We start from the raw sequence: 230,686 nt of genomic DNA, 5'->3' as shown, positions 1-230,686 counted from the left end.
GGGCGTTTAACCACCAGAACCGATGCGCGTCCCGAGTAGTCCGCATGTACAAGCGTATTGACCAAGGCCTCACGCAGTGCCTGATGCACCGGCGTATCGTCCTTACGCAAATCACCTTCCAGCACAAATGGCACTTTCAAATCACTCGTCAGTTTCTTGATCACCCGACGGTAATAATCGAACAGATTGCCGGACCACGAGCCATCCAGCGTCAACCTATCCACCCATCGCGCCTCGGTCTTGGCCTCGGCACGCTCCTGATAGTCGAGCATATAGTTGGGGAACGCCTCTTGAATGGAGGGCAGACGGCCGAACATCAGCAAGCCGGCGCGGGTCAATCCACCTTGTCCCGTTTCACGATCCATCCGCCATGCCCCGATATTCCGCATAAAAGTTTGTGGGTCAGCCTGATTCCAGGGATGATCCGGTGAACGGGTTGCATAAAGATTGCGGTAGGCATTGAAACTATCTGCATCGATATCTTCGGAACCATAGTTTTGGAGAATCTCATTGTCGCGACTATCCTCCACCTGCTCTGCCAACATGCGACGAACGCTTTCCTCATCGCATTGATAATCGCCGCTGTTCTGCCTTTTGTAGGTGCCGGTCATCGGGTTGCCGCCAATGTATACCGGCCTGCACTTGCGGGGCGCTCTTGGCACATGAATGTGGATGACCGACCTGCCCTCCAGATCGATCACCTGAACATGCTGCTCTTTCAAAAGATTGGTACTGACCTTTTGAGGATTATTCAGATTATTCCAAAGCTCGTTGATGACCTTGCCGTGGTTTACGATGCCATGTGTATGGAAGCGCCCAGAACTTTCCTGCACACCGAGTAGCACATCACCGCCATAGCTATTCGCCAGTGCACTATAGGTTTCCCAGATATCCTTCGGTAGTTCACCCTTGCCATCTCGCCCAGCGGCCAGCTTGCATTCCACCTCGAAGCTTTCGCGGAGTGCCTCAATGTCTGCAGTGGATTTGATTTCAAGCATCAAGCGAATCCTCGATCATGCGCGCCACCCAGCTCGATGCCCGGGCCGTAGCAATATCCCCAGCCTGCGTCCGGAAACCAAGTAAGGGGGAGTTGTTCGAGGTGGTGCTCTGTGATCATTCGCTCATCCTACCCGTTAAAGGCTACGCGCTTTTCAATCACATCCACTACCAACTGCAAGAGCTTTTCTACATAACCGTGCTGCCCATCCGGATACCAAAGCGGGTGAATATTCAACGCAAGAAGATCAGAAGCCTTGTGCTGCCTCACTTGATCGTTCGCAGGCGCTGGCAGAATCGCATAGTGATTTGGTATTTGGTATGCATCTTCCTCTTTGGCTTTCTTAAAAAGCTCCAGCGTCCAGTCTTGGTCGAGACTGCAGCCTAGAAACAGCAGCGATTGAGAAATGTATATTTGCCGAAGCGCCTTCGGCAATGGTTTGTGGAAGTCGAAAGGATCACCGTAGGCTTCTTCGTATTGCGTTTTCGTGAGGATGTGCGTTGCATAATTTTCCGCATCGCCATGAAGCTTGAGCAAACAACGGTCACCACGGACTAGACGCTGAAAGAAATTGTGGTCTTGTGTACCATGCATATGTGCTTCGAAATTACCAGCCTTCTGTTCTTCATAGATTTTTTCAATTGCATCATCAAAATTTGTAGTTACGATGCAGCCTTTCGCGAATCGAGGCAATAACAACATTGGGCCAGCAAGCTTGAGTTTTTGTGCCCTATAGGTAGTGCGGATAAAATTTGACGTCTGCACGGCATCGTATTCGGCCAACACCTGCGCAGCCTCAAGGTAATTACCGGCAGAAATAAGTGTTTCAATTGCTGCGGCGTCGGCACCCGGCAGAAGGCTAAGTAACTGAAGCAATGCCTCGCCCCACAGCGGCATTCCAACTGGCTTTGACATGCCTGCGCCAATGAATGGTACTACTCGACCACGCTCCACGGCATCCAATAAGTCCTGAAAAGGTACAACCGAACCTGTATTACGGATAATGTCTATTGCTTCCTGATGTTTTGCCTGATTCGTATCGTTTTCCCAAGCTGTTCGTTCGTCATCGTATGCATCACGATCAACCCAATAGAGAGCCTTACTACGATCATACAAATAAAGTCCAACATCTTGCCTAGGACTCGGGATAACAAGCGGTTCTTCTCCATCGAAATAACCATTGAAGATTTGGTTAGCTTCGTACTCCTTATGAAGAAGTTCCAATGCCTGAGCAACCAAATGCTTCTGCTGTTTTTCTGTATCGCTCATGGCGCACCTGTAACCGGCACACTCAATTCTCCGGAGATGAGTTTGGGAAGAAGCACATCGCGCAAATTTTCAAGCGTAGCCGCCTCCTGTCCCGAATTCCAAATCATCTTTATCAGAGTGTGGGCTGTATTTGAAAATACATTAGCCAATTTTGAATCTGGCACAGCTATTTTGTGAATAATAAAATCTGGCCAGTGCCCTTTGTACTCAATGAATGACTGCTTACCCAACGTTGCGTAATACACCCATATCGTATCGCCCCCCTTGCCCACAAACGGCAAGACATTCTGAATTGCCGAAAATGGAAAGTTGATTAGGCGCATATAGCAAGTGTGATTGGCAAAAACGACAACTGGATTATCACTAGATGCCATTACACCTGGCTCGTCATTGTGGTATCCAATTATTCCGCTCTTACCCTGATCCAGCACCGGCACCTCGCCTGAGGGTTTAGCAGTTTTTTGTTCGTATTTTTTTCCAACTGGCAATCGCTCGATTAAATCGCCCACTGATCGAATGCACCAACCCTCCGGAATCTCGCCGAGTTCGGAATCCACGAGGAGGTCGGGGAAGAGGGCGAGGAGGTCGGGGGTGAGGCCAAGGCGTTGGCAGATGGATGCGGGCGGTTCGCCGTTCATCTTGGCGCGGACGGGATCAAAGTCCACGAACCACGACTTGAACATCGCCCGCGCGATGGCCTCCAGCGTTTCGTTCATGCGGTGGTTCAGTTCGATCTTGTCGTCGAGTGTACCGAGGATGTGGGCGATGGCGCGTTGTTGATCAATTGGAGGCAACAATACATAGAGGCCGCGTTGCGATGTGAGACTTACATACGGCGCCATATCGGTTTCGCCAGCCCGCGTAGCAAGCTGCTCTCGAAAATCCTGTGACCGCAAGTAAACGTAGAGAAACTTTCGATCGAGCACCTTGGGATTTAGCGCGCGCCAAAAGGTTGTTTGTGGGCTGCAAACAAAAGGTGGAGCGTCCATCGGAACAAGCGCTATCTTGCCAACCGTTCCCTTATGAGACAGCAAGACATCACCCGGTGCGCCAATACCTTTCGTAATCCGCTGTCTGGCTCGTTCATTAATTTTAGAGGCGGAGTCAAAAAACACCCTACCGTTGTCCATGTCAGCCGCGCGAATGAACGCTACACCTTGAGAAACGAACTCGTCTGGTCGCGGCCTGTACTCGCCATGATTTCCATCTTCAACCAGGAGAACTCCCTCGCGCTGAAGGTCAGCAACCTTTAGTCGTTGCCACTCACCCGCCATAACCCAACCTCGCCAGATTCTCGCGGATCGCCTGTTCCAGCCTGGCGCTCTCACTGAACTGTTCGTTCAGTTGCACGGTGAGGCGCGCCATCTTTTCCTCGAAGGGTTCGCCGTCCTGCACCTGTTCGGCTGCGCCGACGTAGCGGCCGGGGGTGAGGACGTAGTCGTGTTTGCGGATGTCATTGAGGTTGGCGGATTTGCAAAAGCCAGCTTCGTCCGCATAACCCTCGTTTCTTTTCCATGCATGGAAAGTGTCAGCGATCTTGCGGATGTCTTCGGGGGCGAAGTCGCGCAGCACGCGGTCTTTCATGTAACCGAGGCTGCGGGCATCTATGAACAGGGTGTGGTTCTTTCGGTCGCGGCAACCGCTGCGCGCAGTTTTGTTTCGGGTAAGAAACCAAATACAGGCTGGAATCTGGGTATTGGTAAATAGTTGCCCCGGCAGCGCGACCATGCATTCGACGAGGTCGGCTTCGATGATGGCCTTACGGATTTCCCCTTCGTTGTTGGTGTTGCTGCTCATCGAGCCGTTGGCGAGCAGTAGCGCCATGCTGCCGTTGGGCGCAAGGTGATAAATCATGTGTTGCAGCCAGGCGAAATTGGCGTTGCCTGCGGGCGGGATGCCGTATATCCAGCGCGGGTCGTCGTCCTTCACGCCGTCTTTCCATTCCTTCATGTTGAAGGGTGGGTTGGCCATGATGAAGTCGGCGCGCAGGTCGAGATGCAGATCGCGAGTGTACGTACTGGCATTCTCTTTGCCGAAATCGAAATCGATGCCGCGGATCGCCATATTCATGGAAGCAAGTTTCCATGTAGTGGGATTGGATTCCTGACCGTAGACGGAAAGGTTGCCGATACGTCCGCCGTGTTCCTCGACGAATTTTTCCGATGACACGAAAAAGCCGCCGGAACCGCAGCAGGGGTCGTAGACGCGGCCTTTGTATGGCTCCAGCATTTCGACGATGGTGGTGACGATGCTCTTGGGTGTGTAGTACTGCCCGCCTTTCTTGCCCTCGGCGATGGCGAACTGGCCGAGGAAGTATTCGTAAACGTGGCCTAGAATATCCTTGGCCTTTAGCGTGTTGTGGTTGAACGGTATCTTGGCAATCTCGTCAATAAGACCAGGAAGTGCAGAATCAATTTGTTTGCTCGCGTAGTTCTTGTCGAGCACGTTCTTGAGCTTTTCGTTTTCCTTTTCGACAGCGTCTAGCGCATCATCCAGCAAGCGACCGATGCCTTTGAATTTGTATTCGAAGGTCTTCCCATTCTTGACTTGCAGCACGGTGTCGTTGGCAACTTTGGCGTGATCCTTGATGAAATCCCAACGCGCTAGTGCAGGCACCCAAAAGACATTCTTTTCGGTGTAGTAGTCGCGCGCTTCGAGCTCTTGTTCCATCAGCTCGGCGCTGTCTGGGCCGAGGTAGTAGTCGTTCTTCGGGTCTTTAAACGCTGCCTGCAATTCCGCGCGGCGCTCCTTGAAGGCATCCGACACGTACTTAAGGAAAATGAGGCCAAGGACCACATGCTTGTACACAGCCGCATCAAGCATGGGGAGCAGCTTGTTAGCTGCTGTCCACAAATTTTTGTCGAGGCTATTAAGGAACTGTTGCTCTTCTTGTTTCATTGCCACCACTCTACTTTCCTTTTGATTCTTTAAGCGTATTCAGAAAAATATGGTCAGAATTACTTGTCTTTCCACGGCGCAAAACCGATGGGGCGTTTATTCGCGCGAGAGTGTAGCAGAGGCAGCTTGTTGATTGTGGTCACAAATTGTGACTACCTTTGGTATAGAAGCTCGATCAGTGGTTCCCAATGTGCGCCATCGCACAGGTGCCGCAATCCCTCCCCGCTAGAATCATCTCAAACCCCGGACACTTTCCGGCTCCCCACTCCCATGCACCATAAGCTACCCGACCAGAAAGGAGGCGCAGGATGATGACCACCAAGCACAAAGAGTATTGCAAGTCGGCCACCCGCGCCGGGCTGCACTATGTGACTGATGGCTTTGCCGGGATCAGTCGGCGCCGTTCCGGCAAGGGGTGGAGCTATTACGATGAGGACGGCGCGCGCATCGCCGAGATGATCACGCGCGAGCGGCTGAATGCGCTGGCGATACCGCCGGCGTGGATCAATGTGTGGATCTGCCCCGATCCGGATGGGCACATCCAGGTGACGGCGCGCGATGCACGCGGCCGCAAGCAGTATCGTTACCATGCTTCTTACCGTGCGGCGCGCGACCAATCCAAGTTTCGCCGCATGCTGGAATTCAGCGAGATTCTGCCTTTGCTGCGGGAACGGGTGGAACTGGATTTGCGTGCGGGCGACCTGACGCGGCGCCAGTTGCTTGCCACATTAGTGCGGCTGCTGGACAAGTCGCTGATCCGCGTGGGCAACGACGAATACGCGCGCGACAACCATTCCTACGGCCTGACGACGATGCGCAGCAAGCATGCGCTTGTGGAGGGGCCGCTGTTGCGCTTCAGCTTCCGCGGCAAGAGCGGGGTGGAGCATTCGGTGACGGTGGACGATCCGCGCATCGCCCGCATCGTGCAGCGCTGCCAGGATATGCACGGGCAGGAGATATTTCAGTATGTGGATGCAGCGGGCAAGCGCCGGGTGCTGGTGGCGGACGACGTGAACAACTATCTGCGCACAGCCAGCGGCCGCGACATCACGGCCAAGGATTTTCGGACTTGGGGCGGCACCATGGTGGCCGCGGTGAAATTGCGGGCGCTGGGGCCTGCCGGCAGCCGCACCGAGGCGGAACGCAACATCGTGCAGGCGCTGGATGCGGTGGCGGAGCGCCTGGGCAACACGCGCGCGGTGTGCCGCAAATATTATGTGCATCCGGCGCTGCTGGCCGCTTATCACTTGGGGCTAACAGCGCCGCTGGAGGCGGTTGCGGCTACGCGCAAGGAACGCCGTACTTCTTCCCCTGCCGCGCTGCGGCGCGACGAGGTGGTGGTGTTGCAGTTTTTGCATGAGTCGGGGGCGGGCAGGTGAATGTATTTGTATTGATATTGGGCAGGTTTTGCTTTGCCCAGACTACGAGGCATGTCTCCCTTCTCCCGCAAGCGGGAGAAGGACTTTGTTAGCTACTACCGTTGTCTTGGCGCACGAACGGAAGATATCCGACTTGCGCTAGACAAGACCAACCATGAAACTCATCGATCCCCGCACCGCGCACATCATCAAGAACCCCGTTGCCTTCGCGCTGCAGGTGCTGAAGGCGTTTCAGGTGAATCAGGGACTGCTGCTTGCGGGTGCCGTGGCTTATTACGCGCTGCTTTCCATCGTGCCGCTGCTGATCTTGATGGTGATCGTGCTGTCGCATGTGATCGACCAGAACGTGCTGCTGGCGACGATAGGCAAGGCGCTGGAATATGCGGTGCCGGGCGAGAGCCGTGCCGTGCTGGCGGAACTGAAGGCGCTGCTTGAGCACAGCAAGCTCATCGGCTGGGTGCTGTTCATCACGATGCTGTTTTTCAGTTCGCTCGGTTTCCGGGTGCTGGAAAGCTCGATCACGGTGATCTTTCTGCACCGCTTGCAGAAAAAGAAACGGCCCTTGCTGGTTTCTCTGCTGCTGCCTTTCGCCTACAATTTTTTTATCGGTGCGGCCCTGTTCGCGGGCACGTTCATCATGTTCTACCTGCTGGCATTGGGAGACGAGAATCTCGTTCTGCTGGGGCATAGCTGGTCGCTGGGCGGTGTCTCGCGCATGTTGATCGGCGGCGCCGGGATCGTCGCGGAGATCCTGCTCATTTCGGCGATCTACTATTTCATGCCGGTGGGCGGGCTGACCGCAAAGCACGCGCTGATCGGCGGCGTTACGGCGGGCCTGCTGTGGGAATTGATACGCCATATTCTGAGCTGGTATTTCGCGTCGTTGTCGCAAGTGAGCGTGGTCTACGGTTCGCTGACCACGGCCATCGTGGTGATGCTGAGCTTTGAGATAGGCGCCACGCTGCTGTTGCTGGGCGCGCAGGTGATCGCGGAATACGAAAACATCGTGCCGGACGCAGAAAAAACCGTTTCGATATGATGGTTATTGATTTCATTTGAATCAATCTGATACCCGGTCATACCGGTGCAATAGTGATAGGCCACAATCAAAAGGTATAGACCTTTTCCAGTCGGATACTAGGCAGATGCCTAGACCAGCAGGCATATGGACATGACACTGGCTTGGGCATATTTTGGCCGTGTCGGATTACCTGTATGCGCTGAAATATTTCAGCGTTTGTTGCCCCTCTTGATATTCGTGTTTTCGGATTGGAGGATATGATGAATCCCGTTCAAATTTTTATGATCACAGTCCTTATCGGATCGATCGTCATGATCGTGGGCGTCTTGTCATTCTGGAAATCAGGCCCCGATTCACTCCGTGATTACCTGATCTGGGGAACCGGTTTTCTGGTTGCCATGGGTCTGCAGATTTTGGCCCTCACCAAGGTCCTGGCCTGATAAACAGGCAATCAACAGAACCCGCCATACAAGCGAGTATGGCGGGTTTTGTTTTGGGGGCTGATACGCACATTCGCAAGTTTCAGTATCTGGCGTGCAGAAAAACATACCGAATCCGAAAAAAGAGAGCAGAAATTTACGGTTAGGCGTAATTTACAGACCTGCACCACCTTTCAAACACTACCGTACACCATAAACGAAGGAGAAAACCATGGCTAAAGACAGCGTTTATCGTATTACAGAGCTAGTTGGAACCAGCAAGAAGTCCTGGGAGGATGCCGCCGCGAACGCAGTCAGCGTCGCCTCGAAAACCCTGCGCGACTTGAGGGTGGCCGAAATCATCAAACTGGATATGGTCGTTGAAGACGGCAAGGTGGCGGCTTACCGGGCACGCGTGGCGTTGTCCTTTAAGTACGACCCAAATAAATAAGAGATGTGAGCAGGTCCGTTTGTAGATCCTCGCCGAGCCGGGAATTAGTTACCCACATTTTTTGTGGATAACTGGCCAGATAAGTGCGCTTCGGCAGTGCTAACTATAAACGGTGTATACGATTTTATTCGTCGTTCAATTTACGGGCATTTATCAGGCCTTGCAGTGACGGATTGCCAGTCCAAAAGAGAAATGACTTGGGATTTTCGCCCAAGTCATTTTTTTGATTAGCCTTTGCTGCTTGAACGGCCAACCATTGGCAATTTCAATGATGCAGCGCTTTATCCAGTGAATGGAACAGCTTCTCGGCGTCATGCTGCTGTAGCTGGTATTTGATCGTTGCACCCACCATCATCTTTGGGCAGGAATTGACCAGGTCCATCGCGATGGGATATTTGCCGGTGGCTATGGCTTCTTTCAGGTAATTGAATTTGCCATTGGCATCTTCAATGGAGAGCAAGAAGGCATGCCCCTCATCCGTTATGCTGATGCACTTGTTTCCCACATGGTTTGCCGCCTGGCAATGAAACCGTTTCTTTGACATTCATCCCTCCTCTGCTGCCGCACTCTTGGTGACCGTGCGGGAGTCTGCTCGCCGCACCCTCCAGTGTCAAACCGCTCCCTGCAGGTGCGGGATATCGGTTTCGTTTATTCTCTTTCACTTGGCATTTGATTCGATAGAAAACGGCGTTGCATTGTTCCTCTATCAAATGCAACGGCAAATATTTGTCCCTGAAACTGACGGAACGGTGGCAAATAGTTCACTCTTTTAGTCTGGATTCACAAATCACATCGTACCGGTCAGCAGCATAAGTACTGTAGTAGCCTGTTGAAACTAGAATAGAATTGCCACATAAAATATTATTAAATCCCCTCAGGAGAGTTCACTATGTCTCGAAAGCACCCGGTAATTGCCGTGACCGGTTCGTCCGGTACTCGCACCACTACGGTAAAACGTGCCTTTGAAAACCTATTTCGCCGTGAACAAAGACAGAACCACAACAATCCTCCTCCCAGTATCGAGCGGCGAGCTCTAGTCCGCACCGCCGTAAAAGGAATTCAAGCTGCGGTAATTGAAGGTGGCAGCCTGCACAGTCTGGATCGTGTGGCTTTTCGCACAGCTGCCGCAGAAGCGGCTAAGGCCGGCAACAACAGCTTCAGCCATTTTGGTCCGGAAGCCAACCACTTCGACAAGATTGAAGAAACCTTCAAGACCTATGGTGAAACTGGTATGTGCAAGCGCCGTTACTATGTGCATAGCGATGCAGAAGCCGAACGGCATAACAATCACTTTGGCCTGACTAACCTGAAGCCGGGTGATTTCACGCCGTGGGAAAACATCGAGGAAGATTCAGACCTGCTGTTTTATGAAGGACTGCATGGCCTGGTTAAAGACGACAAAGTCGACGTGGCCAAATATGTGGATCTGGGGATCGGCGTGGTGCCGGTGGTCAACCTGGAGTGGATCAAGAAGATACACCGCGATGCCGCAGAGCGCGGCTATTCCGCCGAAGCGACCGTGGACACCATCCTGCGCCGCATGCCAGACTACATCAAATACATCACCCCGCAGTTCTCGCGCACCCACATCAACTTTCAGCGTGTGGCCACCGTGGATACTTCTAATCCGTTCATCGCGCGTGACATCCCGACGCAGGACGAAAGCTTCGTGGTGATCCGTTTTCGCGATCCCAAGGGTGTGGACTTTCCCTATATGCTCAACATGATTCCCAACTCCTTCATGTCGCGCGCCAACACATTGGTCGTGCCGGGCGGCAAGATGAGCCACGCGATAGAAATCATCCTCCCGCCGATTTTGCACGACATGATCGAGAACAAGAGTAAGTAAAAGACGAACAAGGAAGTGGATGTACCAGTTGTACTGTTCCCGCGTTTGACGAGTGATATGGCGTTTCCGATACTGTTGTTTGATGCGGAGACCCTCATCAATTCCAGTATCAAAAGCAACAGCCACGAACGGGGCTTGAACTAACAGGAATAATCTCCATCTTAGCCATAGTTATTTTTGACATGGAGTTGGCTGACGAAATGGAAAAGATTCTGGAATACCTGAGCAAGCACGGAGAAGGTCTCGACACCGAAATATCTGCTGCAACCCGCATACCGCTAAACAGTTTGCATCTGCATCTAAATGAGCTCATGGCAAAGAAAGAAGTCATGACCTTCCACGCAACTCGATATGTGGATTGCATCAAATCCGAGGTAATGATCTGCCGACTGGCTAGGAAGGGGCCCGCAATTAAGCCGCTGAGAAAGTCAAAGTCGCATACGCTCAATTAGAAAACTGCGGAATATCTGGTGGACCAAAGGATTTTCTGCACGAAATACTGATGCAGATTTTGATGTCGGTCTTGATACCGCATGAATAGCGGGACCAATGAGAAGGACAGAAAAAAGGAGTTACACCTTCGTGTAACTCCTTGTTTTTGGTGGCCTCGCGGACTTGAACCGCGGACCAAAGGATTATGAGTCCTCTGCTGTAACAAACCGAGCTATCTGCGGAATTGCGTTTTGTGCAGCTTCAATTGCTGGCGAATTTCCAGTTGTTCTTTTCGTTTAACTACTTTGTCTCTGCGAGTCTCTGTCATTTTGATCTGTCTTGGCCATTCGACATTTTGAAATTTTTCGACTGTTATCAAGTGCGGGTCTATTGATTCAAGCACGTCAATTCCGTACTTTTCCCACACATACAAGCCTGCTCTTGATTGTGCCAACTCTGCGATTTGATTGGCTGTTTTTAATGCCGCCCGAACACTTCCTTCATTGATACGATCTCTTAAGTAATATTTGGCAACTTCTACAGCCACACGGGCTTGCTCTATTCCATTTTTATTTCTCTTGGAAGGAAGCAGGCATAGATTACTGATCCGGCTCTTCAAGCACAGTATCGGATGCAATATATTCAAGCGCCATTCACCACGTTCCACCGGAACCGCAAATTTTCTGATCTCACCTTCATCAACGCCCACGATGATGCCCAAGAAATCTATAAGCAGTTTGTTGCCTGCGCCACCTCTAAACACCAAGGTGGCAATATTTGGCGTGTTGTCGTCCAGAGTGGCCAATTTGATTTCACCACCGAGCAACTTGGAGATGGCAATTGCGTCATTTTTGCCGGCCAGGAAGTCGGCGTCCTGGGTTAAATACGGGGTATCGGTTTGGGGGATAGTAATGTCGTAGTGGTCAACCCAGAATGAAAGGGATTGTCCGCCTACAAGTACAATATTTCCGGGATTTTCAATTCTGGAAATTGCTTTGAACAGCAAATCCAAATCCGGCGGTGCAAACCAACCAATTAAATCCTGATCAGTGTCAGAACCGCCAGTAGTCATTCATCCGGCCACGCAACAATTTTAAATTCGGCAACCATGGATTTTGGGATCAAGCGCGCACCCTCAACGGCCTCGGAAAATGAAACCCTCTGATCTTTGACAGACCGCAACAAAGCTTTCTGCCTGATCGACTTTCCGGGCAGAGCTGCTTTATTTGATAGGAGTTGGCCTTTTAGGCTTGAATTCTTGCTCATAATGCATTGAAAGTTATATGAGTGCCGACACACTGTCAACATTGCAAGTTAGAAAAACAAAAAGCCTCGCATTGCTGCGAGACTTTCGTTTTGTTGGTGGGCCCTCGCGGACTTGAACCGCGGACCAAAGGATTATGAGTCCTCTGCTCTAACCAACTGAGCTAAGGGCCCGTAGACTTAACTTTCGCCGTCGAGGAAGCTCTTGAGTTTTTCCGAACGCGAAGGATGACGCAGTTTGCGCAGTGCCTTGGCTTCTATCTGGCGGATACGCTCGCGGGTGACGTCGAACTGTTTGCCGACTTCTTCCAGCGTGTGGTCGGTGTTCATTTCAATGCCGAAGCGCATGCGCAGTACTTTGGCTTCACGCGGGGTGAGGCTGTCCAGGATGTCCTTGGTGACGTTGCGCAGGCTGTCGTACACCGCGGCTTCGATGGGGGCCAGCGAGTTGGCGTCTTCGATGAAATCACCCAGATGCGAATCGTCGTCGTCGCCCACCGGGGTCTCCATGGAGATCGGCTCCTTGGCGATCTTGAGGATCTTGCGTATCTTGTCTTCCGGCATTTCCATCTTGATGGCCAGGGTGGCGGCATCCGCTTCCTGTCCGGTCTCTTGCAGAATCTGGCGCGAGATACGGTTCATCTTGTTGATGGTTTCGATCATGTGCACCGGGATGCGGATGGTGCGCGCCTGGTCGGCGATGGAACGCGTGATGGCCTGGCGAATCCACCATGTGGCATAGGTCGAGAATTTGTAACCGCGACGATATTCGAATTTGTCCACGGCCTTCATCAGGCCGATGTTGCCTTCCTGGATGAGGTCGAGGAACTGCAAACCGCGGTTGGTGTATTTCTTGGCGATGGAGATCACCAGGCGCAGGTTGGCCTCGATCATGTCGCGTTTGGCGCGGCGTGCCTTGGCTTCGCCGTTGGTCATCTGCTTGTTGATCTCTTTCAGATCAAGGATGGGAATACCGACGCGTTGTTGCAGGGCCAGCATCTTCTTTTGCTGGTCGATGATGGCTGCCTGGAAGCGCGACAGGGTTTCGCTATACGGCTTCCTGGATGCGATCTCTTGCTTGACCCAATCCAGATTGCCTTCGTTGAGCGGGAACACCTTGATGAAGTGAGTGCGCGGCATGTGCGATTTCGTCACGCACAGTTCCTGAATGCTGCGCTCACAGGCACGCACTTCTTCCACCAGCCCGCGCATGGTTTCGCACAAAGCGTCCACTTGCTTGGCCGAGAAGCGGAACTGCATCAATTCTTCGGAGATCTGCTGTTGCAATTTGTCGTATTGCTTGCTGCGGTAGCCGAATTTTTCGTAGGCTTTGCCCAGCTTGGTGAAGTGGTCGCTGATCGATGCGAAGCGTTCCAGCGCATCCGCCTTGAGTTGGGCCAGATTGGCGGCAGCGGCGGCTTCGCCGTCTTCTTCCGATTCCTCTTCCTCTTCTTCCGCCTCTTCTTCCTCTTCTTCCTCTTCGACAGTCTCGGGAACCATCGCTTCTTCCTGCGTGTCGATGAAGCCGTCGATCACTTCGTCGATGCGCAAGGTTTCCTGCGCGACCTTGTCGGCCAGCGCCAGGATCTCGGCGATCGTGGCCGGGCAGGCAGAGATGGCCATAATCATGTGCTTCAGCCCGTCTTCGATACGCTTGGCGATCTCGATCTCATCCTGACGGGTCAACAGATTGACCACGCCCATTTCGCGCATGTACATGCGCACGGGGTCGGTGGTACGGCCGAATTCGGAATCCACGGTAGAGATGGCGGCTTCAGCTTCTTCCGCCGCATCTTCGTCGGCAACAGCCGGGGCGGTCTCGTTCATCACCAGCGATTCGGTATCCGGTGCCACGTCACATACCGTGATGCCCATATCGTTGATCATGCTCACCACACCTTCCACCTGCTCGACTTCGAGCATCTCCGGCAAATGGTCGTTGATCTCGGCAAAAGTCAGATAGCCGCGTTCCTTGCCCAGCAGTATCAGCGCTTTCAGGCGCGTGCGGCGCGCCTCGATGTCCTGGGTTGGATCGACCATGGCCGCAGCGGCAACCGCTTTTTCTTTGGCTGTCTGTTTGATGCTGGCTGCGGTCGGTTTGGCAGGTGCGGGTTTTTTCTTTTGTTGCGGAGTCGCCATTTTGAGGATTCCCAAAGTTGATTCGTACTCGAAAAACACGGCACACGAAAAAGTGGTGCCGTCGAAAAGGGCGCGGATTATACCCGATTTCTCAAAACATTTCCGCGAGTTAGCTACAAAAAGCCGTGGTTCAGGACTCAGCAAATAGCGTGCCTGTTCGTTCAGCCCACTTGCGCCCTTAGTTGCTTGAGCTCTTCCTTGAGCTCGTCGTGGCGCACTCGTTCCAGCTCGTTCATGGCCAGCCCTTTGGCCTGCAGCATGGACATTTCCGTCTCGATGGCATCGCGCCGTATCTTGCGCATGATTCCCGTAAATTCGGCCAAAATATCGAAATCTTCACCCCAGTGGATGACCTCGCCCTGCGCGTTGGCAAACACCGGCCCATGCAATGTGCCCTGAAAATGCTGAATCATCGCCGCCGTGCTGGTTTCGTCAGCCGATTCGTTCAGCCAGTCGACCAATGCCGCGATCGCAGCACCTTCATTGCCCTCGCCGTGAAAATCGCGGGGTAGCTCGCGCGCCAATTCCGGTTTCATCACCAGACAACGCAACAGGATGCGCAAACCGGAAGGAGCTGCGCGTTTGGCCTTCTGCGGCGCCTGACGTTGCGGTGCAGCGATTGGTTTGATGACATACAGGGCTTCCAGTTCCGCCTGTGTCACTCCCGCCAATGCGGCCACTTCCTTGCGCAGCAGCAGTGCGGTGGTGGGGGCGGTGATGGCGGTGAGCAGGGGTTGGGCATTCTTGAGCAAGGCGCTGCGACCTTCCTGCGTGCGGAGGTCCACATCTGCAGTCAGCTCGCGCAACAGATACCCGGACAGCGGCAAAGAATTCTCCAACTCGTGCTCGAAGGCTTCAGTACCGAATTCGCGGATGTAGGTATCTGGATCGTGCTCTTCCGGCAGGAACAGGAAACCGATGCGCTTGCCGTCCACCAGTTGCGGCAGCGCATTTTCCAGGGCGCGCCACGCGGCTTTCTGGCCCGGTTTGTCACCATCGAAGCAAAACACGACCTGATCGCACAGGCGCAGCAGCTTTTGCACGTGGAACGGCGTGGTGGCCGTGCCCAGTGTGGCCACTGCATATTCCACGCCGTGCTGCGCTAGCGCCACCACGTCCATGTAACCCTCGACCACGATCACGCGCTGCTGGGCGCGGATGGATTTTTGCGCCTGGTACAGGCCGTAGAGTTCGTGGCCTTTCTCGAACAGCGGCGTCTCGGGCGAATTGAGGTATTTGGGCTCGCCCTTGTCCAGCACGCGCCCGCCGAAGCCGATGACCTGGCCGCGCACGTTGACGATGGGGAACATGATGCGGTCGCGGAAGCGATCATAGCGCTTGCCTTCTTCGCCCGCGATCACCAGCCCGGTCTCGACCAGGCTGGCATCCTGGTAATTGGGCACGGCGGTTTTCAGGTTCTGCCAGTCGTCCGGCGCATAGCCTATGCCGAAGCGCGCGGCGACTTCACCGGAGAGTCCGCGGCCCTTGAGGTATTCGATGGCGCGCGGGGTCTTCTTGAGTTGTTCGCGGTAATAGCGCGTGGCGGACTGCATCAGGTCGTACAGGTCGGGCGCGACCTTATGTTGCGGCACATTGGAAGCTTCCTGCGGCACGCTGACGCCGATGCTTTTGGCGAGATCTTCCACCGCTTCCACAAAACCCATGCCGGTGTGTTCCATGACGAAGCCGATAGCAGTGCCATGTGCGCCGCAGCCGAAGCAATGATAGAACTGCTTGGTCTGACTGACGGTGAAGGACGGGGATTTTTCGTTATGGAAGGGGCAGCAGGCGACGAAGTTGGCACCGGCTTTTTTGAGCGGCAGGTAGCGCTCTATCACGTCCACGATGTCCAGGCGATTGAGCAGATCCTGAATGAAGCTTTTTGGAATCACTCCGCCCTCGCCAGATTCTAATTAAGAAAACAGAATTCTATCGTGAAGCTTGAAAACCGTAGCGAGCGACCGGAGTGCAAGGCGCACGGAGCGCAGAAACCGGAATGTACTTCGGTACATGAGGATTTCGAGCACCGCGCAACGCCGCAATCTGGTCGCGCAGTAGGCTTTCGTTACTTGGTGAGCTGCGCTTTGATCAGGCCGGATACTTTGCCCATATCGGCACGTCCGGCCAGCTTGGGTTTGACTACACCCATCACTTTGCCCATATCTTGCGGTCCGGCTGCACCTGTTGCGTCGATGGCTTCTGCGATGGCGGCGATCACTTCGGCCTCGCTGAGCTGCTGCGGCATGTAAGTCTGCAGGATGGAGACTTCGAATTCCTCAACGTCCACCAGATCCTGGCGATTCGCCGCTTTGTACTGGCTGATTGAATCGCGGCGCTGTTTCAGCATCTTTTCGATGATGGCAATCACGTCCGCGTCGGTCAGCTCGATGCGCTCGTCCACCTCGCGTTGCTTCATGGCTGCAAGCAAAAGACGAATCGCCCCGAGACGCGCCGTTTCCTTGGCGCGCATCGCGGTTTTCATGTCTTCGGTGATTTGCTGCTTGAGACTCATATCAAGCTACCTTTCGCCAATGAGGCGAGGCAGATCAATACAGCTTCGGCGGGAGAGTTTGGCTGCGCAGACGCTTGTAGTGGCGCTTGACGGCAGCAGCCAATTTGCGTTTACGCTCTGCAGTGGGCTTCTCGTAGAATTCGCGGGCGCGCAATTCGGTCAGCAGACCGGTTTTTTCCACGGAACGCTTGAAGCGGCGCATCGCCACTTCGAACGGCTCATTCTCTTTAACACGTACTGTTGTCATGAACAAACTACCTTCTACCAAAAATTCGAGGGCGCGATTCTACAAAACAACGGCTTATTGCACAACCGATATTTTCCACCCTGCCCGGCAAAGGGATCGCTTGCCGCCTATCGCCCCTTGCGGCGTTTATTCAGCATAAACAGGAAATTGACGATTCCGAGCAGAATGATCAGGTAGAACAACAGGGTATGCAGCATGTGGGCATAGTTGTCGTTGTACAAGTGGTTCAGCCAGAAAGACCCGCCCTTTCCAAGTTCGAGGCCGCTATCCGGCACAAAAAATATCAGCACGCCGATGAAGGGCTGGATCCTCAACACATGGAAAATGGCGCGGTGAGTCACTTTGGTGACATCGTTCGGGGCAGAGACATGCAGACGCGATTTGATGTCCTGGTTGCCCGGATACAGATAGAACATGCCGACCACGAAGAGTCCGGATGCCGCAAAAATATGCGCTGCGTAGTACAGCACGAACACGGGACTGCTCAGATTGGCATGGATGATATAACCCCCGAGCCAAGTTGCCGCCAACAGGGCGAACGGCATCCAGTGCAAAACGTATACGTACTTGAACCAACCGAGCATACATCACCTTACCTTGGCCATCCGGCAACAACCGCGGCTTCTCCGGCCCGAATAGTACGGAGAACCTGCTGCTGCCAACCCAATCATGATTGGATTCCGTGCCTGACTGATGCCAAATTAACTGATATTGACGCGCCCGAACTTGCGCTTGCCAACTTGTGCAACAACAACGGCGCCTGCCTTGAGTTGCAGAGCTTTGTCGCTGATTTTTTCGCCGTCCAATTTGACCCCGCCCTGGTCGATCATGCGCAACGCCTCGGAGGTGCTGGCGACCAGCCCAGCCTGTTTGAGCATCTGGGCGATTCCGATATTCCCATCCGGGCTTACGACACTGATTTCAGGCATGTCATCCGGTAGCACGCCTTTCTGGAAGCGCGCCTCGAATTCAGCCAGTGCATCCTCGGCTGCCTTGAGCGTATGAAAGCGGGCGACGATCTCCTGCGCCAGCATCACTTTGATGTCGCGAGGGTTGCGGCCGTCGTTCACTTCTGCACGCCAATGCTCGATCTGCGCCAAACTGCGGAATGACAGCAGTTCGAGGTAGCGCCACATCAAGTCGTCGGAGATGGACATGAGTTTGCCGAACATCTCCTGCGGGGTATCGGTGACGCCGATATAGTTGCCCAGCGATTTCGACATCTTGTTGACGCCGTCCAGTCCTTCCAGCAACGGCATGGTAAGCACGCATTGCGCCGGCTGGCCGAAGTGCTTCTGCAGTTCGCGTCCCATGAGCAGGTTGAATTTCTGGTCGGTGCCGCCGAGTTCGATGTCTGCCTTGAGCGCGACGGAGTCATAGCCCTGAACCAGCGGGTAGATGAATTCGTGGATGGCGATGGGCTGGTTGGCTTTATAGCGCTTGGAGAAATCGTCGCGTTCCAGCATCTGCGCCACGGTATGGGTGGCGGCAAGGCGGATCAGGTCGACCGCGCTGAATTTGTCCATCCAGGTAGAGTTGAACACGACTTCGGTCCTGGCCGGATCCAGCACCTTGAACACCTGTTCTTTGTAACTTTGCGCATTGGCAAGCACCTGTTCGCGCGTCAGCGGCGGGCGGGTGGCATTTTTGCCGGTGGGGTCTCCGATCATGCCGGTGAAGTCACCGATCAGGAACAGCGCGTGATGCCCCAGATCCTGCAACTGGCGCATCTTGTTGAGCAGCACGGTGTGCCCGAGATGCAGATCGGGCGCGGTCGGGTCGAAGCCCGCCTTGATGCGTAGCGGTCGGCCCAGTTCGAGCTTTTTGACCAATTCGGATTCGAGCAGCAACTCTTCGCTGCCACGTTTGATTTGATTGAGGATTTCTTGTTGACTCATGTCGGAAGACCGCTTGTTTGTATCCAGCCCAATGTCCAAGCGGGTTTTGAGGGCTTGCCGCTTTCTGTTAAAGTGGCGCCCTAAAATTCAATTAAGTCTTGTTGTCTGCCGATAAAGCTTCACGGACATTCACAAGTACTGCCGCCTTGGGAGCCGCGAATGTTACCGCAAAATACTTTGTCACACGCACACAAAATGAAGCTTCGATGGTTCGTTATCTTGTCCAGCCTGCCTTTGCTCGGGGTCGTGACGGCTTTCGGCATCATGCCCCAGACAGATGTTTTATCCAGAGCGCAACAAACCGTAATCGAAGATATCTCCCTGCCGTTGACTGCCACCGTCGCCAGCAATTCGACCTCTTTCTGGCGCAACGAGCGCATCCAGCGCGGCGATACCGTCGCCGAGTTGCTGCGCCGCCTGAACGTGGAAGACCAGGCTGCCAGTGATTTTCTGCGCAAGAACAAGGCCGCCGAAGGACTGCGCCAACTGGCTGTGGGCAAGGAAGTTCAGGCGGAGACGGATGCCAATGGCGCGCTGCTCGCGCTGCGCTATCCCGGCAATGATGCCAGCCAGATAGTCATCGAAAAGGATGGCAATAGCTTCAAATCCCGCACCCTGCCAGCGCAGACCGAGAAACACGTGCAGATCCGCACCGGCGAGATCAAAACCAACCTGTTCGCCGCGACGGATGAAGCCGGGCTGCCCGACCCGGCAGCCAACCAATTGGTCGATATCTTCGGCGGCGATATCGATTTCCATCGCGATCTGCGCAAGGGCGACAAGTTCACGGTGATCTACGAGATGAACTACGTCAACGGCGAGCCGGTGCGCACGGGACGCATCCTTTCCGCCGAATTCGTCAATCACGGGCATGCTTTCCGGGCCGCCTATTTCCAGACCACCGAATTCACCGGCGACTATTTCTCGCCGGAAGGCAAGAGCATGCACAAAGCCTTCCTGCGTTCACCTCTTGAGTTCTCCCGCATCAGCTCGGGATTCAGCTTGTCGCGATTCCATCCGATACTGAACAAGTGGCGCTCGCATAAAGGTGTCGATTACGCAGCGCCTATGGGTGCCAAGGTCAAGGTCACCAGCGACGGTGTCGTCGCTTTCGTCGGCAAGCAAGGCGGTTACGGCAATGTGGTGATGATTGACCATCAGGGCCGCTTCTCCACGGTTTACGGCCACTTGTCGCGCTTCGCCGGCGGTCTGCACAAAGGCCAGCGCGTAGAGCAAGGCCAGATCATCGGCTATGTCGGCATGACCGGTCTGGCGACGGGGCCGCATTTGCATTACGAGTTCAAACTGAACGGCGTCCAGCGCGACCCCCTGAAAGTGGCGCTGCCGGACGGCAAACCTATCAGCGACGCGCAACGGACCGCCTTCAGCGACGCGACAAATCAACTGTTCGCAAAACTGGATACGTTCCACAATACCCATATCGCCAAGCTTGACTAAGTGAGCGCATCTCCCGACCTCTATATCGGCATCATGTCCGGCACCAGTCTGGACGGTATTGATGCCGCATTGGTCGATCTCTCGCAAACCGCACCCGTTCTTGTTGCCAGCCACTACCAGCCTTATGCAGATCCGCTTAAGGAGGCGTTGCTGGCCCTGCATCAAGTCTCGCACAACGAACTACATCAGTCGCAATTGATCGCCAACCGCCTGGCTCATGAATATGCCGATGCGGCGCAGATCCTGCTGAAGAAAGCAGGCGTGGCAGCCGGATCGGTGCAAGCGATCGGCTGCCACGGCCAGACTGTGCGCCATCGTCCGGAACACGGTTACAGCGTACAACTCAACAACGCAGCGCTTTTGGCGGAGTTGACCGGCATCCATGTAGTGGGTGATTTCCGCAGTCGCGACATTGCGGCAGGCGGGCAGGGCGCGCCGCTGGTACCTGCGTTTCACGACAAGGTGATGCGCCACCCGGACATCCACCGCGCGATTCTCAACATCGGCGGCATCGCCAATTTGACCGATTTGCCCCCCAATAGAACTACCATTGGATTCGACTCCGGACCTGGCAATCTTTTGATGGATGCATGGATATCCCGTCATCAAGGCAAACCCTACGACAAGGACGGCGCATGGGCGGCCAGCGGCAAGATCATCCCTGCATTGCTGCAAAAGTTGCTGGACGAACCATTCTTTGCCGCCGCCCCGCCCAAAAGTACCGGGCGTGATTTGTTCAACCTTGCATGGATGGGAAGATATCTGAACGGTGGCGAATCTCCTGCCGACGTGCAGGCAACCTTGCTCGCGCTCACCGGAGACAGCATTGCCGCTGCCATACAGCGATTCTGTGGTGGAGCGAAGGAAATCTATGTGTGCGGCGGCGGCGCCCACAACGAGGCGCTGCTCTCGCACTTGCGGCACGCGCTACCGCAATGCCATATTCAAAAAACCGAAGTATTGGGGATTGCCGCCGACTGGATGGAAGCCATCGCTTTCGCCTGGCTGGCACAGCAGGCTATGCACTTGCACCCTGCCAACCTGCCTGAAGTCACGGGAGCAAGACACCCATGCGTGTTGGGTGCGATTTATCCCGCATAAAACAAAACGGGGCGCTTCCGCGCCCCATTCCTGCAACAAAAACTACTGTAAAACTAAGCCGAGAAGGACGAACCACATCCACAGGTAGTCGTTGCGTTCGGGTTCTTGATGACGAACTGCGAACCTTCCAAACCTTCCGTGTAATCGATCTCTGCGCCAACCAAATACTGGAAGCTCATCGGGTCGATCAGCAACTGCACACCGTTCTTGCTCATGACGGTGTCATCCTCGTTGGCAACTTCGTCAAACGTGAAGCCGTACTGAAAGCCTGAACATCCGCCACCGCTCACGAACACGCGCAGCTTGAGTTCGGTATTGCCTTCCTCTTCGATCAGTTGTTTCACTTTGTTCGCCGCGTTATCCGTAAACAACAGCGGGTCTTGCATTTCGGTCATTGCATTCATATTGCCTCCTAACTGGTTTGATTATGACTCGGCCGAACCGAGTTTGAAAGCCACTACCCTGTCTTCCGCTTCCGCCAAGTGGATCAACCTACCTTCCACGATCGCGCCCAACTGTATCTCCAACGTTTTATAGTGTACATCACCTGTGACCTTTGCTTTGCTCTGTAGTTCCAGATATTCCGCCGCATTCACGGGGCCAACTATAGACCCGTTCACCACCAGATGGGTAACCTTGATCTCGCCTTCGACACGAGCATGTTCGCTCAACACCAGAGTGCTGGGTTTGCTCAGGTCGGCAACCACATTACCTTTGATCTCGCCATCCACCCGCAACCCCCCCGTAAAATGGACGTTGCCTTCGATCCTCGTCCCCGCGCCAACCAGGGAGTCGATACGATTCTGCGGTTTACTATTCCGGCTGCTGAACATGCTTGACTTCTCCATTCTACGACGGCAGGTCGACCGTCTGCTTGATTTTGGGTTCCTGTATTCCTTTTTCGAATACACGGACCTCCACACTATCGACCTTCATGCCCGGTGGCAACTTAAACCCCTTGTCCACACGCTGGTAATACTTGAAGCTCAATTGGTAAGCTGCTACATCGGATGGCGAGTCCTCCTGCGGGAATTGTAGCACCACTTTCCTGCCATCCTGCAGGCCGTTCACCACCAGTTGCATGCTTCCCTGAAACGCCTTTCCGCGCTGTTGAACGCTCTGTACCAGCAACATGCGGCAAAGATATTCGCCGGGCAAACTATCCGGCTCGATCTTCAAACGATGGACGGATAACTCAGCCTCGCGCGCGCCAGTCAGCGGCAAGTTCTGGAAGAACAGCAGATCTTCCTGCAGCCGCGCATTTTCATCGTGCAGGTTCTTTAGTTGCGTTGCGATACCCAAATTGGAAGCTTGATCGATTTGTCCCTGACGCTCATATGCCGCGATCTGATTGGCTTGCGAAGCATTTTCGCTTTCCAAGAAATGTACCCGTTCACGCAATTCGCTCAATTCTTTTTCCGACTGTCCGCGGTGAAAACCGGCCAATTCCAGACCCGAACCGTACGCCCACCAAATCACCAATCCGATCAACAAAACGAAAGGCACTGCAATCGCCCAGCGCACATACCACGGCACATGCGGGCGTACTGACAAACGCGGCGCAGAGATGCTGAACTTGCGGCGAAAGCTCCGTATCATCTTCATATCAGGGCAGCAGGGGCACCACATTCAGGCCTTCGGATTCCGGTAATCCGAACATGATATTCATGTTTTGCACTGCCTGCCCTGCCGCGCCCTTGACCAGATTGTCGATCACCGACAGCACCACGACCGTATCGCCGCCTTGCGGTCTGTGCACCGCGATACGGCACAGGTTGGAACCCCGCACCGAGCGCGTTTCGGGCATGCTGCCCGCTGGCAGCACATCGACGAATGCCTCGTTGGCATAGCGTTGTTCGAACAAGGCCTGCAGGTCTGCATCCTTCTTGACCCTTCCGTACAAGGTGGCATGGATGCCGCGTATCATTGGCGTCAGGTGAGGAATGAAAGTCAGTCCTACCGGCTTGCCGATTACGCTCCCCAGACCTTGCCTGATCTCGGGCAAATGCCGGTGTCCGGCCACGCCATATGCCTTGAAATTATCCGACGCTTCAGCGTACAAAGTGGGAATTTCTGCCTTGCGACCTGCTCCCGAAACTCCTGATTTGGCATCGGCGATCAGCGAGCCTTCCTCAATCAGCCCCGCTTCAAGCAAGGGGATAAAGCCCAGCTGCACCGCCGTCGGATAACAACCCGGATTAGCGACCAGCCGCGCCTGCTTGATCTTGGCCCGATTCACTTCCGGCAGTCCGTACACCGCCTCCGCCACCAGATCAGGACACGCATGAGTCATGCCGTACCATTTTTCCCACTCGGCGATGTCCTTGATACGGAAATCGGCGGCCAGATCGATGACTCTCACACCTGCATCCAGCAAGGCACGCGTCTGTTGCATCGCTATGCCGTTGGGCGTTGCGAAAAACACCACGTCGCACTGGTCGAGACGGGCCTGGTCGGGGTGCGTGAAAGGCAGGTCTACATAACCGCGCAAGCTGGGGAACATCTGGCTGACCGACGTGCCCGCCTCGGCGCGCGAAGTGATCACCCGCAACTCTGCCTGCGGGTGTCCCGCCAGCAGCCGCAACAACTCGACTCCGGTATAACCTGTTCCTCCTACGATTCCGATTTTCAACACGTTCACACCTCAAAAAATCAGCTGTAAATGATAAAGGAAAAAGCCGCCCAAAGGCGGCTTTTTCTGTCCTGCGACAATCCCAGAGGGGATTAACGCTTGGAGAATTGCTTCCTGCGGCGCGCCTTGCGCAGACCGACCTTTTTACGCTCAACTTCACGCGCATCGCGAGTGACCAGTCCGGCCTGGCTCAGAGTCGGCTTCAGCGTAGCGTCGTAGTCGATCAGCGCACGGGTGATGCCGTGGCGAACCGCACCAGCCTGGCCGGATTCGCCACCACCGGAAACGTTCACCATGATGTCGAACTTGCCAACCATATCGGTCAGTTCCAGCGGTTGACGCACTACCATGCGGCCTGTCTCGCGCGAGAAGAACGCATCGATAGGCTTGTCGTTGACGATGATTTCGCCCTTGCCTGGCTTGATGAACACACGTGCCACCGCGCTCTTGCGACGACCAGTTCCGTAGTTATAGGTTACGCTCATGTTTAAGCCTTCAACAGATCAATGGGTTTCGGTTGCTGCGCACTGTGCGGATGAGTCGCACCGCCGTAGACCTTGAGCTTGCTCAACATCGCATAGCCCAGAGGACCCTTCGGCAACATGCCGCGCACGGCCTTTTGCAGAACGCGCTGCGGATGGCGCTGTTGCAACTTGAGGAAGTTGGTTTCGTAGATACCGCCGGGATAGCCCGTGTGGCGATAGTACATCTTGTCCTGTGCCTTGTTGCCGGTCACGCGCAACTTGTCGGCATTGACGACCACGACGAAATCGCCGGTATCGACGTGCGGTGTGTAGATGGCCTTATGCTTGCCGCGCAAGCGGATAGCGATCTGGCTGGCCAAACGGCCCAGGATCTTGTCGGCGGCATCAACCAGCAACCAGTCATGCTGGACTTCGTGCGGCTTTGCGGAAAATGTTTTCATGGCATTTCCTAAAACTAAAAATGGATAACAGACTGCGAAGGGCGCGCATTCTATGCGAGACCACTCCCCCTGTCAAACCATTATCAAATACCCTGGACAGACGGCCCGGAAGGCCTTGTTTGCAATAAGCCGTCCAGCCAATCCTTCCACCGGCGATATTTTGCGGGGAGCCGGGAGGAAGACTGGCATACATCGATTTTTTGGGCGATTCGGCCGCCAGTGCCGGACAGACCGGCGGCAAGCTGTGCAGCCCCGCTCAGACTGGCCTCCGCCTGCAACAAACGATAGGAAACGCATGGCACGCACCGGGCGATTCCTTGTTGCAGACAGGGCAAGCCGGACAAGCCGCCTGAAAGATAGACCCGTTCAATTCCAAACTCTCTCTTGAAGTCTTCCAGTATCCGAGCGACGCGAAAGATGATGGCTTCCTGCAGCAACAGTGCGATGCGCTGCGGAGCCAGATGTTCGACCGGTTCCGAGAACATGAGGCCCAAATCGCTGCGGAAATACGGCGCTCCCAGCCCGCTCGGCTCCGCCAGGCAAAAGATGCCGTCGCTGGCCAGTTCTTCAACGTGACATTCCCCGACCGGATACGGTGCCAACGCTGCGGCGATGGAGTTGAGCGTTCCTTCGACGGCCAGATGCGCCAATTGCGTCCGTTCTTGCCAGACCAGAGTTTGCAGATAGCCATCCGGAGCGCTTCGCTGCTGCGGCAAATGGCAGGCCACAAATCCTCCCGTACCCAGATTCACCAGCGCTTCCGGCTCGCCGGTGGAGATGCTGGCAACCAGTGCCGCCGACTGATCGCCCACGCTTGCCTGCAGGAGCAAACCGTTCCGTAAACGGATATTCAGCGCAGTGGAAGGTTTGATCTGCGGCATGGCCTGCTGCGGAACATCGAACAATTCGCACAATGTCGGCGACCACTGCTGGTTATGAACGTCCATCAGCAAAGTACGTGCAGCCATTGAAACGTCAATGACATGCTGCTTTCCCTCCGTCCAGCGCCAGATCAGAAAAGTATCCAGCGTGCCAACCAACCAGTCACCGCTCAACAGACGCTCGCGCCATGTCGGATGCTCGCGCAACAGTACGCGCAGTTTGGGCGCCAGGTAATAAGGTGTCAGCGGCAAGCCGGTAAGTTGGCGGATCGTGCCTTCACGGTCGCGTAGCGCGGCGCAGCTTTCTGCACCTCTGTCATCCTGCCAGGAAATGAGCGGTGTCATCGGCTGTCCGCTGGCGCGATCCCATATCAGGAAGGAAGAACGCTGGCTGCATAAGCCGAGCGGCGGGTGCATTTCCGCACCAGAGGGCTGCACCCCACCGTGTCGCGGTCGCACGCCGGTCTGTGCCAGGCATTCGGACAGCACCGCATCCGCAGTCGCGGCATAGGCACCCGCATCGCTTTCGTATCGCCCGCCGTCGGCAATGATCCTTGGGGCGGGCTTGGCGATGAGACTTCCGAACGTGCCGTCCCGCGACAGCAGCCCCGCCTTGATCGTAGTCGTGCCCAGATCAAGTGCAACGGCAACGATCATGGACTGCAAGCCTCGACTTCTTGCGCAATCCTGTCCTCATCCCAACCCAGCACAGGCGCGACCAGTTCGGCCAGATGCCGCACCTCTGCTGTATCCAGTTGCGCCAGGATCAACAGCGGCATGCGGCGGCGCAACAGGTCCGCCAGATGCAAAACCATTTCGTCGCGGGCGCACCGCAACAGATCGGCATGGATGAACGGCAGCGCCGGCACGATGCGTGCCGCCAGTTGCGGCGTCTCCTCAACTAGCTGGAATACCTGTTCGATGCGGACGCCGTGACGGCGCTGCAGCCATTTCGCACACTCCGCATCAATGCCGAGGCGCTGCGCTTGCGCACCGGTTTGAGCGGACCACAAGTCAAAATTCAGCGGCGGCTTCCACGGAAACTCCCGGCCTCCGGTCGCGCAGCCGGTTGCCACACCGGAACGGGCACATACCGTATCGACAATGACGGCCGCGTCTTCGCGCGCCGAAGTGAGTTTGCCGCCGATGGCGTAAAGCAGTCCATTGCCGGTCGTTTTCAGCTCCCAGTCCCGGCTGGCATCGGAAGGATGCGCGGCATCGCTCTGCTTCATCACGCGCACCCCCGCATAGCTGCCGATGACGTCGTGCCTGGTCCACCCGGCCTTGAGATAGCGATTGGCCGCAGCGAGCAGGTACGCCACGTCTTCCGCTTCCACCACCACGCTATCGATATCGCCACGATAATCGGTATCCGTCGTGCCCAACAATGTGCGCCCGTACCACGGGATGATAAAGAACACGCGCCCGTCCGCTTTCGCCGTGAGCAAAATCGCCTCGCTCGTTTTCAGGGCAGGCATCACCAGATGGATGCCCTTGCTCAGGCGGCACCATGACCTGCCTTGTTCCGTCCCGGTCGTCCACTGACCGGCGGTACTCACGCATTGTCTGGCGCGCACTTGTGCCGTGATGCCGCTTACCGCGTCATGCACCGTCGCACCGCACACCTGTCCGCGCGTTTCGTTCCAGGCAACAAGTCTGGCGTAGTTCACGCACACCGCACCCTGCGCCATCGCGCCCGCCACCAGTTCCAGCACCAGCCGCGCATCATCCGTCTGCGCATCGCCGTAAGTGAAGCCGCCGCGCAAACCGACCTCGTTCAAAAACGGAAAATGCCCGGAAAATTCCGGCTGCCGGTGATGATGATGGCGCATAGGTTCCCCTGGGAATCCCGCCAGCGCATCGTACAAGGTCAACCCCGCCTTCAGCAGCAAAGTCCCGTTGCGACTGTCCGCATATACCGGCACACCGAAGCGCAACGACCACACACGATGCGGTGCGATCTGCAACAACAGGCGCCGTTCCTTCAGCGCCTTGCGCACCAGCTTGAAATCGTAGGTCTCCAGATAGCGCAGCCCGCCGTGGATCAGTTTGCTGGATGCCGATGAAGTCGCGCTCGCCCAGTCGCCCTGCTCCACCAGCGCCACCTTCAGCCCGCGCAGTGCTGCGTCATAAGCTGTCCATGCACCGTAGATACCGCCGCCGCAGACCAGCAGGTCGAATTCGTCCTGCAGCGCTGCAAAATCCCGTTTCATTGATCCCTCATCTTCAATGCCTTCTCGGGCACATCGCTAATCAGCACATCCACGCCTAACGTCAATGCGCGGCGAATTTGCTCGTCGCTGTTGCAGGTGTAAACCGCGATGAATTTTCCGCACTCACGCGCCACGCCCACCATCGCGTCGTCCAGCGTGGCGATATGAACGCAGAGTCCGTGCAGCCAGGGCAGCTCGCGCAGCGTTTGCTGTGCGAAATCGGCCTGATGCTCTCGCTCCAGATTGAGCACGAGCGGAAATTGCGGCACGATTTGGTGCGCGTAAATGAGACTGTTGAGATCAAACGACGAAACCAGAATACGCTCTCCATTCGCCTCGCCGGCCGTGTCCAGAGTCTGCCGGACTTTGATCTGCTGCCGCGCTTCAGGCTCGCCGGGATAATTTTTAATTTCCAGCAGAAGCCGGCATCGGGCGCGATAGGCGGACACAAAATCCTGCAAACGCAACGCACCTTCTTTGGCTGCGCCGGAAAAATGCGCCGCAAAGTTCATTTCCTTCAACTGCGCGTAATCGTAGTCGTCGATGCGTTTATGCCGCTGCCCCAGCTTGGCGAAATCGTCGTCGTGCCACAACACGCAAACCTCATCGCGACTGAGCTGAATATCAGTCTCCATGCCGTCGATGGCATGACGCAGCGATTTATCGAAAGCGCTGCGTGTGTTTTCTGCAGCTTCCTTGTTTGCACCGCGATGGGCGTAGATCAAGGTTTGACTCATGGCAATCCTTGAATGAATTTCAGCATTGACGTTTCCATCGCCGCATAGTGCGGGTTGTACATCAATCGTCGCAACAGCCCGTGTTCAAGATTCTGTTCGCTCACTTCGCCCCACCAGACTTCCCGGGGCTGCGACATGCAGGCCTTGTAACGTTCGCTGTCGTTGTCATAATAATGCAGGCAGTTCGCATATTCGCCATTTGCGCCGTAATACGCATCTTCGGGTGACATGACGATCGCGGTGTGCGCACTGCCCAGAATACGTTTTTCAGGCACTGCGCTATCCACCCACTCGATATTTTCCTGCTCGATCTTCGCTGTCGAGTACCACACCAGCTTGCTGCAAACATGTCGCGCTTGCTGAATGAAACGCAGCGTCGCCGCCGAATTCACGGTGGCATCGTCTGCGCTGGCAACGGCGAATACAGGGATGTCCACGCCGCTTTTCGGCAAGGCTTGCGTCAGTTTGTACATTTGCGCCGCCGCGTTCTTGCAGAACGATTCATATTTGTAGAGATCGCGATCCTGCATGTTACCCACCCAGGCCGCCTTCGGCCGCAGCCAGCTGTAAAGCTTGTGCAGATTCGCCCACTTCGCCAGCGGAGTGATCTCGAACGCGGGCGAAAACAGGAACAGGCCTCGCACCCGGTTATCGTGCCCCGCATGAAACAGGCTTAATGCGGCACCGGCCGAGAATCCCGCCAGATAGAGTTCATCCACCTCGGCAGCCAGGCAATCCGCGCCGTAAGCCACCGTCCTCACCCATTCCCGCCAATCCACCTCAAGCAAATCACCGGGCCGGGTTCCGTGCCCGGGCAGCAGCACGGCCATCACGCGAAAGCCGTTGCGCTGGAAGAATGCGCCCAGATGGCGCATGTGGTAGGGAGAGTCGCTTAATCCGTGAGTGAGCAGCACGCCGCGCCGATAGGGCTTGTCCCGTCCTTTTTCGAAGTCGCCTGCCGGCAACAATTCAAATGGCGTGTTGCCTGCAACGATAGCTTCCTGGTCATTTTTGCCGTCATGGTGCTGCCGCAGCATGGCTTGCGTATCGCGCACATAGTCCGCAAACGGCAACCCTGCACCAGAAAAACAGGAGTTGACGCCGGACGCACGGTGCCGCAAACCAAGTATTTCCATCATTTTCCCGTCATATTTATGTAACAACCCGGCGGTATCGTCCGCACCCTAAATAGGCAAGCAGGAGGACTCCATGCTCAGCATTCTACCTGTCGAAAAGTACCGCACCACTGCTCGCGCGCAGTTTTTGGCAAGCCAGTTCATGCCGCGCCCCAAGGAACAAGCCATGTCGCCACTCCGTGAAATCCTCGAACAGCGGCGCTTGAGCGCCCTGTTTCAACCCATCATCGATCTCAAGAGCGGCGAGTTCCTGGGCTTCGAGGGTTTGATACGCGGTCCGGCAGACAGCCCGCTGCATTCCCCCATCAACCTGTTCGGTGCGGCGGAACAACAGGGCCTGCAACTGGAACTGGAGATGCTTTCGCGCCAGGTCGTACTGGAGACATTCGCGAAACTCAGCTTGCCGGGCAACCTGTTCCTCAACGTCAGCCCGGAGACGTTGACCAATCCCAGTTTCAAGGACGGCCAGACGCTGGCGTTCCTGAAACAGCTAGGGCTCGATCCGGCGCGCGTGATCATTGAGATCACCGAGAACCAGCCGACCTTCGATTTCGAGGGCATGCGCGATGCCTTGCTGCATTACCGCGGAATGGGCTTCAAGATCGCCATCGACGACCTGGGCGAGGGATTTTCCAGCCTGCGCCTGTGGTCGGAGTTGCGCCCCGAGTTCATCAAGATCGACATGCATTTCGTGCAGGGGGTGGATCACGACCCGATCAAGCTGCAGTTCCTGAAATCCATCCAGCATATCGCCGAAAGCTGCGGCACGCATGTGATCGCGGAAGGCGTGGAGACCGAAGCAGAGTTGCGCGTGGTAAAGGACATCGGCATCGCGTTGGGACAGGGGTATTTCATCGCGCGACCCAGTCCCACGCCGCCGCTGCTGGCATCCACCGAGACCAGCCGCATCATCAATTCATCCAACATCGCCCTGTTTCCCAAGGCCGATTTCTACCAGCGTTCGCAAACCACGGCACACAAGCTGCTGACCTATGTCGAACCGGTACACCCCGACACGCTGATCGACCACATCTTCGAGCGCTTCAATGTCAACCCGGCGCTGCGCATCATTCCGGTCGTCAAGAACAGCGTGCCGCTCGGGCTGATCAACCGATATCACTTCATTGACCGTTTCTCCAAGCCGTTCCAGCGCGAACTGCACAGCAAGAAACCCTGCAGCGACCTGATCCAGGGCGATCCGCTGCTGGTGGAAAAAGGCATGCCCATCGAAGAGCTCAGCCACTTCATGGCCGAGGCGGACAGCCGCCATTTTGCCGACGGTTTCATCATCACCGAGAACGGGCGCTATATCGGCGTTTCTTCCGGCCAGGACCTGTTGCGTGAACTGACGCAGATGCAACTGGAAGCGGCGCGTTACGCCAATCCGCTGACCCTGCTCCCGGGCAATGTGCCGATCAACGAACATATCGAACGACTGCTGCTGGCGAATACGCCTTTCGTCGCCTGCTATTGCGACCTCGATCACTTCAAGCCCTTCAACGATACCTACAGCTACCGCAAGGGCGACGAGATGATCCAGCTCACGGGCCGCATCCTGAGCTGGGCCTGCGACCCCAAGCTTGATTTCATCGGCCACATCGGCGGCGACGATTTTATTCTGCTGTTGCAAAGCCGTGACTGGAAAGCGCGCTGCGAGCAGGCGTTGCGCTCGTTCGAGCAAGCCGCCGAACTGTTGTTCAGGGAAGAACACCTTGCTGCAGGCGGTTACAACAGCGAAGGGCGCGACGGCAATGTGAAATTCCACCCGCTCACCAGCTTGTCCATCGGCGCAATCCAGGTCGCGCCACGCCAATTCCTGTCCCATCACGAAGTTTCAGCCGCCATGACCGATGCCAAGAAGATGGCAAAGAAGACGAATGGCAACAGCCTGTTCATCGAAGTACGCAATACCGTTGCCAGACAATGAAGGAGACCCCATGAAACTGTTTGCCAAGGACAACAAGGAAGTCACACATAACCGCTTGCACAGCATACGCAGCATGCTGTTCACACAAGGCCTGGGGGGAACCCTGGATTATTTCTGCACGTTTTCCGTATTTTCGATTGCATGACCGGTAAAAAACTTTGACCCGACGACTGATCGCCCTGTTCCGCGCCGCGCGCGTCGCGCTGCATATCGGCTACGGCCTGACGCTGGCGATCGCCTATCCGTGGTTTGGGTTGGCGATACGACGACGCATCCTGCAAAACTGGTCTGCCGGATTGCTGGATATCTTCAACGTCAGGATCGAAATCGCTGAAGGCGATCCGCTGCACGCGTTGCGCCACGGCCTCATCGTTACCAACCATATCTCCTGGCTGGACGTGTTTGTGCTCAATGCCGTGGTGCCGATGCGCTTCGTGGCCAAATCCGAAGTACGTCGCTGGCCGGTCATCGGCTGGTTGTGTGCGCGCGCGCAGACCCTGTTCATCGAACGCGGCAAGGCGCGTTCCGCGGCGCGCATCAATGTGCAATTGGTCGACTTGCTGCAACGCGGCGAATGTCTGGCCATCTTCCCGGAAGGGACCACCACCGACGGACTGAAGGTCGAACATTTCCATTCTTCGCTGTTGCAACCCGCCATCGATGCCGGAGCGCTGGTGCATCCCATTGCCATCCGTTATCAGGATAGGTCAGGCACGCACTGCCTGGCTTCCGCCTATATAGACGAAATTTCATTCGGCACCTCAATGTGGAACATACTGAGTACGGCCGAGTTGCATGTACAGCTCGTTGCCACACCCCCGCTGGACGCGAGCGGCACCGACAGGCGCAACCTGACCGGCGCGGTGCGGCAACATATCAGCGCGACGCTTGCCGCCATGCACGCTGCACCTGCATCAGCTTCTCAATTGGAAGTTGCACACGAACATGCCGGGAACGAACAACATTTCCAGTCGCTTTACTGTGTATTGCTGCATCCTTCGCTTGCGCAAGAGGTGGTAAGCCACCCGCTGAAATAGCTTAATCAATTTTTCATATTCCCTTAACCCCGGTGCAACATACGGTCGCTAATCTTCCGTCATCAACTCAACGGGAGAACACCATGCTGGACCTGATCAAGCAAGAACACCGCGAAGCACAAGGCAGACTCACTTTCAGTCTGGCGCGTACCGTTGCCGAAGTGGCGGAAGCCCAGCGCGTGCGCTACAAGGTGTTCGCCGAAGAAATGGGCGCAAAATTGCCCAGCGCTGCTTTGGGTCTCGATATCGACCGCTTCGACGAATTCTGCGACCACCTGCTTGTACGCGATCACGGTAACGACAAGGTCGTCGGTACTTATCGCATCCTGCCGCCGGAACAGGCAGTCAACGCGGGCGGATATTATTCCGAGACCGAATTCGACCTGTCGCGTCTGATGCACCTGCGCGACCGCATGGTGGAAGTCGGCCGTTCCTGCGTGCATCCCGATTACCGTGACGGATCGACCATCACCCAGTTGTGGAGCGGCCTGGCCGATTACATCGGCAAGCACGGCCACGAATACCTGATCGGCTGCGCCAGCATCAGCATGGGCGACGGCGGACACTACGCCGCCAGCGTTTACAACAAGGTGCACAAGCTGCACGGTGCGCCCGCCGAATATCACGTGTTCCCGCATTGCCGCCTGCCGCTGGAATCCCTGAACCAGAACCTGGAAGTCACCATCCCGCCGCTGATCAAGGGCTACCTGCGCCTGGGCGCCTACATCGCCGGCGAACCGGCATGGGATCCGGATTTCAACTGCGCCGACCTGTTCATCCTGATGCCGGTATCGCGCATGAATGCACGCTACGCCAAACATTTCATGAAGAAGGCCGCATAGTTTTCCCGTTTCATTCCGCCTCCCCTTTGCGCGCACTCGGTATGGTGCGCGTTCTTTTTGCTGGAGAAGTTTCGCCGATATATCGCAGCTGCACATTTGTGTATTAATTCAGGAGCCGTTCGATGGAAAGTCCTTACAAGGGTAAAACAGGTCTGGTGCGTTTGTGGAATGCTTTCGGGTATTCGCTGGCCGGGTTTCGCGCCGCCTACAAGCACGAAGATGCATTCCGGCAGGAAGTCCTGCTCGCCACCATTCTCATTCCATTGGCATTGTGGTTGCCTGTGGCTTATCTCGGCAAGGCATTGATGATCGCCAGCGTGTTGCTGGTCATCATGATCGAACTGCTTAACTCCGCCATCGAGGCCACCGTCGATCGCATCTCGCTGGAGAACCACGACCTCGCGAAGCGCGCAAAGGACATCGGGAGTTCGGCAGTGCTGGTAAGCCTGATCAATGTGCTGGCGGTATGGGGATTGGTGCTGCTGCACTAGAAGTGCCGTCATAAAACTTTCAAATTGGTTTAATCAAATATTCATGCGCGAGCGGCAGCATGCGCATCATGAATACACCAGACCAGAACCTCAATACGCCGGTGCCGCTGAATATCGCACTGGTCACTGAAACCTACCTGCCCGAAGTAAACGGCGTCGCCATCACCATCGGCCGCATGGTGCAGGGCTTGCGCAAACGCCAGCACCTCATCCACATGATCCGCCCGCGCCAGTTCAAGCAGGATGTGGCAGCAAATGAGGATGGCTACACGGAAACGCTGGTGACCGGCATGCCCATACCCGGTTACCCCGAACTGAAATCCGGGCTGCCCGCCAAGGGCTTGCTGATGCGCCTGTGGAAGCTGCAGCGCCCCGATATCGTGCATATTGCCACCGAAGGTCCGCTGGGCTGGTCTGCCCTGTCTGCCGCGCGCAAGTTGAACATCCCGGTGAGCACGGATTTCCACACCAACTTCCACAGCTACTCGCAACACTACGGCGTCGGCCTGCTGAAGAAACCCATTGCCGCCTATCTGCGCCACTTCCACAACAAGGCAGCATGCACGCTGGTACCCACGGTTTCGCTGCAGCAACAGCTGGAATTCGAGGGGTACAAGAACGTATTCGTGGTTTCGCGCGGCGTGGATGCGCAACTGTTCCACCCCGCCAAGCGCAGTGCCGAGTTGCGCGCCTCATGGAACGCCGACGAAAGCACTCCGGTGGTGATGCTGGTTAGCCGTATCGCCCCGGAAAAGAACCTGCATGTCGTCATCCAGGCATTCGAGCAAATGCGCAAGGTCAATCCGCTGGCACGTCTGGTGATGGTGGGCGATGGCCCGGCCCGCGCCGATCTGGAGAAACAGCACCCGCATGTGATCTTCGCCGGGATGCTGACCGGAGAACCGCTGGCACAGCACTACGCTTCCGGCGATATCTTTCTTTATCCCAGCCTGACCGAGACTTACGGCAACGTGACCGTCGAGGCGATGGCCAGCGGCCTGGCCACGGTCGCATACGACTATGCCGCCGCACGCCAGCACATGCGCCACGACGAGAACGGTTTGCTGGTGCCGTTCGCCGACACCGATGCCTTCGTCAAACTCTCGACGGGGCTGATCTCCGACATGGAGCGAGTGCAACGCTTGCGTATCGCCGCGCGTCAGACCGTGGAAGCACTGACCTGGGAACACATCATGAGCGAGATGGAAGCGGTACTGCTCGATACCGTCCGCAAACAGGGAGTACAAAATGTCCAACCTGAACTTTCCGCTGCAACAGATTAAAACCTGGGATATGGAGCTCTGCGCCTTCTGCAACAGGCGCAGCCGCAACTTCACGGTGCGCAATCTGTTTCGCCTGTTCAGCCGCCTGGGCGACGGAATGTTCTGGTATGTGCTGATGATCGTGTTGCTGCTGCAATATCAAAGTGCAGCAATTCCTGCCGTATTTCACATGATCGTCGTCGGATTGATCGGCACGGCATGCTACAAATTCATCAAGGGTAAAACCCTGCGCCCGCGTCCGTTCAATGTCTATCCGGCCATCGTCTGCGCCGGCAAGACGCTGGACCAGTTCAGCTTCCCTTCTGGCCACACCATGCATGCAGTGGCATTCAGCATCGTCGCCATCGCCTACTTCCCGGCGCTGATCTGGCTGGTGCTGCCGTTCAGCGTGATGGTCGGACTGTCGCGCCCGATACTCGGCCTGCACTATCCCAGCGACGTGCTGGCAGGCGCCGCACTTGGCGGCATGATCGCGGGTCTGTCGTTCCTGATCTGATTTTTCGTTTCATTCCACATTCCGGAGGTTCCGCATGATGCGACTTTCTGCATTGCTTAAATCTCTTACCCTGCAACAACAGTTGCGCCTGATGATGGGTATCTCGCTGCTGGGCATGCTGACCGTGATCGTTTTTGTCATGATCAATCTGAACCAATTGCGCCAGGAATTCCGCATCTATCAGTCGATGCAGACGATGGACAAAAGCCTGATCGAGGTCAAGGCGACGGCCCTGGCTATCAGCCGCAGCGATCCGATTCCGGCCGAGACTTCGGCACAGCTTGAACAAGCCGACGCACACATGCGCGAATTGCTGAAGCGCGTTTCCGACTCCTCGGATCTGCCCGCCTTGCACGATTCCCTTAAAAAGATGTCCGCGCAATGGGGCGCATATGCCCAGGGATTCAAGGGTGCGATCAAGATCGCCGCGACCAGCCCCGCCGATGCGCTGCAAATTCCGGATTCGCTTTACGGTATGTACCTCTCCCCGATGGTGCAGGAACTGGACAAGCTGGTCGACGCTAACAAGGATATCGAACTCGCTTCCGAACACAGGATAGATAGTGTCATGAGCCGGGTACTGTGGATTGTCTTGCTGCCGATGATGGCGCTGGGGATCATTACCGTGGTCACTGAAACCCTGTTCGGCCGCAACCTGCGCAAACGGCTGGAGCACATCGTCGACGAAATCAATCACCTGCACAACGGCGACCTGAGCCGCCGGCTGACATCGCACAATAATGACGAGATCAGCCATCTGTCCGGCACGATCAACACTTTCATTGCGCGTTTCGAAACCATCCTGCACGAGGTGCATGTCTCGGCCAACCAGACCCACAAGACAGCTCACGGGGTCAGCCAGATGGCGCACTCGGTCACCGCGAATGCCAAGGAACAGTCTGCCAAGGTATTCCAGGTGAGCGGTGCCATCGAAGGCATGGGCAACACGATCAAGACGATCGCCGCGAATGCGGCACAGGCTTCCGCTGCAGCAAGGCAGACCCTGGCTTTGGTGCAGTCCGGAAGCGAAACCGGGCAGTCCACGATACTTGCGCTGAGCCAGATCGACCAAACAGTCGGCTCTTCCGTAAAAACCATGAACGAACTGAATATTGCCATCCAACGCATTGGCAGCGTCAGCAGCATGATCAAAGAGATCGCGGAACAGACCAACCTGCTCGCGCTCAATGCGGCCATCGAGGCGGCGCGCGCGGGAGAACAGGGGCGCGGTTTTGCGGTGGTTGCCAGCGAGGTGCGCAAATTGGCCGAACGGACCACCAGTGCCACCGCAGACATCACCAAGATCGTCCAGCTGATCGAAAGCGAAACCGACGAGGCGACCCGTGCCATGGCCCTGGCCAAGCAGGAAGTAGCGCAAGGCGTGCGGCACGGGGAAGGCATGGGACAACTACTGCGCCAGATCGAGAGTTCCGTGCTCATCGTCACCGACATGATGCGCCAGATCGCCTCGTCCACCGAGGATCAGTCGGCAGCGGGCGAAGACATCTGGCTCAATATCAACTCGGTCGCAACAATCAGCGCCAATACCGCGACCGATATCGAGCAGGCCGGCAACGAAATGCAGACCCTCGCCAATTCCTCCAGAGCACTATTCGAGGCGATCGGCCAGTTCAAACTGGCGAGGAATGCAGCTTAAACCTTGCTGAATACGTCCTGCGGTAGCGGGATGCGATGGCGCAATTGCTGCGGCGTGACGAGCTCGATGCGTTGTCGCAGTATGGGATCATCGGCATGCGGATTGGCGTCCCATATCGGTTCTTCGCCCAGCAGGATGCGGTCGATGTGCGTCAATCTCGCACCGGTCTCGCTCAGATAATAGTTGAACCGGCGCTGCATCCCGGAGTCGAGCAAGCTTGCCCCGTGGTAACACAGATGCGACAAGCGGCTGGTGCGCAGCAGACTCTCTGCACCCGCCAGTATGTTCACACCGCGTTTGGCCAAATTGTGCGAGCAGGAAAAATGCTGTGCCACGTATTGCGCCAGTTCTGCGCGATGCGCATGCATCAGCTCGCTGGGCTCCGCAAAGAGTTGTGCACGAATGTGCATGTCCATTGCCCACTCGCATGCCGCATGTGTCAGCATCGGGATATTTCCCCACATCTTCTCGTGTGCGGGGACAAAGTGGTTGTGGGCGATCACGTCCACCAGCAAGTGACTGACGAAGCCCAGAGAGAGGGCATATTCCTCATCGCTCTTGGCATCGTCCAACAGTTTTCGCGCCCGCTGCCATTGGTGCGTGGTAGAAAACGGTTCGCCCCAGGAATGCTCGCTCAGCAACGCGAGATCCGGCAGGCAGGCGCCGGCCAGCACCAGTTTGGGAAACGATTTGATCGCGCGGCGATAGCGCGGGTCGGTGAGCGGGACCGCCCACAGCAGCATCTGGGCGAAATAGACGTGGGTATATAGCCCCCAGGCATTGGCATCTGCACTCCACAACAGCAGCGGAATCAACCAGCGCCAGTATTTGAGCAGAATTTTCATGCCTCGCAGTTTCGCCGCGATATGCGAAACTTTAATGACGTTCAGATGATTTTATTGTGACGTTCGGGTACTCGTGCACGCTCTGCCATAATGCGCATGCTTTCAACTGATCGAGATATGCAATGTCCTGGTTCTTCACCAACCTCATCGGCACGTTTCTGCTGCCGCCACTCAATCTGCTGCTCATCGCGGCACTCGGCCTTTGGCTCTGGCATTCACGCCCGCTGATCGCCCGCATTCTGATGACCACGGCATTCGGCTTGCTGTGGCTGCTCTCCACACCCTATTTTGCGGAAACCTTGCTGCATGGATTGGAAGGCAAACCCTTCGTCAATGACACGAGAAGACCGCAGGCAGATGCCATCGTGGTGCTGGGTGGCGGCACTTATTTTCACGCGCCGGAATACGGCGGCGATACGACAAACAAGGATACGCTGGAGCGCTTGCGCTATGCCGCCAAGCTGTACCGTGAGACATTGAAACCCATCCTGGTGACTGGCGGCGCGCCGCTGGGCAACAGCACCTCCGAAGCGGAACAGATGAAACAGGTGCTGGAACACGAATTCAATGTTCCGGTACAGTGGTCTGAAGGGGCTTCGGACAACACGCTGGAAAATGCGCGCCTGTGTCGTCAGGTGCTCCAACGGGTCGGCATCACTCGCATCTACCTTGTCACGCACGCCTCGCACATGCCACGTGCTGTGCAGGCGTTTCAGGCTGCCGGGTTTCAGGTCGTTCCCGCCCCGACCGGATACACCACGCGCTACCGGACAGATTTGCTCGCTTTTGTGCCGAACGCCTATGCTTTACGCGACAGCCGGATATTCCTGCATGAATTAATTGGAATGTTGTGGTATCAGTTAAAATCCTGACATAGCAGAAGCCGCCATTGGAGCGCCGACGTCCTCGTCAGCCTTCCATCAAAACCAACCAACGGAGTGTCACATGAGAGCACGCATCAAATGGGTAGAAGAAGTTTCCTTCATCGGTGAGACCGAGAGCGGTCACTCGGTTGTGATGGACGGCCCGCCCGCCGGCGGCGGTCGCAACCTGGGACCGCGACCGATGGAGATGTTGCTGATCGGCACCGGCGCTTGCACCGCTTACGATGTGGTGACCATCCTGAAAAAAGGGCGGCAGCAAATCTCCGATTGCGTGGTGGACATCCAGTCCGACCGCGCCGAGACCGACCCCAAAGTGTTCACGAAGATTCACCTGCACTTTGTGGTAACGGGCAAAGACCTCAAGCGCGAGCAAGTCGAACGCGCCATCAAGCTATCCGCCGACAAATACTGCTCTGCTTCCATCATGCTGGGGAAAACGGCGAAGGTGACGCACGATTTCGAGATCGTGGAGGGATAAGCTTTTCGTCATTCCGGCCTGACCGTAGGTCAGCCTGTCCTGAGTTTATCGAAGGGCCGGAATGACGGTCAAACCCAATAAACCGTCTTCGTCATTACCTTCGACATACCCCGCATCGCCAGTTTCACCGGCAACGGCAATTCCGCCGCGCCCAGCTCCACTGCCATATCGGCATGGCCGACTTCATCCGTGTACATTTGCTGTGCCACGGCGCGACTCTTGGCGTCCTGCTTCGGCAAACTGTCCAGATGGCTTTGCAGGTGCGCACCGACCTGACGTTCGGTTTCGGCCAGGAAACCCAGATTCCATTTGTCGCCCAGCGCACCCGCCAATGCGCCTAGTGCGAGCGAACTGGTGTACCAGAACGGATTGAGCAGGCTCAAGCGTCCACCCAGTTCGTGCACCCGGTGCGAGGTCCAGGCCAGATGTTCGGTTTCTTCCCACGCCGCATGCTCCAGCTTCTCCTGCACCCCCGGATCGCGCGCCGTCAGCGCCTGGCCCTGGTACAAGGCCTGCGCGCATATTTCGCCGGTGTGATTGATGCGCATCAGCGCGGCTGCATGCTTCTTTTCCGAATCGCTCAGGGACGAGTCGGCGATATCAGCATCCGGATAGGGGCGCGCGGTCGGCGCTTTGGCGAACAAGGTGCGCAGACCTTTATCAAATTCAATAATCAGATTATCCAGATTCAACATGTCATCCTCCTGTGGCAACCTAGGCAATTTAAGCAATTGGCAAGACAGTGTCAAATAATACGGCCACCCGAAGGTGGCCGTTCAGTATTGCACCGGAAAATCCGATTAAAGCTTTTGTGCTTAGAACTTCTTGTTCAGACCCACTGCCAGCATGGAAGAGCTTCCGCCAGCGGTCATGCTGGTGCCTGCCAGCGCATCATTAATCACGCTATAAGAACGAGTGTTTGTACCTTGACTCGTTTTGGTATACGCAGCATAGAACGTTGTTGTCTTGGACAGACCTTGCAGCCAAGCCAAAGTAACGCCAGAAGCACCCATATCAGTTCCAGTGCCGACCTTAGACAAGCTCGACAGAGTACTGCTCGCATCTATAGTGTTCTTCGCATAGCTGAGCGCAATAGCGCCTGGGCCGACTGGAGCTACAGCACTAACGGACATAGCCTTGTTAGTTCCCGACGTAACAACTACGTTGTTCGTGCCGGTCTTGGATGTCTGATAGGTTGCAAACAGCTTGACCACGGTGAAGTCATACGACGCACCCAACGCAATGTCCGTAGCCGATAATGTAGAGGTTTCTGTGGCAAGCGCAGGCAGGTAGGTCGTACCAGCAGTTGCGCCCGTATACACAGCGCCGACTGACAAAGGGCCATTGTCGTAATTTGCCGACAGCAAGAATGCGGAAGTTTTAGGATCGACAGCTGTAGTAGAAAGTGCAGTCAAGTTACCCACACCAGCCAGAGCAGTTGAGTAGTTCACTGCAACTGTCACCCCCCCCATATTCGGAGAGATATAGGCCAGCGCGCGTTGGGCACGGGCTGCACCTGTTGCGGAACCGATCAGGAAAGTGCTGCCTGCGGTGACGTTTTGCAGCGGAGACACTAGCGAATCGGCTGTTGGGTCGAACTTGACAGCCCAGTCATAGGCGGTTGTTTGCAGGTAGCCTGTTGCAACAGTTCCGAAGTCGCCTGCCAAAGCCAGCATTTGTTGACGCGCAACAACGCTTGAATTACCCACACCGCCTGTACCAACGGTCGAGTTGGTTTGCGGATCCAGACCATATTCCAGGACAACAACAGCTTTCATGCCGTTGCTCAGGTCTTCAGCACCTTTCACGCCAAGGCGGGATGCAGACAGGCCGCCCGAAACAGCAATCGTATCGCTCTTTTGGCCGTCGGCGGAAGCGTGGGCAACAGCTGCGTCAACGTTACCGTACATAGTCACATCTGCAAATGCCGGGGCAGAGAATGCTGCAGCGACAGCCAGTGCGATGAGTTTCTTTTGCATTTGAATGATCTCCTCAGATTTGATATTCAATAATTCGATCGGGCCAATCCCTAGCGAAATAATTGGATCGGTGGGGTATCCCGCCTAGTCCGAGGCGCAAATTACACTTCAACGTCTACCACTTCAAATATTTCATTGCAATAAGTAGGGATACGTAGTTTTCCTGCAACATATTGATATAGGTCAATAAATATGTGGCTTACCCCCTAATCGCTAAATTCGCTACTCTTGAAAATTTAACGCAAATTTAACAATGCTGCCAGATTGAACATTCTATAAAAGCTGGATAGCGTTGCAGTTTTTTCGGTTCTTTCGATGGATTTGGTGGTCTCCTGATACCGGCTTCCAGAGATGAATACGAACTTCCAGGTGGCGATTTCGACTGTATCATTCCTGCAACTACCCCCACTTAAGCGGCATTTTCGTTTGACTGGGGTTCTTCATTGCCACTCAAACGGAAACGCAGTCAATCAGAGCGCAATGACCAATTTCCCTGCGTGCAACCCAGTTATTGAAGCGATTCAGTATCGTGAACTTTGCTCCAAACCGCGTTGTAAATCCTACATAAAAGGCTGCATTAATTGCGCCCACCTGCCTAGTTTTTGATGTAACTCATTAATTATAAAAGCAATATCTTTTTCGGCACGCCTCTTGCAGAGACTCGCTTCGTTATGTCGTTATATACATAACGAAGCGTTGATGAACTGAAAATTTTCAGAGCGAAATTTTGCTTTACTCATTCAATGATCAAAAGCAATCGCCCAGTCATGAATTGGCGTTTAAATTTAAGGAGATAATCGAGATGATCAAACCCAAGAAAATACATTCCGCGGTGATAGTCATGGCCACCAGTTTGATTTCATTGCCTGCGTTTGCCGAAGATGAATCATTTTTTTCAAACTGGTTGGCCAATGTCAGCAGCACCCAGGAAGAACAACCGCACTGGATGACACCCCTGGTGACAGTAACCCCGCGTCTGGAGCAGGAGTACAGATTCGACTATAGCCATTCAGATGTGCCCAAACCTAAAGCTGGCACAACCATTGACAGTTACGGGGGCGGCAAAGGGATTGAAATTATCCCAAGCAGGAATACCGAGATCATTGTCGGTGTGCCGGCCTATCAAGTAAAAGACGTTCCAAACAAACCTAGTGTCACCGGAGTTGCTGATGAGAATTTGCTGCTGAAATATCGGATGCTTTCGGCAAACGAAGAGCATGGCAATTACATCGTCACCGCTTTCCTCGGAACGAGCCTGCAAACCGGGGGCAATGCGTTTACCACCAATCACACGCTTGTCACGCCCACCATCGCTGCCGGTAAGGGGTGGGGCGATCGACAGTCGGGGGTAGATATTCAGAGCACATTGGGAATGGCTGTTCCATCGGGCGGGTTGAGCACTCTAGGAAGGCCTCTTACCTGGAATATGGCATTGCAAGGACATGTGGGCAAGTTCTGGCCGGAGATTGAAACCAACTATATACACTGGTATGACGGGGCGCTTGCCGGTAAAAGTCAAATGATGATCACCTATGGGACTACTATCGGTCGATTCGTGATCAAGGGCCGCGTCAAGGCAATAGTTGGGATTGGATATCAGATCGTACATGGAACGCAGGTTGTCAACCTGAACCACGCCACGCTGGCCACGATGCGTATTACTTTCTAACTTGGGTTTTGCGGAAAGCTGAGTGACCCGGTAGATTGCCATGTGAACGGGTTTCAACGGGAGGCGATTTGGGCTGCCTCCCACCCTCCACCCAGCGCCCGAATAAGGTTGACGCTAGCCTGCAATCTTCTCCGGCGCAGATTCAATGCGTCGAGCTGAATCTGCTGGGCAGTGGCTTGTGCTGTCACTACTTCCAGATAACTTGCAACACCTTCGCGATAACGGTTCATGGCAATATCCAGCGTGTTTTGGGTATCCGTGACAGCAGCATCCAGCGCCTTGGATTCTTCCGTCAGATCACTCAAGAGCGAAAGATTGTCCTCGACTTCCTGAAAGGCCTGCAGCACGGTGGAACGGTATCTGGCACCGGCCACCTTGAATGCGGCCTCTTCCTGATCGACTACCGCCTGGCGGCGGCCTGCGTCGAAAATGGTCATCAGGGCATTCGGCCCGATTAACCAGAACAAATTGGGAGCATTCATCAATCCCGTCTGGTAGGTGCTTTCATATCCGGCGGCGCCGCCGAGGTCGATCGTCGGGAAAAATGCCGATTTTGCCACACCGATACGGGCGTTGGCTTCTGCCAAATGGCGCTCCGCCGCGGAGATATCCGGCCTGCGTTGCAACAGCGTGGCCGGGACACCCACCGGGATGGCAGGCAACTGGATGTTCACCACGGCAGGCGCAATGGAGAAACCGGAGGCGGATTCGCCGACCAGGGTGGCAATCGCGTGCTGGTAAAGCGCCCTGCTCGCGGCGATATCCGAGATCTCGGCTTGTGCTGTCTCAAGCTGCACTTTCGCACGGGAGACGTCCAGTGCCGAATCGATGCCGCCTTGAAAACGATTTTGCGTGAAAGTTAACGCTTGGGCATACGCATCGACTTCGTCGAACAGCAATTTGGATTGCCCATCCAGCATGCGCAAGGTCAGATAGTCGTTGGCAAGTTCCGCCCTCAAACTCAGATGAATCGACTCCAGTTCCGCCGCTGCCGCCTGCGCACCGGCTTCGCCGGCTGCAACCTGATTGCGCACATGCCCCCACAAGTCGACCTCATACGAGGCCATCAAACCGAGCGCGTTGTCTCCGTACACATTGGGCTGCGAAGGGGAGCGTAGCGCGCGGTTTTGCGACTGCCTGTTGCGTGTCGCATATGCCCCTGCCGAGACGGTCGGGAAATAACTTGCGCGCGCCTGTGCGGCATAGGCGGTCGCCTGGTCGAAATGCCCCATTGCCACGGCAAGATCTGCATTGGCAGCGTCCAGGCGTTTGATCAGGTCGTCGAGCGTGGGATCGTTGTACGCTTTCCACCAATCCCCGCGCGGCAGAGTGTCCGCAGGCTGCGCGGGCTGCCAGATCGAGGTTGGCCCCTGATAGGCCGCGGGCGCCGCAACCTCGGGTATTTTGTAAGCAGGCGCTTCGGAACAGCCTGCGAGCAGCAATGCGCAGAGTATCGACGGTGCCAGCCGGATTGCGCTCATGGCGCGGCCCCGGGTTTCGGTTCGGCGTCTGCATTCTTGATGCGCACAATATCGCCCTGCACGATGGAATCCGACGGGCTGTCAATCACCCGGTCATTGCTGTCGATTCCTCTATCCACTTCCACCACCCGCCCCAAATCGCGCACGATCGCGATGGATTTAAGAACGACCCGATCGTCGGCACCCACGGTTGCCACCTGCAGCCCCTCTTTGCGAAACAACAAAGCACTCACCGGCAAACGGAATACCGTTGTACTGGAAGGCAGGTCGAAGTGCACTTCCGCATAACTTCCGGAGAACAGCTTGCCTCCCTTGTTTTCCATCAACAGTTCGACCGTCGAGGTGCGGGAAGACTCGCGGATAGCATTCGAGGTACTCAGAACAATCGCCGCAAAACCCTGCGTTGGAAGCTCCGGAAAATAAATTTTCACCTTCATGTTCGGCTTGATCAGGTAGATGAAATTCTGAGGCACCTCCGTGTATATCCGCAATCTCCGGTTGTCGACAACCCGGAACAAGGCTTGCCCGTTGTTGCTTCCCGGATTGATCAACTTGCCGATATCGGTATTGCGCTCGGTGACCACACCGTCGAAAGGCGCGACGATACGCTGGAACGATTGACTTGCCAGCAGGCTTTCCAGGTTGGCTTTCGCGGCATTCAGAATGTCACGCTTGGATTTGGCATCCGCTGTCTTTTCATCGGATTCCTGACGGGAAACCGAATTAGAGAACACGAGATTCTGCCAGCGCTTTGCGGTGATGTCGGCAATTTCCAGATTCGACTCGGCGGTCGACACATCGGCCCGCGCCCGCAGTATTTGCTGGTCAAGCTCCGGTGTTTCTATTTCTCCCAGCAATTGTCCTTTTTTAACTCTCGCACCAATGTCGGTATACCAGTTCTTGAGATAGCCGCTCACCCTGGCATAAATCGGCGCATCGAGGTCGGCGCGCACGTTTCCCGGCAAAATCAGCGTCTGTACGCCGGGGCCAAGTTGGGGCAATACCACTTTAACCGTCACATGCCTGGCTTCGACCTCTTGTTCCAAATCGTGTGCGTGACTGAGGCGAACCCAGATACCGGCTGCCGCCACAACAACCGCTACTGCCGCAATAATCAATCCGGCAAAGCGAAGGCGCGCAACTGCAGGATCACGATGGCCAGAGTCGGGCATTTTGCTTGCTCCAGAAGTTAAACAGCATTGTGTTCATCTTGTTTCAAGTGTTCGTTAGTTTTGTGCACAAGGCTGAACACCACAGGCACAAAAAGCAAAGTTGCGAGTGTCGCGAAAGCGAGTCCGCCGATCACCGCCCGGCCCAGCGGCGCATTTTGTTCCCCACCCTCGCCGAGCCCCAGCGCCATGGGTGCCATGCCTATCATCATCGCAAGCGCCGTCATCAGGACCGGCCGGAAGCGGATAAAGCCCGCTTCCAGCGCGGCAGTTATACCGTTATCTCCCTCACTCATTCTCTCCCTGGCGAAGCTCACCACCAGGATACTGTTGGCAGTAGCCACCCCCATGCACATGATGGAGCCGATCAGTGCAGGCACCGATAAAGTGGTGTCGGTCACAAACAGCATCCAGACTATCCCCGCCAAGGCTGCAGGCAAGGCCGTGATAATGACGAATGGATCCAGCCAGGACTGAAAATTGACCACGATCAACAGGTAGATCAACACGATCGCTCCCAGCAATCCGAACAGCAGTCCGCTGTAGGAATCGTTCATGGCCTTCACCTGACCGCGCATGACCACGTACGAACCCTTGGGAACATCCTTGGCGGTATCCTTCAACACCTGTTCCATGTCGTACGCCACATTGCCCAAATCCCGTTCCTGTGTGGAGCCGAAAATATCAATGGTCGGCTCCACATCGTAATGCGACACCACAGCCTCACCCTGCCCCCTGGTGATGGTAGCCACTGTGCCAAGCAACTGCGATTGCGATACCGGATCCTGGCTGGAGGAGACCGGAATGTTCTGCAGATCGCTGAGTGTGTCGAGGCGGGGCTGCGGCACTTGCACGACCACCGGATAAGATACCTTGTTGTCCGGATTGACCCAGAAGTTGGGTGCCGTTTGAAAACTGCCGGATAACGAGACCAGCATGTTGGTGGCGACCTCATGTTGGGTCAGCCCCATTTCGCGTGCCCGTGTGCGATTCACATCCACATACAGTTCGGGCTGGTTGAATGCCTGCTGGATACGCAAGTCGGCCAGGCCCGGAATTCTCTTCATCCGGTTCATGATGGACGCGGCATATTCCTCATTGGCCTTGCGATTAAAGCCGATCACCTGAACGTTGATCGGTGCGGGCATGCCGAAATTCAATATCTGGCTCACGATATCGGCGGGCAGAAACGCAAAGGACACGCCCGGGAAATCGTCCTGCAGGTGCACGCGCAATGCCTTGACGTATTCCGCCGTGGGCCGGTGCCCTGCGTTCAGGGAAATCAGGATATCCGCGTCGCCCGGTCCGATGGGCGATGAATTGCTGTAAGTCAGATTGATTCCGCTCACCGGCAAACCGATGTTATCCAGAATATTCTTGATTTCACCAGCGGGAATCTCATTCTTGATCTGGCGTTCGATCTCGTCGCACAGGCGCGCCGTTTCCTCGATTCTTGTGCCGGTTTGCGCCCGGATGTGCAGCTTGATCTCCCCGGCATCCACCGCAGGAAAAAAATTCCGGCCAAGCCATGGCACAAGCGCGAACGAGACAAGCACAAACCCGAGAAAGCCGATGATGAACGGAACGCGGTTGGACAACGCATCCGTCAATACGCCCCTGTATTTCTCGCGTATCCGGCTGAAGACCGTTTCAAATGCATGCTGAAACCGGATCAACGGATTTTTCGACGGGGGCCGTAACTGCGGGCTGACCTGCGCTTCTTCCTGACTTGCCTGCACATGGGGACGCAGCAGGTATTTCGCCAGCGTCGGCACCAGGGTACGCGACAGAATGAATGAGGCGATCATCGAGAACATTACGGCCTCGGCCAACGGAACGAAAAGATATTTCGCCACTCCCTCAAGAAAGAACATCGGGATGAATACGATGCAGATACACAACAAGGACACAAAGGCGGGCCCCACTATCTGATGCGCTCCATCCATGATGGCGGCTTCCACATTCTTGCCTTGATCCAGATGCCAGTTCATGTTTTCGATGGTCACTGTGGCATCGTCAACCAATATCCCCACAGCCAGCGCCAGCCCTCCCAGCGTCATGACGTTCAATGTCTGGCCGAAAGCGGCCAGCGCAATGATCGCCGACAATATCGCCAGTGGAATGGATATCGTGATGATCAGCGTGGAACGCCAGCTGCCGAGAAACAGCAATATCATCAGACCAGTGAGTGCGGCGGCAATCACCCCCTCGCGAATGACGCCGCTCACCGCCGATTTGACGAACACTGATTGATCTCCGACCACCTTGAGAACAAGCCCGGGAGGAGCACCTGCCTCCACGCGCGGCAAAAGTGCTTTTACGTTATCGATGATATCCAGCGTAGAGGCGCTGCCATTTTTCTGGATAGTAGTCAGCACTGAATGTTGGCCGTTTACCCTGACAATGTTTTGTTGCGGCGAATATCCATCGCGCACATGCGCCACATCGCGCAACAGGATCGTCGCGCCGTTAAGCGATTTGATCGGCAGATCGTTCAGGTCATCCAGCACATCCGGGCTCGCATTGAGCTTGACGTTGTACTCGAACTCCCCCATTTTTTCGGTACCGGCCGGGAGGATCAGGTTCTGGCTCAGGATCGCATTGGTCACATCCTGCGGTGTCAGGCCTTTGGAACGCAACGCCTGCATATCCAAGTCGACCTGCACTTGTCTGTTCTTGCCGCCGTAGGGCGAGGGAATGGCGGCGCGCACTTGCGCCAAGATGGGACGAATGAAATTGTTGGCGAGATCGAACAACTGATTGTCGAGCAGCGTATCGCTGGAAAGCGCCAATTGCAGAACAGGCACACTCGATGCGTTATAACTCAGGATCAGCGGCGGTGTAATGCCGGGAGGCAGCCGCTTAAGCACCGTCTGCGAAAGCGCCGTGACCTGACTGACGGCGGCATTGATGTTGACATCCGGCTGAAAAAATATTTTGACGACAGCCACGCCGGGAAGCGATTGGGACTCGATATGTTCGATATCGTTGACCGCAGTCGACAGCTGCCTTTCATAATAAGTGACGATGCGATCCGACATGTCTTCCGGCGGCAGGCCGTTGTAGGCCCACACTGCACTGACCACCGGCACCTTGATGTCGGGGAAAATATCTGTGCGCATGTTCACATAGACCAGCGGGCCGAGTATCAAAATCAGTAGCGCCAGTACTATGAAAGTATAGGGGCGACTCAATGCGATCCGGACTATCCATAACATGTAAAGCCACTCCCGGTCCAAGAATTATTGCCTCAGACAAATGCGGCAAAAACTTCCTGCCGAATGATAGATCAGGATTGTCCGTTAAAAAAATGCTTTTTGACCAAACTGCCCAGCATTACTTCCAGGAGCGCATCGGGAGCATGTACGATTTCCTGATGGAGAGTATAGGCCCGCTCGCTGAAGATGCGGAACAATTCCGGGTCGAAACGCTTGCCGCTGTCCGGTTCCATCATTTTCATGGCTTCCGCGAAACTGAAGGGATCCTTGTAAGGACGCCTCGACGTGAGAGCATCGAACACATCGACGATCGTGAAAATTCGGGCATTCAACGGAATTTCGTTCCCGCGCAACCCTTGCATATACCCACTACCGTCGAATTTCTCATGGTGGAACTCCACCACTTCTCTCGCACCTGCAAGCCATTTTGATCTGCTGATGATGTCGACGCCCAGCAACACATGGGTGCGCATGACGGCAAATTCCTCGTCGGTCAACCCCGCTGGCTTGAGCAGGATATTGTCCCTGATGCCTATCTTTCCCACGTCGTGCAGAAATGCACCCGCGATCAGCTTGCGGATTTGGGCACTGGAAAGTCCCAGCATTTCGGCGAAGCGAATCGAATAGATGGTAACGCGGTAATTATGGCTGTTGGTATCCGAATCCCGCTTCGCAATGGCACTGCCCAGCACATCCATCAGTTCGATATTCCCTTTGAGCAGGTCGGAGGAAAGTTTGATCAGTCCTTTGTTGAGGGAAATGATGATGGGGTAAAGCATGATGGCCGTGATGAGGATCACAACAACCACCAGCAACAGGGTCCCGAAGATGTCGATTTCGATGTTGCGCAGGGTTTCGGCATCGACCTCATAGACGCCTTCAAAATAGCCGATCAAATCGCCGTTCTTGTCCTGAAGCGGAAACATCACACGCAGGAACGAATTTCTGTGCATCAGAAATTGATGGAAACGGGTTGCGTTTTCCAGAGGGAATGCGCGGGCACGCTGTTCGATCTCTTTCTCGATCTCTTCCTTGCCCGGGCTGATTTCGCGCAAAATCCGGTTTTTGTTTTCATCGTACAGTTCGACGACGATGAAATGCCTTTTGAGGAATACATCGGCTTTCTGCTTCAGGATTTCCATCCGTTCGGCACTGTGCCGGTCGAGTTCTCCCGTGAAAAAACGCGATTCCGTAAGGGCAAGCCCCAACACCAGTTGATCCACCTTTTTGGACTCAAGGTAGTAGACGGCCCCGCCGATTGCAATGGACAGCAAAACCCATCCGAAGAACAGGCGCTTGAAGACCTTTTTGTGAATACTCTGAATGCGCATAGCTGCCCTTTCCAACCTGGCCAAAGATGCACAACGCCCGGCAAGCCTGCCGGAGTCCAATCGGAGTATCTGCAGCCTGATTTTTCCTGAATTGTCAGGTACCGATCACTGGATATGGACAGCAAAATTCAGAATTAGCGCGGCTGTGTATGTCTTGTGCTGTCCCACAACCGCGGCAAACTTCCCGGAAGCAAAATCAATCGTCAGCCAAATACCCTCATCACCGGGCCGATATCTGTGTCACATTCCAGCCGCCCCCAACTGAGCGTATGAGATCCACGCTGGTTCGCAATTGCCGGGTGCGCAAATCCAGTGCGTCGCGCTGTGCCGACAGGGCTGCTGCCTGCGCCGTGACGACTTCCAGATAGTTGACCGCTCCTTCGCGATAGCGATTGAAAGCGAGGGTCAGCGTTTTGGTCGCCGCTTTGACTGCGTCATCCTCTTCCAACTCTCCTTCATGGTCGTATTTCAAGCGCGCAAGATCGTCTTCCACCTGCTGAAAAGCCGCCAGTACCGCGGCGCGATATTCGGCTCCCGCCTGTTCCTGTATTGCACGTGCTTCGGCAACCTGGGCATTACGCAGGCCCGCATCGAACAGATTGAAAACAACGCCCGGCCCAAGTGTCCAAAAGCTGTTGGGGGCTTTCAGCAAATCGCCTTGCCCGGTATTTTGGAATCCGCCTACGGCCCCGAGAGTGAAATCCGGGAAATATGCCGACCGCGCGACGCCGATCATCGCGTTTGCCGAAGCTATCCGGCGTTCGGCAGCTGCAATATCAGGACGGCGCTGCACCAGCGTCGACGGCAGGCCTGTTGGAACCTCGGGAACATCCAGGATTTTTTCGGCAACGGGCAGGGAAAAATTCATTGCGGGCTGGCCGATCAGGCTGGCGATCGCATGTTCATAAAGTGCCCGGTCAGCGGCGATTTCTGCAGCCTGCGCACGGACCGAGCTGAGTTGCGTCTGAGCACGCGCAACATCAAGACCCGAAGCAATCCCGCCCGCATGGCGGTTCTGTGTCAGTTCCAGGGCACGGCCATATGCAGTCACCGCATCGCTAAGCAATTTTGCCTGCGCTTCGACCCCGCGCAATTTGATGTAGTTGTCGGCCAATTGCGCATGCAGGCTAAGGCGGACGTTCTCGACGTCGGCTGCACTTGCCTGCGCCGATGCCTCGCCCGCGGCAACCAGGTTGCGGACTCGCCCCCACACGTCCAGCTCGTAATTTATGCCGATTCCTACCGTATTCGCAGAGTAGACGTTAGGTAGATTCGCTCCCCGTAGCGGGCGGTTGGCGGATTGCCGGTTATGCGTCAGCAAACCTGCCGCATCCACCGTGGGAAATAGTTCCGAACGCACCTGACTGGTGTAGGCAGTTGCCCGATCATAACGGGCCAAAGCTACGGCAAGATTCGGATTCGATTCTTCTATCTTTGATTCAAGTTCATCCAGCACCGGGTCGCCGTAAATTGTCCACCAGTTGCCGTGCGGTAATTCGTCGGCCGGCTTGGCAACCTGCCACGGACTGTCTTTCCATGCATCGGCCTGAATAGTGGTGACGGGCACGTGATACACAGGTGCAAACGAACAGCCACCCAGAAGACCGGCTCCTATCGTGACAACCATCCAATACCGCTTGTAAATCATCATTTGCTTTCCCCGGTCGAACGAGCTTCGGGTTGTCCTCCCACGTTGACCTTATCCCCTTCTTCCATGAAGTCCGGTGGGTTATCAATGATCCTGTCGCTGACAGACAGGCCGGTAGCGACTTCAACCACGGCGCCCAGGTCGCGACTGATTTGTATCGAGCGATATGCCACACGGTTGTCGGGTGTCAGGGTGGCCACGGTGAGACCGTTCTTCTGGAACTTCAGCGCACTGGCGGGTATCTGGACCGACTGCGTATCGCGCGGCAAGTCAAAATGTACGGATCCATATCCTCCCGGCATGAGCTTGCGATCCTTGTTGTCGACGTCCAGCTGGATCAGCACAGTGCCTGAACTTTCATTGACTGAACGCGAATTGTTGGAGAGTACCGCGGTGAAAGTTTGTCCCGGATGCTCGGGCACATCGAATTGCGCTTTCATGCCCATGTAGATCTGGTTGGCATAATTTTGCGGGACATCGACGTAAAGCCGGAGCTTGTGCACATCGGCAACGGTAAACAGCTCATGCCCGGCATCATGGCCGGCGTTGATCAACGCACCGATATCCGTCTTGCGATCCGTCACCACGCCATCGAAGGGAGCGGTGATGCGCTTGAACGATTCGAGCGCGCGCAAACGTTCGACATCTGCCTTGGCAGCTGCAACCAGCGCCTGCTTCGCTTCGAAATCGCCCTTCTTTTCATCCGCTTCCTGTTGCGAAACGGAATCGCTTGTCAGCAGATTTTGCCAACGGGCACTGGTAATTTCCGTGAGCTTCACGTTGGCGATGGCGGTATCGAGATTCGCTTCCGACTGCTTCAGTTGCTGGTCCAGTTCGGGCGTTTCGATGTCAGCCATCAGCTGCCCGGCCTTGACCTTGTCACCGATATCGACCAGCCAGTGTTTCAAATATCCGTTGACTCGCGCATAGACCGTGGCGGAATAAAAAGCCTGTAAATTTCCGGGCAGCGTGAGTACCTGCGCATCCTGCCTGAGGGCGGGTTGCACGATGCTGACGGTCGGGATCGCCTGCTCCTGTTTCACGTTCTCCAGTGCTGTTTTATCCTTCATCCTGCTGCTCATTCCCCACGCGACTATGCCGATGGCGATCGCCAGAGCGACCATCGCCTTGAATTTGAGATTGGCGGGTGGACTTTTGCGCAGCGGCGTCTGTATATCGTTAGAGCTCACTCTTTTCTCCATCGGTTGTAATGTGTTGGTGGTGTCTATGTATGATACTGAATACGATAGGTACGAAAAACAAGGTGGCTACGGTGGCGGCAAGCAAACCGCCGATCACGGCGCGACCAAGCGGGGCGTTCTGTTCGCCGCCTTCTCCCAGGCCCAGCGCCATGGGCGCCATGCCGATGATCATCGCCAGCGCCGTCATCAAAACCGGCCTGAATCGCGTAAATCCGGCCTCCAGTGCGGCCCGGATGGCGTCGCCGCTGTGCAGCAAACGTTCCCGCGCGAAACTGATCACCAGAATACTGTTTGCGGTGGCGACCCCCATACACATGATGGCCCCGGTCAAGGCCGGCACCGACAAGGTCGTATGGGTGGCAAACAGCATCCACACTATACCGGCAAGGGCCGCGGGCAGCGCAGTGATGATAACAAACGGGTCACTCCACGACTGGAAGTTGACGACGATCAGCAAATAAATCAGCACCACAGCGGCAAGCAGGCCGAACAGCAATCCGCTGAAGGCGGAATTCATGGTCTGCACTTGTCCGCGCAAGCTGATGGTGGAACCTTTGGGGCGATCCTTCTCGTTTGCCTGGAGTATGCGCTCGATGTCGGTCGCCACCGCGCCGAGATCGCGATGTTGCGGCGTGGCAAAGATATCGATCACCGGCTGTACTGCATAGTGCGAGATGACAGCGGGAGTGCTGTTGCGCGTGATATTTGCCACTCCGCCGAGTATGAGCGCGCCATGGACAGCGTCTCCGGCAATCGGGATATTTTCAAGATCCGACAAAGTCTGGTTACGGTATTCCGGCGTCTGCGCAACGATCGGATAGGAGACGCCATTGCGTTTGTTCAACCAGAAAGCGGGAGCGACCTGTCCGCTGCCGGCCATCGTCACGACCAGACTGTTGGTGACATCGCGTTCGGTCACTCCCAGTTGTTTCGCGCGTGTGCGGTCGACATCGACCCTCAACAAGGGATAGTTGTTGGCCTGCTGGATGCGGGCATCCGCAACCCCGATGACCTTGTTGATCTCGCGCAGCAGTTTTAGCGCGTACGCCATGTTCTCGTCGCCGTTCGGCCCCATGACTTGCACATCGATAGGGGCCGGTGCGCCGAAGTTCAGGATCTGGCTGATGATATCCGCGGGCAGGAACGAGAAGGTGGTGCCCGGGAATTGGCGCGCGAGATTCGCTCGCAACTCGGTGACATACTCGTCGGTCGGACGGTGTCCCTCGTTGAGAGAGATCAGGATATCGCCATCCTGCGGGCCGATGGTGCCGGTATTGTTGTAGGGCTGGTTGATACCGCTAACCGTCAGGCCGATATTGTCGACGATGCTGCCCAGTTGATCCCGGGGAATCGTGCTGCGGATACTCTGTTCGATCTGGTCGAACAGCTTTGCCGTTTCCTCGATACGCGTACCTACTTGAACGCGCACATGCATCTTGATTTGCCCGGCATCGACGGCTGGGAAGAAATCCCTGCCCAAAAATGGAATCAGGGCAAAAGATAGCAGTACGATCGTCAGGAAACCGATCACGAACTTGCGGCGGTTTTCGATTGCGAGCACCAGCAGCGAGTAATACACATCGCGTATACGCGAGAACCGGTGTTCGAACCCCTGCTGAAACCGCACCAGTGGATTGCGTGACACCGACGGGGTGTGGTGATCCGGCTGCATGATCTGCAACATCTCTCCGGAAGCATGGCCGCCGATGCTATGCGGACGCAACAGGTATGCAGCCATCGTCGGAACCAGGGTACGCGACAGACAGAACGAGGCGATCATCGCAAACACCACGGCTTCCGCCATCGGAACAAACAGGTAGTGGGCAACGCCGTTCAGGAAAAACATCGGGATAAACACGATACAGATACACAGCAGCGAAACGAAAGCCGGAGTGACAATCTGGTGCGCACCATCCATGATGGCGGTGCGAACTTCCTTGCCTTGTTCCAGATGCCAGTTGATATTTTCAATGGTCACCGTGGCGTCATCCACCAGAATACCCACGGCCAGCGCCAAGCCGCCCAGCGTCATGATATTCAGCGTCTCGCCGACCGCGTACAGCCCGGTGATGGAAGACAGGATCGCGAGCGGTATGGAAACAGTGATGATGATGGTCGAGCGCCAGCTTCCCAGAAACAGGAGGATCATCAGGCTGGTGAGCAAGGCTGCGATGACGGCTTCTTTCGCCACACCCGAAACCGCGGCCTTCACAAATATGGACTGGTCGCCAATCGCATCGATGTGTACTGACGACGGCAGGGTTTCGGAAATGATGGGGAGCAGCTTCTTGACGTTGCTGACGATATCCAGTGTTGATGCGGACCCGCTCTTCAGGATGGTCATCAGGACGGCGCGACTGCCGTTGACGCGCACAATATTGGTTTGCGGCGGATTGCCATCGCGCACACTGGCGACATCACGCATATAAACGATCGTGCCGTTGACATACTTTACCGGCATGTTGTTGATTTCCTGGAACGCGTCCGGGCTGTTGTTCAATTTCACGCTGTATTCGAAACGGCCGATCTTCTGCGTTCCAACCGGGATGATCTGGTTTTGCGCGGCAAGCGCGTTCTCGACATCCTGGGCCGAGAGATGCTTGGCCTGAAGCGCCACCGGATTCACGTCGATCTGGATCTGCCGGACCTTTCCGCCGTATGGCGACGGAGCAGTAGTACCCGGAACGGTTGCGAGTTGCGGACGTATGAAGTTTTGCCCGTAGTCGAACAGCTTTTGCTCCGAATCCTTGATGCTCGACAGCGCCAATTGCAGGATAGGAACGGTAGAAGCATTGTAGTTCATGATCAGCGGCGGCGTGATGCCGGGCGGCATCTGCTTGAGCACCGTCTGCGAAATCGAAGTGACCTGCGCAGTCGCCGTGCGGATGTCAACAGTCGGTTGGAAGAATATCTTGACGACGCCAAAGCCCATCAAAGACTGCGACTCGATATGGTCGATATCGTTGACGGTGGAACTCAATGCCCGCTCGTAATAGTAAACAACACGGCCGGACATATCCTCCGGAGAAAGGCCCGTATATGTCCAGACTGCACTGATAACCGGGATCTTGATGTCGGGGAAGATATCCGTCGGCGATTTCAGTGCTGCCAAAGGACCGATAATCAGGATCAGCAGAGCCAGCACGACAAAAGTGTAGGGGCGGCTCAGTGCAACTCGAACAAACCAAATCATTCGTATACTCCGTCAGAAGGGAACATTGAATTCAAACCTGCACACTGGGTTATTGCAGCTATGCGCATAGGCCGATTTCAAAACTGCGCGATTGTATCGAAAGGACAACAACCGGCCTCATCATGAAAATAATTTAATTAGATATTGTTTGGCCTGTAAAAGACATACCCGCAATGGGTTATACACCTTGGGGCCAGCAAAATATGGTCACACGAGTACCAGGATCGGCGTCCACCAGTTCAAAACCAAAATCGTGCAATCTGATGATCGCCATGACTATGCTCAGCCCCAGCCCAAACCCTGGCGCTTGCAAATCGTTCTCGCCGCGGTAAAAGCGATTGAGCACAGCCGATTTTTCGTTTTCCCGGATTCCGGCTCCGCTATCGACAATGTCGACCTGCGTGCCCTTGGAGCCGCGCGAAAGATGCACTTCGACCCGCCCGCCCTCCGGGGTGAATTTGATTGCATTGTCGAGCACATTGACGAAAACCTCGAATAACAGCTCGCCATCGCCATTGATGGGATCGACCGGCTCCGCCACCATCGACAGCCTGATCGATTTGTTTTCCGCCAGCGGTTCCAGAAAATTGACCGCCTGCGCCAGGATATCCGGCAACTGTATCAACTTGAAACCGGCCCGCCTCTGCTTGTTTTCGATTTCGGAAATGCGCAACAAGGCGCGGAAGCGCAGCAACAGAGAATCCACTTCGGCAATAACCTGCCCCATCATGGCATGCTGGGCCGGTGCATCGGCAAATTGCTGCTGCATGCGGTACAGCACGGCACGCAGCCGGGTCAACGGAGTGCGCAGATCGTGCGCAATATTGTCGCCGACGCTTTTGACCTCCGACATCAGCCTGTCGACTTCATCGAGTACTTTGTTCACGATGACGGCCAGCATGTCGAGTTCGTCATGCCGACCGCTGACCGGCAACCTCTGCTTCATGTTGCCGCGCATGATCAGTTCGCACACCTGCTGAATCTGTTCGACACGTCGCAACGGCCCAAAACTGAGGAGCAAACCGACTGCCAGGCCAAGCAGAATGGTCAGCGACCCGCCCCAGAAAAAAGCACCTCGCATGACTTCGCCGAACTCGGTGAATTGCTGCACATCGTGCCCTATCAACAGGATGTTTCCCGAATTTACGCGGATGGCCAGCGCACGTGCGGGAAGCGATTGCGATGCCAGATTGGTCGCGGACAGCGTGGTTCCGTGAATGTGACCGTCCACCGGCATACCGGACGGCAGCCGGGGAATATTCCCGGCAATCAGGCGCCCGTCGGACGAAAACAACCCGTAAAAAAATACATGCCGCTGGTCTAGCTGTATGCTTTTGTTGATTTCATCGGACAGGTTGCCGAGTCCCACCTGGTTGAAGCGCGTTTCTTCGAGCGTCAGGATCAGATCGACGCGACGGGTCATTTCCGTTGCCGTCTGCCAATAGATGAAGCCCAGCAGCATGACCACGCACGCCGAGAAAAACAGGCTGTATAACAGGGTCAGCCGGAAGGCGACCGTTCGCGATAGTTCAGATATGCTCACTCAGCATGTACCCCACACCGCGCACCGTGTGGATGAGCGGCGGTAGCGACGGAACATCGACCTTGCGCCGCAGACGGCCGATGTGCACATCGATGATATTGGTGCCCGGATCGAAATGATAGCCCCAAACCGACTCGAACAGCATGTTGCGTGTCAGGGTCTGGCCGGAATTGCGCATGAGATATTCCAGCAAGCGATATTCGGTCGGCAGCAGATCCAGCTCTTTTTCTGCGCGGCGCGCCTGTCGCGTCACCAGATCGAGCTCAAGATCTACAACGCGCAGCCTGGTCTGGCGTTCTGTCCGGCCTTGCCTGCGCAGCAAGACTTCTACTCGCGCTGCCATTTCCTCTGAGGCGAACGGCTTCACCAGATAATCGTCGCCGCCCGCACGCAGGCCGTCCACCCGCTCATCCACATCGCTCAGCGCGCTGATCATCAGCACGGGCGTATCAATGTTTTGTTCGCGCATGGCAGTCACGATGGTCAGGCCGTCAACAAAGGGCAGCATGCGATCCAGGGTAATGAGGTCATATTGTCCGCTCAGCGCGCGGTCCAGCCCTTCCTGGCCGTTACCTGCCCAGTCCACTTCAAATCCGTGATTGCCGAGCTCGTCCATGATTTCCCTGGCCGTGGTCTCGTCGTCTTCTATTGCCAGAATTCTTGTCATCCGCGTTACCTCCATTACCCGTCCGTATCCATATGGAAGTGCCGATTTAGTCTGTTTTACTCCCTCTTCCGCAGGGAGAGGGACTTAATCTGCATTTCCCCGGCTTATTAGCAGCCATCTGTAATATCAAAATAACACATACGGACAAGACTCAAGATGAACAAGATTTTATGTTCGGCAGCTCATGTATCGCAGATTAGGGCACTCATCGGTGTGTTGAGCGTGTATCCAATCCATCTCTTTTCATTTCCCATCACTTTCTTGCCACTCCGAAAAAAGAAAAAACCCACTGTGTTGCCACAGTGGGTTTTAAGGTTTCCAAACTCCAACTGGCTAAGCCAGCAAGGGATTAGAACTTGACGCGCAGACCAGCACCGTAGGTGTTGAAGGCCGAGATACTGCCAGGACCGGTAGTGCCAACCACGTTCAGTCCACCTGATTTCGCATCATGCATCACAGCAGCGTACAAATTCGTCTTCTTGCTCAGATTGTATTCAACCATGGCAGAGTAGTACTTGTCATCGCCAGTGAGACCTGATGTGTTGTAAGCAGGTATCTTCGCGTCATAGAAACCCAGCGACAACTTGGTCGAAGGAGCGACCTGGTAATTCGCACCCAGCCAGTACACGTTGATGTTCTTTTGCGGGCCGGTAAATGCAGCCGCTGTACCAACGTTATAGCCATAGATCTGACCGATGTTACGGTCCGCGCCGAAATTGCTAGGAGCGGAGATTTGCATGCGCTCGTAACCTGCCTTCAGAGTCAAAGGCTCGGCCACTTGCCAGCGGCCAGCCAGCATGTAGGAGGTCAGATTTTCGTACGTTACGTTGACGGTATTTGCAAGTGCATTAGCTCCAATGCCGGTAGTGTCGTTGGCGTATTGCACGGCTGCCTGCACACCAAAGGTGTCGGCTTCGTAACCAGCGTTAGCCTGGAAGTTGCTGCGTGCCGATGTAGCACCGGCCATGCCGCCCATGCCGTACATGGCATTCACGTTGAAGTTGCCGATCTTCTTGGCGTACTTGACCGCATTGTCAACGCGAGAGTTGTCGGTTGCGCCACCACCACCGTAAGAACCGGAGAAGTTGATCGGCGAGAACATTTGCGCGTTCACCGGATCATAGCCACCACCGACGGAGCCGATGATGTCCAGTTGCAGGCTGTACTGACGACCGAAAGTCACAGTGCCCAGGTCAGCATTGGAAAGACCGATCAAAGCCATGCGGTTGAACAACTGGCCGTTCAGTGCCGTGTCGGCGATCATCATGCCGTTATTGATGCCGCCAGACGCTACATTGGTACCACCAGCCAAGCCGGAAGTTGCGAGTTGGCCGGTACCCAGGCTGAATGCCGATTCCAGTTGGAAGAATGCGCTGCTGCCGTCACCGAGGTCTTCGTTGCCCTTGATACCCCAGCGAGATTGCGACTCGCCGCCGTTCATCATGCCGCGCACCGTACCGATTTTTGCGGTATTGGGTTGAGCGCCGATGGGCACTGCGCCAGTCACAAAGGTCGGGCTAAAGTCACCGGCATTGGTCAACTGGGCAACGCCCAAGTCCAACACGCCGTACAGAGTAACACTGCTTGCGCCGGTGTCGGCGAAAGCCAGTGCAGGTGCTGCCAATGCCGCAGCAACTGCCAATGCGATCATTTTCTTTTGCATATTCATAAACTCCTAAAGTTTTATTGGCCCAATCGGCAAGCACGCTCGCCGATGCATTCTTTTAAATTCTCCTGAGTGAGAATTCGAGGCGCATTATGCCCAAATTGAAAAGCAAAGTGCGACTTGTCATATTTTTTTCATATAACCGTCTCTATTGCGCAACAGCTTTTCCATTTTCATAAAACTGCAATAAAACCGGATTAGATAAAAGCCTTAAGCCCTATATTTGGCGGGCCTATTGAGGGTGTCAGTTATCTCCCTATGATTGTAAGGTTGTAGTAAGTTTGCAATGTAAGATTGTTGTAAGAAAACTATTTGCGTGACGCTGGAATTATAAAAAAGACAAGGTGAAGTTAAAAAAGAGCCCCTCCCCCAAAGGGGAGAGTGGGATGGGGAGGGGAAGGGAAATCACTTGCCGGTGATCCCGGACATGCAGCATGTCCGGTTAGTCGATGCGGTAGCCGGACTCACCTGAATCCGATTGCCTTAGAGCCAAATTTAAATCCCGGCGTTTTCTTTGTCGGCCAACTTGCGCCATGTCTCCAGCAGCGTATCGGGATTGAGCGACATGGTCTGGATGCCGGTCTGCACCAGCCATTGCGCGAAATCAAAATGATCCGAAGGTCCCTGCCCGCAGATGCCGACGTACTTGTTCAGCCGGTTGCAAGTGGTGATCGCCATCTTCAGCAATATCTTCACCGCTGCATCGCGTTCGTCGAAACGGTCTGCAACCAGGCTGGAATCGCGATCCAGCCCCAGCGTGAGTTGCGTGAGGTCGTTGGAGCCGATGGAAAAGCCGTCGAAGTATTGCAGGAACTCTTCAGCCAGCAGCGCATTGGAAGGTATTTCGCACATCATGATGAGGCGCAGGCCCTTTTCGCCGCGTTTCAGACCGTGCTTCTCCAGTGTAGCGACGACTTCGCCCGCCTCTTTCACCGTGCGAACAAACGGGACCATCAGTTCCACATTGGTATAGCCCAGCGTTTCGCGCACGCGCTTCATGGCCCGGCATTCCAGCTCAAAGCATTCGCTGAAGTTCGCCGCGACATAACGTCCGGCACCGCGAAAACCGATCATCGGATTCTCTTCCATCGGCTCGTAGATCTCGCCGCCGAGTAGTTTGCGATATTCATTCGACTTGAAGTCGGACAAACGCACAATCACCGGCTTGGGCCAGAACGCGGCCGCAAGCGTGGATACGCCTTCGGTGATCTTCTCCACATAGAACTCGACCGGGTCGGCATAACCGGCAGAACGTTGCAGCACGGATTCATGCAATTTGGCGGGCAGCTTGTTGTGCTCCAGCACCGCCTTGGGGTGGATGCCGATCAGGTTGTTGATGATGAATTCGAGACGCGCCAGACCGACCCCGGCCGAGGGTAGTTGCGCGAATTCAAATGCCAGCGTCGGATTGCCGACGTTGAGCATCAGCTTCACCGGGATGGCCGGCAGTGCGGCTTCGTTGTGGACAACGACTTCGAACGGCAGCTTGCCGTGGTATACAAATCCGGTGTCGCCTTCGGCACAGGAAGCGGTAACGATCTCGCCTTCCTGCAACGCCGTGGTGGCGTGACCGCAGCCGACGATGGCGGGTATGCCGAGTTCGCGCGCGATGATCGCCGCATGGCAAGTACGGCCGCCGCGATTGGTGATGATGGCGGAGGCCTTCTTCATCACCGGCTCCCAGTTCGGGTCGGTCATGTCGGTGACCAGCACATCGCCAGCCTGCACCTTGTCCATCTCGGCAGTACTGGCAACGATGCGCACACGGCCCGCACCGATTTTCTGTCCGATGGCACGACCTTCGACCAGCACGTCGCCGCGCTGTTGCAAACGGTATTTCTCGGTACCGCCGTTGCTTGCATTGGACTTCACCGTTTCGGGACGCGCCTGCAGAATGTAGAGCTTGCCGTCGATGCCGTCCTTGCCCCACTCGATGTCCATCGGGCGGCCGTAATGCTTTTCAATGGAGACGGCGTAACGCGCCAGTTGCAACACGTCCGCATCGCTCAGGGAAAAACGCTGCTGATCGGCGACGGGCACCGGCTCGATTCGGGTGGAGCGCCCGGCGGAACGTTGTTCGTCGAACACCATGCGTTGTTGTTTGGAACCCAGACTGCGGCGAATCACGGCGGGAAAACCTGCTGCGAGTTGCGGCTTGTGGACATAGAACTCGTCCGGATTGACTGCGCCCTGCACCACCATCTCGCCCAGACCGAAAGAAGAAGTGACGAACACCGCATCGCGGAAACCGGATTCGGTATCCAGCGTAAACAGCACGCCGGATGCACCCAGATCGGAACGCACCATGCGTTGCACACCGGCGGACAGTGCCACATCGGCATGCGTGAAATCCTTGTGCACGCGGTAAGAGATCGCGCGGTCGTTATACAGAGACGCGAACACTTCGCGGATTGCGTGCAGGATATTGTCGATACCCTGGATATTGAGGAAAGTCTCTTGCTGTCCGGCAAATGACGCATCCGGCAGGTCTTCCGCCGTGGCCGAAGAACGCACCGCAAAACTGCCTTCGCCTTCGGCGGAGAGTTTTGCGTAGTGCGTACGAATCTCTTCTTCCAGCCGCTTGGGCAACGGCGCTTCGACGATCCAGCTGCGTATCATGCGACCGGCTTCAGCCAGCGCCGTGACATCTTCCACATTCAGTTTGACCAGTGCCTGCTCGATGCGTTTGTCCAATCCGTCATTCGCCAGAAAATCGCGATACGCCTGCGCCGTTGTGGCAAAGCCGCCGGGTACATGCACGCCGGACGAGCTCAGGTTGGAAATCATTTCGCCCAGCGATGCGTTTTTTCCGCCCACCTCGGGAATATCTGCAAGACCCAGAGACTGGAATGGAATGACGTAAGGTTGCATGCACTTCTCCTGTTTTTCTGATTTGGTTGCTATGGACTGCCGGATTCCCCGGCCGGAATTATATGACGGCAACTGCTAATATGTTAGTGTTTGTGCTCGTTCTCGCATGTGTCGCCCGTACATTTGCCGCAGCACCCCTCGCCCATCCTGCGTGCCGTGCCGAATTCCGGATGATGGTGGGCAAAGCGGTTGGCTGCCGCCTGCACGACAACCCACGCCACCATGACAAACAGCAATAACCCCACCGTGTACAGATAAATCATTCTCCACCTCCTATTCCGGAAAAGCCCATGAACGACAGGGACAATAAACCGCCGATCACCACGCTCAGCGCGGCGCCCTGCACCAGCGTCGGCACGTTGGACAACTGCATGCGTTCGCGCACACCGGCCATGAGTATCAGCGCCAGCGTAAAGCCGATGCCGCCGCCGATGCTATACGCCAGCGACTGAGCAAAGTTGTACTGGCGGGCAGTCTGGAACAGCGCCACGCCGAGCACAGCACAGTTGGTGGTGATCAGCGGCAGATAGATACCCAGTTGCCGGAACAACTCTGGGAAAGTTTTTTTCACGAACATTTCCACCAGTTGCACTGCACAGGCGATGACCGTGATGAAGGTGATCACGCTGAGGAATTCCAGATGGAAGTACACCAGCACCTGGTTCAGGAAATAGGCCGAAACCGAGGCCACCAGAATCACGAAGGCAGTGGCAATACCCATGGGCACCGCAGTGCTGAGCTTCTGCGACACGCCGAGGAAAGGGCACATGCCGAGGAACATCGCCAGCACGAAATTGCCGGGCAGGATGGTGGTCAGCAGGATATTGGCAACGGAGGCGTTGTTCATGATTGCGCTCCTTCCAATTGCACGTTGCGTTTCTTGCTGAGGTGACGGAAAGTGGCAATCGTGATGAGCCAGAACGCCAGCACCAGGAAGCCGCCGGGCGGCAACACCATCACCACCCACGGCTGGAAGTGATCGCCGAACAACGCCACGCCGAACAGTTTGCCGGCACCGAGAATCTCGCGCACGCAACCAATCATGAACAGGCCCAGTGTGAATCCCAGTCCCATACCGAGCGCGTTGGTGGTGGCAGGCAGCGGCGGGTTCTTCGCGGCATGCGCTTCGGCGCGGCCCAGCAGCACGCAGTTGGCCACGATCAGTTTGATGTAAGCACCGAGCGCCTCATACAAATCAAGACTGATGGCCTGGATCGCGTAGTCCACCACGGTGACGAAGGTGGCGATGATGACGATGTAACTGGCAATGCGCACTTGCTTGGGAATGGCATTGCGCAACAGCGACACCAGCAGACACGAGGTCCCCAGCACAAAAGTGGTAGCCAGCCCCATGGAAATCGCATTCACCGCCGACACGGTCACCGCAAGGGTCGGGCACATGCCCAGCACCATGACGAAGATCGGATTCTGCTTCCACAAGCCGTTCAAGAATTCATCGAAACTGGTAGGTGTATTCATGATGGGTTCCTTAATTTGTCCAGATGCGGCAAAAGTCGGGGTAACAAAGCCTGCGCGGATTCGTTGATGCCGCGGCCCACTGCCTTGGAGGTCACCGTCGCACCGGCGATGGCATCGATCTGCCAGGGATTTGTCTTGGTGCCGTGCTTGACCGTCTTGACCGCGTTGGCAAGGCTTTGCAGATCGGACGACAAGCTCACATCCAGCGCCTCGAAGTTTTTCAGGAACGCCTGGTCGGTGAGTATCTTGTCCCCGATGCCGGGTGTTTCGCGCATCGAGATCACACCGATGCCGGTGATGGCGTGCTTGTCCATGTCATAGGCATAAAGTATGCGCACCTGATCGGCATAGCCGGAGGAGGAAGCTTCCGCCGCGATGCCCGTCAATTTTTTGGCAGCGTCGTAAACCGCGTAGAACATCACCGATCCGGCGGGCACCTTGTCCTGGCCTTCGGCATTTGTAATTCCGCTTTGATCGGCAAAATAAGGCACGACGCTTTTCGCATTCGGGAAGACCTTGAACACTTGCCTGTCCAGCGCGAGTTTCTTGTTCGCGTTCACTGCCGGCAGCGTGATCTGGTAGATGCCGACGATGATGATGCCGCAGATGACAGACACCAACCCCAGCGTGCGCACCATCGCAAAACTTGGCGTATTGATTTCCGGAGTGTCGCTCATGATTTACCTTTTTTACCGCCGAGTATGCGGGGCTGATTGAACTGGTCCAGCAGGGATCCTGTCGCATTGGCGATCAGGATGGCGTACATCACTCCTTCGGTCAGACCGCCGAAATAACGGATCACGACGGTCAGGATGCCGATCAGCGCGCCGTAAAGCCAGATGCCGCGCGGAGTGACGGGCGAAGTCGCCATGTCGGTTGCCATGAACCACGCTCCCAGCATCAAACCGCCGGAAAGCAGCACGAAGGTCGGCGTGGGATAACGTGCCGGTTGCGCGAAATGAAACGCCCAGGCCAATAGCGCGGCGCTACCCAATATTGCAACCGGAATACGCCAATCGAGAAATTTTCTGTATGCCAAATACAGGCCGCACAGCAGGATCAGGATGGCCGAAGTTTCGCCCGCGCTGGCCGTGATATTCCCGTTCAGGAAATCCATGGAAGAGGCGGTGATGTTCTCGAACTTCCAGCGCGCCAGCGGCGTTGCGCCGGTAAAGGCGTCCATGCCCTGCTGTTTGACCCAGAGCGCGATGTCCGGCGGCACCATGAACGGCGCAGTCAGCGACGACGGGATAAATTCGCCAAAGCGATGCGGCATATAGGCGGGCACCCAGGTGCTAATCGCCGTCGGGAACGCGGCCTGCACAAATGCGCGTCCGATCAGCGCCGGGTTGAACGGGTTCTGGCCCAGACCGCCGAACAGCGACTTGCCCAGCCAGATCGCCGCAAAGCCCGCAACCGCGCCCATCCACAGCGGAAAGGAAGGTGGCAGCGTGAGCGCCAGCAGCACCCCGGTGATGACAGCACTCCAGTCGGACAAAGAATTGCCGTTGTCCCTGATCAGGTTATTGACACGCTCCGCGGCCAGACAGGCCAGCGTAACGACCAGTATCAACGCGGCAGCCGACAGTCCGTATTGCCATATGGAAAAAACGCAGATCGGCAACAGTGCAAATACCACGTTGCGCATGATGACAGGGACATCACGCCCGCTGTGCTGGTGGGGCGAGGTACGTAACTCTATGCTCATGCTGTGGCCTTTTTACGGTTGAGTGCCTTGGCGATGCGGAACTGCTGCACCAATGGAATATGCGAAGGACAGACGTAGCTGCAGCAGCCGCACTCGAAGCAACGCTCCAGGTTGTAGCGTTCTGCCATCAGCTCGTATTCGCTCTTGGCCGCGAGCAATCCCATTTGCGACGGGTTGAGGAACTTGGGACATACCTTGAGACATTCGCCGCACTTGATGCAGGAATAGGTGCGCTGGGTTTCCACCGGCAGCTGGCCTTTGCCGAACGCGAGCACACCCGAAGTGCCTTTGGTGACGGGCACATCCAGCGAAGAGATGGTCATGCCCATCATCGGCCCGCCGAGTATGATTTCTTTCGCACTGCTGCGCGCACCGACCTGCTCCAGCAGGAAACGCAACGGGGTTCCTATCGGCACGATGTAGTTGCCGGGACGTTCCACCGCCGGGCCGGCCACAGTGATCACGCGCTCGACGATGCCTTCCCCGGCAGGCAACAGACGCCCGAGATAAGCCAGCGTCATCACGTTGTTCACCAGCACGCCTATGGAAGCTGGGCGCTGTCCGGCAGGAATCTCGCGCCCGAGCAGCGCGTAGATAATGGTGTCTTCCGCGCCCTGCGGATATTTGGTTTCCAGCGCCTTTACCGTAATGCTGCCGTCGGCAGGCAGCGCGGCCTGAATCGCCGCAATGGCATCCGGCTTGTTGTTCTCGACGCCGATGACAGTGCGCGGCGCACCGCTGGCTTTCATGGCGATGCGGATGCCGCGCAGCAGATCCTGTGTGCGTTCGACCATGACGCGATGGTCGCAAGTGAGAAAAGGTTCGCATTCGGCACCGTTCACCACCATGGTGTCGATGACGGTTTCCGGCGGCACGCTGAGCTTCACATGCGCGGGGAAAGTGGCGCCGCCCAGACCGGAAATTCCGGTACTCTGAATCGCGGCCATCAATTCATTCTTGTCCAATGCATCGACATCAAGCGGCGCACGCACCTGTACTTCCTGGCCGTCGGCTTCATACACGCGAATGGTGATGGAATCCACCATCTTGCCGTTGGCAGCGGGCATCACCCCTATCGCTTCGACCACGCCGGTGGCCGGTGCATGTACAGGCAGGGAAACGAATCCGTCCGCCGTCGCAATGACCTGGCCGCGCAATACTTCCTGACCGACGTTAACGCAGCACACCGCCGCTTTTCCGATGTGCTGCGACAGCGGCACGATCAGGCGCGGTGCGAACGCCATTCGGCGTATCGGCAAGCTGCCGGTCTCTTTGTGATAGTCCGGATGGATGCCGTGCTCGAAGGTCGCGTTACGAGAGAAGAGGGAAGAGAGAAGGGAAAAGGGAAAGAACCTTCCCGGCAGGGAGGGTCGCGCCATAGGCGCGGGGTGGGCATCCCCCTTCTCCTTTCCCCCTTTACTCTTCATTACAATCGCGTCATTTTTCACAATCACACCCTCAATTAAACTTCGCTGCGCGTTGTTTAAGCTTGTCCAGGTTCGGCTCATTCATGTTCCACGGCGTACCGGGGTGGATGACGCCTGCGGTGCATTTTTCTGCCGCTTTAACCAGGTCCAGATAAGTGCCCGCCTTCGGGTTGAGGACGACGACTTTTTTCGCATCATTGTAGCCAAATACCTTTGAATTGATGTTGATGCATTCGTCGCACGCCGTGCATTCCGGCGTGTCGACCCAGGCCTGCTCATAGCCGTCCGCATTAGCGGCGGGTGCTGTCGCAACGACCGCTCGCGGCGCGTCGCTGGAGCTGAGGCCGAGACCGGAAGACAGTTTCTGTATCAACTCCTGCCGCACGCGGCTGGCAATGGCTTCTTCGTTGACCTGCGGACGGTTGATGCCGGCCACGTCCTTGAGCTGGTGCCAAAACTGCAATCGTTCTTCACAAGCACGCACCATCTCCACCGACGTCAGCACTCGCATCAGGCGATTCTTCTTGTCCACCGACCAGATGAACGGGAATTTGCCGTCGCGTTCATCCTCGGACAGTTTGAGGAAATCACCCAGCGACACCATGTTGTCATTCCAGGTTTCCGGCGGTGCCTTCTTGAACTGCTTGGCGAAACGGCCTTCGGTCAATGCGAAATCGGCGAACGTCATGGGCACGTTCATCGATTTCTTGACGCCCTTCTCATCCACATAGTCGAGGTTGTAAACCGGCCAGTCGGCGTCCAGCGCCGGATTGCCTTCCAGCGTGACACACTCGGAGAAGGTCACGCCCAGATCCGGGTTGTAGCGAAACAACGGGAAAGCACGCCCTTCCACGGCCATCTTGCTTTGCTCCACGGCGCTGTTGTCGCCCACGCCGTGTTCAGGCGGGCACACTGCGTACACGTTGAACAATGCAGGGCGGCGGCTGTTCAAACCGTCGATGAAGCTTTCCAGCAAGTGCGTGGTGTTGGCCAGTGAACCCTGCGTTACAAAAGAAGTGCGGTGCGCCATGCCGATGATGCTGATCTCTTTGCGCTTCTCGGTCTTGCCGTGCTTGCTTGCGCCGTACGGCGACATGTCGGCCACTTGGCTGATGAAGCCGGAGGTACAGGCCTGTCCACCGGTGTTGGAATACACCTGCGTATCCACGATCAGGATCTTGATCGGCTTGCCCGCCATCAGGGCACGCGACAAATTCTGGAAACCGATATCGAACATCGCACCGTCGCCGCCCATTGCCAGCACCGGCGGACACAGATGCCATTCTTCGTCGCTGAGTTGTTCCCAGTTGAAGCGTGCGAAGAAGTCGTCTTTCTCGACCGGATCATAACCACCTGCAAGCTCCATCTCGACCTGGCGCACAGTCTTGAAACCTTCCACCATCTTGGCCATGTGTCCTTCAAACACGCCCATCGCTACCGATGGCGAATCCTGGAACAGGTGCGAAGTCCACGGGAACGGATACGGATTGAACGGGAAAGTGGACGCCCACACCGAGGTGCAGCCGGTGGAGTTGACGATACCCATTTCGGCCCGGCCTTTCTTGCTCGGCCCTTCCATGTAGCGCCAACGCAGGTCCTTGAGTTTTTCCAGCATCTGGCTCACGCGACGCAACCATTGCGGGTCGATAGGCTGGCCGGGATGTTTTGCCAGCAGGCTTTCCGACAGGTTGGCCAAGGTCAGGTCGTGCCCCTTGTTGGCCTGTACCGCCTGCATCAGCGCTTGCGTGTCAGTCAGATCGACCGAGCTGCTGAGCTTCATGCGTACGTGGTTTTCCAAACTGGAGATCAAGTTATCCAGCTTGCCCAGGAATTTCTTCACGCGCGGTTGCTGCAGCGCAGTGACCGTGCTGGTAAACAAGTGAATGGTCGACTTCTCGCCGCAACCCAGGCAGGCGCCGTCGCCGCTGGCCATGGACTGGTAGTTGTGCTTGTCCAGCAACAGCGTTTCCAGTGCGCCAACTTTTTCGTCCAGATCGTCGATGCGGCTGAATTGCGGCGGCGTGGTCGGCAGGTCTAGCCAGAAGTTCCAGTCATCGCGCATCGTCTCAATGGATTCTGCAGTCTGCGTGACCATTTTCAGCGCATTGTCGCCGCACTCCGCCACGCAGATCGCGCAGCCCTTGCACGTGTAGGGATTGATGGTGATCGAGAACAGTCCGCCAGCGCCTTTTTCCTTCTTCTCTTTTTGCGTCCAGTACGGCTTGGTGGTGGCGAACTTGAAGCCGCCGACCTCGGCACGCAACAGGTTCAATTCGGCTTCCAGACGGCCACGGTCTTCGCCTTGCGTCGGGTCTTCCGCGAACGCTTCGGTGATGGCATTGGCCAACAGCGCACGAACATCCAAGCCATCCTTGTCCAGCGCGCTGCGCAGTTTTTTGTCGATGACGCGGCTGAATTTGCGCAGGAAACGCGTCGGACGCCCGCCGGTCTCGATCTTCTGGATAGCGGTATTGAGCACGTCTGTCGTGGTCGTAACCAGGCCGGGAATGGCGCTATCCGGACATTGCGTGAAGCAATTGCCGCAAGCGGTGCAGTTCTCGGCCATCCATTCCGGATGCTCAAAACGCACACCGGTCATGTCGCGATACACGCCTGTCACGGCGGGAATCACGGACAAGCCCATGAATGGGTCGACCAAATTGTCGGAGCCCTGGCCCTTCATATAGAAGCTGCCGGTCTGTTCCCAGAAGCGGTGGATATCGGAAATGCCGCCGTCGCCTTCCGGCAGTTGCTGCAGCATCACCGGTAGTGCGGGTGCGGCCTTGCCCACAACCTTGGCACGCTTGCCCACGATCATCTGCTCCGGCTTGATCTCGTGCATTTCTTCGTAGCCGCGACGCACCACGCGCAGGTTGTCCTCGACGATGCGTTTGCCCTTCTTGCCAAACTTGGATTCGAGCTGGTTCTCAATGGCGGTAAACAGGGTCTCTTCGGAGAGACCGGCACGCTCCTTCACATCGGAAGCGCGGAAGAACGCGCCCTGGAAGGCATTGCCCTGCATACGCAATTGCAGGTCGGTGTTGCTGGATTCTTCGCGGGCGATCTTGAATGCATCCAGGAAAAACACGCGGATCTTCTTGTCCACGATATATTTCTGTGTCTGCATGGGGAGGGTTTCCCACAGCGCTTCTGCGGTGCCCAGATTGCTCTGGATGATGAACACGCCGCCCTCGCGCATGCCTTCCAGCGCGTTGGTATGGCCGAACACCTGCGGGTCCGGCGACATCACCACATCAACGTTGGTGTATTCGCAGTTGATGCGGATGGGTTCCGGCGCGGCGGACAGATAATAAGTCGTCGGCTGGCCTTTCTTCTCGGAGCCGTATTTCGGATTGGCCTTGATGTCCCAGCCCAGCAATTCGAACAGGGTCATCGCCAGGTTCTTGCCGGTGGTCACCGCACCCCAGCCGCCGATGGAGTGCATACGCACGGCGATAGCATTCTTGGGCAACAGGTTGGGGTTTTCGGAACCGCGCAGTGCCAGATTCTTGATACCGGGATAGGCGGTCTGCAATTCCTGCTGGCGGATCTCCTGCTTCGGATTGGCCGATTCGTCGCGTACAAAATCCACGGACAGGTAATAGAACTTGCGGTGTGCCGCGCCGGGCAGCATGTTTTCCACTGCCGCGATCAAGCCTTCGGGTTGCAGGTCGCGCGAACCCAGGCCGTAGCAACCGGAATACAGCGACGGCATATCCTTGGCGCTGTCGTAGGTGGCGTACTCGGGGTAAGTCTTGTCGCGCCCGTTTTCCAGACATTTAGTCACGGTGGAGCGCACTTCGCGCATCAACGGCAAGTCTTCAGACAATGGCTGGTCTGTGCGTTCCAGCACAGCCACGCCCTTCTTGCCTTTCAGCACTTGGCCCAGTAAATCGCCGGGGAACGGCCGGTACATGGTCAGATTGACTACGCCCACCTTGATCTTGCGCGTCTCGCGCAGCCAGTCGGCAACAGCTGCAGCCTGCACGGTCATGCTGCCCTGGCCCAAGATGATGTAATCGGCATCGTCGCAACGGTAGTTGTCAATACGGCCATATTGGCGGCCGGTCAGCGCATGGAACTCTGCGGCATTCTTGTCGAACAGCGCGGGGATATGGTCGAAGAAATATGGACGTTGTGCAGCCACGGCCTGCATGTAGGCATCCTGATTCTGCACCACGCCGGTTTGCATGGGATTGTCCACATCCCAGTTGGATGGCACACGACGGCGCTTGGGTCCGTACAACATCTGCTGCGCGGGCGTCGGTGTATCAATCAGGTCGTCGGCATTGCCCAGGTATTCGGCGATCAGTTCACGCTCCGGCACCATCATCGGCTCGATGAGGTGGGTCGTGAGGAAGCCGTCCTGCGCCACGATGGCGGGGGTCAGTGCCAGCTCTGCAGTCTTGCGACCGATCATGTTGAGGTCGGCGGCTTCCTGCGCGTTCTTGGCCATCACCTGGATAAATCCTGTGTCATCCGCACAGTGATAATCGTCATGCGCACAGTGCACATTCAGCGTTGTCTTGGTAATGGCGCGGCAGCCAAGGTTCAGCACATAAGGCAGGCGCTTGCCAACGGCGGCATACAGCGACTCATGCATGAAGGCCAGGCCTTGCGACGAAGTGAAGTTCACGGCGCGCAGGCCGGTCATGGACATACCGGCGGTGACACCGGCAGCGGCGTGTTCGGATTCCGGCTCAACGAAGATCAACGGATGACCGCCCGTATTCAAATGGCCTTTGGCGACTTCTTCCGCCCAGTATTCGCCCATTTGCGTGGACGGGGTGATGGGGTAAGCACCCGCGGCCTGCGAGGCTTCGCGCTCGACCATGATCACGGCCGTGTTGCCGTCGATGGCATCGCGCGTACCGGGATACTTGTATTGTGTATGGCTACCGGAATCGGCGCCCATCAATTTTTGCTTGAGTTTGCTTAACATGATTTCCCCTATGCTTCTGCGATGACAGGTAATGGTTCGATACGGATAATTTTTTTGGCGGACTTGCCTTTGCCGATACGGTCGCCTTCGAGCCAAACTATGGCGCCCGTGGGGCAACGCTCAATTGCCTGACGGCTTGCACTGTCGTTCCTGGCATAGTCGATCACGGCCAGGTTGCGTTCCAGATGAATCAGGCCCGGAGACGCATCGACCACGCAACGGCCGCAGGCGGTGCACGCCACTTCGCAAGCAGCTTCTGCCGCATCACCATCATCCTCGTTGCGGCACGCCATCCATAATTTGTGGGACACGCCATGAATCGAGAACAGGTTCTTGGGGCAAATATCGACGCAGTCGCCACAAGCGGTGCATTTGGCCAAGTCGACCACCGGCAGGCCCTGGCTATCCATATGTATGGCATCGAACTCGCACACGTCGGCGCAATCGCCCAAACCCAGACATCCCCAGGCACAACTCTTGCCGCCGCCGCCCGCAACGGCGGCGGCGCGGCAGGAAGACAACCCCGCGTAATGGGCGCGCATCTTGGCGACATGCTTGCCGCCGGCGCAGGCCAATCGCGCCACGCGTTTTTCGACATTGCCCATGGCAACGCCCAGCATGGCAGCAATCTTTTTGTTTTGATCCGGAGTATTGACGGAGCAGGAGGCGGGTTCGATCAGGCCTTCGACCACGCGCTCGGCAAAGTTGCGACAACCTGCAGTACCACAGGCGCCACAATTGGAATGAGGGAGCAATTCTTCGACCAGACTGATGCGGGGGTCTTCATATACATAGAGTCGCTTGTCGGCTATGGCCAGGAAAAATGCCAACAGGCCGCCCAAGACGGCCATAAATGCTCCCGTGACAAGCACGCTGTTTAGAATTTCCATGTCTCTCCCCGCTTCAATAAATCTGCTGTTAGAGCTTGCACTCTGCTCTCTTCAGCTATACTTATCAACGCCCCACAAAGCGTCTCTGGTGAACTTAAAAAACTTCAAATCCCTACTTTTTTTATTGTTAAGGGAAGATTAATCCAAGCTACAATCATTCCGCGAATCAATTCTTTCAATCATAATTATAAAAATTTGAATTATTGTGTGATCGGCCAGGGGAGGCGGAGATGGACACCGATAAAAAGAGTTATTACAAGAACAATCGCCTTAAGCAGATGCGTGCGTTTTGCGAGGTCGTTCGAACCGGAAGCGTTACTTTAGCCGCACAAAGACTATTCCTGAGCCAACCCTCAGTGACCTTGCAGATCCAGGCAATGGAACGGGAAATGGGCGTGACAGTATTTGAGCGCCGTGGTCCAGTACTCAAGCTGACACCGGATGGCGAGGCGCTACACTCACTTGCAAAGCCTCTAGTTCTTGGTATAGACAGCCTGCAGGAAAATTTCGCGGCACAGCATGGCAAGCTGGATTCGGGCGTACTGAACATCGGTGCCGGTGAATCCACCATCCTCTACATACTGCCGGAAGCGGTCAGCCGTTTCGTCAACGCACACCCGCGCATCCAGCTCAAAATAGACAATGTCACCGGACGCGACGGGCTGAAGATGCTGCGTGCAGACGAGATTGATTTTGCCGTCGGTTCCATGCTGGATGTGCCCGACGACATCACCTATCAACCCGTGGCGACGTTCGACCCGGCCCTGATCGTCCCGCTCAATCACCCGCTGGCCGACCACCCCTCGGTCACACTGGAGGAGATCAGCCAATATGGACTGATCCTCCCGCCCCGCCATCTCTCGACCTGGCGCATGGTCAAGTACGTGTTCCAGCAGCACAACCTGACCTTTACCGTGACGCTGGAAGCGGGCGGATGGGAAGTCATCAAGAAATACGTGGAATTGGGCATGGGCATTTCCATCGTGACCGACATCTGCCTGACCGGCACCGAAAAGCTGGTGAGCATCCCGCTCAATCAATACTTCCCGCAGCGCGGTTATGGACTTGTGTTGCGCAAAGGTCGGTTCCTGTCGCCGCAGGCCAGGCGCTTCGTCGAGATACTGCAGGAAGTTTACGGTCTGGAAGCGACACCGACCCAGCTTAGCGTTCGAGATTGAGCGCCTGCATCAATTGCACGGCCAACTCTTCAATCGAACGTGAAGTGGTGTCGAACCATTTGATGCCTTCGCGCCGCATCATCCGTTCTGCCGCCGCAACTTCATAGCGGCAGTTCTCCAGCGATGAATATTTGCTGTTCGGACGGCGTTCGTAGCGTATGCGTTGCAACTGATCGGGAGCGATGGTCAAACCGTACAGTTTGTCGCGGTAAGGCTGCAACCTCGACGGCAAGACATCGCGTTCAAAGTCTTCAGGGATCAGCGGATAGTTGGCCGCCTTCAGTGAGAACTGCAAGGATAAATACAGGCTGGTCGGTGTCTTGCCACTGCGCGACACCCCCACCAGAATGATGTCGGCGCTCTTCAGATCGGTATCTGAAACGCCGTCGTCATGGGCCAGTGCAAAATTCATGGCTGCAATACGCGCGTTGTATTCAGGATTGGCCTGCCCGTGCGAACGCCCCATTGCACGGGAGTAGCGACAACCCAGTTCCTGCTCCAGCGGGGCGATAAAGGAATCGAACATGTCGATGAAGAATGCATCGGCCCGATGCAGGATCGCGCTGAGCTCCTGATTCGTCTGTGTCAGGATGACAATGGGGTGCACACCTTCCCGCCGATTCACATCATTGATGCGTGCCAGACATTCATTGGCTTTGTCTTCGCTATCGATGAAAGGAAAACGCAAAGGCCGGTATTCGATCCCTTCGAATTGCGAAAGCAAACCGTGCCCAAGTGTTTCTGCGGTGATACCGGTGCCGTCCGACACATAGATGACGGTACGTTTCTGAGTCGCCATAGCTCCACAATCCTGAATGATTTTGACCAAGTCGCCGCAGTATACGCCGGCGGCTTTTAACCCTGCTTCCGCAGAAGTCCGTTAATAGCCCTTGGGCTTGAAATCGCTATCCAGATTTGGATAGCGTACGTGGTCAACCAGATTCTGTATGTCCTTGTCTGGCGGAGCAGTCAGCAAGCTGCCGACTATTACGCCGATGAATCCGACCAGTATGCCGAATATCCCGGCCGAGATCGGATTGATATCCCACCACAGCGGGGCATTCACTCCGAAGAACGGATAGGTGATGTACATGTAGAACATGCAGGTAAACAATCCGCCCAGCATGCCGAGGACGGCCCCCGTTTTGTTGGCGCGCTTCCAGAATATGCCCAGCGCCAGGGCCGGGAAGAACGCGGATGCGGCCAGCGAGAATGCCGCGCCAACCAGGAACAGGATGTGGCCGGGCTTGAGCGAAGTGATATAGGCCGCGAACACCGCCACGCCAAGCAGCAATGCCTTGGCGATGAACAAGCGGCGGCCGGTCGGCGCCTTGGGATCGATCATCTTGTAGTACACGTCATGCGACAGCGAATTGGAAATGGTCAGCATCAATCCATCGGCTGTGGACAGTGCAGCGGCCAGTCCGCCCGCCGCCACCAGAGCCGTGATCACATAAGGCAGGCCTGCGATCTCCGGCGTCGCCAGCACGATCAGGTCACCACCAATGGTGATCTCGGCCAACTGAACAATGCCGTCATGATTGATGTCGGTCACGCTCATCAGCGTCTTGTCCACCGAAGCCCAGGCAGAGACCCAACTCGGCAATTCGGAAAAACTGGATCCCACCAGCAGGGTATACACATCGTACTTGGCCAGCACCGCCAATGCGGGAGCGGTGATATAGAGCAAAGAGATGAAAAACAGGGACCAGAACACCGAGTGGCGCGCTTCCTTCACCGAGGTGGTGGTATAGAAACGCATCAGGATATGCGGCAGTGCCGCGGTTCCAACCATCAGACACAACACCAGCGCCATGAAATTCTTGCGCTTGTTATCGCGCGTCGCTTCATCCGGCCCCGCAAACGGTTCGGCATGCGCCATGATCGGGCCGGACTTTTCTTTGTCCATCTCCGCCTCGCGTCGCCATTTGCTGCGTGCAGTAGTGACATCCGCCGGGAAATCGGCCGCAGCCCGATTGGCCGCTTCAAGCACCTTTGGGTCCGTATCGTGTTTGGCCTGCAGATCGGCAACAATTTTGATCAGCTTGGCTTTTTCTCCGGCCAGATAGCCCGCCCCTGCTGTGTCCAACGCAGCCAACTCATCCCGAACCGTTTTCTCGCGCTGCCTGAAGATGGAGCGCACTTCAGCCTCGCGCGCGCCGTCCGGCGTGGAGGGGTCATTCAGGACCTGTTCCCGAGCCGTCACTTTTTCCAGCACATAGCCGTAAGCAACCTGTGGAATCGGATTGCCAGTGTGCTTCACGGACAACCAGACCACCGGGATCATGTAGGCCAGAATCAGGATGACGTATTGCGCCACCTGAGTCCAGGTCACGGCGCGCATCCCACCCAGGAATGAACACACCAGTATGCTGCCCAGGCCGACGAAAACGCCTACCCCGAAATCGAGTCCGGTAAAACGGCTGGTGATCAGTCCCACACCGTATATTTGGGCGATCACATAAGTGAACGAGCACAATATCGCCGCGAACACGCCAATGGTGCGCGGGATATTGCCGCCGTAGCGTGCGCCGAGAAAATCAGGGATGGTGTACTGGCCGAACTTGCGCAGGTACGGAGCCAGCAGCAAGGCCACCAGCACGAACCCTCCGGTCCATCCCAGCACGAAGGCCAGGCCGTCGTAGCCGGACAGATACAGCGTGCCAGCCAGACCGATGAAGCTGGCAGCCGACATCCAGTCGGCACCCACCGCCATGCCGTTGAAAAAAGCAGGTACACGCCGCCCCGCCACATAATATTCCGCAACATCCGAGGTTCTCGACAGAATGCCGATCCCGGCATACAGCAATACCGTCACCCCGAGAAAGATGTAGCCCAGCATCTTGTTGGGCACGCCCATTTGTTCAAGGATGGACAACAAAACGACAAAGCCGATGAAGCCGCCCGTGTACAGCGCATAGTAACGTTTGAGTTGCGAGACGAATCGCGATTGAGCCGGTCCCGCCATCACAGATCCTTTTCCTGCACGCCGTACTCTCGATCCAGCTTGTCCATGCGGTAAGCGTAATAACCAATCAGTATCACGTAGACCAGCAAAGCTCCCTGGGCACTCATGTAAAACGAAAGCGGAAAACCCAGAAAAGTGATGGACTGTAGATCCCGCGCAAACCAGCCCACCACAAAGGTAACCACAAACCAGATGGCCAGCAGTACACCGGTCAGGCGGAGATTCTGCTGCCAGTATTGTTTGTGTTTATCCTTCAGCTGCATGTTTTTCCCGCTTAAAAAACAATGAATTCATGACCCTGCCAGCCCGCGGCTTGGACAATTAACCTCTTCCACTTAGAATAGCTGCATGCAGGGCGGATGTGGTGACAATATTCATCTGTCCTTGTCGGGAACTTAACCCTCAATTCTTACACGGCACTTACATTCCTATGCGAATCCTGATCGCCGAAGACGATGACGTACTGGCAGACGGTTTATGCAATTCCATGCGCCATTCCGGTTACGCCGTCGACTGCGTGAAGGACGGACTGGCAGCCACCCTCATCCTCAGCGGAGAACAACCTTTCGATCTGGTGATCCTGGACTTGGGCCTGCCCAAAGTGGATGGCTTCAATGTATTGCGCTGTTTGCGCGAAAAGAACAAGCAGGTACCCGTGATCATTCTCACCGCGCGCGATGCCGAAGGCGACCGGGTCAAGGGACTCGATCTCGGCGCCGACGACTACATGATCAAACCGTTCAGCCTGCCCGAGCTCGAGGCACGGGTCCGTGCGCTGATACGACGCGGTCAATGCGGGGTAAACCCGGTCTACAGCTGCGGCACGCTGACATTCGACAGCGTCGGTCGCCGCGCAACGATCAATGGTTCCACATTGGAACTCACCACCCGCGAGTTGAGCGTTCTTGAGGCACTGATGCTGCGCACCGGCTGGGTCGTCAGCAAGGAACAGTTACTGGAGCGGCTTTACAGTTACGCGGAAGAAGCCAGCAACAACGCCATCGAAGTCTACATACATCGGTTGCGCAAAAAGATCGAGCCTGCGGGAGTGACCATCCGCACCATCCGCGGCTTGGGATACGTCATCGACAACCTGCCATCCTGAGTTTCATGGGTAACAACATTCGTTCCCTGCGCAGCTACCTCATGCAGAGGCTGCTGATCTCGCTCTATCTGCTGTGGATCGTCAGTACCGTCGTCGGTTATTTCGCCACCATCAACTACGCCAACCAGCCCTACGACCTGGTCCTGCTGCAACGCGCCAATGCGGTGGCCGAACAGCTCAAGCTGGGCAGCGGCCATGAACAGCTGGACGTGATACCCATCCTCCCCGACGGCTCCGAACTGGGCATGCCGGACCGGGTGCTGTATACCGTAACAGATAGCGAAGGCAGAAAACTCGCCGGTAACGGCAACACATTGCGCCCGCTCTCATACCGGCGCGACAGGCCCGGTCCGCTCTTCAGCAACGGCGAACGCGAGGGACAAAAGACGCGCATGGTCAGCCTGACTTTCAATTCCAATGGCAACATCCTGCAACTGCATGTTTCCGAAACCACGCAACAGCGCCAAGCGCTCATCCGCGGCATTCTGGCCAACATCGTTATCCCCCAGTTATTGCTGACCCTGATCGCGCTTGCAGTTGTCTGGTACGGTTTGAAACAAGGTTTGCGTCCGTTGGATCGCTTGCGCAACGAAGTGCTGAACCGGCGGCGCGACGACCTGCGACAACTCGATGGCAGCAAAGCCCCCGCAGAAGTGCGACCATTGATCGATGCGGTCAACGATCTGCTGGAACGATTGAAACAGGTGATCGCGGCGCAACAGCGTTTCGTCGCCGACGCCGCACACCAATTGCGCACACCTTTCGCCGGCCTGAAGACGCAATCCGAACTGGCGCTGCGCACGGACGACCCCGGACGCAAACAGCATGCGCTCGAACACATCCACACCAGCACCGAACACGGTATCCGTCTGGTCAATCAGCTTCTGGCGCTGGCACGCAACGAGCCGGGCGGGCAAGACACAGGCAATTTCTCATCCCTTAACCTCAACCAACTTGCGCAGGAATGCACTGTCAACTGGGTACAAATGGCTTTGGAAAAGAACATCGACCTTGGCTACGAAGGGGCGTCCTCACCGATAACCGTGCAAGGAGATGCGAACAGCCTGATGGAGATGCTCAACAATCTGATCGACAACGCGATCCGCTATACACCGGTGGGCGGTCACATTACCGTCGGCGTGAAAGCGGCGCCGGAGGGTGCGGAATTGAGCGTCGAAGACAACGGCCCCGGCATCGAACCGCAACACCGCGAGCGAGTGTTCGAACGGTTCTACCGCATATTGGGCAGCGGGCAAAGCGGCAGCGGGCTCGGGCTTTCCATCGTCGCCGAGGTCGCCAAACGCCACGGCGCCGAGCTGACACTGGACACGGGCAGCAATGGCCGGGGAACCAGGATCACCATGCGATTCCCGCTGAAGCATTCATCGGATATTGAAGCTTACTGACCGATGATCGAATGATATCCGTAGCACTGGGCTGCATTACGATGGGCCCCTCTTCTCGTTTCAGTTGGCTACATTAAATGCTTCAACAATTGATCAAGGAAATTACGATTTCGTAATTGAAATAAAAATTGCCGGCAACTATCCGGCAAGAATTGTATGAACCGTGAATTATAAATACCCGCCTACTATTGGATATTCATTTGGTACCGCCCTGCTCGAAGATGTTCTCTCGCCTTATTCCGCGCTGCTTTACTGAATATTCATAGCAAAAAGCAGAAAAGATATAGATCTTATTTTTTATTGCTCAATTGTTAAATTACATGCATTATTAAAATGGTTTTTCCCTGCGGCACGTGCATCACAACGATATGAAAAAATGTCGGCACGTTCCAATTTAAACGGACATTAGTAGCATTTTGAGATAATCGTACATGAAAAAAATTACTGCCGTTTTATTGCTATCTGCAATTTCTGTCAGCGCATTCGCGGACGTGTCAGACATCAAGGCCTCCAATAATCAGTTCGGCATCCAAATCAGATCGACAAACGTCGATTACACAGAAACCGGCAATGGGCAACTAAACACCGCAACAGGTACACTGGATACCGAGACGGGCCGTGTATCCGGTTATGCCCTGTCCATATCCGCCATGCAGAATTTGTGGCTCGGGAACGACTATATCTTTGCCGAATATGCTCGTGCCAGCGGCAACACGAATTACGTTGGCTCCCTTCAGGGCGGCGTGTTTGGCTCAGTAGTTTCAACTTCCACTGCAGCACTTGTCGACTTCAGCACCCGCTACGGCAAAGGCTTCATTGTCAATAGCAAGCTCATGCTGACACCCTACGTTGAACTCGGCAGTCACGAATGGGACAGGGGGGTCAATCAAGGTGAAACCTATAACCACGATTATTATGGTATCGGTGCACTGTGTCAGTTTTCCCCCATACACAAGCTGGTGCTTTCAGCCAATGCCATGATCGGCAGTACGTTTAAATCAAACATTGATGTTGTTGGTGCATTCTCAGGCGCCTTGGGCAACTCCAGTTTGTACAAGGCAGGGATCAGCGCTGATTATGCGTTTGCGAAAGGCTTTCACGGAAACGTAGGCGTTGATTATATGCGTTTCAACTATAGCATCAGCGGAACATATCCAGTTGGCGGAGGCTTCGTCGCATGGGAACCGGATAGCAAGACAACTTATACAATAGCTAAAGTTGGATTAGGGCTCGCATTCTGATCCTGTTTCCGTATGAAGGGCGCGTCAGCAAAAAATTACGTTTCCCACGGGAAGTTCAGAACATCAAGGCAATACCTGTGTCGCCATCTACTGTTGCATTAGCTGGTTGCCGTTAGCATCCCGGCATGCCGAAATACAAAGCGAAGCATTGATCTTCCTGCGTCAATTCAAATTCAGCATCACACCTGGAGAATGTAAAAATTCCCAACCGTTTTTCACACTGCTGTTAATGGCCCCGCCTCTGCCCTGATCGTTTGCTCGCCACCGCGCATTGAAATGTGTAACGGGCTTGAAGTGTAATACACACACAACACACCCGATAAAAAACCCTGCCGAACAGGACAGGGTTTGGATGTTGCAAGTACATGTCAGCAGGAAATCACTCCTCGTCCGGATCCTTGTATTCCTTGGGCAGATGGTGTGCGATGCCCTTGTGGCAGTCGATGCAGGTTCCGCCTTCGGCCTTCGCCTTCATGTGCTTGTTGTAGATCGTCTGCTTTTGAATGTCGCCGCTCATGGCATCAAAGTTGTGGCAGTTGCGGCATTCGCGCGAGTCCGATGCCTTCATGCGTTCCCATTCATGGGTTGCCAGTTCCATCCGGTGAGCTTCGAATTTTTCCGGCGTATCGACGAAGCCGGTGAGTGCCCCCCAGACTTCATTGCTCGCCTGCATCTTGCGCAGCATCTTGTGTCCCCAATCCTTGGGCACATGACAATCGGAACAGATTGCACGCACGCCGGTGCGGTTGGCGAAGTGGATGGTCTTTTTGTATTCCTGGTACACGTTATCGCGCATTTCATGGCAACCGATACAGAATTCCAGCCGGTTCGTCGCTTCCATCGCGGTATTGAAACCGCCCCAGAAGATGATGCCGGAGAAGAAACCCACCACAAGCAGTGCAAGCAATGAATATTTTGCACTTGGCTGTTTCAAAATGCTCCAGGTGCGTTTCAGGATACCCGGTTTGTTATTCATGTTTTTCTCCGCTTTCAAATATCGAATCTATTGAGCAAATGTGTTTCGAGCAATAAGAAAAAAGACGGTGCACTAAATTGCCGTGCACCGCTCGCTCGATTTAATTCAGAATGCATTGTTAAAACATATAGAAATAGCTCGCGCTCACCACGCTGACAGCGTAGCTCGGCGATTGTTGGTTGGTCGGCAGCATGCTGGTCGCCGTATATCCGGTCTGGTAAGCATTGTAGTAATAGTCGTTTGACCTCAGGTTCTGGTAGATATATGCCAACCGGACTTTGCTTGCCTTGTCCAGCTTGTAATCGCCAGCAAGTCTGAGCTGCAACATTTCGTTCTTGATGTCCGGTGTAGAGCCACAGGCATATCCACCATTGCTAGTCCCAGTACAACTGGTATTGACCCAGTTATCGGTTGTCCGGTAGCTTGTCTTTCCAAATGAATACGTCAAGTCTGCAGCCAGATCGAGTTTACCTTGCATTAACCCACCATGTTTAGCGTTAATCCCAACGGTGCTATCGTCCTGCGAAAGAGTATTAGTCCACGGCTGAGTGAGCGAACCTCCAGCAATGGCTGTTCCATATGTTGCCGTAGTATGGCCCCACTGATCGTTAGCAAGATCACGTTTCCGGTTCTGTAAAGTCACATATGCAGTAGCGCTAGTATTTTCCGCAAAGTTATACCCAACATCCAAGTTTGCACTCCACGCGGTACCATTTTGCACGCCAAGAACTGCGCTGTAGTTGTCATTTACATACCGGCCGTTCAAACCCACATTCAGTTTTTCTGAAGCTTGCCAGTTAACCCCGGCCTTCAGCATTTGCTCATTCCTTGAAGCGTCGAAAAAGGCAACGTAGCCAGGCAGTTCATAGCCCTCAAGCTTTGCTTGCATCGGGTTATAAAAAGAAGAATTCACATCTGCTCTGCGGCGAGCATAGGAATAGCCGGCATTGAGTTTCACATCATCGCTTGCCTGCAAACGGTAGTTGGCTGCCAGTTTGTTTTCTGTGCTATTTGGGACCTGAACACAGGATGCGCCATTGGCGTAATAAGCTGCTGACGTTGCTGAATTAATTGCGCCTCCAGGCCCTCCACTTGCAGCGACGATTTGAGCTACAGTAAGCGAACTGTCGCACCAGCGTTGAATCTGTTCATGCTCGAACCCGATATTGAGTTTTTGGTGCTGGCTAACCCGATAATCAGCAGCCAGTTCGAACTGGGTCTTTTTGTTACTCATTGGAGTGCTAATGGAGGTTTCAGCTCCAGCCCCAAGGTCGTTAAATTTATAAACATTCGATGCCGTCTGGTTGTCGTGATCATTGAACTTCATGCCGGCAGACAACGACAAGTCTTTGGTTGTCTGGTTGGTCAATTTCAGATCGACGTGCTTTGTAACCACCAGCCCGTTAAGGGAAGACTGCGGCAACCCGCCGGCCTGCATCTGATCCTGGTTATTGAAAGACGCATTCTGGGTGGTGCGCCCGTAAGACACCCCCCCCACCAGTTTCGTGGCTTGCGAAATGTCATAGCCTCCATTCAGGTTCAACTGTTGGAAATAATTGTCCGGAGCGGTGCTCAATGTATCCACCGGGAAGGCAACTCCGGGATTCCAACCAGTCGTGTTGGGCGCAGCCACCTGAAAGAACGGATTCGAGAAATTCACGCCGTTGTAAGTGTCGCTAAACTTTGAAAAGTAGTAGCTGCCGGTGAAATGCGACTTGTCTCCCATCCAATTCAGGGCAAGGTTCATGGTATCGGTCTGATAGTTGGTGGGGTTCATGAGCATCAGGATATTTTCGCCGCGGACGGCACCGATCGATGCATTGGCAAGATTAGCATCGGATGCTGCGGAGATCAGCTTCGCGCCATCCTGGGTGAGACGGTTATAGTCGAACTGCACGCTCCATTGCTGATCGATATGATAGCCAGCATTGAATTTTGCATTCTTGCGATCCGAATGGACGTCCTCGTTATGGAAATTCGCCAGTTGATTCGGCGTCAGCGCCTGTGCTCCATAAGGAGGTATCACCCCGCCTACTGCAGCGGGTTTGGTTCTCGAATCAATGACACCAAAGGCGCTGGGCAGTATGAAGCTGTTCCCCCCCATGCTTCCTTGCAGGGGCGTTTGATAGGTGTCGGTAATGTTGTGGCGCAACTCATCGTAACCGACGCCGAAACTCCACTTTCCCTGTTTGCTCATGTTGGCGCCGATTTCGCGCGATGTCGTGCCGAGATCGTTGCCTTTGAATTCCCAGCGATTAAGTCCGTCACCTCCATCGTATGAGTTAAAAGCATCGCCGCCTTGTGCCTTGAAGTTGCCGATCAGGTAAGCACCTTTTTTGTTCAAGCCGTTATATTCGCCGAACTTGGCAGAATCCTTGGACACAGTCTCTACGCCGACATCAACCGAGTCGGTGGGGTGCGTCAAAGCCGCAACATCCGCGTCTTCAGCTTTGGCCACCAAGGGCATGGCCAGCATTACCAGCAACGCGCCTTGCACCGCCAAGGTCAACTTGCTGACTTCGAAAAGCTCTTTTTTGGTTTTCATGATAATTTCCCTTTTTTCCTGAAATTAGCGATGCAAGAACGCGCCGGCCGGGCTATTCGAGCCGTGAACCATGACGTGGCAGTTCATGCACGCGCGACCAACAGCATTTGTATTCGGGGACGCCGGGTTGGTGGCGTTGGCGATCAGTCCATTTCCACCCTGAATCCCTGCAACGTTTGCGCCATATGAAGCCTGGCTGTTGTGAGGGCCGTCGTGGCACTCGTCACACAGGAACGGCGGACGCGATTTCAGCAGTGGCGTGATGTTGGAGCCGTGCGGCGTATGGCAATTGGTGCAGTCCTCGGTCGCAGGCTGGTGTTCCCACAGGAAGGGGCCGCGCTTCTCGGCATGACAAACGTAGCAAGTCTCCGTCACCGTGGCCTTCTTGAGCATCTTGGGACCGGTGGAGCCGTGCGGGTTGTGGCAATCGGAACAGACAACCTTGCCCGCATCGATCGGATGGGTCGATATCTTGTGGGTATCGGCGCGCTGATCCTGGTGACAGGTAAAGCAGACCTCGGTTTGCGTCTTTCTGTCGCGCACCTTGTCGACCGGCGCATGCACCTTGTGGCAGTCGTTACAGGCAATCTGGTTGTTTTCATGCTGACTACCTGCCCAGTTGGTACGGTTTGTTCCCTTGTGGCAGGCCAGACACTGATCTGCACGTACCTTCACGTCGGATGCGGGGAATGTGTGTTTCTTGAACACGACATCGGGTGCCGGGCGACCTTTTCCATCCAAGTTACCCTTCAGGTGGTTCGCGCTTTCACCGTGGCAAGTCTGGCAATTCGGCGTCCTGGAATCACCTCTGACACCATGTTTGGTCTGATAGATGGCCAGGATCGGCGTTGTCTCGCTTTCATCGTGGCAGCGTGTACAGACGGCATCTTTTTTCAGGGACTCCTGAGCTGACCTGGAGGTAGCCGCTTCCATGCTGAGATCCGGAAGTTTGTTTTCTGCCGCAGGCTGATTTTGCGCAGCTGCCTGTGTGTCTGTCGCCGGTTGGCCTTCCGCCGCTAACAGGCTGGTTGCGGTGCCCATGCTGGTGATGAATGCGCACAACATCATTGTTTTTCTAAATAATTTCATGGCTCTTCCCTTTTTAAACTTGAAATTCTTTCGTTTTCTTTCGATTGGCTAGAGCGAAAGTATCCAGTCCACGAGATTCTTGATGCTTTCCGGCGAAGCTTTGCCGCTGATATTTTTGTGCTCTTCTTCATGGCCATCGGGGAATTTGGCTTTTTCGCCGGAGGTGACATGGTGGATCAGCTTTTCTTCGGCACCGGGCTTGCCACGGTATTTTTCGGCTACCTTTTTATAGGAAGGGCCGTCTTTTTCCTTGTCCACGCCGTGGCACTTGAAGCAGTTGTTTTCGCGCGCCAATGCTTTTGCAGCATCGACATCGACGGCGGCGGATGCATTAAGGGAAAAAGAAAGGGTAAGGGCAGCGGCGGTGATACTGAGTAACATTGACTTACGAGCTGAATGTGTCATTTGCATCTCCTGGATATCAAAATTATTTTCACAACATGTACAAAATCTTTTCGTGTCAGCATTGTCTTCAAACCCCGATTCCGCCACTACGGCCTATAAGCTCAAATTGCGTAAGACTATGGTTCCAATTTTTCAGACCATGGTCTTAGTCCGGAACAACCATCGCGTGATACCATTAATCGCACAATGACCGTTTAGCAAGCTTTCGCAATCACAGACCCAAGGCATCTCGATGTTCACAGCCTTCAAGCAGGTTTTCGACCGTTTGAGTTTTTCGCGCCAGTTCATGCTGGCGATCATCGCCGTGCTCACTGTCGGCATGCTGATCATCGGTACGTGGATAGGGCATCTGATCGAAAGGAATGCGGTGAACCGCACCGCTGCAATCTCGGCGGTTTACCTGGAGAGCATGTCCGCGGCACAACTTACGGATTGGTCGCGTGCCGGGACAGTAGACAGCGAAACGCACGAAGATCTGGACCGGATTTTCATCGACGGTCCTTTGCATCGGGAAGTGCTTCGCTTCAAGCTTTGGGACACCAGCGGTCGCATCGTTTACAGCAACGACCATGCACAGATCGGCCACATCTTCCCGGTGCAAGGCCGTCTTGCTGCCGCTTTCGCCGGCACGGTGCAAGCCCAGATCAGCGATCTCAAAGAGACTGATAACCTGCCAGAGTTGGTAAACTGGAATCAACTGCTCGAGATCTATGTGCCGATACGCTCCGCCGATAGCAAGGTGTATGCGGTTGCCGAGTTCTATCTTTCGGTGGACAAACTGAAACGCGACATCCTCGCCGCCCAGCAACGCAGCTGGGGGCTAGTCGCACTCTCGACTCTCGCAGTCTATCTTTTGTTGTACGGTCTGGTACGACGCGCCAACAACACCATCAATGCGCAGCAACTTGACCTGCGCAATCAGCTTCGGCAACTGCACAGCGTACTCAACGAGAACGACCGCATGCGCGAGCAATTGCACGAGGCTGGCGTGAGTACGACTTCGCTCAACGAGGAATTCCTGCTCAGGATCGCGGCCGACCTGCACGATGGACCGGCGCAAACCATCGCTTTTGCCCTGATGCGTTTCGACGAGTTTGCCGCAACCTGTCATGGCTGCGTATCTTCGCAGGGGGAAGCCCCGCATGAGCTGGACAGCATACAAAATGCACTGCAAAGCTCTCTGCGCGATGTGCGCAAGATTTCTTCCGGCCTGGCGATCCCGGGCATGGCCGAAATGACGCTCGCCGACACCGCCCGACGTGCCGTGCGCGATTTCGAACGCTTGTCCGGGCAAACCATCAAAGCCGAAATCGACGATACCCTGGGCAAAGCACCGCTGGCAATCAAGATCACGGTGTACCGGCTGTTGCAGGAATCGTTGACCAACTGCAGGCGGCACGCGCCCGGAGGTTCACCCCAGGTACAGGTGAAAAAGATCGACGGGCAGGTGTTGTTGACGATCACCGATCATGGCGCCGGTTTCGATCCCCAGGCGGCCGCTGTCGGCGGAAGATTGGGGCTGGCCTTCATGCGCGAACGCGTCCGCCTGCTCGGGGGTGTTTTTGAAATCGATTCTGCACCCGGTCGCGGCACCAGCATCCGCGCCCGGCTTCCTCTATCAACCGACGAGATGATCCATGTCTAATCCGATCCGCATCCTGCTTGCCGATGACCATCCCCTGTTCCGCGAGGGCGTCGCCCACTCGCTCAGCGCTGAACCCGATTTCGAAGTGATCGCCCAGGCTGGGAGCGGCGAAGAAGCAGTTGAAATGGTGCAAAACCTGCACCCCGACATCGTGTTGCTGGATGTCTCGATGACCGGCATGGGAGGGATCGCTGCCGCAGCAAAGATCGCCGCCAGCGCACCCGTCGTGCGCATCATGATGCTCACCGTCTCCGAAAATCGGGAAAACCTGATGGCTGCACTCAAGGCAGGCGCGCACGGCTATGTACTGAAGGGGGTTTCCGCAAGCGAGTTGCGATCCATCACCCGTCGCGTGGCAAGCGGCGAAGCCTATGTCACCCCTGCCCTGGCAGCGGATATGCTGACCGAGTTCTCCAACCCGCACCCCATTGATGCTTTTTCCGAACTGACACCGCGCGAGACCACCATCCTCCAGCTCCTGAGCCAGGGACTCACCAACCGCGAGATCGGCGAGCGCACTTTCCTGGCGGAAAAGACCGTCAAACATTACATGACAAGCATTTTGCAAAAGTTGCATGTACGCTCGCGCACAGAAGCCGCCCTGATCGCCATGCAACACGGAGTTTCCGGAACCGGGCAGTAAATCCGGGCTGCTTTCCAGCGCACAAGAAAAAGGCCACCGGGAAAACAGCCGGTGGCCCTTCTTGATGAAAAACAGTTACGTCTTAGTGAGAAGCACCCACCTCAGCGCCCAAGCCGGTTTCGGCACGAATCATCTGCGCGTCATAGGCAGCCCGTTCTTTCTTGCCGCTTTCACTGCTATCGGTGATCGACGCAATATAGGCGACGATCAGCACTGCCGGCAGAACCACGAAGGTCGGGAAGTCGTACGGGAAGATTGCCGGTCCCATTGCAAGCACTTTGGTCCATACCGTCGGGCCAATGATCAGCAGGCCGATAGAACCGAAGATGCCGGTATAGCCACCGAGTACTGCACCGCGTGTCGTCAGGCCGCGCCAGAAAATGGACATGACCAGAACGGGGAAGTTGGTGCAGGCGGCGATCGAGAAGGTCAACGCCACGATGTAGGCAACGTTCTGTTTCTCGAAGGCGATACCGAGGATCACGGCGAGTATGCCCAATCCGATCACCATCATCTTTGAAACCCACACTTCCTGCTTCTCGGATGCGGTGCCCTTCATGATCACGTTCGCATAGATATCGTGCGACAAAGCAGATGCACCCGCCAGCGTCAGACCCGATACAACCGCGAGAATGGTGGCAAAGGCGACCGCTGCAATGAAGCCGAGGAAGAAGTCACCACCCAGCGCGTGCGACAGGTAAACCGCCGGCATGCTGCCCCCACCCTTCAGGTTCAGTACGCTCTTGCTGATGTCGGCCACATACTCTGGATTGTTGGCCACGAGAACGATCGCGCCAAAACCGATGATGAAGGTCAGGATGTAGAAGAAGCCGATGAAGCATGTTCCATAGAGCACCGACTTGCGTGCCGCCTTGGAGTCGGTAACCGTGAAGAAGCGCATCAGGATGTGCGGCAATCCGGCCGTGCCGAACATCAGTGTCAATCCCAGGGAAATAGACTCGATAGGATTGGCCTTCGCCCCGATCGGCACCACGGATTTCATGATTTCCATATGTTTCGGGTGGGCGGCAACAGCGTCGGTGAACAGCTTCGCAAAGCTGAACCCTTCGTGGGCCATCACACCGAACGCCATCATGGTTGCACCGCCCAGCAGCAGACCGGCCTTGATGATCTGCACCCAGGTCGTGGCTTTCATGCCGCCGAAGGTAACGTAGGTGATGATCAGCACGCCGACGACGACAATCGATTCGCGGTAGGAGATCTGCGGTACCAAGGTATGCAGCAACTGCCCTGCACCGACTGCCTGTCCGATCAGATACCAGATGACGACAATCAGCGAGCTGATCGCGGCCATGGTGCGGACCGGTCCCTGCTTGAGACGGAACGATACAACGTCGGCATAGGTGAATTTACCGAGATTGCGCAAGCGTTCTGCGATCAGGAACAGGATGATCGGCCAACCGACGAGCCAGCCCACTGAAAACAACAGGCCATAGAAACCGTTGAAATAGACCAGCGCGGCAATACCCAGAAACGAGGCTGCCGACATGTAGTCGCCCGCGATGGCCATGCCGTTTTGAAAGCCCGTGATACCGCGTCCGGCGGCGTAGAAGTCGCTTGCCGTCTTGGTACGGGTAGCGGCCCAGTAAGTAATGACCAGCGTGACCGCAACGAACAGAACGAACATGATGATGGCATGCCAGTTAAGCGGCACTTCCGCCGGAGCAACGGCTGCTGCGGCAGCGGCTACAGGCGCTACGGCAGACGCAGGTGCGGCAGCAGATGCGGTTGCAGTAGCTGGCGCTGGGGCAGACATGGCGGCGTCTGCGGCGAAGGACAGATCAGCAGTAAGCAGCGAAGCAAAACCCAATAATGCGAAGCATGCAGATTTGAATATATTCATTTGGAGGCCTCGCGAACGATTTCGTTGACGATGGGATCGAAGACTGTGTTTGCCTTGTACACATAAATGCCCGTCAGCACACAAGACGCCAGGATCACGCCTACTCCTGCGAGCATGCCTACCGGAATCACGCTGTCGGCAGCGATGGGCTGGGTAAGAACATCCGGGGCAAACGCAATCAACAGAATGAAACCGAAATACATCACACAAACAATCGCCGACAACGTCCAGGAAAGCGTATCGCGACGGCTGACCAATTGAAGGTATTTCGGATTGCTTTGTATCTTGCTTGCAATCAATAACGACATGACTTCCTCCCTCAGTTATTTATTTACAGAAATGAAAATAGCTCAACAACAGGTGACGACTCATCGATGGTCTTGAAAAGTTGACGGTGCAAAAAAATTGTACTTTACAGTTGAATACCGTGTGCCCGGCTTGAAGCGGCGGATTCCGCATTGTTGCCACTGCGAAACAGTCGTTTCAAGGATTAGTCTCCCGACCCATTCGTGCTACCGAACACAAGGTTACGTCAGGAATCTTACGGTTAGCTTACATCACGCAGCCAGTGGTGTGTCCTCTCGAGGTCATACAAGCCCTCGAAGTCATTAATGTTTCTCTTGTGTGCTTGTGCAATGGCGATCTGGAACAGTTGCGCGGTAGCCAGTGCATCCGCCAATGCGTTATGCCTGGCCTCGATGCGGATGTTGAAACGCCCGATCCAGTCATCCAGCACACGATGAGTGCCCATCAGCGAACGATTCAGGGCAGGCATCACATAGGCCAGATCCAGCCAGGCATGCTTGAATGACAATCCCAGGTATTGGCGCATGGCACGCCGGATCATGGTTTCGTCGAAAGCAACGTGAAAAGCGACCAGTCGGGATTTGCCCAGATATTCGAGAAAGGCCAGCAAGGCCTCCACAGGATCGTCGCCTTCGCGTTGCGCAGTACTGGAAATGCCATGCACCAGTATGTTTTCCTTGCCGCTGCTCTCCTGCTGTTGCAGCACGACCGAAAAGCTGTCTTCGAGCACAATACGGCCATTGACCATTGCCACTGCACCGATGGAGATCAGCGTGTCGGTAATCAGGTTCAAGCCCGTCGTTTCGACATCGACCACTACATACCGCGAATGGTCGAACGCGCTCTTCCTCTCGCCCGCGGGTAGTGCACGCCACGCATTCAGACGTGCCCTTTGCTGCGGAGTCAGATTCGGCGCGGGAGCGAACCAGCGTTGCAGCAATTTTTTCAAAGTTGGTAATCCAGCCTCAATTTGGCCTGCGCTTTGCGCGCCTGACGGAATGCCTCCTTGAGAATGCGGCGATCCAGCTCGTTCAATGATGCCGGATCAATCAGGTTGTCCAGTGCGTCCTCACTCAGGCCCTTTGCGCTCGATTCATCGTGGTGGCGCAGGCGCAGCACCTGTATGAACAGCAGCGCATCGATCCATGCTTCGATTTCAGACGTTGGCAGGTTCATCTTCGCCGCACTCAGGCGCAAACGCTGGACGGTGTTTGTGTGCGTCACCCCGGTCGCCAGACTGAAGATGCGCGCCGCATCCACGAACGGGGTGATGCCGTTGAGCTTGAGATCGATCCGGTCCGAATCGTTCAGGACAAAATCCCGTATCACGCCCAGCGGCGGACGGTTGCGCAGGGCATTCTCGGCCATCATGTACAGGAAACGGCTATTGTCGCTGGCGACCCGTGCCAGCCACAAACGCAAGTCTTCGGCCAGATGCTGTGCCCCGTGGAGCGCGCGAAAATCGAAGAAGATGGTTGCATACAACAGTGATTCCGGCGTCCCGCCCCGAATCCAGCCCGAGAAAGTCTGCTTCCACTCTTCCAGCGACAGGCACCATTGGGGATTGCTTGCCATGATTTCACCCTTGCATAACGGGAATCCGCACATTGCGAGTTTTTCGTTGATGCGCTTCGCAACAGGCAAAAGTTTTTCCCGAGCCTGATCCGCGGTCATGCCTTGCGGCGTGTCGAAAATGATCGCGTTGTCCTGATCGGTATTCAAGGTCTGCTCGAAACGGCCTTCTGAACCCAAAGCCATCCAGCACACTCCGTTAAGCAGCGGCGTGCCCGCAAGATCGCTGGCTGCAAACTCGAGCTCGACAACCCGAACCGTAAGCAGGTCATTGAAAGTGGAAATGAACTGGGTCAACTGTTCGGCCGCAACTCCCTGCGCCATCATGTTGCGCGCCATATTGCGAATGTCCATTGCTCCCTGTTGCAACACTTCGATCGAATCGGCATGGCGTATGGCAGAACCGATCTGGCGCAGACCGACTCGCTGCAAGGCGAACAGGTCCTTTTCCGACACCAGTCCGACCAGCTTTTCATTCTCGACCACCAGCACATGGCGGAAGCCGTGCTTGGCCATGGTCAGCGCTGCTTCATGCGCCAGTGCTTGCGGCGTCAGTGTCTCCAGATATGTCGACATCACATTGATCACCGGTTGATCCAGATCGATCTGCGGCAAAGCAATGCGCTCAAGCACGTCGGGCAAGGTCAGGATGCCCAGCGGACGCCCATCCTCATCCACCGCGATCATGGAACCGACTTGCTGTTCATGCATGATCTTCAGCACCTGCCGCACCGTCATATCCGGCGGGCATGTTATCGGCGTGCGCCGGATAATCGTCGACAAGGGGCTGGCAAGCGATTGTTGCTCGACGCTCGAATTGCTGTATTGAGCCTGGATGACCTGCTTGGAGTGTTCCAGCAGATTGGCGATGCGCCGCGTGCAGAAATCGCGGAACGCGGCACTCAAGCCGATCAGTTCCCGAAAGTCGGTCGCGGACAGTTCGTAGCAGAAGACATCGTTGCCCGCCCGATAAACACTCGCGACACGGCGGTTGGCCAGCAACGCGCCCAACGGAAAGCATTCCCCTTCCGACAACTCCAGCCAGGTATCTGCCTCGGAAGCGTGCGCCACGCTCTGCTCGCCGTGCACCATGCCTTGTTTGATGACCAGGAACCGGTCCACCGGCCCTTGCTCCGGCGACACGATCACCTCGCCTTCGGGGTAATATCCCAGCCGCATGCGCTGCAGCATCCATAAAACATGGGGGAGCTCCATGTGATCGAACGGCGCGTGCCGGGTAATGAATGAAATTTCTGAAGGATGAATAGCGCTCAAGGTGTCACCTTTTGATTTAAATACCGACGACCAGGGTCATACATTCCCGAAAACCCTGGCCAATTCCGCTCCCGGCTCGGGCGCGCGCATGAACGCCTCGCCGACCAGGAAGGTATTGACCTGGTGATTGCGCATCAGCCTGACGTCGTCAGCCGTGAAGATGCCGCTTTCGGTGACAACGATGCAATCGTGCCCTTTTTCGGATGCGTAGACACGCGACAGCAGATCGAGCGTGGTTTGCAGGCTGACCTCAAAGGTGCGCAGGTTGCGATTGTTGATGCCGATCAGGTGCGTCGAGAGCTGCAGCGCGACTTCCAGCTCCTTGCCGTCATGCACTTCCACCAGCACATCCATGCCCAGCTTGTGCGCCAGCTTCTCGAGCGACTTCATCTGGTTCAGCGTCAGTGCCGAAGCGATCAGCAGGATGGCATCCGCCCCCATCGCACGCGATTGGTAGACCTGGTATTCGCTCACGATGAAATCCTTGCGCAATACCGGCAGGCTGCAAGCCTCGCGCGCTTGCTTCAGGTACGCCGCACTGCCCTGAAAGAACTGCTCATCGGTGAGCACCGACAAACAGGCTGCGCCATGCCGCTCGTAACTGGCGGCGATCTCGGCCGGACGAAAATCAGCCCGAATAACCCCTTTGCTGGGACTGGCTTTCTTGATCTCGGCAATGATCGCCGACTGTCCGGCAGCGATCTTGCCGCGAATGGCGCCTGCAAAGTCCCGTGCAGGCGCTGCCTGTTCGGCTTCCGCACGCATCACAGGCAGGGGCTTGGCAAACAATGCGGCGGCAATTTCCTGGTTCTTGACCGCGAGAATCTTGTTGAGGATGTCGGACATGCTGTGGTTCTCTTTTTATAGAGTCTGCATTCTATCGCAAGCGGAATGCTAAAATGCAGGGCACAGTGCAACATTTGGAAGCCTTCATGGAAGACGTCAAGCAATACATGCAGTCCGTCGGCAAGCAGGCGCGCGCCGCGTCGCGCCTGATGGCTCAGGCTGATACCAACACAAAAAACCGTGCGCTGCTTGCCATCGCCGATGCCATTCTGCACAGCAGCGCTGCACTCATCGCCGCCAACAGCAAAGACGTCGCGGCAGCCAAAACCAACGGCCTGGATGCCGCTTCGGTAGACCGCCTCACCCTCACCGAAAAAACGATCAAAGGCATGGCCGAAGGCCTGCAGCAAATCGCACAACTGGCCGATCCCATCGGCGAAATCAGCGACATGAAATTCCGCCCGTCCGGCATCCAGGTCGGCAAGATGCGCGTGCCGCTCGGTGTCATCGGCATCATTTACGAATCACGTCCGAATGTGACGGCGGATGCCGCAGGACTGTGCCTGAAATCCGGCAACGCCTGCATCCTGCGCGGCGGCTCCGAGGCACTCCATTCCAACCAGGCCATCGCCGCCTGCGTGCACGCCGGCCTGAAAGCCGCCGGTTTGCCGGAGACCGCAGTGCAGGTCGTCAATACGACCGACCGCGCTGCCGTGGGCGAACTCATCACCCTGACCGCTTATGTGGATGTGATCGTGCCGCGCGGCGGCAAGGAATTGATCGAACGTATATCGAACGAGGCGCGCATCCCGGTGATCAAGCACCTGCACGGGGTGTGCCACGTCTACATCGATGACGAAGCGGATATCGGCAAAGCCATCCGCATCGCCGACAACGCCAAGACTCACCGCTACGGCGTGTGCAACGCGATGGAGACCCTGCTGGTGAATACGAACATTGCGGCGAAAGTGCTGCCCGAGTTATGCAAAATCTATCTGGACAAAGGTGTGGAACTGCGCGGCGACGACGCATCGCGCAAACTGGTCTCGCAGATGAAGGTCGCGACCGAAGAGGATTGGCACACGGAATACCTCGCGCCCATCCTCAGCATCCGTGTGGTCGCCGATCTGGATGCGGCAATCGCACATATCGACACCTACGGCTCACAACATACCGACAGTATCGTGACGGAGAACTACACCAAAGCGATGCGTTTCCTGAGAGAAGTGGATTCCAGCAGCGTCATGGTCAATGCTTCGACACGCTTTGCAGACGGTTTCGAGTACGGCCTGGGCGCTGAAATCGGCATTTCCACCGACAAAATTCATGCACGCGGGCCGGTAGGATTGGAAGGATTGACTTCGCAGAAGTACATTGTGCTCGGCAACGGGCAAATCAGAGTCTAAATAATAAGAGAGAAAAACATGAGCCAAACCATTGAAATCAAAGTCCCTGACATCGGGAGCTTCAAAAATGTCGCCGTCATCGAGATCTCGGTAAAACCCGGCGATCGAATCGCAAAGGAGCAAGCCCTCGTTTCGCTGGAAACAGACAAAGCCACAGTGGACGTGCCGTCTCCCGTTGCAGGCGTGGTGAAACAGATCAAGATCAAGGTGGGCGACAAGGTCAGTGAAGGTTCGGTGATTCTGCTGCTTGAAAGTCAGGATACAGGAGACGGGAAACAGGATTCAGTAAAACCCGCCGTCGCGTCCGCACCCGCAGCCCCCACCCCTGAGTCCCGAATCCCGAATCCCGTATCCTCGGATCTACATGCCGAAGTCGTCGTTCTCGGCGCCGGCCCCGGCGGCTATACCGCGGCATTCCGTGCCGCCGACCTCGGCAAGCAGGTCGTATTGATCGAGAAGGAATCCGCACTTGGCGGCGTGTGCCTCAATGTCGGTTGTATCCCGTCCAAAGCGCTGTTGCATGTGGCCAAGGTCATCACGGAAGCGGAAGAGGTCGGCCATCACGGCGTGACTTTCGGCAAGCCCAAGATCGACATCGACGGCATCCGCGCGTGGAAGGAGAGCGTGATCTCCAAATCCACCGGCGGCCTGGCCGGACTCGCCAAGCAACGCAAGGTGCAGGTATTGAGCGGCAAGGCACAATTCTCCTCGCCCAACAGCCTGTCTGTGCAAACCGCCGACGGCGTGAAGACCGTCACGTTCGACAATGCGATCGTGGCCGCCGGTTCCAGCGTGGCGCGCATCCCGGGCTTCCCCTACGACGATCCGCGTATGATCGATTCCACCGGCGCCTTGGCACTGAAGGATATCCCGAAGCGCATGCTGGTCATCGGCGGCGGCATCATCGGCCTGGAAATGGCGACGGTGTATGACGCACTCGGTTCCAAGATCACGGTGGTCGAGTTGATGGACCAATTGATGCCCGGCGCGGACAAGGACTTGGTCAAGCCGCTGCACACCCGCATCGCCAAGCGCTACGAAGCCATCATGCTGAAAACCAAGGTCACGAAGATCGAGGCGACCAAAGCTGGACTGAAGGTCACTTTCGAAGGCGAACAGGCACCTGCCGAAGCGCAGGTGTACGACAAGGTGCTGATGGCCGTGGGCCGCCGCCCGAACGGGCGCGAGATCAACGCCGAAGCGGCAGGCCTGACCGTGAACGAGCGCGGCTTCATCCCCGTGGACAAACAGATGCGCACCAACGTGCCGCACATCTTCGCCATCGGCGACATCGTCGGCGACCCGATGCTGGCACACAAGGCGGTGCATGAAGGCAAGGTCGCGGCGGAGAACATCGCCGGACACAAGGCCTTCTTCGAACCGATGACGATTCCTTCCGTGGCCTACACCGATCCCGAAGTGGCATGGATGGGACTGACCGAAACGCAAGCGCAGGCCAAAGGCGTCACCTACGAAAAAGCTTCCTTCCCGTGGATGGCCTCCGGCCGTGCAGGTTCAGTGGGCCGCCCCGAGGGGATAACCAAAGTGCTGCTGGATCCGACCTCGCGCCGCATCCTCGGCATGGGCATCGTCGGCGTGAATGCAGGCGAACTGATCGCCGAAGGCGTGCTGGCACTGGAAATGGGTGCCGACATGGAAGACATCGGCCTCACCATCCACCCGCACCCGACGCTGTCCGAAACCCTGTGCTTCGCTGCAGAGATGGCGGAAGGCACCATCACAGACCTGATTTCCCCGAAAAAAAAGCACTGATCATTCCTTCAATGCGCCCGTCTCTGCAACAGAGACGGGCGTTTTCATTTTCAGCGATCCCGGATAAATTTGAAGTTCGCGGACAAAATTGGTAGCCTTACCAAACCGAAGCGACTTCCGGGTGGATAAATGGGCATCAGGGAAGACATTCTGATTGCAGGCTCGACGCTGTTGCGCGAAAAAGGCGTGGCCGCACTGACACAGCCCAGGATCGCGCAGGCGGCCCGCATCAAACAAAGCCACCTGACCTACTACTTCCCGACTCGCGCCAATCTTTTATTGGCGATTGCCGAGTTCACGATTTTCAGCGTGATGGACAATGTGGCCATGCAGTTGCAGGCGAAGCCGCAGGGCAAGACACTGGCGGATGCAGTTTCGAAGATCTTGATCGAAGGCATTCCACCACGCGTGTTTATCGGTCTGATCGTCGCCGCCGACAGCGACCCCGATATCCGCAAACTGCTGCGCAAGCTGATCCGGCATACGCGCACTGTCATGCAACATCTGCTGCAAGAGGCGGGCATCGCTGCAGACGATGAAGCAGCACGATTGTTTCACGCCACCATCATCGGGCTGGCCGTCATGCATCAAGCGCGGCTTAACAGAGAGTCTGCAAATGAAGTGCGCGATGGCGTAGCCACCCTGATTCGAGTACTGACCCCCAAGCCGGTAAAGCGGGCGCGATCATGAATACACTTCTGCGATTTTCGGACCCGGCACGGGTCCAGGGACCAAAACCATGAAAAAGAAAATCCTCCTTTTCCTTGCCGCTGCGATAGTACTCGGTGCGTCCGGCGCCGCGTATTTTGGTAGCCGTCGCACCGCAAACGCCGACACGCTGACGCTCTACGGCAACGTCGACATCAGACAGGTCCAACTTGCTTTCAACGGTTCGGAGCGCATCACGAAGATGCTGGTGAAGGAAGGCGACCCCGTCAAAAAGGGCCAGTTGCTGGCGACGCTGGACACGGAAACGCTGCGACAGAAAGTCCGCAAGGCCGAGGCCGACATGGAGGCCGCGCGCTACGCCTCAGTCAATGCGGCGAACACTTACCGGCGGACCAGGATGTTGGTCGACAAACACTTCGTTGCGCAGCAGCAGGTGGACGATGCCCGTACCGCATCCGATGCCGCGCTGGCGGGGTTCCACTCGGCTCAGGCGGGGCTTGAACTGGCGCGCAGGGCACTGATCGATGCCTCACTGTACTCACCGGACAACGGCGTGATCCAGGAACGCATTCTCGAACCGGGCGACATGGCTACACCGCAACTCCCGGTCTACACGCTCGCAATGACAGACCCGCTCTGGGTGCGCGTTTATGTGAAGGAAGGCGATCTCGGCAAGATCAGGCCGGGCATGCACGCCGAGGTGGCGACCGACAGTTATCCCAACAAGCGCTACAACGCGTGGCTGGGCTACATTTCGCCGACTGCTGAATTCACACCGAAATCGGTGGAGACCACCGAAGTGCGCAGCAGTCTGGTCTACCAGGTGCGCATCTTCGTGTGCAACCCGCAGAATGAATTGCGCCTCGGCATGCCTGCCACGGTTACGATCGCACTGGGCCAATCCGCCGCCACGGACAACGAGCACTGCCCGAATCCGTGAGGTTGGCGTGAACGCGGTTAATCACGAGATGGCGTCACCCGCTCCCGCGAGCCCGGGCAGCGGGGTCGCACTGGTCGTAGAACAACTCTCCAAGTCCTTCCTCATTGGCAAACGCAGGATCCAGGCGCTGCATGACGTCAGCTTCAGCGTGCGCCAAGGCGTGGTCACCGGACTGGTCGGCCCCGACGCAGCCGGCAAGACCACACTGATGCGTCTCGCGGCCGGACTGATGGTGCCGGACAGCGGCGCCATCAGCGTGCTCGGCATGGATGCCGCCACGCAGTCGCTCGCGGTACAGGGCACTATCGGTTACATGCCGCAGCGCTTCGGCCTCTACGAAGACCTTACCGTGCAGGAGAACCTCGACCTTTATGCCGACCTGCAGGGCGTGCCGGAAGCGGCGCGTGCGGAACGTTACCGCGAACTCATGCACATGGCCGGGCTTGAGCCGTTTGCCAAGCGACTGGCCGGACAACTCTCGGGCGGCATGAAACAGAAACTCGGCCTTGCCTGCGCGCTGGTGCGCCAGCCGGCACTGCTGCTGCTCGACGAGCCCACGGTCGGCGTGGACCCGCTGTCGCGCCGCGAACTGTGGGACATCGTCTATCGCCTGGTGCGCGAGCAGGGCACCAGCGTGCTGCTTACCACGGCCTATCTCGATGAAGCGGAACGCTGCGATGACGTGGTATTGCTGCACGAAGGGCGGCTGCTCGACCAGGGCGCGCCCGCCGTGCTGCGCGAAACCATGCGCGGCCACACCTACCGCGTCACGGTGGCAGGCATGGACAAGCGCGTGCTGCAGAACCGTATCGCGCAAGCGCCGGGCGTGATGGATGCGCTGATCCAGGGCGACCACGTGCGCGTGGTTATGAAAAGCGATGCACCTGTCGATTTCGCAGTTCTATGCCCTGCTGCGGTTGGCATCGAGGCAGCAGCGGTGGCGCCGCGTTTCGAGGACAGTTTCGTCGCCCTGCTCAAGGCCGGGGCGGACGGCACCGGGATGGCGAGCAAGCAGCCGCCACAGGCAGCACCCGCTCCGCGCGCGGCAATGGACAAGCCGGTCATCGAGGTGCGCAACCTGCAGCGCCGTTTCGGCAGTTTCTATGCAGTGAACAACATCAGTTTTACAGTCAGCCGGGGCGAGGTGTTCGGGCTGCTCGGTGCAAACGGTGCGGGCAAGTCCACCACCTTCCGCATGCTGTGCGGCCTGTTGCCGCCGAGCGGCGGCACGCTGCGCGTCGCGAGTGCCGACCTGCGCCATGCCGCGGCGGCGGCACGTGCGCGCATCGGCTACATGTCGCAGAAATTTTCGCTCTATGAAAACCTCAGCGTGGCCGAGAACCTGCGCTTCTTCAGCAGCGCCTACGATTTGTCCGGTGCGCGCCGCAGGCAGCGCATGGACTGGGCGCTGCAGGAATTCGAACTGGCTCCGATGGCGGAGCTTACCAGTGGCGACCTTTCGCTAGGCTACAAGCAGCGTCTGGCGCTGGCCTGCGCGCTGATGCACGAGCCGGAGATATTATTCCTCGACGAGCCGACGTCCGGTGTCGATCCGCTGGCACGGCGCGAGTTCTGGTCGCGCATCAACGCGCTGGCAGGACAGGGGGTGACCATCATGGTCACCACGCACTTCATGGAGGAAGCGGAATATTGCGACCGGCTCGCCATCATGGCGGCTGGCGAGATATTGACCATGGGTACGCCGGGCAGCATCAAGGCGCAGGCGCGTACCGCAGCACAGCCCGAACCCACCATGGAAGATGCTTTTATCGGGCTGATCATGGCGCATGAGCAGCGGGAGGTGGCATGATGATTCATGACGATAGAAACCGTAGCGAGCGAGCCGGCAACGGGGTCGCACGGAGCGCAGGCACCGGAGTGTACACGTCAGTACATGAGGATGCCGAGCACCGCGCCGACAATTCCGCACCCGCTTCAGCGGGTAGCGGATTGCGTACTTTTAGTGCGACCTCTTTGCCGGTTCGCGCAGTAGGTTTATTTCGTCATGATAGCCGCATGCGGTTGCGCGGGCTGATCCGCAAGGAATTCCTGCAGATCGTGCGCGACCCCAGCAGTATTGCAATTGCCTTCCTGATGCCGATCTTCCTGCTGCTGCTGTTCGGTTACGGCGTGTCGCTGGATTCCGAACACATTCCGCTGGCGCTGGTGGTGGAACAGCCGAACGCGGATACCGCCGACTTCACCGCGGAGTTCGATCACTCGAAGTATTTCGTGACTTCATACTATTCCGGCACGCGCGAGGCAGAGCAGGCCATGATGGCCGGGCGCGTCAGCGCCATCGTGGTGCTGCGCCGGGATTTCGCCAGCGCACTGCGTCGCAGCGACGGCGCACCGATACAGCTCATCGTTAACGGCGTGGACGCGAACACGGGACGCATCATCTCCGGCTACGTGCGGGGCGCGTGGGGCAGCTGGCTGGCGCATGCGGCACAGAAACGCGGCCAGGTTCTGCAGGTCCCGGTGCAGATGGAGCAACGCGTGTGGTTCAACAGCGAATTGCGCAGCCGCAATTTCCTGGTACCCGGACTGGTCGCGGTCATCATGACGCTGATCGGCGCCTTGCTGACCGCGATGGTGATGTCGCGCGAATGGGAACGCGGCACGATGGAAGCGCTGCTGGTCACGCCGCTGTCGATGCGCGAGGTGATCATCGGCAAACTGCTGCCCTATTTCATTCTCGGCATGGGCGGCCTCGTGCTGGCCGTCGGCATGTCGCTGTTCCTGTTCGAGGTGCCGCTGCGCGGATCACTCTGGGTGTTGTTCGCAGCCTCCGCGCTGTTCCTCGTCACCGCGCTCAGTATGGGACTGTTGATCTCCACCGTGGCGCGCAGCCAGTTCGTCGCCGGCCTGATCGCACTCATCGCCACCTTCCTGCCCGCCTTCCTGCTTTCCGGTTTCATCTTCGATATCGGCAGCATGCCCACTGTGGTCCAGGTCATCACCCACATCGTCGCCGCGCGCTACTACGTCGCCATCCTGCAGACGGTATTCCTCGCGGGCAACGTGTGGGAAGTGATCGTGCCGAATGCACTGGCGCTGGTGCTGCTGGCAACGATCTTCCTCGGCCTGACCTGGCGCAATGCGCGCAAGAGACTGGAGTGACAACATGTTCGGACGCATATTTGCACTGGTGCTAAAGGAATTCCTGGCGCTGCTGAAAGACAAGCGCACGCGTCTCGTTCTCATCGGCCCGCCGCTGATCCAGCTCATAGTGTTCGGCTACGCAGCCACCTTCGACCTGAAGAACGTGCCGTTCGCGGTGTACAACGAGGACCGCGGTTCCGCCGCGCGCGAGCTGTTCGCCGACTTCGACGGCGCAACGAGCTTCACGCCGGTGGCGCAGATCACCCACGAGAGCGAGATCGCACCGCTCATCGACGGCAAGCAGGTACTGATGGTGATCCATGCCGGACCCAACTTCAGTACCGAGCTGGCGGCCGACCGACCGGCACCGCTGCAGGTGATCGTCGACGGACGCAATTCCAACACCGCCATGCTCGCAATCAACGATGCCAGCGTGATCGTCGATCGCTTCAATACGGCCTGGGCACAGAGCCATGGCGGCGCGACGCCGCCCGCCCACATCCAGATGCGCGCGTGGTTCAACCCCAACCTGGAAAGCCGCTGGTTCTTCCTGCCCGGCATCGTCGGCATCTTGACGCTACTGCTCACCATGCTGGTCACGGCGCTGTCGGTGGCGCGCGAACGCGAGCAAGGCACGTTCGACCAACTGCTGGTTACGCCGCTGCGACCGGTGGAAATCCTGATCGGCAAGACGCTGCCGGGGTTCCTGATCGGCATGGTGGAAGCCAGCGTGATCATGGTCGCGGCGGTGTTCTGGTTCAAGGTACCGCTTCTGGGAAGCCTGCTGACGCTTTACACGGGGATCGCGCTGTTCCTGCTTTCGGGCGTAGGCGTGGGGCTGATGATCTCGTCGTTCGCGGCCACGCAGCAGCAGGGCTTGCTGGGCGCATTCATCTTCATGGTGCCGGCGATCATCCTGTCCGGCTTCGCCACGCCGATACGGAACATGCCGGTGCTGGTGCAGGACATCACGCTGTTCAACCCGATGCGCTATTTCCTGCTGGTGCTGCGCGGCGTGTTCCTGGAAGGCATGCCGTTCGATCTGCTGATCCCGCAGTTCTGGCCGATGGCGCTGATCGGAGTGACCGCGTTCGGAATCGCCGGCTGGCTGTTCCGCCACCGCATGTATTAACGGGATGCATGCGCGAATATAATTGACGGTCTTTGCTGTTCGTCGCCGTCGTACCTGGCCTCGGATTGAAGACTTTCCACTGCACCCCGGACTAGCCAATTGGACACTCTGAATTCCATCGTAACCAGCGACCTCAGCCTGTGGGGATTGTTCATCAGCAGTTTTCTGGCCGCGACTTTGCTGCCGGGCGGTTCCGAAGCCGTGCTGTTCGGCGTGCTGAAACTCCATCCGGAATTGTTCTGGCCTGCGCTGCTGCTGGGCACGCTCGGCAACACGCTGGGCGGCATGGTCACTTTCGGCATGGGGTGGATGTTGCCACAGACGCAACAACTCAAGCATGTGGAGAAAGTACGGCACTATGGCACCCCGGCGCTGATGCTGGCCTGGGTGCCGCTGATCGGCGACGCGCTCTGTCTCGCCGCGGGCTGGCTGCCCCTCAACTGGTGGAAGGCGGCATTGTTCATTGCAATCGGGAAATTCGCACGCTATTGGGTGATTGCGGAATTCACGCATTTTTGACGAGGCGCGACATATACCTCATTTTTATTGTGGGAATTTCAATCAGGCATTGCAACTGTCTTGCTTACAGAATACATTCTTGAACATGTATATTAAATTCACTTATTGATGGTCAAGTACCTGACCCCAGCCAGAATCGCATTGTTATACGCAGCATTCGCGGCATTATGGATACTCGCATCCGACAGGCTGCTGGCGCTATCCCTCCCTGACCAAGAAATGGTTCTCTGGATCGGCCTGATCAAAGGCCTTTTTTTCGTCGCCGCTACCGCACTGCTGCTGTTTCTGTTGATGCGCAAGCTGCTCATCCAGGCAACCGACAAGGACAAGCAACTCAAGCTGTTCCATGACCTGCCCTTCATCGGCATGGCCATCAGTTCACCGGACAGCAAGGAATGGCTGTATACGAACGACCGCTTGTGCGACATGCTCGGCTATACCCGGGCCGAATTGCAGCAAACCACCTGGGCTGACATCACGCACCCGGACGACCTGGATAGCAATGTTGATCAATTTGAACGCATGAAGGCCGGTGAGATCGACGGCTACACGCTGGAGAAGCGCTTCATACGGAAGGATGGCAGTCCCATCAATGCCACCATCAATGTCAAGTGTACGCGAGGGCGGGATGGCAAGGCCAACTATATCGTTGCACTGATCGACGACATCACCCAGCGCAAAAGGGCGGAACTGGCACTGCGCAAGAGCGAAGCAACTTACCGCTCGCTGTTCGACAACATGCTGAATGGAGTCTCGCACAGCCGCATGATCTACCGCGATGGTATACCGGTGGATTTTGAATTCATCGCCGTCAATCCTGCCTTCGAGGCAGCGACCGGTCTGAAGAATGTCGTAGGCAGGAAGATGAGCGAGATCATTCCCGGATATGGCGAGGACAACCCGGAGTCGCTTGAGACTTTTGACAGGGTAGCCAAGAACGGAGAAGCCACCCGCTGGGAACACTATCTGGCCGCAGTAGGAAAATGGTTCTCGTTCTCCATCTACTGCCCAGCCCCCGGAGAATTTATTGCTGTCACTGAAGACATCACGGAACGCAAACAGGCTGAACTGGCCTTGCGCAAGAACGAAGCAACTTACCGTTCCCTGTTCGACAACATGTTGAACGGCCTCGCCCACTACCGCATGATTTTCCACGATGGCATCCCGGTGGATTACGAGTTCATCGCCGTCAATCCCGCCTTCGAGTTAACAACCGGGTTGAAGAATGTGGTCGGCAAGAAGGTCAGCGAGGTCATTCCCGGATATGCCGAAGCGAATCCGGATTCGCTCCAGATCTTCGGCAAGGTTGCCCGGACCGGCGAGCCCACCCGATGGGAACACTATCTGGCCGCACTGGACAAATGGTTCTCCTTCTCGATCTACAGTCCCGCACCGGGTGAGTTCGTCGTCGTGCACGATGACATCACCGAGCGCAAACGTGCCGAAGAAGCCCTGAGCGAGAGCGAAGATCGTTTACGCAACATCTTCAACAGCGCGGTGGATGGCATACTGCTTGCAGATGCCGTCACGAGAAAATTCGTTATGAGCAACCCGGCGATCCAGCACATGCTGGGCTACAGCGCTGAAGAAATACTCCAACTCGGGGTAGACAACATTCACCTTGCGGAAGACCTGTCCGAAGTGCTGACAGACTTCGACCGGCATCTGGTCGGCGAGAAACACTCCACCCACAATGTATCGGTAAAGCGCAAGGACGGCTCGGTTTTCTATGCCGACATCAGTGCCTCGCCCATCACGATCAACGGCAAGCGCTGCCTGATGGGAACCTTCCGCGACATCACCGAGCGCAAACAGAACGAAGACGCGCTACGCCAGGCCGCCACCGTTTTCCAGAACAGCCACAACGGCATCATCATCACCGACCTGCAGGGAAACATCGTGGCCGTCAACCAATCCTTTGTGCAGCACACGGATTATGCCGAAGCCGAACTGCTGGGAAAGAACCCGCGCATCCTGCACTCGGGCCGTCAGGGCAGGGATTTCTACCGGAAGATGTGGACCAATATACTGGAAGCCGGCTTCTGGCAGGGCGAAGTGTGGAACCGGCGCAAGAACGGCGAAGTCTACCCTACATGGCTTGCGATCAGCGCGGTGCGCAACGATCAGGGCGTGACGACGCATTATGTGGGCATCTCTTCCGACTTGAGCCAACTCAAACAGTCCGAGGCAGAACGCGAACATCTGGCGCATTTCGATCCGCTCACCGACCTGCCCAATCGCCTGCTGCTGCAGTCGCATCTGACCCATGCGCTGGCGCAGGCACAGCGGCACCGCACTCAACTCGGCGTGCTGTACATCGACCTGGACCGCTTCAAAAATATCAACGACAGCATGGGCTACCTGGTCGGCGACGAGTTGCTGGTCAACCTGACCGAACGCCTGACCATGCACATGCGCAGCGAGGACATGCTGGCCCGGCTGGGGGGCGATGAATTTCTGCTGGTGCTGGAGCACATCAATAGCCCCGAGGACACTGCCGTCGTGGCAAGGTCCCTGCTCGAACTGCTGTCGCAATCGTTCGCGCTGCCCGGCGGACAGGAAATATTCATCGGTGCCAGCATCGGCATCAGCATTTTCCCCAGCGACGGCAGCAACGCCGAGCAAATGATCCAGCATGCGGATGCCGCCATGCACCAGGCCAAAAAGCAGGGCCGCAACACTTATCGTTTTTATACCGATGCGCTCACGCGTGCGGCCGGCGAACACCTCGAGCTGGAAAATCGCCTGCGCCACGCGATCGGCGCGAACCAGCTGCGCGTGTACTTCCAGCCGCAGGTAGATATCGTCACCGGTCATATCGTCGGCGCCGAGGCACTGGTGCGCTGGCAGGACCCGGAGCGCGGCCTGATTCCGCCTGCACATTTCATCCGTCTGGCGGAAGAAACCGGCCTGATCGGCGCCATCGGCGAATGGGTGCTGCGGGAAACCTGCCTGCAAGGCGCGCGCTGGATCGAAGCCGGCCTGCCGTTCCTGACACTGGCGGTAAATCTCTCGCCGCACCAGTTCATGCGCGGCAACATCGCGGAGCTGGTGTCGAAAGTGCTGGCCGAGACCGGATTTCCGGCTGATCGTCTGGAACTGGAACTGACCGAGAGCGCGCTGATGGAGCAGGAAGAAGATGCGGTCAAGATGCTGCATTTGTTGCGCGCACAGGACATACGACTCGCGATCGACGACTTCGGCACCGGCTATTCTTCATTGTCATATCTCAAGCGCTTTCCGCTCGACATATTGAAGATCGACAAAAGCTTCATCGATGACATCCCTTTCCATCAGGACGATATGGAGATCGCGACTACCATCATCGCGATGGGGCACATACTGGGTTTCAAGGTACTGGCTGAGGGTGTGGAAACCGCCGAACAACTCGCCTTTCTGCAAGACAAAGGGTGCGATATGTACCAGGGCTATCTCACCAGCCCGCCGGTTCCGGCGGAAGATTTTGAGAAACTGCTGGTTGAAAGAACGCAAAAAGTGAAATAGAGCGTAATTGATATCATGTTCACAACCAGTCCGAAACCAGTCCGAACGTTGTTTGAAGACTGGTTATGGAACGTTCCCGTTGATGTCGTTCCTGTTACCGTTCGTCGGCGATATTTTGCGATCGGTACAGCGTAATAGAGCTCGAACCCATTGCTGGCCGCATCTTTTACGGTGATTTTGAATTTCCAGGATTGCTCGCCTGTCGGATTTACGATTTGATTCAAAAGGTATTTATTGCACAATGGTTTGCATGTATCGATAGCAATGGCATCATAGGAACCCATGAAGACATTCAAAGTCATGCAATTCAATATGCAGTTCGGCCAGATATGGGATGAAGTCAATACCGATCGGGCTCCGATCGATCTCGACCTGACCATCGCTGAGATCCTGAGCTGTGACGCCGACATCGTCATACTGCAGGAAGTTGAACATGCACAGCCCGGCGGCGTGCAGCTTGATCCGCCCCCCAATTACACCCGACTGAAGGCGGCACTCAAAGGTTATTACGGTTATTTCTCGTATCCCAAAGCCGATCCGCGCGAGTTGCCTTTCGGTATCGGCCTGGCCATTTTTTCCCGGACGCCCTTGCGCGATACGTTCCGACTCGAACTGCCCTCGTCACCCGTCGAGTTCGAGTTCGAAGGCGAGAAGACGACGCCCACCGACCGCCTGCTGATCGGCGCGAAGACAACGCTGCTCGGACACGAGGTACAACTGTTTGACACGCATCTGCTGGCGTATTTCATGCTCAATTCATCGAGTGAACAACATAACCAGCAGCGCCAGCTTGTCGTCGAACAATTGCGCCGTACACACGGCCCCACACTGATCGGGGGAGATTTCAACGTCAGCAACCGCGACTCGCTGATTCATCAGTTCGCCGATGCGGGTTATCAACCGGTACAGTCTACTGAGGTCACCTGGCGTCACCGTCCATTCGTGCTCGATCACATCTTCCACAGCCAGCATCTGCGCAAAGTCAGCTACATCGTGAAGCCCACGCGAGCGTCGGACCACCATATCCTGATCGCGGAATTCGAGTTCGTGAATTGATGCCGGGGCGAATCAGCCCGATCATTTTTCCCGCAACATCCGCAGCCCCCAACCCACACCAAACCCGGTCACTTCGGTGGCGACGCTGCCCAGCCCGCCTTCGCAGCGACTGGCCGACAGGTCCACATGCAGCCATGGCGTATCGTGTTCGACGAAGCGCTTGAGGAAACGCGTCGCAAGGATATGGTCGGCTTCACCGTCCAAGGTACATTGCTTGATATCGGCGACTTTGGAATCCAGCGCGGCTTCGTAGTCCTCATCCTGCGGAAAAGCGCACATGCGTTCGCCGCTCTGTTTTCCGACACTCACTGCGCGTTGCGCCAACTCATCCGTCGTGCCAAACACACCGCTGTAGCGCGCGCCGAGCGCCATCGCCATGCTGCCGGTCAACGTGGCGAAATCGATGATCAAGTTCGGCTTTGCGCGCGAGGCCAGCGTGAGCGTATCGGCCAGCACCATGCGCCCTTCGGCATCGGTATGCATCACTTCGATGTGCGTACCGTTGAGCGCCTTCACGATGTCATTCTGCTTGTAGGCTTTCGGGCTGATGTGGTTCTGCGCCAGCGCAAGCCAGCAATCGATGTTCACCGCCAGCTTCTGTTCTGTCGCCGCGAGCAGAATACCAAGGCTCACCGCGGAACCGTTCATGTCCTCGTGCATGTTGTGCATATAGCGTGACGGCTTCAGGTTGTGCCCGCCGGTATCGAAGCAGATGCCCTTCCCCACCAGTGCAATAGTCTTCTTTGCCTTGGGATGCTTGTACGAGAGATGCACGATGGCCGCGTCATCCGGATCGCTACCCTGCGCCACCGCGACGAAGGCGCCCGCGCCCATCTTGCGCAAGGCTTTCATATCAAACTCCCGGTGCTTCCAACCGTTCTGTTGTGCGAGCTTCTTCACGCGCTGGCGGTAAGCGCCCGGCGTGAGTTCGTTCGGCGGCAACACGGTCAGTTCGCGGCACAGCAGGTTGCCTGCGGCCTGCGCCTTCAACGCATCGAATGCTTTCTTGTCTGTAACGCCGTACAACTCGATCTTTTGCAGCGGCTTGCGCTCGTCTTTCTTCTTATGCACTGGCAACAGTGCACCGTTCACCCATGCGCCATACGCAGCCAATTCGGCCATGCGCTGGCGCTGTGCGGTATCGCCCGATACCGAGATCGCAATCCCCCCGGGCTGCTCGTCCAGCAACGGCTGCATCGCCTTGCGCACCTGCACCTGCTGGCTGAAAGTATCCTGGTCGAAATCGAGCATCGCCCAGCACACCAACGCGCCATCGGGCGCATTCGCAGACACAAACGATTTCACCAGCTCGTCCGCTTTCATGGCACGGCGCTTGAGTACGCTGGCGAGCAGGTCGTCGTGCGGAGCATCCTTGGGAATCGCCTTTGATTTTGGAAGCAGTACCAGCAGATGCGAGGCTTTCAGTGTCTTGGGCAGAGCGGGGAACAGGGTCAGTTGTGCTAGCATTACATCCTCGATTAAGTCATTCAACGCCGCGATTATACGGGCTCCACCATGCGCCAATACCTAGACCTGATGCAGCACGTCCTCGACCACGGAACACAGAAATCCGACCGCACCGGCACCGGCACCACCAGCGTGTTCGGTTACCAGATGCGCTTCGACCTGGCACAGGGTTTTCCGCTGGTCACTACCAAAAAATGCCACCTGAAATCCATCATCCACGAACTGCTGTGGTTTTTGCAGGGCAGCACCAATACCAAATACCTCAAGGACAACGGGGTCAGCATCTGGGATGAATGGGCGGACGAGAACGGAAACCTCGGACCGGTGTACGGCAAGCAGTGGCGTTCGTGGGAAACGGTAGACGGTCGCGTGATCGACCAGATCAAGATCGCGGTCGACCAGATCAAGGGGAATCCGGATTCGCGCCGCATCATCGTCTCGGCCTGGAACGTGGCCGAGCTCGACCAGATGGCGCTCGCGCCCTGCCATGCCTTCTTCCAGTTCTATGTGGCGGACGGCAAGCTGTCCTGCCAGCTGTACCAGCGCAGCGCCGACATCTTCCTCGGCGTGCCGTTCAACATCGCGAGTTACGCACTGCTCACCATGATGATGGCGCAGGTGTGCGGCCTGAAATACGGCGACTTCGTGCACACTTTCGGCGACGCGCACCTCTACTCCAACCACATGGAACAGACACATCTGCAGCTGTCGCGCGAACCACGCCCGCTGCCAATCATGAAGATCAACCCGGACGTGAAAGACATCTTCGGATTCAGGTTCGAGGACTTCACGCTGGATGGCTACGACCCGCATCCCGCAATCAAGGCGCCGGTAGCTGTTTAGGATACGGGATACAGGATTCAGGCGGGAGTGCGATGGACTACAGGGAGTTGATTGTTTGGCAAAAGGCGATGGATTTGGTGACGGAAATTTACCAAACCACCTCCAGCTTTCCAAGTGAAGAGCGCTTTGGCCTTTCCTCACAAATCAGACGCGCGGCGGTTTCCGTTCCATCGAATATTGCTGAAGGACATGGGCGCAAGGCGACTGGCGCGTATCTTAATCATCTCTCGATAGCCTACGGTTCATTAATGGAAATGGAAACTCAATTGCAGATCGCATTAAGACTGGAATTCATCTCGTCGACCACGACATCCGCTTTGCTCAACAAAACCACCGAAATCGGAAAAATGCTTAATGGACTTAAAAAGTCTCTGGCGACCAAGGATAAATGACCATGCATGCCTCTTCCCCAAATCCTGAATCCAGTATCCCGAATCCTGTATCCCGCCTTTCCATCATTGTCGCCATGGCGAAGAACCGTACCATCGGCATCAACAACACACTGCCATGGCGCTGCCCTGAAGACCTGAAGCACTTCAAGGCGCTGACCATGGGCCACCACATGATTATGGGCCGCAAGACATTCGACTCCATCGGCAAGCCGCTGCCGGGCCGCACCACGGTAGTGGTGACGCGCAACTCCGATTTGCAAATCGAGGGCTGCCAGATCGCACATTCATTGAAAGCGGCGATTGCCGCTTGTGCGGGGGACGATGAGACTTTCATCGTGGGTGGTGCCGAGCTTTACCGCCAGGCCATCACGCTGGCGGACACGCTTTACATTACCGAGATTCAGCAAGACGTCGATGGTGATGCATACTTCCCCGAGTTCGATAAAAACGCGTGGCGTGAAACATTGCGCGTGGTGAACTCACAGATAACACCGCAACCGCTGAACTTCCACTTCGTGACTTACCGCAGGAAATGACCGGTCAGGCGCAACCTCAATAACTCCATATCCAGGCTGCACCCATCCCCTTGCTCAGCACGGAAAGCGCAGGCACCCATTTCGGCACATCATTTCCGAATAAGCGCCAGGTATCCAGCACTGCGGGGACGGCAAGCATCATAGAAATGCGGTCGCGCGAATAGCCGCTTGCCTGAGACATGCCGTACACATCGCCGCTGTACTGGTTCTTTAAAAACGTCAGGTATGCGAAGGAAACACCCAGGTATGAACACACAACCCCGGCGCCGAAATCGCTGGGCGGCTTGATATGCTCATCGCCATTTCTGTCGCGCAACACGAATTCCGACAGCACCCACTGCGTCTGGAATCCGGCGGAAGCCAACTGCAGTTGCCCGGACCGGGTAAGCCGGGCTCCCGGATAAACGATGGAAAGTCCATCATAACGGACGCTGTCTCCCTTGCTCGTTGCGACAACAATATGACCTGCTTCATGGGCAACAATACCGGATGCAAAACCTAACGCGAACCCTTCCCATCCCCCTACGGATTCATCAATTGAATATCCCTCTCCCCAGGCCCGCACGGGCAATATCGCGACGATGAACAGCACTCCGGCCCACCAGTACAATCTTCTACCCTTATTCTTTTTTTCCATTTTTTTCCTGATCGATCCAGACTCATCGCATTGTCTCATCCGAAATAAAAAAATCAGCCACTGCTGCTGGATGGAACCTGCCTTGGTTCACAGAAGTGTTTTCAAAACGAGTCCGATTACGGCGCAAACCGCAATGACTTCCATCACCCCGCGCTTATAGCGCAGCAACGCGATGGCTGCCGCCAGCGCGATCAGTGCGGAAATCCAGTCGAAAGTGCCGGAGAACCCTTTGGGCCACAGGACGTGGTAGGCAAAAAACATGGCCAGATTCAGGATAACGCCAACGACAGCGGCAGTGATCGCTGTCAGCGGCGCGGTGAATTTGAGATCGCCGTGCGTGGCCTCGACCAGCGGCCCACCGGCAAATATGAAGACGAAAGATGGCAGGAAAGTGAACCAGGTCACCAGCGTGGCGGCAACAGCACCGGCCAGGAACAGGTTATCCGGACCGAACAGCGCGTGCACATAGCCGCCGATGAAACCCACGAACGACACCACCATGATGAGCGGCCCCGGCGTGGTCTCGCCTAGCGCCAGGCCGTCGATCATCTGCGGCGGCGTGAGCCAGCCGTAGTGTCCGACCGCGCCCTGGTAAACGTAAGGCAACACCGCATATGCACCACCGAAAGTCAGCAATGCCGCTTTGGTGAAAAACCATCCCATCTGCGTCAGCGTGTGATTCCAGCCGTAGTTCGCCGTCAACAACGCCATGGGCAACACCCACAGCAATCCGCCAACAACGGCGACTTTGGCCAATCCGGACCAGCGAAATTTTGCATGTTCCGGCGTCGGCGTGATGTCGTCAATCAAGGCCGGGCCGAAAGATTTTCCGGCCTTGCCATGCCCACCTCCGCCGACCTTGAACTTGTCCGGCGCGAAGCGTCCGCCCGCGTAACCAATCAAGGCCGCACAGGCGATGATGGCCGGGAATGGCACGTTCAGCGCAAAGATCGCCACGAAGGATGCCGCCGCAATCGCCCATAACAGGCTGTTCTTGAGTGCGCGAGAGCCGATGCGGTGTGTCGCCTGCAACACAATGGCGGTCACCGCCGGCTTGATGCCGTAAAACAAACCTGCCACCAGAGGCACATCACCGAAGGCTATGTAGAACCACGACAGCGCAATGAGTATGAACAGCGAAGGCAGGACGAACAGCGTCCCGGCGATGATGCCGCCCCAGGTGCGATGCATCATCCAGCCGATATAGGTTGCAAGCTGCTGCGCCTCGGGGCCGGGAAGCACCATGCAATAGTTGAGCGCATGCAGGAAGCGTTTTTCCGATATCCAGCGTTTACGCTCGACCAGGTCCTGATGCATGATGGCGATCTGCCCCGCAGGCCCGCCGAAACTGATAAGGCCGAGCTTGAGCCAGTACCGGAACGCCTGTGCCAGCGTCACCGGCTCGGGTGGGTGCATATCGATCGAAATTTGTTGCTGCGCTGTGTCCATGACTCCTCCTTGGAATATCCAAATTCAGAGCAGGCCTTGGACGATGGGATGTCTTGAAGCGGGGAGGCTGCTTTATCCCCGATGGGCGGCATTATCACTTTTTCATTCATGCCGGACAAGGCATGGCCGCGATCAACCCTATGCTTGGCAATGCCGCGCTCTGCAGGCACACCCGATCCGGGGACCTATGGCATACTTTTAATCTATCTACGAAAGTACCGCTTCAGTTCCCTCTCCCACCGGGAGAGGGTTAGGGTGAGGGATAACTCGTTGAACCCTCCCCGGCCATCTCCCTTTGGAAGAGCGAGAAAACCTGACTTGATCGGTACATCCCTTTAATAACACCAGGCTGGCAACATCATGCACATGAGTACCACCGAGATATTCCTGATCGCCATGACGCTGATCTTCAGCATTCCCTACCTGATCTGGCGCGTGGGCAAGACGGAATACTACGCGCCGCTGGTCGTGGTGCAGATCATCACCGGCATCCTGCTCGGCCCCGGCGTTCTGGGGGCTGCCTTCCCCGACTATTACACCTTCGTGTTTACGCCGCAGGTGATCCAATTGCTGAACGGTATCGCTTGGTGGGCGGTGATGCTCTTCGTCTGGATCGCGGGTATCGAACTCGACCTGCGCCAGGCCTGGAAGCATCGCGAAGAGAGCGGCATCACCGCCGCGCTGGCATTGGGCACGCCGTTGCTGTTCGGCAGCATCGTGGCTATCGGCATGTTGAAGTACGACGGCTGGATCGGCCCCAAGGGCATGACCTGGCAATTCGTCGCAGGCGTCGGCATGGCCTGCGCCGTCACTGCGCTTCCTATCCTTATCCTGTTCTTGGAAAAACTGAACATCCTGCGCCAGCCGATCGGTCAGCGCATCCTGCGCTACGCGAGCCTGGACGACATCGCGATCTGGGGTGTGCTCGCGCTGATCCTGATGGATTGGGAACGCGTCGGGAAACAGGCCGGATTTCTATTGGCCTTCGGTATCGCCAGTTATCTGTTCCGCAAACTCATGCTGAGGTTGCAGGAGCATGATCGCTGGTACGTCGGCCTGATCTGGCTGGGCGTCTGCGGCTTCGGCGCCGACTGGTCGGGGCTGCACTTCATGGTCGGCGCGTTCCTCGCCGGCGCCGTCATGGATAGCCACTGGTTCAACCTGAAGCAAATGGACATGCTCCGCCATCACGTCCTGCTGGTCATCATGCCGGTGTTCTTTCTCAGCACCGGCCTGCGCACCAACTGGGCCATGGGCGGCACGGCCGTGTTCATCGCCGCGGGCGTATTGCTGCTTGCCTCGGTCTCGGGAAAGCTGATCGGCACCCACGTCGCCGGAAAAATTCTCAAATGGCAACCGGGCGAAGCTTCCATCATCGGCTGGCTGCTGCAGACCAAGGCGCTCATCATGATCATCTTCGCCAACGTGCTGCTGGACAAACAGATCATCACCAGCGAAACCTTTACCGCGCTGCTGTTGATGGCGGTTGCCAGCACCATGCTTACCGTGCCGGTGGCATCGCCGAAACTGCAGCGCATGAGGGAGATCATCTTCCGGTCGAAGTGATGGCGGCTTTGCGGCGGGAGGAGACTATGAGAGGACTTCTACTTCCAACCAACTACTGGCCCGTTGATACTAGACGTCTCAAACTCGGCCGAAGCGGAAGTCTCAGCTAGTCGCCGTAATGTCCGCGACGAGTCGCTTAGCTGACGTGGCTGTTGCCAAGTTAAGTGGCTGCGTTAGAAGCTAGCGCCGCCACCTCGTCCTGAAAAACCACGGATGCATCTTCCTCAAAGATAATGATGTTCTCTGGATTGCCGAGCTGGACGTACTTCATTGCGTCTGTCATAGATGCCCATTTCGCAATATCATGATCGATACCTTCGATAGGCATTTGAGTGAGTCTCGATAGTTCCTTGCGATACATGTCATACCATTTTGGGTTCCTAGCATTAATTTCCCGGTTAGCTACGAGTTGGGCATCATCGAAATTTAGGCCCCGATACGCCGCCCCGCCGTTCTTCTTCAACAGCATCATTACCTCGGTTGCATGGGTCATTCTCAACATGCCGGAAATCACGTCTCTCCACGTCAATTTGAGGCGGTACTTTATCGCAATGGGCAAAAATTCTCTTATGCGGAGAAGTAGCCTGCCTATAAAAATCGCCGCTTTTCTTCCATCAACTGGCATCATCGTTCCCAAAACAGTACGAGCTCCAAGCGTAAAGGCTGCGGTCGCCACCGAGCTATGACTTCCGTCAAGCGGCTGAGTATCACACGCACTAAAGACAACAATAGGCGGGACAGAACATCGTTTTTTTAGCTGCCATGCGTCTATTTCCTTTCCTCCAATTACGATAGTCCCAGCACCAATATTGTCGCTATAACTGCCATGGCCGTCGAAAATCATCATTGCACCACTGTAACTATTTAGCGCATCAACAAACTCATCTTCAGTACTGACGTCAACGAGCCGAATCTTCACGTTTAACGTCGCCGACGTTTGCTCATGCTCGTGTGCCTCGATAGCTTTTGCGATCATGTCGCGTAATGGATCATTGTGGCCAAACGATCTAACAACCAATATCTCACGGAATGCATCAAGCGTTATGACTACAGGAGGCATAATGCAGTTCATCAAATATAGGTTTCCTGGCATTGCTGTCACTCTCGATGTATCAAAACGCATGGATAGTGGTAGCTGCCTTACTGGCATTAACTCAAGTGGAAGATCGGTTACAAGCTTGATTCCTTCTATGATCCCGTGGTCTTCAGGCTTTTCTAATAGTGCCAGGAACTTTGGATCAATCTTCGTTAACATTTTCTCACCGAGCTTTCGCGTCAATCTAGACATCTTCCAGTCAAATTGATGATGTGAGTGTGCTCTAACGCATTGGGCAATCTGTTTAAGATCCCCACGGACTTGGTTTAGCTTAGGTTCAAGACGAAGCACAGGCGCCAGAGATGCAGAAGCCAAAACCGTTAGGCCGACGGTAAATGCGCGTGCCTCAGATGAGCGCGTAGATTGAAGTGCGCGGAATATTTCATTATTCAATATGCCCTTTTCTTGCGCCTCCGTGGTAATAGAATCAAAATATGTTGTGGCTCTAACCGCTGCTAAGTACGTAAAACTGAAAATAAACCGATCATCAGATTTGGCCTTTAGTATTGACTGCTGCAATTCGTTATAGTGCCCCCAGTACATGCCTTGAATGGCAACAATGTAGCGATAGTCCATCATGCTACGGTCATATTTTTTTGTCAGCCCTGCGCGCGCGTCTAGAACTGCCTTTGCGCTAAGGCATATGCGATCAACGTAGCGCTGCGGATTTGGTAGCCCGGGAGTTAATTCCTTGCTTATTGGTTCGGCTTGTTGCAGTGTCCAACCAAACGTTTCTAGGGCAAGTTCGTTGGGGGTGGTGACATTGTGCAATCCGCGACGCAAATGATGCCTTTTCGGCGATCTCGGTAATTTGTCGCCAATTTCATTCCATGCAGTTTCCGCAAACGTGCGCCATTCTGGGTTTGCGCGCATAGTCGAAACAACGCGCTGACAATAGTCCAGCAATATCCTCAGGTCGAAATCGTCAAGTGAAGTTCGCCCTATCCCCTCAACCGAAGAAACGTGTAAGCAAGGCCACCCGGATTGAATAATAAAACGGTCAATTTCTTTGGCTATCGATTCGTCATTTGACAAAAAAACGCGGAATGGTCCTTTCAGAATGTCTTTTGCTTCAAATAGTGCATCCAGCTCAATCGGAATAATACTTGGCCAAATTCGCCGCATTAGGCGGTGTGAAATGATATTCCCTGGACTTGAAACTATCTCGCGAATATCAGCAGGTAGAGTGGCGGCCTTCGTTAGAAGAGGTGCAGTTTCGAGCAGTCCCGGGGAGTACCAAGCAAAAAGGCTGAATCTTCCTAGCTCCTGCGGGTGATGAGGGATCAGATAGACAATCTTGAAACGTGGATCAGTCGTGGCTAGAAATCTAAATGCCTCAGCCCCCCGTTTACTTAGCTGTTTTGTGTCATTCTGAATTACTCTTGAGGTGACGCTTGTCTTCTTGTTGGGGGAGTTCCGTTTCTTCTTTTTCTTCCGTTGCGCACTCATCTGGGTTCTCGACGCTCTCTGATGTAATTGTGCAGTCTAAACTGTACGGGCGGAAACCCAAAGCTGGTAGCCGAGGATGGCAATTCGCTTTAAATTATCGCTTGCCAGGCTCCGTGGCCACCTATCGGCTGGAGCGGAAATTACCCGCGTTCGTACCGTCGGCAAAATCTCACGGAGCGGACATACCGGCAGCACATATGAAACTTCCGCTTTGGCCGAATACCAGCCAAACACGGTGCGCGGGGCGAGAGGGGGAAAATCAGACTTGATCGGCGCATCCCCAATTAAAAAAGGCAGCGCGCATGCGCTGCCCTTTCTCCCACCCAAACCAGGTATTACTTGATGGTCGGCAACCCGCTCAGATAGCCAACCACACCCCGCTGATCGACTTTCTTGCCCAGCACATCCTTTATCGCCACCGGGTATTGCTTCAGGTCATCGGTCGCTCCGGGGTGCTGGATATTGCCCATCAGATAGAAATGGCCGTTCCAGTCATCGACCACTTGCAAGCCCGTATCTTCGGCTCCGATCGGTGCGGAAAAGATGCGGACCGGTTTCGCCTGCTTCTGGCTTACGTCGTACGCCCAGACAAAGTTGTTCAGGTGATTCCCGCTGTCCTCGCCTATGAATAAGGTGTGCAGGCTTTCCGAATATTTCAGGTTGTCCGGATTCGCAATGCGGTCCGTATCGCACTTGTCCAGCTCGCCATATTGCTGGCCGAACGGCTTCTTTGCGCCCGTCACCAATGCCTGGATGCTGCCGGCCACCCAGTCGCTGTCGATCCTGTTTCCATCGAGGTCGCGTTCGCCGCCTTTCAGGTTCGCTTCATATACGGCACCGCAAGCCATGTCCTTGGGGTCGCCTTCCAGGTTGATATCGTCACGCGGGCGATCTTCGTTCAGCTTGTCCACCATGCTCTTTTCGACATAAGACATCGCGACATACAGGCGCTTGTCGCGCGCATTGTGCGTTACGCCTTCCATCTTGGTGAATTCGCTGGTCGCACCCAGCAGTGCGGCATAGCGACGGCTTTCCAGGAAAGCTGCAGCCTTCGCCATGCCCGGCTTCAGCTTCAGATACTCCAGATGCGCCACTTCCTTGCCTGTTCCGGCGTACACAAAGACCGGCTTGAAGTCGCCGAATTTTGCCGGGTTCGCTTTCACGTCGCCGGGGCTGGCCACTTCGAAGATGTCGGAGAACCTGATCCCGCCCTGTATCAGCTTGTGCACTTCATCTTCGCCGGCATGGCCCAGCGGGATCCAGCGCAGCCCGGCCTTGCCGCCATTGACCGTAGACACCTCCATCCAGATCGCCGCGTACAAGTTACCCGCAGTCAGTTGCCCGGCCTTGTCGGCGACGAACATGAACATCACCGTGTCGCGTCCGTCATCGCCCATGTACACGGTACGCTTGTCCGGCATCACATCGCCCAGTTCATTTGCCAGCCTGCCCATTGCATAGTGCTTAACAAAATGGGAATGGCCTTTGTCGTCGATCGAGACCTCGAATTTGTAACCGTAGGCATAGGGATTGCTGCCGCCTGACTGCGCGGTTTTGTCCAGGGTGCCGGTGTACAGATTCATGGTTTGCAGCGGTTCGTTTTCAAACTCCTTGGCGTTCGGCTCGTACTCTTCCCCGCCCAGGTGCGTACCCCATGGCGTCATGCTGCCCGCGCAGGGCGTCCATATCCCGCCGCTGGCGGAAGCATCGACGTTGGCCAGGTCGACCACTTTCAGCAACCCGGTCTTCTTGTCCTGAACTACCGTTGCCTGATTGATCGCTGCGGGCAATTGCGCATACAACTGCACGGCCGGTTTGCCAGCATCCACATTTGGCGCTTCGGTGTTGTATTCATAGTGCGTCATAAGGTACGCCGTGTACTTGCCCTTTTTCGTTCCCAGCAAAGAGTTTGCATCCGGCGCATATGAAAAGAACGGGCCCTGGGCGACTTCGCCCTCTGCATTGGCGGCGGTGCGCTGGATCAGCTTGCCGTCTTTGTCCACGATGGCACCTGCCTGCCAGTGGCCGATCTTGTCCGATGAGCGATACAGCGCCCGGTACGTCAGCGGGAATACCTTCTTTGTACCGTCGCGGTAAGTCACGATGGCGCTGGAGCGCGTATAAAAACTGGTGCGTTCCGCATCCGTCTCCGGCGCCGGCGTCGAAGTGAACTCCACCGACTCCACCGCTGCTTCGGCCAGCGAAACAACCGGCATCAGCAATGACACCAGCAACAGGGATAATTTCAAATTATTCATTGTTAGTCCTTGATCAGGTTCATCAGGTCGCCGATGGCGGGCCTGTTCTTGGGTATATAGGGCGATGCCTTGTCGTGGATCGGGTTGGGCAGATTGTCCCGGCTGCGATTCGACAGCGGCGGTATGCCCCAATTGTGTTCAATGAATTTGAGTATGGATGCGTGATCGTAATAGGTGTGATCGACGTAGCCTTTCTTGGCGTGCGGGGAAATGACCAGCAGCGGGATGCGCGGACCGTCGCCGAAGAAATCGATGAACTGGACGTAGCCCGAATCGTAGTAGCCGCCGCTCTCGTCAAAGGTCACGAAGATCGCGGTCTTCTTCCATAGCTCGGGGTTCTGCCTGACCTTGTCCACCACGCTGCGCAACAGCTCGTCGAAGCCTGTCTCCATCGCGTAGCCCGGATGTCCGGATATGCTGTCGTAGGGCGCGATGACGGCAACCGCGGGGAACGCCGACTCCCCCTGTTGCGCATCCACATAGAACTGCTGCAGATCGCGCAGATTGGCTTTGTCCGCACCCTGCATGACGGAAGAGAAGTACAGGTGCGTATCGCACATCGCGCAATACTCCTTGTCGACATTCTTTCCGTCGTTGCGCCCGCCGGTGTACCAGCGCCAGGACACGCCGTTGGTTGTCAACGCGTCGCCTATCGTGGGGATGGTTTGCGGCGGCAGCTTGTCGTTACCCGCAGCCAGCAGTTCTCCCGCCGGCGAGTAGGACGGCTCCATATTGTTCACCATGTAATAAGTGCCCGCATCGCAATTCCCGTCGCGGAACGGACGGTACGGCAGACGCTTCAGGAAATCGGCGATCCCCTTGACGCCGGGGTTTCCGGTATCGGAGCAATTCACGTACGTCCCGCCCAGGTAACCGTCTTCCGTGTACCAGTTGTTGGTATCGGGCTGCGCATCCGGATTCTCGATCAGCTTGGCCGGCGGAACCGCGGGCTTGCCGTCATGCGTAAAGAAGGCGACGTCGGCCGTGGTCAGCGCCAGGTAATTTCCTGTCGTGCCGCCCATGATCGACTGGTGATAGTTGTCGGCGATCGCATACTCGTCGGCAAGTTGGCGAATGTAAGGTGCGTCACCTTTTGCCATATTGTAGAAGCCCATGGCCACGCCGCCTTGGAAGGTCTTGCCGTATGCAACAGGCGATTTTCCGTTGCTGGGGCCGACGCCGGCAGATTCCGCAGTCCAGACGAACAGATCGTTCTTGCCGCCATCGACTTGCTGCCACATCTGGAAGAACCGGTGCAGGGGATCGCCCGTGTGTGTGCCGTAGCTCACATATTTGGTGATCTGGAATGGGCCGTTCGGCAGGTCCGCCGGAAAGCGCGCGTCGGGAACATCCTTGCGTTGCCCGAAAGCCCCCCATGCGTAAGGCTGCGGCAGCGATCCATATGCGCCGACAATATCGGGAGTCGGGACATATGCGCCTTTGCTCTGCGCAAGGTGCTGCGCCGCAAGGTTGAAGTTCCTGCCCGGCGTTCCGTCTTCATTCACGATGCCGCGCGACAACAGATTCGAGATCGTCTGGCCCTTTTGGGGGCGATATGTGGCGAACATGTTGTCGAACGAACGGTTCTCCCCGACGATCACGATGACATGCTCGATAGGCGTGACGGGCTTGGGTGTCGAGGCGGCCAGTACCGGCGATGCGATGGCAATGGATGCCAGTAAACTCAGTTTGATTCGATGCTTCATTGTTGCCCCTGTACCTCGTTTCATCAGCCGTCATTCCGGCCTGCGCCGGAATGACGAGACATGATTTTTCTGCTTAACGCGCACCCAACACCGTCAGCGAGATCAGCTTCATCTGGTTGTTGATCTGCTCCACTTTGTTGTTGAAGTAGTTGAAGAACATCATTGCGTAGAGCGCGATGAAGATGCCGAAGCCGGTCGCGTACAAAGCCGTGCCGATGCCGCGGCTGACCGCAGCGGGGTCGGCGGCCGCATTGCCCGAGGCCAGGCTGTGGAATGCGTCAATGATGCCCAGGATGGTGCCGAGCAGGCCCAGCAACGGCGACATGGTGATGATCGTGTCCAATATCCACAGGCGCGGCCCCACCAGGGGCTTCTTGGCGACGTAGATGGACTGCACGATAAATTCCAGCTGCTCGTTGGTATGTTGCTCTTCCGTCGCTTTCACCACGGCACAGATCGCCTGCGCCTGGGGGCTGGTTTGCGTCTGGAAAGTATCGATTATCTGGCTGTGCAATTTCTTGTCGTGCAAATGGCTGTGCACGAAGTTTTCTACATTCTTTCCTTCCCGCAGGGTCACTGCAAAAAAGATGAGGCGTTCGATGATGACGTAGGTAGCCAACAAAAGTACTCCGATCATGAAATACATGACCAGATCGTGAATCAGATTAAATGACATTTGGGATCCCAGTTAAAAAATGGCCGGGACAACATTGCCCCGGCCAAATTACTATTACTTAATTAGAACTTACCGCTCATTGTTGCAAAGAATTGACGCGGAGCGCCTTCCTGCAATGTGGCAAACGCGCCTTGAGGATCGGAGGCGACGAAGCCGTTGCTGCCAACCGTGGCGAAGTAATGCGTATTCGCCAGGTTGGTGATGGACAGCTGAACCGCCAGCTCCTTCATCCCCGCGACGTTCTTCTCCCTGTAACCGGTGGAAGCGTTGAACAGCCAGTAACCATCGACCTTGTTGTCGTTCGTGTAGGTGTAGTAACGCTGGCCGGTATACTTGCCGTCGAGGCTGCTGAACCAGCCGTTTTTCTCATACCCGATGTCGGTAGCGAACATGACTTTGGGAGTATTAACCACAGTCTTGCCATTTGTTGCGACCAGAGTCGTCCCGCTCATGTAATCAGACTTGTATTGGGAATTATCCAGAGTCAAAGAGTTGAACCAATTCCAGTTCTGCGCCACAGACCAGATCAATGCCGATTCCACACCTGTACTTTGCACCTTGCCCACGTTCACAAAAGTCGAGGGACAACCCACAATTCCCTGACAGGTCGCTACGCTCAACAAACGATCCCTGAAATCAGTCAAGTATGCGGCAACAGAACCCTGCAAGGCGTCTCCGTGGAAACGGTAACCCGCTTCATAACTGATTGAAGTTTCGGGTTTCAGATTCGGCGTGTTGGCATCAAATACGCTCTGGGTCTGGTTGAACGGACCGTCGACACCCGGCTGATATGCGCGCATGTTCTGCGAAACAGACGCGAAGATTTCGCTCATGTCGTTCAGGGCAAAATTGACGCCCGCCTGAGGCAATATGCTCTTCTTGGCAGTCAGATTGCCGCCGGAACGTGAGCCTACCAGATTGGTCGCGTCGATCTGGACCTTGGGGGATTTGAAACCGAAGTTTGCCTTCAACTGACCGTTCATCAACGCCACCGTATCTTGTGCGTAGATCTGTGTCGTTGTCGTTGTAAAGGTCTGGAGAAAATCGGTTCGGAACGGATTGCTCAAAAAGTAGTTGGTGTCGGCCGGGCCCGTTACTCCATAGTAGTTGCGCGCCAGGGTACTGTCACTCTTTTCGTACCACAGACCCGCACTGACCGTATGTGCGCCCGCATTCCATGTCAGGTCATTCACTATGCCAGTGCGATCGATGCTGTACTCGGTGGTGCGGATAGAGATTGGCAATCCCAGACCGGAGTACACGCCCGGACCGGCAGCTGTGCCCGGAGAGGGGACATAAGGTGTGTACCAATGTCCTTGGCCTGCATTCTTGTGTGTATACAACGTGGATTTCAGACGCACATCATCTGTCAGCGCCAGATCCACAGCAGCGCCGGCCAATCGGTCTTTGCGCAAACCGCTTCCCTGGTAGTACGCTGCGTCCAACGGTCCGGTTGCTGCATTGATGCTCGCCACATTCGGCGCAAGAGTGCCGTTAGCAGCGTTGATCGCAGCTTGCCAATTAGGCGCATAGTTATCCCAGCCCCAACCCAATTTTTGCTGCATGTCGATCGACATGTCCTGATAGTCAATTTCGGTCCGATCGGACGTGTTCACGAATGCGCTGAATTTGTTCTCACCCCACAGATGAACCAGTTTGGTGTTGAATTGTTCCTGCTTTTGCGCGCCGCTGCCTTTCCATTTATCGGCGTTCTGGCCCGCGTAGCTCAGGTACACTTTGGTACCCGAATCCATCATGCCGGTATCCACACGCGCAAAGGTGCGCGTCATATTGCTGCTGCCCAGGCTTTGATCCAGGCGCATACCTGCCTTATTCTCCGGATCAGCCGAATAAAATTGCACCGTGCCGCCCAGGTTGCTGGTGGATGCCACGCCCAATGAACCGGAACCTTGCGACAGATCCGCACGCTGGATATTTTCCGAGGCGATCGCGCGGCTGATGTGCAAACCGTTGTTATTGCCATAGCTCATATCGCCCAACGGAATGCCGTCAAGAGTGAAGCCCATGTAGTTCTGACTGAAGCCTCGCACGCTAAAACGAGTGGACCACTCATAAGCGCCAAAAGGGTCGGATGACTGGAAGCTAACGCCAGGCAGCTTTTCCAGCACCTTGAGCGGGCTGGTACCCGGAGCAGCCTTTTGCATATCTTCAGCGGTGATACTCTGCACCTGGCGAGATTGTCCATGACCCAACACGGATACGTCTTCTGTTTGTACCACTGCTGCGTCATCAGCGAAGACGCAGGTCGAAAACACCGACGCCAGCAAGATCACAACAGGCTTCAACTTCCACTTGTTACGTTGCATACACACTCCCTATGAGTTGATTGAAAAGATCAATTTGGTACGAAATACCTTGCTGCTTGCACCCATCCATGCGTCATCAGGGAAGCTCCGGTAGGAAGCCGACTTCACCGCCCTGATTGCGGCCTGGTCGAGTAACTTGTAACCGGAGGAAGAGGCGATCTCCGCCCGGATCAACTTTCCGGAGCGATCCAGCTCGTACAGCACCTCGACCTCCCCCGTCATGCCCAGGTCACGGGCTGTATCGGGATAGACTTTTTTGCGCTCGATCCGCGTTCTCACATCCTGCGCGAACTGGCTTTCGGAATCGGCATTGCTCCTCTGTTGAGCCTGCGGCTCGACCTTGGCCGGCTGCTCGGGCTGGGTTGGCTGCACGACCTTGGGTGGCGGTGTGACTTCCTGGATTGCGGGAGCAGGTGCATCAGTCACCGGAACCACCTCCTTGGGCGGTTCGACTTTCTGAGGAGGGGGCTGGACCTTCTGCACCGGCTGTTGGACAGATTGCTCCGTCGCAACGGGCTCCGCCGCGAGGGTCAGGCTGATCGGCTCTTCCTGCACGGGAACTTCCTGGTTCATCGCGAGCGTTTGCGACATCACCAGGATGAGGATTCCGGTCGCGACCGTTCCGAGCCGCGCAGCAGTTTCACGTCTATGGTAGATAGACCAGTTCGTTGCCATGTTCATCGCGGTCGCTTATTTCTTTTTGGATGAAATCGCGATGGCCGTGATGCCGGACGACTTGATGCTGTCCATCACATCCACCAACTGCTGCACGGATACGTCCTTGTCGCTGTTGATAACCACATCGACGTCACCGGAAGCTTTCAGTTGTTTAAGCGCGGAAGACAATCCCGCCAGCGAGTAATCGGTGCCGTCCAGTTGCACCTGTCCTTGCGGTGCGATGGTCACGACAGCGTGCTTGCGCACCTGCAGTTTGTCCGGCTGCGCCGAGCCCGGCAGGGTGGTCTTGATCCCCAGGGCGGGAATCACGTTCAGGCTGATCAATACAAAAAAAACCAATAAAAACATCATCACATCGATCATCGGGATGATTTCTATTCTGGCTTTCTTGGGTGTTTCGTCTTCGTTCCATGCAAGCATTTTATTTACGCGTCTTCACTCAAAATTAACGACCGCGCAAATTTACTGGCGCCATATTAAAAATAAATTAATTATTTATGTTATTTATCCTCATAAGAATTTGGTGTTACCAGTTGGAGAGTTGCGGCGCCAGGTTGCGAACCCCTCTTCCGGTATAATTCCGACGCATGTCTGCACACCATTCATCCCAACCGCTCGAACTGCTCGCTCCAGCAAAGACTTCTGCCATCGGACGCGAAGCGATCCTGCATGGCGCCGACGCGGTGTACATCGGCGGCCCCGCATTCGGTGCTCGCGACAAGGCCGGCAATTCGCTCGCCGACATCGCGGGACTGGTCGAGTACGCACACCGCTTTCACGCGCGGATCTACGTTACGCTCAACACCATCCTGCACGATGCCGAGCTGGACGCGGCGCGCAAACTGGCTTATGACTGTTATGACGCAGGCGTGGATGCGCTGATCGTGCAGGACATGGGTCTGCTGGAACTCAACCTGCCGCCCATCGATTTGCATGCATCGACCCAATGCGACATCCGAACGCCGGAGAAGGCACGTTTTTTGGCCGACGTCGGCTTTTCGCAGATCGTGCTGGCGCGCGAACTGACCATCCGGGAAATTGCCGGGGTGCGCGCTGCTGTACCTGCCGACACCGTCATCGAACACTTCATCCACGGCGCGCTGTGCGTGGCTTATTCCGGCCAGTGCAACATCAGCCACGCCCACACCGGACGCAGCGCAAATCGCGGCGATTGCTCGCAAGCCTGCCGACTGCCCTACACGCTGCAGGATGCGCAGGGTCGTATCGTCGCATTTGAAAAACACCTGCTGTCGGTGAAGGACAACAACCAGAGCGCCAACCTGGGCGCCCTGATCGACGCGGGCGTGCGCAGCTTCAAGATCGAAGGCCGCTACAAGGAAGCGGCTTATGTGAAAAATATCACCGGCCACTACCGCCGGCTGCTGGACGGGATATTGAACGAACGCCCGGAACTGCATGCCACATCAAGCGGCAAGACGAAGCTGCTGTTCACGCCGGATCCGGACAAGACTTTCCACCGCGGCGCGACCGATTATTTCTCGAACGGACGGAAGGCCGACATCGGCGCGTTCGACACGCCCACCTTCGTCGGTCTGGAACTGGGCACAGTGACGCAGGTCGGCGACAAATGGTTCGAGATGGAATCGAATGAAGACCTGTCCAACAGTGACGGGTTGAACTACCTGCACAAGCGCGAGGTGATCGGCCTGCAGGCGAACGTGGTCGAGCGCAAAGGCAAGGTTTGGCGTGTTTATCCGAACGAGCCCATGCACGCATTGCACGGCTTGCGCCCGGGGCTGGCGATCAGCCGCAACCGCGACCATGCATGGGAACAGGCGCTCACCAAAAAGTCCGCCGAGCGCCGCATCCGTGTGGATGCCGTCTTTGCCGAGACTGCGGATGGTTTTTCGCTTACGCTGCGGGATGAAGACGGTATCACGGTCACGTCCGGCGCCACCTTCGACAAGCAACCGGCACAACATCCGGCTGAAGCGGAAGGTAGCGTGCGGGAACATCTGGCACGCTTCGGCAATACCGATTTCGAATTGGGCAGGCTTACCGTAGAGTGGGCACAACCGTGGTTCGTGCCAAGTTCGCTGGCGAACAAACTGCGCCGCGATGCAGTAGAAAAACTGGAAGCCGCACGCCTCAAAGCTTGGGTACGCCCTTTACGCAAAGCGGCGGTGGAGCCCCCGGCAAAATACCCGGAAGAATCCCTTTCTTTCCTCGCCAATGTCTACAATTCAGCCGCGCGTACCTTTTATGCAAAGCACGGAGTGAAGCTGATCGAGGCAGCCTACGAAGCACACGAGGAAGCCGGCGAAGTCCCACTGATGATCACCCGTCACTGCATACGCTATTCCTTGAGTCTGTGCCCGAAACAGGCCAAGGGCGTGATCGGTGTTCAGGGCCAGGTGAGGGCCGAGCCGATGACGTTGATCAACGGCAGCGAACATCTGACATTGCAATTCGACTGCAGGAATTGCGAGATGCATGTCATGGGCAAGATGAAGAAGCATATTTTGAAGGCTCCGCCGCCCTCGACAGTGCCCATCACTTTTCATCCGCGCCAGCCCGAGCGGCAATCAAAGCGCTCTTTAGCCTAGGATACATCCTTCTATTCCCGGTTTTGATAGCGATGCAGGAGGATATTCTTGGCTTGGCAGCATTCGTGAGATACTGGAAATGAACTTGCCTGGAACGCCGGGCATCTCGAATAACGATAAAGCGCAACCATTAAATTTGACAACCACTACCGCCACCGACAACCAGATTCAGTACGTGACGCCATTCCTTGGTCTTGCTCCTTTTCTTCGTGCGAGTATTGCCGGCATTGATCTACGCCCGCTCGGTCAGGAGATGCTGAGTCGTGCCGGCCAGAATACAGCCGATGCTGAACTTTGGTTGAACCTGTCCATCATCGTGCAATGCTTCGGCCAACGCGAACTTGGGCTGTCCATCCAGTCCCTGGCCCTGCAGCAAAAACGCATCTATCGCCTGGCGGCTGCAAACCAACCCGCAAAATTGCGCCTGTTGATGCTCTCTGTCCCGGGCGACATTTCCGAGAATACACCCCTCGATTGCCTGCTGGAAAACAGCGACGTCGACCTGATTTTCTACTACGTTTCCCCGCACGATCCGTTGGCTTTGCCCATCCCCGAGCACGACGCCGTGTTTGTCGCCATTTGCGAATCCGATGAAAACCGCGCGACACTCGCGGCGCTGGAACAACCGCTGGCACATTGGCCCAGGCCAGTCATCAACAAACCGCAATATATTCCGCCAACAGGGCGCGAAGCCGCCAGCAGGCTATTGCGGGACGCTCCGGGCCTGCTCATCCCGCCGACACTGCATGTCTCACGTCCGATCTTGCTGGAAATCGCTGCAGGCAACACCATGCTTTCCGGCCAGTTTGCAGATTGTGATTTCCCGATCATTGTGCGCCCCGTCGGCTCCCACGCCGGGCGCGATCTCGACAGGATCGAACGCCCCGAAGAACTCGCCACCTATCTCGACAAGGTGGAAGGCGAAGATTTCTTCCTGTCGCGCTTCATCGATTACAGCGGCAAGGACGGACTGTTCCGCAAGTACCGTGTGGTCCTGATTGATGGAAAACCCTATGCTTGCCATATGGGTGTCTCATCGCACTGGATGATTCATTACGTCAATGCCGGCATGTACGAGGATGCAAAAAAACGGGGGGAAGAAGCCGCCTTCATGCAACATTTCGACGACTTTGCGCTGCGCCACCATGCGGCACTGGATGCGATCCATCAGCGCACCAGGCTCGATTACCTCTGCATCGATTGTGCGGAAGCCAAGGATGGGCAGCTCTTCATTTTCGAGATCGACCACACCATGGTCGTGCATGCCATGGACCCGGAACAGCTGTTTCCCTACAAGCAAGTCCACATGCTCAAAGTCAAAAACGCATTCAGGGATTTTCTTTTCCGGCTGACCGGCAAATAATCGCATGCACATGAACCCGCTCAACAATCTCAATTTTTCCGGCGGCCCTGGGGCATTGCCCGAGAGCGTTTTGCTGCAGACTCAGCAATCCATCATGGAGGTGCCGGAAGTCGGTCTGTCGGTACTCGGCATCAGCCATCGTTCGGACTGGTTTGCCGCAGTCGTCGCCGAGCTGGAAGCCAATATGCGCAAGCTGTTGGGCCTGACCGACAACTACCACGTATTGTTCATGCAGGGCGGTGCAACCCAGCAGTTCTCGATGATCCCGATGACCTTGCTGCGCGGCAAAACTTCGCCCGCAGAATATCTGCACACCGGCTACTGGAGCGGAAAGGCGCTGGCCGAAGCCAGGCGCGAGGGCGAGATTCGCGTGCTCTGGAGCGGCGAATCCGGCGGATTCCACCGACTGCCCGAGAACGAGGAACTGGCCTTCTCGCCGACAGCGCCCTATTTCCACTACATCTCGAATGAAACGGTCGAAGGACTGCAATTCCACCGTGTACTGGGACGGGACGATGTTCCCCGCGTGTGCGACATGTCGTCGGATTTCCTGTCCCAACCTTGCGAGGCGGAGCGCTACTCGCTCATCTATGCCCATGCGCAGAAAAACATCGGCCCGGCCGGCGTTACCGTTGTCCTGGTTCGGGACGAGTTGCTCAAGGATGCACCGACCGACCTCCCGGGTTTCCTGGACTACCGCAGCCAGATCCAGGCTCATTCCATCTTCAATACTCCGCCCGTGTTTGCGATCTACGTCGTGCTGCTGATCACGCGCTGGCTGCTCAACGACATCGGCGGCCTGTCGCGCATGGCTGAAATCAACCGTGACAAAGCCAGACTCCTGTACAGCGCACTGGACGGCAGCAATGGCTTTTATCGCGGAAGAGCCGAAACAAAAGACCGCTCCCTGATGAATGTCACATTCAATTTACCCAACCCGGAAATTGAAAAGCGATTCCTTGCAGAAGCACAAACTGCCGGATTCTCCGGCTTGGCCGGTCATCGATCCACCGGCGGCATTCGCGCGTCCATCTACAACGGACTGACGCTCCAGGCTGTCGAGCAATTGGTGGGTTTCATGGAAGACTTCGAACGCAAGCGGACCCGGTAGCAATTATTTTTGCGGATTGGGAACAACTTGGGATTGATATCAGTAATCGGATGAAGTGACCGGCGGGCTCGATGCCCGCCGATTACAGACGAACTACTTCCGTTTTGCCAGCTTGTCGCGATGGCGTTCCTGACGGTCTTTTTTCAAGTCGCGCTTGTCATTGCGACGATCTGCGCGGTCCTTGTTCAAATCGCGATTGTCTTTCCTGATTCCGGCATTGTCCTTGCCCAGTTCTTTGCGTTCTCTGGCTGCTCCGGCAGTATTACCCTCGCGTTTATCCTGGTTGAGTTCGCGCCGATCCTGGTTGCGCTCGCGAACATCCGCATTCTTTTCACGCTTGTCTTGTCCCACATCCCGGCTATCCCTCGCGATGTCTCTTTTGTCCGTGCGAATGTCGCGTGTATCCTGCTTGATGTCGCCCTCGGCGGCATGAGCCACCGACAGCAGGGACAGGCTCAAAGCGGCACCTGAAGCAACAAGCAGCAATTTTGTTTTATACATGTAGACCCCTCCTGTTATTAACATTATGAAAGACAGTGTTGCGGGACATTTAACGAATTGCGCAGTCTCATCGTTGACAAGTAGGTCGACACTACAAAGGCGCAAAACAAACCGGCTCCAATATCATGGAGCCGGTTTTTGAAAAACCGACAAGATCAGAACCTGAAAAGGATGCCTGCAGAAAGCAGTGTCAGCTGTGTCGTGCCGGTCGTATTTGCATCTCCGACCGTACCCAGATTCTCATATTGAGCACGGAAAGCGATGGCCTTGCTGAACTCGTATTGAACGCCGACGCCGAAGGCCAGATTGGTTGTTGTGGAAGAACGGGATGTGTTTGTCAGCTTTAAATCTGTGCGGGCGAGACCGACCTTCCCGATCACTGAAATATCCTTCCAGACCGGGAACGTGCCGATTCCTGAAGCCTCCAGGCCGGTAGCCTGCCATTCTCCTGCCGGTCCTCCGGTATTTGCATTGCCATAATCGGCATAGCTGACTTCCGCACTCCACATCGGAACGAATTGATACCCACCGCCAACCCTGAGCGCGGTGGAAGTGCCGTTGCAACTCCCTACAAATCCGCTATTGCAGGCATCACCTTCATTCGTTTGTGCCAGGTCAACCGCACCGTAGAACCCTTCAGCCATGGCCGGTGGAAGCGCCATGCCATAAAGCAGCGCTAGCGCTACTACCTTCGTTGTTCTTTTCATGCCATTCTCCTAGAGTGATTGATATGCAACTCACGAATCCCATGTCGGTCGTATTGGCAAGCGGCTTGCACCGCATGCGACAGGATTCACCTGCTTACTTTGACATCCGTTAGACTACTGTTCTGTGCGCTATCGAACATCGTTTGCAGCCACCCGTGGCAGCGATTGAGTGGACATTGTTGGTCGCCTCGCAGGCTTGAAAATGCTGTCTTTCAAAATACTTCTGGCGATACAAGCAGTCAATACGCCCGACGTCTAAAATATTTTTCATAATCGTCACTCGCCAAATTTTGACAGGAGTTGGTAATCATGAAATATCGCTTATTGGGAAATACAGGACTCTACGTTTCCGAGCTGTGCCTGGGAACCATGACTTTCGGCGCAAAGGGATTCTGGGAAGTCATGGGTGGTCTCCAGCAACCCGAGGTCGATCTGCTGGTGCGCGAAGCATTCGATCAGGGGATTAATTTTTTTGATACTGCCAACGTTTACTCGCTGGGTGAATCGGAGAAATTGCTCGGGCAAGCCATCAGAAACAATCGCCTGCCGAGAGATGAGATCGTGGTCGCGACGAAATCCACCGGCATCATGAATGAATCTCCCAATGGGCGCGGCCAATCGCGTTTTCATATCTTCAACGAGGTCGATGCAAGTCTCAAGCGCCTGCAACTGGACCATATCGACCTCTATCAATTGCACGGCTTCGATCCGCTTACGCCTTTTGAGGAATCACTTTCTGCGCTGAACGACCTCGTAAAATCAGGGAAGGTACGTTACATCGGTTTGTGCAACATGGCAGCCTGGCAAATCATGAAGGCGCTGGGGATTTCCAGGTTCCATCACTGGAATGAATTTGTGAGTGTGCAGGCCTACTATTCAATCGCCGGTCGCGATCTTGAGCGAGAAATTTTTCCCTTGCTGCAGGATCAAAAGCTGGGGCTCATGGTCTGGAGTCCGCTTGCGGGTGGGTTCCTGTCCGGAAAATTCAAACGCGATCAAGTTTCCCCCGAAGGCTCGCGCCGTGCCAATTTCGACTTCCCGCCATTGAGCAAGGATAAGGCATTTGATTGTCTGGCTGCGATGGAACCGATCGCAAAGGCGCATGGCGTATCAGTTGCGCAAGTTGCGTTGGCATGGATCTTAAGCAAAAGGCAGGTGTCGAGCATCATCATCGGTGCGCGCCGGATGGAACAGTTGAAGGACAATCTTGCGTCCTCGAAACTGGTCCTGGCTGAAGCGGAATTAAAGACACTGGATGACGCAAGTACGCTGTCACCGGAATATCCGGGATGGATGCTCGCATTCCAGGGACAATATCGCGCCACGCCGCCAGTGAAGGAATAATCGCTACCCGGCCATTGTGCGTTGCCGTGCTTTACAGCAACGCCTTGACCTCCTGCATCCATGCCTTTGCAGTCTTGAATTCAGGCAAGGGATCATCCGAATCAACAGCGGGCCAGCGGCGTTGAATCTCCCGCAGGATGTTACCGAGTTGCCACATCGTTTCATCGAGCAACATCCTTGCATCAAAACAGGCTTCGGCGTCCCCTTCCAGCCCGAACAGCTGATTGTCTTCCACATTGGGATTGAGCCCGGCATCGATGATTTCCATCCTGAGGTTCGTCATGCGTTCGTCGATAAAGGCGCAGGCCGGTATCTTCACATCGCATTCACTCTGCGCTTTTTCCCAGGCAGTGAATATGGCCGAGATCCCCGACATCTTCTCCAGCGCGTTCTGCATGTCAATCTCCGAGCAGGGCGGAGCCTCGACTTCATCCTGATAGAATATCTTGAGGCAAGGAATCAGATTTCTGCCATATCGGCGCAAATTCAGTTTCAATATCGTTTCCAGCCTTGACCAACTTTGCGCGTCATTATCACTGCCATACCGACTTGCAACGATCTCTGCTACTGCGATGATCTGTGCGAACTGCCCTATCTCGCCTGATTTCAACCCCCGCGGGTAGCCGCTGCCATCCAGGTGCTCATGGTGCTGCAAGACCGCATCCAGGACCTTATTCTTGTATTCCGGATAGGCTTTCAAAATCATCCATGCGGTCACTGAGTGAACATATAAATGACGCCGCTCAGTCTCCGACATCCTGTGTTCCCGCTCCAGCAGCTTTGGATCAACATGCAAAAGACCGATGTCATGCAGCACTGCCGCAGTGGCGATGTCCTTAAGTTGGTGTTTGTCCATGTGCAACTTCATGCCGATATAAATGCTGACCAGCGCCACATAAATACTGCGCCTGAAAAGATCCGCATTGGTCTCGCGCATGACTGTCAGTTTGAACGCGATGGCTGGATTCAGCGGCACTTGCTTCAACACGGATACCAACGTCTGCCCGTCCGATTTGACGGACTGTATCAAAGCCAGCTGTTTGTCCTCCTGCATCATCCGTGTCGCCTGTTCCACGAGGCTCGCGCCATTGACGGCGTCCTCGGTAGTCAGGCTCTGATCCAGCGGAGGAACAAGCTTGTGCTGAAGCAGGCGTTCGTAAAGCGAACTGTTGATCTGCATACCCGCGCCGATCAGCTTCATCCCGGTGGACGTGTAGATCTCGCGGTTGGCCACAATGGAGCGGGTATCCCCCAGATGGGTCACACTTTGCAGGTAGTGCTTATCGTTGAGCTGGCTTTCGGCTAGGGCTTCTATGTCATTCATAGGGTCGTGAAAAGAATAAAATCCTGTATCAAATACTTGTTCCATCCATGCTTGAACGGTATATCTGCATATTGTCTTGTCCGCTCACCTTTGCATGATACATGGCGATGTCGTCATTTTTGATGAGTTTATCTTTTTCGTCGCCGAGTTCCGAATCAGATTATTCCAGCCAGCCAAAGTCGAAGCCTGAGCCCCACCCCGGTGGTGTAGCCCACTTCGATAAAGTGGATTTTCCCGTCGGGTGCGATGATGAAGCTGGCAGGGACTGCATGCACTCCCCACGCGTTGGAGATGGCGCCGTCGGCATCATTCACGACCGGAAAATCGATGCCCTGTTCATGCATGTACCTGGCAACCTCTTCCGGTTTGCCGCTTTGCATGGCGACGGTAATGATGTTCGGATGATCGTGCGCGATGGCCGCGATGGAACTCTGCTCGGTACGGCAGATCGGGCACCATGTTCCCCAGAAATGCACCAGCACAGGCTGCGCGGGATGCGCGGGCAGGATGTAGGGTTGTCCTGTCAGTGTAACGCCCCGCAAGACTGGCGCCGTGCCGCTGATCATGTCGCGCTGCTGCCAGGCACGGATGCCGACAACGACAACAATGAACAGCAATACGTTGACGGCATGGTTGCGCCATTTTGCTTGACGCGGTTTGCTGCCGGTTTCATTTGTCATATTGATATGGCGGCCATGAAAGTTGCGGCGTCAATACAGGCCGCCTTACTCAAAATCGCCCCATGCACTCTTTGATACGCCCCTGGTTTCGGATTCGAAACGCTCGATCTCGCGCCGGTCGCGTTTGGTCGGTCTGCCTTTGAATGTCGGTTGCGGCAGCGCCTTGAGATTGGCGGCGATCTCGGCCCGCCGCGCTTTGCTTTCTTCGCTTTCGCGGTAAAGCTTCTGCGCTTCCGATGCGGGACCCCGCTTGTTGGAAAGTCCCAGCACCTCGACTTCGAAATGATATTGTCCGAGGCGGATGACCAGATGGTCGCCGGGGCCGATGGCCTTGGCGGGTTTGATGCGCGCCTCGTTCATTGTCACCCGGCCGGCTTCCACTGCATCGACAGCAAGGCTGCGCGTCTTGAAGAAGCGGGCAGCCCACAGCCATTTGTCGATGCGCAGCTTGTCGTTGTCTTCACTCATATGACCTACCTGGCATTCTCTATGTCAGCCCCCAGGCATGAAACAGGGAATCGCTATATCACGCAGTCCACGTAATACACGCAATCACCGTTGCTCTTCTCCGCCACGAGTCCGTGAATATCGGTCTCGAAACCGGGGAAACGCCTGTTGAAATCGCGCGCGAACCTGAGGTAATCGACGATGGTCTTGTTGAAACGTTCACCCGGGATCAGCAGGGGAATGCCCGGCGGATAGGGCGTCAGAAGTACGGCAGTGATACGTCCCTCCAGATCGTCGATGGAAACGCGCTCGATCTCGCCGTGCGCCATCTTGGCAAACGCATCCGACGGCTTCATCGCCGGCACCATGCTGGACAGGTACATCTCGGTAGTGAGGCGCGCCACGTCGTTGGTTTTATAGATACCGTGGATCTGATCGCACAGGTCGCGCAGGCCGATCTTTTCATAGCGCGGGTTCTTGACGATGAATTCCGGCAGCACGCGCCACAACGGCTGGTTCTTGTCGTAGTCGTCCTTGAACTGCTGGAGCTCGGTCACCATGGTGTTCCAGCGTCCTTTGGTGATGCCGATGGTGAACATGATAAAGAAGGAGTACAGGCCGCACTTCTCCACCACCACGCCGTGCTCGGCGAGATATTTGGTGACGATGCTGGCGGGGATGCCGCTGTCCGCGAAGTCGCCGTCCACATCCAGACCCGGCGTAATGACCGTGGCCTTGATCGGGTCGAGCATGTTGAAGCCTTCGGCGAGTTTGCCGAAGCCGTGCCAGCGATCCTCGGTGCGCAGCACCCAGTCCTCGCGCTCCGCCATACCTTCTTCGGAAAGGTAATCGGGGCCCCACACCTTGAACCACCAATCCGCGCCCCATTCTTCATCCACCTTGCGCATGGCGCGGCGGAAGTCGAGTGCCTCGGCGATGGACTCTTCCACCAGCGCCGTGCCGCCGGGCGGTTCCATCATCGCTGCCGCCACGTCGCACGAGGCGATGATGGCGTACTGCGGTGAAGTCGAGGTGTGCATCAGGTAGGCTTCATTGAAACAGTCGCGATCCAGTTTGCGCGACTCGCTATCGCGCACCAGAATTTGCGATGCCTGCGACAGGCCGGCCAGCAATTTGTGCGTCGATTGAGTCGAGAAGATCATGGATTCTTTTGCGCGCGGCCGGTCGCGGCCGATGGCATGCATGCTCTTGTAGAAATCGTGGAATGCCGCGTGCGGCAGCCAGGCTTCGTCGAAGTGCAAGGCATCGATCTTGCCGTCCAGCATCTCTTTCAGCATTTCCACGTTGTACATGACGCCGTCGTAAGTACTCTGTGTGATGGTGAGGATGCGCGGCTTTTTGGTCTTGTCTTTGATGAAAGGATTGGCGTCGATCTTCTTCTGGATGGTCTCGCGCTCGAATTCGGATTTCGGAATCGGCCCGATGATGCCGAAGTTGTTGCGCGTCGGTGTCAGGAACACCGGCACCGCGCCGGTCATCATGATCGCGTGCAGGATGGACTTGTGACAGTTGCGGTCGACCACCACGATGTCGTCCGGCGCCACCATCGAATGCCACACGATCTTGTTGGAAGTCGAGGTGCCGTTGGTGACGAAGAACAGGTGGTCAGCATTGAAGATGCGCGCAGCATTGCGTTCGGAAGCCGCAACCGGACCCGTGTGGTCGAGCAACTGCCCCAGTTCGTCCACCGCATTGCACACGTCGGCGCGCAGCATGTTCTCGCCAAAGAACTGGTGGAACATGCGCCCCACCGGAGACTTCAGGAACGCCACGCCGCCGGAGTGTCCCGGACAGTGCCAGGAATAGGAACCATCCTGCGCGTAATCCACCAGCGCGCGGAAGAACGGCGGCGCCAGGGTATCGAGGTAGGATTTTGCCTCGCGGATGATATGGCGCGCCACGAATTCCGGCGTGTCTTCGTGCATGTGGATGAAGCCGTGCAGCTCGCGCAGGATGTCGTTCGGGATGTGGCGCGAGGTGCGAGTTTCGCCGTAAAGGTAGATCGGTATGTCGGCGTTCTTGAAGCGGATCTCTTCCACGAATGCGCGCAAGGTACGCAGCGCGACTTCGGTTTCTTCCTCACTCCCTGCGCCGAATTCCTCATCGTCGATGGACAGCACAAAAGCCGAAGCGCGGCTTTGCTGCTGTGCGAACGAAGTCAGGTCGCCATAACTGGTCATGCCGACGACTTCAATGCCTTCTTTTTCCAGCGCATCGGCGAGATCGCGAATGCCGTGGCCGCTCGCGTTTTCCGAACGGAAGTCTTCATCGATGATGATGATGGGAAAATTGAACTTCATCTTAAGTTCCTCAGGTGAAATTTCAGTGGAGACTCATATTGGCCATCGGCCAATGTGATGTCGTAACTAAAATTGAATTTCATGGATAACTCCCTACAGGGGATTACAGATTAAAGTGGCGCGGATTGTCGCAGGTTTTATAGGCGACGGGGTAAATACAAAAGGCGCTATTCGCGTGGCGGATAGGGGTTTTTGAGCTGTGCGACCAGTTCGGCCAGCACCCGGAGGAATTGCTGCTCGTCGCAGCCCATGAGTGCGGCATCTTCGAGTGCATCCTGGCAGACCTGGCGGATCTCGGCGAGGTTCTCCTGCAGCACCTTGTTCTTTTCCACGCAGGAGACGATCTTGCCTTCGGGAGTGCGCCAGACGATTTGTTCTGCGCGCAGCATCAGGTCTTCGGCAGGGTCACGCCGACCTGGCCCTGATACTTGCCACCGCGGTCTTTGTACGAGGTTTCGCATACTTCGTCGCTCTCGAAGAACAGCACCTGCGCCACGCCTTCGTTGGCGTAGATCTTCGCCGGCAACGGCGTGGTGTTCGAGAATTCCAGCGTCACGTAGCCTTCCCACTCGGGCTCGAACGGTGTGACGTTGACGATAATCCCGCAACGCGCATAGGTCGATTTGCCGAGGCAGATGGTCAGCACGTTGCGCGGGATGCGGAAGTATTCGACCGTGCGCGCCAGCGCGAACGAATTGGGCGGGATCACGCAAAAGTCGGCTTCCACGTTCACGAACGAATTCGGGTCGAAGTTCTTGGGATCGACGATGGTGCTGTTGATGTTGGTGAACAGCTTGAATTCGCGCGCACAACGGATGTCATAGCCGTAGCTGGATGTGCCGTAGGATACGATCTTCTTGCCGTCCACTTCCTTCACCTGGTTCGGCTCGAACGGCTCGATCATGCCGTGCTGTTCCGCCATGCGGCGTATCCATTTGTCTGCCTTGATGCTCATAAAATCCGGGAAGGGTAAAGGGGGAAGGGTGAAGGGTAAAAGCAGAAAGGTTCAGCACTGCACTGAAGTTACCCTTCCCCCTTCCCTCTTCCCCCTTCTCGCCCTACCCCTTCCCGCTTCTCCTTGAAATTCAACGGGCGCGATTTTACCCAATTCCGCAGCCGTGTGCGGGTTTTGCTACAATCGCGCCTTATCCAGGGAATCTTGCAATATGCCGCGTAAAATCCTCGTCACCTCCGCCCTTCCATATGCCAATGGAAGCATCCACTTAGGTCACCTCGTCGAATACATCCAGACCGATATCTGGGTCCGCTTCCAGAAGATGCGCGGCAACACCTGCCATTACATCTGCGCCGACGACACCCACGGCACCCCCATCATGCTGCGCGCCGAAAAGGAAGGCATCACGCCGGAACAGCTGATCGCCCGCGTCTGGCAGGAGCATTTCGACGATTTTGCCGCTTTCCATGTGGCTTTCGACAATTACGGCTCAACCAATTCGGACGATACCAAAGAGTCCGCCCAGGGCATCTACCGCACGCTGAAAGCCAACGGCCTGATCGAGGTGCGTTCCATCGAGCAGTACTTCGACCCCGTCAAGAACATGTTCCTGCCGGACCGCTTCATCAAGGGCGAATGCCCCAAGTGCCACGCCAAGGACCAGTACGGTGACAACTGCGAGGTGTGCGGTGCGGCGTATGCGCCCACTGACCTCATCGAGCCCTATTCTGCCGTGTCCGGCGCCAAGCCGGAACTGCGCAACTCCGACCATTACTTCTTCAAACTTTCATCTGCAAGCTGCCAAAAGTTTCTGCGCGAATGGACAACAGGAAAGCTAACTAATGTGCCTCCATTGCAGCAAGAGGCCGCCAACAAGATGCAGGAATGGCTGGGCGCCGAAGGCGAGAACAAACTGACCGACTGGGACATCTCGCGCGATGCGCCCTACTTCGGCTTCGAGATCCCCGATGCGCCGGGCAAGTATTTTTATGTCTGGCTGGATGCGCCGGTGGGTTACATGGGCAGCTTCAAGCAGCTGTGCAACAAAAGCACCCTCACCCCAACCCTCTCCCATGGGGAGAGGGGGCAATCCCTTCCCTCGCCCACCGGGAGAGGGGCTGGAGGTGAGGGCACGCCCTTGAATTTCGACGACTACTGGAAGCAAGGCTCGGATGCCGAGCTTTACCATTTCATAGGCAAGGACATCCTGTATTTCCACGCGCTGTTCTGGCCCGCCATGTTGCAACACGCCGGTTTCCGCACGCCGACCAAATTGTTCGCTCACGGCTTCCTCACCGTCAACGGCGAGAAGATGAGCAAATCGCGCGGCACTTTCATCACCGCGCGCAGCTATGTCGACCACATCAAGAACACCGAATACCTGCGCTACTACTATGCCGCGAAACTGAACGGCACGATGGAAGACATCGACCTGAATCTTGAAGATTTTGTGGCGAAGGTGAATAGCGATTTGATCGGGAAGTACATCAATATTGCGAGCCGCTGTGCAGGATTTCTCACCAAGCTTTTTGATGGGAAACTGGTCTTTTCCAACTCGAAACGCCTGCTTGACGGCGCGATCGTCAGCGGCCAATTGGTCTCCGAATCGTTCGAAGCCAGAGACTACGCCCGTGCGCTGCGCGATATCATGGCCATCGCCGACCGCATCAATGTCGAGATTGCCGCTGCAGCACCGTGGACACTGGCCAAGGATGAAACGCAACGTGCAGCGCTGCAAGACATCAGTTCGCGCGCACTGCATGGATTCTATGTGCTCTCGATCCTGCTGAGCCCGGTGTTACCGGCGCTGACATCTCGCGTCGCACGCGAATTGTTCGGCATGGCCAGCGATTTCACCTGGGCCGATCTCGCCGTGCTTCCAACCAACGTCAACACCTATCAACATTTGGCCACCCGCCTCGACCCCAAACTCATCGAAGCCATGGTCGCCGCCAATCAGGAAAGCTTGAAGCCCATGACCGAAACTCATTCGCAGCAACGCCATGCTGAGGCACAGCAACACACTATTTCGCCAAGCGCCGGGACTGCACAGACTCTACCCTCTCCCCAACCCTCTCCCTTAAAGGGCGAGGGGGCAAACGCCGGCGCTATCGCGCCGACCATTTCGATTGATGACTTCGCCAAGATCGACCTGCGCGTGGCGCGCATCGTGAATGCCGAGCACGTGGAAGGTGCGGAAAAACTGTTGAAGCTGACGCTGGATATCGGCGAGGCGCAACCGCGCACCGTGTTCGCCGGCATCAAGTCAGCTTACGATCCGGAAAAATTAAAAGGGCGAATGACGGTGATGGTCGCCAACCTCGCGCCGCGCAAGATGAAATTCGGCTTGTCGGAAGGCATGGTGCTGGCGGCTTCTGGTGAAACGCCGGGGCTGTTCATCCTGTCGCCGGATGCGGGTGCGCAACCCGGCATGCGCATCAAGTAATTCGACAAAAAACTCCGTTCGTGGTGAGTCCTTCGATGTATTCAGGACAGGCCTGCCGAACCATGAACGGAAACGGTGCAGGCAGAAACTGAAGAGTCCACCCTTCGACAGGTTTAGGGTGAACGGATTGATACTTTCATAGCGGACAACCCAACATGGACTACGACGTTCTCATCATCGGTTCCGGCCCCGCCGGCCAACATGCGGCCTGGCAGGCAGCGCGCATGGGCAAGCGTGCCGCGATAGTCGAACGCAAACCCAAGATCGGCGGTGCCGGACTGCAGACCGGCACCATACCCAGCAAGGCCATGCGCGAAGTGTCGTACCTGCTTTCGCGCTCCGGCGGCATGCGCCAGGCGCTCGCGCCCGACGGCCGCAGCCGTCACGGTTTGCTGGCGGACGCGGTGCGCCGCAAGGAAGCCGTCATCGCACAGCAGGAGTCGGTGATCCTGCAACGACTGTTGCGCCACGGTGTGGCACTGATCCCGGGCGAAGCCTCGTTTGTCGACGCGAACACGGTCCAGGTCGCCGACGCAGGGGGCAACACCCGCCATATCTCCGCCGGGATCATCATTCTTGCCTGCGGTTCCAGGCCGCGCCGTCCTGTCAACATTCCCTTCGACAAAAAGACAGTGCTGGATTCCACGTCGATCCTGAATCTTCGTCACCTGCCGGACAGCCTGCTGGTCGTCGGCGGCGGCGTCATCGCCTGCGAATTCGTCTCGATCTTTGCCGCTTTGGGCGTGCAAGTCTGCGTGGTGGACAGTCACGCGCAATTGCTGGAGTACCTGAGCGAGGATGTCGTCGGCGTGCTGGCCGACAGTTTTCTCGGCATGGGCGTCACGTTCCACATGCGGGAACGGGTTGCGGAAATCCGGCATGAAGGAAACGGGACCGTCACGGTACTGGAAAGCGGCAAACAGATCCGTGCCGATGCGGTGCTCTATGCGCAAGGCAGGGAGCCCAACAGCGGCGGCCTGAACCTGGCTGCGGCTGGCGTCAGCGTGCAGGACGGCTGGATCGGGGTCGACCGGCATTTCCAGACCAGCGTGCCGCACATCTACGCCGTGGGCGACCTGGTCGGCCGTCCCGCCCTTGCCTCCACCGGCATGGAACAGGGACGCGCCGCAGTGCTGCATGCCCTGGGCGGCGCCGAATATGTCACCGCGGACAACCTGCCAATGGCGGTCTACACCATCCCGGAAATCTCCTACGTCGGCAAGACCGAAAAGGAAGTCCACCAGGAGAACATTCCCTGCATCGTCGGGCGCGCCTATTTCAAGGACAGCGCACGCGGCCAGATCATCGGCGATGCGCAGGGCATGCTGAAACTGATCGTGGATACTCGCAACGAGAAAATTCTGGGCGTGCACATCGTCGGCGAACAGGCCAGCGAACTCGTCCATATCGGCCAGCTGGTGATGAACCTGCACGGCACGGTGCGCGACCTGATCAGCAATGTCTTCAACTATCCGACGCTGGCGGAGTGCTACAAACTCGCCGCGCTGGACTGCACGCATCAACTGGAACAGCGGAAGAAAACCTAACCGCTGATCGCGGCAGTTCCGTTCAACGGCGTGGCAACATCAGCTTCAGGGTGTTGTCGCGTTTCACGAATTGGTGATAAAGGGCAGCGACCACATGCAGGCCAATCAGAAAGTAGCCCGCTGTCGCCAGCGATTCGTGAATTTCCTTCAGCCACTTCGCCGTCTCCTGGTTATTACCGATCAATGCCGGCAACTCCACACCAAAAATCGGCACCGGTTTACCTCTGGCACTGAGCGTCAGCCAGCCCAGCAAAGGCAAGCCTATCATCAGGGCATACAGCGCAAAATGAACTACCTTCGCCAATAGAGCCTGCAGGGCAGGCATCGCCGGTTCGATGACTGGCGTGTCTCCCGCCTGACGCGCCGATAAGCGCAACCAGACTAGACAAAATACCGAGAGGCCAAACGTATAGTGCCAGATCGCCAACGCCTCACGCCCTGAACTTCCTTTGGGGAAAATCGATTTGATGTCCATCGCGGTATACGTCGCAACGATCAGCAGCAGCATGATCCAGTGCAGCGAGATCGACAGCCATCCGTATTTTAAAGTTGTGTTCTTCCATTGAATTGCCATTACTGCTCCTATAGGTCAAAACCGAATTTTTGCAACCTTCCGCAAGCAATCATATCTGTCGTCTTGCTGAAATTTCCAGATTTCGTTCAGCTTCCTTGTTCTACGTATAAAACAAGAAGGGGTAGAACTTGAATAGCTAACCCGCAACGGATGGCCGAAACTTGACACTGAACATTGCACCTGCTTCGTTCTCTCCATTGCTTACCTCGACAGTGGCGCCATGGCGTTGGGCAATTTGTTTGACGATTGCAAGCCCGAGGCCGCTACCTTGAACTTCATTGCCTGCAACCCGGAAGAACCGTTCGAAGATTCGCTCCCTATCCCCGATCGGGATACCGGGGCCGGAATCTTTTACGCTGAGAACCAAACCGCTGCTGCCATTGCCCAGTGTCACGTCAATCTTTCCACCTTCCGGGGTGTAACGAATGGCATTGTCCACCAGGTTTCCAACCAATATCTTTAAAGATTCTTTATCCCCGTTCATGAACCCGGATTGACTGGCATCAACGCCAAGATCGATCTTCTTCAAATCAGCCAATGGGGCAAATTCCCCGATCACTTGGCGCACCAATGCTGCCAGATCAAGTTGCACAAACGGGCGTTGTGCATCCGGCTCCTGACGTGCGAGGGTCAGCAACTGGCTCACCAAATGTGATGCACGGGCAATGCCCAGACGCAAATCCCTGATTGCCTCGTTTCGTTCCCCGGAATCCTGCGCCTGCTCCACCAGCTGCGCCTGCAGCGACAAGGCAGTCAACGGCGTGCGCAGTTCATGTGCGGCATCTGCCACGAAGCGACGCTGTGCCCCCATGGACCCATCCAGGCGATGCAACAGCCTGTTAAGCGCCATCAGCAGCGGGCGGATTTCTTCAGGTACCGCATCAACATCCAGCGGGGCCATTGCGAATGCGTCGCGCCGCTCCACTTCCGCAGTCACTCGCGCCATCGGGGCAAGGCTTCGCCGCACTGCAATCCAGGCCAGGAGTGCCAGGGCAGGAACCAGCACGGCAAGCGGTGCAAGCATGCGCAAAGCCATGCTTGCGGCAGTTTCCCAGCGGGCGTCATCGGGTAGCGCGGCCTGTACGAAGCGATCGCCGGAGATCACGCTGAACGCGCGCCAGCCGCCATCGGAATTCATGAGGTTTGAAAATCCCGGCGCAGACGCCTTGGGCAATTTGATTGAAGGCTGCGAGGAATAGAGCTGTTCGCCGTTCTCGTTCCATACCTGAACCACAAAATCGTTGTCATCGCCGCTTGAACCGCCGATGTTGTCCATCTGCCCCGGCATAAAACCGGTGGAATGTTGCATGGAATAGGCAATCTGCCGCAACTCGTAATCGAGCATTTCGCCCACTTCTTCCTGTGTCTTGAAGTAAGTGGCAATCCCCGTACCCAGTCCGGCAACGAGCAATCCCGTCAGCAGCCAGATCAGCAAATTTTTACGAATCGACATCATTTAGCATCGACACCCGGTAACCGGCACCGCGTACGTTAAGAATGGCATGACTGCCGAGTTTGTTGCGCAAATTGTGGATGTGTACCTCCACCGCATTGCTGCCCACCTCTTCGTCCCAACCGTATAGCGCTTCTTCCAATTCTGCGCGGGACAGTACCGCTCCGGGCACGGCCATGAGTGCACGCAGCAGGGAGAATTCCCGGGCCGACAGCCCGACCGGCGCGCCGCGCAGGGTGACCTGGTGTGCAACGGGATCCAATGTTAACGGACCGTAACTCATTACCGGATTCCCGCTGCCGCTGCGGCGGCGCATGATGGCATTCACTCGGGCATTAAGCTCGGTGAAATCGAAAGGTTTGACCAGATAATCGTCGGCCCCGCTGTTCAGTCCCGCCACCTTGTCTTCGACCGCGTCGCGGGCAGTGACGATCAGCACGGGCAGATCGTTTCCCTGCCCGCGCAGCTGGCTGAGCAACTCCAGCCCCCCTTTGCGGGGGAGCCCGAGGTCGAGGATCATCAAGTCATACACCCCGTTTCCCAGTGCCAATTCGGCATCTTTTCCGTCGCGTACCCAGTCGACGGCAAGGCCGGAGTTTCTGAGTCCGCGCTGCATGCTGTCCCCGATCATCGGGTCGTCTTCCACCACCAAAAGCCGCATGATGATATTTCTCCGTCAGTCGGGATTCGCACCTTCAGGCGCGTTTTCCAGTACCTTGCCTGTCACCGCATCCACGCCCACTTCCTGGGTTTTGGTTGACTGGTCGCCTTTGATGTCGAATGAATAGCGCAAACCGCTGCCGCCTTTCTCTTTCTCCAGCTCCTCATCGGTGATCTTCCCGGGGAATGCCTTGAGTGCAATTGCACGTGCATCCTTCAGGTTTATTTTGGCATCCTTGGCTAGTTCCTCGCCAGTATAAGCCTGGGCCGAAAGTAAAAATGCAGACAAACAGACTGCACCCGCCGCTAAAAATAATTTCTTCATTTCAATCTCCTTTATATTCACCTGGCGAGAATTTTCGCCATGTGAACAAGGATGCGACATCTACACTTAAGGCCGACTTAACGTCGCGCCCCGTTGCGTTTCAATTTTTGCATCAGGTCGAACAATACCGGCATGACGATCAACACCAGGGGAAATTGCACGACCAGTCCCGCAATGATGGCCACTGCCAACGGTTGTTGCATGGCCGATCCCTGACCGATTGCCAGCGCCAGCGGCATCAGGGTCAGGATGGTCGCCAGTGTGGTCATGGCAATGGGACGCATGCGGTTCTTGCCCGCCTGAATCAGCGCATCCCGGGACGGGGTGTTTTCTGCCAGAACCTGATACTCCGAAAAATAGAAGATCGCCACTTCGGTCACGATACCCACGATCATGGTCATTCCCATCATGGCCGATATATTGAGTTCAATGCCGGTAGCCCACAAGGCAACAAAGACTGCAGACAGCGACATGACGGGAATCAGCATCACCGATGTCGCCACGAGGAATCGTTCATACAGAAACAGGAGCAACAGGAAAACCAGTGCCACTGCCGCAGCCAGCACCGCCAGCAAACCGTGGAATGCGCTTTGCTGCTGCTGGTAAAGCCCCCCAAGGTTGTAATACACGCCGGACGTCAACATGCCCGGTGCATCCATGACCTGTTGCACATCCCGCATTACCGATCCCATATCCCGGCCACTGATGCGCCCGGTGACGGCCACCATGCGCTTCAGGTTGTCCCGGTTGATTTGGGGCTGGCCAGAGACGGCCTTGATGTCTGCGACCCGTTTCAATGGAAAAAGGTGTCCGTCCGGTGCGCGCATCAGCAGGCCGGCAAGCTTGTCGTCGGTATTGCGCAAATCGGCCGGAGACCATACGCGCACGCCGACCATCTTCGGGCCGCTCTGGATTTCAGTCGTGACGTTGCCGCCCAGCAAGCTGCCCAGCATGCGCGTCACGCTTTCCGGATCAACGCCTTCTAGCGCAGCCCTGACGCGATCGACATGAACCTCCAGCGCATCTCCGGCCGGATTGATGCCATCGCGCACGTCGACCACGCCCGGAATATGCCCGATAGCCTCGGCAGTTTTCTTTGCCAGGGTCGACAGGTTTTCCTGGTCGTCGGAATAGATCTTCACCTCGATGGGCTGGGGCACGGCAGTCAGATCGCCAATCATGTCCTCCATCAATTGTGCGAGTTCGATGTTGAGACCCGGCACTTCCTTCTCCACGCGCGTACGAATCTGCTCCATGACTTGATCGATCGGCGCACGCGGTAGCGGCTTGAGGCGAATGAAAAAGTCCCCCTCGTTCGCCTCGGTAAGCCCCCCGCCCAATTGAGTGCCGGTGCGCCGCGAATAGGTGTCGACATTGGCATTGGACTTGATGATGTCTTCCACCTCGCGCAGCAGCCTGTCCGTTTCGGTGAGCGAAGTGCCGGGTGCGCTGCGGTAATCCAGAATGAAACCGCCCTCATCCATGGACGGCATGAAGCCCGTACCTACTGCCAGGTAGGCCAGCAGGCCGGCCAACAGCAACGGCAGGATGCCTGCCAGCAACCACAACGGGCGGGACAAAAGTTTTTTCATCAAGGCTTCATAAGCGGCATGTATGCGGATCGTTAACCGCTCGCCCCGCTCGGACAAGGAGTGTGCATCCTTTTCCGAAAGCCAGTGATCGGCCAGGATGGGCACGGCCAGCCAGGTTACGATAAACGATATGAACAAGCTGGCTGCCATGGTCAGGGACAGCGCCTTGAAAAATGCACCGGTCACTCCACTCAGGAAGGCCAGCGGCACGAAGATCACCAGGGTGGCAGCGCTGGAACCGGCCAGCGGCCTCAAAAACTCCTCGGCAGCATCCATCACCCGCTGATGGAAAGGCAATGTTCCTTCCCGCAACCGGCGCATGATGTGTTCCACCATCACGAGGGCATCGTCAATGATCAGTCCCACTGCTGCTGCCATGCCGCCCAGCGTCATGATGTTGAAACTCATGCCGAGAACATGCAGCAACACCACCGTGGTGGCAAGCACCGTCGGCACCACCAGCACCGCAATGAGTGTGACCTTGATGTTTCGCAGGAACAGATAGAGCACCAGCGCGGCCAGCGCGATGCCGACAAGAATGGCGTCGCGCACGCTGGCGGCCGAGTTCACCACCAGTTCCCCCTGATCGTACCAATTGGCAATCTTGACCCCTGCGGGCAGGCGGCTCCCGAACGTCGAAAGTTGCGCCTTGATATCCTTCGCTATCTGTACGCTGTTGGCACCGGGTTGCTGGTAAATCTGGAATAGCACGGCATCGTGACCGTCGGCATTGACCCGTATCCACTGGGGCATGACAGATCGTCTTGCATCGGCGACGTCCTTCAGGTGCACCAATCCGTTGCTGCCGGTCTTGAGCACGGTCGCGCCTATTTGTTCGGCATTGAGAAGGCGGGTATCGGCAATCGCGAGGTAAAGCTTGTAATGATCCTCCAGCCTGCCAATGGCGGTGATGACATTGGAAGCAGACAGCGCACGAGAAACATCATCCATGGACAAGCCATAAGCCTGCAGCCGGGCAGGATCAACCATCACCTGGAATTCTTCCTGTGCGCCGCCCATCACCTGGACTCTCGCCACGCCGTCAACGGATGACAGCAGTGGACGAATCTCGTACTGGGCAAGATCGCGCAACTGGGTAAGGGTCAGCGTATCCGAGGTCAGGCTGTAGGCGATGATGGGAAACACGGTCGGATCCATGCGCCGTGTCTCCAGCCGGGTGCCGCCGGGAAGCGCAGGCATGATCTGCGATATGGCCGCATTGACTTGCAGGGTGGCCGCAGCCATGTCGGCACCCCAGTTGAAATTGACGGATATGTCCGCCGTGCCCCGGCTCGTGGTGGAACGGACATTCCTGACCCCGGGAACCCGGCGTATCGCCTCTTCCACCGGCATGGTGACCTGCAGCAACATTTGTTCGGCTGGCCGGTCGCCCGCATCCAGTGCGACCACCACTCGGGGAAAATCCACGGTGGGAAATAGTGAGACCGGCAGATTGAACGCGGCAAATATCCCGCCGCCTGCCAGCATGGCCAGCAAAAAGAGGATGGAGCGCCGATGCGACTGGATCCAGTCGGTAACTTTCAAGGGGTGGACTCCCTGACCGCCATGTTGTCCTGCAACTCGTAATTGCCGAGCGTCACCACCGGCGCATTCGGCACAAGGGTGTTTTGCACTTCGATCCAGCCGCTGTCTTCCAGACCGGTTTTTACGTCGGTCCGGTGCGCTTTGCCGTTGACCACCTGGAACACATACGCACCGCCGGCATCACGCAAGACTGCCTGCCTGGGTACGGCCTGTGCCTCATGCCCGATGGTTGCGATGTCGCCCTTGACCTTGGTGCCTGGCAACAAGTTATTTCCTTTGAAGCGCACTGTGATGTCAACCAATTGTGTCTGCGGATCGATTTGTCCGGCCACTTGCTTCACCTCGCCCTCCACCGTATCTTGCGGACTGAAAACCGACGTGAGACGAACCTTCATCCCGCGTGCAATTTGACGGCTCTCTTCCGGTTCGATACCCAGCCGCACCCGCAGGAAATCCGTATGTACCAATTGCACCAGGTTGGCGCCAGCCGCGAACCGGTCGCCCGGTGCCAAAGCAACCGATATCACCGTTCCATTGAATGGAGATTTCAGCTTGTCCTGTCTTGCCCCCTGTCCCAATGCGCTTTGCGCAGCCAGTGCCTCTTCGGCATCCTTGAGCGCCCTGTGTGCCGATTCCACTTGGGATCGCGTCGCCAGCTGCCGCTCAAACAAGGACTTCATGCGGTCCAGTTCACCCCGTGCGTAAACGGCCGCATTCTCGGCCTGGCTGTATGCCAGCGTGCCGGCAGGATCGGTGGTAATTTCAAGAAGATCGGCGCCGCGATTGACCTGCTGACCCGGGCTGACGAACAGCCGCGTCACTCTGCCCGCCTTGGGGAAATTGAGATTCATCGTGGCACCCAGTTCCGGCACAACCGTGCCATAGCCCGAGACCCTGCTGTACAAGTTCATCTGGCGCAGTGCGGCGGTTTGCACCAGCGCACTTACGCCATCCTGTTCACCCGCCAGCGCTGCATTGCAGAGACTCAGCAACAGCCATGCGGTGAGCATTCTCATGTTCATGGATGCTTCTCCTCAATTTCATTCCGGGTATCAAAATTTCCGCCCAGCAATGCAAGCAGGGCTATGCGGTTCTCCAGCAACGCCTGCCGCAGATTGGTAACCTCGACATGCTTCGCGATACGGGAAGACTGGAAAATTGCGTAGCCGCTTCCATCCAGATCACCTTGGGCCAACGCTTGTGCGGCGTTGGCGGCGGTTTCATCGAATGTGAGCAATCCGGCTTCGGACATCTGCAATTGCGCCGCAAGCAGACGGCTATCCACTACCAGCCGTTTTACTTCCGCATAAGCCGAATTGAGCCTTATCTGGTATTCATCGCGCAATCGTTGGCGGGTTGCCTCCTCGATTCTGATGTTGCCGCGATTGCCGTTCAAAATGGGCAGCGCAAAGGATAATGCAAACCCTTGCATATTGATGCCTGTGTTGTCGCGCGTGCGGTTAATGGCCAGATTGAATGGCGGGAATTGAGCAAGAATGGCCTGCCGGTAGCGCGCATCCTCGGCGGCATAGCCTGCCTTCAGCGCCATCAGATCGGGACGGCGTTGGTTCAATTCGGTCAATGCCTGATTGACTTCACTCTCATCCGGTATGCCCAGCGCTTCATCATCCAAGAGCTTGAGATCCGTTCCCGGCGCAAGCCCAAGCAATGCATCCAGATCATTGCGGGTCTGTAACTGTTGCCGCTCCAGTTCGTTGGCTTGCCTGGAGATGTCTTGCCAGGCCGACAGCGTTGCATTAAATGCATCGCTGGTGAGGTTTCCGTCATTCAAAGCCGATTTTGCGTTCGCATACCGGCCAGCCAGCAAATTCCGGTTATCGCTCAGCCACAGCAACAGGCTTTCCTGCGCAATTGCACGGGAAAACAGAAGGCGCGCCTGGGCCACTACCTGCCATTCCTGCCACAGCAGATTGAGATCGGTTTTTTGACTTTCGAATCGTCCTGCCGAAGAGCTTGCAGCATGGGTCACCAAACTTCCAAGGTCGTACCCTACGCCAGCGCCAAACGCCTTGAAAACGCCCGGTGCGGGTTGCACCGGAATATCTCTGGAGAGATTGACTTGAGGGTCCGGCAATAGTCCTGCAGCAAATGCCTGTGCATGACCGATCTTTGCATCGTCTCTCGCGAGTTTCAGATTGGGGTTGTTGGCCACGGCCAGCATGGCCACTTCGGTCATGTCCCATCCGTCCGACGGATCGAACTTGTGAGTGGACAAGACATGAAACGGCAGGGATTTAGCGTCGACCGTAAGGTGCGATGCCGACGTCTCCAACGTGACCTTGTCGTCCAACGGCAATGGACGGTATGAAGTACAGCCTGCCATGCCCATGCCAAGCACGAACAAGAACAACGTCTGCAGCTTCATTTGGAAATTTTTTGCCATTTTCTTGCGAACCCATGTCGGGAATACTTGCTCATCTTAACCCGCCGCTCCGCTTCACAAGCCGAGCATATTCAGAGGCTACAAGATATGGTTTGCAGACTTAAGAGAAACTTAAGGACACTTCCGAGTCTGCGCCGATTATTGGTCCGGCACTCATTATCCAAGTATCCGTTCGCATTGCCCCTTCGACTATGCTAAGGACTAAAGGCTTCGTCGAAATGGGAAAGGATTCTTGTACTTCGACAGGACGAGCGGTCTCCGTTGCCCCTACTTTCTGCGCCCCATCCCCCACGCCCCCGCCAACATCACCCCAACCAATACCAGCATCCCCGCATTCCCCAAAACCACATACGGCGTCCTCCCCTCATACCCCTGCACCAGGGCAGTAAGCACACCTTCCTCATGTTGCGGCAACATGGCCTGTATGCGCCCATCCACACCGATCACGGAGGTCACCCCGGTATTGGTCGCCCGCAACATCATCCTCCCCGTTTCCAGTGCGCGCATCTGCGACAGCTGGTTGTGCTGCATCGCGGCATACGAATCGCCGTACCATGCATCGTTGGTGACGTTCACCAGCAATGTGGCTTGCGGCAACGCGCGGATGATCTCTTCGCCAAAAGCATCTTCGTAGCAGATATTCACCGCCACCTTCTGCCCGGCGACATTGAGCGGTGCCTGTGTCGCGCCGCCGCTGGTGAGGTCGCCCATCGGGATGTCCAGCACTTCGTTGATGAACCAGCCGAGCACGCTGCGCAGCGGAATGAACTCGCCGAAGGGGACAAGATGGTCCTTGCGATAATGCTGGCTCTCGGCGCTGCCGAGGGAATACACGCTGTTGTAATACTTTCCGTCCTCTTTCTCGAATGCGCCGATGAGGATATCACCGCCGTTTTTCCGGACATGGTCGCTCAGGATGGCGTGGTAACTTTCCGGTACATCCCGGCGCAACAGCGGCAGCGCCGTCTCGGGCAGGACGATCAATCGCGCATCGCTGCTTTCCGCCAGGCGACGATAGGTTTCCAGCGTGTTGGTCAGCGCATCTTCCGCGAATTTGGTGTCCTGGGGGATATTGCCTTGCAGCAGGCTCACTTTGAGCGGTTCGCCGCGGGGATGCGTCCATTCAATGCTGCGCAATGCCGCCCCGCCCGACCACAGCAAAATCAGCGCGACAAGGGCGATCTTGCCCTGCCTGCCCAGGCGAACTTTCCACAAGATCAGCAGGGTCGCCGCGCTCGCCGCAACCGCAAGCGACACGCCATATACGCCAAACAGCACCGCGTAGCCTGCAAGCGGACTGTTCGGCACTTGCGAGTAGCCAACAGAAAGCCAGGGGAAACCGGTGAACAGCAAACCGCGCAACCATTCGGCGAGCGTCCAGATTGCAGGCATAAGCAACAGGATGCGCATATTCGGTGTCGCTTTGAATTTCGCCTGCATATACCCCGCCAATGCTGGCAGGGTCGCATTCACCGCTGCAAACAACGCCGTCGCCGCTGCCGCAAGGATAGGATGCATATAGCCATATTCGTGCAGCGCAACATAAATCCAGCTGATGCCGACGCAAAACAACCCCATACCGAATGCAAAACCCAGCCATGCCGCCTGTGCCGGACGCTCAGCCCGGCTCCACAACCAGAACAACACGGAGAGTGCGAGCACCGGTAGCGGGAAGATGTCGAACGGTGCAAACCCGAACACTGCGATGGCACCTGCAAGGAAGGCTTTCAGGTAAGGCGAGGCGATCAGTCTTTTCACAGTCGGAGGCAATAAAGTTGATTCGCCAGATTATACGGTGTAAGTTCCGCCGCACGTCACCGTAACCCCGACTCGTTCCATGCCCAACAATTCCGCCCTGCTTGAAGAAATCAGTTCCATGCTGATCGAAAGCGACCTGTTCAGCCATCTGCCTGCCACGGAGCTGAGTGCCGCAGCGCATTATTTCGGCATCAACAGGATCGCCCAGGATGAGATGGTCTTTGAAGAGGGGGACATCGGCAATTTCATGTGCATCGTGCATTCCGGCAACATCGCCGTGATCAACGCCGGCCAGAATGGACAACCGGTGGAAATGGCCACACTGGGGCAGGGTCGTACATTCGGCGAGATGGCGATACTGGATGGTGAAATCCGCTCGGCCACCTGCAAAGCGGATGAAGACTCCGTTCTGCTGACGCTCTCGAAAGAGGCGCTGGACCAGATGCTGGAAGAGCACCCGCGCATAGGCTCGAACATCATCCGCGCCGTTGCCGTCAGCTTGTCGCGCCAGCTTCATAAAGCGGCGGGACAGCTGGTTGATCACCTCGTTTGACCGATAACCATGCTCGACTTTACCGAATACACCAAGATCTTCATCAGCCTGTTCGCGATCATCGATCCGGTCGGGATCATTCCCATCATCATCGCGTTCACCGCCGGCATGACAGCGCAGAAACGCGAGCGGGTGGGACGCATGGCCTCGCTCTCGGTTTTCGTGATCCTGCTTGTAGCCTTGTTGCTGGGCGAGGCAGTCCTGAATTTCTTCGGCATCAGCATCCATTCCTTCCGCACGGCAGGCGGTATCCTGCTGCTGCTGATGTCCATCACCATGCTCATCGGCAACAAGCCGACCATGACACCGGACGATATCGACGGAGACGCCACTTCATCCGTGGCCATCGTGCCACTCTCGACGCCGTTGCTCGCCGGGCCAGGCGCTATCAGCACGGTGATCCTGGATGCGCACAAGGGCAGCAATATCGGGCATTACGGCGTCATGGCGCTGGTACTCGTCGCCCTGAGTGTTACCGTATGGCTCACCTTCCTGATCGCACCCTGGGTCTCGCGCCGCCTGGGCAAGATCGGCAGTAATATTGTTACGCGCTTGATGGGTTTGCTACTCGCCGCTATCGCGGTCGAATTTATCGCAGGCGGCTTGCGCGGTCTATTTCCCGCATTAGGTTAAGTGCATCTCTAACAATCCAATTTTCGTCACCATGCTGCGTTGCTCACAAAAAATTACTCCTTACATATTAAGACATATGCCGCGTCGCAATTTTTCGCTCGCGCCTTGCCTAGTTTAGAAACTTGAATCGCTAGAGACACACTTACATATGGAAAAAATACGTCTTTCAAAATTGATGTCCGAACAAGGACTCTGCTCGCGTCGCGAAGCCGACGACTACATCGCCAAAGGCTGGGTGAAGGTGGACGGCGAGATCGTCAGCGAACTCGGCACCAAGATCCTGCCGACGCAAAAGATCACGCTGGAAAAAGCCGCGCAGGCCAAGCAACAGGGGCGCGTCACTATTCTGCTGAACAAACCGGTGGGCTATGTCTCGGGACAAGCCGAGGAAGGGCACAAGCCCGCCATCCTGCTGATCGATGCCGGAACGCGCTGGGAACAGGACACCTCACCGCAACGCTACTTCCGCAGCCAGATGCTCGGCCTTGCTCCCGCGGGGCGCCTCGATATCGATTCGACCGGCTTGCTGGTGCTTACCCAGGATGGCCGCATCGCCAAACAACTCATCGGCGAGGATTCGCCGGTTGAAAAAGAATATCTGGTGCGCGTGCAAGGCGCGCTCGTCGGCAACGGTTTGGCCCTGTTGAATCACGGCTTGTCGCTGGACGGCAAGAAACTCAAGCCCGCCAAGGTGACCTGGCTGAACGACGACCAATTGCGCTTCATTTTGAATGAAGGCAAAAAACGCCAGATACGCCGCATGTGCGAAATGGTGGGATTGAAAGTCACCGCGTTGAAACGAGTGCGCATCGGCAAGGTGAAACTCGGCGAATTGCCGCAGGGACAATGGCGGTATCTGCGACCGGATGAGCAATTCTAGATCATACGAATTCCATTGATCGTCCGAAGTTGCCCAGACTATAGTCAGCCGGCCTTCACCGTTTCTTGAGCCTGGACACGGTCAGCGCAGCCGTTGCCATGAGCAGGGCCAGGCCGAATCCGATGATGCTCGTCCTGATCGAAATTGCTGCTGTTGCAGCCCACCCATAGCCTCCTACAAACACAAGCATGGCGATGTTTTCGGCGAAGTTCTGCACCGCCAGCGCATTGCCCGCGCCGATGGTTTCATGACCCCGTTCCTGCAACAAGGCATTGAGCGGCACGATGAAAAAACCGCCGCAAATGCCGATCGCAACCATCAATATCACGGCAAGCGTCAGGTCTTGCACGTAAGCAATCGCCAGTATGGACGGTCCGAGCAGCAAGCCGCCCAGCAACGCGCGATTGACCCTGGCCAGCGCAACCCACAGACCTGCGCCCACTGCGCCGAGCACTATGCCAACGGAGACGGCGCCCATGAGATTGGCCGGCGTCTGATTGTCTGTAATCAACAAGGCTGCCGGGACCCACGCGAACAACATCAGGCGCAGGGTGGTGCCGCTGCCCCAGAACATGCTGGTCCCCAGCAGGCTGAAACGGGAATCTGAATTCTTGAACAACACCGATAGCGATTGAAAAAATTGCCTGATCAACCGCCACGGATGGAAACGCGCCCCTGACTTTTCCGCCGGCAGCGACGGGATGAACAGGTTGGCGAATGCCGCCAGACTGTACGCCGACACGACGCCGATGAATGCCCATGTCAGGGATTGATCGGCCAGCCAACCGCCCAGTACGACACCGAGCAGGATCGCGACGATGGTGGAGCCTTCCATCATGCCGTTTGCCTTGACCAGAACGGCCGGTCCGAACATCTGCGTGAGGATGCCATATTTTGCCGGGGAATACATGGCCGCTCCGATCCCGATCAGGGCGTAGGCAGTCAGCGGATTGGCGCCGATCACCATCGCGAGCGCACCTGCCAGTTTGACCAGGTTCGCCACCAGCATCACGCGCCCCTTGGGAAACGCGTCCGCGAGCTGGCCGACAAATGGAGCGAGAAGGATGAAAGGCACAACAAAGGATTCCTGTAGCAACGGCACCAGATGGAGCATGCCCTGCGATTTCACGATTGCGATCGCGGCAATCAGGATCGCATTGTCGGCCAGGGCGGAAAGGAACTGCGCCGTCAGTACCGACGTCATGGCCAGAGACAACAGCGGCACATCCGGTGATTTTCTTTGGGTCATTGCAGGTACTCCGTGAGCGCTTTCCAGATAGAGCAAACTCTTGCACCCAAGTTTAGCGTCGGATAATTACAGCCGGATGATCCATTGCAGGCGCTTTGGCATGGCATTACTGCAAAAGCCGGCGTTTCAGCGCAACTCAGAGCTGGACTTGTTTGCCCTCGTCGATCAGCGTCCGCTCTGCCAACACCGAATGCAATCTTCTGCTGTCTGCACGCAGCACGGTGAATTGCCATTCACCAATCTGCACTCGTTCATTACGCTTGGGAAGCTGGCCTGCGGCTTTCAATATGAGCCCGCCGATGGTGTCATAGTCTTCGTCGCTGAAATCGGTGCCCATTGCCTCGTTGAAATCTTCGATCTCGGTGTCGGCTTTGACGCGCCAGTGTGCATCGTCCTGGCGGATGATGTTGTCCTCGTCTTCGTCGAAATCGTATTCGTCCGAAATGTCGCCGACGATCTGCTCCAGTACGTCTTCGATGGTGACCATGCCGCACACTCCGCCGTACTCATCCACCACCAGCGCGATGTGGTTGCGGTTGCTGCGGAAGTCGCGCAGTAGGATGTTGAGGCGTTTCGATTCCGGCACGAACACGGCGGGGCGCAGCATGTCGCGCACGTCGAATTCTTCGCCGGCGTAATAGCGCAGCAGGTCTTTCGCCAGCAGGATACCGATGATGTTGTCTTTGTCGCCCTCAATGACGGGGAAGCGCGAGTGCGCCGTTTCGATGACGTAAGGAATGAATTTTTCCGGCGGCTGGCTGATGTCGATGACATCCATTTGCGCACGGGGGATCATGATTTCGCGCACCTGGCGCTCGGACACCTGGATCACGCCTTCCATCATGGACAGGGCATCGGCATCCAGCAGGTTGCGCTCATAAGCGCTGTGCAACAGTGCGATCAACTGCTCGCGGTCTTCCGGCTCGCGCAACAGCAGCGTGGAGAGCCGTTCCAACAGGGTGGGTTTGTGATTGTTTTCCGGAACGTCCATTACCAAACATCAACGAATGAGATAGGGCGCAGGATACCTTAATTTGAGCATCAACGCAGTCTCGCGCGCCTCCATCTTTTCTGCATCGCGCTTCTTCTCGTGGTCGTATCCTTGCAGGTGCAACGCCGCATGTAGGGTGAGGTGTGCATAGTGCGCGAGCAAGTCCTTGCCCTGTTCCCTGGCTTCGCGTGCCACAACTGGCGCGCAAATGACGACATCTCCATATATCGGCAGAGCATCGTCATAGACGAATGTCAGCACATTGGTTGCGTAATCCTTGCCGCGATAACTCCGGTTCAGCGCACGCCCCTCGGCCTCGTTCACAATGCGCAATGCCATTTGCACATCCTGCTCCAGTGCGATCTTCACCCAGCGGCGGAATTGCTGCCGCGTCGGCAATTTTCCGGCGTTACTTGCGTACTGTACCGACAGCGAAAGCCGATGCGTTCCGTTCATGGCTTGTGCTCGTATTTTTCGTAAGCGGCAACGATTTTCTGCACCAGCGGATGGCGCACGACGTCTTCGGCAAGGAAGTTCTGGAACGCGATGCCGCGCACATCCTTCAATACCACGCGCGCATCATTGAGCCCGCTCTTCTGGCCCCGCGCAAGGTCGATCTGCGTCACGTCGCCGGTGATGACCGCCTTGCTGCCGAAACCAATACGCGTGAGAAACATTTTCATCTGCTCGGGAGTGGTGTTCTGCGCTTCGTCGAGGATGATGAAGGAATGGTTCAGCGTGCGTCCGCGCATATAGGCCAGCGGCGCAACTTCAATCATGCCGCGCTCGAATGCTTTGCTCACTTTGTCCAAGCCCATCAGGTCGTAGAGTGCATCGTATAAAGGACGCAAATACGGATCGACTTTTTGCGCCATGTCTCCGGGCAGAAATCCCAGGCGTTCGCCAGCCTCCACTGCCGGTCTCACCAGCACCAGGCGTTTCACGGTCTCGCGCTGCAATGCATCCACTGCAGAGGCGACGGCAAGATAGGTCTTGCCGGTGCCGGCAGGCCCCACGCCGAATGTAATGTCATGCTCCTGTATGGCCTGCAGATACTCATTCTGCCGCACGGTGCGCCCGCGCACTTCGGCTTTACGCGTCATCAGCAGCGGCACCGATTCGCTTTGTGCATCCGGCAAATCAGGTTTCATGACTTCGATGAGGCCGAGCTGCAGGCGCTCCAGTGAGATATCGTGTTTCGCTTCGAGATAGAAGCGTTCCATCACCTCGCGCGCCAAAGCGGCTTGCGCTCCCGTGATGGTGAAGCGCTCGCCCCGGCGCGCGATGTTCACTTCCAGCGCAGTCTCGATCTGGCGCAGGTTCTCGTCGAACGCTCCGCACAGGTTTGCCAGGCGGGTGTTGTCTACCGGCTCGAATGAAAGATTCAGCGCATTACTCATGGCTGTATCACCAGCTCACCGCGCAGTGTATGCAACGTTCCCGGCAATATCCGCACGTCCACATAACGCCCCAGCATGCCGGGCGATCCGGCGAAGTTGACCACACGGTTGTTTTCGGTGCGCCCCGCCAGTTCCTGCGCATTCTTCCGCGAAATATTTTCGACTAGGACGCGCTGCACGCTGCCACTCATCGCGGCACTGACCTGCTGTTCCATGCCATGGATGCGGGTTTGCAGGCGATGCAAACGCTCAAGCTTGGTTTCGTAAGGCGTATCGTCGGCCATCTCCGCTGCGGGCGTTCCCGGGCGCGGGCTGAAGATGAAGCTGAAACTGGCATCGAACCCGACGTCCTCGACCAGTTTCATGGTCGCGGCAAAATCAGCCTCGGTCTCACCCGGAAAACCGATGATGAAATCCGAAGTGATAGAGATGTCCGGCCGCACCGCGCGCAGTTTGCGCACGACGGATTTGTATTCAAGGGCGGTGTAACCGCGCTTCATCGCTGCCAGAATGCGATCCGAGCCCGACTGTACCGGCAGATGCAGATGGCTGGCCAGCTTGGGCGTGGTCGCGTACAGATCGATCAGGCGTTGTGTCATTTCGCGCGGATGCGAGGTGGTATAACGCAGACGCTGCACGCCCGGCAACGCCGCCACGGCTTGCAGTAAAAATGCAAAATCGACGGTGTCACCATCTCCCATCGTGCCCTGATAAGCATTTACGTTTTGCCCCAACAGCGTGATTTCGCTCACGCCTTGTGCCGTCAGGCTTTCCACTTCGCGTATCACATCGTCGAACGGGCGCGACACCTCGTCGCCGCGGGTATAGGGCACTACACAAAACGTGCAGTACTTGCTGCACCCCTCCATGATGGAGACAAATGCCGAGCCATGGGTCGTCTGTGCTGTCGGCACATGGTCGAACTTCTCGATCTCGGGGAAACTGATATCCACTTGGGATTCCCCGCTTGCGCGCCGCGCCGCGATGAGTTGCGGCAAACGGTGCAAAGTCTGCGGGCCGAACACCACATCTACATAGGGAGCGCGTTTGATGATGGTCTCGCCTTCCTGGCTGGCGACGCAACCACCCACACCGATCAGCAGATTCGGGTTGTGCTGTTTCAAGGCTCGCGCCCGCCCCAGATCGGAGAACACTTTTTCTTCTGCTTTCTCGCGTATTGAACAGGTATTGAACAGAATGATGTCCGCCTCTTCCGGCTTGTCGGTCTGCTCCATGTCCCCGCAGGCACGCAACACATCCGCCATTTTGTCCGAGTCGTACTCGTTCATCTGGCAGCCGTATGTCTTTATATATAGTTTTGTTGTCACGCTTGATACCCGAATATTCCTTGTTTTCCTGTCAGTCGGCTTTTTCGCCTCACCGTTATAAACCTTAATAATTTTGTGGGAATGTCATACAAAATTACTCTTATAATTCGAAAGGCTTTAGTCAATTGATTAAAGCCATTTTATAGCGTTCATCCAATAACTAATGCATCTGGGGAGTAGAAAGTATGGCTATCATTGCAGACGTAGCATCCATCGGTACCGCAATCTTCGCAGTTGGCTTCGCAGCATGGATCACCATCCAGTTGTTCAAGAAAGCTGACTAATCCAAAGAAAGTGGGAGGTTTGTCGCAGTAACTTCCCACTTCTTTTCTCCCCTACTCCCTTCTGTTTTTCTGCGGCACTCCCGCCAGACTGTTTTCGCTTGTGTAAAATTCTTGTTAAGAAAAATCCATCTGTGCTACGATTTAAATACCACTTTAAAAGTGCGTGTAATCAAATTCTCTTGAGAGGAGCAGAAAATGTCATTCGTCGCAGATATCGTCGTAGCCGCTTCCACTGTTGGTTTTCTTATTTACAGCGCATGGATGGTGAAACAACTTTTTTCCAGCAAAAACAATTAAGCAAATACTTACCTGCACCAGATCAGAAAACTCCAGCCTGTGCTGGAGTTTTTATTTGCATCTGGAATTATAAGGCTGCGGAAGTCAGAGCGCATGAGTGGCACTCTAGCTAATCATTTCGGAATACTTTGATCCCGAGCACGCCGCATCAATCAACTGGCGGGCAATAGTCACGGGTTCAGGCAATGTCGGTAATGCGTTGCGTGAAAACCAGCCTGCGGCTTCAATTTCAGACGGGTCAGGATTGATGGTTCCGCCCGCATAATCGGCGAAGAAAGCCATCATCAGGGAGTCCGGAAACGGCCATGGCTGGCTTTTGAAATAGCGCAAATTGCTTATCTCGATTCCCACTTCTTCGCGCACTTCGCGTTTTGCGCATTGCTCCAGTGTTTCACCGGCTTCAACAAACCCAGCCAGGGCGCTGAAGACGCCGGGTTTGAAACGGGGACTGCGGGCCAGCAGCAGTTCGTCGCCGCGACTGATCAGCACCATGACGACGGGTGAAATTCTTGGGTACACGACAAGGCCGCATGCGGAGCACAACATGGAATACTCCGGGATTCTCATGGTGGTTGGAGCACCGCATCTGCCGCAGTACCGGTGATTTTTCTTCCAGTCCAGAAGTTGAATGGCGCGTGTCGCCAATGAAACTGCCTCTGCGTCGGCCAAATTGAACAGGCTGCGGGCTGACATCAGTTCTCCGGAAATATTTCCCGGGAGCGCATCGAATTCGGCAGCGTAGCAAGGAATCCCTTTCCATTCCCCGACCAGCAAGACTTCCTCAGGACCGCCAAAGTCCGAGGCCTGACCGTGTAGAAAGATATTTCCGGCAGCCATGTCAACAGGAGTCAACAATTGATTGCCGCACCGAAGCAGCCAGTAACTCGTTTCGTTCATATTTTTAAATGCAACTGTCGCCCTAAAGTGTCGTTATGTATTAAAGGGGCTTTGAATGGTGAACGTCCAATAAGGTCAGCAATACGAGGAGACAAAATTTGCACATTAAGCAAAACCGGGGAAACTTCAAAATGGAAACTTCAAAATGCCAGCCCAATTGGTGGTTTATACATCCCACACGTCTTCAGTAATGATCTTTTTCAGTTTCAGAATCCTTGTGTGTTCGATGTGTATTTCCCCCAAGGCTTGCATCACTTCCTTCGGAAAACCCTGCCTGTTGGAACGATCGGTAAACAGCGTCTGTTCTAGATATCTGTGAAGTTCCAAAGAACACCAGAGCAATTCGATGCGCTCCAGAATTTTGGGGAATTTCTCCCCGATTATTTGTCTGGGTGGAATTTTTTGCACTACAGCAGGAATCTCCTTCCTGATTTCAAGGCTGTCGAAATTCAGTTGTATGTCCCAATTTAATGGGCTTTTATCCGATTCAGGCATGGCGTGTCAAAAGTCACGGAAACTGTATTGATGTTGTAGCAGTAAACCCATACTTGCAAAAAATGTGCAATTGCATGTACCGCACAAGTAATCTAGCAGTTACCGGACGAATTGCATATAGTCAGAAACAGGCAACAAGCGTGTTCTTGTGTTGCGGGAGGGGTATTTGGTGGGATAGGTTCACCAGAATCATGGCATACAACCAGTTACAGGCTTGAAAAGGCATTTTTCAAGATTCACAAATTCCAACAAATATACCAACAGCTTTGCAGGATTGCGTCGAACTGCTATGGATTGCCCTAGATGATTTAAGCTGCTGCCTCTCCCAATTTCAATAGTACTTCATCTAATATAGCATCGCATTCCTTATAGCATTTTTCTACTTCGATCCAGTATTCGTCGGTCAGATGCAATTTCTTGGCATGTCCTGAATAGTATGAAATGAGACAACCAATTTTGGTGTCGTATTCAATTTTGCCGTGAGCAAATGCATTTCGCCATTCCATAATGGTTTTCAGATGACCCTGAAAAACATTTTTCCTTTTTCCCGGCAACAACTCTTCCTTTGTTATTACTTTTGTAACTAATTCTTTTTTTGCACTATAAGATAATGCCGTCGATTGTAGGATTTCTCTTTGAAACATATCCCTTCTCTCATTAGGCTTGACGAAGCGCCCCATAAAATAATCGAGAAGGACTGACTCCAATTTCTGTTCTATCGAAGTCGTTGCATACAGCACCAGTCCACCGTTTTTTCTTGCAGTCTCGATTTCTAAAGATGTTTTTTGGTCAAAAACGAGAGTCCCTAATGGAATCCTTAAACGGCCACTTTCGCCGCCTTTGGCCTTTCTAAGAGCTTCCATGTCAAGTGACATGGTGAAAGTCTGAGTTATCGGTAAAGCAATCTCTTTCATTGCACCCGTTCCAAATTCATCGCCAATAATCGACGCAAAATTTCGTCATTGGTCATTTCCGGCGTGTAATCGTTCCACCCGTAAGCCTTGGCGACTGCTTGATCTAGCGTTTTGTGGGCATTGTCCAGCCATGCGGGGCGGGCATTATAGAGGTTGGTAAGGGTACGTTTATTTAGTTCGGCTTCGTGCCCGATTTTGGCAAAAGGACGCAATGGATATTCTGCCTTTTCTTCTTCCAGTGTACGCATCCACTCCACCCACTCAGATGGATTGAGCCAGTTGTCTCGCAGCTCGTTCAACTTCTGTGAGTTGGTTGCAATCTCTGTGGCTGCGGTGTTGGTGTAATCTGCTGGCGGAAGATTGGGCGTTAGCCCTTCCGGAAATGGGAAAGTTTCAAAGGTAGTTGTTGGCGTATAGCGTGGATCGTTGCCCGCTCCCATCCAAGTACACGTCCGTAATGCCCATAGCTCGTGGAAGCGCGAATGCAATATGCCAAAGGTGGTGTCGTCGTCACGAGCGATAGCTAAGGTTGCTTGATCCGGTAGCACGGAAGCATCAAGAAATACAAACAGACGATGCTTGGAAACCGCAGGTGTGGCAATAAAACGTTTGAGTGATGCAAGTGCGTGGCGCATTTCAATGCGTGGCCGTGCATGCCTCCACCAGTTGCGCGCCACGCCCTGATCTCTGTTTTTCTCGCTGATCGGCTTGACGTGTTCAACTACATAGGCAAATGGTATCTCGTATAGAGCGGCATCTTTTTCGTTCATATCAGTGCCAAAATCAATAATCCAAACGTCGCTAGGGCGGCGAGTGATATTCATCGCATTGCACAGGGGGCGCAACACTTCACTGTTCGGCTTGCCATTAGGATTGGGCTGCTTGAGCCATTGCCGCGCTAGCTGTCCGGGTATATCGAAAGGCGCTTTTTTTGACGCGCCCATAAAACATATGCCTACATTCTCTTGCAGTTGTTTGGATTTTGTTAAGTCGTTGTAGACGCCTACAAATGTTCTCAGAGGACTTCCAACACTACTGTTAACCGTTGCTGGAATCATGCCCGTCAAGTCGGCGTAGATAGCACCTACCGCCATACCATCCAACATCAAGGAATAGCGACGTTGCTTTGTTTCAAAGCACACTAGTGAAACACGTACCGCCGCCCCCTCATTGATCCATTCTTCGTCACTCCACGCATTAAAGATTTGGGAGGTATCCAGAATTTTATCTAGCACTTTGCGGTTTGCTCCGCCGCGTATTGAGTTTGTTGAAACCAATCCCGCACGGTTGCATTTGCCTGCTTCGATTTGTGCGCGGGCCTTCTCGAACCAATACACCACCAAGTCAGCGCCACCTGGCACGCGGTCGGCATAGCACTTGCGCAGGGCTTCGGTGTAATCATCACTCAACTCACTACGCATTTTTGACCCACCCAAAAATGGCGGATTACCAATGATTGCATCCACACAAGGCCATTCAGCTTCGCTACCATCCAAATTCATTACCGCATCGCGGTGCTCGATATGGTCTAGCGGTTGCAGGATAGGATTCTTGCGGATGGGGTAGCCATTTTTGAGCATCCACTGGATTTCACCAATCCAGACGGTGACGCGTGCAAGTTCAGCCGCATAGGAATTGAGTTCGATGCCAAGCACATTGGCGGGCGACACCTCGATATTGATTTGCCGATGAAGTCCCAAGGCTTCGGCGTCTAGATTCGCTTTGTGCTCAAGGTCTTTCAACACACGCAAGGCGACGTAAAGGAAATTTCCGCTGCCACAGGCCGGATCAAGTACGCGAAAGGCTTGGAGTCTATCGAGGTAGGTTGTAAACACGGCTTGCGCGTCACGCTCTGCCTTGTCGCCACTCTTCTTGCGTTTGGCGATTTTCTCGGCAATTTCGGCGCGGGCGGTTTCCCATTCTTTTGCCAGCGGTTCAACAATAACGGGATTAATGATGCGCAAGATAGATTGCGGGTCGGTGTAGTGCGCACCAAGTTGGGAGCGCTTGCCGGGGTCTAGGCCGCGCTCGAACAGCGTGCCGAATATTGAGGGTTCAATACCGCTCCAATCGAGCTTGGCGGCTTCATGGAGCATTTTTATTTCGGTAGTGGTAATCGGTAGAACGTTGATTTTCTCGAACAGGCCACCATTGAACCAGTGAATGTCCTCTAGCGCGAAGTCGCCACCTTTGCGCATCGCGCTAAACAGTTCTTCCAGACGCAAAGTCAGTTTTGCGGGGTCGGTCTGGCTTTTATCCAGTAAGCGCTCAAATAGTTTTTCGGGGAGCAACCCCGCATCCTCGGCGAACAGACAGAACAAGCATTGATTCAGGAAGTGGGCGACCGTCTGCGAATCGTGGCCTCTGGTGTTCAGCGATTGCGCAAGTGCGGCAAACTTGCCCGCCGCTTCTTCCGTAATTTGCGTGATAGTGCGCTTGGGGTGGAACTTGTCAGGATCGGTGAACAGCCAACGCAGTTTTTCGAGGTTGCTACGTTCGCCAATATCTTGCAGTGCGATGGTGTGAACTTCGCTGGGTGCATTGGTGAAGTGGGTATGTATCTGGATGATGTTGGTATCGCACACCACTAGTAGGGGCGGATTTTCTAAAGCCAGTGCGTATGTCATCAACTGCTTCAACGCATCGCCAAGGTTTCGATCTCTAGCCTTATATTCAAATGCGAAATGGCCTTGCTTCCATACATCCGCCCAACCTCTTCCTGCCCCGGTGCGGGTTGCTCCGCGCTCATAGCAATAGGTTTCTTTGCTGTCGGGGGATGGTGCGGGAACGCCGACGAGGGCGCATAGATCAGAAAAATGGATTTGATAACTTGCTCGCTCACCAAGCTGGCTATCTTTCCATTTTTGGATGAACTGGTGAGGGGTCATAGGTTCGTCGGTTTTTTTAACTGGCGAATGGTACTACGGATGCAATATTACGGTTATGAGGTTTGCCAGAAATAGACCCAACATAATTGCTTGTCTTGAACATTGGCGTTACTTCACAATAAACACCACTGCGACAACTACGACGATCAGCAACCAAACCCATGCCGGGACAATTCGCCGCGCAGGTGTCGGATCGGCATGGCTGGTGGTCGTTGTCTCGCTGTAACTCAGGCCGCTTCCGGGAATGCCGACAGTCGTTTTGGTCTTGCCGCCCTTGAGGTTGACGGTCAGCCCTTTGCCGCCAATAGACGTGCTGATTCCGCTTTTGCTCAGGTTGAACCATACGCCGGGAAGAATCTTGATGCGCCTGCGAAAACGAAGTCCCATATCCATACCCTCCTGATTCGACACCCACCCCTGTACATATCGCGGTTGTAAATACATTGGTTCACGGTCGGTCGTGGTTGCGAAAACTATAGAGATTCATATCCCCACCCCCTCCCCAAAAACTCCCGCACGAAAAAATTTGGCTAAGCACCCGGTCTAGGGTACTGAGGCTGTAGAGATTTAACCGCCTTACCCCTAAGCGGTATGTCTCACATGCCTATTGAGTACAACCCCCTTGCAAGCCTCGATACTAGAATATAAATGCGGTCTTGGCACCCGCAGTGAAACACTTCAGTAAGTACCTTGGAATTTTGGAAGTCGATTCGACTTGAATCTAGCAAATCCTCGCATATCTTGATCTAACGGCAGGGTAGATGGTAATTCTATAGAGGACTACGCCTGCCGTAGTAGAAAAGGCGAGAAAACAGCCCACATAGCTACGCCTGCCGTAGCAGTAGAGCTTCAAATTCCGTTTCCTTGCTACGCCTACCGTAGCTATCCTGTTCAATGACTACGCCTGCCGTAGTAAGCGCTGCGATTTAGCATTACTCGAAGCAATCTCAGGCAGCTTATCTTTCAGTCTGTATGCACCACGCGGGAAAGATTGCGCCGACATATCTAACTTACCGCCGCAGTCGTCCAATGCGAACCATGTTAAAGCGTAAAGGCTGCATTTGTTTGGGCGCGCCCCTTTTCGGGTTTCCACAATCAAACCAGATTCCAGCAATCCACGCTTTGCCTTATTCAAAGTGTCTTCGGACTTCCAACCGCGTGGGTGCATCAACTTCCATGCCGCGCATAAGTTGCCATTGTTGTTACCGCGATACTGTGCCGCAAGATCGAAAAGCAGCATTCGCGCATGGGAACCCAAGCCAAGATAAGCCACGCTATTTAGCACTGAAAATGGAATGGCGACATACCCGCCACTATCTCGTTTATAGGCTGCATTTTTATATTGCTTCTTTGCCATAGCCTAACCATTCCCCTGACATTAGAGAATAAACACCCTCTCGAATGCTTATGGTTAGGTTTTATGTTCACGTGATGCAGCGATGCGGGATTGCGCCCAAGATTCAATCTCGGCGGCATTCCATGCCGTGCAGTTTTCGGAGAGTTTGATTGGTTTGGGAAACCCGGTTTTGTCGGATTGCTTGACCCATGCCCATACGGTAGAAGCGGAAACGCCGCCACAGATTTCGCGGACTTTTGGTAAACGATAAAAAATGGTGTGTGTTGCAGTATTGGAGTGCATCGCATCGTCCTTGTGTGTATCTGCCACATGGCAGCGATGCGGATAGTAAGAACGAATCAGGATGCTGGCGCGTATGGCTTTTTCTGGATTTTAAGTTAATCCAAACGCTTTTATTTTTCAGTCGAGGATTGCAGGTTTTGCTTGCGGATTTCTGAACGTCTTTCGAGTGCATCCCTTACCGTCTGCGCCCCGAAACTTTCGGTCAGTTGCCAATCGGATTCCCCAAGAATGCACGACAATTCAGACATAAATTTTCTAAAGTTGCTCCCGTTACCCGAGGTGGGTTCTTTCTGAAAGCATTCGCTATAACGGTCTGCAAGCTTTGCTGTCAGTCCAATCATCAAACCGTTGTGTACTCCTGATCTCACTTTGAGATTATTCATCATTTGGATAGCTGATTTTTCAACCAGACAGATTAACTCTTCAAAAAAGTCATTGTCCAAGGGGTCGTACAAACCAAGCTGTTTTAATTGATTGGCTATTCGATAATGTTCACGCTTATATGGATCGCAAAGCAACCTTGTAATTACGATTGCGTGAAGCATTGCACCTGTATCCGCTGGAATGTCAGAAATCGCCAAAAGTAACTCTGCTGAGGCATTTTGGAGGCGTTCCAATTTTGCTTTGTGTTGGCTGGGTGGAGTATTGAGCACCTTGATATCCAGTGAAAGCCATGTTTCGACCTCGCGCTGTGTCCCATCTACAAAATAATTGGCCGCTTCTCGGTCTTTAGTGGATCGCCTAGGTAGCACACGCAGCAATTCACTTCGCTGAGAGTCACTGAACGAGAATGGTTGAATCCAAGCGCTAAGGTGTCTTTTCAAAGTTATTCCCGAGACTGGACATTACCAAACCAAGCGGTATAGACGTTTGCATTTTGCATATTCTGCCTAAGGAATGGATAAATTGAATCATGCTCGCAGCGGTAATACTTCGGCACCCGCTTTTAACTTGTCCAGATAGTCAGCCCATGCTTGCATCATTGCCGTGCGCTCTGCCATATACATGCGCCATGCGTCCCGCTTGTATGCCGCTTTTACCTTGTTGGGTTCTTCATGGGCAAGTTGTCGTTCTAGCCATTCCTGCTTGTAGCCCATGTTATCGAGGATAGTTGAAGCCATTGCGCGGAAGCCGTGCGGTGTCATTTCCTCATTGCTCCACCCAAGCCGCCGTAGGGCGGATCGGATCGCGTTATCGCTCATTGGTCGGTCATGGTCACGCTCACCGGGGAACACGTACTTGCCATGTCCGGTCAACGGTTGAATCTCTCGCAGAGTTTCCACGGCCTGCCGTGCCAGCGGGACTATGTGTTTCGTTTCTGTTTTGGTCACGAAATAGACCCACTCGGCAGTATCCAAGTTAACGTCTGTCCATTCCATTTTGCGAAGTTCACCGGGGCGCACGAACAATAGAGGCGAAAGCTTGAATCCACATTTCACGATGAACGATCCTTGATAGCCATCTATATCTCGCATCAGTTCACCCACCTTTTGCGGATCGGTGATTGCAGCAAAATGCTTGTCACGTTTTACAGGGGGCAGCGCGCCGCGCAGATCGCCGGAAGGGTTTCGCAGAGCGCGTCCGGTTGCCACAGCGTAACGGAACACTTGCCCGCAATTGGCAAGAGCGCGGTGTGCGGTTTCAAGTGCGCCCCTGTTCTCAATGCGCCGGATCGCGGCAAGCAATTCAGGCGCGGCAACATCAGCAACAGGCCGTGAACCAATCCACGGGAAAATGTCATTTTCCAACCGTGCGATGATCTTGCTTGAATGATTTTCTTTCCAATTGGGCGAATGACGCACAAACCACTCGCGGGCGATTACCTCGAAGCTGTTCGCCCCCTCCTCGGCTTTCGCTGCCTTTTGCGCCTGCTTTACTGCGCCGGGGTCAGTGTCGTTCGCCAGTAGCTTGCGTGCACTATCGCGGCGGCTGCGTGCATCGGCTAGGCTCACGTCTGGGTAAACCCCAAGTGCCAGCGTTTTTTGTTTGCCTGCGAAGCGATAGGCCAGCCGCCAATACTTCGCCCCATTGGGTTGCACCAGTAGAAACAAGCCGCCGCCATCTGTTAGCTTCAAGGGTTTGTCGCTTGCCTTTGCCTTCTTTGCCGCAATGTCGGTCAGTGCCATGTTGCCCCCGTATGTTGGTATCAGGTGATGCCAACATACCAGATACCAACATAAATACCAATATTGGGCACCAGATACCAACAAACGGGAATGAACTGCTTTAGACAACAAAAAACCCACAATGCGTTTATTAATGCGGGGTTAGTGAGCTTATTTGTGCCGGGCTGGGGTGGTATTTGGTGGTGATAGGTGGACTTGAACCACCGACCCCAGCATTATGAGTGCTGTGCTCTAACCAACTGAGCTATATCACCATGTTCTTGCGCTTTGCGACCGCTGTAGCCGACCGCGTACTTCAAGGAAGGGCGGCATTTTGCTGATTTCACCCCCTCCTGTCAATTATTGCATGCCGATAGCTTGAGCTCGCTATCGGGAAACTCCTTCTGCAAGGCATTCAGCTTGTCTGTCGTCCCCGAATCCAGGTCCTTGATGTCGAACACGGTGTATTTGAGTTTGCTCACGCGTTCGCCGACTTTGGCCGTGCGGACATCCTTGGTGCGCAACATGGCAATATATTTTTCCGCGGCGTCCTGGGTCCTGAATATACCCAGCGAGATGGCGTTCTGTAACTTCCCTTTTTCCTGCACCACGAAGTAATCTTTCACCCCGCGCTCTTTCAACTGTGCGATCTTTTTTTCCACACTTGCGTGTTTTTTCAGCGGCGGTATATATACCCAGTAGCCGTGATTGCGTTCCACTGTACGCTGCGTCAGGTTGTCACCCAGTTTCATCAAGGAAAGCGCCTGTTGCGCGCGAGTAAGGTCATCTCCGGAAAACTCCCCCCATTCGGCACAATTTGCCGCCTTGGGAGAAGGTGCCACTGCAGCAACCGGCGCAGGTGTTGATGCGGGAGTTGATGCCGGAGGAGCGGGTGCGGGAATCGCCGGCAGGTGCGTTGGCGCGGATGCCGGAACAGGAGAATGTGCAGGTGTGGATGCACTAACGGCAGAAACCGGGACTTGCGACAAAGTCAGCGCCAAACCCGGTGCGCTGCCTGACACCGCAGAAACCGCAGAAGCAGGCAACGCCTCCAGCAGCCTGATCTTGTCAGGGTGCAATGCCGTTTGTGCCGGTCCGACATCCGCATCCTCGGTCAGCAGGCTACCCCAACGCATCCAGCCGAACAGCGCCAGATTGGCCAGCAACAACAATCCCACGATCCACTTCGTCATTCCTTGTTCTCTCCAATGATCTGCAATCCCTTCAATACCAAATTGTCCACCCGTTCCGATGGCAGGTCGAGATGTGGCTGAACCACGTCTGCCGCGCCGCCGCCGATCAGGCAGCGCACCGAGCCATACCGCGCCTGCAACAAATCGAACTGATGCCGGATCGCCCCCACAGTGGCGCGCAGCATCCCGCTATGGATGGCATCGGCGGTATTCAGCGGAAAATCCTGCAACACGCCCTTCTCTGCCATGAGCTGCGCGGTATTCGTTGCCAGACTTTGCTGCATCAGCCCCGCACCGGGCAGGATCAATCCGCCCAGAAATTCGCCCCGATCAGAGAGCGCATCGACTGTCGTCGCCGTTCCGCAATTCACGACCAGGCACGCACCGTGCGCGATGTTCCAGGCCGCGATCAGCGCCGCCCAGCGGTCGCTGCCCAGGCGCTCTGTTTGCTGATAACCGTTGCGCACGCCGCATTGCTCGGCACGCACCGACAAAAACTCCAGCGGGCATTTCCATCCGGCACAGACGGAGCGCAAGCACTGCGCCATGGCCTCGCCCGCCACATTTGAGGCCAGGATACGCGACGGCGGCGGCACACTTGCAAACGCCAGCTGCAGGGACACCCACTCGGTGTTGCCCGCCACGCCCTGTTGCACCCATTCCCCGTCTTGCACCAGCGCCCACTTGCAGCGGCTGTTTCCAATATCCAGCAACAACATTCATGCCCCCCTCAGGCTGACTTCGCCCGCGTGGAATATTTTTTCGCCCTGTTCTGTCGCCAGGCGCAGGGCGCCTTCATCCGTCACGCCCATTGCCGTGCCGACGACCAGCAAGCCATCGGGCAGTGACAGCTTCACCGGTCGCATTTGAAATACATGGTGGCTCTCCCACTCCGCACGCAAGGGCGCAAAGCCGTGTTCGGCAAATTCGCTCAGCACTTTCGCCAGATTTTTTAATAGTACCGCAAGCACAAGGTTGCGTTCCGGCACCGGCATCTCCAGCGAGGCAAGATCGCTCACCGCCTGGTCGATACGTCCGCGCAGCGTCTCCGGCACGGCCAAGTTGAGGCCGATACCGATTACCACCGAGCTGGGTCCAAGCATGTCGCCTTGCGCTTCCAGCAATATCCCGGCGAGCTTGCCATCGTTCAACAGCACATCATTCGGCCACTTCAGCCCGACGCCGGGCACACCGAGCCCGGTCAGCGCGCGCATCATGGCAACGCCAACCGCAAGACTCAAACCGGACAACGCAGCCAGCCCGCTCTCGAAACGCCACAACAGGGAAAAAGTGAGCGCATCGCCCAAGCCGGAAAACCATGTCCTGCCCAGGCGCCCGCGCCCAGCACTTTGCCACTCCACTGCCAGCACACTTCCGCCGGGCGCGCCTTGAAAAGCGCGTTGCAGCAGCAATGCATTGCTGGAAGTAGCGTATTCGAGTATTTCAATATGCAGGGCATCACGCTCAGCCCCGAGCCCGCCACGGATTGTTTCTGCGTCCAGCCATTGCAAAGGCCGCGCCAGGCGGTAGCCGCGACCGCGCACGCTGTACAGCGTCAGCCCGTAATTCTCGACATCCCGCAAAGCATTATTTACAGTGGCGCGCGCTACGCCAAATTGCCGGGCCAGCACTTCGCCGGAATGGAACTCGCCGTCCGCCAGTATGCGCAGCAATGAAAAGGTCAGTTGCCTGGGCGCATCGGTTGCACTCATTGCGGCATGTCACAGCCGGAGGCTGGCAAATCATAGCCGAGAAACTCGAGTATCTCCTCGCGGCGCTTCAGGGCGTCCTGATAGCCCAGGTCGATCAAAGCCTGGCAATAGTATTTATCGAACAGCAGATAGCTCACCAGATTGGCGCCGCTGCGTCGCATCACACCGGCCGAGCGCAGCAGCAGGCGTATGGCCCACGGCAGGCGCTGGATATGCCGTTCGGCGACTTTTTCCAGCGGCTGGCTGGGCGTGATGACCAGCACATCGACATGACGCATGTTGGTGGCCTGCCGCAATTCTTCGGGAATCAGACTGACCGTCTTGTTGATGCGCTCCAGGCGCTCCAGATCGACTTCCAGTCCATCCAGAAAAATACTGTCCAGGGCGTGCCCTGCGATCTGCGCCAGCGTGGGATAAGTGTCCATCCGGTGGCGCCGCCCTTCTTCATCGTCGGCATGCCATGCTCCCATCAGCAGCACCTTGTCGGCCCCCAGATGCAGTGCCGAGCTGATCGGCGCGATCTGGCGCACGGAACCGTCGCCGAAGTATTCGCGGTGGATACGCACAGCCGGAAATATAAAAGGGATGGCGGATGAAGCCAGCAGATGTTCGATGCCGATCTTGGCTTCCACGCCCAGACGACGCGCACGTTTCCAGGGCTGTATTCCCGGAATACCCTGATAGAACGTGACCGAATGGCCCGAACCGTAGCCCGAGGCCGTGATGCTCAAGGCATGCAGCGCACCCGCGTCGATGTTCTCCTGTATCTTGTCGCAGGGCAGCGCCTGTTCCAGGAATTTTGCCAGCGGAGCGTTGTCCAGCAACGAGATATGGTGCATGCGATTGATGCCGATCAAACTCAGCACCAGACCGGCCACCCAGCGGCTGCTGTTCTTCAGAACCCCGAGTGCGTCCGAACGGTAGATATCGCTCACGTGGGCATTGGTCCAGATACCAAGCAGGTATTTCACACCCTTGCGAAAGTGTTGCGCGTTCACCGCCAGTGTCACTGCATTCAGTGCGCCTGCCGACGTGCCACAGATAACTTGGAACGGGTTGCGTGCACGGCGCGGCATGAACTCCGCAATGGCCTTCAACACGCCGACCTGATAGGCGGCACGTGCCCCGCCGCCGGTCAGGATGAGTCCGATCTTTTGCGGAGTCTGGCTCATTATCGCCTCAACGACTAAGCCTCATCCTGCTCCGCATGGACCGCCTCTAGTGCATCCCTCAGTGTTTCCTCGGGTAACGCGTTCAGCGTTTCCGACAGCATCTCTGCCGCTTCCACCGCGTTGGGTTGCAGCAACGCGGCATCCGCATTCGCCACCAACACGGCCGCCGCGCCCACCACCTTGAGCAGACGGGCACGCTCATTCATCAGCATCTCGATTTCCTGGCTGAGCAGTTCTACTTCATGCTTGTTCATTGCTTCCCCTTAATGTTTTTTTACACCGGCAACCGCCAGTGCGCTCATGTTCACGAGACGGCGTACTGTCGCAGTCGTTGTCAGGATATGTACCGATTTGTTCGCCCCCAGCAGGATCGAACCGATGGTGATGCCTTCGCCCCCAGTTATCTTCAGCAGGTTGTACGCGATGTTCGCCGCATCCAGATTCGGCATGATGAGCAGGTTAGCCTCGCCCTTCAGGCGCGACGCCGGAAATGCCTGCAGACGCAGCGTTTCCGACAGCGCCGCATCGCCGTGCATCTCGCCTTCCACCTCCAGTTCCGGTGCGAGCTGCTCCAGCAATTCGCGCGCACGGCTCATTTTCTGCGCCGAGGCATCCTTGTGGCTGCCAAAGTTGGAATGCGACAACAGCGCCACCTTGGGAGTCAGGCCGAAACGTCGCACTTCTTCCGCCGCCAGCAGCGTCATTGCGGCAACCTGCTCGGCCGTCGGGTCGAGATTCACGTGCGTGTCGCAAATGAACACGGTATGCCTGGGCAACATCAGGATGTTCATCGCCGCATACACATGTGCGCCCGGATGCTGGCCGATCACCTCGTTGATATACCGCAGATGGCTCAGCGGCTGCGACACGGTACCGCACAGCATGGCGTCGGCCGCGTCCATGCGCACCAGCATTGCCGCGATCAGCGTGTTGCGGCGGCGCATCTCGCGCTTGGCCGTCTCCGGCGTCACGCCCTGGCGTTGCATGACACGATGGTATTCGGCGCAGTATTCCCGGTAGCGGCTGTCGAACTCGGGGTTCACCAGTTCGAAATGTTCGCCTGCGCGTATGCGCAAACCCAGCTTGGCAATGCGCTGTTCGATCACCGCGGGACGGCCGACCAGGATAGGATGGGCAAGACCTTCGTCCACCACGATCTGCACAGCGTGCAACACGCGCTCGTCCTCTCCCTCCGCATAAACCAGGCGTTTCGGATACTTTTTGGCAAGGTTGAACACCGGCTTCATCAGCATGTTCGAGTGATACAGGAACTGCGACAACTGCTCGCGATACGCTTCCATATCGGCGATGGGGCGTTCCGCCACGCCGCTGTCCATCGCCGCCTGGGCGACCGCGGGCGCGATGCGCGTGATCAGGCGGGGATCGAACGGCTTGGGGATCAGGTGTTCGGCACCGAAGGAGAGGTTCTCCTCGCCATATACCGCTGCCACTTCATCCGACTGTTCGGCCTCGGCCAGTTCGGCAATGGCGTATACCGCCGCCCTTTTCATCGCTTCGTTGATGGTGGTCGCACCGACGTCCAGCGCACCGCGGAAGATGTAGGGGAAGCACAGCGCGTTGTTCACCTGGTTCGGATAGTCGGAACGACCGGTCGCCATGATGGCGTCGGATCGCGCCTCTTTGACCAGTTCCGGCAAAATCTCGGGCGTAGGATTGGCCAAGGCAAAGATCAACGGCTTGGCTGCCATCAGCTTGACCATCTCCGGCTTCAGCACCCCGCCGGCGGACAAACCCAGAAACGCATCCGCCCCGGCGATGACTTCGCCCAGCGTGCGCGCCGAAGTCTCCACCGCATAACGCGCCTTGTTGTCGTCCATTTCCTCGGTGCGGCCCCTGTACACCACGCCCTTGATGTCGGTGACGATGATGTTCTCCATCCTCACGCCGAGATCCACCAGCATGTCCAGGCAAGCCAAAGCGGCCGCACCGGCGCCGCTCACTACCAGCTTGATCTTTGCGATGTCTTTACCCACCACCTTAAGTCCGTTCAGCAGCGCCGCACCGACGATGATGGAGGTGCCGTGCTGGTCGTCATGGAACACGGGGATGCGCATGCGTTCGCGCAGCTTGCGCTCGATGTAGAAACACTCGGGCGCCTTGATGTCTTCCAGGTTGATGCCGCCGAAAGTGGGCTCCAGCGCCGCAATGATGTCCACCAGTTTGTCCGGATCGTGCTCATTGATCTCCAGATCGAACACGTCGATACCGGCGAATTTCTTGAACAGCACGCCCTTGCCTTCCATCACCGGCTTGGCTGCCAGCGGGCCGATGTTGCCCAGACCCAGTACCGCCGTACCGTTGGTGATGACCGCCACCAGATTGCCGCGGGCAGTCATATTGCGGACTTCGGCCGGATTTTCCACAATGAGTTCGCAGGCCGCCGCTACGCCGGGCGAGTACGCCAGCGAAAGATCGCGCTGGGTGATCATCGGCTTGGTGGAATTGACCGAAATCTTTCCGGCTGGAGACTGACGGTGATATTGCAGCGCGGCTTCGCGCAGTTGTTTGTCCATGATTTTTTTAAATACCTGAATGAATCTCTCTCTGATTATAGCGCAGCGGACTATGGCGCTGCATGCGGGATAACCAAGCGGTGCAGACATGCCAAACCGGATGCGGCCGGATTTGTTAGAATGCCGCCCCCTCTGGTTACCGAATTTGATTAATGAGTCCAATCACGCTTGCTGGTGGTGAACACGCTGTGCTGCTGATCCACGGACTGCAAAGCAGCCCGGCCGAACTCCTGCCGCTGGCCAAGCGCCTGCAGCAGGCCGGTTACACGGTACATCTGCCGCACATTGCGGGTTACGGCTTCGAGCACGGCGATACGCCGCGCTCGGTCACCCATTGGCAGGACTGGCACGCGAAGGCATTGGACGAGTTCCGGACTTTGAAACGGCAATATAAAACCGTGGCGCTGGGCGGACTGTGCATAGGTGCAACCTTGTCGCTCAGTATCGCCGCAGAACTGGGTGACGAGGTTGCGGCGTTGACGCTGCTGTCTACCACGCTGTGGTACGACGGCTGGTCCATGCCTTGGTACCGGTGCTTTCGATATCTCGGCTACATCTGGCCGATCCGCTACTGGTATACCTATAAAGAGCGCGAACCCTTCGGCCTCAAGAACGAACAATTGCGCCGCTGGGTCGCGCGCGAAATGGCGCACAAGGATGCTTCCATGGTCGGTGCCAGCCGGTTGAACCTGCCCGCCATCCAGGAAGCGGAGCGCTTGATCGCCGCCGTCAAGAAGACCATGTCGCGCATCACCGCCCCCGCTATCGTCATTCACGCCGTGGAAGACGAAGTCGCCTCGCCGCGCAGCGCTTACTATATCGCCCAGCATATCGGCTCCGGGACGGTGGAAAGCGTAATGCTGCACAACAGCTACCACATGGTCACCGTGGACAACGACCGGGAGCAGGTTGCCTCGGATACCATCCGTTTCTTCGGCAACGTACTTGCCCAACATACCCCCAGCTAATGTTCATCTTCTGCTATAATCAGAACTGAATTCTTACTGGAAACAAGCAACTATGAGCTCCCTGCAAACCATACAAAACATGATGGTCAAGCAATTCGACCTCAAACCGGAAGACCTTACGCCCGAGGCGACTTTGGAAAGCCTGGGACTGGATTCGCTGTCGGTGATCGAGTTCACGTTCAATCTTGAGGACGAGCTGAAGATCACCATGCCCGAGGAGCGCGTCGAGCTCAAGACGCTGCAGGACGTGGTCAGTCTGGTGGACAAGCTCGTCGCCGAGCAAAAAGGCGCGGCGTAGCAGGCACCATGGACCGGCGTGTCGTCATCACCGGACTGGGCATCATCTCCCCGGTCGGCAAGAATCCGGCCGAATTCTTCAGCAACCTGATGGCAGGCCGTTCCGGCATCAAGCGCCTGCAGGCAGACTTCATCGAACAACTGTCCATCCGCATCGGTGCGCCGGTTGATGGATTCGACCCCACCGCCCACTTCAGCAAGATCCAGCTCAGCGGCATCGAACGTTTCAGCCAGTTCGCACTGGTTGCCGCAGAGCAAGCCGTGCAGGATGCGCAACTCGAACTCGGTGCAGCAGAACAACCGCGCGCCGGTGTCTGCATGGGTTCCTGCCTGGGCGGCGCCGGCACGCTGGAAGACGGCTACATAGAGACGCTCCTGCGCAACCCGCCGCGCGTCAAACCGTTAAGTGTCCTGCTCAGCATGAACAATGCCGCAGCCTCGCACGTTTCCATCAAGTACCACCTGCAAGGCGCGAACATGACTTACGCCACCGCCTGTTCCTCCTCGGCCATCGCTGTCGGCGAAGCCTATCGCCAGATCAAGCACGGCTATGCCGATGTGATGCTGGCCGGCGGCTCGGAGGCGATGCTTACATTGGGCGCGATGAAAGCGTGGGAAGCATTGCGCACCCTGGCGCAGGAAGACCCGAACGATGCGGGAGCATCCTGCAAACCGTTCTCCAAAAACCGCAATGGCCTGGTGCTCGGCGAAGGTGCCGGCATGCTGGTGCTGGAGGACGCGGAGCGCGCGACAGCGCGCGGCGCAAGAATATATGCCGAACTGGTCGGCTACGATTGCTCGTCCGATTCCAGCCACATCACCAAGCCGGATGCCACCGGACAGACGCGCACCATGCTCAATGCCTTGCGCGTCGCGCAGTTGCAGCCGCAGGATATCCATTACATCAACGCCCATGGAACCGCCACGCTGGCGGGCGACATCGAAGAAACCAAAGCCATCAGGCAAGTGTTCGGAATTCATGCCGCCAAGGTTCCGGTCAGTTCGACCAAATCCATGCACGGCCACCTGATGGGCGCGACCGGCGCGGTTGAATTCATGGCCGCGGTGCTGGCCCTGCACAACCAGGCCATTCCCCCGACCATCAACCTGCACGAACCCGATCCCGAATGCGACCTGGATTACGTACCCAACCAGGGCCGCAGCAATGTCAAACTCGACGCCGTGATGTCGAACTCTTTCGCCTTCGGCGGCAGCAACGCGGTATTGATCGCGAAACGCTTCAACGGCTGATCTCCACAGCCATACCACGCATTTTCAACCGGTACCCTGCGCGGCCCTGGCGCTTGGTTCCCAACCGTAATCGTTATCCCAGCCGGAGCGTGCTCAACGTTCGCCGCCGCACTTCATGCAGCAATTTCACATTTTCATCCAGCGATTCGCCGTAGGATGGGATCATTTCCTTCATCTTGTGTTTCCAACCGGCGCTCTTCATGCGCTGTTTGAAACACCGCTCGATCACCTCGACCATCGCCTGCACCGAAGTGGAGGCGCCGGGCGAGGCGCCCAGCAACGAGGCCAGCGTGCCGTCCTTTGCGGTAACAATCTCGGTGCCGAATTCCAGCTTGCCGCCATTCTTGTCGCACCCCTTGATGATCTGTACGCGCTGCCCGGCCGAAGCGAGCTCCCAATCATCGTCTTTGGCATCCGCATAGAAGCCGCGCAGAATGGCCATGCGCTCCTTGTGCGAACGGAACGCCTCGGTGATGAGATAACGGGTGAGCTCAAAATTGTCGCGGGCCACGGCCAGCATCGGCTTCAGGTTGTTCGTCTTGAGCGACGAGAACAGATCAAGCGCCGAGCCTTCCTTGAGGAATTTGGTGGTGATGCTGGCGAACGGCCCGAACAACAGCGCCGGCTCGCCGTCGATGATGCGCGCATCCAGGTGCGGCACCGACATCGGCGGCGCACCTACGGCGGCCTTGCCATACACCTTGCTGCAGTGGCGCTTCACCACGTCCGGATTCTTGCAGATCAGCCACTGGCCGCTGACCGGGAAACCACCATAGCCGCGCGCTTCGGGGATGCCTGATTTCTGCAGCAACGGCAGCGCGCCACCGCCTGCACCGAGGAAAACGAACCCGGCATCGACCGTCCTGGTCTTGTCCGTGTGATTGTCTTTCACCCGCACATGCCAGCGGCCATCGTCATGCTGCTTCATGCTCATGATGGTGTGGCTCAGCTTCAGTTCGAAAGTCGGATGCCTGGTCAGCGCCTTCACCAGTTTGCGTGTCATCAACCCGAAGTCCACATCGGTGCCGTGCTTGACCCGCGTCGCGGCGACCGCCTGCTTGGCATCGCGATGCTTCATCACCAGTGGCATCCACTTGCGCAGCACCGCATGGTCTTCGCTGTACTCCATCTCTTCGAACAGATGATGCTTGTGCAATGCCATATAGCGTTTGCGCAGGAACGCCACATCTTCCGCCCCCCACACAAAACTCTGGTGGCAGATCGGATTGATGAATTTCCCCGGCTCGGGCAACACGCCCTGCTCGACCAGGTAAGACCAGAACTGCAGCGACATTTCGAATGCCGCATTGATCTCCAGTGCGCGTTTGATCTGCACCGTTCCATCGGCCAATTGTGGCGTGTAGTTCAGTTCGCAGTAACCGGCATGTCCGGTACCGGCATTGTTCAGGCTGTGCGTGCTTTCGTGCGCAACCGTGCTCAAGCGCTCGACCATCATGATCTTCAGCGCAGGATCAAGATGCGACAGCAACGTTCCCAGCGTGGCACTCATCACACCCCCGCCCACCAACACCACATCCACTTTCTTTTGCGACATTTTTATCCGCCCCGATTCAACTTGTTCCCATTTTAACTGCTTAAGCCTGCCAGCATCTTTTCCAGACGCTTTACCGACACGATCACCGGTGTTTTCAGCTCCTGCGCATAGAGCGAGACGCGCAACTCCTGCATCATCCAGCCGAAATCTTCCAGCCGCGCATCAACCTCGCCATGCTGTGCAGATAATCTTCGCTGCCATTGCTGCAGCAAAGGATACATCTGCGCCATGTTCTGCGCATCGCGTGCCGGGTTCGTACGCAGTTTTTCCAGACGCACGTTGATCGCTTTCAGATAGCGCGGCATATGCTGCATGCGTTCATACGGCGTGCGCGCGACCCACTCCTTGCCCAGCAACCAGTCACACTGCTGGCGTATGTCCTGCAACACCTGAGCGTGCGCCTTGAATCCGGGCAGCATTTTTTGCAGGGCATGATGCTCTGCCAGCACTGCCGCAACCAGACGCGCGATTTCCTGTGCCACCAGATTCAGCCGCGCTTTCGCATCTTTGCAGCGCGCGGCGAAATCCTTCTCAGTTTCCGGCCACGGCTCGTTCAGGCAGCAGCGATCGAAAGTTACAGCGAGCACCTGCCGCTGCAAATCCTGTTGTGAGCCGAAAGGCAAAAACTGCATGGCCATCGCTTGCAGACCCGGCAGGTTCTTCTCCAGGTACTTCACCTGCTCTTTCAGCGCCAGCATGAACAAGCGCCGCAAGCCCAGACGCTGCGCGGCTTGTGCTGTATCGCGCGTGTCGAAACTCTGCAAGGTCACCGCGTCGCCCGCGTCCACCAGCGCGTTGAACACGGTGATGGTCTGTCCTGCACGGCTTTCCTCGCGCGTAGCCTTGAAATCCTCGAATTTCCATTCGGTGTAATGCTCCCCGGCGCTCTTCAGCTGCGGAGCCGCATTCTTCGCAACGGCCACCGGTGCCGCGACGGTTTGCTTCGGCGCCCACTCCCCGCGCAACTGCGCAAAGTTGCGCGACATGCCGAGTTGTCGCCCGTGCTCGTCCACCACCCGGAAATTCATCAGAAGGTGCGCAGGCAATTGTTCCAACCGGAACGCATCCAGCGGCACATCCAATTGTTTCTGCTCGCGGATGTAACGTGACAGCGCCTGCAACAGCGGCGTATCCGAAGGCTTTACAGCCGCACTGAACGCCGCCGCGAATTCCGGTACCGGCACGCAATTGCGGCGAATCTTCTGCGGCAGCGACTTCACCAACTGCGCAATCTTTTCCGGCAAAACTCCCGGCACCAGATATTCACAGCGCGCCGCTGACACTTGATTGAGCAAGGCCTGCGGCACGGTCAGCGTGACGCCGTCGTCGTTCTTGCCCGGCGCGAAGTTGTAAGCCAAGGCATAGCTCACGTTGTTCATCATCATCTGCGGCGGGAACTGTTCGGTGGTGATGCCGGCCGCCTCGTGCCGCATCAGGTCGTCCTTCTTCAGGTACAACAGTTTCGGTTGCTCGCGCTCGGCCTCCTTGCGCCAATGCTCGAATGCCGCGCCGTTGTGTATTCCTGCCGGGATACGCTCATCGTAGAACGCGAAGATCAGTTCGTCGTCCACCAGCACATCGGGGCGGCGTGCCTTGTGTTCCAGCGCTTCGATATCGGCGATCAGTTTCTGGTTGTGGGTAAAGAACGGCGCCTGCGTGTTAAACTCGCCTGTCACCAGTGCCTCGCGTATGAAAATTTCGCGTGACTCCGCCACGTTCATCGGCCCGTAATGCACGCGTTTCTTCGGATTGATGATCAGACCGTACAAGGTACTGCGTTCCCATGCCGCCACCTGGGCCGCCTTCTTCTCCCAGTGCGCATCGAAGTAGCTGCGTTTGATCAGGTGCGCGCCGACTTCTTCCAGCCATTCCGGTTCGATGCGCGCCACGCAGCGCGCGAACAGCTTGGTCGTCTCCACGATCTCCGCCGCCACCACCCACTTGGTGCCCTTCTTCGCCAGCACCGAGTTCGACGCGATGAAGAACTTGATCTCGCGCGCGCCGAGGTAATACGGCTCCTTGTCCACCCCCTTGCAGCCGATGTTACCGAGCAGGCCGGTCAACAGCGCCTTGTGTATCTGTTCGTAGGTGGCGGGTTGCTCGTTGAAGCGCATGCCCATCTCCGACACCTGTGCATGCAACTGCTGGTGCAGCTCGTGCCATTCGCGCAGGCGCAGCGGCGACAGAAATTTGTCGCGGCACTCGGTCGCCCACAACTTGTTGGTCTTCTTGTGTTTGATCGCGTCCTGGAACCACGCCCACAACTTGATGTAGGCGAGGAAATCCGAGCGCTCGTCGTTGAAGCGCTGATGCGCCGCATCGGCTGCCTCGCGCCGTTCCGCCGGGCGGTCGCGCGGGTCTTGCAGGGCCAGCGCGCTGGCGATGATGAGGATCTCGTTGAGACATTGGTATTGCCGCCCCGCGAGCAACAGCCGCGCTACCTTGGGGTCAAGCGGCAGCTTGGCCAGTTCGTGGCCGAGCGGTGTGAGCTGGCGAGCACCCTCACCCCTAGCCCCTCTTCCCGAGGGCGAGGGGAACTGGCTCCCTCCCCCTTCCCTCACCCCATGCCCTCTCCCAGGGGGAGAGGGGTTATTCACGGGTTGGGGTGAGGGCACGCCCTCCGCTATCGCCCCCAACTCAGTGAGCAATTGATAACCATCCGCAATGGCGCGCGAACCCGGCGGCTCGATGAACGGGAATTCTTCCACCTCTCCCAGCCCCAATGCGCTCATGCGCAAAATCACGGTAGCCAGCGATACACGAAATATCTCGGCATCGGTAAACTCGGGGCGTTGCAGAAAATCCGCTTCTTCATACAAACGGATGCACACGCCGCTCATCACCCGGCCACAACGACCGGCGCGCTGGTTGGCGGCGGCGCGCGAGATATTCTCGATGCGCAACTGCTCCACCTTCTGTCGCACGCTGTAGCGGTTGACGCGCGCCAGACCACTGTCGATCACGTAGCCGATGTTGGGCACGGTAAGCGACGTCTCCGCAACATTGGTCGCCAGCACCACGCGGCGCACACCGGAAGCGGGTTTGAACACGCGATCCTGCTCGGCGATGGACAGGCGCGAGAACAGCGGCAGGATTTCGATACCCTTGTGCTGATGCTTGCGCAGGGCCTCTGCGGTATCGCGTATCTCGCGTTCGCCGGGCAGGAATACCAGCACATCGCCTTTTAAGCCGCCGATACTTAATTCATCCAGCGCACTGCATATCGCCTGCGGAACATCCTGCGTATCGCCTTCTTCGTTTTGTTGCGGCGGGCGGTAGCGTATCTCGACAGGGTAGGTACGACCGGTAACTTGGATGATGGGAGCCGGCTGCATGCTTGGAGATTGAGCTTCGCTGACTGAGCGCTCCCTCACCCCAACCCCTCTCCCGGGGGGAGAGGGGTTTAATTCAGAGAGCCGCTCAGACTCCCTCTCCCCCCGGGAGAGGGGTGGGATGAGGGAACCCACCGCATTCAACCAATCAAACAGCGATTGCAGCACCCCCTCCGTATTCGTCAGCACCTCGTTGTTCCAAAACCGCAGCACGGTGATCCCCTGCTCCTGCAACCATGCACTGCGTTTTTCATCATGCTTGTTTTGCGCATCCTCTGTGTGTTGTCCACCATCCAGCTCAATGGCGAGTTTCACTTCATGACAATAGAAATCGAGGATGTATGAACCCAGCGGGTGCTGGCGGCGAAACTTGCAATCTAGCAGTTGCCTGTCTCTCAGTAGCGCCCAAAGCAACTGCTCTGCGTCTGTTGAGTTCTTGCGTAATTCGCGTGCGTGGGTAAGCAGGATTTCCGGGATTATTGGGTAATTCTCCCTCACCCCAGCCCTCTCCCAGAGGGCGAGGGAGCCAGAGTTGCGGAGCGGGGTTAGCCCCTCGCCCTCTGGGAGAGGGGTTGGGGTGAGGGAACTCGCAGCAAAATGCTTCGCAAATCTCTCCGCATCCAGCGTCGCCGAGGTGATGATCAGCTTGAGATCGGGGCGGCGCGGGAGCAGTTGCCGCAGATAGCCCAGCAGAAAATCGATGTTCAGCGAGCGTTCATGCGCCTCGTCGATGATGATGGTGTCGTATTGCCTGAGCTGCGGGTCGTGGTGTATCTCCGCCAGCAGGATGCCGTCGGTCATCAGTTTGATGCAGGTATCGGGCGACACCTTGTCGTTGAAGCGCACCTTGTAGCCGACCAGTCCACCGAGTTCAGACTTCAACTCATGCGCAATACGCGCACCCACCGAACGTGCCGCCACCCTGCGCGGCTGGGTATGCCCGATGACACCCAGCACACCGCGTCCGAGACTCAAGCAAATCTTGGGTAGTTGCGTGGTCTTGCCCGAACCCGTCTCGCCGCACACGATGATGACCTGATGCTTTTCGATCGCCTGCACCAACTCCTCGCGCCGCGCCACGACAGGCAGGTCGGCGGGGTATTCGATGGCGGAGAGTTGCTGTATACGCGCCAGGCGGCGCTGGGCAAGGGGTGACAAGACGGCATTCATGGAAACGTGATTTTACCTGCTACGGATGCTGCCCGCACAAAATAGAGCCGGGGTTTTATATTTGGAATGAGGCCTATTGCGTCTTCGTCAACCGGAACGTCACTTTCCCTTCCTTGTTCTCGCTCAACTCCAGCAGGTAGCCCGATTGCGCCGCCCAGCGCGCAACCTGATACAGGCCGATCCCCATGCCGCTTTCCGACGGGACGATCGTATTCAGTACTTGCTGGGCAATGTTGCCGGGAATGGCGCTACCGCTATCGCTGATGCAGAGACTGAACGGCTCGGTTTCCAGGGAAACATCGACGGTGATCGCGGAATTGCTCTGGGATTTTTTGCAGGCGTTGTCGATCAGGTTGTCGGAGACGCAATCAAACAGCGGGGCCGGTATCGGCCGGTCATCCAGGCGCTTCGGCGCATTCCAGGCAATGCCGCGATGCTGGTGCCGCTGCCGCAATCCTTCCCACCAGGCCGCCAGCGGCATTTCAACCTCCTCCTCCTGAGCCTGCGGATTCTTGAGTTTGGTCAGGATAAGTTCGATGCGCTGGGTCAGCACAGGCAACTGGCGTTGCAGAATGGGTTGCGCCTTTTCCGGCTGATGCTGGGCCACCGAAGTCAGTGCGAACAGGGATTGCAGCATGTTCTTGAGATCATGGGTCAGGCGCGCGCCCGTCTCGTAGATAACCTGCTGGCGTGTGATCTCGCGCAAGGACTGCTCGCGTCGCTTGGCCTGGTAGAAGTGCCCCATCAAATGAGTGAGCAAACGGACATGCAGCAGCACGGTGGGTGTAACGGATTGGCGGCTGAACAGGACAAGCTTCAGGTCTTGGTCAACCATTTCTATACGATGCTTGTTGAAAGTTCCCAGCTTTCCTTGCCCGCATTCCGATGTCCACAACAGCCCCGATATCCAGGGCATCTCGGCAAGATATTCGGTTGCGCGAATCAGGAAGGCTTCCGGATTCTGTTCCTGATTTGCCGCCGCCGAAAGCCGCCCCAGCCATTTCTCGAGCGGAGTGCCGATGGTCAACAGATAGCGAGAGAACAGGGCCTGAAAACCGGAAAATCCCAGGCGCGGATTCCACAACCCGCCCAGCGCCAACAGTACGATGGCGATAAAGAACAAGGTGCGCAGCAAGGCATTGAGATAGTCGATATGTTCCAGGGTCATGAAGGCGAGACTGCCCAGCACCAGCGAAGCCAGCAGGGTGAACAGCAGCAGGATGTAGATGAAGTCCACCGCCTGTTCGGTTTCCGCCTGATCGCGCTCGGCGGGTATGAGCGCCATGCCGACCAGCAGCAGCGGCAAACCCACGTCCATCAGGCCGCTCATCACCTCATCCATGCCGGGCAGGCTAAACAAGTGCGGCGCAACATACAAGATCAGTATGGACAGCAGGTAAGCCATCACCAGCAGGTAATACAGACGCTGCCAGCGCGCATGAAAGGAAAACACGCGACCGCCGACCAACGCGAACAGCACGCTGACCCAGAACGCCAGCACCCACCAGTTGAACAGGAAAATCGTGACCAGACTGATGGCGATGATGAACGCCGCAGCGCTGGTGCGCAGCTTTCTTTCCCCGTGCCACAACGGTTGCCACAACAGAAACGACCCCAGATGCATCAGCAACAGCGGGTGCATCCACAAACTACCGGGTCCCAGCCAAAGCGCCAAGTGCAACGCCACCAGCATGGCATACGAGATCCAGCGGCTGGAACGCATCAGTTTTTTTAGGGAAAATGTCCGCATCTCGTCAATTTCGTCTGAAATTCATCATCTTGAGAGTAAATGCTTCAAGTTTAACCCAGATAATCCGCCAGTCCTACGGGCACGCATTCCCGGCATGCGGTCCGCCGGGAATCGGCTGAACCTCGACAGGGCGGCACCCGGGCGGAAGCTCTCGATCCGCCGGATTTTGCCCCGGATGGAAACAACAACAAGATTTGCCTGCACCTCATTGTATGGCATGGCTATTGCTAAATTCTCCGAGCACGGCTACATTTAGCAAACAACGACCCCTTTGGAGAAACATAACAATGAAACGCAACCAATCCGGCTTCACCTTAATTGAAATCGCCATCGTACTGGTGATCATCGGCCTCCTGCTCGGCGGCGTGCTCAAGGGTCAGGAGCTCATCAATAGTGCCAAGGTGAAAAATCTGGCGACGGACTTCAGGAATGTTCCAGTATACATTTATGGTTATCAGGACAAGTTCAGGGCGCTGCCAGGCGATGATATCCAAGCGGTAAGCCATGTTGGGGCTGCAGCCGGACATAACGGCAATGGAGATGGGCTAATTGGTGGGGCATGGGATTCAATCACATTAACTGATGAGAGCCAATATTTCTGGGAGCATATCAGGCTTGCTGGATTAGCAGCAGGGCCAACGAGCGGAGGAGATCTTCTACCTACAAACTCGGTTGGTGGCGTAATCGGCATCACTAGCTCGGCCAATTTCACTGATCCATCAGCAGGAACAGCAGCGAACCCTAAGATAAACGGTAGTTATATCATTTGTTCTTCTGGCATTTTGGGCAAGTATGCAAAGCAGTTGGATCTTCAGATGGATGACAGCAATCCAATTGGAGGTTCGATAAGGGAATTCTCTAGCAGCAATAGTCGTCCTTCGACACTTACGGTACCTACATTGACGAACGGTATGATTGATGACAATCAAACTTACACCGTCTGCATGGGCGTTTGATAAAACTCCGGCGTGACAATCAAAGCCCGCTTCGGCGGGCTTTTTTCTTGCCGTCACTTTGTGCATGGCCTAGTGCCGGAAATTTCAGAATGTAGTGCGGGCACGCCTTTGTCCCCGCAAAGGGGAGGCCGACGGGTTCCCAACGGCTACGCCTTTACCCGTGCGCTCTGCCCACGCGGATGCCGAACCGTGTGGGCAGACGATAAAGTTGTCTGCCCACCCTGCGATTTTTTCGATAACAAATTTACCTTGGCTCTCAACCCTGGCGCAGCCGCTTCTCCGCCGCTTCCAGCGTCACCGACTGCCCGAGCATCACCAGCACATCGCCCGCACGCAGCACCATGTCGCCGGCCGGCTGGCTGCCTTCCACGTTGTGGCGGCGCACGGCATTCACTTCGACGTTGAGTTCGGCCAGTTTCAGCGCCTGCAAAGGCTTGCCGACCGCGGCATCGCCTTCGTTGAGCATGATGTTCTGGAAGCGCTGCTGCAGACTTTCAGTGGTTTCTCCCACCGAATCCGGTGCCGGCGCGTTGCGGAAGTAGCCGCTGAACATGCTGTAGCGCTTGGCGCGCGTCTCCTGGATGTGGCGGATCACGCGACTGAGCGGCACGCCGGAGAGCAGCAGCGCCTGCGAGGCAAGCATGACGCTGCCTTCGGTGACTTCGGCCACCACTTCGGCCGCACCCGCCTGTTTGAGTGCGCCGATGTGAGTGTCGTCGGCAGTGCGCACCACCACCGGCAGATCGGGGCGCGCTCTCTTCGTGTGATGCAATATCTTGAGTGCGGAAGGTTTGTCGTCGTAGGTGATAACCAATGCCTTGGCGCGCATCAAACCGGCTGCCTGCAGTACTTCAAATTTGCCCGCATCGCCGTACACGACTTTTTCTCCAGCCGCCACGGCTTCGCGCACATTGCGCGAATCGAGATCGAGCGCGATGAAGCTGATCCCTTCTTCGGTCAGAAATTTGCCCAATGTATGTCCGCTACGCCCGTAGCCGCAAATGATGATGTGCTGTTTGCTTAACATGCTGCTCACGGCGATCTGGTGCATCTGCATGGCGCGGTTCATCCATTCTTCCGGCGACAGGCGGCGCACGATGGCTTCGGCATGCTGGATCAGGAACGGTGCGATGAGCATGGAGATCAGCATGGCAGCCAGCACGTTTTGTGTCACATCCGCGGGCAGCAGTTGCACTTCGCCCGTCAGCGTCAACAACACAAAACCGAACTCGCCCGCCTGGGCCAGGCCGATACCGGTGCGCAGCGCCGCGCCCCACTCGCCCGCGAAAGCACGTACCAGCAAGGCCACCACGGCGGCCTTGAAGGGGATCAGGATGAGCAGCAGCAACAGTATCCATCCCCAGCCGGCGATCACCGCGCCCAGGTCCAGCATCATGCCGATGGTGACGAAGAACAGTCCGAGCAAGACATCGCGGAACGGCTTGATGTCTTCTTCCACCTGGTAGCGGTATTCGGTCTCGGAGATCAGCATACCCGCCACGAACGCGCCCAGCGCCAGCGACAGCCCGCTCAGCTCGGTGAGCCAGGCCATGCCGAGCGTGAACAACAGCACGTTGAGCATGAACAGCTCGGAGGATTTTTGCCCGGCCACCAGATGGAACCACGGACGCAGCAAGCGTTGCCCGAAGGTCAGCAATGCCGTCAGCAGGACAACGGCCTTGAGCATGGCAAGCGCAATGGTACTTCCGAGATGAGTGCCGCTTTCCGCCAGCGCGGGGATGATGATGATGAGCGGCACAACGGCCAGATCCTGAAACAGCAGCACGCCCATGATTTTCTGCCCGTGCGGCGTGTTCAGTTCGGCGCGCTCGACCAGCATCTTGCTGACGATGGCGGTGGAAGACATGGCCAGGATGCCGCCCAGTGCCAGGCCGGCGCGCCAGTCGATCTCGAAAAACAGCGACGAAAGCATCACCAGCAGCATGGTTGCCGCAACCTGCGCCGTACCCAGGCCGAACACCAGGCGTTGCATGGCACGCAAACGCGCCAGGCTGAACTCCAAGCCTATGCTGAACATCAGGAACACCACGCCGAACTCGGCCAGATGTCGCGTCTCGGGCGCGTCGGGTATCCAGCCCAGGGCATGCGGCCCGATCAGAATACCGACCAGCAGATAACCGAGCATCGCGGGCAGCTTCAAAATGCGGCACAACACCACCACGCCGACAGCGACGGCCAGCAAGATGAGGATGAGATGGAGCGAACTGTTCATGATCCGATGATGCCACATTTTCAAAAAAACGCCGCCTCCAAACGGCACTGTTATAATCCTGCGCATGAACAAACCATTCTCCGCCGCACCGCATGCGCTCGACCTTGCGCGTCAAGTTTTAATCATCGAAGCCGACGCTGTGCGGGCGCTCACGCAGCGTATCGACAACAACTTTTTGAAGGCGCTGAATCTCATCCTCGCGTGCAAGGGAAGAGTCATCATCAGCGGCATGGGAAAGTCCGGCCACATCGCGCGCAAGATCGCGGCAACCATGTCCAGCACCGGCACGCCCGCTTATTTCGTGCACCCGGGCGAAGCCAGCCACGGCGATCTCGGCATGGTGACGGCACAGGATGTGTTCATCGCGATTTCCTATTCCGGCGAAAGCGATGAGCTGCTCACCATCGTTCCCGCCGTCAAGCGCCAGGGGGCGCACCTCATCAGCCTGACCGGCAATCCCCAATCCAGCCTGGCGCTGGCGGCGGATGCGCATCTCGACGGTTCCGTGGCACAGGAGGCCTGCCCCATGGGCCTCGCTCCCACGGCCAGCACCACGGCCGCACTCGCGCTGGGCGATGCGCTGGCCGTAGCCTTGCTCGATGCCAAAGGTTTCGGCGAAGAAGATTTCGCGCGTTCACATCCCGGCGGCAGCCTGGGGCGCCGCCTGCTTACCCATGTGAGCGACGTCATGCATACCAACGCCAGTATCCCGTCCGTTCCGAACAATGCGACGCTGGCCGATGCGGTGCTGGAGATTTCGCGCAAAGGGCTGGGCATGACCGCCATCGTGGACGACACAAAACATCTGCTCGGCATCTATACCGATGGCGACCTGCGCCGCACGCTGGAAAAGAAAGTGGACTTCAGCACCACGCCGGTCAACACCGTCATGTCGAAAAACCCGCGCTGCATTGGCCCCGACGCGCTGGCGGTCGACGCAGTGCAGATGATGGAGAAATACAACATCAGCCAGTTGCCGGTCGTGGACGACCACAAGAGACTGGTCGGTGCACTGAACATGCACGACCTGCTGAAAGCCAAGGTCATATGACGCTCGCCGAAAGAATCAAACCACTGCGCTTGGTCGCCTTCGATGTGGACGGCGTGCTGACCGACGGCGGGCTGTACCTTTCGGATTCCGGTGAAGAGTTCAAACGCTTCAATTCGCTCGACGGGCATGGCTTGAAAATGCTCAAGGCATCCGGGGTGGAACTGGCCATCATCACCGGCCGCACATCGCGTTGCGTGGAGCAGCGCGCAAAGAATCTCGGGATTGCGCGTTTGTATCAGGGCGTGGAAGACAAGCTCGCGGTAATGCAATCGCTGCTGGCGGAATTGAAACTGGCGCCGGAAGCCGCCGCCTTCATGGGCGACGACGTGGTCGATTTGCCGGTGATGCGCCGGGTCGGATTGGCCCTGAGCGTACCCGCAGCGCCGCAAGTGGTGCGCGACCATGCACATTACGTCAGCCTGCGCGAAGCAGGGCATGGCGCGGTGCGGGAAGTGTGCGAAATGATCCTTGGCGCGCAAGGCACATTAGACGCGCAACTCGCGCCCTACCTGAAGTGATGTTCGCTACCCGCGTCTTCGAAAAAGCCCGCTCATGGCTGCCCTTGCTGCCTTTGCTGCTGATGCTGGCGGCAACCTATTGGCTCAATTTGCAGGTGCAGCCGTTGCCGCAAGCGGAGAGCCAGCAGCGCCACGATGTCGACTACTATGTCGACAACTTCACTGCAACCTCGCTGAACATCCTGGGCCAGCCCCGCTTCATCCTGAAAGCAGAAAAACTGTGGCATTACCCGGACGACGACACCACACACTTGCAGATGCCGCACCTCACGAGTCTATCCCCCGGTCGTCCGCCGACGCTCACCACGTCTCTAACCGGGATGCTTACCAGCAAAGGCGACGAAGTGTACCTCTACGATGAGGTGCACATCGTGCGCCCTGCCACGGCCGACTCCCTCGAACAGGACTTCACCACCGATTACCTGCATGCCATCCCCGACCGCGACTTTGCCGAGACCGACCGGGCTGTGGTGATGAGCGACAAGTACAACGTCATCAATGCTGTCGGCATGCAACTCGATAACAAAGCGGGCACGGTCAAGCTGCTGTCGCACGTCAGAGCCACCCATGAGCCAATCCCGCACTAACGCCGCCGCGCTGTGCGGCCTGCTGCTCCTGATCTGGAGCGGCCTGCTGCACGCCGAAGATGCGGATCGCGACAAACCCATCCATCTGGAGTCGGATCGCGTCGTCGTCGATGACGTCAAGCAAGTCAGCGTGTTCGAGGGCGAAGTCGAACTCACCCAGGGAACGATCCGCATCCGGGCGGAAAAAGTCGTCGTGACGCAGGACAAACTGGGCTTCAAGCATTGCACCGCCACCGGACACCTCGCCAATTTCCGCCAGAAACAGGAAGGCACGGATCAGTACATGGAAGGTTACGGTGAACGAATCGTGTACGATACCCGTGCCGAGGTTGTCGATTTCTACGTGCACGCCCGCGTCAAGCGCGAACTGGACGATGTGCAGGGAGACCACATCGAGTACAGTACCCGTACCGAGGTGTTCAAGGTGTTTGGCGATCCCGCTCATGCCAACGACCCGAACAAGGGCCGCGTGCATGCGGTGATCCAGCCAAAAGCCGAAGAGAGCCCCGACAAACCCGCGCCCAAGAATGCGCCGCTCACCATCGAATCCAGCCCGACATTGACCAACGAAAAACCATGAGTGAACTCAGAACCGTCTCGCTGAACAAGCGCTATCGCGCCCGCACTGTAGTGCATGATGTATCGCTGTCCGTAAAAAGCGGCGAAGTGGTCGGGTTGCTGGGACCAAACGGTGCGGGCAAGACCACCAGCTTCTACATGATCGTCGGCCTGGTCGCTGCGGACGGCGGCGAGATATTCATCGACGACCAGGAAATCACGCACCTCCCCATCCATCGTCGCGCGCGCCTCGGTCTGGCCTATCTGCCGCAGGAAGCCTCCATTTTCCGCCGCCTGACCGTGACCGAAAACATCCGGGCCGTGCTGGAGTTGCAGGGTTATGCCGATGCCGAGATGGACCTGCGGCTGGAAGCGTTGCTGAACGATCTGCACATTACCCATATCCGCGACAATCCGGCCATCAGCCTGTCCGGCGGCGAACGGCGGCGGGTGGAAATCGCCCGTTCGCTGGCAACCGACCCGCGCTTCATCCTGCTCGACGAACCTTTCGCCGGGGTCGATCCCATCGCCGTGATCGACATCCAGAAGATCATCCGTTTCCTCAAGGAACGCGGTATCGGCGTACTCATTACGGACCATAACGTGCGCGAGACGCTGGGTATCTGCGACCGCGCTTACATTATCAACGCCGGTTCGGTAATGGCGGAGGGCAATCCCGACGAAATCATCTATAATGAGGGCGTGAGGAAGGTGTATTTGGGCGAACACTTCAAGCTGTAAAGATCAGGATAAAACCGCCACTCACCGAATAGCCACGATGAAACACTCTCTCCAACTCAGGCAATCCCAACAACTGATGCTCACGCCCCAGTTGCAGCAGGCCATCAAGCTGCTGCAACTTTCGACGCTGGAGATCAATCAGGAGACTGCGCGCCTGCTGGACGAGAATCCCTTCCTTGAGCGCGAGGACGACAGTACCAACCAGACCTATAGCGGCAACAGCAGCTCCGACATCCCCGCCCCTTCCGGCAGTACCGAAACGAGCAGCGCCCCTGCCGAAGCTGAATCACGCAAAGACGACGGCAACGAATGGCCCGAACCTACGTTCTCTTCATCGTCATCCTCGTCCGGCCCTGACGACGAGGACGACGGCTATTCCGAAGTCGCCGCCGAGAAACCCAGCATGCGTGAGCACTTGCTCTGGGAATTGAACATGAGCCAGATGGATCCGCGCGACAAGAAGATCATCGGACTACTCATCGACGCGCTGGACGAAAATGCCTACCTGTCGCAACCGTTGGAAGAAATTTTCGAACTGCTGCCGCCCGAACTGGACATTTCGCTGGACGATCTGGAAACGGCTCTGGTGCAGTTGCAATATCTGGATGCACCCGGTATCGGCGCACGCAACCTGAGCGAATGCCTGGCATTGCAACTGCGTGCCATGCCGGAAGATATACCGGGCCGCGATCTGGCATTGGCCATTGTCAGCGATCATCTGGACTTGCTGGCCGCGCGGGATTTCAGCAAATTGAAAAAGGCCCTGCGCTGCGACGATGACGCCTTGCGCTGCGCACAGGATCTGATCGTGCATCTGCAACCCAAACCCGGTTCGGCCTTCGAGCATCGTGCTGCGGACTATGTGGTGCCGGACGTACTGGTGGAACGCCACGGCGGCATCTGGCGCGCACGTTTGAATCCGGAAGCCATGCCGCGCCTGCGCATCAATCAGGTGTATGCCAACATCCTGCAACAGCGCAACGAGAAGAACGCGCAGGAAATGGCCGGGCAACTGCAGGAAGCGCGCTGGTTCATCAAAAACCTGCAGCAACGTTTCGAAACTATTTTGCGCGTATCGCAGGCCATCGTCGAAAGGCAGCGCCAGTTCTTCGAGCACGGTGACATCGCCATGCGCCCGCTGGTGCTGCGCGAGATCGCCGAACAACTCGAACTGCATGAATCCACCATTTCGCGCGTGACTACACAGAAGTTCATGCTCACCCCGCGCGGCATCTACGAATTCAAATACTTCTTCGGCAGCGGCCTTGCCACCGAAGCGGGCGGTGCGTGCTCATCCACCGCCATCCGTGCACTGATCAAGCAATTGGTCAGCGAGGAAGACGGGAAACACCCGCTCACCGACAGTCGCATGTCAGAAATCCTGGCACAGCAGGGCATTCTAGTCGCCCGCCGTACCGTGGCAAAATACCGCGAGGGGATGAACATCCTTCCGGTAAATCTTCGTAAATCACTCTAACCAAAAGGAGCAGGCCATGAACCTCAACCTCACAGGACGTCACCTCGAAATCACGCCGGCCATCCGCGAACATGTGCTCAGCAAACTGGACAAGGTCAAACGCCATTTCGACAACGTGATCGACATCAACGTGATCCTGTCTGTGGACAAGCTGGTGCAGAAAGCCGAAGCCAACGTCCATGTTTCCGGCAAAGCCATCTTCGCCGAAACCGAGGACAGCAACCTGTATGTGGCCATAGACGCACTGGTCGATTCGCTGGACCGCCAGGTGTTGAAACACAAGGAAAAGTACACCGCGCGTCGCCATGACGAAACCGGCAAGCAAAGCGCAGCAGACTGAAGCGATGCGGGGCAACCAGAAGTGGTTGCCCCGTTTTCTTGTTATGGTGAAATAGTATGAGCCTGATCAGCAAAATTCTAACCCCTGAATGTGTCCTGCTGGACAACGAGTCCACCAGCAAAAAACGCGTATTCGAACGTGTCGGCTTATTGTTCGAAAACACGCTCCATATCGGACGCAGCCAGGTGTTCGACAGCCTGTTCGCTCGCGAAAAACTAGGTTCCACCGGATTGGGGCAAGGAGTAGCCATCCCGCATGGCAGGGTGAAAGGTCTGCGCGAAGCTGCAGCTGCCTTCGTCAAAATGCAGAACCCCATCCCTTTCGACGCACCGGACGGATTGCCGGTGAGTTTCATTTTTGTGTTGCTCGTTCCCGAACGTGCAACCGACCTGCATCTGCAACTGTTGGGCGAATTGGCGCAGATGTTCTGCGACAAATCGTTCCGCGAAAAATTGCAGGCCACCGACGATACTGTCGCGATCCACAAACTCTTCGTCGACTGGCAGGGATAAGGAAATCCATATGGCTCAGGTCAACATCCAGCAACTCTTCGAGGACAAGCAGGAACGCCTGGGCCTGACCTGGGTGGGCGGCGCAAAGGGCGGTGACCGCATGCTTGAGAGCGAGATCGTCAACGCTTCCAACCGCGGCCTGATCGGCCACATGAATGTGATCCATCCGAACTGGGTACAGGTATTCAGCAGCACCGAACTCGATTATCTGCATGCGCTCTCGCCTTCCGATCTGGCCGTTACGCTGACGCAGTTGGAACAAAGCGAGCCTCTATGTCTGATCGTGGCGGGCGAGACCGAGATACCAAAGGGTCTGCTGGACTTCGCCAATCGCACCCATACCCCGTTGTTCCAGTCACCCTTGGGCAGCGTGCAACTGATGTGGATGATTCGCCACTACATCGTCAAGGGGCTGGCCGATTCGACCACGCGCCACGGCGTTTTTCTCGATGCGCTCGGCGTCGGCGTCATGATCACCGGCGACAGCGGCGTGGGCAAGAGCGAGCTGGCGCTGGAACTGATCACGCGCGGTAGCGGACTGGTGGCCGACGACATCACCGAGTTGTATCGCATCTCGCCGGAGACGCTGGAAGGACGCTGCCCGGAATTGTTGCGCGACTTCCTGGAAGTGCGCGGCCTGGGCATGCTCAACATTCGCACCATGTTCGGCGAGACAGCGGTGCGCCGCAAGAAGAGCCTCAAGCTGATCGTGCATCTTTATCGTCCGCCGCACGACGACCTTTCCAAACTGGAGCGCCTGCCGACTTCCGGCTTCGAGGAGATCATGGGCGTCAAAATCAGCAAGGTCGAGCTGCCCGTGATGGCAGGCCGCAACCTCGCCGTGCTGGTGGAAGCCGCGGCTCGCAACTTCGTGCTGCAGCAGCGCGGGATCAACACCATGCAGGAATTCATTTCGCGCCAGGAAATTCTGATGCGGGGGGCGTGACGTGCAGTTATTTTTGATCAGCGGCTTATCCGGTTCCGGCAAGAGCGTCGCGCTCAATGTGCTCGAAGACAGCGGATATTACTGCGTGGACAATCTGCCTGCCGAACTGCTGCATGTGCTGACGAACAACCTGAAACTGGCAGGCGTGCAAAAAGTCGCCGTCAGCGTCGATGTGCGCAGCGGCAACAGCGTCGTGCTGCTGCCGCAATACATCGAGAAACTCAAGCAGCAGGATATCGATGTGCATTTGCTGTTCCTCGACGCAAATAATGAGACGCTGGTCAAACGCTTCTCCGAAACACGCCGTCTGCATCCCCTGAGCGATGGCGTGAAGACGCTGCCGGAAAGCGTCACTCTGGAGCGCGAATTGCTGGCCGAGATTGCCAGCATCGGCCATCACATCGACACCAGCGACCTCAATGCCAACGCCTTGCGCGCTTGGATCAAACAGTTCATCGCGCTGGATCGCGCGCGCCTCACCCTGCTGTTCGAATCGTTCGCGTTCAAGAACGGCTTGCCGCTGGATGCCGATCTGGTTTTCGATGTGCGCTGCCTGCCCAACCCGCATTACGACCCTGTGTTGCGCCCTTACACCGGACGCGACAAGCCGGTGATCGATTTCCTGGATGGCACGCCGCTCGCGCAAAAGATGTATACCGACATCCGCAACTTCATCGAGAACTGGCTGCCCAGCTTCATCGCCGACAACCGCAGCTACCTCACCGTTGCCATCGGCTGTACCGGCGGACAGCATCGCTCGGTCTACTTCGCCGAAAAGCTGGCGCAACATTTCAAATCGCAGCAACAGGTCCTGCTGCGCCATCGCGAACTCACGCAACAAGCCTGACCGTGCTGCAACATATCAAGCCCGGCGACTACCTCACTTTGCTTGTCGGCGGCCTGTGTACCATTTGGATAACGGTTGCTGTCTGGTCCGGCGGACCGGCAGACAAGGCCCTGATCCGCAGCGGCGGCAAAGTATTTCTTGAAGTGCCGCTGTCGCGCGACCAGCAGATCGAAGTGCCCGGCCCGCTCGGGACCAGCATCGTTACCATCGAAAAGCGCAGGGCACGCATCACCTCCGACCCCAGCCCAAGGCAATATTGCGTGCGCCAGGGCTGGCTGCAACAGGCGGGCGAAATCGCCATCTGTTTGCCGAATCAGGTGAGTGTGGAACTGACGGGAGGGGCGAAGAAATATGACAGCCTCAACTACTGACAAACAGGATTCAGGATACGGGAAACAGGAGACAGGGGAGCAGCGGAATCCCCGTATCCCGCATCCTGCATCCCGTATCCTGCTCAACACCACCGCCGAGGACCATCACATCGCCAGGATGGCTGCGGTGGCACTCGGCCTCACGGTGCTGGAGAACGCCATCCCATCGCCCTTGCCCGGCGTCAAACCGGGACTGGCCAACATCGTCACGCTGATCGTGCTGTCGCGTTACGGATGGAAAACGGCAGCATGGGTGTCGCTGCTGCGCGTTCTGGCGGGCAGCCTGCTGTTCGGCAACTTCCTTGCACCCGGATTCTTCCTCAGCCTGTCCGGTGCGATATGCAGCCTCGCCGTACTCGCACTCAGCCTGCACCTGCCGGCGCGCTGGTTCGGTCCGGTGACCGACAGCATCCTCGCCGCCTTCGCCCACATCGCAGGGCAGATGATCGTGGTCTATCTCTGGCTCATCCCGCACAGCGGCATCGCTTACCTGATCCCCATCTTCGCCACGGCATCCCTGATATTCGGCACGGTGAACGGATTGATCGCGGCCAGTTTCATGGATAATGGCAACAAGGAAAAAACGGAAAATCAACCATGAAAACAATCACCCTCGCTTTGACCGGAGCCTCGGGATTGCCCTACGGCATGCGACTGCTCGAATGCCTGCTGCAAGGGGGACAGCGTGTGCATCTGGTGTACACCCAGGCCGCGCAGATCGTCGCCAAGCAGGAACTGGATTTCACGCTGCCGAACCGTCCGCAGGAAGCGGAACAGATGTTTGCTGATCGCATCGGCAATTTCAGCGGCGAACTCAAAGTGTTCGGCATTCAGGACTGGTACGCGCCGATGGCCTCCGGCTCCAACCCCGGCGATGCGATGGTGGTCTGCCCCTGCACCATGGGCACGCTGGGCAAGATCGCGGGCGGCATCAGCGATGACCTCATCGCCCGCGCGGCGGATGTCATGTTGAAGGAAAAACGCACGTTGATATTAGTGCCCAGAGAGATGCCTTTCTCGGCGATCCATCTGGAGAACATGCTGAAGCTGTCGCATGCGGGTGCGGTGATCATGGCGCCGAATCCGGGGTTCTATCACCATCCGCAGAGTGTGCAGGATATTGTGGATTTTGTGGTGGCGCGGATTTTGGATCATCTTGGGGTGGAACAGAGTTTGATGAAGAAGTGGGGAGAGTAACGCCAGACCGTTCACCGTGAGTACCTGTGACCGTTCGTCCTGAGCTTGTCGAAGGATGGGCGAAGCCCGCCGGTTTTAGAATCAACACCGTCGGGGGTAGCCCGACAGCTAGTCACTTTTCTTGTCTTGCCAAGAAAAGTAACCAAAAGAAATCGCCCCCGGTGCACCGCCCCTTCGGGGTCCCCTGCGTTGCTCGACTGGTCAGGCGGCTGCGGAACTCGCGCTACGCGCTCAGACAGTCCTCGCCGACATCCCCTGACCAGCCTGCGCTACTCGGCGGCGCACAGGGGACGAAAGCAAAATTCAGAACCAATTCGTGACGCCCTGTGCTTACGCTATTGAACTTTGGTCGCATCAAAAAGCCTTCTTGCTAAAGCACTGGTTGGGCCCAACAAGATTGTTGCAAATTCCTTCAAAGGTGGTTCGTCAAACGTATGTGGAGAAATCACCTCCCTAATCCAGTCATCGTAAAAATAGGCAACCTTCAAAGCCATATCAAGGTGAGGGGGTGTACATAAATTATTCAGTGCCCGATGTGCGGCATAATTATCTCGAAAGTGCTTCATCTCTTTCCAGTATCGATTCCATTCCTCCTGATTGATATATGCCCCTCTAAATAGACCGTCACGAAAAGTCTGTTCCAGTTGGCTAGATTGACTCGTGGACAAATGTTTCCAATGTGTTGGATTGGTCCCATCAGAACCGAAGATCATGCACCAATGAACAACAGCCTGAAGAAGATGTGCATCGATTGTGAGTGTCCAGAATTCGTTTTGAAACTGACGTTCTGAATACTGTTTGTGAAGAGCTCGGTAATAAATCACGTGATACACAAACCTCTTCACTATGGGGAACTGAGTCATAAATACTTCAGAGTTGTAATGCTCGATTACCATAACCAATCTCCCTATCGATCCGGCAGAAAATATTTTAGCTCGCGTAGAGCGCAATAACCAACGGCATTTCGCCGCAATGATGCATACCCCATACAATGCGTTACGCTTATTGCATCCTAAAAAGCAAGCATGGCGGGCCTTGCCCGCCATGCTTGTTTCTGCTTTTGACTTTCATTCCCCTGTGCGCCGCCGAGTAGCGCAGGCTGGTCAGGGGTAGTCCGACGAATATGTTTGAGCACGTGACCGCGTAGCGGGTCGTGCGAGTTTATGAGGAGGCCTGATCAGTCGAGCAACGCAGGGAACCCCGAAGGGGCTCACCGGGGTGCCTTTTCTTTGGTTACTTTCTTTTTGGCGAAGCAAAAGAAAGTAACTTGCTGTCGGGCAACCCCCGACGGGGGAAATTACATGAAACAGAGCGCCTTCAAGTGCACTTCCAAATCAAGAGGTTAGGCCGCTAGCGCCATCTCTTGTACTGCTTGTGTAGCTTTTAATGTAGCCAAACCTACGGGCAGATTGACACACTTGGCAAGATGCTGGCTACCCAAATGCGCATAGACCAACACACTTCTATAGTCAGTCCAACCACCAAGCTCTTTCAATTCCAGCAATGTCGTTCCGTTCTGCACGTGCCATGATGCCCACGTCTTCCGAATGTCATGCCAGCGAAAGGACTTGATGCCTGTTGCCTTCAATGCCGCATACCAATCAGGGCGTGCCGTACTCACAATCGGTTTACCATTGTGTGCAAAAACGTACACATCATGGTTACCCTTCTGCGACTCGATCAAGCGGATTGCAACATCACTTAATGGAACGGGAATCGGCCTACGCATCTTGGCATCCGACGCATTCACCCACGCCTGCTTCCTCTCCAAATTCAGCTGAGACCATTTCAAATGGGTTGCATTCGACCTGCGCAAACCCGTCTGAAAACTGAACTCTGCCAAAATAGCCAGATGGTCTGGTAAAGCCGCAACCAATTTATCGGCCTCGTCCCGAGTGATAAACCGCAAGTTGACTTCACTGGTGGGAAACATCCTAACCTTGGGTGATTTGTCCAACCACTCCCAAACCACCGCTTGATGCAGAACTGCTCTCACCAACTTCATCAACCGATTCACCGTCGAGGGTTTAACTCCTTCGGCCAACTTCTTGTCACCGACCTTAGAAAGATACTCTCGATTCATCGTGGCAATATCGACACCGGAAAGGTGCGGGTGTAGCCATTTCAAGATGGAGCGATCAGGTTCGGGCGCTACGACGATCAGCTTTTCAGCGTAAAACTTTTCAACGGCATCATTCCAGGTTCGAACCGGCTTTACGACTTGTTCGGCCTTGTTTAACAATTCCACTCTGAGTTTTGCTTCAAACTCTTTTGCTTCTTTACGTGTTACAGCCCCAGTAGACTGTTGTACAAGCTTTCCTTTGACGGTGAACTTACACCAGATATAGGGGGAGTTTTTTCTTTGGTAAAGTGACATGGTTTAATTTCCTTTGCATGCGCACCTACCAACACCAGCGGCATCGATTGTGCTCTAAAGTGTGTAACAAGGTCAACGTCATAAAAGCGCCAGTTTTTTCCCATCTTGAAGGCTGGCATCTCGCCATGCCGCGCCATCCGTTGCACCGTTTTAGGGTGCAACGTATAGAGTGCGCACACCTGCTCAACCGTCAGCGGCTTCGGTACGTGAGTTCGCAGGGTCATATTCAAGGATTCATCCTCGATTTGATCCACTGGCTCAATTTCAGTTATCCGTCTCTGATTCCGCACTGCCTACCCACCCCGAAAATGACCTAGCAATATTTATCACCGTATGAAGCGAATGATAACTAATTGCTGTAATGGCATAATTCCGGATAAGCTCAGCTTATTGATGGCATAACCGGAACATTTTCAATTAAGGTAAATTAATGGGCAGAAAGAAAGATGCGTTCATTGCACTACCCACAGCACAGCTGCGCGGTAAGTGTTGGACGCGCCATGTGCGTCAGGCGCTGCTCGCTGACAATAAGGTCACACGACCCAATGCGCGTCTTGCGGTAAGAAATGTTGCCAGGGCTTCAAATCCGATCAATGAAGCGATCATTGCCAAAGCAGGCAAAATCCCTTCCGCCAAAAAGCTGGTTGATGCAAAAACCATGGGCGGCGCGGAAATCGTCTCGCGCGGAAGATGGAAAGAATGGTGGGATGGAGTACATCCTCACCCCGGCACAGTTGAACTGATAAATAAGCTGGTGCCTGATTCTCAGAGTTGGTTTCGTTCCCAGCCTGGCAACAATCCTGTTCAGAATTTCCTGTTCGCGCTTGATTTGATTGCAGGGGTACAGAACGATTCCGACTTGTCGATGCAAGCCTTGCTGAGGATCAATCATGAGTGGCGGCCTGTCGCAATTAAGGAAGGCACAGCCAGGTCAATCCGATACATAGGTTGGAAAATGCCCAAACTCTCGGATCAGCGTGTCGATCCTGCCTGGATCACTTCATCATATCAGCCCTTAAAGCCAGCCAGCATTCTTGAGCTGATGCTGTGGGTTGGGCATTACCTGCATGTGCAAGACGGCCCGCATTTTGTGGAGTGGGTTTTTGATATTCTGGCCGCTGCGGTCTTCATAAAATCATTTATCAACAAGACAGAGTTTCCGGTGGATCAACTTAACGATCCGGCGGCAGATATTGTTGCCATGTTGCTCGCTTCGTTCATCCAGTATCGAGGGTCACTGGCAGGCAGCGACGATCCAAAAGAATGGCTCCGAATGCGATGCCACAGCTTCAAGGACGCACTGCCAGAAGGCGATCAGTTCTATTTATTGTTGCTGGCCGCTATCACGGAATTTGACAAGGAATTGAACCGCTACGACATCACCGTTGAAGAAATAAAAGCGATCTTGCCGCTTGGTAAGTGAAGAATGAAATGGCCCCCATTCCGGAAACCAACCAGAACCTAAGTGGTGTATGTGGTGGTTGTGGACAGGCTAGCTCAACACCTCCAATGTACAAACCAAAATCTAAGGTGCGTTGTGGAGAGCGACTAGCCAACGCCTCCCACAATCCCTTGAATTCATGCTCGCGCGAATGTCCGATTTCTGGGGCGGTTATCTAGAGACTATCACCAAAAATCTTTTGGGGAGCCGATGCTAGCAAACTGGCCGATTGGCGCATCTACACCGAATTCGCGTACCAGTAACATGAGCATCAAATTGAAAGTGCAATTAAAGTACACCCGATACAAGGCAAATACGCAAAATAGTCGAGCTCAAACTTTGACTTTGACGTAACGACGACGGCCGCATAAAAGTCGAAACTGATGGGTGGCGACCATTCGGCTTGCCTCTCATTGTCGAAATCAAATCGGCGACGAAAAACGCATATCACCTTTTTTCAGTGTGGTAGTAACGATTTCAAGCAGAGCTGCAATGCTGCGATCAGCATCTGCTTTGGTGTTTCCAGTCTTGGTTGCGAGCGCTTCGATTAGTTCTTGACGGTTCATTTGAGAGTCCATTTGTTATTGGTGAAGAGGAGGATTGTTGTTTATATTTAGTCGATGCGCAATAGGGCAGTTTACCCATGGACCATGTGTCGGGACAACCAGCGCACATCCGGCATGCTATTTCTTACCCTCAACTAACCTTCAAATAGTATTTTGTGTAAGTCTCAAACATACACTTAACACATTGATATTACTTAATTAATGTGTTGACAAGCTCAATTGTTTCGGGAATTATTCAATCCTCGGGTAGCGATGCCTGAGAATAAGCATGCAGCAAAAACTTTGGCTCATTAGAGCGATCTAGTTGAGTCGATTGTCACCTGCGATTAACCAGAGAAAGAAAGGAGTAGGTCATGAAAAACCAAAATACCAACCACCGTCTCCAGGCAAATGTCGATCTGGTGAATCGCGTCACAACCACTTCAGACGTTATGCCAAGTTATTCGACCTCAAAACGAATACTTGGCTGATTAACCAGCCCACACCGGGCTAACCGAATTTATTAAATTGAACAGGGCTTGTGCCCTGTATGAGCGTCATCGCGCGTCTTTATCGCAGCGGTGCCTCATATTTTTCAAAGGAAACTGCTGTGAAAAATTTACAACGGAATGCCCGTGCTCTTGCCATTGAGCAGAGAAAGGCCGCGAGGGAAATTATGGTTGATAAGACGATGTCCGAATACGACCTCGTTCATAACTTTGAAACCAGAATCTTCGTGCCGGCCAGCCTGCTGGGAAAAGATGACGATATCGACGATGAGAAAGACAGGGTTGATTGCGACAAAAATGGAAAAGCGTCCATTGCCACCAGCAATGACGGTACGTCCGCCGGCATGGCTTCTGCAGAATCGATTCGTAAGATCGTGCGCAAACCCTTGCGTCCGTTCAAGCGTTGTGTGCGCGTTTTCGAGCCCAGTGAAATCGCACGGGTGAAAAACGTGGGAAAAGCGACGTCAGGCGATACAAAGCGGCGGTTTGAGTCAACGATAAAGATCGCAGAGGAGCATGAAGGCTATCGCAAGCTACCTACGTTCAAGAACATTGGGCGAACACTGACGCGCCTGGAGGGGCAGTTCGGCAACTTTCGGTCCGTGCTCGATCATTTCGCAGAAGAAATGACATTGGCAGGAGCAAGCAAGGCAGAGTATTTCCGGATTTCGCCGGTTCTGTTCGATGGAGATCCCGGTGTCGGTAAAACCGCCTTCGCGCAGACGTTCGCGTCAATGCTTGGACTACCGTTCTGCAAACTGAGTGCGGGAGGCATGCAGCATGCATCAATACTGACGGGAACAGCATCGCATTGGGCCAACGCGCAGGCAGGTGAAGTGTTCAACCTGATCTCGCATAGCCAATGGGCGAGCGGGGTATTGCTGATCGACGAGGCTGACAAGCTGTCCAATCGACAAGAGTACGCAATCTTGCCAGCGTTGCTGGACTTGTTAGAGCCTGAATCTGCTCGGAAATACAGAGATGAGAGCGTCGGCATGCATTTCGACGCATCGCGTCTGATTGTGCTGATGGCATCGAACAAGATGAATGACATGGATGCAGCACTTCTGTCTAGATGCCGTACGTTCATGATCAAGGCGCCTGGGGTTGAACAGAGGGTGTCGATTGCCAAGCGCGTGCACGGTGACCTCAGCAGTGAGGCTCGTCGCAGTGAGCGAATTGATTTGGATTGCAATGCAGTTCTAGAGCTGTCTGAGGCAGACATCGACATCCGGGCGTTGATTATGGCGGTACGTAGCGCATTTGCGAGGGCGTTGCGCACTGGCAGCAAGATCGCTGTTCCCGTGATGCCGGAAAAAAAGGTAATCCAGAGGGGGATCGGATTCATCCGTACTGAAGCGAAACCTGATTGATAAGGAATATAGATATGAAACTGCAAATCATGAGTGACCTGCATCTGGAGTTCTCGACGTTCGAGCCCATCAAAACGGATGCTGACATAGTAGTGCTGGCCGGCGACATCGGAAAAGTCGCGAACGGGCTCATATGGGCACGTGGTGCATTCCCGGACAAAGAGATCATCTACGTCCCTGGAAACCACGAGCTCTATGGCACACAGCGCCTAGAAACGTTGGCATTGTTGCGAATCGCGGCTAAGGAATGCAACGTCCATTTTTTGGATGACGATGAGGTCGTGATTGGTGGCATCCGCTTTCTGGGCTCTACGCTATGGACGGATTTCCGCCTGTTCGGCGAGAAAGCCAAGATAGCGGCGATGGTAGCAGGTCAGAATGGCTTGAATGACTTCCGCGTGATTCACGAGGGAGCGCTCGGACACTTCAGTCCGGCGCGCTCAATCGAGCTTCACGAAAAGTCCTTGGCTTGGCTCTCCGGAAAATTGGACGAGGCGTATGCCGGCGATACCGTGGTTGTCACGCATCACCTGCCATCCGCCAGGTCAGTCGTGGAAAGGTTCAAGCACGATCTGCTTTCGGCCTGCTTTGCGTCCGATCTGGATCTTCTGTTCGGCAAAGCCGCACTTTGGATACACGGACACACCCACGACAACCTGGACTACACCGTGAACGGAACGCGAGTGATCTGCAATCCACGCGGCTACGTGACTTATCGCGGTGCAGAGAACTTCAATTTCAATGAATCGCTGGTGGTCGAGATATGAGGAGCTTAATTGCCAAGAGGAAGAAATGACTATCAAACACGTAATTTTTGTATCCCAGCAAAGTGCCTGTGAGCGCGCAGCATGGCGCAATTGGTCTGTGATTAGCATCACTGACATAAACTTCGTCGACGCACCATTGCAAAGTGGCTGGCAGGATGTTCTTCGCCTGAAGTTCGACGATATTTCTGAGATAAATCACGATGGCTACGTTCGGATGGGTGAATTACAGGCTCGCGCGGTCATCGAGTTTGTGCAACGCATGAATGAAGACAAGCGATGCGAAGGCATCCTGGTTCACTGTTGGGCCGGCGTGAGCAGATCGGCTGCGGTGGCGAAGTGGATCTCGGAACGGTATAGGTTGTCATTTCCGAAAGATTACGCATATGCCAATCAGCACGTGTACATGCTGTTGCGGGAGGAGAGTTTGTTGATATGAGCAGATTTTTTACGAGTGACCAGCACTTTGGACATGCCAACATTTTGAAGTATGAGGCCGAGAATCGGGTGAATGAGCACGGTCGCACGTTCAAGAACGTTGACTTGATGGACGATTTCCTTGTTGATCAATGGAACAGCGTCGTCAAGGAAAATGACGAGGTCTTTTGTATTGGTGACATGTGCATGAAGATGATGCTTTTGCGCGAGATCCTGCCATTTTTGAATGGCCGGAAGATTCTGATCGTGGGCAACCATGATCCGTTCTTCAAACGTGCAGTGAACGGCAGGATAGAAGAGGCGCGCGCCATCGCTATTGAAGTTGGCTTCAGCGATCTGCATGCAGAACTCGAACTGACAGTTCCAGGCATTGGTCTTGTTCGGTTGAATCACTTTCCTTATGCGCCTCCGAATCTTGGAGATCTGCAGGAATTTGAGAAGCGGTATCTGGAGCATCGACCAAAAGCTAAAGGCGAGAGCTTACTGATTCACGGCCACGTTCACTCTGAATGGCAAGACGCCAAATATCGAGGCATGCCGCCGATGGTCAATGTCGGCGTTGATCTGTGGAGTTTGAAGCCGGTCTCAGAAGCCGAGATCGTCGCCAAATTCGAATCGTTGAAAGGATAGGACATGAACGGACTTGCCAAAGCTTTCAAGACAGCAGTGCCGGAGTCTATCGATAGCATCATCACTCTTCATCGTGAAAATGCATCGCTTAGCGTGCTGGATGACGCTCATATCGCATTTATTCCGAATGTTGCTATGGATCGCCAGATGTCTGTCAAAGGGATGATTGAGGGTTGGTACGTTGTTAGATTGGACATACCGTCCAAGTTGTTTATTGCTGACATTATGTTTGGTTATAAGAATGGTCGGGTATTTCGTACGTCGCCTGTAGTGGCAATCAGCCCGGAGGCAGGTCTGGTTGTCACCAGAAACAGCGTGTACAAGCTCGGTACAAAGGGCGAGAGCGAGCCTGACCTGGCGCTGCGATTGCATGTCTGCAACTTCTTGCACTCGATCAACCTTGGTGAGTTCTTCGGCGTGTTGCATGTGTTTTATTGATTTGGGGTGAATGATGGCGCTGGAACAGGTGGTTTTTATCAGCAGGAAAGACGCCGAAAACTCGGTGAATCCGCGCTGGGCGGTAATCTCGATCTCTGGACTTGATCCTGCGCTGCTACGTGAGGGTTGGCATTCGGTGCTGCGGCTGCAATTCGATGATATCGATCCAGATCCCAAGGCTTTGATTGCCGAAGATCCGTACATCCTGTTCGGTAATGACCATGCGAAACAGATCATCAAATTTGCTCATAAGTGCAACGAATGCGGCGTGGTTGGCATTGTTGTGCACTGCCATGCCGGCATCAGCCGGAGCGCTGCCGTGGCTAAATGGATGGCCGAGAAGTTCGGCCTGGACTTTCCCGCGGGCTATATGTTGTACAACAAGCACGTTTACGCGACGTTGTGCAGAGCCAGTTTGTGAGCGGGGCGTAAGTAAGATTTTGAGATGGTCATGACTCAGAAAGTTGTTGCCCGGTACTTTGCTTTAGCAGTCGTCTCAATGAGATGCACTCAACCGGTCTGACAACCGGTAAAAAGTAGTTCGCTCGGTTACAGGCTCAAATTCTACCGATAAATAGCGATCCGACATGGTGCAAGTCCGAACCGGCGTGGCGTTCGAAAAGAGTGTGTCTCACTGAGATTATTGAATGTGGAACCTGGATATGACAATTCTGTTTCTTGATTTCGACGGTGTCCTGCATCCGAACGGGGCTTTCAGGCATAGCAACGGAAAAATCGTGCTGGATGCGGACGGGCACGATCTCTTCGAGCATGCAGAACTGCTGGCCGGGATTCTTGATCCTCATCCTCGCGTCAAGATCGTTCTGTCGACGTCGTGGGTGCCGACGCTGGGCTTTGCAACGGCAAAGGAATGTCTTCCCGTCGCTTTGCAGAGGCGTTTGGTTGGTACGACATGGCAAGGTGCGCGAATCAAACTGACTTGGGACAGTATGACCCGGTATCAGCAGATCAATTCATATGTGGCACGCCGTCGGCTGACGAACTGGATCGCAGTCGATGACAACGATATCGGCTGGCCGGCTGATAAGCGCCAACACCTCGTTCATACCAACGAATGGGGCGGTTTAGGGGATACAAAAGCTCAGCAAAATTTAATTGACTGGCTTGAAAGACTGAAAGAAGACTGAAATGGCTATCGGAGTGTTTTTTGATACAGAGTTCACGACACTAGATGTGAAAGGCTATCTGGCGTTGATCAGCATTGGTCTGGTAGCTGAAGACGGGCGCGAGTTTTACGCTGAGCTCAGCGATACGTGGAACTCGAACATGTGTTCTTCCTTCGTCATCGATGTCGTGCTGCCACTATTGGAGGGAGGCAAGTATCGTCTGACCGAGGAGCAGACGGTGATCCGGCTGAAAGAATGGATAGAAGCATTAGGTGGCGATGAGGTGGTGCTAAGGAGTGACGCACCCATATACGACTGGCCGTGGGTCGCAGAGATGTTCAATTTCTATGGGTGCTGGCCAGTGAATCTACGCCGCAGGTGCGGGATGATCTATTTCAGGACTCAGCGTCACCAGAATCGATATGACGATGGCTTGGCTGTCTATTGGAATGAACATCGCGCAAGGCGGCATCATGCATTGGTAGATGCGAAAAGCCTGAGATACGCTTGGAAGTTTGCGATCAGGCGCGGTGTGTAAGAAGAAATATAGTGTTCAACCAGGATTTGAGAGAAAGTGTCGCCACCTAGATTGCCTCTCGTACCTGTGTGCAAACTTATATTAAGTGTAGTAGTGTGTAGTAGTTCAGACTTAATTTGACAGGCAGTGCCTGAACTTAACTTTTCGACAGTCGGGAACCAGCTTTGTGTTTTCTTGGCATCACCAAAGACACTCTCCGCATGGGCTTTAAAATCGGCCATACGTTAAATCTATCTGCCTGAATATCCATATTTAGCTCTATTTATGCCAATCACAATGTTTGGCCGACTACGGTAAGTCGCGACAAACAAGATAGCATTGCAAATCAAAACGACAAATTCCTGTCTCTCGAAAAATACCTGCAATCACAAACTAATAATTAACTCCATCTCTATATCCACTCTGCCGTCATCCTCGTCTGTTGGATGGTAAAGCTTCGCTCCATCTGTCATGACGAACATATTCTTGTGATCGCTCCGGCGTTCCCATATTTCTTTTACACGACTTAGCTGGTAGAAGCCGCTGCCATTCATATTTCCGGTTGTCATCAGTCCAACCTCTATATCTTGGAATTCATCTCGTGATGCATTTATTAGTCCCAACATATCGCTTAAAAGGCAAAAAAAGAACTCGCGTCCACAGGTGGCTTCTTCGCCGACCTTCACGTTTACACTAAGGTAGAAAATTGGAATATGTGCGAAAAGCTCAACCCAACGCCAGCATCGCTCACCTTCAGGCGCAAGGGGTGGAGGAAGTTTTAATTCTGCTTGTGGATAGGTATGAAACATGAAAACACCTATTGTGTAGTTGGGAGGTTTATTAGCCGAAAGATCAAGCTCTATCCAAATGATACATAGATTTGCCATCTTTGCCCAATATATTGTGAAGACGTAGCCGTGGCTCACACGTAACTTCTATAAGCAAATATAGGGGGATTAATTGGAGCCTGAAGTAGCGTTTGGAATTGTGCTGAGAGAGCTGAGAAAACAACGAGAGTTTTCACAAGAAACTCTTGCTTATGAAGCTGGAATGGAACGAAATTACATTTCGTTGCTAGAGCTTGGGAAGAATAGTGCAAGTCTGAAGATGATCTTCAAGCTTGCAAAAACGTTCGGCATCACTGTCTCCGAACTAATGGGGTTAGTCGAGGCTAAACAAAAGGATGCTCAGAAACACAGGCGCGCCAAATAACCGTCAGTTAGTTGCCATCTAAATCTAACTGTCCGTTGTACCTCCGGAAGCGGTCATCCAAATCCTGCATTTCGATGTCACATGTACGACCGCTTCTAACCCATTGCCGTCTGTGACGAACGGCCGCTATCGGGCAGTCTATTTTCAAGGCTGACATTCTCTTCTACGACCCGAATTGGCTTTTAAGTATGTTTGAGTGATGTCCGCTTTATTACTATTCGACTTCACACTTCTAACCTATTTCCGTCACTCGCATATCCGGACAGTCAATCTTGCTAAATCGGCCCCAAATTGTTTTCGGTTGAAACTGGTTTGCAGAATAGAAACTACCCAAATTGGCGTTGCTTGGAATCGCACTTGTTGGTTGTTGATTGTTACTACCGATCAAATACTGAAAGTCATAGGTAGCATTCATTTTGCTGGCCGCTGGCGTCTAGCGCACTTTACATAGCTATAAGAAACAATCCTGACTCCGTCTTAACCGCTTTGTACTGAAATAACCAAATAATGCGTCAGGGCAACTCGTACCCAAAGCTACGAATAATAGCTTCGGCTTTTTCGCTCTTCAGGAATGCCAGAAAAGCTTGTGCTGCTGCTTTATCTTTCGCGGCAGACAACAATACTGCACCTTGTTTGATGGGTGTATATAGATTCGCTGGAACTACCCACGACGAACCTTCAGTTACTTTGCCGTCTTTTGTAATTTGCGACAGAGCAATGAATGCCAATTCGGCATTGCCCGTTGCAGCAAATTGATAGGCTTGAGAAATACTTTCGCCTGTCACTAGCTTGTTTTGCACCTTGTCCCACAGTTCGAGTTTTTGCAAAGTCTCTTGGGCTGCCAATCCGTAGGGAGCAAGCTTGGGGTCGGCGTAGGATAGCTTATTATAGTTACCCTTGTTCAGCACCGCACCTTTGTCATCCACAAATCCGGGCTTTGCACTCCACAATACCAGCTTGCCCAAAGCATAGACAAAGCGGCTGTTGGCGACGGCTAGACCTTCCTGCTCTATCAGCTTGGGAGTCTTTTCATCTGCTGCGAGTAACACATCGAATGGCGCGCCTTCTTTGATTTGGGAATAGAACTTTCCGGTGGAGCCAAAACTGAGTTTTACCGTATTCCCAGTCTCCTTTTGGAAAAGTTCGACGATCTGTTGCACTGGTGCAGTGAAATTAGCCGCAACAGCCGCATTCACTTCACCTGCATTCACCGAACTAGCTATCGTACCAAACAATAGTGCAGCAGCAATAGCCCACAACTCAAAATGACGCGAATTCATATTGGTTCCTTTATGCATTAACCGCCAATACAACGTGCGAAGCTTTGATCAACGCACAAGCCTTTACACCATCTTTAAGTCCTAATGTCTTGATGCTGTCATTCGTCACCACTGCGGCCACACTCTTTCCGCCAGCCAGCTCGATGATAACTTCGCCGTTTACTGCACCTTCCTGGCAACGCACAATCGTACCCCTCAACTCGTTGCGCGCACTTGTCTTGAATCCATCGGAGGTGGTTACGATAACCCAAGGGGCTTTGATCAACGCATAAGCTTCTTTACCGACCTTCAATGCAAGATGATCCACACTTTCATTGGTGATGATGGCTGCAATTGAATCGCCACCTCCAATATCCAAAATCACTTCTGAATTTACCGCTCCAATTTTGATGCTTTTAATTTTTCCAAGAAATTGATTGCGTGCGCTCGTCTTCATGTCGAATCTCCTCATCATGTGATAATACTCATCAAAGTCATCCATGATTCGACCGAGCGTTTTGAGTACTTGCTCGCGCTCCTGCTCCAAGCGGCGATATGCTCCTACCACTCGTCGACCATAGGTCGTCAGTGTAGCCCTGGTACCATGTTGTCCGCTAGCTTTGCGTTCAACCAACGGCTGCTCGGAAAGGTTATTGACTATCTCAACCGCTTCCCAAGCTGCCTCATAATTCATTTTCATCGCACTCGCTGCAGCAGTAATAGAACCTGTTGTTTCGATACGTTCCAACAATTCAAGATGATCCCAACGGTGCCCCTTGGCAATTTTCAACTTCGGCAAATTAATAGGTTCTGTCTTCATTTCAGCTAATTGTGCCATTGCGACCTCATGCGTTATAACTATTCACAACATAACGGTCAGCAAAAGCGATGCCATATTGAACTGCATATGTACTCATGCCGCACAGATACTAGTATTCAAGCCAATTTAGCTGAAAGTCAGTTTCAAATTAAAACGGCGAATTTGTTGCATTCGACACAATATTGATGTCTCTTATGTATTTCTCGCTACAACGATTTTTTAATCGGACTTGGTTAATTTCATTACATTGATAATGCAACTAAATCGATCAATATGTTTTGGACATTGCTGACCCTTCGAAATGGTGAATTAGATTAGAGGTGATTGTCGCTTGAGATACTATTTGATATTCAAATTTTGCTACAGAAAATGAATGAGTCTAGCCTTGTTAAGGCTTTAGGCTGAGCGAGCTCTGTGCGTACCTACATGAACAAGAATTTAAAAATTAGAATTTCAAGCGGAATAGACACCGCTATGGGGCCAGGTAAAGCAGAATTGCTCGAAGCCATACAGGAATTTGGCTCCATTACAAAAGCAGCGAAAAAAATGAAGATGTCATATCGCCGCGCTTGGGAGTTGGTGAATGTTATGAATCAATGTTTTAAATATCCACTCGTTCTAACCGCGAAGGGAGGTACTCATGGCGGTGGGGCAGAAGTCAGTGAATTAGGAATTACAATTCTCCAAAATTATCGGGATTTGGAAACCAAAGTTTCCCGCTTTGCCGATAAGGAGCTTAACCAAATTCTTTCCAACTTATCTCAAAAATGAGTACCCCACCTTTTTCAACCTGTTAGCCCTCCTAGAATGTAATACGCATTGTGGCCAGCGTAGCGTGGTTCAGGTTGACAACTTGTGTTCCCTGTACGATCTGATATCCAATCCCAACTATTGCCTTGACGCGGTCCTTGATCACGAATCGGCCGATAGTAGTCCCATAGGTGATCATCATTTGACTTTTACCGGCAAGCGCCCCGTCATACCAGTGTATATAGTTGGTTTCAATCTCCGGCCAGAACTTGCCCACATGTCCTTGCAATGCCATATTCCAGGTAAGGGGCCTTCCTAGAGTGCTCACCCCGCCTGATGGAACGGCCATTCCCAATGTGCTCTGAATATCTACCCCCGACTGTCGATCGCCCCACCCCTTACCGGCAGCGATGGTGGGCGTGACAAGCGTGTGATTGGTGGTAAATGCATTGCCCCCGGTTTGCAGGCTCGTTCCGAGGAAAGCGGTGACGATGTAATTGCCATGTTCTTCATTCGCCGTAAGTATCCGATATTTCAGCAACAGATTTTCATCAGCCACTCCGGTGACGCTCGGCTTGTTTGGAACGTCTTTTACTTGATAGGCCGGCACACCGACAATGATCTCGGTATTTCTGCTTGGGATAATTTCAATCCCTTTGCCGCCCCCGTAACTGTCAATGGTTGTGCCTGCTTTAGGTTTGGGCACATCTGAATGGCTATAGTCGAATCTGTACTCCTGCTCCAGACGCGGGGTTACTGTCACCAGGGGTGTCATCCAGTGCGGTTGTTCTTCCTGAGTGCTGCTGACATTGGCTAACCAGTTTGAGAAAAATGATTCATCTTCGGCAAACGCAGGCGATGCAATCAAGCCGGCGGCTATGACAATCGCTGCGGAATAAATTCTATTGGGTTTGATCATTTCGGTAGTCTCCTTAAATTAAACGTTATTCCCTATCGGGAATAACGAACATATTACATATTAATAAATTCATTAGTAATTGCGTAATGTACTTTTATTACTAACGTTTCCACATCAGCCATCGCAAAGTACATGCCAGAAATTAATTACCTTTACTTTCATTATGTTAAAATTTTCATTATTTATGAATGTCAGAGACATTACAACGATATGTAGTGTTATCTACAACGATTAACGAAGTCGCTTTACCTGGACAGGCATCTGGTGCTTGGAAACCATGAGCGCATTTTGGATAATTTAAGTCTTCAGCAATGTGCAAAGCCATATGCGCCTGATCCGCGAGTGAATCGAGACGCGTTTATAGGCACAACGGCCTTGTGATGGTTGTAACTAGGGATGCAGCTGATTTCTGGCCCAATGGCGTGGAAATATCAACTCTTGGGAAATGAAAGTTCTGGATAATCCGATTTAGAACCAAAGTGCATTCAATCAGCACTTCAACTCATCAGGTTGACATTCCGTGCGAGGAAAACTTGTGGCGTTGCTTTCTTTTGCGGCACATTTCTTTCTATTTATGAATAGACAGCCAATATAATGTGTGATGCCTTGATCAACGCTGTTGCCTTCACACCCTCTTTGAGACCTAACGACTTGATGCTATCGTTGGTTACGATGGCCACAACAGTCTTGCCGCCGGTGAGTTCGATGATGACTTCGCCGTTGATGGCTCCATCCTGGCAACGCACTACTGTGCCGCGTAGTTCATTACGAGCACTGCTTTTAAAATCTTCGGAAGTGGTTACGATCACCCAAGGTGCCTTGATCAAGGCATGGACATCTATACCAACTTTCAATCCGAGATGATTGATGCTATCGTTGGTAACCACTGCAGCCAAGGTATCGCCGCCGCCGATGTCCATCACTACTTCGGCGTTGATTGCTCCAAGCTTGATGCTTTGTATTTTTCCAACAAATTGATTGCGAGCGCTCGTCTTCATATCGAACCCTCTTATCAAACGATAATACTCATCGAAATCGTCAATCACCAACGCCAGCTTTTTTAATACTTGTTCCCGTTCCTGCTCCAAACGGCGGTATGCACCAACCACACGGCGACCATAAACAGTGAGTGTCGTACCACCGCCATGCTTACCACCTGTCTTGCGCTCAAGCAATGGCTGACCAGACAGATTGTTGATACTTTCAACTGCTTCCCAAGCAGTTTTATAGCTAATGTTCATAGCAGATGCCGCTGCCGTGATGGAACCCGTTGAGTCTATTAGCTCTAATAATTCCAACTGATCCCATCTTCTTCCCTTGAAGATGGACGCAACACTTGGTTCACTTTTTCCAGTATTACTCGACTTTGCCATTTAGACCTCACACTAAATTTGTGGCGCACGAAAATAATAGCTACATTTAGCGCAATCAAAATATATTCATAATGAATACCCTTTGTTCATCTTACCTGCGAACATGCGCTTCCAACCTCATAGCTGCCGCTCTATTTTCAATTTTTCATAGGTCTCAGCGTAACTGGAACTGCCACTGAGCTTCGTAAATTCGCTTTTCAAACCGGACATTCGCAATTGTGGGCATCGAGTTGTCGCCAGTCAAAATCTATAAAGAAATAATTCACTATCCGCTTCTTGTCTATTTTGTGTTTATTCGCTCATAAAAAGGCCACATATCATCGTTGTATACATTACTACATGTCGTTGTAGTACTTATGACAGATACATTCCATTAATTATTTACCTTATTGTTTATTAATGTTATTTATTGCTGGCATCGGTCTTGCTCAAAATGGCTCAGCTTCGTTATGTATAGCAATATATAGCGACTGCATTAACCTTTTGGAAAGAATTGTCATGCCAATTATGCCACGCTCATTTTTTTTTCAACCCACCGCAGCACTGATCATGTCTCTATCTGTTTTAGTTTCAGCAGTATCCATATCACCAGTACAGGCGGCTGATATTTCGTCCGATCCGTCCACAGAAGCCAGCATCGACGACAAGTCCATGCCAGATCACCACATGAACGACCACAGCAAAATGCCGGCAGGGGTCCAAGGAGGAAATGTAGTAAGTACAGGAAAATTCGCGTTCAGCTATACGCCAATGTTTATGCATATGGAAGATAACTACATCGGCTCCTCCACGGTTTCGCCTCAAACAATTGCGACCACGATTCCCTCTCAAGTGACAATGACTGGGGCTATGGGGCCAATAAAGGAAATGTATAGAATTGTGCCGACAACTATGGACGTGCAGTCACATATGTTCAACTTAATGTACGGAGTGACTGACAATTTCAATTTAATGGCCATGGCCTCTTATCTACGCAAGTCAATGAACATGATTACATTTTCAGGCGCATCAGGCACAACCGTACTTGGCTCAAGCTCGGCAACCACCGAGGGGGTGGGCGATACCATCATCGGCTCGTTGTGGCGGGTATACAAAGATCACTCATATGCAGTTATTCTGAACCTCGGACTTAGCCTGCCAACTGGTAGTGCAACGCAAAATATAGCCATGTTAAGCCCAATGAATAAGTTTATGACCATGCGTGCAAGTTATGGAATGCAGCTCGGGACAGGTACCTATGATCTGATGCCCGGCTTAACCGTGACAAGCCACACAAATAACTGGTCATGGGGTACTGCCTGGCGTAGCCGTTTTCCACTCGGTAATAACTCGGAAGGATACCGTTATGGCAATTTAAACGAATTGACAGCATGGGGTGGTTATTCCTCTTCACCTGGAATCACCGCAACTATCCGTATCGCAGAATCGATTCAGGGACAGATTCGAGGTTCTGATCCGATGATTTCGGGCTTGATGGAAGGTACAAACCCGAACTTTTATGGGGGGAAGCATACCGATTTGCTCGGAGGTGTCGAGATAGCGGGTGGTCCCTTCGGATATAAGAAGCAACATGCCGCATTCGAGATAGGTAAAACGATAACTCAAAATCTCAATGGCCCTCAATTGGGTCATTCCTGGACGTTTAATGCGTTACTCGGAACTGAGTTTTAAAGTTCCATCTGGATTGGCATGGGCATGGACAGGATGATCACAAGCATTTCCTGAATGATTGAAAATACATGACATTCAGGAAACGCTTGCTAAGCTTACAACAATTGAACCAACATTTTCAGTCTACGGAGACATTATGAAAACTCTATTCGCCATATTAATTTGCACGGTCGTCAACTTTCCCGCTCTTGCTGAAGATATGACAAGCCACACTCAACCACTTTCTGTAATCAACGACGATAGTCGCCAACTGGTGAATTATCCGCCCGATGTTAAAGCGCATGCATTGGCAAACATGCGAGGCCATCTGAAAGCATTGGCTGACATTATGGATGCAGTTGCAAATGCACATTATGCAGTGGCCGCTGATATCGCAGACAATCGGCTAGGAATGAATTCATCTGCTGCTGTTGGGTGCCAGCCGAAAGACATGAAGATGATGCAGATGTCCAAAACATATCACCTTGACTATCAAATGCAGCAGCTAATGCCTGAAGAAATGCGAGTTCTTGGGCAGAATATGCATAGAGCTGCCAATGAGTTTGCAGTCAAAGCTCGCGATGCAGACAAGAATATCCAAAGCATCACAGAAGCCAATATGGCACTTACTAAGATCGCACGTCAATGCGTTGCCTGTCATGAGAGCTTCCGGATGCAATAGGGATTCACTCAAATCGCCTGTTAACCTTCAGCGACTGAGAGAAGATTGTCACACCTCCTGATATAACTATTACATATGTACTAGAACTGCGAATGGCTACTCCAGATGCCATTTAATTTCCGCAAAGCTGCCAGTCAAAACTGGCAGTTACTGGCACGTTGTAGATGAAAATGAGTGGCAGCTTTATGGCGGTGAATTCTCGATCTTGACTGACTCAAAGTGGCCGACTTGCGTCCTTTGTTGATCATAAATGCAAGCGTCTGTTCCAATATTGAAAGCGGTCATACGATATCAGCATCCTGCTTGAATTGTGGCGCCGAGGCAACCCCGGAAATTATATAGACCCGTATCTAGACCTCGGTACGTTCTGCTAGGCAGAGTTCGACTGTATTCGCCTACATGGGGCTACTTGATTACCACCCCCAGGAAGGCGCAAAGTGATCTTTCCGTTTTCACTTGGAGAGAATCATGGAAACCGATATTGCCGTTCGTCATCATGAGCCATGGAACAAGGGAAAGTTGACAGGACAGAAAGCGCCGCTCAGGTTGCAGGACATCTGGGCTATTCGTGTCCGACTGCAGTTGAAAGAACATCCACGAGATCTTGCATTGTTCAACCTGGCCATCGACAGCAAACTCAGAGCATGCGATCTGATGAATCTTAGAGTACGGGACGTATCGCATGGGGAACGCATAGCCACACGCACCATTATCTTGCAGCAAAAGACGCAACGGCCCGTTCAGTTCGAGATTACAGAGCCAACGCGCACATCCCTGATGAATTGGGTCAAAGTCGCAGGTTTGAGATCAGAAGACCATCTCTTCCCCAGTCGGATAGATGGCTCCCCTCATCTGTCGACGCGCCAGTACGCAAGGATCGTACATAAATGGGTCAGCGAGATCGGATTGGATACGACGTGCTATGGCACGCATACGATGCGCAGAACCAAACCTACGTTGATTTACCGCCGAACCAAGAATCTTAGAGCAGTACAGATATTGCTGGGACATACCAAGCTGGAGAGTACTGTTCGTTACCTTGGGGTCGAAGTAGATGATGCGCTGGAGATGGCTGAACAGACGGAGGTCTAGATACTGGCCTATATACTTTTGAGTGTTGCTTAGCCGACACAATTCAAGGAGTATTCGACATTGCGAATGACCGCATCCGAGAGGGGAACGGTCATCCGCAGTTGAGCATGGTAATAGACTCAAATCGGCCACTTTGGGCCATTCGCCAACGGTGGCTTTGCGGCGACCAATATGGCAGACTGAAGTTCGGCGACGTGCCAGCTTGAGATATTCGAAAGTGTGCTTGAACATCCGACAAACATGAAGACCAATGAATCAAGGTCATTGCGGCGACCCAATACGGTAAGTCGAGTATTGACTCATAGGGTTGAGGATAATACTGCGCACAGTTTATAGGGAGCAATCATGGCGCTCGACGAAATCACCCGCGATGAACTGCAAAGCGTTATCGCACACCTGAAAGAAGCCGTCTACAACCACCAGCAATGGCATGAAGCATTGGTTCGCACGATCGCTTGCAAACTGCCAAGCAATAAGAGCGACGCCGACACTGCAGCGCACACTAAATGCCTCTTCGGCCAATGGTATTACGGCTATGAGACCACAAAACTTCGCAAGCATCCCGGTTTTATAGCCGTGGGCGATGAGCACCAGCGCATGCACCACTTCGCCAGACAGTTGCTAGTCGCCGCAGATGACGGCAAACCACTTGACGTCATTGATTTCGATAAATTTGGCAATGCGCTCACACGGTTGCGGCTAGAAATATCCGCATTGGAGAAAGAACTTGAAGACTCACTATACAACCACGACTCGCTTACCGGCGCGATTACACGCTACGGCATATTGCCGACATTGCGAGAGCAACATGAACTGGTAAAGCGACACGTCCAGCTTTGCTACATTGCCATGATGGATCTGGACAACTTCAAAGCAGTCAATGATCTTCATGGGCATCCCGCAGGCGATCGGGTATTGACTGAGTCTGTTCAATACCTGATTAAGCATCTCCGCCCCTACGACAAGGTTTTTCGCTACGGAGGCGAAGAATTTCTGCTGAGCATGCCTTATCCAGCGGATTTAACGCCAGGTTGTGACAGGAAGGTAAATGACCTTAGGGAAGGAATTGCCTCATTGAACATTGACATCGGAGAAGGTGGACCTATACACGTTTCCGCATCCTTCGGCCTGACGGACCTTGATCCGGACACTCCTGTAGAAACAACCATTGACCGCGTCGACAAGGCTCTTTATGCAGCCAAAGCCGCTGGGCGGAATTGTGTGCGGATATGGAATCCGTCAATGTAAAAGCTTGTTTTGGGTCGATTGCCGCAGGTCACGAATGGCAGGTTTCGGGAAACCTAAATTCATTGACGACCATCCGTTCCGGGTTAGGAACAGCAGGTCGTGAAGGTCCGGTATCGGGTAAGCTACGGACGGTGGTGTTAGCAAAGGCAAACGGGCAGAACGCGGCCAACGGACTAAACCGCTCCGCGGTATTGGGCGCTCCGAATTAGCGGCTGCAGGTGATTGACAGAGAAGTACTGCTCCTTATGTTGAGAAGTGAGGCAATCCGCCTCATTTCCCGACAGGAGCAGAATCATGAACACAACGACTCAAGCTGTTTCTCCATTGCGCCAACGCTTTCTCGACGACATGCGGATGCGCAAACTCTCCCCCAAGACACAAAGCGCCTACCTCCGCGCAGTCATTCAATTTAGTACTTGGCTTGGCCGATCTCCCGACACGGCCAGCGCAGAGGATCTGCGACGCTATCAGTTGCACCTGGTCGATCGCGGCATCTCGCCGATTTCACTCAATGCGGCGATCACTGGCCTGAAGTTTTTCTTCGAGACGACAATCGATCGTGCCGAACTGATGAACAAGATGCAACCGGTACACGTTCCGCACAAGTTGCCGGTGGTGTTGAGTCAGGACGAGGTAGCACGTCTGATCGCCGCTGCGGGAAATCTGAAATACAAGACAGCACTATCGATTGCCTACGGTGCAGGATTGCGTGCCAGTGAAGTGTTGGCGTTGAAGGTCAGTGACATTGATAGCGAGCGCATGGCATTGCGTATTGAACAAGGCAAAGGCAGCAAGGATCGCTACGCGATGCTTTCTCCGGTACTGCTCGAATGCCTGCGTACGTGGTGGAAGACGGCACGAGCTCAAGGCAAGATGCTGGATGGAGGCTGGTTATTTCCCGGCCAGAACCCGATTGACCAGTTGAGTTCCCGTCAACTGAATCGCGCCATCCACGCTGCCGCTGATGCGGCGAATATCGACAAGCGCGTTTCGATGCATACACTGAGGCACAGTTTTGCCACGCACTTGCTGGAACAAAAGACCGATATCCGGCTGATTCAGGTTTTGCTCGGGCACAAGAAATTGGACACGACGGCGCTGTATGCCCAAGTGGCCACCGATCTATTGCGCGAGGTGATCAGCCCGCTGGAGACCCTGCCTCCCGCATAGATTGGGATCATCGTGCGTCCCGCACTGGAGGTCGCGGATATCTTCCGCGCCCACGGGCCCGCCTGGCGACAGACTCAGTACGCTCACCTGAGTCTGGGTCAGCTCAAGGTCATGTCCGCCATCGAGCAGTGCCGCAGCGCGGCGCTGGGAGGACATGTGTTGCACTGTCCCGCCTGTGCGCATGACGAGATCGCCTATAACTCCTGCCGCAACCGGCATTGCCCCAAGTGTCAGGCGAGTGCGGCCAAGCGCTGGCTCGAAGCCCGCCAGACGGAACTGTTGCCGGTGGACTATTACCATGTGGTGTTCACCTTGCCGGCACCGATCAGCGCCATCGCCTACACCAACAAGGCGGTGATCTATCGTCTGCTGTTCGAGGTCGCCGCAGAGACGCTGCGCACCATCGCTGCCGACCCCAAGCATCTGGGGGCACGCATCGGGGCGACCTTGGTGCTGCACACCTGGGGCTCGGCACTGACGCATCATCCGCACGTGCATGGCATCGTGCCGGGCGGCGGTCTGTCATTCAACGGTGAACGCTGGGTCGCCTGCAAGCCGGGTTTCTTCCTGCCGGTGCGCGTGCTGTCGCGGCTGTTCCGGCGGCGCTTTATAGAAGAATTGGAGCGGGTTCATCGCAACGGCCAGTTGCAGTTCTTCGGCGAGTACGCGCAACTGAGTGATGCGGCCGCCTTCGCCGACTGGCTCGCGCCGCTGCGCGAGTGCGAATGGGTGGTGTATGCCAAGCGCCCATTCGCCGGACCTGCGGCAGTGCTGGCTTATCTGTCGCGCTATACCCATCGGGTGGCGATTTCCAATTCACGACTGGTTGCACTGGACGAGCGCGGAGTGACCTTCAAGTGGAAAGACTACCGTACTGCGGGTGCGACGCGCTACAAGACCATGACGCTCGATACAGGCGAATTCATGCGGCGATTCCTGTTGCATGTTCTGCCCGGAGGCTTCCATCGCATCCGTCACTACGGGCTGATCGCCAACACCGGGCGACGGGAGAATCTGGCACGGGCTCGCGAGCTGTTGCATGTGGAGCCGGTCGTCAGTGTCGAAGCCGATGAGAACGCGCCCACCGAATCCGCTCAGCCCACCTTCGTCTGCCCGGACTGCGGTGCGCCAATGATCATCGTTGATACCCTGGCGCGCAAATATCTGATTCGTGCGCCCCCTCAGCTTCGAGGTATGCCATGAGCAGCGCTACTCCATACCAAAACTGCCATCGGCCCGAGCCGATGCGGAATGGCTTTGTCTTGTGTTACAACAACATGGTGTTTGATGCTCCCTCTCAACGAAGAATCAGAAGTGTTTGCTCCGATAAAGGCCACCTGAGCGAGGCCATCGTCAGGCTGATCAGGTCGATCGCCAAATAGAACGACAGAATTAAAACTCAAATCCCCATAGACCGCTGCTTGTCCTGAAGCTCACAGGAGCATCACCGCGGTTTCCTCCCTTGGTGCTTGTCAGACGCCTGCCCGCATAGGGTTGCGGTATCATCATGGCTTCGTGTTTGAGGGCAGGCATCTGACAACCCTTAACACTAACCGCCGTTCGTAGCGTTTCTCTATAGCAGTCATTCCTCGTGTAAATCGCTGGCAGTATCTAGACCGTTTGGCATATTGTTCTTTAACTGGCTGTCAGGTAGTGTGCGCCGCAATCAACTCACTAAACCGAAAGTTGAATAATGCTGAGATTATTGTTGCTTACTGTCTTTCTTTTACTCATTGGGCCGGCTTATTCAAGCGAGCCAACCGCCATACAAAAACCGAGCTTTAAATTGGATGGGCGCTCTGCAGCAGATTTGTCCGCCGATTGGTGGAAATGGGCAATGTCCAGTCCTGATGAAATTAATCCGGTGCGCGATAATTCGGGAGCTCACTGCGATACTGGCCAGCGCGGGAATGTGTGGTTTCTTGCTGGAGGATTTGGAACGAATTTGATAAGGCGAAGCTGCTCCATTCCTGAAGGAAAATACATCTTTTTTCCTATTATTAATATGTCCTATTGGCCACGGGAAGAGAACAACGGTTACACGTGCAAACAGGCCATAAAGAATGCAGCGGTCAACAACGAGACGGCAATCGACTTATTTGTGGAATTAGATGGCGTAGTAGTCAAAGAACCAAAGAAATACAGGGCTAGAACGACGAAGTGTTTTGATATATATGATTGGATACCAACGTCAGAAAAGCCATATAACGCATATCCTTCAGCATCAGATGGCTACTGGATTCTGCTCAGCCCATTAGCCGTTGGGAAACACACGATTAGGTTTGGCGGCCAATACAACAACACGACATCCGCTTATGGGCACAATCTGCAAGACATCGAGTACGTGATTACGGTCAAATGAATATAACAAAAGGGAAAACAGAATGAAGACACAAATTTCACGTTTGTCGCCTCATCAGAACGGCAAGGTATTTGGAGTTCTCATGGCACTGAGCTCGTTGATCTTCATAATCCCTATGTCGATTGCATTCTCCTTCATGCCGCCAGGTATGGATGCTCATGGCAATCAAATGCATCAGATGCCAACAGCATTCTTTTTGATCTTACCGGTTATCTATCTTGTCCTGGGATACATAATGACGGCGATTAGCTGTTTGTTCTATAACTTCATGTTCAAGTTTATTGGTGGTATTGAATATGAGTCTGAAAATCGAGACGAATGACTGCAATTGGGCGAGGAAGAGACCTTCCTCTTAGCTTCGGCATATAGGCCCGAATCGGCCATGAAGCGACAGTCGAGGTTGAAAACTCGATGCCACAAAGCTGACCTTCATCATGGACGACAACGTGCCATCTGCGGACGGTCACGCATGATATGGGGAAAACCGTGTGTTCGGCCAAGGAAAACGCTGGCAATTTTCTGAAAAGGACCCCGGTTGAGCCTGCCGGAGGATCTGCTATTTGACTTTTCACCCTTAAGAGACATAGAGACATCTCCAAAGAAATTCAATCTGACAATGAAGCGCAGTTCGGTTTATGCGAATAATTCGGTCCGTTCTTTACCTCTTCCCAAAGCCCAACAAGCTCCCGTTCCTTACAATTGTATGGCTGACTTCTTAGGAGACAACCATGCCACCGTCGGCCACCAGCTCCACGCCGTTCACGTAAATCGAGTCGTCTGAAGCGAGAAATAGCGCCACAGTCGCGATCTCGTCAGGGGTGCCCATTTTTCCCCGCGGAATCAAAGATCCAAACTGTATTTTCGCCTTCGCATCCAGCACCTGGTCCATCATTGGCGTATCGACCTGTCCAGGGCACAGCACGTTCACCCGAATCCTCCTCTCCTTCAGCTCGTTAACCCAAGTACGTGCGAATACATGCAGCGCGGCTTTGCTCGCGGCATACACACCCCAACCAGGAAAGCCCTTAAGCCCAGCATTCGACGAGGTCATGATGATCGACCCACCATCGGTAATCAGTGGTAACGCCTTTTGCACGGTGAAAAGTGTGCCGCGCGTATTCAGCCCGAAAGCCGTGTCGAAGTGCTTTTCCGTAATCTCGCCAATCTTGCTGACCTCCCCAATTCCGGCGCTCGCAAATAGGATATCGATTTTGCCTTTTTCCCGCCTGACGGTATCGAACAAACGGTCCAAGTCATCCAGGTTGGCCGAGTCTCCCTGCACGCCGGTTACGTTTCGCCCGATCAGTTTGACGGCCTTATCAAGTTGCTCTTGTCGACGCCCCGTAATAAATACGTATGCGCCTTCTTCAACGAAACGCTTGGCACTCGCCAGTGCCATACCGCTTGATCCGCCTGTGATTACTGCGATTTTTCCTGCCAATTTTTGTCCGTTGTTGTTACTCATGTGTTTTCTCCTTTTTTGGTAATTAAAATGAATCAAAATTCCAGTCGCTTGATCAGATCCAAATGGAGTCCGCTCAGCGGGGCTCCAAATTCCTGGAGTTTTCCGCCATCGATCAGCCCGCCTAGGTCCACTGGGACAAAGCCGGTTTCCTCAAGGGCGCGGGCTAGTTTCCGTTTTGCGTCGGTGTCGTCACCAGAAAGGAACAGAACTAATTTAGGCTTCTTGTCTGAATAGTCCTGAATCCAATTCGCCACGAGCGTATTGAGTGCTTTGACTATGCGAGCTCCAGGGGCATAACTTGCAATGACCTCGCTCGCAGTCTTTCCCTTGGTGTCCTCTTCTAAAGGGCGATTCGTCGCATCGACGAGAATGCGCCCGTTCCAGTCAGAGACTTCGGCGAGAGCTTGCTCTGCTTGCTCCCAGCGCACAGCCAAAATTACGATGTCTTGCTTTGCCGCCTCTTTCACGGTGCCCGCTTTGGCATTCGGGCCGATACTTCGAACAAGTTCGGCCAACGAGTCAGGTCCCTTGCTGTTACTGAGAACCACCTCGTGCCCATGCCGGACAAAATGCTTGGCGTATGTCTGCGCCACATTTCCTGCTCCAATAAATCCGAATTTCATATGCATTTTTTCCTTTCACTCATCAATCGGTTACTATAAAAGTATCTATTTAGGTCAAAAAAAAGCTACCTGGACTTGCTCTTAATTTTTAAAACCACATCCGCCAGAGTGGTCCGCTTCAGATCATTTTCGACAGCATTCTGTGTACCGATCAGAACCTCGCTCATTACTTCCTTGATGTTACAACTCACTACACACCCCTTGCTTTCGGCATAAGTGTGGATGGCAAAAGCACTTGGAGGGTTGACCGCAGAGTAGATGTCGAAGAGAGAAATGCTCTTTGGACTTCTAGCCAGATCATAGCCCCCGGACTTACCCACGGTAGTCGTGACCAGCTTCGCCTTGGAGAGTTTGACAAGAATTCTCTTAACGAAAACCGGGTTCGCATTCACGCTACCTGCGAGAACTTCCGACGTAAAAGCCGACTTGTAATTTGCGATCGCTGCCAATACATGAACAGCAATAGAAAACTGGGTATTCACGGATGCCATAACGGATATTATTATAGTATCTGTTATGAAAGTCAAGTGTTCCTTCGATATTTCGATCGTGTCTCACTGTCTCTGCTGTCAAATCTGCTATATGGCGGAATATATTAATGTTTTGCACGGCCAATATCATGAAGCATGAGTTGACTTTCGAGCAGGGCTGACTCGGATCAATGGCGATCTAATTCAGATTCGATAAAAATAGAAGCCCACATATAAATGTTTATAACTGCCAATTGTCTTGTAGAACATTCAGTGTCCAAAATGGCCGTGCGGAGGAGACGGTCGGGGTGTCCAGCCTGAGTTTCCACTTGGGGCGGTAGTGCCATTTGGCAAACGACCGCTATGTGGCGAGCTGTAAAACTGAATCGCCACTGTCGGCTTTAGGGCGGTTCGTATGGAGTGGTGAAAGACTGGTCGGTGCCATTGCCAGACGGTCACGCACAACACGGGGAGCTAGCAATCCTCGGCCATTGCGGACGCCGATAATTTTTGAATAGGCCACCAATTTAGCCAACAAGAGAGTCCATTCAAATTTTTCTAACTCGCACTTTAAACCCGTTTCTGCCCTTGAGGCTTGTCCGGACAGCGCAAGATTCATCGCTAAACTATTGGTTTCTTACCATCCTTCTTTTGCAATTTCATCTCGGATCAGACCGAGCCAGCAACTAATGGTGGATATCGGCACCCGAGCCATCTGCACAAGAAACCAGCCAACTGCCAAATCTGTGGGCAGGATGATTCTCCGCAAGTGTGTCACGCCATATGATGTAAAGCGCTTTTTGCGGCCCTCCATCTTCAAGCGGTACCGACACCAGCATTCCCGCCCGGATTTCTTCAATCACCGAGCTAGCTAGAACAAGCGAAACTCCGAGTCCCGCTTTGACCCAATGTTTCACTGCATCTGTTGAGCCGAGTTGCATGCCAACCGTGATCTCGGGCGCATCAACACCATAATAATTGGCGAGAATCCGTCCAGTGCCGGTTCCCGGCTCACCCCCTAACAAGGGGACCCCCTTAAGCATGTCACGTGGCAGACACTTCAAGGAAGCCCAGGGATGGTTGGGCGGCACAATGACTACGAGTTCCTCATGTCTCCACAAACGTGCCTCATAACCCGGGCGTCCGTCCCACCATTCCATAGCTGCCACATCCACTTCTCCGGTGGCCAGCTTATCGGCAACTGTCGGATTCTGGTAAATTTTCACATCCAGTTGACTCTTTTCATTGGCGCCTTTCAGATAAGCTTTTACATAGGGCGACAACAGATAGATCCCAATATTGCTGCTGGCGCCAATTGTGATCGGTTTGTCCCGGAATGCTCCCAATGCATTTGTACTTAGCGTTAATAGACGCTCTGCATAAGGTAGAAACACTCTTCCCTCGTAGGTAAGACTGCAACCGGCTGAATCCCTTTCTATCAAACGGACGCCGAGTTGCGCCTCCAGTTTTTGTATCTGCTGCGAGATGGCCCCTTGTGAAAGCCCTCGCACACGAGCTCCCGCCCTGAAACTTAAGTTCCGGGAAATAGACAGAAAACTCGCGACCTGATCAAGATTGAGTGTGCTCAGACCGTAACTCCCTCTAGCGGACGATTGATCGCACCCTGCGGTATCTCATCGTTCAGAAACTGCAAAATATTAGACGCTGCTTCCATCTCGATGGCGAGCCGCACCGAATCTACGGCTGATCCAATATGCGGCGTAAACAGCGTTCGATCCGTGTCCATCAGCAGCCGCACCGAAATGTCGTGCGGCCGATTGAGGCGCGCCCATTCTTCCATTTCGAAAACATCAGCCGCGTAACCAGCCAGTTTGCCGGAAGCAAGTGCATTGGCGACCGCCTCTTCGTCAACCACAGACCCCCTGCAGGCATTGACCAGAAATGCACCATTCTTCATGGCCGCAATCGATGCTGCATCAATCAGGTGGAAAGTGTCCGGATTATAGGGGACCATGGGAACGACATAATCGCTGTCAGCCAGTAGCTGCTCCATGCCGACACGCCGCAAACCCCAACGTCCTTCAAACTCCGGATGCAGAGGCTTGATATCTACATAGTTGAGGTTCATCTCATATCCCTGAAGACGTGCTGCAATCGCTTGGGCAACCGCGCCCATACCGATAAACCCGAGCGTACGTCCGGTCAGCCCAGCCCCGTAGAGCGCAGGACGCCAACCCTCAAATCTCCCGCTTCGAACGAATTCGTCTCCTTGCAAGATCTTGCGTGTCAGCCCGATCAACAATCCAATTGTGAGCTCAGCAGTCGGTATGGTTAGAAGGTCCGGCACATTGGTGATCCAGATACCGCGTTTTGTACAGGCTTCCACATCATAGTTGTCGTACCCTTTTAGCGCACAGGCAATCAGGCGGAGGCGCGGACACGCCTCTACAAAAGCCTCGTCGATACTGTCCGTCATGAAGGTCATGATTACATCTGCATCGCAAGCTCGTTTCAGTATCTCCTCGCGCGAGAGCCGTTCCTTCGTGTCGTTGGCAACAACAATGCAATGTTCGGATAAACGGTTGATAACGGTGGGATGGACCCAGCTTGTAATAACGATTTTTGGTTTCATTCTTTATTCTCCGGCTATTCGAAGCGTTTTCTGAGGTATCCGCTAAAGGCGTCCACCAGTGTGACCATCAGCAAAATCACCAACAAGATTGCCGATACATCCTGATATTGCATGATGCGCAACGACCCCATCAGTTCGAAACCAATGCCGCCTGCTCCGACCATTCCCATGACGGTTGAAGCCCGGAAGTTGTATTCCCAACGGTAGATCGATGTATCGGCGAGCTGCGGCAACACCTGAGGCAATACGCCGTGCAACAGTACTTGTAGCGGCGTGGCACCTGCCGCACGAGCCGCCTCTATTGGTGCCTGGTCGGCATGCTCAATCGCCTCGGCGAAGAACTTGCCGACCATGCCTATGGAATGCAATCCGAGCGCCAATACGCCAGGTAATGCACCAAATCCGACCGCGGCCACGAAAATGATGCCCATGATCAACTCGGGAATGGCGCGCAACGCATTGAGCAGGCTGCGTGCCAACTGATACACAAGCGGATGCGGCGTTGTGTTGCGCGCCGCCAGAAAGGCGAGCGGTAACGACAGGCAGATCGCGAGTGCCGTACCGGCGATACTCATCGCGAGCGTATCCAGGACCGGTTTTACCCAATTGCGCGCGTCGGTAAAATTGGGCGGCATCATTTCGCCCATGAGACTGAATAGACTGGGAACCCCCTCGGCGAGCCGTTTGCCGTCAAATAGGCCCACGTAATGTGCACAGAACACAATGACCGCAAGTATGGCCGCGAACCGCAGCGCGCCAAAATTCCAGGCGCGCTGCTCGCGGTTTAGTATCTGGTCGAAATTTACGAAATTCGAGTTCATCTCATCGATTACATGTACGAGGCCAGATCGATCTTCAGCAGATAGCCAAGATTGCGCACTACATCGTAGTCCTTATCGGTAATCGCTTCGAAGCCATCGGCCTTGAAAGGCTTGAGCACCGCCGGATCCTTTAGATTGAGGAATGCCGAGCGAATCTTGTCTTTTAATTCAGGCTTCAGGTTTGAGCGCATCACCCACGGATACTGGGGGAAAGGTTTCGAATATTCCACGACAATCACCTTGGCCGGATCAATGATCTTGCGCTCGACAAGAGATTCAAAGATCGGTCGGCTCAAACCGCCGGCCTGGGCGTGTCCGTTCTGTACAGCCATGGCCACAGCGTCGTGAGACCCTACGAAATGCTCCTCATAGTCGCGTCCCGTATCAAGCCCCTTTTCTGCCAGCATCGATTTAGGGATCAAATGGCTGGAGGTCGATGCCTTGTCACCAAATGCCACGTCCTTGCCCTTGATGTCCTCAATCTTTTGGATGCCGGACGCCACAT

General features: G+C 55.4%; 205 protein-coding genes and 2 tRNA genes (2 of these 207 running past the window's edge). 83 read left to right on the top strand and 124 right to left on the bottom strand.

Annotated elements, in window-relative coordinates; translation table 11 throughout:
- From QOY30_RS03005 to QOY30_RS02990, 4 genes are all read right to left on the bottom strand, one after another.
- Positions 1-998: the 5' portion of an RNA/DNA-binding domain-containing protein gene (locus QOY30_RS03005; RefSeq protein ID WP_283743157.1), read on the bottom strand. Its footprint begins 985 nt before the window's first position; 998 of the gene's 1,983 nt are visible here — the first part of the coding sequence; the start codon lies at positions 996-998; the stop codon falls past the left edge of the window.
- Positions 999-1,126: 128 nt separating this feature from the next.
- Positions 1,127-2,266, bottom strand: a complete 1,140-nt coding sequence (locus QOY30_RS03000; RefSeq protein WP_283743156.1) for an SIR2 family NAD-dependent protein deacylase — start codon at positions 2,264-2,266, stop codon at positions 1,127-1,129.
- Positions 2,263-3,540 carry a restriction endonuclease subunit S gene (locus QOY30_RS02995; protein ID WP_283743155.1) on the bottom strand — a complete coding sequence of 426 codons (1,278 nt, stop codon included), beginning with the start codon at positions 3,538-3,540 and terminating at the stop codon, positions 2,263-2,265. The genes QOY30_RS03000 and QOY30_RS02995 overlap by 4 nt, the downstream gene beginning before the upstream one ends.
- Entirely contained in the window at positions 3,530-5,164 is a 1,635-nt protein-coding gene (locus tag QOY30_RS02990) for a class I SAM-dependent DNA methyltransferase (RefSeq protein ID WP_283746013.1), read from the bottom strand. Before QOY30_RS02990 ends, QOY30_RS02995 begins: the two co-directional genes overlap by 11 nt.
- A gap of 308 nt (positions 5,165-5,472) precedes the next feature.
- On the opposite strand from QOY30_RS02990, the gene QOY30_RS02985 reads away from it, so the two are divergent.
- From QOY30_RS02985 to QOY30_RS02970, 4 genes are all read left to right on the top strand, one after another.
- Positions 5,473-6,543 carry a DNA topoisomerase IB gene (locus QOY30_RS02985; RefSeq protein ID WP_283743154.1) on the top strand — a complete coding sequence of 357 codons (1,071 nt, stop codon included), beginning with the start codon at positions 5,473-5,475 and terminating at the stop codon, positions 6,541-6,543.
- A 154-nt stretch (positions 6,544-6,697) separates the two neighbouring features.
- Positions 6,698-7,582, top strand: coding sequence for a YihY/virulence factor BrkB family protein (locus QOY30_RS02980; RefSeq protein WP_283743153.1), 885 nt, complete (start codon positions 6,698-6,700; stop codon positions 7,580-7,582).
- A gap of 242 nt (positions 7,583-7,824) precedes the next feature.
- Positions 7,825-8,004: a hypothetical protein gene (locus QOY30_RS02975; protein ID WP_283743152.1), complete on the top strand. Its 180-nt coding sequence runs from the start codon at positions 7,825-7,827 to the stop codon at positions 8,002-8,004.
- 211 nt (positions 8,005-8,215) lie between these two features.
- Positions 8,216-8,434 carry a dodecin family protein gene (locus QOY30_RS02970; RefSeq protein ID WP_283743151.1) on the top strand — a complete coding sequence of 73 codons (219 nt, stop codon included), beginning with the start codon at positions 8,216-8,218 and terminating at the stop codon, positions 8,432-8,434.
- A gap of 265 nt (positions 8,435-8,699) precedes the next feature.
- On the opposite strand, the gene QOY30_RS02965 is transcribed toward QOY30_RS02970, so the two are convergent.
- Positions 8,700-8,978 carry a hypothetical protein gene (locus QOY30_RS02965; protein ID WP_283743150.1) on the bottom strand — a complete coding sequence of 93 codons (279 nt, stop codon included), beginning with the start codon at positions 8,976-8,978 and terminating at the stop codon, positions 8,700-8,702.
- Between the two features lie 345 nt (positions 8,979-9,323).
- On the opposite strand from QOY30_RS02965, the gene QOY30_RS02960 reads away from it, so the two are divergent.
- Positions 9,324-10,283 (top strand): phosphoribulokinase, encoded by a 960-nt coding sequence (locus tag QOY30_RS02960; protein ID WP_283743149.1) that lies wholly within the window; start codon positions 9,324-9,326, stop codon positions 10,281-10,283.
- Positions 10,284-10,947: 664 nt separating this feature from the next.
- Here QOY30_RS02960 and QOY30_RS02955 read toward each other — a convergent pair.
- The 8 genes from QOY30_RS02955 to tyrS all read right to left on the bottom strand — a co-directional run bounded on the left by QOY30_RS02955 (position 10,948) and on the right by tyrS (position 18,774).
- Positions 10,948-11,787: a hypothetical protein gene (locus QOY30_RS02955; protein WP_283743148.1), complete on the bottom strand. Its 840-nt coding sequence runs from the start codon at positions 11,785-11,787 to the stop codon at positions 10,948-10,950.
- A gap of 288 nt (positions 11,788-12,075) precedes the next feature.
- A tRNA-Ile gene (locus tag QOY30_RS02950) sits at positions 12,076-12,152 on the bottom strand.
- Between the two features lie 6 nt (positions 12,153-12,158).
- Positions 12,159-14,117, bottom strand: a complete 1,959-nt coding sequence (gene rpoD / locus QOY30_RS02945; protein ID WP_283743147.1) for an RNA polymerase sigma factor RpoD — start codon at positions 14,115-14,117, stop codon at positions 12,159-12,161.
- 161 nt (positions 14,118-14,278) lie between these two features.
- Positions 14,279-16,009: a DNA primase gene (gene dnaG, locus QOY30_RS02940; RefSeq protein ID WP_283743146.1), complete on the bottom strand. Its 1,731-nt coding sequence runs from the start codon at positions 16,007-16,009 to the stop codon at positions 14,279-14,281.
- Between the two features lie 173 nt (positions 16,010-16,182).
- The gene (locus QOY30_RS02935) at positions 16,183-16,629 is read right to left on the bottom strand and encodes a GatB/YqeY domain-containing protein (protein ID WP_283743145.1); all 447 of its coding nucleotides are present in this window, start codon (positions 16,627-16,629) and stop codon (positions 16,183-16,185) included.
- Positions 16,630-16,663: 34 nt separating this feature from the next.
- Positions 16,664-16,876: a 30S ribosomal protein S21 gene (gene rpsU, locus QOY30_RS02930; RefSeq protein WP_013030570.1), complete on the bottom strand. Its 213-nt coding sequence runs from the start codon at positions 16,874-16,876 to the stop codon at positions 16,664-16,666.
- Positions 16,877-16,983: 107 nt separating this feature from the next.
- Positions 16,984-17,460 (bottom strand): hypothetical protein, encoded by a 477-nt coding sequence (locus tag QOY30_RS02925; RefSeq protein WP_283743144.1) that lies wholly within the window; start codon positions 17,458-17,460, stop codon positions 16,984-16,986.
- Between the two features lie 117 nt (positions 17,461-17,577).
- Positions 17,578-18,774, bottom strand: coding sequence for a tyrosine--tRNA ligase (gene tyrS, locus QOY30_RS02920; RefSeq protein ID WP_283743143.1), 1,197 nt, complete (start codon positions 18,772-18,774; stop codon positions 17,578-17,580).
- A 195-nt stretch (positions 18,775-18,969) separates the two neighbouring features.
- Here tyrS and QOY30_RS02915 point away from each other — a divergent pair, with 195 nt between their 5' ends.
- Positions 18,970-20,232 (top strand): OapA family protein, encoded by a 1,263-nt coding sequence (locus QOY30_RS02915; protein WP_283743142.1) that lies wholly within the window; start codon positions 18,970-18,972, stop codon positions 20,230-20,232.
- Positions 20,233-21,333, top strand: coding sequence for an anhydro-N-acetylmuramic acid kinase (locus QOY30_RS02910; RefSeq protein WP_283743141.1), 1,101 nt, complete (start codon positions 20,233-20,235; stop codon positions 21,331-21,333).
- 53 nt (positions 21,334-21,386) lie between these two features.
- Here the strand turns inward: QOY30_RS02910 and erpA are convergent, their stop codons facing one another.
- The 10 genes from erpA to QOY30_RS02860 all read right to left on the bottom strand — a co-directional run bounded on the left by erpA (position 21,387) and on the right by QOY30_RS02860 (position 29,860).
- Entirely contained in the window at positions 21,387-21,737 is a 351-nt protein-coding gene (gene erpA, locus QOY30_RS02905; protein WP_283743140.1) for an iron-sulfur cluster insertion protein ErpA, read from the bottom strand.
- Between the two features lie 21 nt (positions 21,738-21,758).
- Complete coding sequence (locus tag QOY30_RS02900; protein WP_283743139.1) at positions 21,759-22,166, bottom strand: bactofilin family protein; 408 nt, start codon at positions 22,164-22,166, stop codon at positions 21,759-21,761.
- Between the two features lie 16 nt (positions 22,167-22,182).
- Entirely contained in the window at positions 22,183-22,938 is a 756-nt protein-coding gene (locus QOY30_RS02895) for a DUF6776 family protein (protein ID WP_283743138.1), read from the bottom strand.
- Between the two features lies 1 nt (position 22,939).
- Positions 22,940-23,968 carry an N-acetyl-gamma-glutamyl-phosphate reductase gene (gene argC, locus QOY30_RS02890; RefSeq protein WP_283743137.1) on the bottom strand — a complete coding sequence of 343 codons (1,029 nt, stop codon included), beginning with the start codon at positions 23,966-23,968 and terminating at the stop codon, positions 22,940-22,942.
- 89 nt (positions 23,969-24,057) lie between these two features.
- Positions 24,058-24,450, bottom strand: coding sequence for a 30S ribosomal protein S9 (gene rpsI / locus QOY30_RS02885; protein ID WP_283743136.1), 393 nt, complete (start codon positions 24,448-24,450; stop codon positions 24,058-24,060).
- Positions 24,451-24,452: 2 nt separating this feature from the next.
- Positions 24,453-24,890, bottom strand: coding sequence for a 50S ribosomal protein L13 (gene rplM / locus QOY30_RS02880; RefSeq protein ID WP_013030580.1), 438 nt, complete (start codon positions 24,888-24,890; stop codon positions 24,453-24,455).
- An 83-nt stretch (positions 24,891-24,973) separates the two neighbouring features.
- A complete protein-coding gene (locus QOY30_RS02875) occupies positions 24,974-26,428 on the bottom strand; it encodes an FGGY family carbohydrate kinase (protein WP_283743135.1) in 1,455 nt (484 codons plus the stop codon).
- Entirely contained in the window at positions 26,425-27,984 is a 1,560-nt protein-coding gene (locus QOY30_RS02870; protein WP_283743134.1) for a glycerol-3-phosphate dehydrogenase/oxidase, read from the bottom strand. Before QOY30_RS02870 ends, QOY30_RS02875 begins: the two co-directional genes overlap by 4 nt.
- Positions 27,981-28,721 (bottom strand): glycerophosphodiester phosphodiesterase, encoded by a 741-nt coding sequence (locus tag QOY30_RS02865; RefSeq protein ID WP_283743133.1) that lies wholly within the window; start codon positions 28,719-28,721, stop codon positions 27,981-27,983. The genes QOY30_RS02870 and QOY30_RS02865 overlap by 4 nt, the downstream gene beginning before the upstream one ends.
- Positions 28,718-29,860, bottom strand: coding sequence for an alpha/beta hydrolase (locus tag QOY30_RS02860; RefSeq protein WP_283743132.1), 1,143 nt, complete (start codon positions 29,858-29,860; stop codon positions 28,718-28,720). The genes QOY30_RS02865 and QOY30_RS02860 overlap by 4 nt, the downstream gene beginning before the upstream one ends.
- A 70-nt stretch (positions 29,861-29,930) precedes the next feature.
- On the opposite strand from QOY30_RS02860, the gene QOY30_RS02855 reads away from it, so the two are divergent.
- The 8 genes from QOY30_RS02855 to QOY30_RS02820 all read left to right on the top strand — a co-directional run bounded on the left by QOY30_RS02855 (position 29,931) and on the right by QOY30_RS02820 (position 37,590).
- Positions 29,931-31,784, top strand: a complete 1,854-nt coding sequence (locus QOY30_RS02855; RefSeq protein ID WP_283743131.1) for a GGDEF domain-containing protein — start codon at positions 29,931-29,933, stop codon at positions 31,782-31,784.
- Positions 31,785-31,794: 10 nt separating this feature from the next.
- On the top strand, positions 31,795-31,929 hold the full coding sequence (locus QOY30_RS02850) for a hypothetical protein (RefSeq protein WP_283743130.1): 135 nt from the start codon (positions 31,795-31,797) through the stop codon (positions 31,927-31,929).
- Between the two features lie 13 nt (positions 31,930-31,942).
- Positions 31,943-32,821: a lysophospholipid acyltransferase family protein gene (locus QOY30_RS02845; RefSeq protein ID WP_283743129.1), complete on the top strand. Its 879-nt coding sequence runs from the start codon at positions 31,943-31,945 to the stop codon at positions 32,819-32,821.
- 83 nt (positions 32,822-32,904) lie between these two features.
- Positions 32,905-33,663, top strand: a complete 759-nt coding sequence (locus tag QOY30_RS02840) for a GNAT family N-acetyltransferase (RefSeq protein WP_283743128.1) — start codon at positions 32,905-32,907, stop codon at positions 33,661-33,663.
- Positions 33,664-33,785: 122 nt separating this feature from the next.
- Entirely contained in the window at positions 33,786-34,154 is a 369-nt protein-coding gene (locus QOY30_RS02835; protein WP_283743127.1) for a diacylglycerol kinase, read from the top strand.
- A gap of 68 nt (positions 34,155-34,222) precedes the next feature.
- Positions 34,223-35,437 (top strand): glycosyltransferase family 4 protein, encoded by a 1,215-nt coding sequence (locus QOY30_RS02830; protein ID WP_283743126.1) that lies wholly within the window; start codon positions 34,223-34,225, stop codon positions 35,435-35,437.
- Complete coding sequence (locus QOY30_RS02825) at positions 35,403-35,933, top strand: phosphatase PAP2 family protein (RefSeq protein WP_283743125.1); 531 nt, start codon at positions 35,403-35,405, stop codon at positions 35,931-35,933. The genes QOY30_RS02830 and QOY30_RS02825 overlap by 35 nt, the downstream gene beginning before the upstream one ends.
- A 34-nt stretch (positions 35,934-35,967) precedes the next feature.
- Positions 35,968-37,590 (top strand): methyl-accepting chemotaxis protein, encoded by a 1,623-nt coding sequence (locus tag QOY30_RS02820; protein WP_283743124.1) that lies wholly within the window; start codon positions 35,968-35,970, stop codon positions 37,588-37,590.
- Here QOY30_RS02820 and QOY30_RS02815 read toward each other — a convergent pair.
- Positions 37,587-38,435 carry a zinc dependent phospholipase C family protein gene (locus QOY30_RS02815; RefSeq protein WP_283743123.1) on the bottom strand — a complete coding sequence of 283 codons (849 nt, stop codon included), beginning with the start codon at positions 38,433-38,435 and terminating at the stop codon, positions 37,587-37,589. The two genes, QOY30_RS02820 and QOY30_RS02815, sit on opposite strands and share 4 nt — an antisense overlap.
- Before the next feature lie 122 nt (positions 38,436-38,557).
- Between QOY30_RS02815 and QOY30_RS02810 the strand changes: the two genes are divergently transcribed.
- Positions 38,558-39,307, top strand: a complete 750-nt coding sequence (locus tag QOY30_RS02810) for a YdcF family protein (protein ID WP_283743122.1) — start codon at positions 38,558-38,560, stop codon at positions 39,305-39,307.
- A 73-nt stretch (positions 39,308-39,380) separates the two neighbouring features.
- Entirely contained in the window at positions 39,381-39,797 is a 417-nt protein-coding gene (locus tag QOY30_RS02805) for an OsmC family protein (RefSeq protein WP_283743121.1), read from the top strand.
- Positions 39,798-39,865: 68 nt separating this feature from the next.
- Here the strand turns inward: QOY30_RS02805 and coq7 are convergent, their stop codons facing one another.
- Together coq7 and QOY30_RS02795 are read right to left on the bottom strand one after the other, a co-directional pair.
- Positions 39,866-40,492: a 2-polyprenyl-3-methyl-6-methoxy-1,4-benzoquinone monooxygenase gene (gene coq7, locus QOY30_RS02800; RefSeq protein ID WP_283743120.1), complete on the bottom strand. Its 627-nt coding sequence runs from the start codon at positions 40,490-40,492 to the stop codon at positions 39,866-39,868.
- 120 nt (positions 40,493-40,612) lie between these two features.
- The gene (locus QOY30_RS02795) at positions 40,613-41,776 is read right to left on the bottom strand and encodes a porin (protein WP_283743119.1); all 1,164 of its coding nucleotides are present in this window, start codon (positions 41,774-41,776) and stop codon (positions 40,613-40,615) included.
- Positions 41,777-42,578: 802 nt separating this feature from the next.
- Here QOY30_RS02795 and QOY30_RS02790 point away from each other — a divergent pair.
- On the top strand, positions 42,579-43,445 hold the full coding sequence (locus tag QOY30_RS02790; protein WP_283743118.1) for a hypothetical protein: 867 nt from the start codon (positions 42,579-42,581) through the stop codon (positions 43,443-43,445).
- 53 nt (positions 43,446-43,498) lie between these two features.
- Here the strand turns inward: QOY30_RS02790 and QOY30_RS02785 are convergent, their stop codons facing one another.
- The 19 genes from QOY30_RS02785 to QOY30_RS02695 form a co-directional block, all read right to left on the bottom strand.
- The gene (locus QOY30_RS02785; RefSeq protein WP_283743117.1) at positions 43,499-44,926 is read right to left on the bottom strand and encodes an efflux transporter outer membrane subunit; all 1,428 of its coding nucleotides are present in this window, start codon (positions 44,924-44,926) and stop codon (positions 43,499-43,501) included.
- Complete coding sequence (locus QOY30_RS02780) at positions 44,923-46,098, bottom strand: efflux RND transporter periplasmic adaptor subunit (RefSeq protein ID WP_283743116.1); 1,176 nt, start codon at positions 46,096-46,098, stop codon at positions 44,923-44,925. Before QOY30_RS02780 ends, QOY30_RS02785 begins: the two co-directional genes overlap by 4 nt.
- 17 nt (positions 46,099-46,115) lie before the next feature.
- A complete protein-coding gene (locus QOY30_RS02775; RefSeq protein WP_283743115.1) occupies positions 46,116-49,313 on the bottom strand; it encodes an efflux RND transporter permease subunit in 3,198 nt (1,065 codons plus the stop codon).
- Between the two features lie 71 nt (positions 49,314-49,384).
- On the bottom strand, positions 49,385-50,644 hold the full coding sequence (locus QOY30_RS02770) for an HD-GYP domain-containing protein (RefSeq protein WP_283743114.1): 1,260 nt from the start codon (positions 50,642-50,644) through the stop codon (positions 49,385-49,387).
- Positions 50,645-50,864: 220 nt separating this feature from the next.
- A complete protein-coding gene (locus QOY30_RS02765; RefSeq protein WP_283743113.1) occupies positions 50,865-52,295 on the bottom strand; it encodes an efflux transporter outer membrane subunit in 1,431 nt (476 codons plus the stop codon).
- Positions 52,292-53,482, bottom strand: a complete 1,191-nt coding sequence (locus QOY30_RS02760; protein WP_283743112.1) for an efflux RND transporter periplasmic adaptor subunit — start codon at positions 53,480-53,482, stop codon at positions 52,292-52,294. Before QOY30_RS02760 ends, QOY30_RS02765 begins: the two co-directional genes overlap by 4 nt.
- The gene (locus tag QOY30_RS02755; protein WP_283743111.1) at positions 53,472-56,687 is read right to left on the bottom strand and encodes an efflux RND transporter permease subunit; all 3,216 of its coding nucleotides are present in this window, start codon (positions 56,685-56,687) and stop codon (positions 53,472-53,474) included. The genes QOY30_RS02760 and QOY30_RS02755 overlap by 11 nt, the downstream gene beginning before the upstream one ends.
- 178 nt (positions 56,688-56,865) lie before the next feature.
- The gene (locus QOY30_RS02750; RefSeq protein WP_283743110.1) at positions 56,866-58,230 is read right to left on the bottom strand and encodes a sensor histidine kinase; all 1,365 of its coding nucleotides are present in this window, start codon (positions 58,228-58,230) and stop codon (positions 56,866-56,868) included.
- On the bottom strand, positions 58,217-58,897 hold the full coding sequence (locus QOY30_RS02745; protein WP_283743109.1) for a response regulator transcription factor: 681 nt from the start codon (positions 58,895-58,897) through the stop codon (positions 58,217-58,219). The genes QOY30_RS02750 and QOY30_RS02745 overlap by 14 nt, the downstream gene beginning before the upstream one ends.
- 349 nt (positions 58,898-59,246) lie before the next feature.
- A complete protein-coding gene (locus QOY30_RS02740) occupies positions 59,247-60,560 on the bottom strand; it encodes a porin (RefSeq protein WP_283743108.1) in 1,314 nt (437 codons plus the stop codon).
- Positions 60,561-61,058: 498 nt separating this feature from the next.
- The gene (gene ppsA / locus QOY30_RS02735) at positions 61,059-63,434 is read right to left on the bottom strand and encodes a phosphoenolpyruvate synthase (protein ID WP_283743107.1); all 2,376 of its coding nucleotides are present in this window, start codon (positions 63,432-63,434) and stop codon (positions 61,059-61,061) included.
- An 83-nt stretch (positions 63,435-63,517) separates the two neighbouring features.
- Positions 63,518-63,697: a chemotaxis protein gene (locus QOY30_RS02730; protein WP_283743106.1), complete on the bottom strand. Its 180-nt coding sequence runs from the start codon at positions 63,695-63,697 to the stop codon at positions 63,518-63,520.
- On the bottom strand, positions 63,694-64,281 hold the full coding sequence (locus QOY30_RS02725) for an electron transport complex protein RnfA (RefSeq protein ID WP_283743105.1): 588 nt from the start codon (positions 64,279-64,281) through the stop codon (positions 63,694-63,696). The genes QOY30_RS02730 and QOY30_RS02725 overlap by 4 nt, the downstream gene beginning before the upstream one ends.
- Entirely contained in the window at positions 64,278-64,913 is a 636-nt protein-coding gene (gene rsxE / locus QOY30_RS02720; protein ID WP_283743104.1) for an electron transport complex subunit RsxE, read from the bottom strand. Before rsxE ends, QOY30_RS02725 begins: the two co-directional genes overlap by 4 nt.
- Positions 64,910-65,590 carry an RnfABCDGE type electron transport complex subunit G gene (locus tag QOY30_RS02715; protein WP_283743103.1) on the bottom strand — a complete coding sequence of 227 codons (681 nt, stop codon included), beginning with the start codon at positions 65,588-65,590 and terminating at the stop codon, positions 64,910-64,912. Before QOY30_RS02715 ends, rsxE begins: the two co-directional genes overlap by 4 nt.
- Entirely contained in the window at positions 65,587-66,621 is a 1,035-nt protein-coding gene (locus tag QOY30_RS02710) for an RnfABCDGE type electron transport complex subunit D (RefSeq protein ID WP_283743102.1), read from the bottom strand. Before QOY30_RS02710 ends, QOY30_RS02715 begins: the two co-directional genes overlap by 4 nt.
- Entirely contained in the window at positions 66,618-68,048 is a 1,431-nt protein-coding gene (gene rsxC, locus QOY30_RS02705) for an electron transport complex subunit RsxC (RefSeq protein WP_283743101.1), read from the bottom strand. The genes QOY30_RS02710 and rsxC overlap by 4 nt, the downstream gene beginning before the upstream one ends.
- 31 nt (positions 68,049-68,079) lie before the next feature.
- Positions 68,080-72,990 carry a 2-oxoacid:acceptor oxidoreductase family protein gene (locus QOY30_RS02700; RefSeq protein WP_283743100.1) on the bottom strand — a complete coding sequence of 1,637 codons (4,911 nt, stop codon included), beginning with the start codon at positions 72,988-72,990 and terminating at the stop codon, positions 68,080-68,082.
- Between the two features lie 8 nt (positions 72,991-72,998).
- Positions 72,999-73,880, bottom strand: coding sequence for an RnfABCDGE type electron transport complex subunit B (locus QOY30_RS02695; RefSeq protein WP_283743099.1), 882 nt, complete (start codon positions 73,878-73,880; stop codon positions 72,999-73,001).
- Between the two features lie 230 nt (positions 73,881-74,110).
- On the opposite strand from QOY30_RS02695, the gene QOY30_RS02690 reads away from it, so the two are divergent.
- Complete coding sequence (locus QOY30_RS02690) at positions 74,111-75,058, top strand: LysR family transcriptional regulator (RefSeq protein ID WP_283743098.1); 948 nt, start codon at positions 74,111-74,113, stop codon at positions 75,056-75,058.
- On the opposite strand, the gene ppsR is transcribed toward QOY30_RS02690, so the two are convergent.
- The 3 genes from ppsR to QOY30_RS02675 all read right to left on the bottom strand — a co-directional run bounded on the left by ppsR (position 75,042) and on the right by QOY30_RS02675 (position 78,289).
- Entirely contained in the window at positions 75,042-75,857 is an 816-nt protein-coding gene (gene ppsR / locus QOY30_RS02685) for a posphoenolpyruvate synthetase regulatory kinase/phosphorylase PpsR (protein WP_283743097.1), read from the bottom strand. The two genes, QOY30_RS02690 and ppsR, sit on opposite strands and share 17 nt — an antisense overlap.
- An 81-nt stretch (positions 75,858-75,938) precedes the next feature.
- On the bottom strand, positions 75,939-78,026 hold the full coding sequence (locus QOY30_RS02680; protein ID WP_283743096.1) for a sodium:solute symporter family protein: 2,088 nt from the start codon (positions 78,024-78,026) through the stop codon (positions 75,939-75,941).
- Positions 78,026-78,289, bottom strand: coding sequence for a DUF4212 domain-containing protein (locus tag QOY30_RS02675; protein WP_283743095.1), 264 nt, complete (start codon positions 78,287-78,289; stop codon positions 78,026-78,028). Before QOY30_RS02675 ends, QOY30_RS02680 begins: the two co-directional genes overlap by 1 nt.
- Before the next feature lie 167 nt (positions 78,290-78,456).
- Between QOY30_RS02675 and QOY30_RS02670 the strand changes: the two genes are divergently transcribed.
- The 3 genes from QOY30_RS02670 (at position 78,457) to QOY30_RS02660 (ending at position 81,778) form a co-directional block, all read left to right on the top strand.
- Positions 78,457-79,131, top strand: a complete 675-nt coding sequence (locus QOY30_RS02670) for a response regulator (protein WP_283743094.1) — start codon at positions 78,457-78,459, stop codon at positions 79,129-79,131.
- Positions 79,132-79,136: 5 nt separating this feature from the next.
- Positions 79,137-80,537 (top strand): sensor histidine kinase, encoded by a 1,401-nt coding sequence (locus QOY30_RS02665; protein WP_283743093.1) that lies wholly within the window; start codon positions 79,137-79,139, stop codon positions 80,535-80,537.
- Positions 80,538-80,968: 431 nt separating this feature from the next.
- The gene (locus QOY30_RS02660) at positions 80,969-81,778 is read left to right on the top strand and encodes a hypothetical protein (RefSeq protein ID WP_283743092.1); all 810 of its coding nucleotides are present in this window, start codon (positions 80,969-80,971) and stop codon (positions 81,776-81,778) included.
- Positions 81,779-82,157: 379 nt separating this feature from the next.
- Here QOY30_RS02660 and QOY30_RS02655 read toward each other — a convergent pair whose 3' ends face one another.
- The 4 genes from QOY30_RS02655 to QOY30_RS02640 all read right to left on the bottom strand — a co-directional run bounded on the left by QOY30_RS02655 (position 82,158) and on the right by QOY30_RS02640 (position 86,793).
- Positions 82,158-82,754, bottom strand: a complete 597-nt coding sequence (locus QOY30_RS02655) for a NapC/NirT family cytochrome c (protein WP_283743091.1) — start codon at positions 82,752-82,754, stop codon at positions 82,158-82,160.
- Positions 82,755-82,872: 118 nt separating this feature from the next.
- The gene (locus tag QOY30_RS02650) at positions 82,873-85,299 is read right to left on the bottom strand and encodes an MtrB/PioB family decaheme-associated outer membrane protein (protein WP_283743090.1); all 2,427 of its coding nucleotides are present in this window, start codon (positions 85,297-85,299) and stop codon (positions 82,873-82,875) included.
- A gap of 24 nt (positions 85,300-85,323) precedes the next feature.
- On the bottom strand, positions 85,324-86,388 hold the full coding sequence (locus QOY30_RS02645) for a DmsE family decaheme c-type cytochrome (protein WP_283743089.1): 1,065 nt from the start codon (positions 86,386-86,388) through the stop codon (positions 85,324-85,326).
- A 48-nt stretch (positions 86,389-86,436) separates the two neighbouring features.
- On the bottom strand, positions 86,437-86,793 hold the full coding sequence (locus QOY30_RS02640; protein WP_283743088.1) for a c-type cytochrome: 357 nt from the start codon (positions 86,791-86,793) through the stop codon (positions 86,437-86,439).
- A 232-nt stretch (positions 86,794-87,025) separates the two neighbouring features.
- On the opposite strand from QOY30_RS02640, the gene QOY30_RS02635 reads away from it, so the two are divergent.
- Together QOY30_RS02635 and QOY30_RS02630 are read left to right on the top strand one after the other, a co-directional pair.
- A complete protein-coding gene (locus tag QOY30_RS02635; protein WP_283743087.1) occupies positions 87,026-88,438 on the top strand; it encodes a sensor histidine kinase in 1,413 nt (470 codons plus the stop codon).
- A complete protein-coding gene (locus QOY30_RS02630) occupies positions 88,431-89,081 on the top strand; it encodes a response regulator (RefSeq protein ID WP_283743086.1) in 651 nt (216 codons plus the stop codon). The genes QOY30_RS02635 and QOY30_RS02630 overlap by 8 nt, the downstream gene beginning before the upstream one ends.
- Positions 89,082-89,163: 82 nt before the next feature.
- Here the strand turns inward: QOY30_RS02630 and actP are convergent, their stop codons facing one another.
- The 5 genes from actP to trpC all read right to left on the bottom strand — a co-directional run bounded on the left by actP (position 89,164) and on the right by trpC (position 94,944).
- Positions 89,164-90,945, bottom strand: coding sequence for a cation/acetate symporter ActP (gene actP, locus QOY30_RS02625; protein WP_283743085.1), 1,782 nt, complete (start codon positions 90,943-90,945; stop codon positions 89,164-89,166).
- Positions 90,942-91,253, bottom strand: coding sequence for a DUF485 domain-containing protein (locus QOY30_RS02620; RefSeq protein ID WP_283743084.1), 312 nt, complete (start codon positions 91,251-91,253; stop codon positions 90,942-90,944). The genes actP and QOY30_RS02620 overlap by 4 nt, the downstream gene beginning before the upstream one ends.
- Positions 91,254-91,492: 239 nt before the next feature.
- Positions 91,493-92,200: a 3'-5' exonuclease gene (locus tag QOY30_RS02615; RefSeq protein ID WP_283743083.1), complete on the bottom strand. Its 708-nt coding sequence runs from the start codon at positions 92,198-92,200 to the stop codon at positions 91,493-91,495.
- Positions 92,197-94,098 (bottom strand): DUF294 nucleotidyltransferase-like domain-containing protein, encoded by a 1,902-nt coding sequence (locus tag QOY30_RS02610; RefSeq protein WP_283743082.1) that lies wholly within the window; start codon positions 94,096-94,098, stop codon positions 92,197-92,199. Before QOY30_RS02610 ends, QOY30_RS02615 begins: the two co-directional genes overlap by 4 nt.
- 36 nt (positions 94,099-94,134) lie before the next feature.
- Complete coding sequence (gene trpC / locus QOY30_RS02605) at positions 94,135-94,944, bottom strand: indole-3-glycerol phosphate synthase TrpC (RefSeq protein ID WP_283743081.1); 810 nt, start codon at positions 94,942-94,944, stop codon at positions 94,135-94,137.
- Between the two features lie 86 nt (positions 94,945-95,030).
- Here trpC and QOY30_RS02600 point away from each other — a divergent pair, with 86 nt between their 5' ends.
- From QOY30_RS02600 to QOY30_RS02555, 10 genes are all read left to right on the top strand, one after another.
- Complete coding sequence (locus QOY30_RS02600) at positions 95,031-96,290, top strand: glutamate-5-semialdehyde dehydrogenase (RefSeq protein WP_283746012.1); 1,260 nt, start codon at positions 95,031-95,033, stop codon at positions 96,288-96,290.
- An 18-nt stretch (positions 96,291-96,308) separates the two neighbouring features.
- Complete coding sequence (gene lpdA, locus QOY30_RS02595) at positions 96,309-98,063, top strand: dihydrolipoyl dehydrogenase (protein ID WP_283743080.1); 1,755 nt, start codon at positions 96,309-96,311, stop codon at positions 98,061-98,063.
- Positions 98,064-98,192: 129 nt separating this feature from the next.
- Positions 98,193-98,753, top strand: coding sequence for a TetR/AcrR family transcriptional regulator (locus tag QOY30_RS02590; protein ID WP_283743079.1), 561 nt, complete (start codon positions 98,193-98,195; stop codon positions 98,751-98,753).
- A 49-nt stretch (positions 98,754-98,802) separates the two neighbouring features.
- A complete protein-coding gene (locus QOY30_RS02585) occupies positions 98,803-99,672 on the top strand; it encodes an efflux RND transporter periplasmic adaptor subunit (protein ID WP_283743078.1) in 870 nt (289 codons plus the stop codon).
- Positions 99,673-99,679: 7 nt separating this feature from the next.
- Positions 99,680-101,482, top strand: a complete 1,803-nt coding sequence (locus tag QOY30_RS02580) for an ATP-binding cassette domain-containing protein (protein ID WP_283743077.1) — start codon at positions 99,680-99,682, stop codon at positions 101,480-101,482.
- Entirely contained in the window at positions 101,479-102,795 is a 1,317-nt protein-coding gene (locus tag QOY30_RS02575) for an ABC transporter permease (RefSeq protein WP_283743076.1), read from the top strand. Before QOY30_RS02580 ends, QOY30_RS02575 begins: the two co-directional genes overlap by 4 nt.
- A 4-nt stretch (positions 102,796-102,799) precedes the next feature.
- A complete protein-coding gene (locus QOY30_RS02570; protein ID WP_283743075.1) occupies positions 102,800-103,909 on the top strand; it encodes an ABC transporter permease in 1,110 nt (369 codons plus the stop codon).
- A gap of 99 nt (positions 103,910-104,008) precedes the next feature.
- The gene (locus QOY30_RS02565; protein WP_283743074.1) at positions 104,009-104,428 is read left to right on the top strand and encodes a YqaA family protein; all 420 of its coding nucleotides are present in this window, start codon (positions 104,009-104,011) and stop codon (positions 104,426-104,428) included.
- 141 nt (positions 104,429-104,569) lie between these two features.
- Entirely contained in the window at positions 104,570-107,932 is a 3,363-nt protein-coding gene (locus QOY30_RS02560) for a sensor domain-containing protein (protein ID WP_283743073.1), read from the top strand.
- Positions 107,933-108,214: 282 nt separating this feature from the next.
- Complete coding sequence (locus QOY30_RS02555; protein WP_283743072.1) at positions 108,215-108,988, top strand: endonuclease/exonuclease/phosphatase family protein; 774 nt, start codon at positions 108,215-108,217, stop codon at positions 108,986-108,988.
- A 21-nt stretch (positions 108,989-109,009) separates the two neighbouring features.
- Here the strand turns inward: QOY30_RS02555 and QOY30_RS02550 are convergent, their stop codons facing one another.
- Positions 109,010-110,455: a M17 family metallopeptidase gene (locus QOY30_RS02550; protein ID WP_283743071.1), complete on the bottom strand. Its 1,446-nt coding sequence runs from the start codon at positions 110,453-110,455 to the stop codon at positions 109,010-109,012.
- Positions 110,456-110,503: 48 nt separating this feature from the next.
- On the opposite strand from QOY30_RS02550, the gene QOY30_RS02545 reads away from it, so the two are divergent.
- The 3 genes from QOY30_RS02545 to QOY30_RS02535 are packed head-to-tail and all read left to right on the top strand — an operon-like array spanning position 110,504 to position 112,226.
- Positions 110,504-111,298, top strand: coding sequence for a thymidylate synthase (locus tag QOY30_RS02545; protein WP_283743070.1), 795 nt, complete (start codon positions 110,504-110,506; stop codon positions 111,296-111,298).
- A 32-nt stretch (positions 111,299-111,330) separates the two neighbouring features.
- Positions 111,331-111,690 carry a four helix bundle protein gene (locus QOY30_RS02540; RefSeq protein WP_283743069.1) on the top strand — a complete coding sequence of 120 codons (360 nt, stop codon included), beginning with the start codon at positions 111,331-111,333 and terminating at the stop codon, positions 111,688-111,690.
- A gap of 2 nt (positions 111,691-111,692) precedes the next feature.
- Positions 111,693-112,226, top strand: coding sequence for a dihydrofolate reductase (locus QOY30_RS02535; protein ID WP_283743068.1), 534 nt, complete (start codon positions 111,693-111,695; stop codon positions 112,224-112,226).
- 16 nt (positions 112,227-112,242) lie between these two features.
- Here QOY30_RS02535 and QOY30_RS02530 read toward each other — a convergent pair whose 3' ends face one another.
- The gene (locus tag QOY30_RS02530) at positions 112,243-112,863 is read right to left on the bottom strand and encodes a hypothetical protein (protein ID WP_283743067.1); all 621 of its coding nucleotides are present in this window, start codon (positions 112,861-112,863) and stop codon (positions 112,243-112,245) included.
- Positions 112,864-112,950: 87 nt separating this feature from the next.
- The gene (gene chrA, locus QOY30_RS02525) at positions 112,951-114,312 is read right to left on the bottom strand and encodes a chromate efflux transporter (RefSeq protein ID WP_502958677.1); all 1,362 of its coding nucleotides are present in this window, start codon (positions 114,310-114,312) and stop codon (positions 112,951-112,953) included.
- A 360-nt stretch (positions 114,313-114,672) separates the two neighbouring features.
- Here chrA and QOY30_RS02520 point away from each other — a divergent pair, with 360 nt between their 5' ends.
- A complete protein-coding gene (locus QOY30_RS02520; protein ID WP_283743066.1) occupies positions 114,673-115,878 on the top strand; it encodes a cation:proton antiporter in 1,206 nt (401 codons plus the stop codon).
- A 160-nt stretch (positions 115,879-116,038) separates the two neighbouring features.
- Here QOY30_RS02520 and QOY30_RS02515 read toward each other — a convergent pair whose 3' ends face one another.
- From QOY30_RS02515 to QOY30_RS02485, 7 genes are all read right to left on the bottom strand, one after another.
- Complete coding sequence (locus QOY30_RS02515; protein WP_283743065.1) at positions 116,039-118,423, bottom strand: CHAT domain-containing protein; 2,385 nt, start codon at positions 118,421-118,423, stop codon at positions 116,039-116,041.
- 335 nt (positions 118,424-118,758) lie between these two features.
- Positions 118,759-120,681, bottom strand: a complete 1,923-nt coding sequence (locus QOY30_RS02510) for a PhoX family protein (protein WP_283743064.1) — start codon at positions 120,679-120,681, stop codon at positions 118,759-118,761.
- A 2-nt stretch (positions 120,682-120,683) separates the two neighbouring features.
- The gene (locus QOY30_RS02505) at positions 120,684-122,387 is read right to left on the bottom strand and encodes an alkaline phosphatase family protein (protein WP_283743063.1); all 1,704 of its coding nucleotides are present in this window, start codon (positions 122,385-122,387) and stop codon (positions 120,684-120,686) included.
- A 73-nt stretch (positions 122,388-122,460) separates the two neighbouring features.
- Complete coding sequence (locus QOY30_RS02500) at positions 122,461-123,063, bottom strand: MotA/TolQ/ExbB proton channel family protein (protein ID WP_283743062.1); 603 nt, start codon at positions 123,061-123,063, stop codon at positions 122,461-122,463.
- A gap of 62 nt (positions 123,064-123,125) precedes the next feature.
- Positions 123,126-125,390, bottom strand: a complete 2,265-nt coding sequence (locus QOY30_RS02495; RefSeq protein WP_283743061.1) for a TonB-dependent receptor family protein — start codon at positions 125,388-125,390, stop codon at positions 123,126-123,128.
- A gap of 9 nt (positions 125,391-125,399) precedes the next feature.
- A complete protein-coding gene (locus QOY30_RS02490) occupies positions 125,400-126,071 on the bottom strand; it encodes an energy transducer TonB (RefSeq protein WP_283743060.1) in 672 nt (223 codons plus the stop codon).
- Positions 126,072-126,080: 9 nt separating this feature from the next.
- A complete protein-coding gene (locus QOY30_RS02485; protein WP_283743059.1) occupies positions 126,081-126,488 on the bottom strand; it encodes an ExbD/TolR family protein in 408 nt (135 codons plus the stop codon).
- Positions 126,489-126,655: 167 nt separating this feature from the next.
- Here QOY30_RS02485 and QOY30_RS02480 point away from each other — a divergent pair, with 167 nt between their 5' ends.
- The 3 genes from QOY30_RS02480 (at position 126,656) to QOY30_RS02470 (ending at position 131,109) form a co-directional block, all read left to right on the top strand.
- On the top strand, positions 126,656-128,635 hold the full coding sequence (locus QOY30_RS02480; protein WP_283743058.1) for a peptidase U32 family protein: 1,980 nt from the start codon (positions 126,656-126,658) through the stop codon (positions 128,633-128,635).
- A 79-nt stretch (positions 128,636-128,714) separates the two neighbouring features.
- Entirely contained in the window at positions 128,715-129,998 is a 1,284-nt protein-coding gene (locus QOY30_RS02475) for an ATP-grasp domain-containing protein (protein ID WP_283743057.1), read from the top strand.
- Between the two features lie 4 nt (positions 129,999-130,002).
- Positions 130,003-131,109 (top strand): phosphoserine transaminase, encoded by a 1,107-nt coding sequence (locus QOY30_RS02470; protein WP_283743056.1) that lies wholly within the window; start codon positions 130,003-130,005, stop codon positions 131,107-131,109.
- Between the two features lie 93 nt (positions 131,110-131,202).
- Here the strand turns inward: QOY30_RS02470 and QOY30_RS02465 are convergent, their stop codons facing one another.
- Entirely contained in the window at positions 131,203-131,610 is a 408-nt protein-coding gene (locus QOY30_RS02465; protein WP_283743055.1) for a hypothetical protein, read from the bottom strand.
- Positions 131,611-131,765: 155 nt separating this feature from the next.
- The gene (locus QOY30_RS02460; RefSeq protein WP_283743054.1) at positions 131,766-132,317 is read right to left on the bottom strand and encodes an outer membrane beta-barrel protein; all 552 of its coding nucleotides are present in this window, start codon (positions 132,315-132,317) and stop codon (positions 131,766-131,768) included.
- A 309-nt stretch (positions 132,318-132,626) separates the two neighbouring features.
- Here QOY30_RS02460 and QOY30_RS02455 point away from each other — a divergent pair, with 309 nt between their 5' ends.
- Positions 132,627-133,661, top strand: coding sequence for an aldo/keto reductase (locus QOY30_RS02455; protein ID WP_283743053.1), 1,035 nt, complete (start codon positions 132,627-132,629; stop codon positions 133,659-133,661).
- Positions 133,662-133,692: 31 nt separating this feature from the next.
- On the opposite strand, the gene QOY30_RS02450 is transcribed toward QOY30_RS02455, so the two are convergent.
- The 6 genes from QOY30_RS02450 to dcd form a co-directional block, all read right to left on the bottom strand.
- Positions 133,693-134,985, bottom strand: coding sequence for an HD-GYP domain-containing protein (locus QOY30_RS02450; protein WP_283743052.1), 1,293 nt, complete (start codon positions 134,983-134,985; stop codon positions 133,693-133,695).
- 155 nt (positions 134,986-135,140) lie between these two features.
- Positions 135,141-135,665, bottom strand: coding sequence for a protein disulfide oxidoreductase (locus QOY30_RS02445; RefSeq protein ID WP_283743051.1), 525 nt, complete (start codon positions 135,663-135,665; stop codon positions 135,141-135,143).
- A 45-nt stretch (positions 135,666-135,710) separates the two neighbouring features.
- Positions 135,711-136,133, bottom strand: coding sequence for an RNA-binding S4 domain-containing protein (locus QOY30_RS02440; protein ID WP_283743050.1), 423 nt, complete (start codon positions 136,131-136,133; stop codon positions 135,711-135,713).
- Positions 136,134-136,186: 53 nt separating this feature from the next.
- Entirely contained in the window at positions 136,187-138,433 is a 2,247-nt protein-coding gene (locus QOY30_RS02435; protein WP_283743049.1) for an arginine/lysine/ornithine decarboxylase, read from the bottom strand.
- 167 nt (positions 138,434-138,600) lie between these two features.
- On the bottom strand, positions 138,601-138,822 hold the full coding sequence (locus QOY30_RS02430) for a hypothetical protein (protein ID WP_283743048.1): 222 nt from the start codon (positions 138,820-138,822) through the stop codon (positions 138,601-138,603).
- Entirely contained in the window at positions 138,822-139,388 is a 567-nt protein-coding gene (gene dcd / locus QOY30_RS02425) for a dCTP deaminase (RefSeq protein WP_283743047.1), read from the bottom strand. Before dcd ends, QOY30_RS02430 begins: the two co-directional genes overlap by 1 nt.
- Before the next feature lie 211 nt (positions 139,389-139,599).
- On the opposite strand from dcd, the gene metG reads away from it, so the two are divergent.
- Positions 139,600-141,834, top strand: coding sequence for a methionine--tRNA ligase (gene metG, locus QOY30_RS02420; protein ID WP_283743046.1), 2,235 nt, complete (start codon positions 139,600-139,602; stop codon positions 141,832-141,834).
- A gap of 155 nt (positions 141,835-141,989) precedes the next feature.
- A complete protein-coding gene (gene sthA / locus QOY30_RS02415) occupies positions 141,990-143,381 on the top strand; it encodes a Si-specific NAD(P)(+) transhydrogenase (RefSeq protein WP_283743045.1) in 1,392 nt (463 codons plus the stop codon).
- A 22-nt stretch (positions 143,382-143,403) separates the two neighbouring features.
- Here the strand turns inward: sthA and QOY30_RS02410 are convergent, their stop codons facing one another.
- The 8 genes from QOY30_RS02410 to lnt all read right to left on the bottom strand — a co-directional run bounded on the left by QOY30_RS02410 (position 143,404) and on the right by lnt (position 153,692).
- Entirely contained in the window at positions 143,404-143,955 is a 552-nt protein-coding gene (locus QOY30_RS02410) for a cytochrome b (RefSeq protein WP_283743044.1), read from the bottom strand.
- Positions 143,956-144,091: 136 nt separating this feature from the next.
- A complete protein-coding gene (locus tag QOY30_RS02405) occupies positions 144,092-145,411 on the bottom strand; it encodes an ATP-binding protein (RefSeq protein WP_283743043.1) in 1,320 nt (439 codons plus the stop codon).
- Positions 145,395-146,069 carry a response regulator gene (locus QOY30_RS02400; protein WP_283743042.1) on the bottom strand — a complete coding sequence of 225 codons (675 nt, stop codon included), beginning with the start codon at positions 146,067-146,069 and terminating at the stop codon, positions 145,395-145,397. Before QOY30_RS02400 ends, QOY30_RS02405 begins: the two co-directional genes overlap by 17 nt.
- Before the next feature lie 15 nt (positions 146,070-146,084).
- Positions 146,085-146,393: a PepSY domain-containing protein gene (locus tag QOY30_RS02395; protein WP_283743041.1), complete on the bottom strand. Its 309-nt coding sequence runs from the start codon at positions 146,391-146,393 to the stop codon at positions 146,085-146,087.
- A 77-nt stretch (positions 146,394-146,470) separates the two neighbouring features.
- Complete coding sequence (locus QOY30_RS02390) at positions 146,471-149,530, bottom strand: efflux RND transporter permease subunit (protein ID WP_283743040.1); 3,060 nt, start codon at positions 149,528-149,530, stop codon at positions 146,471-146,473.
- Entirely contained in the window at positions 149,527-150,552 is a 1,026-nt protein-coding gene (locus QOY30_RS02385; protein ID WP_283743039.1) for an efflux RND transporter periplasmic adaptor subunit, read from the bottom strand. Before QOY30_RS02385 ends, QOY30_RS02390 begins: the two co-directional genes overlap by 4 nt.
- Positions 150,549-151,934: a TolC family protein gene (locus QOY30_RS02380; RefSeq protein WP_283743038.1), complete on the bottom strand. Its 1,386-nt coding sequence runs from the start codon at positions 151,932-151,934 to the stop codon at positions 150,549-150,551. Before QOY30_RS02380 ends, QOY30_RS02385 begins: the two co-directional genes overlap by 4 nt.
- A 267-nt stretch (positions 151,935-152,201) precedes the next feature.
- Entirely contained in the window at positions 152,202-153,692 is a 1,491-nt protein-coding gene (gene lnt / locus QOY30_RS02375; protein ID WP_283743037.1) for an apolipoprotein N-acyltransferase, read from the bottom strand.
- Positions 153,693-153,771: 79 nt separating this feature from the next.
- Between lnt and QOY30_RS02370 the strand changes: the two genes are divergently transcribed.
- The 3 genes from QOY30_RS02370 (at position 153,772) to QOY30_RS02360 (ending at position 155,758) form a co-directional block, all read left to right on the top strand.
- Positions 153,772-154,245 (top strand): cyclic nucleotide-binding domain-containing protein, encoded by a 474-nt coding sequence (locus QOY30_RS02370; protein WP_283743036.1) that lies wholly within the window; start codon positions 153,772-153,774, stop codon positions 154,243-154,245.
- Between the two features lie 9 nt (positions 154,246-154,254).
- A complete protein-coding gene (locus tag QOY30_RS02365) occupies positions 154,255-154,878 on the top strand; it encodes a MarC family protein (protein WP_283743035.1) in 624 nt (207 codons plus the stop codon).
- Between the two features lie 148 nt (positions 154,879-155,026).
- Complete coding sequence (locus QOY30_RS02360) at positions 155,027-155,758, top strand: pseudouridine synthase (protein ID WP_283743034.1); 732 nt, start codon at positions 155,027-155,029, stop codon at positions 155,756-155,758.
- 55 nt (positions 155,759-155,813) lie between these two features.
- On the opposite strand, the gene lplT is transcribed toward QOY30_RS02360, so the two are convergent.
- The 21 genes from lplT to QOY30_RS02255 form a co-directional block, all read right to left on the bottom strand.
- Positions 155,814-157,007, bottom strand: a complete 1,194-nt coding sequence (lplT, locus tag QOY30_RS02355; protein WP_283743033.1) for a lysophospholipid transporter LplT — start codon at positions 157,005-157,007, stop codon at positions 155,814-155,816.
- A 136-nt stretch (positions 157,008-157,143) separates the two neighbouring features.
- The gene (locus tag QOY30_RS02350; protein WP_283743032.1) at positions 157,144-157,998 is read right to left on the bottom strand and encodes a CorC family transporter; all 855 of its coding nucleotides are present in this window, start codon (positions 157,996-157,998) and stop codon (positions 157,144-157,146) included.
- 9 nt (positions 157,999-158,007) lie between these two features.
- Positions 158,008-158,454: an rRNA maturation RNase YbeY gene (gene ybeY, locus QOY30_RS02345; protein ID WP_283743031.1), complete on the bottom strand. Its 447-nt coding sequence runs from the start codon at positions 158,452-158,454 to the stop codon at positions 158,008-158,010.
- Positions 158,451-159,398, bottom strand: coding sequence for a PhoH family protein (locus tag QOY30_RS02340; protein WP_283743030.1), 948 nt, complete (start codon positions 159,396-159,398; stop codon positions 158,451-158,453). The genes ybeY and QOY30_RS02340 overlap by 4 nt, the downstream gene beginning before the upstream one ends.
- The gene (miaB, locus tag QOY30_RS02335) at positions 159,395-160,726 is read right to left on the bottom strand and encodes a tRNA (N6-isopentenyl adenosine(37)-C2)-methylthiotransferase MiaB (RefSeq protein WP_283743029.1); all 1,332 of its coding nucleotides are present in this window, start codon (positions 160,724-160,726) and stop codon (positions 159,395-159,397) included. Before miaB ends, QOY30_RS02340 begins: the two co-directional genes overlap by 4 nt.
- Before the next feature lie 686 nt (positions 160,727-161,412).
- Positions 161,413-162,204, bottom strand: a complete 792-nt coding sequence (gene nudC / locus QOY30_RS02330; RefSeq protein WP_283743028.1) for an NAD(+) diphosphatase — start codon at positions 162,202-162,204, stop codon at positions 161,413-161,415.
- A gap of 165 nt (positions 162,205-162,369) precedes the next feature.
- A complete protein-coding gene (locus QOY30_RS02325; RefSeq protein ID WP_283743027.1) occupies positions 162,370-162,699 on the bottom strand; it encodes a hypothetical protein in 330 nt (109 codons plus the stop codon).
- Between the two features lie 308 nt (positions 162,700-163,007).
- On the bottom strand, positions 163,008-163,613 hold the full coding sequence (locus QOY30_RS02320; protein ID WP_283743026.1) for a hypothetical protein: 606 nt from the start codon (positions 163,611-163,613) through the stop codon (positions 163,008-163,010).
- Positions 163,610-166,501: a class I SAM-dependent DNA methyltransferase gene (locus QOY30_RS02315; RefSeq protein WP_283743025.1), complete on the bottom strand. Its 2,892-nt coding sequence runs from the start codon at positions 166,499-166,501 to the stop codon at positions 163,610-163,612. The genes QOY30_RS02320 and QOY30_RS02315 overlap by 4 nt, the downstream gene beginning before the upstream one ends.
- A 108-nt stretch (positions 166,502-166,609) precedes the next feature.
- On the bottom strand, positions 166,610-166,888 hold the full coding sequence (locus QOY30_RS02310; protein ID WP_283743024.1) for a DUF4236 domain-containing protein: 279 nt from the start codon (positions 166,886-166,888) through the stop codon (positions 166,610-166,612).
- Between the two features lie 511 nt (positions 166,889-167,399).
- Positions 167,400-167,858, bottom strand: coding sequence for a hypothetical protein (locus QOY30_RS02305; protein WP_283743023.1), 459 nt, complete (start codon positions 167,856-167,858; stop codon positions 167,400-167,402).
- Positions 167,859-167,912: 54 nt separating this feature from the next.
- On the bottom strand, positions 167,913-168,140 hold the full coding sequence (locus QOY30_RS02300) for a helix-turn-helix transcriptional regulator (RefSeq protein ID WP_283743022.1): 228 nt from the start codon (positions 168,138-168,140) through the stop codon (positions 167,913-167,915).
- 110 nt (positions 168,141-168,250) lie between these two features.
- A complete protein-coding gene (locus QOY30_RS02295) occupies positions 168,251-168,964 on the bottom strand; it encodes a hypothetical protein (protein ID WP_283743021.1) in 714 nt (237 codons plus the stop codon).
- 87 nt (positions 168,965-169,051) lie between these two features.
- The gene (locus QOY30_RS02290; protein WP_283743020.1) at positions 169,052-170,266 is read right to left on the bottom strand and encodes a tyrosine-type recombinase/integrase; all 1,215 of its coding nucleotides are present in this window, start codon (positions 170,264-170,266) and stop codon (positions 169,052-169,054) included.
- A 177-nt stretch (positions 170,267-170,443) separates the two neighbouring features.
- Positions 170,444-170,520: transfer RNA gene (locus QOY30_RS02285), tRNA-Met, on the bottom strand.
- Positions 170,521-170,601: 81 nt separating this feature from the next.
- Entirely contained in the window at positions 170,602-171,438 is an 837-nt protein-coding gene (locus QOY30_RS02280) for an SPOR domain-containing protein (RefSeq protein ID WP_283743019.1), read from the bottom strand.
- On the bottom strand, positions 171,435-172,157 hold the full coding sequence (locus tag QOY30_RS02275; protein ID WP_283743018.1) for a type III pantothenate kinase: 723 nt from the start codon (positions 172,155-172,157) through the stop codon (positions 171,435-171,437). Before QOY30_RS02275 ends, QOY30_RS02280 begins: the two co-directional genes overlap by 4 nt.
- Positions 172,158-173,150, bottom strand: coding sequence for a biotin--[acetyl-CoA-carboxylase] ligase (locus QOY30_RS02270; RefSeq protein ID WP_283743017.1), 993 nt, complete (start codon positions 173,148-173,150; stop codon positions 172,158-172,160).
- Positions 173,147-174,322, bottom strand: coding sequence for a patatin-like phospholipase family protein (locus QOY30_RS02265; RefSeq protein ID WP_283743016.1), 1,176 nt, complete (start codon positions 174,320-174,322; stop codon positions 173,147-173,149). The genes QOY30_RS02270 and QOY30_RS02265 overlap by 4 nt, the downstream gene beginning before the upstream one ends.
- A 14-nt stretch (positions 174,323-174,336) precedes the next feature.
- On the bottom strand, positions 174,337-174,576 hold the full coding sequence (locus QOY30_RS02260) for a hypothetical protein (protein ID WP_283743015.1): 240 nt from the start codon (positions 174,574-174,576) through the stop codon (positions 174,337-174,339).
- A 9-nt stretch (positions 174,577-174,585) separates the two neighbouring features.
- Positions 174,586-176,856: an NADP-dependent malic enzyme gene (locus QOY30_RS02255; RefSeq protein ID WP_283743014.1), complete on the bottom strand. Its 2,271-nt coding sequence runs from the start codon at positions 176,854-176,856 to the stop codon at positions 174,586-174,588.
- 152 nt (positions 176,857-177,008) lie between these two features.
- Here QOY30_RS02255 and QOY30_RS02250 point away from each other — a divergent pair, with 152 nt between their 5' ends.
- The 3 genes from QOY30_RS02250 to QOY30_RS02240 are packed head-to-tail and all read left to right on the top strand — an operon-like array spanning position 177,009 to position 179,372.
- Positions 177,009-177,824 (top strand): alpha/beta hydrolase, encoded by an 816-nt coding sequence (locus tag QOY30_RS02250; protein WP_283743013.1) that lies wholly within the window; start codon positions 177,009-177,011, stop codon positions 177,822-177,824.
- A gap of 52 nt (positions 177,825-177,876) precedes the next feature.
- Positions 177,877-178,122 carry an acyl carrier protein gene (locus QOY30_RS02245; RefSeq protein WP_283743012.1) on the top strand — a complete coding sequence of 82 codons (246 nt, stop codon included), beginning with the start codon at positions 177,877-177,879 and terminating at the stop codon, positions 178,120-178,122.
- A gap of 8 nt (positions 178,123-178,130) precedes the next feature.
- The gene (locus tag QOY30_RS02240; protein ID WP_283743011.1) at positions 178,131-179,372 is read left to right on the top strand and encodes a beta-ketoacyl-[acyl-carrier-protein] synthase family protein; all 1,242 of its coding nucleotides are present in this window, start codon (positions 178,131-178,133) and stop codon (positions 179,370-179,372) included.
- 73 nt (positions 179,373-179,445) lie between these two features.
- On the opposite strand, the gene mqo is transcribed toward QOY30_RS02240, so the two are convergent.
- The 3 genes from mqo to QOY30_RS02225 all read right to left on the bottom strand — a co-directional run bounded on the left by mqo (position 179,446) and on the right by QOY30_RS02225 (position 187,179).
- Positions 179,446-180,927: a malate dehydrogenase (quinone) gene (gene mqo, locus QOY30_RS02235; RefSeq protein WP_283743010.1), complete on the bottom strand. Its 1,482-nt coding sequence runs from the start codon at positions 180,925-180,927 to the stop codon at positions 179,446-179,448.
- Between the two features lie 32 nt (positions 180,928-180,959).
- Positions 180,960-185,429 (bottom strand): ATP-dependent RNA helicase HrpA, encoded by a 4,470-nt coding sequence (gene hrpA, locus QOY30_RS02230; protein ID WP_283743009.1) that lies wholly within the window; start codon positions 185,427-185,429, stop codon positions 180,960-180,962.
- 73 nt (positions 185,430-185,502) lie between these two features.
- Complete coding sequence (locus QOY30_RS02225) at positions 185,503-187,179, bottom strand: sensor histidine kinase (RefSeq protein ID WP_283743008.1); 1,677 nt, start codon at positions 187,177-187,179, stop codon at positions 185,503-185,505.
- 287 nt (positions 187,180-187,466) lie between these two features.
- On the opposite strand from QOY30_RS02225, the gene QOY30_RS02220 reads away from it, so the two are divergent.
- Positions 187,467-188,135, top strand: a complete 669-nt coding sequence (locus QOY30_RS02220; RefSeq protein ID WP_283743007.1) for a prepilin-type N-terminal cleavage/methylation domain-containing protein — start codon at positions 187,467-187,469, stop codon at positions 188,133-188,135.
- Between the two features lie 256 nt (positions 188,136-188,391).
- On the opposite strand, the gene QOY30_RS02215 is transcribed toward QOY30_RS02220, so the two are convergent.
- Positions 188,392-190,368, bottom strand: coding sequence for a monovalent cation:proton antiporter family protein (locus QOY30_RS02215; RefSeq protein WP_283743006.1), 1,977 nt, complete (start codon positions 190,366-190,368; stop codon positions 188,392-188,394).
- Positions 190,369-190,432: 64 nt separating this feature from the next.
- Here QOY30_RS02215 and QOY30_RS02210 point away from each other — a divergent pair, with 64 nt between their 5' ends.
- The 13 genes from QOY30_RS02210 (at position 190,433) to QOY30_RS02150 (ending at position 199,513) form a co-directional block, all read left to right on the top strand.
- Positions 190,433-191,419: a KpsF/GutQ family sugar-phosphate isomerase gene (locus QOY30_RS02210; RefSeq protein ID WP_283743005.1), complete on the top strand. Its 987-nt coding sequence runs from the start codon at positions 190,433-190,435 to the stop codon at positions 191,417-191,419.
- Positions 191,416-191,937 carry a KdsC family phosphatase gene (locus QOY30_RS02205; RefSeq protein WP_283743004.1) on the top strand — a complete coding sequence of 174 codons (522 nt, stop codon included), beginning with the start codon at positions 191,416-191,418 and terminating at the stop codon, positions 191,935-191,937. Before QOY30_RS02210 ends, QOY30_RS02205 begins: the two co-directional genes overlap by 4 nt.
- A complete protein-coding gene (lptC, locus tag QOY30_RS02200) occupies positions 191,937-192,524 on the top strand; it encodes an LPS export ABC transporter periplasmic protein LptC (protein WP_283743003.1) in 588 nt (195 codons plus the stop codon). The genes QOY30_RS02205 and lptC overlap by 1 nt, the downstream gene beginning before the upstream one ends.
- Positions 192,505-193,104 (top strand): lipopolysaccharide transport periplasmic protein LptA, encoded by a 600-nt coding sequence (gene lptA, locus QOY30_RS02195; protein ID WP_283743002.1) that lies wholly within the window; start codon positions 192,505-192,507, stop codon positions 193,102-193,104. The genes lptC and lptA overlap by 20 nt, the downstream gene beginning before the upstream one ends.
- Positions 193,101-193,823 (top strand): LPS export ABC transporter ATP-binding protein, encoded by a 723-nt coding sequence (lptB, locus tag QOY30_RS02190; RefSeq protein WP_283743001.1) that lies wholly within the window; start codon positions 193,101-193,103, stop codon positions 193,821-193,823. The genes lptA and lptB overlap by 4 nt, the downstream gene beginning before the upstream one ends.
- Before the next feature lie 37 nt (positions 193,824-193,860).
- Positions 193,861-195,300, top strand: a complete 1,440-nt coding sequence (locus QOY30_RS02185; RefSeq protein ID WP_283743000.1) for an RNA polymerase factor sigma-54 — start codon at positions 193,861-193,863, stop codon at positions 195,298-195,300.
- A gap of 16 nt (positions 195,301-195,316) precedes the next feature.
- Positions 195,317-195,640 (top strand): ribosome hibernation-promoting factor, HPF/YfiA family, encoded by a 324-nt coding sequence (hpf, locus tag QOY30_RS02180; protein WP_283742999.1) that lies wholly within the window; start codon positions 195,317-195,319, stop codon positions 195,638-195,640.
- Positions 195,641-195,696: 56 nt separating this feature from the next.
- Positions 195,697-196,152, top strand: a complete 456-nt coding sequence (locus QOY30_RS02175; protein ID WP_283742998.1) for a PTS sugar transporter subunit IIA — start codon at positions 195,697-195,699, stop codon at positions 196,150-196,152.
- 10 nt (positions 196,153-196,162) lie between these two features.
- On the top strand, positions 196,163-197,098 hold the full coding sequence (hprK, locus tag QOY30_RS02170) for an HPr(Ser) kinase/phosphatase (RefSeq protein WP_283742997.1): 936 nt from the start codon (positions 196,163-196,165) through the stop codon (positions 197,096-197,098).
- A gap of 1 nt (position 197,099) precedes the next feature.
- Positions 197,100-197,945, top strand: coding sequence for an RNase adapter RapZ (gene rapZ, locus QOY30_RS02165; protein ID WP_283742996.1), 846 nt, complete (start codon positions 197,100-197,102; stop codon positions 197,943-197,945).
- Between the two features lie 2 nt (positions 197,946-197,947).
- Positions 197,948-198,316 (top strand): NusG domain II-containing protein, encoded by a 369-nt coding sequence (locus tag QOY30_RS02160; RefSeq protein ID WP_283742995.1) that lies wholly within the window; start codon positions 197,948-197,950, stop codon positions 198,314-198,316.
- Positions 198,317-198,434: 118 nt separating this feature from the next.
- Positions 198,435-198,917 (top strand): Gx transporter family protein, encoded by a 483-nt coding sequence (locus tag QOY30_RS02155; protein ID WP_283746010.1) that lies wholly within the window; start codon positions 198,435-198,437, stop codon positions 198,915-198,917.
- The gene (locus QOY30_RS02150) at positions 198,914-199,513 is read left to right on the top strand and encodes a flavin prenyltransferase UbiX (protein ID WP_283742994.1); all 600 of its coding nucleotides are present in this window, start codon (positions 198,914-198,916) and stop codon (positions 199,511-199,513) included. Before QOY30_RS02155 ends, QOY30_RS02150 begins: the two co-directional genes overlap by 4 nt.
- Before the next feature lie 335 nt (positions 199,514-199,848).
- Here the strand turns inward: QOY30_RS02150 and QOY30_RS02145 are convergent, their stop codons facing one another.
- The 3 genes from QOY30_RS02145 to QOY30_RS18065 form a co-directional block, all read right to left on the bottom strand.
- Complete coding sequence (locus QOY30_RS02145; protein ID WP_283742993.1) at positions 199,849-200,559, bottom strand: hypothetical protein; 711 nt, start codon at positions 200,557-200,559, stop codon at positions 199,849-199,851.
- A 296-nt stretch (positions 200,560-200,855) separates the two neighbouring features.
- The gene (locus QOY30_RS02140; protein WP_283742992.1) at positions 200,856-201,890 is read right to left on the bottom strand and encodes a tyrosine-type recombinase/integrase; all 1,035 of its coding nucleotides are present in this window, start codon (positions 201,888-201,890) and stop codon (positions 200,856-200,858) included.
- The gene (locus QOY30_RS18065; protein WP_502958702.1) at positions 201,800-202,114 is read right to left on the bottom strand and encodes a helix-turn-helix domain-containing protein; all 315 of its coding nucleotides are present in this window, start codon (positions 202,112-202,114) and stop codon (positions 201,800-201,802) included. The genes QOY30_RS02140 and QOY30_RS18065 overlap by 91 nt, the downstream gene beginning before the upstream one ends.
- 206 nt (positions 202,115-202,320) lie before the next feature.
- Between QOY30_RS18065 and QOY30_RS02135 the strand changes: the two genes are divergently transcribed.
- On the top strand, positions 202,321-203,313 hold the full coding sequence (locus QOY30_RS02135) for a hypothetical protein (RefSeq protein WP_283742991.1): 993 nt from the start codon (positions 202,321-202,323) through the stop codon (positions 203,311-203,313).
- A 440-nt stretch (positions 203,314-203,753) separates the two neighbouring features.
- On the opposite strand, the gene QOY30_RS02130 is transcribed toward QOY30_RS02135, so the two are convergent.
- Positions 203,754-203,897, bottom strand: a complete 144-nt coding sequence (locus tag QOY30_RS02130; protein ID WP_349496672.1) for an HU family DNA-binding protein — start codon at positions 203,895-203,897, stop codon at positions 203,754-203,756.
- Between the two features lie 529 nt (positions 203,898-204,426).
- Between QOY30_RS02130 and QOY30_RS02125 the strand changes: the two genes are divergently transcribed.
- From QOY30_RS02125 to QOY30_RS02090, 8 genes are all read left to right on the top strand, one after another.
- The gene (locus tag QOY30_RS02125; RefSeq protein ID WP_283742990.1) at positions 204,427-205,758 is read left to right on the top strand and encodes an AAA family ATPase; all 1,332 of its coding nucleotides are present in this window, start codon (positions 204,427-204,429) and stop codon (positions 205,756-205,758) included.
- 14 nt (positions 205,759-205,772) lie between these two features.
- Entirely contained in the window at positions 205,773-206,525 is a 753-nt protein-coding gene (locus tag QOY30_RS02120; RefSeq protein WP_283742989.1) for a metallophosphoesterase, read from the top strand.
- Positions 206,526-206,550: 25 nt separating this feature from the next.
- A complete protein-coding gene (locus tag QOY30_RS02115; RefSeq protein ID WP_283742988.1) occupies positions 206,551-206,961 on the top strand; it encodes a hypothetical protein in 411 nt (136 codons plus the stop codon).
- Positions 206,958-207,590: a metallophosphoesterase family protein gene (locus QOY30_RS02110; protein WP_283742987.1), complete on the top strand. Its 633-nt coding sequence runs from the start codon at positions 206,958-206,960 to the stop codon at positions 207,588-207,590. Before QOY30_RS02115 ends, QOY30_RS02110 begins: the two co-directional genes overlap by 4 nt.
- Positions 207,591-207,593: 3 nt before the next feature.
- Entirely contained in the window at positions 207,594-208,028 is a 435-nt protein-coding gene (locus QOY30_RS02105) for a hypothetical protein (RefSeq protein ID WP_283742986.1), read from the top strand.
- Between the two features lie 10 nt (positions 208,029-208,038).
- Entirely contained in the window at positions 208,039-208,449 is a 411-nt protein-coding gene (locus QOY30_RS02100; RefSeq protein WP_283742985.1) for a hypothetical protein, read from the top strand.
- Positions 208,450-208,675: 226 nt separating this feature from the next.
- Positions 208,676-209,176, top strand: a complete 501-nt coding sequence (locus tag QOY30_RS02095) for an HAD domain-containing protein (protein ID WP_283742984.1) — start codon at positions 208,676-208,678, stop codon at positions 209,174-209,176.
- A 1-nt stretch (position 209,177) separates the two neighbouring features.
- Positions 209,178-209,693, top strand: a complete 516-nt coding sequence (locus QOY30_RS02090; RefSeq protein ID WP_283742983.1) for a 3'-5' exonuclease family protein — start codon at positions 209,178-209,180, stop codon at positions 209,691-209,693.
- A gap of 365 nt (positions 209,694-210,058) precedes the next feature.
- Here the strand turns inward: QOY30_RS02090 and QOY30_RS02085 are convergent, their stop codons facing one another.
- A complete protein-coding gene (locus QOY30_RS02085) occupies positions 210,059-210,481 on the bottom strand; it encodes a hypothetical protein (RefSeq protein ID WP_283742982.1) in 423 nt (140 codons plus the stop codon).
- Between the two features lie 151 nt (positions 210,482-210,632).
- On the opposite strand from QOY30_RS02085, the gene QOY30_RS02080 reads away from it, so the two are divergent.
- Positions 210,633-210,884, top strand: a complete 252-nt coding sequence (locus QOY30_RS02080; protein ID WP_283742981.1) for a helix-turn-helix domain-containing protein — start codon at positions 210,633-210,635, stop codon at positions 210,882-210,884.
- 512 nt (positions 210,885-211,396) lie between these two features.
- On the opposite strand, the gene modA is transcribed toward QOY30_RS02080, so the two are convergent.
- Together modA and QOY30_RS02070 are read right to left on the bottom strand one after the other, a co-directional pair.
- Positions 211,397-212,182, bottom strand: a complete 786-nt coding sequence (gene modA / locus QOY30_RS02075; protein WP_283742980.1) for a molybdate ABC transporter substrate-binding protein — start codon at positions 212,180-212,182, stop codon at positions 211,397-211,399.
- Entirely contained in the window at positions 212,175-212,981 is an 807-nt protein-coding gene (locus tag QOY30_RS02070; protein WP_283742979.1) for a TOBE domain-containing protein, read from the bottom strand. The genes modA and QOY30_RS02070 overlap by 8 nt, the downstream gene beginning before the upstream one ends.
- Before the next feature lie 408 nt (positions 212,982-213,389).
- Between QOY30_RS02070 and QOY30_RS02065 the strand changes: the two genes are divergently transcribed.
- Positions 213,390-213,734, top strand: a complete 345-nt coding sequence (locus QOY30_RS02065; protein ID WP_283742978.1) for a winged helix-turn-helix domain-containing protein — start codon at positions 213,390-213,392, stop codon at positions 213,732-213,734.
- A 31-nt stretch (positions 213,735-213,765) separates the two neighbouring features.
- Here the strand turns inward: QOY30_RS02065 and QOY30_RS02060 are convergent, their stop codons facing one another.
- The gene (locus QOY30_RS02060; RefSeq protein ID WP_283742977.1) at positions 213,766-214,632 is read right to left on the bottom strand and encodes a hypothetical protein; all 867 of its coding nucleotides are present in this window, start codon (positions 214,630-214,632) and stop codon (positions 213,766-213,768) included.
- A gap of 572 nt (positions 214,633-215,204) precedes the next feature.
- A complete protein-coding gene (locus QOY30_RS02055) occupies positions 215,205-216,005 on the bottom strand; it encodes a TOBE domain-containing protein (RefSeq protein WP_283742976.1) in 801 nt (266 codons plus the stop codon).
- 399 nt (positions 216,006-216,404) lie between these two features.
- On the opposite strand from QOY30_RS02055, the gene QOY30_RS02050 reads away from it, so the two are divergent.
- From QOY30_RS02050 to QOY30_RS02015, 8 genes are all read left to right on the top strand, one after another.
- The gene (locus tag QOY30_RS02050; protein ID WP_283742975.1) at positions 216,405-217,676 is read left to right on the top strand and encodes a transporter family protein; all 1,272 of its coding nucleotides are present in this window, start codon (positions 216,405-216,407) and stop codon (positions 217,674-217,676) included.
- Between the two features lie 136 nt (positions 217,677-217,812).
- Positions 217,813-218,337: a hypothetical protein gene (locus tag QOY30_RS02045; protein ID WP_283742974.1), complete on the top strand. Its 525-nt coding sequence runs from the start codon at positions 217,813-217,815 to the stop codon at positions 218,335-218,337.
- Between the two features lie 468 nt (positions 218,338-218,805).
- Positions 218,806-219,429 (top strand): tyrosine-type recombinase/integrase, encoded by a 624-nt coding sequence (locus QOY30_RS02040; protein ID WP_283742973.1) that lies wholly within the window; start codon positions 218,806-218,808, stop codon positions 219,427-219,429.
- Between the two features lie 345 nt (positions 219,430-219,774).
- A complete protein-coding gene (locus QOY30_RS02035) occupies positions 219,775-220,677 on the top strand; it encodes a diguanylate cyclase (protein ID WP_283742972.1) in 903 nt (300 codons plus the stop codon).
- Positions 220,678-220,971: 294 nt separating this feature from the next.
- On the top strand, positions 220,972-221,847 hold the full coding sequence (locus QOY30_RS02030) for a tyrosine-type recombinase/integrase (RefSeq protein WP_283742971.1): 876 nt from the start codon (positions 220,972-220,974) through the stop codon (positions 221,845-221,847).
- A gap of 9 nt (positions 221,848-221,856) precedes the next feature.
- Positions 221,857-223,050, top strand: coding sequence for an IS91 family transposase (locus tag QOY30_RS02025; protein ID WP_283746009.1), 1,194 nt, complete (start codon positions 221,857-221,859; stop codon positions 223,048-223,050).
- A gap of 490 nt (positions 223,051-223,540) precedes the next feature.
- Positions 223,541-224,209, top strand: coding sequence for a hypothetical protein (locus QOY30_RS02020; protein WP_283742970.1), 669 nt, complete (start codon positions 223,541-223,543; stop codon positions 224,207-224,209).
- 22 nt (positions 224,210-224,231) lie between these two features.
- Positions 224,232-224,531, top strand: a complete 300-nt coding sequence (locus QOY30_RS02015; protein WP_283742969.1) for a hypothetical protein — start codon at positions 224,232-224,234, stop codon at positions 224,529-224,531.
- Positions 224,532-224,924: 393 nt separating this feature from the next.
- Here the strand turns inward: QOY30_RS02015 and QOY30_RS02010 are convergent, their stop codons facing one another.
- The 7 genes from QOY30_RS02010 to phnD all read right to left on the bottom strand — a co-directional run.
- Positions 224,925-225,674: an SDR family NAD(P)-dependent oxidoreductase gene (locus QOY30_RS02010; protein WP_283742968.1), complete on the bottom strand. Its 750-nt coding sequence runs from the start codon at positions 225,672-225,674 to the stop codon at positions 224,925-224,927.
- Between the two features lie 32 nt (positions 225,675-225,706).
- Entirely contained in the window at positions 225,707-226,297 is a 591-nt protein-coding gene (locus QOY30_RS02005; protein WP_283742966.1) for an NADPH-dependent F420 reductase, read from the bottom strand.
- 65 nt (positions 226,298-226,362) lie between these two features.
- Positions 226,363-226,788, bottom strand: coding sequence for an Rrf2 family transcriptional regulator (locus tag QOY30_RS02000; protein WP_283742965.1), 426 nt, complete (start codon positions 226,786-226,788; stop codon positions 226,363-226,365).
- A 665-nt stretch (positions 226,789-227,453) separates the two neighbouring features.
- Positions 227,454-228,356, bottom strand: a complete 903-nt coding sequence (locus tag QOY30_RS01995) for a LysR family transcriptional regulator (RefSeq protein ID WP_283746008.1) — start codon at positions 228,354-228,356, stop codon at positions 227,454-227,456.
- A complete protein-coding gene (locus QOY30_RS01990) occupies positions 228,353-229,360 on the bottom strand; it encodes a phosphonate dehydrogenase (protein ID WP_283742964.1) in 1,008 nt (335 codons plus the stop codon). The genes QOY30_RS01995 and QOY30_RS01990 overlap by 4 nt, the downstream gene beginning before the upstream one ends.
- A gap of 14 nt (positions 229,361-229,374) precedes the next feature.
- Positions 229,375-230,181: a phosphonate ABC transporter, permease protein PhnE gene (gene phnE, locus QOY30_RS01985; RefSeq protein WP_283742963.1), complete on the bottom strand. Its 807-nt coding sequence runs from the start codon at positions 230,179-230,181 to the stop codon at positions 229,375-229,377.
- A gap of 8 nt (positions 230,182-230,189) precedes the next feature.
- Positions 230,190-230,686: the 3' portion of a phosphate/phosphite/phosphonate ABC transporter substrate-binding protein gene (phnD, locus tag QOY30_RS01980; protein WP_502958676.1), read on the bottom strand. It continues 367 nt past the right edge of the window; the window shows 497 of its 864 coding nt (coding positions 368-864); its start codon lies beyond the right edge, outside the window; its stop codon occupies positions 230,190-230,192.

This window comes from Sideroxydans sp. CL21, from assembly GCF_902459525.1.
Lineage (GTDB): Bacteria > Pseudomonadota > Gammaproteobacteria > Burkholderiales > Gallionellaceae > Sideroxyarcus.
Note: the sequence above shows the minus strand (reverse complement) of the source record. Positions and strands in the feature narration are given on the sequence as shown.

Bases quoted from the DNA above. Each gene is read 5' to 3' on its own strand.
- QOY30_RS03000 (WP_283743156.1), bottom strand. From the start codon at position 2,266: ATGAGCGATACAGAAAAACAGCAGAAGCATTTGGTTGCTCAGGCATTG.
- QOY30_RS02995 (WP_283743155.1), bottom strand. From the start codon at position 3,540: ATGGCGGGTGAGTGGCAACGACTAAAGGTTGCTGACCTTCAGCGCGAG.
- QOY30_RS02990 (WP_283746013.1), bottom strand. From the start codon at position 5,164: ATGAAACAAGAAGAGCAACAGTTCCTTAATAGCCTCGACAAAAATTTG.
- QOY30_RS02985 (WP_283743154.1), top strand. From the start codon at position 5,473: ATGATGACCACCAAGCACAAAGAGTATTGCAAGTCGGCCACCCGCGCC.
- QOY30_RS02980 (WP_283743153.1), top strand. From the start codon at position 6,698: ATGAAACTCATCGATCCCCGCACCGCGCACATCATCAAGAACCCCGTT.
- QOY30_RS02975 (WP_283743152.1), top strand. From the start codon at position 7,825: ATGAATCCCGTTCAAATTTTTATGATCACAGTCCTTATCGGATCGATC.
- QOY30_RS02970 (WP_283743151.1), top strand. From the start codon at position 8,216: ATGGCTAAAGACAGCGTTTATCGTATTACAGAGCTAGTTGGAACCAGC.
- QOY30_RS02965 (WP_283743150.1), bottom strand. From the start codon at position 8,978: ATGTCAAAGAAACGGTTTCATTGCCAGGCGGCAAACCATGTGGGAAAC.
- QOY30_RS02960 (WP_283743149.1), top strand. From the start codon at position 9,324: ATGTCTCGAAAGCACCCGGTAATTGCCGTGACCGGTTCGTCCGGTACT.
- QOY30_RS02955 (WP_283743148.1), bottom strand. From the start codon at position 11,787: ATGACTACTGGCGGTTCTGACACTGATCAGGATTTAATTGGTTGGTTT.
- rpoD (WP_283743147.1), bottom strand. From the start codon at position 14,117: ATGGCGACTCCGCAACAAAAGAAAAAACCCGCACCTGCCAAACCGACC.
- QOY30_RS02935 (WP_283743145.1), bottom strand. From the start codon at position 16,629: ATGAGTCTCAAGCAGCAAATCACCGAAGACATGAAAACCGCGATGCGC.
- rpsU (WP_013030570.1), bottom strand. From the start codon at position 16,876: ATGACAACAGTACGTGTTAAAGAGAATGAGCCGTTCGAAGTGGCGATG.
- QOY30_RS02925 (WP_283743144.1), bottom strand. From the start codon at position 17,460: ATGCTCGGTTGGTTCAAGTACGTATACGTTTTGCACTGGATGCCGTTC.
- tyrS (WP_283743143.1), bottom strand. From the start codon at position 18,774: ATGAGTCAACAAGAAATCCTCAATCAAATCAAACGTGGCAGCGAAGAG.
- QOY30_RS02915 (WP_283743142.1), top strand. From the start codon at position 18,970: ATGAAGCTTCGATGGTTCGTTATCTTGTCCAGCCTGCCTTTGCTCGGG.
- erpA (WP_283743140.1), bottom strand. From the start codon at position 21,737: ATGAATGCAATGACCGAAATGCAAGACCCGCTGTTGTTTACGGATAAC.
- QOY30_RS02900 (WP_283743139.1), bottom strand. From the start codon at position 22,166: ATGTTCAGCAGCCGGAATAGTAAACCGCAGAATCGTATCGACTCCCTG.
- QOY30_RS02895 (WP_283743138.1), bottom strand. From the start codon at position 22,938: ATGAAGATGATACGGAGCTTTCGCCGCAAGTTCAGCATCTCTGCGCCG.
- rpsI (WP_283743136.1), bottom strand. From the start codon at position 24,450: ATGAGCGTAACCTATAACTACGGAACTGGTCGTCGCAAGAGCGCGGTG.
- rplM (WP_013030580.1), bottom strand. From the start codon at position 24,890: ATGAAAACATTTTCCGCAAAGCCGCACGAAGTCCAGCATGACTGGTTG.
- QOY30_RS02875 (WP_283743135.1), bottom strand. From the start codon at position 26,428: ATGATCGTTGCCGTTGCACTTGATCTGGGCACGACTACGATCAAGGCG.
- QOY30_RS02870 (WP_283743134.1), bottom strand. From the start codon at position 27,984: ATGAAACGGGATTTTGCAGCGCTGCAGGACGAATTCGACCTGCTGGTC.
- QOY30_RS02865 (WP_283743133.1), bottom strand. From the start codon at position 28,721: ATGAGTCAAACCTTGATCTACGCCCATCGCGGTGCAAACAAGGAAGCT.
- QOY30_RS02860 (WP_283743132.1), bottom strand. From the start codon at position 29,860: ATGATGGAAATACTTGGTTTGCGGCACCGTGCGTCCGGCGTCAACTCC.
- QOY30_RS02855 (WP_283743131.1), top strand. From the start codon at position 29,931: ATGCTCAGCATTCTACCTGTCGAAAAGTACCGCACCACTGCTCGCGCG.
- QOY30_RS02850 (WP_283743130.1), top strand. From the start codon at position 31,795: ATGAAACTGTTTGCCAAGGACAACAAGGAAGTCACACATAACCGCTTG.
- QOY30_RS02840 (WP_283743128.1), top strand. From the start codon at position 32,905: ATGCTGGACCTGATCAAGCAAGAACACCGCGAAGCACAAGGCAGACTC.
- QOY30_RS02835 (WP_283743127.1), top strand. From the start codon at position 33,786: ATGGAAAGTCCTTACAAGGGTAAAACAGGTCTGGTGCGTTTGTGGAAT.
- QOY30_RS02830 (WP_283743126.1), top strand. From the start codon at position 34,223: ATGAATACACCAGACCAGAACCTCAATACGCCGGTGCCGCTGAATATC.
- QOY30_RS02825 (WP_283743125.1), top strand. From the start codon at position 35,403: ATGTCCAACCTGAACTTTCCGCTGCAACAGATTAAAACCTGGGATATG.
- QOY30_RS02820 (WP_283743124.1), top strand. From the start codon at position 35,968: ATGATGCGACTTTCTGCATTGCTTAAATCTCTTACCCTGCAACAACAG.
- QOY30_RS02815 (WP_283743123.1), bottom strand. From the start codon at position 38,435: ATGAAAATTCTGCTCAAATACTGGCGCTGGTTGATTCCGCTGCTGTTG.
- QOY30_RS02810 (WP_283743122.1), top strand. From the start codon at position 38,558: ATGTCCTGGTTCTTCACCAACCTCATCGGCACGTTTCTGCTGCCGCCA.
- QOY30_RS02805 (WP_283743121.1), top strand. From the start codon at position 39,381: ATGAGAGCACGCATCAAATGGGTAGAAGAAGTTTCCTTCATCGGTGAG.
- coq7 (WP_283743120.1), bottom strand. From the start codon at position 40,492: ATGTTGAATCTGGATAATCTGATTATTGAATTTGATAAAGGTCTGCGC.
- QOY30_RS02795 (WP_283743119.1), bottom strand. From the start codon at position 41,776: ATGCAAAAGAAACTCATCGCACTGGCTGTCGCTGCAGCATTCTCTGCC.
- QOY30_RS02790 (WP_283743118.1), top strand. From the start codon at position 42,579: ATGATCAAACCCAAGAAAATACATTCCGCGGTGATAGTCATGGCCACC.
- QOY30_RS02785 (WP_283743117.1), bottom strand. From the start codon at position 44,926: ATGAGCGCAATCCGGCTGGCACCGTCGATACTCTGCGCATTGCTGCTC.
- QOY30_RS02780 (WP_283743116.1), bottom strand. From the start codon at position 46,098: ATGCCCGACTCTGGCCATCGTGATCCTGCAGTTGCGCGCCTTCGCTTT.
- QOY30_RS02775 (WP_283743115.1), bottom strand. From the start codon at position 49,313: ATGTTATGGATAGTCCGGATCGCATTGAGTCGCCCCTATACTTTCATA.
- QOY30_RS02770 (WP_283743114.1), bottom strand. From the start codon at position 50,644: ATGCGCATTCAGAGTATTCACAAAAAGGTCTTCAAGCGCCTGTTCTTC.
- QOY30_RS02765 (WP_283743113.1), bottom strand. From the start codon at position 52,295: ATGATGATTTACAAGCGGTATTGGATGGTTGTCACGATAGGAGCCGGT.
- QOY30_RS02755 (WP_283743111.1), bottom strand. From the start codon at position 56,687: ATGATTTGGTTTGTTCGAGTTGCACTGAGCCGCCCCTACACTTTTGTC.
- QOY30_RS02745 (WP_283743109.1), bottom strand. From the start codon at position 58,897: ATGACAAGAATTCTGGCAATAGAAGACGACGAGACCACGGCCAGGGAA.
- QOY30_RS02740 (WP_283743108.1), bottom strand. From the start codon at position 60,560: ATGCAAAAGAAAATGATCGCATTGGCAGTTGCTGCGGCATTGGCAGCA.
- ppsA (WP_283743107.1), bottom strand. From the start codon at position 63,434: ATGCAACCTTACGTCATTCCATTCCAGTCTCTGGGTCTTGCAGATATT.
- QOY30_RS02730 (WP_283743106.1), bottom strand. From the start codon at position 63,697: ATGATTTATCTGTACACGGTGGGGTTATTGCTGTTTGTCATGGTGGCG.
- QOY30_RS02725 (WP_283743105.1), bottom strand. From the start codon at position 64,281: ATGAACAACGCCTCCGTTGCCAATATCCTGCTGACCACCATCCTGCCC.
- rsxE (WP_283743104.1), bottom strand. From the start codon at position 64,913: ATGAATACACCTACCAGTTTCGATGAATTCTTGAACGGCTTGTGGAAG.
- QOY30_RS02715 (WP_283743103.1), bottom strand. From the start codon at position 65,590: ATGAGCGACACTCCGGAAATCAATACGCCAAGTTTTGCGATGGTGCGC.
- QOY30_RS02710 (WP_283743102.1), bottom strand. From the start codon at position 66,621: ATGAGCATAGAGTTACGTACCTCGCCCCACCAGCACAGCGGGCGTGAT.
- rsxC (WP_283743101.1), bottom strand. From the start codon at position 68,048: ATGAAGAGTAAAGGGGGAAAGGAGAAGGGGGATGCCCACCCCGCGCCT.
- QOY30_RS02700 (WP_283743100.1), bottom strand. From the start codon at position 72,990: ATGTTAAGCAAACTCAAGCAAAAATTGATGGGCGCCGATTCCGGTAGC.
- QOY30_RS02695 (WP_283743099.1), bottom strand. From the start codon at position 73,880: ATGGAAATTCTAAACAGCGTGCTTGTCACGGGAGCATTTATGGCCGTC.
- QOY30_RS02690 (WP_283743098.1), top strand. From the start codon at position 74,111: ATGGACACCGATAAAAAGAGTTATTACAAGAACAATCGCCTTAAGCAG.
- ppsR (WP_283743097.1), bottom strand. From the start codon at position 75,857: ATGGCGACTCAGAAACGTACCGTCATCTATGTGTCGGACGGCACCGGT.
- QOY30_RS02680 (WP_283743096.1), bottom strand. From the start codon at position 78,026: ATGGCGGGACCGGCTCAATCGCGATTCGTCTCGCAACTCAAACGTTAC.
- QOY30_RS02675 (WP_283743095.1), bottom strand. From the start codon at position 78,289: ATGCAGCTGAAGGATAAACACAAACAATACTGGCAGCAGAATCTCCGC.
- QOY30_RS02670 (WP_283743094.1), top strand. From the start codon at position 78,457: ATGCGAATCCTGATCGCCGAAGACGATGACGTACTGGCAGACGGTTTA.
- QOY30_RS02665 (WP_283743093.1), top strand. From the start codon at position 79,137: ATGGGTAACAACATTCGTTCCCTGCGCAGCTACCTCATGCAGAGGCTG.
- QOY30_RS02660 (WP_283743092.1), top strand. From the start codon at position 80,969: ATGAAAAAAATTACTGCCGTTTTATTGCTATCTGCAATTTCTGTCAGC.
- QOY30_RS02655 (WP_283743091.1), bottom strand. From the start codon at position 82,754: ATGAATAACAAACCGGGTATCCTGAAACGCACCTGGAGCATTTTGAAA.
- QOY30_RS02650 (WP_283743090.1), bottom strand. From the start codon at position 85,299: ATGAAAACCAAAAAAGAGCTTTTCGAAGTCAGCAAGTTGACCTTGGCG.
- QOY30_RS02645 (WP_283743089.1), bottom strand. From the start codon at position 86,388: ATGAAATTATTTAGAAAAACAATGATGTTGTGCGCATTCATCACCAGC.
- QOY30_RS02640 (WP_283743088.1), bottom strand. From the start codon at position 86,793: ATGACACATTCAGCTCGTAAGTCAATGTTACTCAGTATCACCGCCGCT.
- QOY30_RS02635 (WP_283743087.1), top strand. From the start codon at position 87,026: ATGTTCACAGCCTTCAAGCAGGTTTTCGACCGTTTGAGTTTTTCGCGC.
- QOY30_RS02630 (WP_283743086.1), top strand. From the start codon at position 88,431: ATGTCTAATCCGATCCGCATCCTGCTTGCCGATGACCATCCCCTGTTC.
- actP (WP_283743085.1), bottom strand. From the start codon at position 90,945: ATGAATATATTCAAATCTGCATGCTTCGCATTATTGGGTTTTGCTTCG.
- QOY30_RS02620 (WP_283743084.1), bottom strand. From the start codon at position 91,253: ATGTCGTTATTGATTGCAAGCAAGATACAAAGCAATCCGAAATACCTT.
- trpC (WP_283743081.1), bottom strand. From the start codon at position 94,944: ATGTCCGACATCCTCAACAAGATTCTCGCGGTCAAGAACCAGGAAATT.
- QOY30_RS02600 (WP_283746012.1), top strand. From the start codon at position 95,031: ATGGAAGACGTCAAGCAATACATGCAGTCCGTCGGCAAGCAGGCGCGC.
- lpdA (WP_283743080.1), top strand. From the start codon at position 96,309: ATGAGCCAAACCATTGAAATCAAAGTCCCTGACATCGGGAGCTTCAAA.
- QOY30_RS02590 (WP_283743079.1), top strand. From the start codon at position 98,193: ATGGGCATCAGGGAAGACATTCTGATTGCAGGCTCGACGCTGTTGCGC.
- QOY30_RS02585 (WP_283743078.1), top strand. From the start codon at position 98,803: ATGAAAAAGAAAATCCTCCTTTTCCTTGCCGCTGCGATAGTACTCGGT.
- QOY30_RS02575 (WP_283743076.1), top strand. From the start codon at position 101,479: ATGATGATTCATGACGATAGAAACCGTAGCGAGCGAGCCGGCAACGGG.
- QOY30_RS02570 (WP_283743075.1), top strand. From the start codon at position 102,800: ATGTTCGGACGCATATTTGCACTGGTGCTAAAGGAATTCCTGGCGCTG.
- QOY30_RS02555 (WP_283743072.1), top strand. From the start codon at position 108,215: ATGAAGACATTCAAAGTCATGCAATTCAATATGCAGTTCGGCCAGATA.
- QOY30_RS02550 (WP_283743071.1), bottom strand. From the start codon at position 110,455: ATGCTAGCACAACTGACCCTGTTCCCCGCTCTGCCCAAGACACTGAAA.
- QOY30_RS02545 (WP_283743070.1), top strand. From the start codon at position 110,504: ATGCGCCAATACCTAGACCTGATGCAGCACGTCCTCGACCACGGAACA.
- QOY30_RS02540 (WP_283743069.1), top strand. From the start codon at position 111,331: ATGGACTACAGGGAGTTGATTGTTTGGCAAAAGGCGATGGATTTGGTG.
- QOY30_RS02535 (WP_283743068.1), top strand. From the start codon at position 111,693: ATGCATGCCTCTTCCCCAAATCCTGAATCCAGTATCCCGAATCCTGTA.
- QOY30_RS02530 (WP_283743067.1), bottom strand. From the start codon at position 112,863: ATGGAAAAAAAGAATAAGGGTAGAAGATTGTACTGGTGGGCCGGAGTG.
- chrA (WP_502958677.1), bottom strand. From the start codon at position 114,312: ATGGACACAGCGCAGCAACAAATTTCGATCGATATGCACCCACCCGAG.
- QOY30_RS02520 (WP_283743066.1), top strand. From the start codon at position 114,673: ATGCACATGAGTACCACCGAGATATTCCTGATCGCCATGACGCTGATC.
- QOY30_RS02515 (WP_283743065.1), bottom strand. From the start codon at position 118,423: ATGAGTGCGCAACGGAAGAAAAAGAAGAAACGGAACTCCCCCAACAAG.
- QOY30_RS02510 (WP_283743064.1), bottom strand. From the start codon at position 120,681: ATGAATAATTTGAAATTATCCCTGTTGCTGGTGTCATTGCTGATGCCG.
- QOY30_RS02505 (WP_283743063.1), bottom strand. From the start codon at position 122,387: ATGAAGCATCGAATCAAACTGAGTTTACTGGCATCCATTGCCATCGCA.
- QOY30_RS02500 (WP_283743062.1), bottom strand. From the start codon at position 123,063: ATGTCATTTAATCTGATTCACGATCTGGTCATGTATTTCATGATCGGA.
- QOY30_RS02495 (WP_283743061.1), bottom strand. From the start codon at position 125,390: ATGCAACGTAACAAGTGGAAGTTGAAGCCTGTTGTGATCTTGCTGGCG.
- QOY30_RS02490 (WP_283743060.1), bottom strand. From the start codon at position 126,071: ATGAACATGGCAACGAACTGGTCTATCTACCATAGACGTGAAACTGCT.
- QOY30_RS02485 (WP_283743059.1), bottom strand. From the start codon at position 126,488: ATGCTTGCATGGAACGAAGACGAAACACCCAAGAAAGCCAGAATAGAA.
- QOY30_RS02480 (WP_283743058.1), top strand. From the start codon at position 126,656: ATGTCTGCACACCATTCATCCCAACCGCTCGAACTGCTCGCTCCAGCA.
- QOY30_RS02475 (WP_283743057.1), top strand. From the start codon at position 128,715: ATGAACTTGCCTGGAACGCCGGGCATCTCGAATAACGATAAAGCGCAA.
- QOY30_RS02470 (WP_283743056.1), top strand. From the start codon at position 130,003: ATGCACATGAACCCGCTCAACAATCTCAATTTTTCCGGCGGCCCTGGG.
- QOY30_RS02465 (WP_283743055.1), bottom strand. From the start codon at position 131,610: ATGTATAAAACAAAATTGCTGCTTGTTGCTTCAGGTGCCGCTTTGAGC.
- QOY30_RS02460 (WP_283743054.1), bottom strand. From the start codon at position 132,317: ATGAAAAGAACAACGAAGGTAGTAGCGCTAGCGCTGCTTTATGGCATG.
- QOY30_RS02455 (WP_283743053.1), top strand. From the start codon at position 132,627: ATGAAATATCGCTTATTGGGAAATACAGGACTCTACGTTTCCGAGCTG.
- QOY30_RS02450 (WP_283743052.1), bottom strand. From the start codon at position 134,985: ATGAATGACATAGAAGCCCTAGCCGAAAGCCAGCTCAACGATAAGCAC.
- QOY30_RS02445 (WP_283743051.1), bottom strand. From the start codon at position 135,665: ATGACAAATGAAACCGGCAGCAAACCGCGTCAAGCAAAATGGCGCAAC.
- QOY30_RS02440 (WP_283743050.1), bottom strand. From the start codon at position 136,133: ATGAGTGAAGACAACGACAAGCTGCGCATCGACAAATGGCTGTGGGCT.
- QOY30_RS02435 (WP_283743049.1), bottom strand. From the start codon at position 138,433: ATGAAGTTCAATTTTCCCATCATCATCATCGATGAAGACTTCCGTTCG.
- QOY30_RS02430 (WP_283743048.1), bottom strand. From the start codon at position 138,822: ATGCTGCGCGCAGAACAAATCGTCTGGCGCACTCCCGAAGGCAAGATC.
- dcd (WP_283743047.1), bottom strand. From the start codon at position 139,388: ATGAGCATCAAGGCAGACAAATGGATACGCCGCATGGCGGAACAGCAC.
- metG (WP_283743046.1), top strand. From the start codon at position 139,600: ATGCCGCGTAAAATCCTCGTCACCTCCGCCCTTCCATATGCCAATGGA.
- sthA (WP_283743045.1), top strand. From the start codon at position 141,990: ATGGACTACGACGTTCTCATCATCGGTTCCGGCCCCGCCGGCCAACAT.
- QOY30_RS02410 (WP_283743044.1), bottom strand. From the start codon at position 143,955: ATGGCAATTCAATGGAAGAACACAACTTTAAAATACGGATGGCTGTCG.
- QOY30_RS02405 (WP_283743043.1), bottom strand. From the start codon at position 145,411: ATGATGTCGATTCGTAAAAATTTGCTGATCTGGCTGCTGACGGGATTG.
- QOY30_RS02400 (WP_283743042.1), bottom strand. From the start codon at position 146,069: ATGCGGCTTTTGGTGGTGGAAGACGACCCGATGATCGGGGACAGCATG.
- QOY30_RS02395 (WP_283743041.1), bottom strand. From the start codon at position 146,393: ATGAAGAAATTATTTTTAGCGGCGGGTGCAGTCTGTTTGTCTGCATTT.
- QOY30_RS02385 (WP_283743039.1), bottom strand. From the start codon at position 150,552: ATGAACATGAGAATGCTCACCGCATGGCTGTTGCTGAGTCTCTGCAAT.
- QOY30_RS02380 (WP_283743038.1), bottom strand. From the start codon at position 151,934: ATGGCAAAAAATTTCCAAATGAAGCTGCAGACGTTGTTCTTGTTCGTG.
- QOY30_RS02370 (WP_283743036.1), top strand. From the start codon at position 153,772: ATGCCCAACAATTCCGCCCTGCTTGAAGAAATCAGTTCCATGCTGATC.
- QOY30_RS02365 (WP_283743035.1), top strand. From the start codon at position 154,255: ATGCTCGACTTTACCGAATACACCAAGATCTTCATCAGCCTGTTCGCG.
- QOY30_RS02360 (WP_283743034.1), top strand. From the start codon at position 155,027: ATGGAAAAAATACGTCTTTCAAAATTGATGTCCGAACAAGGACTCTGC.
- lplT (WP_283743033.1), bottom strand. From the start codon at position 157,007: ATGACCCAAAGAAAATCACCGGATGTGCCGCTGTTGTCTCTGGCCATG.
- QOY30_RS02350 (WP_283743032.1), bottom strand. From the start codon at position 157,998: ATGGACGTTCCGGAAAACAATCACAAACCCACCCTGTTGGAACGGCTC.
- ybeY (WP_283743031.1), bottom strand. From the start codon at position 158,454: ATGAACGGAACGCATCGGCTTTCGCTGTCGGTACAGTACGCAAGTAAC.
- QOY30_RS02340 (WP_283743030.1), bottom strand. From the start codon at position 159,398: ATGAGTAATGCGCTGAATCTTTCATTCGAGCCGGTAGACAACACCCGC.
- nudC (WP_283743028.1), bottom strand. From the start codon at position 162,204: ATGAACGAAACGAGTTACTGGCTGCTTCGGTGCGGCAATCAATTGTTG.
- QOY30_RS02325 (WP_283743027.1), bottom strand. From the start codon at position 162,699: ATGCCTGAATCGGATAAAAGCCCATTAAATTGGGACATACAACTGAAT.
- QOY30_RS02320 (WP_283743026.1), bottom strand. From the start codon at position 163,613: ATGAAAGAGATTGCTTTACCGATAACTCAGACTTTCACCATGTCACTT.
- QOY30_RS02315 (WP_283743025.1), bottom strand. From the start codon at position 166,501: ATGACCCCTCACCAGTTCATCCAAAAATGGAAAGATAGCCAGCTTGGT.
- QOY30_RS02310 (WP_283743024.1), bottom strand. From the start codon at position 166,888: ATGGGACTTCGTTTTCGCAGGCGCATCAAGATTCTTCCCGGCGTATGG.
- QOY30_RS02305 (WP_283743023.1), bottom strand. From the start codon at position 167,858: ATGGCAAAGAAGCAATATAAAAATGCAGCCTATAAACGAGATAGTGGC.
- QOY30_RS02300 (WP_283743022.1), bottom strand. From the start codon at position 168,140: ATGCACTCCAATACTGCAACACACACCATTTTTTATCGTTTACCAAAA.
- QOY30_RS02290 (WP_283743020.1), bottom strand. From the start codon at position 170,266: ATGGCACTGACCGACATTGCGGCAAAGAAGGCAAAGGCAAGCGACAAA.
- QOY30_RS02280 (WP_283743019.1), bottom strand. From the start codon at position 171,438: ATGACGAAGTGGATCGTGGGATTGTTGTTGCTGGCCAATCTGGCGCTG.
- QOY30_RS02275 (WP_283743018.1), bottom strand. From the start codon at position 172,157: ATGTTGTTGCTGGATATTGGAAACAGCCGCTGCAAGTGGGCGCTGGTG.
- QOY30_RS02270 (WP_283743017.1), bottom strand. From the start codon at position 173,150: ATGAGTGCAACCGATGCGCCCAGGCAACTGACCTTTTCATTGCTGCGC.
- QOY30_RS02265 (WP_283743016.1), bottom strand. From the start codon at position 174,322: ATGAGCCAGACTCCGCAAAAGATCGGACTCATCCTGACCGGCGGCGGG.
- QOY30_RS02260 (WP_283743015.1), bottom strand. From the start codon at position 174,576: ATGAACAAGCATGAAGTAGAACTGCTCAGCCAGGAAATCGAGATGCTG.
- QOY30_RS02255 (WP_283743014.1), bottom strand. From the start codon at position 176,856: ATGGACAAACAACTGCGCGAAGCCGCGCTGCAATATCACCGTCAGTCT.
- QOY30_RS02250 (WP_283743013.1), top strand. From the start codon at position 177,009: ATGAGTCCAATCACGCTTGCTGGTGGTGAACACGCTGTGCTGCTGATC.
- QOY30_RS02245 (WP_283743012.1), top strand. From the start codon at position 177,877: ATGAGCTCCCTGCAAACCATACAAAACATGATGGTCAAGCAATTCGAC.
- QOY30_RS02240 (WP_283743011.1), top strand. From the start codon at position 178,131: ATGGACCGGCGTGTCGTCATCACCGGACTGGGCATCATCTCCCCGGTC.
- mqo (WP_283743010.1), bottom strand. From the start codon at position 180,927: ATGTCGCAAAAGAAAGTGGATGTGGTGTTGGTGGGCGGGGGTGTGATG.
- hrpA (WP_283743009.1), bottom strand. From the start codon at position 185,429: ATGAATGCCGTCTTGTCACCCCTTGCCCAGCGCCGCCTGGCGCGTATA.
- QOY30_RS02225 (WP_283743008.1), bottom strand. From the start codon at position 187,179: ATGCGGACATTTTCCCTAAAAAAACTGATGCGTTCCAGCCGCTGGATC.
- QOY30_RS02220 (WP_283743007.1), top strand. From the start codon at position 187,467: ATGAAACGCAACCAATCCGGCTTCACCTTAATTGAAATCGCCATCGTA.
- QOY30_RS02215 (WP_283743006.1), bottom strand. From the start codon at position 190,368: ATGAACAGTTCGCTCCATCTCATCCTCATCTTGCTGGCCGTCGCTGTC.
- QOY30_RS02210 (WP_283743005.1), top strand. From the start codon at position 190,433: ATGAACAAACCATTCTCCGCCGCACCGCATGCGCTCGACCTTGCGCGT.
- QOY30_RS02205 (WP_283743004.1), top strand. From the start codon at position 191,416: ATGACGCTCGCCGAAAGAATCAAACCACTGCGCTTGGTCGCCTTCGAT.
- lptC (WP_283743003.1), top strand. From the start codon at position 191,937: ATGTTCGCTACCCGCGTCTTCGAAAAAGCCCGCTCATGGCTGCCCTTG.
- lptA (WP_283743002.1), top strand. From the start codon at position 192,505: ATGAGCCAATCCCGCACTAACGCCGCCGCGCTGTGCGGCCTGCTGCTC.
- lptB (WP_283743001.1), top strand. From the start codon at position 193,101: ATGAGTGAACTCAGAACCGTCTCGCTGAACAAGCGCTATCGCGCCCGC.
- QOY30_RS02185 (WP_283743000.1), top strand. From the start codon at position 193,861: ATGAAACACTCTCTCCAACTCAGGCAATCCCAACAACTGATGCTCACG.
- hpf (WP_283742999.1), top strand. From the start codon at position 195,317: ATGAACCTCAACCTCACAGGACGTCACCTCGAAATCACGCCGGCCATC.
- QOY30_RS02175 (WP_283742998.1), top strand. From the start codon at position 195,697: ATGAGCCTGATCAGCAAAATTCTAACCCCTGAATGTGTCCTGCTGGAC.
- hprK (WP_283742997.1), top strand. From the start codon at position 196,163: ATGGCTCAGGTCAACATCCAGCAACTCTTCGAGGACAAGCAGGAACGC.
- QOY30_RS02155 (WP_283746010.1), top strand. From the start codon at position 198,435: ATGGCTGCGGTGGCACTCGGCCTCACGGTGCTGGAGAACGCCATCCCA.
- QOY30_RS02150 (WP_283742994.1), top strand. From the start codon at position 198,914: ATGAAAACAATCACCCTCGCTTTGACCGGAGCCTCGGGATTGCCCTAC.
- QOY30_RS02145 (WP_283742993.1), bottom strand. From the start codon at position 200,559: ATGGCGGGCAAGGCCCGCCATGCTTGCTTTTTAGGATGCAATAAGCGT.
- QOY30_RS02140 (WP_283742992.1), bottom strand. From the start codon at position 201,890: ATGTCACTTTACCAAAGAAAAAACTCCCCCTATATCTGGTGTAAGTTC.
- QOY30_RS18065 (WP_502958702.1), bottom strand. From the start codon at position 202,114: ATGACCCTGCGAACTCACGTACCGAAGCCGCTGACGGTTGAGCAGGTG.
- QOY30_RS02135 (WP_283742991.1), top strand. From the start codon at position 202,321: ATGGGCAGAAAGAAAGATGCGTTCATTGCACTACCCACAGCACAGCTG.
- QOY30_RS02130 (WP_349496672.1), bottom strand. From the start codon at position 203,897: ATGAACCGTCAAGAACTAATCGAAGCGCTCGCAACCAAGACTGGAAAC.
- QOY30_RS02125 (WP_283742990.1), top strand. From the start codon at position 204,427: ATGAGCGTCATCGCGCGTCTTTATCGCAGCGGTGCCTCATATTTTTCA.
- QOY30_RS02120 (WP_283742989.1), top strand. From the start codon at position 205,773: ATGAAACTGCAAATCATGAGTGACCTGCATCTGGAGTTCTCGACGTTC.
- QOY30_RS02115 (WP_283742988.1), top strand. From the start codon at position 206,551: ATGACTATCAAACACGTAATTTTTGTATCCCAGCAAAGTGCCTGTGAG.
- QOY30_RS02110 (WP_283742987.1), top strand. From the start codon at position 206,958: ATGAGCAGATTTTTTACGAGTGACCAGCACTTTGGACATGCCAACATT.
- QOY30_RS02105 (WP_283742986.1), top strand. From the start codon at position 207,594: ATGAACGGACTTGCCAAAGCTTTCAAGACAGCAGTGCCGGAGTCTATC.
- QOY30_RS02100 (WP_283742985.1), top strand. From the start codon at position 208,039: ATGATGGCGCTGGAACAGGTGGTTTTTATCAGCAGGAAAGACGCCGAA.
- QOY30_RS02095 (WP_283742984.1), top strand. From the start codon at position 208,676: ATGTGGAACCTGGATATGACAATTCTGTTTCTTGATTTCGACGGTGTC.
- QOY30_RS02090 (WP_283742983.1), top strand. From the start codon at position 209,178: ATGGCTATCGGAGTGTTTTTTGATACAGAGTTCACGACACTAGATGTG.
- QOY30_RS02085 (WP_283742982.1), bottom strand. From the start codon at position 210,481: ATGTTTCATACCTATCCACAAGCAGAATTAAAACTTCCTCCACCCCTT.
- modA (WP_283742980.1), bottom strand. From the start codon at position 212,182: ATGCATAAAGGAACCAATATGAATTCGCGTCATTTTGAGTTGTGGGCT.
- QOY30_RS02070 (WP_283742979.1), bottom strand. From the start codon at position 212,981: ATGGCACAATTAGCTGAAATGAAGACAGAACCTATTAATTTGCCGAAG.
- QOY30_RS02065 (WP_283742978.1), top strand. From the start codon at position 213,390: ATGAACAAGAATTTAAAAATTAGAATTTCAAGCGGAATAGACACCGCT.
- QOY30_RS02060 (WP_283742977.1), bottom strand. From the start codon at position 214,632: ATGATCAAACCCAATAGAATTTATTCCGCAGCGATTGTCATAGCCGCC.
- QOY30_RS02055 (WP_283742976.1), bottom strand. From the start codon at position 216,005: ATGGCAAAGTCGAGTAATACTGGAAAAAGTGAACCAAGTGTTGCGTCC.
- QOY30_RS02050 (WP_283742975.1), top strand. From the start codon at position 216,405: ATGTTATTTATTGCTGGCATCGGTCTTGCTCAAAATGGCTCAGCTTCG.
- QOY30_RS02045 (WP_283742974.1), top strand. From the start codon at position 217,813: ATGAAAACTCTATTCGCCATATTAATTTGCACGGTCGTCAACTTTCCC.
- QOY30_RS02040 (WP_283742973.1), top strand. From the start codon at position 218,806: ATGGAAACCGATATTGCCGTTCGTCATCATGAGCCATGGAACAAGGGA.
- QOY30_RS02035 (WP_283742972.1), top strand. From the start codon at position 219,775: ATGGCGCTCGACGAAATCACCCGCGATGAACTGCAAAGCGTTATCGCA.
- QOY30_RS02030 (WP_283742971.1), top strand. From the start codon at position 220,972: ATGAACACAACGACTCAAGCTGTTTCTCCATTGCGCCAACGCTTTCTC.
- QOY30_RS02020 (WP_283742970.1), top strand. From the start codon at position 223,541: ATGCTGAGATTATTGTTGCTTACTGTCTTTCTTTTACTCATTGGGCCG.
- QOY30_RS02015 (WP_283742969.1), top strand. From the start codon at position 224,232: ATGAAGACACAAATTTCACGTTTGTCGCCTCATCAGAACGGCAAGGTA.
- QOY30_RS02010 (WP_283742968.1), bottom strand. From the start codon at position 225,674: ATGAGTAACAACAACGGACAAAAATTGGCAGGAAAAATCGCAGTAATC.
- QOY30_RS02005 (WP_283742966.1), bottom strand. From the start codon at position 226,297: ATGAAATTCGGATTTATTGGAGCAGGAAATGTGGCGCAGACATACGCC.
- QOY30_RS02000 (WP_283742965.1), bottom strand. From the start codon at position 226,788: ATGGCATCCGTGAATACCCAGTTTTCTATTGCTGTTCATGTATTGGCA.
- QOY30_RS01990 (WP_283742964.1), bottom strand. From the start codon at position 229,360: ATGAAACCAAAAATCGTTATTACAAGCTGGGTCCATCCCACCGTTATC.
- phnE (WP_283742963.1), bottom strand. From the start codon at position 230,181: ATGAACTCGAATTTCGTAAATTTCGACCAGATACTAAACCGCGAGCAG.